General features: G+C 40.1%; 226 protein-coding genes, 1 tRNA gene, 2 pseudogenes and 4 riboswitches (1 of these 233 only partly in view). Of the genes and pseudogenes, 160 read left to right on the forward strand and 69 right to left on the reverse strand.

All coding sequences use genetic code 11. The annotated features are described in order from the left end of the window. Positions 1-453, forward strand: partial view of an SDR family oxidoreductase gene (locus tag LC090_RS04160; RefSeq protein WP_226655560.1) — the 3' portion only. Its footprint begins 186 nt before the window's first position; only the last 453 of its 639 coding nucleotides appear in the window; its start codon lies beyond the left edge, outside the window; its stop codon occupies positions 451-453. Between the two features lie 205 nt (positions 454-658). Then, positions 659-2,068 carry an alanine/glycine:cation symporter family protein gene (locus LC090_RS04165; RefSeq protein ID WP_226655561.1) on the forward strand — a complete coding sequence of 470 codons (1,410 nt, stop codon included), beginning with the start codon at positions 659-661 and terminating at the stop codon, positions 2,066-2,068. Positions 2,069-2,124: 56 nt separating this feature from the next. On the opposite strand, the gene LC090_RS04170 is transcribed toward LC090_RS04165, so the two are convergent. After that, a complete protein-coding gene (locus tag LC090_RS04170; protein ID WP_226655562.1) occupies positions 2,125-3,105 on the reverse strand; it encodes a class F sortase in 981 nt (326 codons plus the stop codon). A gap of 188 nt (positions 3,106-3,293) precedes the next feature. Between LC090_RS04170 and LC090_RS04175 the strand changes: the two genes are divergently transcribed. From LC090_RS04175 to LC090_RS04195, 5 genes are read left to right on the forward strand one after another with little or no spacing between them, the layout of a single operon-like run. Beyond that, entirely contained in the window at positions 3,294-4,064 is a 771-nt protein-coding gene (locus LC090_RS04175; protein ID WP_226655563.1) for a hypothetical protein, read from the forward strand. Positions 4,065-4,067: 3 nt separating this feature from the next. Next, the gene (locus LC090_RS04180) at positions 4,068-4,448 is read left to right on the forward strand and encodes a GntR family transcriptional regulator (RefSeq protein WP_226655566.1); all 381 of its coding nucleotides are present in this window, start codon (positions 4,068-4,070) and stop codon (positions 4,446-4,448) included. Further along, entirely contained in the window at positions 4,445-5,143 is a 699-nt protein-coding gene (locus tag LC090_RS04185) for an ATP-binding cassette domain-containing protein (protein WP_226655569.1), read from the forward strand. The genes LC090_RS04180 and LC090_RS04185 overlap by 4 nt, the downstream gene beginning before the upstream one ends. A gap of 1 nt (position 5,144) precedes the next feature. Further along, positions 5,145-6,071, forward strand: a complete 927-nt coding sequence (locus LC090_RS04190; RefSeq protein WP_226655571.1) for an ABC transporter ATP-binding protein — start codon at positions 5,145-5,147, stop codon at positions 6,069-6,071. Further along, positions 6,055-7,014, forward strand: a complete 960-nt coding sequence (locus LC090_RS04195; protein WP_369522715.1) for an ABC transporter permease — start codon at positions 6,055-6,057, stop codon at positions 7,012-7,014. The genes LC090_RS04190 and LC090_RS04195 overlap by 17 nt, the downstream gene beginning before the upstream one ends. An 11-nt stretch (positions 7,015-7,025) precedes the next feature. Here LC090_RS04195 and LC090_RS04200 read toward each other — a convergent pair whose 3' ends face one another. Next, complete coding sequence (locus LC090_RS04200; RefSeq protein ID WP_226655577.1) at positions 7,026-7,910, reverse strand: DUF4349 domain-containing protein; 885 nt, start codon at positions 7,908-7,910, stop codon at positions 7,026-7,028. A gap of 111 nt (positions 7,911-8,021) precedes the next feature. Here LC090_RS04200 and LC090_RS04205 point away from each other — a divergent pair, with 111 nt between their 5' ends. The 4 genes from LC090_RS04205 to LC090_RS04220 all read left to right on the forward strand — a co-directional run bounded on the left by LC090_RS04205 (position 8,022) and on the right by LC090_RS04220 (position 11,861). Next, positions 8,022-9,107, forward strand: coding sequence for a mechanosensitive ion channel family protein (locus LC090_RS04205; protein WP_226655579.1), 1,086 nt, complete (start codon positions 8,022-8,024; stop codon positions 9,105-9,107). Positions 9,108-9,210: 103 nt separating this feature from the next. Then, entirely contained in the window at positions 9,211-9,738 is a 528-nt protein-coding gene (locus LC090_RS04210) for a hypothetical protein (RefSeq protein ID WP_226655582.1), read from the forward strand. Between the two features lie 130 nt (positions 9,739-9,868). Further along, positions 9,869-10,549: a response regulator transcription factor gene (locus tag LC090_RS04215; protein ID WP_226655584.1), complete on the forward strand. Its 681-nt coding sequence runs from the start codon at positions 9,869-9,871 to the stop codon at positions 10,547-10,549. Beyond that, positions 10,536-11,861, forward strand: coding sequence for a sensor histidine kinase (locus LC090_RS04220; protein WP_226655586.1), 1,326 nt, complete (start codon positions 10,536-10,538; stop codon positions 11,859-11,861). The genes LC090_RS04215 and LC090_RS04220 overlap by 14 nt, the downstream gene beginning before the upstream one ends. Position 11,862: 1 nt before the next feature. On the opposite strand, the gene LC090_RS21865 is transcribed toward LC090_RS04220, so the two are convergent. Beyond that, the gene (locus LC090_RS21865; RefSeq protein ID WP_255647966.1) at positions 11,863-11,988 is read right to left on the reverse strand and encodes a hypothetical protein; all 126 of its coding nucleotides are present in this window, start codon (positions 11,986-11,988) and stop codon (positions 11,863-11,865) included. A 221-nt stretch (positions 11,989-12,209) separates the two neighbouring features. Further along, positions 12,210-12,385: riboswitch (cobalamin riboswitch) on the forward strand. A gap of 135 nt (positions 12,386-12,520) precedes the next feature. Between LC090_RS21865 and LC090_RS04225 the strand changes: the two genes are divergently transcribed. The 9 genes from LC090_RS04225 to LC090_RS04265 all read left to right on the forward strand — a co-directional run bounded on the left by LC090_RS04225 (position 12,521) and on the right by LC090_RS04265 (position 24,397). Then, positions 12,521-14,752 carry a ribonucleoside-diphosphate reductase subunit alpha gene (locus LC090_RS04225; protein ID WP_425590622.1) on the forward strand — a complete coding sequence of 744 codons (2,232 nt, stop codon included), beginning with the start codon at positions 12,521-12,523 and terminating at the stop codon, positions 14,750-14,752. 14 nt (positions 14,753-14,766) lie between these two features. Then, positions 14,767-15,804, forward strand: coding sequence for a ribonucleotide-diphosphate reductase subunit beta (locus tag LC090_RS04230; protein ID WP_226655588.1), 1,038 nt, complete (start codon positions 14,767-14,769; stop codon positions 15,802-15,804). A 103-nt stretch (positions 15,805-15,907) separates the two neighbouring features. Beyond that, positions 15,908-16,252 (forward strand): hypothetical protein, encoded by a 345-nt coding sequence (locus LC090_RS04235; protein WP_226655589.1) that lies wholly within the window; start codon positions 15,908-15,910, stop codon positions 16,250-16,252. Further along, a complete protein-coding gene (locus LC090_RS04240; protein ID WP_226655591.1) occupies positions 16,221-16,394 on the forward strand; it encodes a hypothetical protein in 174 nt (57 codons plus the stop codon). Before LC090_RS04235 ends, LC090_RS04240 begins: the two co-directional genes overlap by 32 nt. A 199-nt stretch (positions 16,395-16,593) precedes the next feature. Then, positions 16,594-17,688: a glutamate 5-kinase gene (gene proB, locus LC090_RS04245; protein WP_226655592.1), complete on the forward strand. Its 1,095-nt coding sequence runs from the start codon at positions 16,594-16,596 to the stop codon at positions 17,686-17,688. A 152-nt stretch (positions 17,689-17,840) separates the two neighbouring features. Then, positions 17,841-18,572 (forward strand): MurR/RpiR family transcriptional regulator, encoded by a 732-nt coding sequence (locus LC090_RS04250; RefSeq protein ID WP_226655594.1) that lies wholly within the window; start codon positions 17,841-17,843, stop codon positions 18,570-18,572. Positions 18,573-18,691: 119 nt separating this feature from the next. Then, positions 18,692-20,635 (forward strand): PTS 2-O-a-mannosyl-D-glycerate transporter subunit IIABC, encoded by a 1,944-nt coding sequence (mngA, locus tag LC090_RS04255; protein ID WP_226655596.1) that lies wholly within the window; start codon positions 18,692-18,694, stop codon positions 20,633-20,635. Positions 20,636-20,657: 22 nt separating this feature from the next. Next, entirely contained in the window at positions 20,658-23,273 is a 2,616-nt protein-coding gene (mngB, locus tag LC090_RS04260; RefSeq protein ID WP_226655598.1) for a mannosylglycerate hydrolase, read from the forward strand. A gap of 17 nt (positions 23,274-23,290) precedes the next feature. Beyond that, the gene (locus tag LC090_RS04265) at positions 23,291-24,397 is read left to right on the forward strand and encodes a glycerate kinase family protein (protein ID WP_226655600.1); all 1,107 of its coding nucleotides are present in this window, start codon (positions 23,291-23,293) and stop codon (positions 24,395-24,397) included. Between the two features lie 42 nt (positions 24,398-24,439). Here the strand turns inward: LC090_RS04265 and LC090_RS04270 are convergent, their stop codons facing one another. Then, positions 24,440-24,808, reverse strand: coding sequence for a MerR family transcriptional regulator (locus LC090_RS04270; protein ID WP_226655602.1), 369 nt, complete (start codon positions 24,806-24,808; stop codon positions 24,440-24,442). A gap of 96 nt (positions 24,809-24,904) precedes the next feature. Between LC090_RS04270 and LC090_RS04275 the strand changes: the two genes are divergently transcribed. Then, the gene (locus tag LC090_RS04275) at positions 24,905-25,666 is read left to right on the forward strand and encodes an SDR family NAD(P)-dependent oxidoreductase (RefSeq protein WP_226655604.1); all 762 of its coding nucleotides are present in this window, start codon (positions 24,905-24,907) and stop codon (positions 25,664-25,666) included. 37 nt (positions 25,667-25,703) lie between these two features. On the opposite strand, the gene LC090_RS04280 is transcribed toward LC090_RS04275, so the two are convergent. Continuing rightward, positions 25,704-26,720 (reverse strand): P1 family peptidase, encoded by a 1,017-nt coding sequence (locus LC090_RS04280; protein ID WP_226656569.1) that lies wholly within the window; start codon positions 26,718-26,720, stop codon positions 25,704-25,706. Positions 26,721-26,911: 191 nt separating this feature from the next. On the opposite strand from LC090_RS04280, the gene LC090_RS04285 reads away from it, so the two are divergent. Continuing rightward, on the forward strand, positions 26,912-27,634 hold the full coding sequence (locus tag LC090_RS04285) for a YebC/PmpR family DNA-binding transcriptional regulator (protein ID WP_226655606.1): 723 nt from the start codon (positions 26,912-26,914) through the stop codon (positions 27,632-27,634). 65 nt (positions 27,635-27,699) lie between these two features. Here LC090_RS04285 and LC090_RS04290 read toward each other — a convergent pair whose 3' ends face one another. Beyond that, positions 27,700-27,996: a hypothetical protein gene (locus LC090_RS04290; protein ID WP_165997797.1), complete on the reverse strand. Its 297-nt coding sequence runs from the start codon at positions 27,994-27,996 to the stop codon at positions 27,700-27,702. A 277-nt stretch (positions 27,997-28,273) separates the two neighbouring features. On the opposite strand from LC090_RS04290, the pseudogene LC090_RS04295 reads away from it, so the two are divergent. Further along, positions 28,274-28,408 (forward strand): annotated as a pseudogene (locus tag LC090_RS04295) (YitT family protein); the annotation flags it as partial. Positions 28,409-28,467: 59 nt separating this feature from the next. Here LC090_RS04295 and LC090_RS04300 read toward each other — a convergent pair. After that, a complete protein-coding gene (locus LC090_RS04300; protein ID WP_226655608.1) occupies positions 28,468-29,328 on the reverse strand; it encodes an SDR family oxidoreductase in 861 nt (286 codons plus the stop codon). 91 nt (positions 29,329-29,419) lie between these two features. Further along, the gene (locus tag LC090_RS04305) at positions 29,420-30,439 is read right to left on the reverse strand and encodes a zinc-binding alcohol dehydrogenase family protein (RefSeq protein ID WP_226656571.1); all 1,020 of its coding nucleotides are present in this window, start codon (positions 30,437-30,439) and stop codon (positions 29,420-29,422) included. A gap of 273 nt (positions 30,440-30,712) precedes the next feature. Between LC090_RS04305 and LC090_RS04310 the strand changes: the two genes are divergently transcribed. From LC090_RS04310 to LC090_RS04330, 5 genes and pseudogenes are all read left to right on the forward strand, one after another. Continuing rightward, on the forward strand, positions 30,713-31,090 hold the full coding sequence (locus tag LC090_RS04310) for a winged helix-turn-helix transcriptional regulator (RefSeq protein WP_226655610.1): 378 nt from the start codon (positions 30,713-30,715) through the stop codon (positions 31,088-31,090). Positions 31,091-31,297: 207 nt separating this feature from the next. Beyond that, on the forward strand, positions 31,298-32,245 hold the full coding sequence (manA, locus tag LC090_RS04315; RefSeq protein ID WP_226655612.1) for a mannose-6-phosphate isomerase, class I: 948 nt from the start codon (positions 31,298-31,300) through the stop codon (positions 32,243-32,245). Positions 32,246-32,269: 24 nt separating this feature from the next. Next, a complete protein-coding gene (locus LC090_RS04320; RefSeq protein ID WP_226655614.1) occupies positions 32,270-32,542 on the forward strand; it encodes a phosphocarrier protein HPr in 273 nt (90 codons plus the stop codon). A 400-nt stretch (positions 32,543-32,942) separates the two neighbouring features. After that, positions 32,943-33,050: pseudogene (locus tag LC090_RS04325) on the forward strand (GNAT family N-acetyltransferase); the annotation flags it as partial. Positions 33,051-33,083: 33 nt separating this feature from the next. Then, positions 33,084-33,689 (forward strand): FMN-binding negative transcriptional regulator, encoded by a 606-nt coding sequence (locus tag LC090_RS04330; protein WP_226656573.1) that lies wholly within the window; start codon positions 33,084-33,086, stop codon positions 33,687-33,689. A 165-nt stretch (positions 33,690-33,854) separates the two neighbouring features. Here the strand turns inward: LC090_RS04330 and LC090_RS04335 are convergent, their stop codons facing one another. From LC090_RS04335 to LC090_RS04345, 3 genes are read right to left on the reverse strand one after another with little or no spacing between them, the layout of a single operon-like run. After that, a complete protein-coding gene (locus LC090_RS04335; RefSeq protein WP_226655616.1) occupies positions 33,855-34,310 on the reverse strand; it encodes a heme-binding protein in 456 nt (151 codons plus the stop codon). Positions 34,311-34,326: 16 nt separating this feature from the next. Then, the gene (locus LC090_RS04340) at positions 34,327-35,514 is read right to left on the reverse strand and encodes an MFS transporter (RefSeq protein WP_226655617.1); all 1,188 of its coding nucleotides are present in this window, start codon (positions 35,512-35,514) and stop codon (positions 34,327-34,329) included. Between the two features lie 12 nt (positions 35,515-35,526). Continuing rightward, positions 35,527-36,267, reverse strand: a complete 741-nt coding sequence (locus LC090_RS04345) for an IclR family transcriptional regulator (RefSeq protein ID WP_226655618.1) — start codon at positions 36,265-36,267, stop codon at positions 35,527-35,529. Positions 36,268-36,430: 163 nt separating this feature from the next. On the opposite strand from LC090_RS04345, the gene LC090_RS04350 reads away from it, so the two are divergent. Continuing rightward, positions 36,431-36,598 carry a hypothetical protein gene (locus tag LC090_RS04350; RefSeq protein WP_226655619.1) on the forward strand — a complete coding sequence of 56 codons (168 nt, stop codon included), beginning with the start codon at positions 36,431-36,433 and terminating at the stop codon, positions 36,596-36,598. A 37-nt stretch (positions 36,599-36,635) separates the two neighbouring features. Here the strand turns inward: LC090_RS04350 and LC090_RS04355 are convergent, their stop codons facing one another. From LC090_RS04355 to LC090_RS04385, 7 genes are all read right to left on the reverse strand, one after another. Beyond that, on the reverse strand, positions 36,636-36,797 hold the full coding sequence (locus LC090_RS04355) for a DUF4021 domain-containing protein (RefSeq protein ID WP_226655620.1): 162 nt from the start codon (positions 36,795-36,797) through the stop codon (positions 36,636-36,638). 174 nt (positions 36,798-36,971) lie between these two features. Next, positions 36,972-38,096 carry a hypothetical protein gene (locus tag LC090_RS04360; protein WP_226656575.1) on the reverse strand — a complete coding sequence of 375 codons (1,125 nt, stop codon included), beginning with the start codon at positions 38,094-38,096 and terminating at the stop codon, positions 36,972-36,974. Positions 38,097-38,267: 171 nt separating this feature from the next. Continuing rightward, the gene (locus LC090_RS04365; protein WP_226656578.1) at positions 38,268-40,208 is read right to left on the reverse strand and encodes a beta-propeller fold lactonase family protein; all 1,941 of its coding nucleotides are present in this window, start codon (positions 40,206-40,208) and stop codon (positions 38,268-38,270) included. An 18-nt stretch (positions 40,209-40,226) separates the two neighbouring features. Next, positions 40,227-42,335, reverse strand: a complete 2,109-nt coding sequence (locus tag LC090_RS04370) for a hypothetical protein (RefSeq protein WP_425590623.1) — start codon at positions 42,333-42,335, stop codon at positions 40,227-40,229. Positions 42,336-42,466: 131 nt separating this feature from the next. After that, positions 42,467-42,928 carry an NUDIX hydrolase gene (locus tag LC090_RS04375; RefSeq protein WP_226655624.1) on the reverse strand — a complete coding sequence of 154 codons (462 nt, stop codon included), beginning with the start codon at positions 42,926-42,928 and terminating at the stop codon, positions 42,467-42,469. Positions 42,929-42,955: 27 nt separating this feature from the next. Next, positions 42,956-43,762 carry an ABC transporter permease subunit gene (locus LC090_RS04380; protein ID WP_226655626.1) on the reverse strand — a complete coding sequence of 269 codons (807 nt, stop codon included), beginning with the start codon at positions 43,760-43,762 and terminating at the stop codon, positions 42,956-42,958. Further along, on the reverse strand, positions 43,759-44,646 hold the full coding sequence (locus tag LC090_RS04385; RefSeq protein WP_226655627.1) for an ABC transporter ATP-binding protein: 888 nt from the start codon (positions 44,644-44,646) through the stop codon (positions 43,759-43,761). The genes LC090_RS04380 and LC090_RS04385 overlap by 4 nt, the downstream gene beginning before the upstream one ends. A gap of 147 nt (positions 44,647-44,793) precedes the next feature. Between LC090_RS04385 and LC090_RS04390 the strand changes: the two genes are divergently transcribed. The 3 genes from LC090_RS04390 (at position 44,794) to LC090_RS22110 (ending at position 46,386) form a co-directional block, all read left to right on the forward strand. Further along, on the forward strand, positions 44,794-45,408 hold the full coding sequence (locus LC090_RS04390; protein ID WP_226655628.1) for a TetR/AcrR family transcriptional regulator: 615 nt from the start codon (positions 44,794-44,796) through the stop codon (positions 45,406-45,408). Between the two features lie 113 nt (positions 45,409-45,521). Then, positions 45,522-45,641 carry an FbpB family small basic protein gene (locus tag LC090_RS04395; RefSeq protein ID WP_370314259.1) on the forward strand — a complete coding sequence of 40 codons (120 nt, stop codon included), beginning with the start codon at positions 45,522-45,524 and terminating at the stop codon, positions 45,639-45,641. Positions 45,642-45,741: 100 nt separating this feature from the next. Then, on the forward strand, positions 45,742-46,386 hold the full coding sequence (locus tag LC090_RS22110) for an MOSC domain-containing protein (protein WP_226655629.1): 645 nt from the start codon (positions 45,742-45,744) through the stop codon (positions 46,384-46,386). 150 nt (positions 46,387-46,536) lie between these two features. Here the strand turns inward: LC090_RS22110 and LC090_RS04405 are convergent, their stop codons facing one another. Both LC090_RS04405 and LC090_RS04410 read right to left on the reverse strand, forming a co-directional pair. Then, positions 46,537-46,809 (reverse strand): HU family DNA-binding protein, encoded by a 273-nt coding sequence (locus tag LC090_RS04405; RefSeq protein WP_226655630.1) that lies wholly within the window; start codon positions 46,807-46,809, stop codon positions 46,537-46,539. A 131-nt stretch (positions 46,810-46,940) separates the two neighbouring features. Then, complete coding sequence (locus tag LC090_RS04410; RefSeq protein WP_098444902.1) at positions 46,941-47,099, reverse strand: Fur-regulated basic protein FbpA; 159 nt, start codon at positions 47,097-47,099, stop codon at positions 46,941-46,943. A 150-nt stretch (positions 47,100-47,249) separates the two neighbouring features. Between LC090_RS04410 and LC090_RS04415 the strand changes: the two genes are divergently transcribed. The 4 genes from LC090_RS04415 (at position 47,250) to LC090_RS04430 (ending at position 51,709) form a co-directional block, all read left to right on the forward strand. Next, on the forward strand, positions 47,250-48,020 hold the full coding sequence (locus LC090_RS04415; protein ID WP_226655632.1) for a GNAT family N-acetyltransferase: 771 nt from the start codon (positions 47,250-47,252) through the stop codon (positions 48,018-48,020). Between the two features lie 138 nt (positions 48,021-48,158). Further along, positions 48,159-49,520: a PhoH family protein gene (locus LC090_RS04420; RefSeq protein ID WP_226656580.1), complete on the forward strand. Its 1,362-nt coding sequence runs from the start codon at positions 48,159-48,161 to the stop codon at positions 49,518-49,520. 113 nt (positions 49,521-49,633) lie between these two features. Next, positions 49,634-50,638 carry a S8 family peptidase gene (locus LC090_RS04425; protein ID WP_226655634.1) on the forward strand — a complete coding sequence of 335 codons (1,005 nt, stop codon included), beginning with the start codon at positions 49,634-49,636 and terminating at the stop codon, positions 50,636-50,638. Positions 50,639-50,995: 357 nt separating this feature from the next. Next, positions 50,996-51,709 carry a cupin domain-containing protein gene (locus tag LC090_RS04430; protein ID WP_226655636.1) on the forward strand — a complete coding sequence of 238 codons (714 nt, stop codon included), beginning with the start codon at positions 50,996-50,998 and terminating at the stop codon, positions 51,707-51,709. 77 nt (positions 51,710-51,786) lie between these two features. On the opposite strand, the gene LC090_RS04435 is transcribed toward LC090_RS04430, so the two are convergent. From LC090_RS04435 to LC090_RS04475, 9 genes are all read right to left on the reverse strand, one after another. Then, on the reverse strand, positions 51,787-52,542 hold the full coding sequence (locus tag LC090_RS04435; protein WP_226655638.1) for a potassium channel family protein: 756 nt from the start codon (positions 52,540-52,542) through the stop codon (positions 51,787-51,789). Between the two features lie 129 nt (positions 52,543-52,671). Then, positions 52,672-53,538, reverse strand: coding sequence for an ATP-binding cassette domain-containing protein (locus tag LC090_RS04440; protein ID WP_226655640.1), 867 nt, complete (start codon positions 53,536-53,538; stop codon positions 52,672-52,674). 10 nt (positions 53,539-53,548) lie between these two features. Next, a complete protein-coding gene (locus tag LC090_RS04445; RefSeq protein WP_226655642.1) occupies positions 53,549-54,349 on the reverse strand; it encodes a hypothetical protein in 801 nt (266 codons plus the stop codon). Continuing rightward, entirely contained in the window at positions 54,330-54,896 is a 567-nt protein-coding gene (locus tag LC090_RS04450; RefSeq protein ID WP_226655644.1) for an RNA polymerase sigma factor, read from the reverse strand. Before LC090_RS04450 ends, LC090_RS04445 begins: the two co-directional genes overlap by 20 nt. Continuing rightward, the gene (locus LC090_RS04455) at positions 54,893-57,148 is read right to left on the reverse strand and encodes an ABC transporter permease/M1 family aminopeptidase (protein ID WP_226655646.1); all 2,256 of its coding nucleotides are present in this window, start codon (positions 57,146-57,148) and stop codon (positions 54,893-54,895) included. Before LC090_RS04455 ends, LC090_RS04450 begins: the two co-directional genes overlap by 4 nt. Next, positions 57,145-58,008: an ATP-binding cassette domain-containing protein gene (locus tag LC090_RS04460; RefSeq protein ID WP_226655648.1), complete on the reverse strand. Its 864-nt coding sequence runs from the start codon at positions 58,006-58,008 to the stop codon at positions 57,145-57,147. Before LC090_RS04460 ends, LC090_RS04455 begins: the two co-directional genes overlap by 4 nt. Positions 58,009-58,112: 104 nt before the next feature. Beyond that, complete coding sequence (trhA, locus tag LC090_RS04465; RefSeq protein WP_226656582.1) at positions 58,113-58,760, reverse strand: PAQR family membrane homeostasis protein TrhA; 648 nt, start codon at positions 58,758-58,760, stop codon at positions 58,113-58,115. A 66-nt stretch (positions 58,761-58,826) separates the two neighbouring features. Further along, positions 58,827-59,003, reverse strand: a complete 177-nt coding sequence (locus LC090_RS04470; RefSeq protein WP_226655650.1) for a hypothetical protein — start codon at positions 59,001-59,003, stop codon at positions 58,827-58,829. Positions 59,004-59,065: 62 nt separating this feature from the next. Next, positions 59,066-60,553 (reverse strand): FAD-dependent oxidoreductase, encoded by a 1,488-nt coding sequence (locus LC090_RS04475; RefSeq protein ID WP_226655652.1) that lies wholly within the window; start codon positions 60,551-60,553, stop codon positions 59,066-59,068. Between the two features lie 341 nt (positions 60,554-60,894). Between LC090_RS04475 and LC090_RS04480 the strand changes: the two genes are divergently transcribed. From LC090_RS04480 to LC090_RS04520, 9 genes are all read left to right on the forward strand, one after another. After that, on the forward strand, positions 60,895-61,227 hold the full coding sequence (locus LC090_RS04480; protein ID WP_224592336.1) for a hypothetical protein: 333 nt from the start codon (positions 60,895-60,897) through the stop codon (positions 61,225-61,227). A 45-nt stretch (positions 61,228-61,272) separates the two neighbouring features. Then, positions 61,273-61,542 carry a YusU family protein gene (locus tag LC090_RS04485; RefSeq protein ID WP_226655654.1) on the forward strand — a complete coding sequence of 90 codons (270 nt, stop codon included), beginning with the start codon at positions 61,273-61,275 and terminating at the stop codon, positions 61,540-61,542. A gap of 337 nt (positions 61,543-61,879) precedes the next feature. Beyond that, positions 61,880-62,794: a proline dehydrogenase family protein gene (locus tag LC090_RS04490; protein WP_226656583.1), complete on the forward strand. Its 915-nt coding sequence runs from the start codon at positions 61,880-61,882 to the stop codon at positions 62,792-62,794. A 186-nt stretch (positions 62,795-62,980) separates the two neighbouring features. Then, positions 62,981-65,377: a 3-hydroxyacyl-CoA dehydrogenase/enoyl-CoA hydratase family protein gene (locus LC090_RS04495; RefSeq protein WP_226655657.1), complete on the forward strand. Its 2,397-nt coding sequence runs from the start codon at positions 62,981-62,983 to the stop codon at positions 65,375-65,377. Positions 65,378-65,396: 19 nt separating this feature from the next. Next, entirely contained in the window at positions 65,397-66,572 is a 1,176-nt protein-coding gene (locus LC090_RS04500) for an acetyl-CoA C-acetyltransferase (protein WP_226655658.1), read from the forward strand. A gap of 26 nt (positions 66,573-66,598) precedes the next feature. Beyond that, positions 66,599-68,383: an acyl-CoA dehydrogenase family protein gene (locus LC090_RS04505; RefSeq protein ID WP_226655660.1), complete on the forward strand. Its 1,785-nt coding sequence runs from the start codon at positions 66,599-66,601 to the stop codon at positions 68,381-68,383. Positions 68,384-68,616: 233 nt separating this feature from the next. Continuing rightward, positions 68,617-68,976 (forward strand): arsenate reductase family protein, encoded by a 360-nt coding sequence (locus tag LC090_RS04510; RefSeq protein ID WP_226655662.1) that lies wholly within the window; start codon positions 68,617-68,619, stop codon positions 68,974-68,976. Positions 68,977-69,077: 101 nt separating this feature from the next. Then, positions 69,078-69,467 carry a glycine cleavage system protein GcvH gene (gcvH, locus tag LC090_RS04515; protein ID WP_098444881.1) on the forward strand — a complete coding sequence of 130 codons (390 nt, stop codon included), beginning with the start codon at positions 69,078-69,080 and terminating at the stop codon, positions 69,465-69,467. A 141-nt stretch (positions 69,468-69,608) separates the two neighbouring features. Then, positions 69,609-69,857, forward strand: a complete 249-nt coding sequence (locus LC090_RS04520) for a YusG family protein (RefSeq protein ID WP_226655664.1) — start codon at positions 69,609-69,611, stop codon at positions 69,855-69,857. Between the two features lie 190 nt (positions 69,858-70,047). Here LC090_RS04520 and LC090_RS04525 read toward each other — a convergent pair whose 3' ends face one another. Beyond that, on the reverse strand, positions 70,048-70,551 hold the full coding sequence (locus LC090_RS04525) for a peroxiredoxin family protein (protein ID WP_226655666.1): 504 nt from the start codon (positions 70,549-70,551) through the stop codon (positions 70,048-70,050). Positions 70,552-70,690: 139 nt separating this feature from the next. Between LC090_RS04525 and LC090_RS04530 the strand changes: the two genes are divergently transcribed. The 5 genes from LC090_RS04530 (at position 70,691) to LC090_RS04550 (ending at position 74,480) form a co-directional block, all read left to right on the forward strand. Then, positions 70,691-71,218 carry a TraR/DksA C4-type zinc finger protein gene (locus LC090_RS04530; protein ID WP_226655668.1) on the forward strand — a complete coding sequence of 176 codons (528 nt, stop codon included), beginning with the start codon at positions 70,691-70,693 and terminating at the stop codon, positions 71,216-71,218. A gap of 137 nt (positions 71,219-71,355) precedes the next feature. Further along, positions 71,356-71,685: a toprim domain-containing protein gene (locus LC090_RS04535; RefSeq protein WP_224592355.1), complete on the forward strand. Its 330-nt coding sequence runs from the start codon at positions 71,356-71,358 to the stop codon at positions 71,683-71,685. 72 nt (positions 71,686-71,757) lie between these two features. After that, complete coding sequence (locus LC090_RS04540) at positions 71,758-72,075, forward strand: thioredoxin family protein (RefSeq protein WP_226655670.1); 318 nt, start codon at positions 71,758-71,760, stop codon at positions 72,073-72,075. A 337-nt stretch (positions 72,076-72,412) separates the two neighbouring features. After that, complete coding sequence (sigI, locus tag LC090_RS04545) at positions 72,413-73,177, forward strand: RNA polymerase sigma-I factor (protein ID WP_226655672.1); 765 nt, start codon at positions 72,413-72,415, stop codon at positions 73,175-73,177. Between the two features lie 22 nt (positions 73,178-73,199). Then, positions 73,200-74,480 carry an anti-sigma factor domain-containing protein gene (locus tag LC090_RS04550; protein WP_226655674.1) on the forward strand — a complete coding sequence of 427 codons (1,281 nt, stop codon included), beginning with the start codon at positions 73,200-73,202 and terminating at the stop codon, positions 74,478-74,480. A 74-nt stretch (positions 74,481-74,554) separates the two neighbouring features. Here the strand turns inward: LC090_RS04550 and LC090_RS04555 are convergent, their stop codons facing one another. Then, positions 74,555-74,974 (reverse strand): TlpA disulfide reductase family protein, encoded by a 420-nt coding sequence (locus LC090_RS04555; protein ID WP_226655676.1) that lies wholly within the window; start codon positions 74,972-74,974, stop codon positions 74,555-74,557. A 229-nt stretch (positions 74,975-75,203) separates the two neighbouring features. Beyond that, a riboswitch (SAM riboswitch) is annotated at positions 75,204-75,314 on the forward strand. A 103-nt stretch (positions 75,315-75,417) separates the two neighbouring features. Here LC090_RS04555 and metX point away from each other — a divergent pair. From metX to LC090_RS04625, 14 genes are all read left to right on the forward strand, one after another. Further along, positions 75,418-76,506 carry a homoserine O-acetyltransferase MetX gene (gene metX, locus LC090_RS04560; RefSeq protein ID WP_226655678.1) on the forward strand — a complete coding sequence of 363 codons (1,089 nt, stop codon included), beginning with the start codon at positions 75,418-75,420 and terminating at the stop codon, positions 76,504-76,506. 4 nt (positions 76,507-76,510) lie between these two features. Then, entirely contained in the window at positions 76,511-77,809 is a 1,299-nt protein-coding gene (locus LC090_RS04565; RefSeq protein ID WP_226655680.1) for an O-acetylhomoserine aminocarboxypropyltransferase/cysteine synthase family protein, read from the forward strand. A 770-nt stretch (positions 77,810-78,579) separates the two neighbouring features. Further along, positions 78,580-79,485: a branched-chain-amino-acid transaminase gene (gene ilvE, locus LC090_RS04570; RefSeq protein WP_226655682.1), complete on the forward strand. Its 906-nt coding sequence runs from the start codon at positions 78,580-78,582 to the stop codon at positions 79,483-79,485. A gap of 365 nt (positions 79,486-79,850) precedes the next feature. Then, complete coding sequence (ilvB, locus tag LC090_RS04575) at positions 79,851-81,566, forward strand: acetolactate synthase large subunit (protein WP_226655685.1); 1,716 nt, start codon at positions 79,851-79,853, stop codon at positions 81,564-81,566. Next, complete coding sequence (gene ilvN / locus LC090_RS04580; RefSeq protein ID WP_159784617.1) at positions 81,563-82,084, forward strand: acetolactate synthase small subunit; 522 nt, start codon at positions 81,563-81,565, stop codon at positions 82,082-82,084. The genes ilvB and ilvN overlap by 4 nt, the downstream gene beginning before the upstream one ends. A gap of 34 nt (positions 82,085-82,118) precedes the next feature. Next, entirely contained in the window at positions 82,119-83,144 is a 1,026-nt protein-coding gene (gene ilvC / locus LC090_RS04585) for a ketol-acid reductoisomerase (protein WP_226655687.1), read from the forward strand. Further along, positions 83,131-84,672, forward strand: coding sequence for a 2-isopropylmalate synthase (locus tag LC090_RS04590; protein WP_226655690.1), 1,542 nt, complete (start codon positions 83,131-83,133; stop codon positions 84,670-84,672). The genes ilvC and LC090_RS04590 overlap by 14 nt, the downstream gene beginning before the upstream one ends. Positions 84,673-84,688: 16 nt before the next feature. Next, positions 84,689-85,795, forward strand: coding sequence for a 3-isopropylmalate dehydrogenase (gene leuB / locus LC090_RS04595; protein ID WP_226655692.1), 1,107 nt, complete (start codon positions 84,689-84,691; stop codon positions 85,793-85,795). Between the two features lie 27 nt (positions 85,796-85,822). Next, positions 85,823-87,229, forward strand: a complete 1,407-nt coding sequence (gene leuC / locus LC090_RS04600) for a 3-isopropylmalate dehydratase large subunit (RefSeq protein ID WP_226655695.1) — start codon at positions 85,823-85,825, stop codon at positions 87,227-87,229. A gap of 15 nt (positions 87,230-87,244) precedes the next feature. After that, a complete protein-coding gene (gene leuD / locus LC090_RS04605; RefSeq protein ID WP_226656584.1) occupies positions 87,245-87,835 on the forward strand; it encodes a 3-isopropylmalate dehydratase small subunit in 591 nt (196 codons plus the stop codon). Beyond that, positions 87,832-88,842, forward strand: coding sequence for a threonine ammonia-lyase (gene ilvA, locus LC090_RS04610; protein WP_226655697.1), 1,011 nt, complete (start codon positions 87,832-87,834; stop codon positions 88,840-88,842). Before leuD ends, ilvA begins: the two co-directional genes overlap by 4 nt. 135 nt (positions 88,843-88,977) lie before the next feature. Continuing rightward, positions 88,978-89,087, forward strand: a riboswitch (SAM riboswitch). 158 nt (positions 89,088-89,245) lie between these two features. Next, the gene (locus LC090_RS04615) at positions 89,246-90,268 is read left to right on the forward strand and encodes a methionine ABC transporter ATP-binding protein (RefSeq protein ID WP_226655700.1); all 1,023 of its coding nucleotides are present in this window, start codon (positions 89,246-89,248) and stop codon (positions 90,266-90,268) included. After that, a complete protein-coding gene (locus tag LC090_RS04620) occupies positions 90,261-90,929 on the forward strand; it encodes a methionine ABC transporter permease (protein ID WP_226655702.1) in 669 nt (222 codons plus the stop codon). Before LC090_RS04615 ends, LC090_RS04620 begins: the two co-directional genes overlap by 8 nt. Positions 90,930-90,961: 32 nt before the next feature. After that, the gene (locus LC090_RS04625) at positions 90,962-91,801 is read left to right on the forward strand and encodes a MetQ/NlpA family ABC transporter substrate-binding protein (RefSeq protein WP_226655704.1); all 840 of its coding nucleotides are present in this window, start codon (positions 90,962-90,964) and stop codon (positions 91,799-91,801) included. A 38-nt stretch (positions 91,802-91,839) separates the two neighbouring features. Here LC090_RS04625 and LC090_RS04630 read toward each other — a convergent pair whose 3' ends face one another. Beyond that, on the reverse strand, positions 91,840-92,790 hold the full coding sequence (locus tag LC090_RS04630) for an L-lactate dehydrogenase (protein WP_226655707.1): 951 nt from the start codon (positions 92,788-92,790) through the stop codon (positions 91,840-91,842). A gap of 247 nt (positions 92,791-93,037) precedes the next feature. Here LC090_RS04630 and LC090_RS04635 point away from each other — a divergent pair, with 247 nt between their 5' ends. The 14 genes from LC090_RS04635 (at position 93,038) to LC090_RS04700 (ending at position 107,769) form a co-directional block, all read left to right on the forward strand. Next, positions 93,038-93,340: a carboxymuconolactone decarboxylase family protein gene (locus LC090_RS04635; protein ID WP_224592635.1), complete on the forward strand. Its 303-nt coding sequence runs from the start codon at positions 93,038-93,040 to the stop codon at positions 93,338-93,340. A 754-nt stretch (positions 93,341-94,094) separates the two neighbouring features. Then, positions 94,095-94,880 (forward strand): Fe-S cluster assembly ATPase SufC, encoded by a 786-nt coding sequence (gene sufC / locus LC090_RS04640; RefSeq protein ID WP_224592401.1) that lies wholly within the window; start codon positions 94,095-94,097, stop codon positions 94,878-94,880. Positions 94,881-94,898: 18 nt separating this feature from the next. After that, a complete protein-coding gene (gene sufD / locus LC090_RS04645) occupies positions 94,899-96,206 on the forward strand; it encodes a Fe-S cluster assembly protein SufD (protein WP_226655709.1) in 1,308 nt (435 codons plus the stop codon). 3 nt (positions 96,207-96,209) lie between these two features. After that, positions 96,210-97,430, forward strand: a complete 1,221-nt coding sequence (locus LC090_RS04650; RefSeq protein ID WP_226656586.1) for a cysteine desulfurase — start codon at positions 96,210-96,212, stop codon at positions 97,428-97,430. After that, positions 97,420-97,863 (forward strand): Fe-S cluster assembly sulfur transfer protein SufU, encoded by a 444-nt coding sequence (gene sufU / locus LC090_RS04655; protein ID WP_159784590.1) that lies wholly within the window; start codon positions 97,420-97,422, stop codon positions 97,861-97,863. The genes LC090_RS04650 and sufU overlap by 11 nt, the downstream gene beginning before the upstream one ends. A 101-nt stretch (positions 97,864-97,964) precedes the next feature. After that, entirely contained in the window at positions 97,965-99,362 is a 1,398-nt protein-coding gene (gene sufB / locus LC090_RS04660; protein WP_224592407.1) for a Fe-S cluster assembly protein SufB, read from the forward strand. A gap of 172 nt (positions 99,363-99,534) precedes the next feature. Beyond that, positions 99,535-100,389 carry a DUF72 domain-containing protein gene (locus LC090_RS04665; protein ID WP_226655711.1) on the forward strand — a complete coding sequence of 285 codons (855 nt, stop codon included), beginning with the start codon at positions 99,535-99,537 and terminating at the stop codon, positions 100,387-100,389. A gap of 11 nt (positions 100,390-100,400) precedes the next feature. Beyond that, on the forward strand, positions 100,401-101,222 hold the full coding sequence (locus LC090_RS04670) for a sulfite exporter TauE/SafE family protein (protein ID WP_226655714.1): 822 nt from the start codon (positions 100,401-100,403) through the stop codon (positions 101,220-101,222). Positions 101,223-101,237: 15 nt separating this feature from the next. Next, positions 101,238-102,626: a bifunctional metallophosphatase/5'-nucleotidase gene (locus LC090_RS04675; protein ID WP_226655717.1), complete on the forward strand. Its 1,389-nt coding sequence runs from the start codon at positions 101,238-101,240 to the stop codon at positions 102,624-102,626. Positions 102,627-102,719: 93 nt separating this feature from the next. Further along, entirely contained in the window at positions 102,720-103,013 is a 294-nt protein-coding gene (locus tag LC090_RS04680) for a YunC family protein (RefSeq protein ID WP_255648025.1), read from the forward strand. A gap of 132 nt (positions 103,014-103,145) precedes the next feature. After that, complete coding sequence (gene yunB / locus LC090_RS04685) at positions 103,146-103,925, forward strand: sporulation protein YunB (protein WP_159784581.1); 780 nt, start codon at positions 103,146-103,148, stop codon at positions 103,923-103,925. Between the two features lie 71 nt (positions 103,926-103,996). Beyond that, positions 103,997-104,177, forward strand: a riboswitch (Lysine riboswitch). Positions 104,178-104,326: 149 nt separating this feature from the next. Then, positions 104,327-105,901: a Na+/H+ antiporter NhaC family protein gene (locus LC090_RS04690; protein ID WP_226655722.1), complete on the forward strand. Its 1,575-nt coding sequence runs from the start codon at positions 104,327-104,329 to the stop codon at positions 105,899-105,901. A 235-nt stretch (positions 105,902-106,136) separates the two neighbouring features. After that, positions 106,137-107,663, forward strand: coding sequence for a sodium-dependent transporter (locus LC090_RS04695; RefSeq protein ID WP_226655725.1), 1,527 nt, complete (start codon positions 106,137-106,139; stop codon positions 107,661-107,663). 1 nt (position 107,664) lies between these two features. Then, positions 107,665-107,769: a methionine/alanine import family NSS transporter small subunit gene (locus LC090_RS04700; protein ID WP_098444849.1), complete on the forward strand. Its 105-nt coding sequence runs from the start codon at positions 107,665-107,667 to the stop codon at positions 107,767-107,769. A gap of 37 nt (positions 107,770-107,806) precedes the next feature. Here LC090_RS04700 and LC090_RS04705 read toward each other — a convergent pair whose 3' ends face one another. Further along, positions 107,807-108,790: a M23 family metallopeptidase gene (locus LC090_RS04705; RefSeq protein WP_255647979.1), complete on the reverse strand. Its 984-nt coding sequence runs from the start codon at positions 108,788-108,790 to the stop codon at positions 107,807-107,809. Between the two features lie 183 nt (positions 108,791-108,973). Here LC090_RS04705 and lipA point away from each other — a divergent pair, with 183 nt between their 5' ends. After that, a complete protein-coding gene (lipA, locus tag LC090_RS04710; protein WP_098444848.1) occupies positions 108,974-109,861 on the forward strand; it encodes a lipoyl synthase in 888 nt (295 codons plus the stop codon). 49 nt (positions 109,862-109,910) lie between these two features. On the opposite strand, the gene LC090_RS04715 is transcribed toward lipA, so the two are convergent. Then, positions 109,911-110,570, reverse strand: coding sequence for a YhcN/YlaJ family sporulation lipoprotein (locus tag LC090_RS04715; protein ID WP_226655728.1), 660 nt, complete (start codon positions 110,568-110,570; stop codon positions 109,911-109,913). 125 nt (positions 110,571-110,695) lie between these two features. Between LC090_RS04715 and LC090_RS04720 the strand changes: the two genes are divergently transcribed. Further along, positions 110,696-111,001: a YutD family protein gene (locus LC090_RS04720; protein ID WP_224592426.1), complete on the forward strand. Its 306-nt coding sequence runs from the start codon at positions 110,696-110,698 to the stop codon at positions 110,999-111,001. A gap of 13 nt (positions 111,002-111,014) precedes the next feature. On the opposite strand, the gene LC090_RS04725 is transcribed toward LC090_RS04720, so the two are convergent. Beyond that, positions 111,015-111,284, reverse strand: coding sequence for a hypothetical protein (locus tag LC090_RS04725; protein ID WP_226655730.1), 270 nt, complete (start codon positions 111,282-111,284; stop codon positions 111,015-111,017). A gap of 49 nt (positions 111,285-111,333) precedes the next feature. Beyond that, complete coding sequence (locus tag LC090_RS04730) at positions 111,334-111,606, reverse strand: DUF3055 domain-containing protein (RefSeq protein WP_098444844.1); 273 nt, start codon at positions 111,604-111,606, stop codon at positions 111,334-111,336. Positions 111,607-111,760: 154 nt separating this feature from the next. Between LC090_RS04730 and LC090_RS04735 the strand changes: the two genes are divergently transcribed. Continuing rightward, positions 111,761-112,207, forward strand: a complete 447-nt coding sequence (locus LC090_RS04735; protein ID WP_226655732.1) for a DUF86 domain-containing protein — start codon at positions 111,761-111,763, stop codon at positions 112,205-112,207. A 190-nt stretch (positions 112,208-112,397) separates the two neighbouring features. Continuing rightward, the gene (locus LC090_RS04740) at positions 112,398-113,162 is read left to right on the forward strand and encodes a TIGR01457 family HAD-type hydrolase (protein ID WP_226655734.1); all 765 of its coding nucleotides are present in this window, start codon (positions 112,398-112,400) and stop codon (positions 113,160-113,162) included. Between the two features lie 32 nt (positions 113,163-113,194). Here LC090_RS04740 and LC090_RS04745 read toward each other — a convergent pair whose 3' ends face one another. Then, positions 113,195-113,692, reverse strand: coding sequence for a phosphatidylglycerophosphatase A family protein (locus LC090_RS04745; RefSeq protein ID WP_226655736.1), 498 nt, complete (start codon positions 113,690-113,692; stop codon positions 113,195-113,197). Between the two features lie 169 nt (positions 113,693-113,861). On the opposite strand from LC090_RS04745, the gene LC090_RS04750 reads away from it, so the two are divergent. Next, on the forward strand, positions 113,862-114,866 hold the full coding sequence (locus LC090_RS04750; protein ID WP_226655738.1) for a hypothetical protein: 1,005 nt from the start codon (positions 113,862-113,864) through the stop codon (positions 114,864-114,866). Between the two features lie 44 nt (positions 114,867-114,910). Here the strand turns inward: LC090_RS04750 and LC090_RS04755 are convergent, their stop codons facing one another. After that, complete coding sequence (locus tag LC090_RS04755) at positions 114,911-115,135, reverse strand: NifU family protein (RefSeq protein ID WP_194218998.1); 225 nt, start codon at positions 115,133-115,135, stop codon at positions 114,911-114,913. Positions 115,136-115,368: 233 nt separating this feature from the next. On the opposite strand from LC090_RS04755, the gene LC090_RS04760 reads away from it, so the two are divergent. Continuing rightward, the gene (locus LC090_RS04760; protein ID WP_226655740.1) at positions 115,369-115,677 is read left to right on the forward strand and encodes a DUF1462 family protein; all 309 of its coding nucleotides are present in this window, start codon (positions 115,369-115,371) and stop codon (positions 115,675-115,677) included. 35 nt (positions 115,678-115,712) lie between these two features. Here LC090_RS04760 and LC090_RS04765 read toward each other — a convergent pair whose 3' ends face one another. After that, positions 115,713-116,777 (reverse strand): NAD(P)/FAD-dependent oxidoreductase, encoded by a 1,065-nt coding sequence (locus LC090_RS04765; RefSeq protein WP_226655742.1) that lies wholly within the window; start codon positions 116,775-116,777, stop codon positions 115,713-115,715. A gap of 217 nt (positions 116,778-116,994) precedes the next feature. Between LC090_RS04765 and LC090_RS04770 the strand changes: the two genes are divergently transcribed. The 16 genes from LC090_RS04770 to LC090_RS04845 all read left to right on the forward strand — a co-directional run bounded on the left by LC090_RS04770 (position 116,995) and on the right by LC090_RS04845 (position 131,231). Then, the gene (locus LC090_RS04770; protein ID WP_226655744.1) at positions 116,995-117,219 is read left to right on the forward strand and encodes a DUF1450 domain-containing protein; all 225 of its coding nucleotides are present in this window, start codon (positions 116,995-116,997) and stop codon (positions 117,217-117,219) included. A gap of 238 nt (positions 117,220-117,457) precedes the next feature. Further along, complete coding sequence (locus LC090_RS04775; RefSeq protein WP_226655747.1) at positions 117,458-118,681, forward strand: NupC/NupG family nucleoside CNT transporter; 1,224 nt, start codon at positions 117,458-117,460, stop codon at positions 118,679-118,681. Positions 118,682-118,822: 141 nt separating this feature from the next. Continuing rightward, positions 118,823-119,062: a hypothetical protein gene (locus tag LC090_RS04780; protein WP_226655749.1), complete on the forward strand. Its 240-nt coding sequence runs from the start codon at positions 118,823-118,825 to the stop codon at positions 119,060-119,062. A 21-nt stretch (positions 119,063-119,083) separates the two neighbouring features. Next, positions 119,084-119,941, forward strand: a complete 858-nt coding sequence (dapF, locus tag LC090_RS04785) for a diaminopimelate epimerase (protein WP_226656591.1) — start codon at positions 119,084-119,086, stop codon at positions 119,939-119,941. 69 nt (positions 119,942-120,010) lie between these two features. Then, positions 120,011-120,187, forward strand: a complete 177-nt coding sequence (locus tag LC090_RS04790; protein WP_226655751.1) for an aspartyl-phosphate phosphatase Spo0E family protein — start codon at positions 120,011-120,013, stop codon at positions 120,185-120,187. Between the two features lie 72 nt (positions 120,188-120,259). Then, positions 120,260-120,616, forward strand: coding sequence for a HesB/IscA family protein (locus tag LC090_RS04795; protein WP_226655753.1), 357 nt, complete (start codon positions 120,260-120,262; stop codon positions 120,614-120,616). 138 nt (positions 120,617-120,754) lie between these two features. Next, on the forward strand, positions 120,755-121,615 hold the full coding sequence (locus tag LC090_RS04800) for a hypothetical protein (protein WP_226655755.1): 861 nt from the start codon (positions 120,755-120,757) through the stop codon (positions 121,613-121,615). A 160-nt stretch (positions 121,616-121,775) separates the two neighbouring features. Beyond that, positions 121,776-122,528, forward strand: coding sequence for a sugar phosphate isomerase/epimerase family protein (locus LC090_RS04805; protein WP_226655757.1), 753 nt, complete (start codon positions 121,776-121,778; stop codon positions 122,526-122,528). Between the two features lie 129 nt (positions 122,529-122,657). Beyond that, positions 122,658-123,647 carry a LacI family DNA-binding transcriptional regulator gene (locus LC090_RS04810; protein ID WP_226655759.1) on the forward strand — a complete coding sequence of 330 codons (990 nt, stop codon included), beginning with the start codon at positions 122,658-122,660 and terminating at the stop codon, positions 123,645-123,647. An 87-nt stretch (positions 123,648-123,734) separates the two neighbouring features. After that, the gene (locus tag LC090_RS04815) at positions 123,735-125,051 is read left to right on the forward strand and encodes an ABC transporter substrate-binding protein (protein WP_226655761.1); all 1,317 of its coding nucleotides are present in this window, start codon (positions 123,735-123,737) and stop codon (positions 125,049-125,051) included. Between the two features lie 138 nt (positions 125,052-125,189). Beyond that, positions 125,190-126,539, forward strand: coding sequence for a carbohydrate ABC transporter permease (locus LC090_RS04820; RefSeq protein WP_226655764.1), 1,350 nt, complete (start codon positions 125,190-125,192; stop codon positions 126,537-126,539). A gap of 36 nt (positions 126,540-126,575) precedes the next feature. After that, the gene (locus LC090_RS04825; protein ID WP_226655766.1) at positions 126,576-127,403 is read left to right on the forward strand and encodes a carbohydrate ABC transporter permease; all 828 of its coding nucleotides are present in this window, start codon (positions 126,576-126,578) and stop codon (positions 127,401-127,403) included. Between the two features lie 21 nt (positions 127,404-127,424). Continuing rightward, complete coding sequence (locus LC090_RS04830; RefSeq protein ID WP_226655768.1) at positions 127,425-128,144, forward strand: ThuA domain-containing protein; 720 nt, start codon at positions 127,425-127,427, stop codon at positions 128,142-128,144. Between the two features lie 24 nt (positions 128,145-128,168). Then, on the forward strand, positions 128,169-129,197 hold the full coding sequence (locus LC090_RS04835; protein ID WP_226655770.1) for a Gfo/Idh/MocA family protein: 1,029 nt from the start codon (positions 128,169-128,171) through the stop codon (positions 129,195-129,197). A 4-nt stretch (positions 129,198-129,201) separates the two neighbouring features. Continuing rightward, positions 129,202-130,242 (forward strand): Gfo/Idh/MocA family protein, encoded by a 1,041-nt coding sequence (locus LC090_RS04840; protein WP_226655772.1) that lies wholly within the window; start codon positions 129,202-129,204, stop codon positions 130,240-130,242. A 20-nt stretch (positions 130,243-130,262) separates the two neighbouring features. Continuing rightward, a complete protein-coding gene (locus LC090_RS04845) occupies positions 130,263-131,231 on the forward strand; it encodes a sugar phosphate isomerase/epimerase family protein (protein ID WP_226655773.1) in 969 nt (322 codons plus the stop codon). Between the two features lie 54 nt (positions 131,232-131,285). Here LC090_RS04845 and LC090_RS04850 read toward each other — a convergent pair whose 3' ends face one another. Then, positions 131,286-132,107 carry an SDR family oxidoreductase gene (locus LC090_RS04850; RefSeq protein ID WP_226655774.1) on the reverse strand — a complete coding sequence of 274 codons (822 nt, stop codon included), beginning with the start codon at positions 132,105-132,107 and terminating at the stop codon, positions 131,286-131,288. A gap of 189 nt (positions 132,108-132,296) precedes the next feature. On the opposite strand from LC090_RS04850, the gene LC090_RS04855 reads away from it, so the two are divergent. Continuing rightward, positions 132,297-132,491, forward strand: a complete 195-nt coding sequence (locus LC090_RS04855; protein WP_226655775.1) for a hypothetical protein — start codon at positions 132,297-132,299, stop codon at positions 132,489-132,491. 51 nt (positions 132,492-132,542) lie between these two features. On the opposite strand, the gene LC090_RS21880 is transcribed toward LC090_RS04855, so the two are convergent. Together LC090_RS21880 and LC090_RS04860 are read right to left on the reverse strand one after the other, a co-directional pair. Beyond that, positions 132,543-132,671, reverse strand: coding sequence for a hypothetical protein (locus LC090_RS21880; RefSeq protein WP_255647981.1), 129 nt, complete (start codon positions 132,669-132,671; stop codon positions 132,543-132,545). A gap of 24 nt (positions 132,672-132,695) precedes the next feature. Further along, complete coding sequence (locus LC090_RS04860; RefSeq protein ID WP_226655776.1) at positions 132,696-133,703, reverse strand: NAD(P)/FAD-dependent oxidoreductase; 1,008 nt, start codon at positions 133,701-133,703, stop codon at positions 132,696-132,698. Positions 133,704-134,073: 370 nt separating this feature from the next. Between LC090_RS04860 and LC090_RS04865 the strand changes: the two genes are divergently transcribed. From LC090_RS04865 to LC090_RS04885, 5 genes are all read left to right on the forward strand, one after another. After that, a complete protein-coding gene (locus LC090_RS04865; RefSeq protein ID WP_226655777.1) occupies positions 134,074-135,276 on the forward strand; it encodes an NAD(P)/FAD-dependent oxidoreductase in 1,203 nt (400 codons plus the stop codon). 226 nt (positions 135,277-135,502) lie between these two features. Further along, positions 135,503-135,979 (forward strand): NUDIX domain-containing protein, encoded by a 477-nt coding sequence (locus LC090_RS04870; RefSeq protein ID WP_226655780.1) that lies wholly within the window; start codon positions 135,503-135,505, stop codon positions 135,977-135,979. 223 nt (positions 135,980-136,202) lie between these two features. Next, positions 136,203-136,343 carry a YuiA family protein gene (locus LC090_RS04875; protein ID WP_194219020.1) on the forward strand — a complete coding sequence of 47 codons (141 nt, stop codon included), beginning with the start codon at positions 136,203-136,205 and terminating at the stop codon, positions 136,341-136,343. 154 nt (positions 136,344-136,497) lie between these two features. Continuing rightward, a complete protein-coding gene (locus LC090_RS04880) occupies positions 136,498-136,815 on the forward strand; it encodes a YuiB family protein (RefSeq protein WP_226655782.1) in 318 nt (105 codons plus the stop codon). Between the two features lie 113 nt (positions 136,816-136,928). Next, on the forward strand, positions 136,929-137,528 hold the full coding sequence (locus tag LC090_RS04885) for a 3D domain-containing protein (protein ID WP_425590624.1): 600 nt from the start codon (positions 136,929-136,931) through the stop codon (positions 137,526-137,528). 41 nt (positions 137,529-137,569) lie between these two features. Here LC090_RS04885 and LC090_RS04890 read toward each other — a convergent pair whose 3' ends face one another. Both LC090_RS04890 and LC090_RS04895 read right to left on the reverse strand, forming a co-directional pair. Then, positions 137,570-138,373, reverse strand: coding sequence for a cobalamin-binding protein (locus LC090_RS04890; protein ID WP_226655785.1), 804 nt, complete (start codon positions 138,371-138,373; stop codon positions 137,570-137,572). Between the two features lie 15 nt (positions 138,374-138,388). Then, positions 138,389-138,871, reverse strand: coding sequence for a divergent PAP2 family protein (locus tag LC090_RS04895; protein ID WP_226655787.1), 483 nt, complete (start codon positions 138,869-138,871; stop codon positions 138,389-138,391). A 340-nt stretch (positions 138,872-139,211) separates the two neighbouring features. Between LC090_RS04895 and LC090_RS04900 the strand changes: the two genes are divergently transcribed. From LC090_RS04900 to LC090_RS04910, 3 genes are all read left to right on the forward strand, one after another. Continuing rightward, the gene (locus LC090_RS04900; RefSeq protein WP_226655789.1) at positions 139,212-140,534 is read left to right on the forward strand and encodes a Na+/H+ antiporter family protein; all 1,323 of its coding nucleotides are present in this window, start codon (positions 139,212-139,214) and stop codon (positions 140,532-140,534) included. A 113-nt stretch (positions 140,535-140,647) separates the two neighbouring features. After that, the gene (locus LC090_RS04905; protein ID WP_226655791.1) at positions 140,648-141,244 is read left to right on the forward strand and encodes a sulfite oxidase-like oxidoreductase; all 597 of its coding nucleotides are present in this window, start codon (positions 140,648-140,650) and stop codon (positions 141,242-141,244) included. A gap of 239 nt (positions 141,245-141,483) precedes the next feature. Then, positions 141,484-142,218 (forward strand): STAS domain-containing protein, encoded by a 735-nt coding sequence (locus tag LC090_RS04910; RefSeq protein WP_226655793.1) that lies wholly within the window; start codon positions 141,484-141,486, stop codon positions 142,216-142,218. A gap of 39 nt (positions 142,219-142,257) precedes the next feature. On the opposite strand, the gene LC090_RS04915 is transcribed toward LC090_RS04910, so the two are convergent. After that, complete coding sequence (locus LC090_RS04915) at positions 142,258-143,643, reverse strand: N-acetylmuramoyl-L-alanine amidase (protein WP_226655795.1); 1,386 nt, start codon at positions 143,641-143,643, stop codon at positions 142,258-142,260. 103 nt (positions 143,644-143,746) lie between these two features. After that, a complete protein-coding gene (locus LC090_RS04920; RefSeq protein ID WP_226655797.1) occupies positions 143,747-144,334 on the reverse strand; it encodes a YiiX/YebB-like N1pC/P60 family cysteine hydrolase in 588 nt (195 codons plus the stop codon). Between the two features lie 165 nt (positions 144,335-144,499). Here LC090_RS04920 and LC090_RS04925 point away from each other — a divergent pair, with 165 nt between their 5' ends. Next, positions 144,500-145,201: a hypothetical protein gene (locus LC090_RS04925; protein ID WP_226655798.1), complete on the forward strand. Its 702-nt coding sequence runs from the start codon at positions 144,500-144,502 to the stop codon at positions 145,199-145,201. Positions 145,202-145,264: 63 nt separating this feature from the next. On the opposite strand, the gene modB is transcribed toward LC090_RS04925, so the two are convergent. From modB to LC090_RS04955, 6 genes are all read right to left on the reverse strand, one after another. Beyond that, complete coding sequence (gene modB / locus LC090_RS04930) at positions 145,265-145,927, reverse strand: molybdate ABC transporter permease subunit (protein WP_226655799.1); 663 nt, start codon at positions 145,925-145,927, stop codon at positions 145,265-145,267. Continuing rightward, a complete protein-coding gene (modA, locus tag LC090_RS04935) occupies positions 145,917-146,681 on the reverse strand; it encodes a molybdate ABC transporter substrate-binding protein (protein WP_226655800.1) in 765 nt (254 codons plus the stop codon). The genes modB and modA overlap by 11 nt, the downstream gene beginning before the upstream one ends. 139 nt (positions 146,682-146,820) lie before the next feature. Beyond that, the gene (locus LC090_RS04940) at positions 146,821-147,702 is read right to left on the reverse strand and encodes a phosphatase PAP2 family protein (RefSeq protein ID WP_226655802.1); all 882 of its coding nucleotides are present in this window, start codon (positions 147,700-147,702) and stop codon (positions 146,821-146,823) included. Between the two features lie 78 nt (positions 147,703-147,780). Next, a complete protein-coding gene (locus tag LC090_RS04945) occupies positions 147,781-148,422 on the reverse strand; it encodes a response regulator (protein ID WP_226655805.1) in 642 nt (213 codons plus the stop codon). A gap of 2 nt (positions 148,423-148,424) precedes the next feature. Further along, positions 148,425-149,453, reverse strand: coding sequence for a histidine kinase (locus LC090_RS04950; protein ID WP_226655807.1), 1,029 nt, complete (start codon positions 149,451-149,453; stop codon positions 148,425-148,427). 17 nt (positions 149,454-149,470) lie between these two features. Beyond that, a complete protein-coding gene (locus tag LC090_RS04955) occupies positions 149,471-150,190 on the reverse strand; it encodes a cell wall-active antibiotics response protein (RefSeq protein WP_226655808.1) in 720 nt (239 codons plus the stop codon). Between the two features lie 142 nt (positions 150,191-150,332). Here LC090_RS04955 and LC090_RS04960 point away from each other — a divergent pair, with 142 nt between their 5' ends. Both LC090_RS04960 and LC090_RS04965 read left to right on the forward strand, forming a co-directional pair. Beyond that, the gene (locus LC090_RS04960) at positions 150,333-150,509 is read left to right on the forward strand and encodes a hypothetical protein (RefSeq protein ID WP_226655809.1); all 177 of its coding nucleotides are present in this window, start codon (positions 150,333-150,335) and stop codon (positions 150,507-150,509) included. Between the two features lie 78 nt (positions 150,510-150,587). Next, positions 150,588-150,917: a hypothetical protein gene (locus LC090_RS04965; RefSeq protein WP_226655810.1), complete on the forward strand. Its 330-nt coding sequence runs from the start codon at positions 150,588-150,590 to the stop codon at positions 150,915-150,917. A 17-nt stretch (positions 150,918-150,934) separates the two neighbouring features. Here the strand turns inward: LC090_RS04965 and LC090_RS04970 are convergent, their stop codons facing one another. Both LC090_RS04970 and LC090_RS04975 read right to left on the reverse strand, forming a co-directional pair. Next, positions 150,935-151,765, reverse strand: coding sequence for an alpha/beta fold hydrolase (locus tag LC090_RS04970; protein WP_226655811.1), 831 nt, complete (start codon positions 151,763-151,765; stop codon positions 150,935-150,937). 204 nt (positions 151,766-151,969) lie between these two features. Next, positions 151,970-153,310, reverse strand: a complete 1,341-nt coding sequence (locus LC090_RS04975) for a sodium-dependent transporter (protein ID WP_226655813.1) — start codon at positions 153,308-153,310, stop codon at positions 151,970-151,972. Between the two features lie 312 nt (positions 153,311-153,622). On the opposite strand from LC090_RS04975, the gene yugI reads away from it, so the two are divergent. Next, complete coding sequence (yugI, locus tag LC090_RS04980; RefSeq protein WP_098444801.1) at positions 153,623-154,039, forward strand: S1 domain-containing post-transcriptional regulator GSP13; 417 nt, start codon at positions 153,623-153,625, stop codon at positions 154,037-154,039. 82 nt (positions 154,040-154,121) lie between these two features. Here the strand turns inward: yugI and LC090_RS04985 are convergent, their stop codons facing one another. Beyond that, positions 154,122-154,352 (reverse strand): DUF378 domain-containing protein, encoded by a 231-nt coding sequence (locus LC090_RS04985; protein WP_226655815.1) that lies wholly within the window; start codon positions 154,350-154,352, stop codon positions 154,122-154,124. Positions 154,353-154,519: 167 nt separating this feature from the next. On the opposite strand from LC090_RS04985, the gene LC090_RS04990 reads away from it, so the two are divergent. The 3 genes from LC090_RS04990 to LC090_RS05000 all read left to right on the forward strand — a co-directional run bounded on the left by LC090_RS04990 (position 154,520) and on the right by LC090_RS05000 (position 157,990). Beyond that, complete coding sequence (locus LC090_RS04990) at positions 154,520-155,683, forward strand: iron-containing alcohol dehydrogenase (RefSeq protein ID WP_226655817.1); 1,164 nt, start codon at positions 154,520-154,522, stop codon at positions 155,681-155,683. Between the two features lie 382 nt (positions 155,684-156,065). Beyond that, a complete protein-coding gene (locus tag LC090_RS04995; RefSeq protein ID WP_226655819.1) occupies positions 156,066-157,427 on the forward strand; it encodes a glucose-6-phosphate isomerase in 1,362 nt (453 codons plus the stop codon). A gap of 152 nt (positions 157,428-157,579) precedes the next feature. Then, positions 157,580-157,990, forward strand: a complete 411-nt coding sequence (locus LC090_RS05000) for a YugN-like family protein (RefSeq protein ID WP_226655821.1) — start codon at positions 157,580-157,582, stop codon at positions 157,988-157,990. On the opposite strand, the gene LC090_RS05005 is transcribed toward LC090_RS05000, so the two are convergent. Further along, positions 157,981-158,973 carry a potassium channel family protein gene (locus tag LC090_RS05005; protein ID WP_226655823.1) on the reverse strand — a complete coding sequence of 331 codons (993 nt, stop codon included), beginning with the start codon at positions 158,971-158,973 and terminating at the stop codon, positions 157,981-157,983. The genes LC090_RS05000 and LC090_RS05005 overlap by 10 nt on opposite strands. A gap of 123 nt (positions 158,974-159,096) precedes the next feature. Here LC090_RS05005 and LC090_RS05010 point away from each other — a divergent pair, with 123 nt between their 5' ends. Next, the gene (locus tag LC090_RS05010; protein WP_224592567.1) at positions 159,097-159,405 is read left to right on the forward strand and encodes a YggT family protein; all 309 of its coding nucleotides are present in this window, start codon (positions 159,097-159,099) and stop codon (positions 159,403-159,405) included. Positions 159,406-159,511: 106 nt separating this feature from the next. Here the strand turns inward: LC090_RS05010 and LC090_RS05015 are convergent, their stop codons facing one another. Then, positions 159,512-160,300: a carbonic anhydrase gene (locus LC090_RS05015; RefSeq protein WP_226655826.1), complete on the reverse strand. Its 789-nt coding sequence runs from the start codon at positions 160,298-160,300 to the stop codon at positions 159,512-159,514. Positions 160,301-160,661: 361 nt separating this feature from the next. Between LC090_RS05015 and LC090_RS05020 the strand changes: the two genes are divergently transcribed. Beyond that, complete coding sequence (locus LC090_RS05020) at positions 160,662-161,375, forward strand: DUF4386 domain-containing protein (RefSeq protein ID WP_226655828.1); 714 nt, start codon at positions 160,662-160,664, stop codon at positions 161,373-161,375. On the opposite strand, the gene LC090_RS05025 is transcribed toward LC090_RS05020, so the two are convergent. Next, the gene (locus tag LC090_RS05025; protein ID WP_226655830.1) at positions 161,372-161,965 is read right to left on the reverse strand and encodes a Crp/Fnr family transcriptional regulator; all 594 of its coding nucleotides are present in this window, start codon (positions 161,963-161,965) and stop codon (positions 161,372-161,374) included. The genes LC090_RS05020 and LC090_RS05025 overlap by 4 nt on opposite strands. Positions 161,966-162,124: 159 nt before the next feature. Between LC090_RS05025 and LC090_RS05030 the strand changes: the two genes are divergently transcribed. Next, a complete protein-coding gene (locus LC090_RS05030) occupies positions 162,125-162,301 on the forward strand; it encodes a hypothetical protein (RefSeq protein ID WP_226655832.1) in 177 nt (58 codons plus the stop codon). Between the two features lie 191 nt (positions 162,302-162,492). Continuing rightward, positions 162,493-162,565: transfer RNA gene (locus LC090_RS05035), tRNA-Ala, on the forward strand. A 148-nt stretch (positions 162,566-162,713) separates the two neighbouring features. Here LC090_RS05035 and LC090_RS05040 read toward each other — a convergent pair. Beyond that, positions 162,714-163,892, reverse strand: a complete 1,179-nt coding sequence (locus tag LC090_RS05040) for a tyrosine-type recombinase/integrase (RefSeq protein WP_226655834.1) — start codon at positions 163,890-163,892, stop codon at positions 162,714-162,716. Between the two features lie 346 nt (positions 163,893-164,238). On the opposite strand from LC090_RS05040, the gene LC090_RS05045 reads away from it, so the two are divergent. The 12 genes from LC090_RS05045 to LC090_RS05100 all read left to right on the forward strand — a co-directional run bounded on the left by LC090_RS05045 (position 164,239) and on the right by LC090_RS05100 (position 179,334). Next, the gene (locus LC090_RS05045; RefSeq protein ID WP_226655836.1) at positions 164,239-164,424 is read left to right on the forward strand and encodes a helix-turn-helix domain-containing protein; all 186 of its coding nucleotides are present in this window, start codon (positions 164,239-164,241) and stop codon (positions 164,422-164,424) included. 340 nt (positions 164,425-164,764) lie between these two features. Continuing rightward, on the forward strand, positions 164,765-165,607 hold the full coding sequence (locus tag LC090_RS05050; RefSeq protein WP_226655838.1) for a bifunctional DNA primase/polymerase: 843 nt from the start codon (positions 164,765-164,767) through the stop codon (positions 165,605-165,607). Then, on the forward strand, positions 165,604-167,382 hold the full coding sequence (locus tag LC090_RS05055; protein ID WP_226655840.1) for a YfjI family protein: 1,779 nt from the start codon (positions 165,604-165,606) through the stop codon (positions 167,380-167,382). Before LC090_RS05050 ends, LC090_RS05055 begins: the two co-directional genes overlap by 4 nt. Beyond that, on the forward strand, positions 167,379-167,792 hold the full coding sequence (locus LC090_RS05060; RefSeq protein ID WP_226655843.1) for a hypothetical protein: 414 nt from the start codon (positions 167,379-167,381) through the stop codon (positions 167,790-167,792). The genes LC090_RS05055 and LC090_RS05060 overlap by 4 nt, the downstream gene beginning before the upstream one ends. A gap of 45 nt (positions 167,793-167,837) precedes the next feature. Further along, on the forward strand, positions 167,838-168,200 hold the full coding sequence (locus LC090_RS05065) for a hypothetical protein (RefSeq protein ID WP_226655845.1): 363 nt from the start codon (positions 167,838-167,840) through the stop codon (positions 168,198-168,200). A 276-nt stretch (positions 168,201-168,476) separates the two neighbouring features. Then, entirely contained in the window at positions 168,477-168,680 is a 204-nt protein-coding gene (locus tag LC090_RS05070) for a helix-turn-helix domain-containing protein (RefSeq protein ID WP_226655847.1), read from the forward strand. A 35-nt stretch (positions 168,681-168,715) separates the two neighbouring features. After that, a complete protein-coding gene (hsdR, locus tag LC090_RS05075; RefSeq protein ID WP_226655850.1) occupies positions 168,716-171,097 on the forward strand; it encodes an EcoAI/FtnUII family type I restriction enzme subunit R in 2,382 nt (793 codons plus the stop codon). A 37-nt stretch (positions 171,098-171,134) separates the two neighbouring features. Further along, positions 171,135-172,604 (forward strand): HsdM family class I SAM-dependent methyltransferase, encoded by a 1,470-nt coding sequence (locus LC090_RS05080; protein ID WP_226655852.1) that lies wholly within the window; start codon positions 171,135-171,137, stop codon positions 172,602-172,604. After that, positions 172,605-174,050 carry a restriction endonuclease subunit S gene (locus LC090_RS05085; RefSeq protein ID WP_226655854.1) on the forward strand — a complete coding sequence of 482 codons (1,446 nt, stop codon included), beginning with the start codon at positions 172,605-172,607 and terminating at the stop codon, positions 174,048-174,050. A gap of 1,866 nt (positions 174,051-175,916) precedes the next feature. After that, positions 175,917-177,629 carry a DNA methyltransferase gene (locus LC090_RS05090; protein ID WP_226655856.1) on the forward strand — a complete coding sequence of 571 codons (1,713 nt, stop codon included), beginning with the start codon at positions 175,917-175,919 and terminating at the stop codon, positions 177,627-177,629. Continuing rightward, positions 177,629-178,150, forward strand: a complete 522-nt coding sequence (locus LC090_RS05095) for a hypothetical protein (RefSeq protein WP_226655858.1) — start codon at positions 177,629-177,631, stop codon at positions 178,148-178,150. Before LC090_RS05090 ends, LC090_RS05095 begins: the two co-directional genes overlap by 1 nt. After that, positions 178,147-179,334, forward strand: a complete 1,188-nt coding sequence (locus LC090_RS05100; protein ID WP_226655860.1) for a DNA methyltransferase — start codon at positions 178,147-178,149, stop codon at positions 179,332-179,334. Before LC090_RS05095 ends, LC090_RS05100 begins: the two co-directional genes overlap by 4 nt. A gap of 87 nt (positions 179,335-179,421) precedes the next feature. On the opposite strand, the gene LC090_RS05105 is transcribed toward LC090_RS05100, so the two are convergent. Beyond that, entirely contained in the window at positions 179,422-180,384 is a 963-nt protein-coding gene (locus LC090_RS05105) for a hypothetical protein (protein ID WP_226655862.1), read from the reverse strand. A gap of 967 nt (positions 180,385-181,351) precedes the next feature. Between LC090_RS05105 and LC090_RS05110 the strand changes: the two genes are divergently transcribed. Beyond that, positions 181,352-181,873 carry a hypothetical protein gene (locus tag LC090_RS05110; protein WP_226655864.1) on the forward strand — a complete coding sequence of 174 codons (522 nt, stop codon included), beginning with the start codon at positions 181,352-181,354 and terminating at the stop codon, positions 181,871-181,873. Between the two features lie 119 nt (positions 181,874-181,992). On the opposite strand, the gene LC090_RS05115 is transcribed toward LC090_RS05110, so the two are convergent. Then, a complete protein-coding gene (locus LC090_RS05115; protein WP_226656595.1) occupies positions 181,993-182,385 on the reverse strand; it encodes a tyrosine-type recombinase/integrase in 393 nt (130 codons plus the stop codon). A 109-nt stretch (positions 182,386-182,494) separates the two neighbouring features. Between LC090_RS05115 and LC090_RS05120 the strand changes: the two genes are divergently transcribed. The 5 genes from LC090_RS05120 to LC090_RS05140 all read left to right on the forward strand — a co-directional run bounded on the left by LC090_RS05120 (position 182,495) and on the right by LC090_RS05140 (position 187,742). Then, positions 182,495-183,628: an SIR2 family protein gene (locus LC090_RS05120; protein WP_226655866.1), complete on the forward strand. Its 1,134-nt coding sequence runs from the start codon at positions 182,495-182,497 to the stop codon at positions 183,626-183,628. Continuing rightward, positions 183,625-185,496, forward strand: coding sequence for an ATP-binding protein (locus LC090_RS05125; RefSeq protein ID WP_226655868.1), 1,872 nt, complete (start codon positions 183,625-183,627; stop codon positions 185,494-185,496). Before LC090_RS05120 ends, LC090_RS05125 begins: the two co-directional genes overlap by 4 nt. 60 nt (positions 185,497-185,556) lie before the next feature. Further along, positions 185,557-186,225, forward strand: a complete 669-nt coding sequence (locus LC090_RS05130) for a DUF1643 domain-containing protein (RefSeq protein ID WP_226655870.1) — start codon at positions 185,557-185,559, stop codon at positions 186,223-186,225. A gap of 254 nt (positions 186,226-186,479) precedes the next feature. After that, positions 186,480-187,007 carry a hypothetical protein gene (locus tag LC090_RS05135; RefSeq protein ID WP_226655872.1) on the forward strand — a complete coding sequence of 176 codons (528 nt, stop codon included), beginning with the start codon at positions 186,480-186,482 and terminating at the stop codon, positions 187,005-187,007. A 63-nt stretch (positions 187,008-187,070) separates the two neighbouring features. Further along, entirely contained in the window at positions 187,071-187,742 is a 672-nt protein-coding gene (locus tag LC090_RS05140; protein WP_226655874.1) for a hypothetical protein, read from the forward strand. 339 nt (positions 187,743-188,081) lie between these two features. Here the strand turns inward: LC090_RS05140 and LC090_RS05145 are convergent, their stop codons facing one another. Further along, complete coding sequence (locus tag LC090_RS05145) at positions 188,082-188,255, reverse strand: hypothetical protein (protein ID WP_226655877.1); 174 nt, start codon at positions 188,253-188,255, stop codon at positions 188,082-188,084. Positions 188,256-188,364: 109 nt separating this feature from the next. Here LC090_RS05145 and LC090_RS05150 point away from each other — a divergent pair, with 109 nt between their 5' ends. The 6 genes from LC090_RS05150 (at position 188,365) to LC090_RS05175 (ending at position 194,545) form a co-directional block, all read left to right on the forward strand. Then, complete coding sequence (locus LC090_RS05150) at positions 188,365-188,517, forward strand: hypothetical protein (RefSeq protein WP_226655879.1); 153 nt, start codon at positions 188,365-188,367, stop codon at positions 188,515-188,517. Between the two features lie 753 nt (positions 188,518-189,270). Next, a complete protein-coding gene (locus LC090_RS05155; RefSeq protein WP_226655881.1) occupies positions 189,271-189,465 on the forward strand; it encodes a hypothetical protein in 195 nt (64 codons plus the stop codon). Between the two features lie 44 nt (positions 189,466-189,509). Then, on the forward strand, positions 189,510-189,743 hold the full coding sequence (locus LC090_RS05160) for a hypothetical protein (RefSeq protein WP_226655883.1): 234 nt from the start codon (positions 189,510-189,512) through the stop codon (positions 189,741-189,743). Positions 189,744-190,596: 853 nt separating this feature from the next. Next, on the forward strand, positions 190,597-190,836 hold the full coding sequence (locus LC090_RS05165; protein ID WP_226655885.1) for a DUF1643 domain-containing protein: 240 nt from the start codon (positions 190,597-190,599) through the stop codon (positions 190,834-190,836). A gap of 299 nt (positions 190,837-191,135) precedes the next feature. After that, a complete protein-coding gene (locus tag LC090_RS05170; RefSeq protein WP_226655887.1) occupies positions 191,136-192,932 on the forward strand; it encodes a GmrSD restriction endonuclease domain-containing protein in 1,797 nt (598 codons plus the stop codon). A gap of 677 nt (positions 192,933-193,609) precedes the next feature. Beyond that, positions 193,610-194,545 (forward strand): aldo/keto reductase, encoded by a 936-nt coding sequence (locus LC090_RS05175; RefSeq protein WP_226655889.1) that lies wholly within the window; start codon positions 193,610-193,612, stop codon positions 194,543-194,545. A gap of 205 nt (positions 194,546-194,750) precedes the next feature. Here the strand turns inward: LC090_RS05175 and LC090_RS05180 are convergent, their stop codons facing one another. Next, positions 194,751-195,725, reverse strand: coding sequence for a hypothetical protein (locus LC090_RS05180; RefSeq protein ID WP_226655891.1), 975 nt, complete (start codon positions 195,723-195,725; stop codon positions 194,751-194,753). A gap of 281 nt (positions 195,726-196,006) precedes the next feature. Between LC090_RS05180 and LC090_RS05185 the strand changes: the two genes are divergently transcribed. The 6 genes from LC090_RS05185 (at position 196,007) to ltaE (ending at position 204,031) form a co-directional block, all read left to right on the forward strand. Beyond that, complete coding sequence (locus LC090_RS05185; RefSeq protein WP_226655894.1) at positions 196,007-196,693, forward strand: DUF421 domain-containing protein; 687 nt, start codon at positions 196,007-196,009, stop codon at positions 196,691-196,693. A 458-nt stretch (positions 196,694-197,151) separates the two neighbouring features. Next, positions 197,152-198,003 carry a DegV family protein gene (locus LC090_RS05190; RefSeq protein WP_226655896.1) on the forward strand — a complete coding sequence of 284 codons (852 nt, stop codon included), beginning with the start codon at positions 197,152-197,154 and terminating at the stop codon, positions 198,001-198,003. A gap of 169 nt (positions 198,004-198,172) precedes the next feature. Continuing rightward, on the forward strand, positions 198,173-199,651 hold the full coding sequence (argH, locus tag LC090_RS05195; RefSeq protein WP_226655898.1) for an argininosuccinate lyase: 1,479 nt from the start codon (positions 198,173-198,175) through the stop codon (positions 199,649-199,651). A 229-nt stretch (positions 199,652-199,880) separates the two neighbouring features. Continuing rightward, positions 199,881-200,387: a pyridoxamine 5'-phosphate oxidase family protein gene (locus LC090_RS05200; RefSeq protein WP_226655900.1), complete on the forward strand. Its 507-nt coding sequence runs from the start codon at positions 199,881-199,883 to the stop codon at positions 200,385-200,387. A 292-nt stretch (positions 200,388-200,679) separates the two neighbouring features. Further along, positions 200,680-202,842 (forward strand): GDYXXLXY domain-containing protein, encoded by a 2,163-nt coding sequence (locus LC090_RS05205; protein ID WP_226655902.1) that lies wholly within the window; start codon positions 200,680-200,682, stop codon positions 202,840-202,842. A gap of 160 nt (positions 202,843-203,002) precedes the next feature. Next, positions 203,003-204,031: a low-specificity L-threonine aldolase gene (gene ltaE, locus LC090_RS05210; RefSeq protein ID WP_226655904.1), complete on the forward strand. Its 1,029-nt coding sequence runs from the start codon at positions 203,003-203,005 to the stop codon at positions 204,029-204,031. Positions 204,032-204,114: 83 nt separating this feature from the next. On the opposite strand, the gene LC090_RS05215 is transcribed toward ltaE, so the two are convergent. The 3 genes from LC090_RS05215 to cudC form a co-directional block, all read right to left on the reverse strand. After that, the gene (locus LC090_RS05215) at positions 204,115-204,936 is read right to left on the reverse strand and encodes a general stress protein (RefSeq protein WP_226655906.1); all 822 of its coding nucleotides are present in this window, start codon (positions 204,934-204,936) and stop codon (positions 204,115-204,117) included. Between the two features lie 258 nt (positions 204,937-205,194). Next, entirely contained in the window at positions 205,195-206,076 is an 882-nt protein-coding gene (locus tag LC090_RS05220) for a glycine betaine ABC transporter substrate-binding protein (RefSeq protein ID WP_226655909.1), read from the reverse strand. Positions 206,077-206,253: 177 nt separating this feature from the next. Then, on the reverse strand, positions 206,254-206,805 hold the full coding sequence (gene cudC, locus LC090_RS05225) for a choline uptake/conversion transcriptional regulator CudC (RefSeq protein WP_159784190.1): 552 nt from the start codon (positions 206,803-206,805) through the stop codon (positions 206,254-206,256). 285 nt (positions 206,806-207,090) lie between these two features. Here cudC and betB point away from each other — a divergent pair, with 285 nt between their 5' ends. Both betB and betA read left to right on the forward strand, forming a co-directional pair. Continuing rightward, positions 207,091-208,563 carry a betaine-aldehyde dehydrogenase gene (gene betB / locus LC090_RS05230; protein WP_226655911.1) on the forward strand — a complete coding sequence of 491 codons (1,473 nt, stop codon included), beginning with the start codon at positions 207,091-207,093 and terminating at the stop codon, positions 208,561-208,563. Between the two features lie 169 nt (positions 208,564-208,732). Beyond that, positions 208,733-210,412, forward strand: a complete 1,680-nt coding sequence (gene betA / locus LC090_RS05235) for a choline dehydrogenase (RefSeq protein WP_226655914.1) — start codon at positions 208,733-208,735, stop codon at positions 210,410-210,412. A 654-nt stretch (positions 210,413-211,066) separates the two neighbouring features. On the opposite strand, the gene LC090_RS05240 is transcribed toward betA, so the two are convergent. Next, a complete protein-coding gene (locus tag LC090_RS05240; protein ID WP_226656597.1) occupies positions 211,067-212,635 on the reverse strand; it encodes a sodium:solute symporter family protein in 1,569 nt (522 codons plus the stop codon). 678 nt (positions 212,636-213,313) lie between these two features. Here LC090_RS05240 and LC090_RS05245 point away from each other — a divergent pair. Next, positions 213,314-213,907, forward strand: a complete 594-nt coding sequence (locus LC090_RS05245; RefSeq protein WP_226655916.1) for a TetR/AcrR family transcriptional regulator — start codon at positions 213,314-213,316, stop codon at positions 213,905-213,907. Positions 213,908-214,052: 145 nt separating this feature from the next. On the opposite strand, the gene LC090_RS05250 is transcribed toward LC090_RS05245, so the two are convergent. After that, positions 214,053-215,438, reverse strand: coding sequence for a trypsin-like peptidase domain-containing protein (locus LC090_RS05250; protein WP_226655918.1), 1,386 nt, complete (start codon positions 215,436-215,438; stop codon positions 214,053-214,055). 272 nt (positions 215,439-215,710) lie between these two features. Between LC090_RS05250 and LC090_RS05255 the strand changes: the two genes are divergently transcribed. Continuing rightward, positions 215,711-216,583 (forward strand): alpha/beta fold hydrolase, encoded by an 873-nt coding sequence (locus LC090_RS05255; protein ID WP_226655920.1) that lies wholly within the window; start codon positions 215,711-215,713, stop codon positions 216,581-216,583. A gap of 151 nt (positions 216,584-216,734) precedes the next feature. Here the strand turns inward: LC090_RS05255 and LC090_RS05260 are convergent, their stop codons facing one another. Continuing rightward, positions 216,735-217,775: an AbrB family transcriptional regulator gene (locus LC090_RS05260; protein WP_226655922.1), complete on the reverse strand. Its 1,041-nt coding sequence runs from the start codon at positions 217,773-217,775 to the stop codon at positions 216,735-216,737. Positions 217,776-218,006: 231 nt separating this feature from the next. Here LC090_RS05260 and LC090_RS21885 point away from each other — a divergent pair, with 231 nt between their 5' ends. The 6 genes from LC090_RS21885 to LC090_RS05285 all read left to right on the forward strand — a co-directional run bounded on the left by LC090_RS21885 (position 218,007) and on the right by LC090_RS05285 (position 230,487). Then, positions 218,007-218,129: a hypothetical protein gene (locus LC090_RS21885; RefSeq protein ID WP_255647985.1), complete on the forward strand. Its 123-nt coding sequence runs from the start codon at positions 218,007-218,009 to the stop codon at positions 218,127-218,129. A gap of 412 nt (positions 218,130-218,541) precedes the next feature. Beyond that, the gene (locus LC090_RS05265) at positions 218,542-219,498 is read left to right on the forward strand and encodes an ABC transporter permease (protein WP_226655924.1); all 957 of its coding nucleotides are present in this window, start codon (positions 218,542-218,544) and stop codon (positions 219,496-219,498) included. Positions 219,499-219,511: 13 nt separating this feature from the next. Further along, positions 219,512-220,429: a carbohydrate ABC transporter permease gene (locus tag LC090_RS05270; protein ID WP_226655926.1), complete on the forward strand. Its 918-nt coding sequence runs from the start codon at positions 219,512-219,514 to the stop codon at positions 220,427-220,429. A gap of 104 nt (positions 220,430-220,533) precedes the next feature. Beyond that, positions 220,534-222,132 carry an ABC transporter substrate-binding protein gene (locus tag LC090_RS05275; RefSeq protein ID WP_226655928.1) on the forward strand — a complete coding sequence of 533 codons (1,599 nt, stop codon included), beginning with the start codon at positions 220,534-220,536 and terminating at the stop codon, positions 222,130-222,132. Positions 222,133-222,202: 70 nt separating this feature from the next. Beyond that, complete coding sequence (locus LC090_RS05280) at positions 222,203-224,422, forward strand: LamG-like jellyroll fold domain-containing protein (protein WP_226655930.1); 2,220 nt, start codon at positions 222,203-222,205, stop codon at positions 224,420-224,422. 83 nt (positions 224,423-224,505) lie between these two features. After that, on the forward strand, positions 224,506-230,487 hold the full coding sequence (locus LC090_RS05285) for a GH32 C-terminal domain-containing protein (RefSeq protein ID WP_226655931.1): 5,982 nt from the start codon (positions 224,506-224,508) through the stop codon (positions 230,485-230,487). The last annotated feature ends 199 nt before the right edge of the window (positions 230,488-230,686 follow it).

A 230,686-nucleotide genomic window follows, 5' to 3' on the forward strand; every position in this document is an offset into this window, starting at 1 on the left:
TGTGAAGCGGTCATTTTCGCTGCAGGTTCTGGCCCACACACTGGTGCCGATAAAACGATCATGATTGACCAGGAAGGTGCAATTAAAGCTGTTAATGAAGCGAAACAACAGGGCATTAAGCGCTTTGTGATGCTAAGTACAGTTGGGTCCGATTACCCAGAAAAAGGACCAGATGAAATGAAGCCTTACTTATACGCGAAGAAACGTGCCGATGAGCACTTAAAAGCAACGAACTTAACATACACCATTCTTCGTCCAGGTCGCCTTTCTAATGACCCTGGTACAGGAAAAATTCGAGCTTCTGAAACGTTAGAAGATAAATCCGGTCAAATTCCACGCGAAGATGTAGCGGCTGTTCTGGCTGAAGTTCTAGAGAATGAGCATACGTTTAATCGTTCATTTGAGGTTCTAGACGGTGATCTCAACATAAGTGATGCAATTGGTCAGCTATAGAGTTGATTTTTGTGGGAGACTTAACGGACGTTAAGTCTCTTTTTTCTGTTGGATAATGTTACTCCTTGTATTTCTTACGTCGTTATAGAAAAATAATTAGTGACTTTTTCATCATTTTTCGACGGAAAAATTGCGATGAAAGCGAACTAGTGATAATGTGGTATAGGTCAGTGCATGAAAGCGTTAACATAAAGGAGTAGAGAGAATGAACATCTTAGAATGGCTAGAGAAAATTAACGGCGTTCTGTGGGGAGCACCAAGTCTAATTTTGTTATTTGGAACAGGTGTCTTTCTCACATTGGTTTTAAAAGGACTGCAGTTTCGGAAACTCGGGTATGCATTTAAATTAGCATTCTCAAAAGAAAAAGAAGAGGACAGCAGTGCTGAAGGTGATGTTAGTAATTATAAAGCGTTGATGACAGCCCTTGCAGCAACGATCGGAAACGGGAATATTGCAGGTGTTGCGACGGCCATTACGATCGGAGGACCAGGAGCCATCTTCTGGATGTGGGTAGTTGGCCTTGTCGGTATGGCAACCAAATATGGTGAAGCCTTGCTTGCCATGAAATACCGTGTAAAAAATGATAACGGTGAATATGCAGGTGGGCCAATGTATTATGTTGAAAAGGGACTCGGTCCAAAATGGAAGTGGCTCGCGATCTCGTTCGCGTTATTTGGCGCCATCGCTTCACTTGGCATCGGGAATAGTGTTCAATCGAATACGATTGCAAGCGTCGTTGATGAAAGTTTTCACATTGATGGTTGGGTAACAGGGGTTATTCTTGCCGCGCTTACGGCTCTTATTATTTTCGGTGGTGTGAAACGGATTAGTTCTGTAGCAGGTTTCTTTGTTCCAATTATGGCAGTACTCTACATAGTAGGAGCGGTTATCATCATCATCCTAAACTTCGATGCGGTTATTCCAGCAATGAAGTTAATCTTTACGTATGCTTTCTCTCCTCTATCTGCTGTGGGAGGATTTTCTGGTGTGATCGTTATGGAAGCTGTGAAGTCGGGCGTTTCCAAGGGGATTTTCTCTAATGAAGCAGGCCTGGGTACAGCAGCGCTGATCGCAGGAAATGCGAAAGCGGACCATCCTGTCAAGCAAGCGCTCGTTGCCATGACAGGTACGTTTATCGTGACGATTATTGTTTGTACGATGACTGCGCTCGTTCTCCTCATTACTGGATTTTGGGATCCAACCGGTGGTGATCTATCAGGAGTGGTACATGATCCAAACCTTGAGGCCGGCGCTTTAACGACCGCTGCTTTTGGATCGAGTCTTGGGATAATTGGTGAATATATTGTCACGTTCTCTGTTATTTTCTTTGGCTTCTCAACCATTATTGGCTGGTACGTGTACGGATATAAATGCTTTGAATATCTTGTTGGTACAAAAGTAACAATTTATTATGGTGCAGTATATATCTTCGCATGCTTTGTTGGAACGGTTGCGAATTTAACAACCGTGTGGGCATTTGCAGACATGGCCAATGCTCTGATGATGATTCCAAACTTAATTGCGCTATTGTTGCTTTATAAAGTGATTAAAAGTGAAACAGACGATTACTTTAATCGTTATCTCGTTGAATTTGAAATGAAAAAAGCGAGTTAATCATCTTTTCTAGATCATTATGAAAAAGCCCAGCTGAAATTCAGCTGGGCTTTTCCTTATTCATCTGGCGTTATTTTCTTAGATGGCGCCGATTCATTTCCAAAGATGTTAACCGCTGTAACATAGTAGGAAGAGGTTGATGCATCTGGATCGGCAAAGCTCTTACGTTCAAGGTTTGATACACTCTCTATTTGCTTGTATATCCCGTACGCATCGGCTTTATAAATCCGATAACCTACCACGTTTTCATCACGAACAGCGTGCCAGGATAAAAAGTTGCCGCTAACACTGAGGTTACTCGGGGCATCGGGTACTTCATCAGGGTTTACTTCTTCCTTTTTATCAAGATTGTCTTCTTTTAACTCAGTAGAGACAACGAGCCTTTCTTCATGCGTCCCTTTTGACCGATTAAAGGTTCCGACACACGTAATGAGATTCAATGTGCGTGAATCGGTTGGTCCAAAAATTTTCTCGATGGGGGAGTCATTATATGGGTATCTTTCTTTACTTGTTACAACGAAAGTCATTGTTTCACCGTCTTCACCCGTTAAACTGATTTCATCACCTTTGGAAAGTTTTTCAAGATAAAAGAAAATGGCGGGTCCCGTTTTACTATCCACGTGCCCGGCAAGAACGGCATTTCCTATAGTACCTGGCTTAAAGCCTGGCTCAAACCAGCCCACTTTGTTGATGTCCTCTGGTACACCCATTTGTCCGTTTTCTAGGACGCCTACATTCTCGATCTCAGCTTTCACATCAATGGCCGGAATTTCTAATTGAACCGGTTCAATCCCTTCTTGAACGTCTTGAGACTCTTTTGCTTCTTTAATTTTTTTCTTTTGATCATCCAAAAGTAAGAATTCATCTGATAAAACATCCGGTTTCTCAATTTCTTCTATATCTATATTCGACTGTTTTTCTTCTGCGGTGTTCGTCGCCATTTCTTGCGCCGTTTCAGGTTCAACATAATTATTGTTATACCCAGCAAGAACAAGCCAGATAATGGCACCAACGACAAGCAACAAAATCTTCCTCATCTTCTTCACCTCTTTTATTCAATTTATCTTAATCAACCTTTACTGACAACGCTCTTACACAGCTAACGAAGTGAACTGAAAAATGGATCACTCATTAGCACGAAAAATGATAAGAAAAAAGATTGACCTATATTGAGTATCGGTGTACTATGTAACTAATACACCAATACAATAAGGGGAGTTGCAAAATGATGAATTGGAGTGGGCTGTTACGAAAAGAATTTCGTGTAACAAGAACCTTACTGCTGGGCGTTGTCACATTTGATTTACTTGTGATGATCGGTTTCTTTCTGGGATCAGCAAGATGGGAAGTTCCATATTTGACGGCTATTATTGGAGGCTTACTAACAGCGTTGCACGTTTTCTTTCTACCTCTCTACTTATTAATTAGTCTGAACACGGAAGGAAGAAACTTGAATCTATGGCTCCATAATCCGCAATCAGGAGCACGTTTACTTGGAGCAAAAATAATGAATGGGTTACTAGCCCTTCTCATTTCGATTGGACTTGTAAGTGGTTTAGCCTTACTAGCATACAACCTGGAGACGAGTGTTCTTGAGCTTCCAATCGAAAATGTATGGCTGTTTGGATTCTATTTTTTAACCGTTATTGTAACTGGATCCTTTTACATGGGAACATGGCTGACTTTCTATTGGACGCTTTATCAAGTATTGAAAACGTATATCGGAAGATGGGCAGTTCTTCTTGTCCTCATCCTCATCGGTTTTATAAGTTGGTTAGGTTCATGGTTTGATGGAACAAGAATTTCCGAAGTGTTAATTGACTGGGGATATGTCCAATTGCCCTCACCGTTGAATGCGGAAGTTAGTCAGCAGGAATTTGATTTAACCGTTTCAACCTTTCCGTTTCCGATTGGAAACGTGGTGTTCGACTTAATCACAATAGTCCTCATTTTCTTACTAACATGCTGGTTACTTGATCGAAAAGTGGAGGTGTAACGGATGGGAGAAGAATTTAATCCCTCTAAGCCGATTTACCTGCAGCTAGTGGATCGCATTAGCTGGGAAATTATTAAAGGGGAACGGAAAACAGGTGAAAAACTCCCTTCAGTAAGGGAAATGGCCATTCAATCAGGCGTCAATCCAAATACAGTATCGCGAACGTACAATGAACTGGAGAGGATGGAAATCGTGGAGACAAAGCGAGGGCAAGGAACGTTTGTAACCGAACAAAAAGAAAAACTGGTCGAACTTCGAGAACAGCTCAAGATTAACCACATCCAGAATTTCATTGAAGAAATGAAGCAGATGGGGTTTTCATCAGAAGATATGATTGAAGGTATTCGAACTTACGTTACGAACGAAAAGGGGAATCAATCATGATTACATTTGAGAACGTATCGAAACGGTATCTTACAAAACAAGCACTCAGTGACGTGAACGTATCCATTCCAGAAGGAAAAATCATTGGTCTTGTAGGATCAAATGGGAGCGGAAAATCCACGTTCATGAAAATGATCGCTGGCCTTGTTTCACCATCAGAAGGAAAAGTGATGATTGATCAGGAGTCGGTTTCTAGGCGAACAGCCAACAAAGTGGCTTTTCTTTCTGAGTTAGATGCTTATTATTCTTTCTTCTCAGTGAAAGAGACAATCCATTTCTTTGCGACGCAGTTTCAGGATTTCGATATCGAAAAAGCGCACGACATAATTGATTTTATGGATATAGACGTTAATCAAAAGGTAAAGCATTTATCAAAAGGAAATCGAGGAAGGTTGAAGATCGCCCTAACATTGGCAAGAGAGGTACCAATTATTTTGATGGATGAACCATTATCAGGTCTTGATCCGATGGTACGAGATTCGATTGTGAAAGGACTGCTTTCCTATATTGATCTAGAAAAGCAAACGGTAATCATTACGACACATGAAGTAACGGAAATCGAACCGCTACTCGAAACCGTTATTGCGATTCGGAATGGAAAGGTTCTCGCGCTTGAAGATGTTGAAACAATTCGTGAGCGAGATCGTATGAGAATAGTGGAGTGGTTAAAGAAGTTGTATCAAGAGGAGGCGTAACATGGCTGTAAAACCAATTGTTCAGATTCGAGACTTAACAAAAGTAATTGGAAAGAAAACCATCATTGATCAGCTTTCGTTCGATGTTTATCCGGGTGAAGTATTTGGGTTTCTAGGACCGAACGGAGCTGGGAAAACGACAACGATTCGGATGATGGTCGGGCTCATGAGAATGACGGAAGGCGAAGTTCTCATTGATGGAAGTAGTATTAAAACAGATTATGAAAATGCGATTGTAAAAGTAGGAGCCATTGTTGAAAATCCTGAAATGTACAAATTTCTAACTGGCTACCAAAACCTCGTGCATTATGCTCGTATGGTGAATGGCGTTTCTAAAGAACGAATTCAAGAAGTGATTCAACTCGTAGGGCTAAAAGGACGCATTCATGAAAAAGTGAAAGGATATTCTCTGGGAATGAGACAACGTCTTGGACTTGCGCAGGCACTGTTACACCGACCTAAGCTACTCATTCTAGACGAACCGACAAATGGCCTTGATCCCGCTGGCATTCGAGAAATTAGACAATATTTACGAACGCTTGCAAGAGAAGAAAACGTTGCGATTGTTGTTTCCAGTCATTTATTATCTGAAATTGAACTCATGTGTGATCGAATTGGCATTATTCAGTCTGGTAAAATGGTCGATGTTCAGCGGGTGAATGAATTTGTTAAGAATGATCAGGCCGTGATGGTTTCATTTGAAGTCGATCCATTGGAACACGCGGTTCACGCTGTTAAAGCAAATTTCCCTGATTGTGACATCGAACAGTCGGACCGTAAAGTAACGCTCAAAATCGAGCATGAGCTTATTCCAGAGGTAACCGCTGTTCTTGTAGAAAAAGGTATCCGCGTTTACGGTATTCAGTCCTCTGTGAAAACATTAGAAGATGTGTTTCTTGAAGTAACTGGAGGTGAGCAAGTTGTCTAGCATATTCCATTTAGTTCAAAATGAAAACATGAAAATTTATAGACGCATTGGAACGTGGGTGATGATGGGGCTGGTGGTGGCCGCCGTTCTTGTAGCAGCGATCTTCACCAATATGAATGCAAGTGATGAGACCACAAACTGGCGCACGGATGCTGAAAGTGCAATTCAACAGTCAGAAGAAACGCTAAAAAATTCAGAGGGAATGCCCAAAACCTTCAAAGATAGTCAGGAACGTTCGATTGCAGTTAACGAATATCGTTTGGATAATGATATTCCTCCTTTAGAAAGTGATTCGATTTGGAGCTTTATGGATAGTTCAACTGGCGTTGTGAGCTTAATTTCCATCTTTACGATCATTATCGGGGCTGGCGTGATTGCGAGTGAATATTCGTGGGGAACCATTAAGCTCCTGTTAATACGACCGGCTTCACGGACGAAAATTTTAGCCTCTAAATTTATTGCAACCCTATTATTTGCACTATTCTCTCTTGTCATCTTATACATTTCCTCTTTTATCATCGGTGGGTTATTCCTTGGTTTTAATGCCGTGGCTCAACCGTATCTCACCTATTCCGGTGGTGAAGTGTCCGAAACGAGTATGGCCGTTCATTATATCGTTGAATATGCGCTTGCCAGTGTGAATTTACTTATGATGGTGACGTTTGCGTTTATGCTATCTAGTATTTTCAGAAGTTCATCCCTCGCGATTGGACTGGCGATTTTCTTAATGTTTACAGGAAGTCAGCTTACGTTTATTTTAAGTCAATACGATTGGGTGAAATACATCCTATTTGCCAATACGGATTTGAGTGTATATTTTGATGGATCGCCGCTTATCGAAAGTATGACGCTCGGCTTCTCTTTAATCACCTTGCTCGTCTACTTTATTGTTTTCTTATTCTTATCATGGCTCCTGTTCACAAAACGAGATGTCGCTGCATAGAAAAAAGCCGGTCATTGGCCGGCTTTTTGTTTGGCTTTTTTTCGAAACCGATTCAGAATGAATAAACTCATGACAAGTAAGGGGGCAAGAATGGGTGATAGACCAATTAGGACAACAATGGTTCTGGAGAAGAAAGCTAGTAATCCATTTAGTGTCCTCATAAAGAGCTTTTTAGATTCGAGTACTAGATGAAAATCCTCATCACCAATGCCAGAAACTAGCTTTTGCTGCTCCATTGAAATCGTCACAGTAGAAAAATCACTTTGATTGTCGAGATAATTAATTTGTCCTTTCAACTGCTCAATTTCTTCCTGGACTCGGGAAAGCTCATTGGATATGGCTAACAGGTCATCTGTGTTCGTAGCTTCGATTAAGAACGCTTCAAGTCTTTGCTGAACCGCTTCCTTTGCTTGTAGTCTAGATGTAAGGTCAACGTAGTTTTCCGTCATGTCTGTTCCGATGATCGATTTTTGGGGCGTACCTTCTCCAAGTGTTTCAATTTCATGGAGATATCCGTTGAATTGAGGTTGCGGTATCCGAACCGCTATCGATCCAAAAAGAGCATTGTTTTCTGAAGTTAACCTTTCTTCAACGACGTATCCGCCGTACGTGCTAGTTAATTCTTTTATTTTTTCCGTTTTTTTCGCAACACTTTCTACCGTTAAGAAGAGATCTGCGTTAAAAATGACTTTACGTTCCTGTTGCAATGCAGGCACTTCAGGTTGCACCTCAGCAGATGAACTGTTTCCTCCTGATGAATCACTATCTTTATTCTGCTCGGTATGAACAGTAGACGTATTGCGATCACTACTTTCTAAGGAGTTTCTTCCTTCATTTGAATTGCATCCAACTAGTATAAGGATAGAAGTAAAGATCAGAAGAAGCCATCTTTTCATAGCTTAGCCCCCACTATAGTTATTTACACGATAGACGAGATGAGGACTGCTTAGGTTACAGTTTCCGTGATATGATAAAAGATAACTGACTCAAAAAAGGAGTTGCCTTTTGTGCTTTCAATCTTTGAAAATGCGAATGTTGTCGATTTAGTCATAACCACCTCAGTCATACTTGGTCTTTTTCTTATTCGATTTTTAATCAAATTATGGCTTACAAAAAGAGAAAACGAAGAGAACTACCCAAATGGAATCCGTCCGGCTTTTCTTTCATTTATCAATTGGACAACAGGTTACGCCATTCTGCTGTTTGTCTTACTTTACTTCTCTGATAACAGCTGGATGTTTAGCCCTTTATTTGCCATTGGAAAGGTAGAAATTTCTCTCTTTCTGATTTTAATTGCTCTATTCATTATTACGCTTGCGAATCGAATTTCAAAGATCGCAACGTCCTTTCTCATGCCTCCCGTTTATGATCGGTACAGTTTGGATACTGGATTACAATTCACGTTTAACCGAATTTTTCACTATACGTTAATGGTAGTAGCGGTCGTTATTAGTCTAACGACAGTAGGGATTGATCTTAGTGCGTTAACCGTTTTTGCAGGTGTTCTAGGTGTAGGAATTGGTTTTGGGATGCAGAACATCGCAAATAACTTTATTTCTGGGTTAATCATTTTATTTGAAAGGCCGATTAAAGTAGGTGATCGTGTCATTATTAACGACATTATTGGTGACATTGAAAAAATCAATATGCGAGCAACCATCATCCGCACGTTAGATAACGAACGAATTATTATGCCGAATTCCTACTTTATTGAAGAGCAGGTCGTCAATCATTCCTATGGCGATTCACGATTGCGATTGGTCTTACCGATTGGCGTGGCCTACGGATCGGATGTCGAGCTTGTTCGATCACTTCTTTTACAAGTAGCTGATGAAGAAAAGGAAAACTCGATGTATGTTCTTGAAACACCGCCGCCTTTTGTGAATTTCCTGGGATTTGGTGATTCATCATTAGATTTTCAACTGTTTATTTGGATTTCATCTCCCAAGGCAGCTGTAGAAACAAAAAGCAATTTAAACTTCCGCATCAATCGGATCCTTGCAGAAAACAATGTTGAAATTCCATTTCCACAGCGGGATTTACATGTACGAAGCTTAGATGAAAAAGTCATTCAGCAATTAACAAAGCGATAGCGGAAACTCACATCGTTTTCACATCATTCTTACAAATTTCTTCGTAGGTTGTTGTCCATAATAGGACTTGTAAGAACATACCTATGAAGGGAGAATGATGAAAATGAACAAATGGATGATTGGAGTCGCATCGGTTATGCTTGCGGGAGGAATTGCTGGGGCAAATGTCTATGCATCGGATGGCGAAACTGAAATAGACGAATCAGTAGTCGGGCAAAATCAGGAACTGGCAGGTTCAGGAGGTCATCATGGAAAAAGAGGGCACTTCGAAGACCATTCTGAAGATCGTGAGCTTCGTATGGCAACTGCTGAAAAGAAAGATCAACTCATTGATCTCTTGCTTGATCAGGATGCTTCAAGTGTAGATGGTGTGGATGAGCTTCAAAAAGAGCTTGCTGATCTAAATTCTCAATTGGATGCTCTAAAAGAAAAGGCCGAAGCTGCGCATGAAGAAAAAGAAGCGAAAATGCAAGAATGGAAAGATAGTGAGGAGCGCCCTGAGTTAACGGAAGAAGAAAAAGCCGCCAATGAAGAGGCTCATAAGGAAATGGAAGCGAACAGAGATCAGGCTAACGAACTAGTTAACCAAAAAAATGAAGTACTCGATCAGCTAATTGAAAAGCTTAGCTAGTTATCAAGAGAGATAGGGAACTTCCCTATCTCTTTTATTTGCGTCGCCACTACATAGACGGATTTACTGTGTGAGATGCGTAGGATAGAATATGAAGAAAGTATGGGTGGGCTAAGAATGGGGGGAAGAAATGCCACACGTTTTTGTGATCGATGATGAACAAAACATTCGTGATATTTTAGAAAAGTATCTAAAGAAAGAAGGATTTATGGTTTCAACCTTTCAGGATGGTGCTGAAGTGTTGTGTGCTCTTGAAACGACTGAACCGGACTTATTGGTCTTGGATATTATGATGCCCAATGTCGATGGTCTTGAACTGCTTCGAAGATTAAGAAAGCATTCTTTTATACCGGTCATCGTCGTCTCGGCAAGGGATGAAGAGCTAGATCGGATTCTGGGACTTGAACTTGGTGCGGATGATTATTTAACAAAACCATTTAGCCCACGTGAACTTGTTGTGCGGATTAAGAACCTATTTAAACGAATGAATCGATTAGAACATGGAGCGACTTCTTATGAAATCAATGTAAATAATATGCAGTTGAATAAGAAAAAGCGCCAAGTATTTATAGAAGATCAGGAACTTGTATTAACACCGAAAGAATACGACGTCCTTTCATTTCTTATTCAAAACCCTGGACAGCCATTTACAAGAGAAAAGTTAATCGAAACAATCTGGGGTTATCACTATGCAGGAGATGGAAGGCTGATTGATGATCTTGTGAAACGTTTACGTAAAAAGATGACTGGTGCAGATATGAAAATCGTTACGGTCTGGGGGTATGGATATAAAATCGATGAGGAAGGTTAAAATCGGGACAAAATTATTTCTTAGCTACGTTGCTTTAATTGCTGTCATTCTTCTCATTACGACGATTTCTTTTCGCTATTTGTTTCAAGAATATCTTATTCGTGAAACAAGAGATCAGCTCCAAAAAGAAGGGCTTCAAATTAGTCATATGCTTGAAGATCGAAATTGGAAAGGCAATCAGCCTCCGAATGGTTTACTGGATCACAGAAGAATTGAAATGGCGGGTAATCTCATTTCATCTCAGTTCATTATCTACAACGAGAATGACACGGCTATTTATTCAAATGTCGATGAAGAGGTTCAGCTCGATTATGAAGAAAATAAAGGAAAGCTATTTGTCACAGAGCAAGTGCCAATCAATGCCTCACGTAAGCAAATTGGCCGACTTGTCCTTTTTACAAAGGTAGAGAGTTTGGAAGGTTTTAATCGAATTATCGAGCAGGCACAGGCTGTCAGTCTCTTCGTTTCTGCGGCAGTTGCAGTACTCTTAGCTGCCTGGATGCAAAGAGGCATAACGGGACCGATTCGACTATTGGCAGATCACATGAAACGATTTAGTATGCGAAAGCCACACTCCCCACTGAAACTTAAATCAAAAGATGAAATTAATGATCTAGCACAAACATTCGAAGAACTAACGGATCAGCTACGAAAAAATGATTTCGATCAAAAAGAATTTCTTCAAAATGCCTCTCATGAACTCAAAACCCCATTGATGGCGATTCAAGGGAATGCGGAAGGAATTCTAGACGAAGTGATTGTCGGAGACGAAGTGGAGCATAGTCTCCAAGTCATTGTGAATGAAACGCAACGACTCAAGAAGATTGTGCAAGATATTTCTTATTTAACGAGGTTAGAAACGGTAGAAGAGTCTTTTACCTATGAAATAGTTGATATAAACCGCATCCTTCAAGAAGCGCTGACAGTTATAAAACCACTAGCCTATCAAAATCAATTAACGCTCGAGTATGAAGACGATTTTGAAATTCAAGTGAAGGTGGATGCAGATAAGATAAAACAAGCCTTCTTGAATATTCTCGGCAATGCCCTTCGATTTGCCTCATCCCTTATCGAAATTCGAATACAGAGTGCGGAAAACCAAATGACGATTGAGATTCAAGATGATGGGAATGGGTTTGGAGAGAATCCCGATCGTGTCTTTGATCGGTTTTATACTGGAGATCAATCTGGCTCCGGGATCGGTTTAGCCATCACAAAAACAATTGTAGAAAAGCATCATGGCAACATTTATGCCATTAATCATAAAAAGGGAGGAAGGGTAGTCATCACACTTCCTTTACCAACAAGATAAGTTAGTAGGGTTTATGTTCACTTAATTTCTGCAGAATTTCTTTGCTTTCTTTTTCGCTTAGAAGACCAAATTTTTGACAAAGCTGTGTGTAGGCAGCTAGCTTCTTAAGGCATATCGTTTTCTTCATCACACTCACCTTTCTTTCCTTAAGGAAACTTTTTTAGGTGTTAACAATATATGCTTAAACGAAGTGATTGTGATAGGTGTTTGTCTTAAAAGTTGAAATAAATTCTCGTCAATGTAACAATAGAGCTTGTGCAAAAACGATCGGTCATGTAAGATAGTGTTATCAATATTTAGTGGTTTGAAAATGTTTAGTACACTATATATGGAGTAAATCCTAAATAATTAAATAGTTGAGTATGCGGTGTCGTAAAACGACTTAAAAGGGAATCCGGTCTGAATCCGGAGCTGTCCCCGCAACTGTCGTGTGGACGAGGCAAAAATCCACTGGAGTCATTTCCGGGAAGGTTTGCCAAGGACGAAGCACAAGCCAGTAGACCTGCCGTGTACTCAAAAACGTTTCTATTCTTCGGGGATTGAGGGTGAGAGATGGCATTCGAAATGTGTACGTATGTGCACGTCTAACTTGTCGTTTTCTCCAGGCTCACTCTGCTAAGAGTGAGCCTTTTATAATGGAATAAAAAGGAGAGAGGTTAATGAGCACAGTTGTCGATACAACGTTAACTACAATGATAGAGGAAGTAAACGTTATTCTGAATGACTATTCTTTGCAGACAAGTGAAAGCTTCCTTACGAAAACAATAGAGGGCCTCGTAGAAAATACTTCCCAAGATGAGATCGAGAATCTCCTTATCTTAAATGCTTTAGAACGAATCACTGCAGAAGAGCCTGACTGGACATATGTTGCAGCGGCTTTTCATCTTCGTACGCTTTATCGGACTTCTCTTCAAAACAGAAATGAGAAAGAAGTATATGGAAAAGGAAGCTTTTACCGTCTTCTTCAACTACTGACGCAGGAAGGCATTTATAACAAAGCCCTTCTTCAATCTTATTCGAAAAAGGAAGTCGAACAGGTCGCAAAATTAATTGATCCAACATGTGATCGTCTCTTTACATACATTGGCCTCCGCACACTTGCGGATCGTTATCTTGCTACCGATCATGAGAAGAATGTGTATGAATTGCCACAAGAACGCTTTCTTGTCATCGCGATGACGCTGATGATGAATGAATCAAAAGGTAAGCGAATGGAACTGATTGAAGAAGCCTACTGGGCGCTATCCAATCTCTATATGACCGTAGCGACGCCAACCCTTTCAAATGCCGGTAAAAGTTATGGACAGCTTAGCTCGTGCTTTATTGATACAGTAGATGACAGTCTCCGCGGTATTTATGACAGCAATACGGACGTCGCAACCGTATCGAAAAATGGTGGTGGAATTGGCGCATACCTTGGGAAAATCCGTTCGCGTGGTAGCGACATCAAAGGGTTTAAAGGGAATTCATCAGGTGTTTTACCATGGATGAAGCAACTAAACAATACGGCGGTTAGCGTGGATCAATTAGGTCAGCGCCAGGGTGCTGTCGCAGTTTACCTCGATGTCTGGCACAAAGACGTTTTTGAATTTCTTGATGCCAAGCTTAATAACGGTGACGAACGCATGAGGACGCATGATCTTTTTACTGGTTTGTGCATTCCAGACGTTTTTATGGAAGCGGTAGAAGATCGAGCAGACTGGCATTTATTTGATCCTCATGAAGTACGCCAGGTGATGGGATTCTCTCTTGAAGATGCTTATGACAAGGAAAAAGGAGCAGGAGAATTTCGCATGAAATATGCGTTGTGCGTAAATCATCCTGAACTATCAAGAAAAACCGTCCCAGCGATTGAGATTATGAAGCGTGTCATGAAATCCCAATTGGAAACAGGCACGCCGTACATGTTCTATCGTGACACGGTTAATCGCGCAAATCCAAATAAGCATGCTGGCATGATCTATGCTTCAAACCTTTGTACCGAGATTATGCAAAATATGAGTGCGACGACCGTTGAAGAGGAAATTACGAAAGACGGTAAAATTATCATTACGAAAACGCCTGGCGATTACGTCGTTTGTAATCTATCAAGCATCAATCTTGGACGTGCGGTTACAGCCAATGCCCTAGAGCGATTAATCCCGATTCAAGTAAGAATGCTTGATAACGTCATTGATATTAATACGATTGAAGTCCCTCAAGCGCAGTTAACAAATGAGAAATACCGAAGTATCGGTCTTGGAACGTTTGGTTGGCATCACTTACTGGCTAAAAAGGGAATCGTTTGGGAAAGTCATGAAGCAGCAAACTATGCAGATGAACTCTATGAAACAATTAACTACCTAACCATACAGGCGAGCCATGAACTTGCTGTTGAAAAAGGGAGTTATTCTCTTTTTGAAGGCTCTGATTGGCAAAATGGGGAGTACTTTACACAGCGCGGTTATATGAATGAAAAATGGAGCGCGCTGAAAGAAAAGGTACATTCATATGGTATCAGAAATGCTTATTTACTAGCTGTTGCGCCAAACAGTTCAACGAGCTTAATAGCTGGATCAACCGCTTCAATTGATCCGATTTTCCAAAAAGAATACTCAGAGGAAAAGAAGAATTATAAAATTCCCGTAACGGCACCTGACCTTTCCCCTGAAACAACCTGGTATTACAAATCGGCCTATCACATTGATCAGCTGTGGAGTATTGAACAGAATGCGGCCAGACAGCGCCACGTCGATCAGTCAATTTCATTTAATATATATGTGCAGAGCACGGTGAAAGCGAAGGACTTACTCAACATTCATCTAACTGCGTGGAAAAAAGGATTGAAGACAACGTATTACACAAGAAGTACTTCAGTCGAGATCGATGACTGTGAAAGCTGCGCAAGCTAAAGGAGGATCTCGAAATGGCGACAATACAGAAAAGAAAACTCTATGACGTTTCGGCACCGAATAGCTCGACGGGCATTATTAACGGTGAAAGCTCAAACGTACTAAACTGGGATGATGTCCGCTTTAGCTGGGCCTATCCGATGTATAAAAATATGCTAGGTAACTTTTGGACACCGTTTGAAATCAATATGTCAAATGACGTAAAGCAATGGGAATCATTAAACAAAGATGAGCAGGATACGTTTAAGAAAATCATTGGACTTCTCGCATTTCTAGATTCGATTCAAACCGACTATTCGAGTAAAGTGGCGGATTATTTAACGGATTCAAGTCTATCTGCGCTCATGCAGGTGCTTTCCTTTCAGGAAGTTGTACACAATCAGTCTTATAGTTATGTGCTTTCGTCCATTGTGAATAAACAAGAACAGGATCGGATTTTTGAATACTGGAAGCATGATGAGGTGCTTTTAGAACGAAATCACTTTATTGCATCAGGGTACGAGGCATTTGTTCAGAATCCCTCACCTCAAACGTTTTTTGAATCAATCGTGTATGACATTATTCTTGAAGGACTCTTCTTCTATGCTGGCTTTGCTTTCTTTTATAACCTTGCTCGCAATCAAAAGATGGTGTCAACTTCAACGATGATTAATTATATTAATCGTGATGAACAGCTTCACGTCACGTTATTCGTGAACATTGTGAAGGAGTTGTTTAAGGAGCATCCGGAGCTTAATACGAAAGAGAACCATGATTTCATAACGAACACATTTTGTGAAGCGGCTGAGCTTGAGATTAAATGGGGGGAATATATCATTGGTGATCGTTTTCCTGGTATTACGATGAGTGAGCTAAGTGACTATATTAAATTCATGGCCAATACGCGCGTAAATCAACTTGGCGTCGAACGTCCTTTTGAAGGGCATCGGGAGAATCCAATGAGATGGATTAAAGCGTATGCCGATGTGAACGCTGGTAAAAGTGATTTCTTTGAACAGAAGTCACGTCAATATACGAAAGTGTCTGATGATAATGGGTTTGATGATTTATAAATAGAGCGCAAAAGGAAGGAATCGAGGGATTCCTTCCTTTTTATTTTAATCCAAGCACGGTTAAGCTGTCCCCTTACTAATTTAATAGAGAAGCGAGTGATTCATGAAGAAAGGGAGATTGATGTTGCCAAACGATCATCAACGAATTATTTATGGCGGTGGCTCTATGATTCCAGGTGGATGGAATTTTCCACAACAATGGGTAGGTCCAGGCGGACTTCCTCCAGGCTACAATGGAGGAGGATGGGTACAGCCGTACCCCCAGCCTTATCCTCAACAACAGCCTTGGCTTGGACCTGGTGGACTGCCGCCAACCCAACACAACCTTTATCAACAGTGTTTGAATAACTGCTATCAAAATTATGGTCAAAATGATCAGATGTACCAGGCGTGTGTCTATCAATGTATGAGACAATATGGCTATCGAGATGGGGGCTGCTGTCCCTGATAAGTTAGAGGAATGGATTGCCTATGAAGATCAAAAGCGTCTGGGAGAAAAGGCATCTGTTGAGCAGTATTTTGCACCTGAGTATCGTACACACACCTGGACACTTATAGGCACACCTACGATTGAACCCTCTCACTGTTGAGCATTTTCTATAAAGGGCGCGTTGTTCAGATTTCTGCGATGCGCCTTTTTTTATTTGGCAGTTTTGTTTCCTTGTTAACAGTAGATAGCGATACATATTATGGTTTTAGTAGCATAAAGCAATACAACTTTCGCTTTTTGTGTTAAAATTTTAGAAATTTCATCAATGTTGAGATCGTGTTTAGATAAGGAGATGTAACATGGGAAAGAAGCGAATTGTTGTTAAGATTGGAAGTAGCTCATTAACAAACGGTAAGGGAGAAATTGATCTCGATAAGCTCGTTGATCATGTCAATGCGCTTGCATTACTTCGACAGGAAGGTCATGAAGTGCTACTTGTTTCGTCAGGTGCAGTGGCTGCGGGGTTTAAAGAACTAGGTTATCCTGCAAGACCGGTTACGTTAAAAGGAAAGCAGGCTGCAGCCGCTCTTGGACAAAGTTTACTCATTAAATCTTATATCGAGGAATTCAATCAGCGGAACATTTCAGTTGCTCAAATTTTATTAACACGCCCTGATTTCTCGAATCAAGTACGATACAAAAATGCGTTTGATACGCTGTCTGAATTGCTGGCAAGAGGCGTGATGCCGATTATTAATGAAAATGATACGGTCTCAACGGAAGAGTTAAAGTTTGGTGACAACGATATGCTCTCAGCCCTTGTAAGCGGGCTGGTTCATGCAGATGAGCTCATCATTTTAACCGATGTGAACGGCATCTACGATTCGAATCCGGCAACGAATCCTGCTGCAGTCAAATATCACTCTCTGACAGAGATTGATGATTCAATGATTGCTCAAGCCGGCGGCGCTGGATCAAGCGCTGGAACAGGGGGCATGAAGTCTAAGCTAATCGCAGCGAAGACTGCTTTAAACCTGAGCGTTCGCGTTTTTATTGGTCATGAAACAGGGAGCGAAAAGTTACTTCGAATTCTCTCTGGTGTAGGAGACGGAACCTATATCAGTCGAGAGAAAGCAACCTCTTTTCCAATTAAAAAACAATGGATTGCAATGCACTCTCACGTATCAGGTCACCTTTATATTGATGAAGGAGCTGAAAATGCGATTGTTCTAAAAGGGAAGAGCTTGCTTTATGGCGGAATCAAGCAAGTGGTTGGTTCTTTTGATGTTGGGGATGTTGTAGAGGTACACGGAGAAAATGGAAAACTTGGAAAAGGACAGGTTCGGTATTCGTCTACTTTGTTGGAGAACGTGATTCGAGGTCATGAGAATGAGAGCCCCACAGTTGAAGTGATTCATAGAGATCAATGGGTAGCAGGAATGATCAAATCATAAGACATCAAGAATAGAGATGCCCCGAACATGGTAGCGGGGGCATCTCTTTTTTCATTTGCAGAATCGCCAATATGAAAAAAATATGGATTTAGAACAGAAAACAAAACGATGGTAGAATATAGCTATGAATCTAATCGAAGGACTGGTATAGCATGCTATCTTTAGAAGATCGATATCGTAAATTTGAGTTTCAGTTAACGGATCTCGAAGATCAAATCATTCAATACATTCTTCAAAATAAAGCGGATGTTGTCAACATGTCAGTACAACACCTGGCACAGCAAACTCATACAGTACCAAATTCCATTATGAGGCTAATGAAGAAGTTGGACTACGAAGGGTTTACGCAATTGAAACTTAGATTGAAAGATGAAATGGTAACGAAAGAAACAAAAAGCTCATCTTTTCAATATGAAATGGAACAAACGATGGAATTAACGGATCAAAGGTTGATTCAATTAGCAGGTGAGTGGATTCATCAATCTCAACGTCTACTAGTGTTTGGTGCGGGAGCACATTCGTATATAAGTGAATTAATTGTGATGAACATTAAGCCTTTTCATAAAGATGTTACTTTCTCTGAACATCGTCATGAAAATATGGCAGCTTTGCAGCATTTCACTAAGAAAGATGTTGTCATTCTGCTCAGTCAATCTGGGGAAACACGGCAAACCCTTGATCTTGGAAAGTATGCAAAAAATCAAGGAGCTAAAATCATCGGAATGAGCCATATTGGAAAAAGTCACTTAAGTGAGCTAGCAGATATGATGTTATATTGTTATGCACCAAAAGAAGAAACAAAAGGTTACAACACAACAAACTTTGTGCCAATGGCCATGGTTGCACGGTTATTAGTTGAATCCTATCGTAAGCTCTGTGTATAAATACACAGGGCTTATCTATTTTTTATTATTTTTGTGAATGCGCTAACAAAATGGCGATCCGATCCTATGAAACATTTATGATGAATCTGTAAGCGATTACTTGATGGGGAGGTAAAAAAATGAATCTACAAAATGTCACTTCTCTCGATTTAATTAAAATTAATCAACATTACGCTACAAAACGTGAAGCGATTGAATCATTAACAGAAGCGCTAGAAGTAGCAGGTAAACTATCAGATAAAGATCAATACTTCAACGCAGTGTTAGATCGAGAAAAGCTTTCACCTACAGGTTTTGAAGGTGGACTTGCAATTCCGCACGGTAAATCAAATGGTGTGAAAGAGGCAGCCTTCGCTGTAGCAACGGTAAAAAAGCCAATAGAAGATTGGGAAAGTGTGGATCCGACAAATCAGGTTGATTTGGTTTTCCTACTGGCTATCCCTGAAGCGGAAGCAGGATCAACGCATGTCTCTCTTTTAGCAGAATTAGTCACACGCCTATCTGATTCAACTTATAAAGACCAATTAGTCAAAATGAAAACAGCAAATGATTTATATGAGGCTCTTGGAGACGCTGAAGATAAACAGGCAGAGGAAGAAGACCAAAGTGCGGAGACTCGACCGCTTGTGTTAGGTGTTACAGCCTGTCCAGCAGGAATTGCCCATACTTATATGGCAGCAGAGGCTTTAATGAAGGCTGCAAAAGAAATGAATGTAAGAATGAAAGTAGAGAAACAAGGTGCCAATGGTATTGAAGGTCGTCATTCAAAGAAAGACTTAAGTGAAGCAGTTGGCGTTATTTTCGCGAATGACGTAGCCGTGAAGGATCAAGAGCGCTTCAAACATTTGCCAATGGTAAAAACAAATGTTGCATCACCGATGAAAGATGGTAAAGGTTTAATTGAAAAAGTACTGCAAAAGAAACAATCTACCACTTCAAACACGGACCACCTAGACGATATGAGTGAAGATGAAGACCGCAAGCCTTTTAAAACAGAAATAAAAGATTCGATCCTTACAGGAATCTCGTACATTATTCCAATCATTGTTGCAGGTGGAATGATCTCGGCTTTTGCTACGCTTATTGCGCAAGGATTTGGATTAGAGGATTTACTAGCAACCGAGGGATCATGGTTATTCCAAGTTAAAACGTTAGGCGGATTGTTATTAAGCACACTAATGGTTCCAATTCTTGCTGCATACATGGCATACTCCATTGCGGATAAACCTGGTCTCGGACCTGGATTTGCAGCTGGTGTTGCAGCCAATATGATTGGTAGTGGATTTCTTGGTGGGATGCTTGGTGGTTTCCTTGCTGGTTATCTACTGAAATACATGAAGCAAAAAATTAAGCCTAGTGGTACTTTTGCAGGTTTTGTAAGTTTTTGGGTGTATCCGGTGCTCGGTTCTCTTATCACCATTTTAATTATGTTATTTGTCGTAGGAGAGCCTGTTACTTGGCTAAATGAAACGCTACTTAACTGGCTTGATGGCATGACAGGAACGAATGCGATTATTCTAGGAGCATTAATTGGAGGCTTTGTATCCTTTGATTTAGGCGGTCCAGTCAATAAAGCAGCATACACATTCTGTATTGGAGCCATGGCGAGCGGTAACTTTATTCCTTATGCCACTTTCGCTTCAGTAAAAATGGTATCCGCTTTCTCCGTTACAGCAGCTACCATCATTGCAAATAAATCGTTTAGTCAAAGTGAAAAAGCTGTTGGGAAACAGACGTGGATTCTTGGTTTAGCTGGAATTACGGAAGGAGCCATTCCGTTTATGATTAATGACCCATTACGCGTTATTCCTTCACTTGTAGCGGGATCAGCAGTTACCGGAGCGATTATTTCAGTAGCCAATATAGGATTAAACGTACCTGGCGCAGGTATCTTCTCACTTGCTCTCCTTCAAGGAGGAACGGGAGGGGTTATGAATGCAGTCATTTGGTTTGGTGCCGCAGTAATTGGTGCAGCCATTTCAACGATCCTTCTTATCTTAACGAGAAAACAAAAGATCAAAAAATATGGATATGAAAAAGCATTAAAGCAACAAGCAGCATAATTTTTGAATGAGGTGAGCAGCTATGACAAAAAACGTCCACATCGTCCCTCACATGCATTGGGATCGAGAATGGTATTTTTCAACAGAAGAATCACGCATTTTACTCGTAAATAATATGGAAGAGATTCTAACAAGATTAGAAAACGACCCTTATTATCCTTACTATGTATTAGATGGACAAACAGCGATTTTAGAGGATTTCTTTGACATTCGTCCGGAGCAAAGAGAACGCGTGAAGAAACTTGTTCAAGCGGGTAAGTTGATCATCGGACCGTGGTACACGCAAACAGATGAGATGGTCGTTGGTGGAGAATCAATTGTACGAAATCTTTATTACGGTATGAAAGACAGTGCAGAATTTGGTGAGCCAATGAAAATTGGCTATCTTCCTGATTCCTTTGGACAGTCTGCGCAAATGCCACAAATTCTGAACGGATTTGACATTAAATATTCGATTTTCTGGAGAGGAACTTCTGAACATCACGGAACTGATAAAACTGAATTCTACTGGTCGGCTCCTGGCGACTCAAAAGTTCTTGTTCAACTCATGCCGCTCGGGTACGCCATTGGAAAGTACCTACCAGAAGAAGAGGAAGCACTGCAGAAGAGAATGGACAAATACTTTACGGTGCTCGATCGAGGTGCTACTGGCGATGACGTTCTGCTTCCAAATGGACATGACCAGATGCCTATCCAGCAAAATATATATGAGGTCATTTCCGTATTAGAAAAGCTTTATCCTGAAAGAGAGTTTTTCTTAAGCCGTTATGAAGACTTGCTCGAGAGAATCGAGAAGAATGAAGGGCTTGATGAAATTTACGGTGAGTTTCTTCATGGTAAGTACCAGCGTGTCCATCGCAGTATTTACTCAACTAGGGCAGATATTAAAGCAGCCAATACACGAATTGAGAATAAACTTACCAATCATCTAGAGCCACTGGCTTCACTTGCTTACAAATTAGGGTTTGAATATCATCACGGTTTAATTGAGCCGATATGGAAAGAAATAATGAAAAACCATGCACATGATAGTATCGGATGTTGCTGTTCTGATAAAGTTCATGCGGAGATTATGGCGCGTTTCCAGAATGCTGAAGAACGGACAGATCGTTTAATCGATTTCTATAAACGTAAAATCACAGATCATATTAATACGGAGCGAAAAGAGGATCGTCTTGTTTTCTTTAATCTTCTTCCTCAGGTGCGAGAAGAAGTAACAACAACAACGGTCACTACAAAGTTTAGTTCATTTAAACTAATAGACGACTACGGAAATGAACTCGAATACGAAATTCTTTCTACAAAAATGATTGATCCCGGTTTAATTGACCGACAAATCGTGCATTACGGAAACTATGATCCATTTGTGGAATTTACAATTGAAGTGAAAACAAAACTTTCTGGCATCGGCTATCAAACTTATTATGTGGTCGAATCGAATGAAAATCAGCTCGTTCTTCCAAGTGACAACCATCATACTGTTGAAACAGCTGCATACTCTATTCAATTTGAACAAAACGGTACATTATCACTAACGGATAAAGAGACAGGTCAAACCCATGTAGGCGTTCTTGGACTTGAGAATGTTGGAGATGATGGAGATGAATATGATTTCTCACCTTTAGAAGGTGAAAAACCTCGCTTTAGTGTCGATGAAATAAAAGATGCTCAAATAAGTTTACAGTCAACCCAACAGACTCATCGTGCAACTATCACTTATCAATGGACTTTACCAGCAGAACTTGAAGCGAGGAAGCAGAATGGTAAACGTTCTGCAACGGTTGATTTTCACATTGAGCTTACAATTCCAAACAAAGGTAACGTGATAGAGGTTTCCTGTAATGTGATGAATAATGTGAAGGATCACCGAATTCGCGTCTTACTTCCAACACAGATTGCTAGCTCATTTTCCTTTGCAGATCAACAGTTTGGAACGATTGAACGAAAAGTCATTGATGATGGGATGAAAGTTTGGGGAAAGGAAGATTGGGATGAACGGCCGGATGCGATTTATCCTTTCCTTAGTTATGTTGGCCTAGAGGATGAAGAAAAGTCAGCGGTTGTGATGACAAAGAGTGTAAGAGAATATGAAATTATTGGAGAGCGCTTTGATACAATTGCGCTCACACTCTTTAGAAGCGTCGGTGTTCTTGGTAAGGAAGAGCTTGTCAGACGTCCAGGACGTCCGTCTGGAATTAAATTACCGACGCCGGATTCCCAAATGCTCGGCGAGTACCAATTTGATTTTGGCTTCGCTTATGTAAAAGGCAATCGAGATGAGGGCAAAGTAGCTCAGCTTGCGAAAAGATATGTTAGTCCTTTTATTTCATATAACAAGATTCCTCATAATGCGATGAAATTAAATCAAGAAGATATCCTTGTTCCATCTGTCTTTAGTCTATTCTCATTTAAAGAAACGAATTTGGTCATGAGTACATTGAAGAAAGCAGAGATGGATGAAGGGCTATTGATTCGCTATTATAACCCAACAGCTCGTGAGGAAATGGTACAGTTAGAGCATGAAGCTATTCAGAAAGTGAATGAAGTGAATTTAAATGAAGTAAAAACGAATGTTTCTCCAATTGAAGCATCTGTTGAACTGTCACCAAGCCAGGTGAGAAGCTTCTTAATTCAATAGCAAAAGGAGGTGGAGAAATGAATGTCTTGATTGCGATGGACTCGTTCAAAGGTTCTTTATCCTCAAAGGATGCTGGTGAGGCGGTTAAGTCAGGTGTTAAGCGAGTGTTCCCTGATAGTGTCGTTGATGTTATTCCGGTAGCAGACGGAGGAGAAGGGTCATTGGAAGCGATCCAAACATTGCCGGGACACTTTGTAACAGCGTCGATCCATCAGCTAGACGGAAAAAAACGAAGCGCGCGTTATTATCGAACAAAGCAAGCTGCTTATATTGAATCGGCTGAAGCGGTGGGGCTGCATTTGATTTCATCAGACAACTTAGAACCTTCACGTTTAACAAGCTATGGTGTTGGTGAGCTAATCCAGGATGCTGAAGAAAAAGGCGCCAAAGACATATACGTCTTCCTAGGAGGAACGGGGACCACTGATGGAGGGCTCGGGATGCTACAGGCCCTCGGATATACATGTTTCAATCATTCATGTGAAGAACTTCCTCTCCACCAGAATCCTTTGCTTCACACTGCTTCTATCCATGAAAGTAGTACTAAGCTTAAGGCTAATCTTTATATCGTGACGGATGTGGACAACCCTTATGCAGGTCAAAGAGGGGCTGCTGCTGTTTTTGGACCGCAAAAAGGTATGAAGAAAGAAGAGATTCCGAGTTATGATGATGCTCTCCACAGAGTAGCAGATCTTCTTTCTCTACCTCCTTCTCAAAAAGGAGCAGGAGCGGCAGGAGGAATCGGAGGAGCACTCTATTTTCTTGGGGCGACTTATGTACCTGGTATTGAGTGGATGCTTGAATTGTTAAAAGTCGAAGAAAAGCTATCTGTTGCTGACATTGCTTTTACTGGGGAAGGGCAAATCGATCATCAAACCGCTTATGGGAAAGTTCCGTCAGGAGTTGGAAAACTTGCGAAAAAACACCACGTCTCATGCTTTGCATTAGCAGGGCAGGTTGTTGAACCGGTGGATAACTTGTATGAAACATTATCGGGCGTACTTTCGATTCAGCAAGGGTGTCATTCATTAGAACATGCGCTTAACCCAGACGTTACAAAGTCTCAACTGGCCTTTTCAGCGGAGCAAGTGATGCGAATCTGGAGTAGTGGCAGAGGTAGCTAAAGCAACGAAAAGTCCCATTCCTTTAAGGAATGGGACTTTTCATTATTTCATCAAAGATTTCTCCATCAGTTCTTTATATGTTGAAATTTTCCTCGTTAGCATTTCATCTGTTGCGAGCAGTGTCTCAATCTGATCACGAATAAACTGCTGATGATCCTCGAGAAGTCTAAGACGTGCATTCGCAGTGTGCTCTCCTTCAAGGAATAGCCGCGTATATTCTTTGATTTGAGAGACCGGCATTTGGGTTTCTCTTAATTTCTTTACGAACTGCAACCACTTCAAATGCTGTTCGTCGAATTGTCTAATGCCTTGATCGTTACGAATCGGATCAATAATCCCTTCTTTCTCGTAATAGCGAAGAGTATGGGCACTTATATCTACCTTTTCGGCTATTTCACTGATTGAATACATCCGATCACCTCATACTTTTTGGTTATTGTTTGACTTAGAGTGCACTCAAACGTCTACAATAAGATTGTATCATAATGAATAAGTGGAGGGATTAACATGAAGTACACTGTTATTACAGGAGCAAGTTCAGGTATTGGATATGAAGCAGCGCTCGCGTTTGCGGCTCGCGGAAAAAACCTTGTGATTGCGGCGCGTCGAACTCAGAAATTGGAAGAGCTGAAAAGCGAAGTACAGAAGATTAATTCTGAACTTGATGTAATCATTCGTGAAGCGGATTTATCACTAAACGAAAATGTCTATGCTTTCTATGAAAGTCTTGAAAATATTGAAATTGAAACATTTATCAATAATGCTGGCTTCGGTAATTTTGATCCAGTCGGCGAACAAAAGCTCCCGAAAATTGAAACGATGCTTCGATTGAATAATGAAGCATTAACGATTCTTTCTTCGTTGTTTGTTCGTGATTATGCCAATGTGGAAGGAACACAGTTGATTAACGTTTCCTCTGGCGGAGGGTACACGATCGTTGCTGATGCTGTGACGTATTGTGCGACGAAATTCTTTGTCAGTGCCTTTACAGAAGGACTTGCTCAGGAGCTACAAGAACAGGGAGCAAAAATGCAGGCGAAAGTATTGGCACCTGCAGCAACAGAAACAGAATTTGCGAACCGGGCACGGGATGAAGATAACTTCGAATATGAAGGGACGGTGCCGCAGTTCCATACAGCTAAGGAAATGGCAGACTTTATGCTTGATCTTTACGATAGCAATAAAGTCGTTGGCATCGTTGATGGCAACACATACGAGTTTCAATTGAAAAATCCAATTTATCCGTATGTAACGCGTAATCCTAAATAAAATGAAAATCCTCCTGTCATAATGACAGGAGGGTTTTTTATGTAAGCTTCATACTGAATTTCTGAAGTAAATGCATTAACGTCGGTCTTTCATTTCCATCACGGCCAATCACGTGAGTAGCCGTTACTAAAGAATTAAGTATAGCTTCTTCTGTCGCTTCACCAACTGCACGAAAAGCAGTATCGATTTCTTCCTCATGAATCGTTTCTAGTGTTTGAGTTTCCGGTGCATACTGATGGGCGACTTTTTTAGCGGTGGAAAAACCAACGATAATCTCACCGCTACCTGTTGTGATGATGGAGCCCGTTCTAGAGAGCCCTGTAGACGTGCGTTTAATAATGCGATGAAGCTGTCGTTCTGAAACGGGAAGATCAGTAGCAAGAATCACCATAACGGATCCCTTGTCTTTTTCTTCCCAGGAATGAAGCAATGCTTCTTTCAACGTTTTGCCTATTTTTTTTCCGTTTACTTGAAGATCACGAAGGATACCAAAGTTTGTTACAACAAGCACGCCGAGGGTATAGCTACCGTGTTGAAGCTCTATTTTTCTAGAAGACGTTCCAATTCCGCCTTTTAACGAGTAGCACAGCATACCCCTTCCAGCCCCAACGGAACCTTCTTCAAAAGTAGTCGAAGCATTTGCGATCGCTTCATGAACATGATGCTTTTGAACGTATCGTCCTCGGATATCGTTTAAAAACATGTCGTTGCATTCGCCAATAACCGGATTAACCGTTCCAGTTGTATCGCCAATTTCATGGTTTTGATCTAGCATATAATCAAGCACGGCATCTGCAGCCGTTCCAATACTTAACGTATTCGTTAGAATAATGGGTGTTTCAAGCGTACCAAGTTCATTAAGCTGGATGGTGCCCATTGTTTTACCAAACCCGTTGAGAACATAGCTCGAAGCAATTAATTTTTGCTGAAAAAGGTTTCCTTGATGTGGAAGGATGGCTGTAACGCCAGTCTGAACCTGTCCATCACTTAAAGTAGTATGGCCGACCGTTACGCCCTCGACATCGGTAATGGCGTTTTTTTCGCCAGGCTCCATTTCCCCAATTGTTACTCCGTAATCTCGCAATCTTTTCTGACTCAAATGATCACTCCCTTTTTCTATTAGTTTACTATTATTTCTAGCTGATCCAAGTCCCTAAAGCAAATGTTAACTGTAAAATATGGTATAATTGAAGAGACGTAGAGAGAAAGTGTGAACAGATAACTAGTAGAAAAGAGTGAGATAGAATGGGTCGTAAATGGAATAACATTAAGGAAAAGAAAGCATCCAAGGATGCGAATACAAGTCGAATTTATGCAAAGTTCGGGCGTGAAATTTATGTAGCGGCAAAGCAAGGTGAACCGGATCCAGTAGCAAACCAGGCACTGCGCTTAGTTCTAGAACGTGCGAAAACGTACAATGTACCAAAAGCCATTATTGACCGTGCGATCGAAAAAGCCAAAGGCGGAGCAGATGAAAATTACGACACGCTTCGTTACGAAGGGTTTGGTCCAAGCGGTTCCATGGTGATCGTTGATACGTTAACAAACAACGTGAATCGTACTGCATCAGATGTTCGATCTACTTTTGGGAAAAATGGCGGGAACATGGGTGTAAACGGTTCTGTTGCTTACATGTTTGATTCCACAGCTGTATTCGGGATTGAAGGCAAATCAGCAGACGAAGTACTTGAACTGTTAATGGAAGCGGATCTTGATGTTCGCGACATTATGGAAGAAGATGAGGTTGTTATCGTCTATGCTGAGCCTGATCAGTTTCATGCGGTTCAGGAAGCATTTAAGAATACAGGAATTACTGAGTTTACCGTAGCTGAACTTACGATGCTTGCACAAAATGATGTAGAGCTTTCTGGAGAAGATCAGGAGCAGTTCTTGAAAATGATCGATGTGCTAGAAGAGTTGGAAGATGTACAGCAGGTCTATCATAATGTAGATCTTGGTGAAGAATAAAAAAGTCAAAAAAGGGGGCTTCCGGATATCGGAAGCCCCCTTTTTTAGAATGGCACGAAATTCGCTTATGAAAAATGTTCCTTTTTTCTTCTTTTCTTCTTTAATGCAAGAAGCGTTGTTTTTAACGATGCATAGTTTCCAATCGCCGCATATCCATAAAAGTACCCCATAAACAAACCGGCAACAAGGTGATGACGATGGCTATAAAAGACTGATATGAGAAGTCCTAAAATAATTGCAAGCGTAGGGACGAAGGTACGAGGAATAGGCGTGAAAATTTTGATTAGCTGTGTGAGTATCATGACTAAAGGGATCGCAAGAACAGCGTCCCAGAAGTTTGTATGGATAACAGGAAATGTCATAATTAAATTCCTTTCCAATCGGTAAATTCATTCCTAGTATTTGCTATCCTGGATTTCTTTAACCAATTTTTATTGTTGGTTAATGAGTTTAGTGATTTGGAGAAATTTTATTTGGATTCGAACTAGTTAGTGATACTGAATGTTCTTTCTTGAAACATCTCATTAACCACGTTATTATAAGCGGATATTGAAAAAATCTTAGAAAGGGGTGGATAAGATGAAGCGCATAGCTCATTGAGTTTTATTAAATAGAAGGTACCGAGGGAAGCGTATCTCAATCAGAACCATGTATTACATGACAGGCATTTTAATTCTGACACTGGGTATTGCTTTAACAATTCAGTCAAAGTTAGGTATTTCTCCTTTTGACGCACTTCTTGTTATATTGGAGGGTTCGATATTCCTGATGGTTATTGAATTTTGATTTCATTGGCTTCCTTTTTATGAAATTTGGCTAAGACATTTCTTGAATCACCTATTTTTTAAAGTTGCGTTTAATAATGTTGCAAGGTCCTCAGGTGCTTCCCCTGTAATTGTTTCGATATCTTTGGTCGTCTCACCCATTAAATGAAGACTAGCCGCAGTATATAAAGAGGTAAGAACGGGACCAAATCCTTTGGGCTCATCATACGTGTTAGCAAATTCCTGGACACTCATTGGTTGATATTGAATCGTTTCCCCACTGATTTCACTTAAAAGGGAAGCTAGCTCTTCCATGGAATAAGCTTTGTCACCTGTTAACGTGTATTTTCCCCCATATAAACTTTGACGAACTGCAATTTGGGCAACCGCTCTAGCAATATCATATCTTGATACAAAGTTGATGCTGCCATTCTCCACTGGATAAGGTAATCTCTTGCGTTCGATTAATTCTGGTAAAAAAGGTGGTAAAGGATCCGCATACATCGCATTTCGGATGAGTGTATAATCTAAATTGCTTGAAGCCAATCTACGAGGTACATAGCAGAAGAATGGACTCATCTTAAACGGACTATTTTCATGATCAGCCATGAAACCCACAAATATAAATTGCTTAACCTTTGCTTTCTCAGCAGCATTGATGGCTTTTTCAAATTCAGTAATTCTAATATCACTCGGAAAAGTAAAACTGGGAATATAAATTAAGACATCTGTTCCAGTAAAAGCCTCAACCATTTCTTCCTCTATCGTATAATCGGCTTTGTGAATTTGCACATCATCACCAAAGAGTTGCTTCGCTTTCTCAGGATTACGTACAGTTATGATAGCTTCATTCTTAGAAACTAGTTTCATTAGCTCTTTCGTAATATGCGCTCCTAGCATACCTGTAGCTGCTGTTACATTGTATTTCATAATCGTTCCCTCCAATTAGTCGTGTTCCTAAGTATCAAATTTAATAATAAGCCCTCTCCAAATTTTTGAAGGAGAGGACTTAAACTAGAAATTAATCTTCAAAATTTTCAACGACGATTTTTCCGATAGAAGAGCCTGATTCAAGTAAGTGATGTGCCTGTTTCAAGTTTTCGGCATTAATTGGTGAAAGGCGTTTGTTTAAAGTGGTTTGAAGTTCACCTTGATCGATGAGCTTACCAATTTCGTTCAAGAGGTTATGCTGCTCAATCATATCTTCTGTTTGATACATAGAGCGAGTAAACATAAGCTCCCATACAAAAGTTGCGCTTTTACTTTGCAGGCGAGTGAGGTCAATTGGCTCATTTGTTTCCACAATGGAACAAATTTTTCCTTGAGGAGCAACAGATTCAGCCATGTTATTCCAATGTTTCTCTGTGGCGTTCAGACAGAAAATATATTCTACAGAATCAATACCTAACTTTTTCAGTTGAGGTGTGAACGCTTCATAGTGGGTAATCGTATAATCCGCTCCTAAGTTCATGACCCATTCTTGGGTTTCAGGGCGTGAAGCTGTTCCGACGACCGTTAGTCCGCTTCGTTTAGCTAACTGTGTAGCAATGGAACCTACTCCGCCAGCGGCACCGATAATTAAAATGACTTCGTCTTTATTATGATTTGGGTCGGAACTAATATTCAAGCGATCAAATAATGCTTCATAAGCAGTAATGGATGTAAGTGGGAGAGCTGCAGCCTGGGCGAATGATAACGATTTTGGCTTACTTCCTACAATGCGTTCATCAATCAAATGAAACTCACTGTTTCCACCTTGTCTTGTGATATCCCCAGCATAATATACTTCATCACCCGGTTTAAACAACGTTGTTTCGGGTCCTACTTCTTCAACAACACCTGCAACATCCCATCCGAGTATTTTGGGCTCTTGTTCTGGCTCACCATTACCACGTACTTTGTAATCAACTGGGTTCACTCCAACAGCCTCGACACGCACCAATAGATCTCGACCAGATGGTGTTGGCTTTTCAACTTCTAGGTCCAATAAACTTTCTTGCTGGTTAACTGGTAAATGTTCATAAAGACCAATTGCTTTCATTTTGCTCACAATGTATCACACCTTTATCTTTTTATTGAAGCTCCAGGTAAGAGTTTTTCGTTTATGAATAAATCCATCGTAATATATTTTCTCGATAGAAAGAAGTACGCACATTTTTGTGGGGGAGTATCAATTTTGATACTTAAGAGACAAGCATGAGTTATTTCTTCTGTAATCTACATAAATTCCTCTAGAATATTCATGTGGTATCATATATAGTATAACCATCGATAAGGTAACAAAGGATATTTTTTATACTAAGGGGTGTGGAAAATGAGTTCGGAAAGTAAAGGCACAGTGGTTGATAAACTCTTTTTAAATCGTTATTCCTGTCCTGTAGAAGGAACGGTCGATGTGATAGGTGGAAAATGGAAAAGTGTCATTATTTATCATCTACTTGATGGTAAAAAGAGGTTTAATGAATTAAAAAAGTTAAACACTGGGATTACGCAGAGAATGTTAACGCTGCAGCTTAGAGAGCTAGAATCCGATGGGATTGTTAACAGAGAGGTTTATCCTGTCGTCCCTCCAAAAGTGGAATATTCTCTTACGGAGTTTGGTGAAACTCTTGAGCCGATTGTCGTTTTGATGCGTGATTGGGGAATGGAGAATTTAGAAAAAGTATTAAAATACCGACAAGATGATGAATAATCATCATGGAAATAACAATGCCATATTAAGTTGCATTAGCGATATCTACTCATTTTCTCGAAAGTAATAATCTGTGTATTTATACACGGATTATTTTTTTTCTTGTTTATTATTGTGAATACGCTAACTAAATGGCGTTATTTTACCCTTTACGATTTATGCTGTTATTGGAAGCGATTACTTTAATCATTGTGAGGTGAAGAAACGTTGAAACAACCTATTTTCTTTAATCCAATTTTTAAAGAAAGGGTATGGGGCGGAGAACAGTTAAGAGCTGAATTTGACTATGAAATTCCTTCTACGAATACAGGAGAGTGCTGGGCAATTTCTGCTCATGAAAATGGCTCATCTACCGTAAGTGAAGGCGAGTACAAAGGAAAAACATTAACACAGTTATGGGAAAGTGAAAAAGAACTATTTGGAAACGTAGAAGGAGAAAAATTTCCTTTACTCATAAAAATTTTAGATGCTAATGCTGATTTATCTGTGCAAGTTCATCCAGACGATGAGTATGGTGTAAAATATGAAAACGGTGAACTTGGAAAAACAGAGTGCTGGTATATTATTGACTGTGATGAAGATGCTGAGATGATTTACGGACATAATGCGTCTTCAAAAGAGGAACTTAACGCGATGATCCAAAATAATCAATGGGACGACCTACTCCGCAGAGTGAAAATTAAGCCAGGTGATTTTTACTATGTTGAGAGCGGTACGATTCATGCCCTTTGTAAAGGAACATTAGTATTAGAAACACAACAAAATTCTGATACAACATACCGTTTATACGATTATGATCGAAAAGATTCACAAGGAAATTTACGCGAACTTCATTTAAAGAAAGCTATTGATGTAACGAAAGTACCACATACAGACCATAATTGCTCAAGTAAGATAGAGCGCGTAGAAGGTGCTGAAGTCATCACATTCGTAGAGAACAACTTTTTCACTGTTCAAAAATGGTCAGTTGATGGCAAACTGAAACGAGAACAAACCAAGCCTTTTCAATTAGTAAGCGTAATTAGTGGTGAAGGAACACTGCAAGTCGATCATGAACTATATAAAATTAAAAAAGGAAATCATTTTCTCCTTCCATCGAAACTAGGGAGTTTTGAAGTGAAGGGAAATCTAGAGATGATTGCGTCATATTGCTAAATATTTAAGATGAGGAGTATGTATATGTTAGAAAAATCGTTCGAAATCATAGAAACTTCTGGAATTCATGCACGCCCAGCTACACAGTTGGTGAATAAGGCAGGACAATTTAACTCAGAAATCAAAATTCAAATCAATGAAAAAGCTGCAAATTTAAAATCCATTATGGGCGTGATGTCGCTCGGTATTTTTCATGGAGCGGAAATTACAATTTCTGCTGAAGGTGATGATGAAGAAGAGGCGTTGATCGCTATGGAGGAAGTTATGAAAAGTGAGGGGCTAGGAAAAATAAGATAAACACTGAGAGACTGACTATTTAAAAAAGGTCAGTCTCTAAATACAAAATCTAGAAATATGGTCAACCAGATGAAATGGTTGATCGTATTTCTAGATGGGAGTTTCTCAAGGTGAGAATCTTTTTCGGACAACATGTTAAGTCTAGTTCAAGTAATGCCCCCTTGCTCAGTTAATATTTGTAAAGCATCTTTCAGTTGGTTCGATTTGAGGATAAAATAGTCCGTATTATTGGTGAAAAGTGCAAATATAAATAGATTGATTTTGGCTTCAGCAATGTTCAGTAATTGAAGATAAGATTCCTGTTAACGAAAAGTCAAAAGACCTTCTACTTTAATTCTACTCCAGGGAATAGGGCAGTTATCTGGCAGACTCAGTTTCGAGATAACTTAGTAAAAGGCATGCTTTGGAAAGTAATAAATCATGGATCTGGCTAGGTGTATGGAAAAAGAATGAAAACAACTCACTCTTTTTAGGGGATGAAGAACAAACGGATTTAATAATGACCTAAAGTCTCAGATCACTTTTTGAAAGGTGGATGATGATGTATATACCTGAACATTTTAATATAGATGATGATGAAGTAATTTATGATTTTATTGAAAAAAATGGATTTGCAACCTTATTTTCTTATCATAATGGAGAACCTTGCGCTACTCATCTTCCACTAATTTTAAATAAATCTGAAAAGGCATTATATGGTCATTTTGCACGTGCGAACGGACAGTGGAAGGATATTGAAAAGCAACAAGTCCTTGCGGTTTTTCAAGGTCCTCACTGTTATATTTCACCAACTTGGTATGAAACAACTAAAGCAGTACCTACTTGGAATTATGTAGCTATCCATTTATATGGAAAGGTAAAAGTTGTTCAAGAACGAAAGGTCATACTCGAAACGTTGAATGACCTGGTAACTAAATATGAAACTCCTGATAGTCCATACAATTTAAATGATATCGAACCTAGTTTCATCGAAGGAATGAGTAAAGGAATTGTAGCGTTCAAAATCAAAATTAGTAAAGTTGAAGCAAAAGCTAAATTAAGTCAAAATCATTCTAAGGAACGGCAAACATTAATTATTAAGCATCTAGAAAAAACTTCTCAAAAGGATAATGTACAAATAGCATCGCTTATGAAGAAAAATCTTTAATAATGCAAATAAAGATATTCATTAGATGAGTGAGGGATAGGTTATATTTATATCTTTGACAATCTCGGAGCGAATAAATGCTGATGAAGCAAAAAACTTTTGAAACCCCTAACTAAATTCCCCCTTTCATTGTAAAAGGGGGAGGTAGTTGTGCAAAATAATTTCTTATTTACTTAAAAAGCGTTTAACTCCTGCTACCGCATAATCATGGTCCATTTGAGGTGTTAGTCCAGCTACCGTCACAGTTCCAATAACGCCAACATTATTTATACGGATTGGAAGGGAGCCACCTACCGCTTGATATTCCTCCACTGATAGAAGCGAGTGGTCATGATGAGTAAGGCCACTTTCTTCAAAGCGGGCAGCAATAAATTGCGTACTGCGGTTATAATGGTCGACCACATTTTTCTTGCGGTACAGCCATTTCACGTTTTCTTCTGACGTCCCCTCCATTAAGTGAGTGAAGAGGGGAACGCGGTTGCGTTCAATATGGACAGCAACTGACTTCCCATTCTCTTTTGCGTAGTTTACTAGCTCAATTCCAAGCTGTAATGCATCTTCATTTGTAAATTGAGTGAAGACCAATTCTTCTTCAAGTTTGAGTAGTTGTTCTGTATTCATGTTATCGATACTCCTTTTAAAATAAATTTTGTTTTTTGTCGAGTTTATAATTGAGTACGGCAAGTAAGAAGGCAATCAGGACCATAACGGCTCCGATCCATGCTGTATCAAGGTAAGTCATATAATCAACGGCAAGTGCTCCGAGAGCTGACCCGCCTGCAATTCCTACATTAAATGCAGAAATATTTAGCGCTGAGGCAATGTCTTTCGCTGAAGGAACTAATTTTTCAGCGAGGGTCACGATGTATGCCTGAACCCCAGGTGATGACATGAAGGCAAATAATCCGAGAATGACCACGGATAAATAGCTCAGTGCCTTGTTTGGTAATAAAACCATCTGAAGGAGTAGAACAATCATTTGAAAGAAAAAAACAAAGCGAAGGGCTTTTACAGGATGATTGTTTGATAGTTTTCCTCCAATGATGTTTCCAACTGCAACGGCTATGCCGTAGATCAGAAGCATCCAAACGATCATATCTGAGGAAATTCCGCTCACATTTTCTAAGATAGGAGAAAGATAAGTAAAGAGAGCGAACGTTCCTCCAAAACCGAGTGATGTCATAAGCAGCGCAAGTAAAATTCTATAATTTATGATAAGTTGACCCACATCTTTCAAGGTAGGTGCACTCCGTTCACGCTTGATTCGTTCAATGGCGAATAAATTAACGAGTAGGCCAATGAGTCCTAACACGGCAACGGCTAAGAAAGTGGCTCTCCAGCCAAATACTTGACCAACAAATGTTCCAAAAGGTACGCCAACAATCGTAGCGACTGTAAGACCGGTAAACATAATGGATATCGCTGAACCTTTTTTGTTTTCAGGTACAATTTCCGTAGCGACCGTTGCTGCAATGGCAAAGAACACACCGTGCGCCACCGCCGTTATGATACGTGAGAAAAGTAATAGTTCGTATGAATGAGAAAGACTCGATAAACCGTTGCCTAAAATGAAAATCATCATTAAGATCATCAGAAGACCTTTTTTTGGTAGTTTACTAGTGAGCGTCGTAACGATTGGCGTTCCAATCGCAATAGCCGCTGCATATCCGGAGACAAGCGTGCCCGCTTTTGTAACGGATATGCTGAGATCATCGGCTACTGTTTGAAGTAATCCGACGATCACGAATTCTGTTGTTCCGATGGCAAAAGCACTAACGCCCAATGATAGTAGACCAATCATGGCTTTAGTTGACATCGACTTCATGATAGATCCTCCTTATGCTTCTAAAAGTTGAGATATTTTCTTGCTGCATGTTACTACTTTCTTACTGAATGTCTTGTCCTGCTGTTTTGGCATCCGACTTGTTGGAGCAGATAGCCCAACTGAAGCAACCACCTCTCCATTACGATAAATCGGCGCTGCAATACACCGTAAGCCAATTTCTGTTTCTTCATCATCAACGGCAAAGCCTTGATCTTGAATCGCTTTTAGATGATAAAGAAAGAGCTGTTCATCATCGAAGGTATTCTCTGTGCTTTTTTTTAACTGAAGCTGACGAAGAAACCTTTGTTTCCTATTTCCATCAAGAAAAGCTAAAATCGCTTTTCCAAGTGCGCTTCCATGAGCAAGATCACGATCACCTACATGAGTGTGAATCCGCATTGTATGCGTCCCATTCACGATTTGAGTTGTGACGACATCGGTACCGTCAAGAATCCCGATATAGACGGTTTCTCCAAGTTCCTGGCTAAGGGCATGAAGCGGTGGAACGGAAAGCCAATCGACATGTGGATCATGTTCCTGTTTAGCACCGTCTATCTTCTCAGCAATGTGGTAGTGACTTCCTCTTTTAACGATATAGTTCATATTCTCCAGTGTATAAAGCAAACGAAACGTCGTTGTTTTGTTCCAGTTGAAGTGATGCATCACTTCAGCAAATGTTAATCCATGATTTTCTATAAGCAGATCAAGAATCTGTAAACCTTTTTTCAACGTTGAAACTTCATATTGACTCATGAGTCCGTGCCTCCTTTGCACATGATTCATCTTAGTGCGATATGAAAAGAAGATCAAATAATGAAAGGATGTTTCGTTATTTGAAACTTAAAAGAACGGTAGGATTCATCTATTGATTAGGTTTAAGTCATGAAAGGGGGAAGATGATGCAGATCAAAACAATGTGGAGAAAATCGCGTTATTTGTATTCGAGACGAATATAAATGCCATTAACCCTTATCACGATCATGAATTTGTAGTAGAAGTGATCTTGAAAAAAGATAAACGCTTGTCTAATGATCAATACGACTGTAATGGGACGAGTACAAAGCGAGTAGCGTCTTTTCCATAAACGAAGGCCACCTTATCAATGGACAAGGTGGCACTTACTATTTCTTCTCTTTTTTGTTTGCTCGATCTTCTTCCTCAGTTTCTAGCATGCCGTAATCGCCATTCATTGCTTGTTCATCTAGATCTGCTCCAAATTCATTTGTGAATTTGTTCTTATTGTTTTGATTTATTTCATCTTTCTTTTGTGACTTTTTGTCCATGGTATTCACCTCCAATGAATAGGTTGGCTAATTGTGGTAAAAGTATGCATGAATAAACAAACAAGTCGTTTTTAAATAGCGAAGGTGATCTTATGCTTAGAGGCTTTTAAATGTACAAAAAGCGCCTTACCCTTAAATAAAGGGGAAAGCGCTTTTTAAAAAGACGGAGACGGGTTATTGGTAATTTATGATCGCCGGATTAGGATCAAGCTGAAGTACTTCAGCAGGTGTCAGAACCGGTTTATCTTTATTATAGAAAACTTTAAAACCACCGTACTGAACTGGCTCATTTCGAACAAATTTACGGTAAAGCGACATTTTCGTTCCGTAATCACCATAGCCATCAAAGTTTAGGGCAACCTCTACATTTTCAGTTGGTTTGATGACTTGCTTATTTGTTACGGCTTTATCCGTAAACTGGTGAACGAGCACGATTTTATCGGGTAAGTCATTTTCTTCTACAAAACTTGAAACATAGTCAACAACTTCTTGTACTTCGCTGCCATCCACACTTCCAAGATCAATGCCAGGCGTTTGGCCTTCTTTGACGTGGAACTCAGTGTCAATTGCGACATGCACGTAAGGGAGCTTTAACCATTTTTCCAAAAGCTTCACTTGATGAAGAGCTGTATCGCGACCTAGCTGAACATCTAGCATGAGAATGGCATTATGTTTTTTGGCAAGTGCTGCGTATTCATCAATATCCTCTTCAGAGGTCATGTGATAGTACTTTCCATTTGGACCCGGATCACGCTGAGCAATTGTTGTGATTAACTCAATCGTTGGAATCGCTGGACGGTCTGGATCCGCATCAGAATAAGCTTGCGTTTGTTCTTTTAATTTCGTCATCAGGGCTTCAGGTTCCATCTCACCGAGTATTCCCATTTGAGTGGAGTTCGGTTGTCCATAATAAGCAACGAGTCGGTAATCTTTTAGAATCCCATCCGTTTCATCGGTAGTACCATCCATTAACGTTTCGCCAACAGGTGTCTTTCTTGTGCGATCTTCCCCGTGCGCTTCAACGACAGGCATTTTCGCTAATTCTTCTTCGGTCATGGTTTCTTTAAGCGGTTTCGCATCTTCAGATGGAGCGAGCGGTTCAAATGGTTGAGCCACTTCTTTTTCTTCATCCTTTTGTTCAGGCTTTTTTTCGGTTTCTTTACTTTCATCTTCATTCGTTGCTTGCTGATCTGTTTTTTCGTCAGATTGCTCGTTTGTGGATGCCGAATTCGAACATGCGGTAACCAAAGCGACTAAAGCAACGAGAAGAAAAAGGAATAGTTTCCTCAAGATCTTCACATCCTTATGTAAGTTATTGAGATTCATAGTTTTGTCAAAACGACCTTCTCATTCTAACATAGGAATAGGAATACAGTATGAAATGAGACAATGAAAAGGAAAAATGAGGTAATCAGTACTAGTTTAATTGTAAAAAAGCTACTGCCCTATGAGGGACAACAGCTTTTATTGCTAGTCAATGGAGCGTACATATTCAGCGATTGCGGCAACTTCGCCCTCTGCCAATTGAGGCTTTGCTTCATATTCATGGCGTTCGATGGCTTCATCGATCGTTTTCGCACTTCCATCATGTAAATATGGCGCTGTTGCCCAGACGCCAAGTAATGTTGGAACATCAAACTGAGCAGGCGTTCTAGGATTTTGGAAATGGGCTCTTGCATCTCCGTCAGATGATTGGTCCGTTTCATTCGCTGTTCCAATATCATAAAGGAAATCGGTGTTGTCAGTTGATAGCTTTCCGTCTGCGTTAAGAGCACTCGCACTATTTGTAAATTGCGATCCGCTATGACAGGAGAGACAGTTGCCGGCCCCTTCAAAAAGTTCTTTTCCAAGCTGAGCTTGATCGGTTAAGTTCCCATTATCTGAACGATAAGGACTTTTGGGAACAGGGAATGAATCTGGCTGATCCAGGTAAGCGAAGAGCGCATCATACATGTGCTGCACATCATTAGGAAGTTCTTCTCCAGCATCGTAATCAAGCATACCGCCCATTTCTCCCTGTATTGTTAAAATATAATCTGTAAAATCATCTCGACTCCCATCCCAAAGGAACAGGCCAGTTTCGGTCGCTTTCACATTACTTGGCACATTTCGGAGACCTTTCGGAGTCGTTAAAGTTAAGCCGTTAATCTCACCGTCAGCATGACACGAAGCGCAGCTCATCCAATTGTTTCCAGTAATATCTGTTGCATAATCATCACTGTTTCCGCTATAGAAAATCTGCTTTCCTTCTCTTACAAGAGGGGAGAGGGAATCTTCTTTAATTAATGGGAGATTTTCATCGACTAGTTTTGCACGAGCATAAGCACTATCCCCACCTGTTTCAATCGTGGTAAGGTCATGGCTCATCGCATTGTGCACATATAGGTTACTTCCATCTGGCGCAATAGCAATTCCACGTGGGTTATCACCGGGAATTCGTCGCAATACCTGAGTCGCATTGCCGCCACGAGTAAGATCGAAAACAACAAGATCTTCACTACCAGCCATAATGGCGTATGCTTTCTTTCCTTCTGGATCAAAAGCAACATCGTAAGGATTCGACACAATGAGCGTTTCATTATCTACATCTACCACATTGATTTCTTCAAAAAGCTCTTTCCGTTGATCGACTAGCTCTTTATCTGTTTCAAGATCAATAACAGAGATGGCAGGGAAGACGGTTTCTTCAAAGTTAATTGGCGTATCTACATTAGTTACAAGATGAGGTACCCAGGCGGTTTTCCCATCAGGGGATATGATGAAATTCTCCAACTTATTTGGGATTCCCTGACTAACTTTAGGATCGTTCTGATCTGGTGAATTCGCAAGTTCAATAACAGAGGAGACCGTATTTTTCTGTATGTCAATGACGCTTATTTTTCCTGACAAATAGTGAGGCACATACATCTTTTTCCCATCTTTAGTCATCGTAAGCGTGCGTGGACGTTCATCGACCTGAATCGTTTTTGTCGTTTTCTTTTCTTGTAAATTAATAACAGATACAGAAGAGGATCGGTAATTGGCTACATAGAGCGTAGCACCATCAGCGCTTGTCACTAAGCCGAACGGTTCGTTCTCTGTAGGGATCGAATCGGTTACTTTCTTTTTCTGAAGATCGATGACGTCAATTTGATTGCTGTACATTGTGCTAACATAAAGTGTTTTTTCATCAGGACTTAGAGCGAGCTGCCTTGGCTCTTTGCCTACTGGTATTTCATCTTTCACTTCTTTTGTCTTAGGATCGACTATGGAAACGGTATTAACATCAATATTGGCAATATAAAGAACGTCGCCATTTTTAGCAAGAAGCGTATTTGTACTTGCACTTGATTGTTCCCTTATCACTTTAGGATCCTCACTGCACGCAGTGAGGATCAGAAGGAAAAGAAGGGAGAAGAGGAGCTTTTTCATCATCATAAACACCCTAATTTAGTTTGATTTGCTAATTTCCACCGGTACGAGGACTGGGGAAATCCCATTTTCTCCGTGGCCTGCTTGAATTTGGGGAACCATGTCGCCGTCCGTATTACCTGAATCATCATCCTTCTTATAGAAGTCACCCGTATCCCAGAACTCGCTTGCCTGCATTCCTTGATCAAGGGCTGGACCGTCAATGACTTGATTGTAGAAGTCAGTATAGCGTTGGGTGATCATTTCACGCTCGAGATTCTCAGGAGTCTCCTGATCTGAGCCAGTGTTCGTAAGTGTTAGTAAGGCGTTTCTCAAAACGGCTGAAACGGCACCAGCTGTTTTGGGGCTGTATGACATCGTATCATCAGATGTATAGTAGGCGTTTGCTTCATCATTCCATAGTTCATTATCCATCGTGACGTATAGCTGTCTCGCTGCGTCACGGTATTTCGCATCATCTGTTGCAAGGTAAGCTGCTGTTAAGCCGCGAATCGCACCAAGGTTAGCCTCAAGGGTCGTGTTGTTACTTGCTTTCTTTTCATTGAGGTCATAACTTTCTGCTGCAAGTCCTGAATCTAGAATAAGCTCATTCATAATGAACTCGGCTTGCTTTTTCATCATCTCAATCGCTCGTTTACCTTCATCCGTTCCTAACCCTTCCGCATCTTCTCCGCTCGCATATCCAACTGGAAGGCCATCAATGGCGCGTTGGAAAATACGAAGGGATTCAACTGTATAGCCTGCATCAAACGTGTGCACCGTCTGCCCTTGTTCTTGACCGTTGTTTTCACTTACAAAGGTGCCGGCTTCTTGATTAAAATGCATGGCGTCGATATTATGAAAGACTGCGAGCATAATATCACGATTCACGGTATAAGCATCATTTGAATCGACATCATTACTAGGATCGGCATCAAGGTTTTCCTTAGGTGCCGAAGTAAACGGTTCTCCGTCAAACAGTGCCTGGAATGAAGGGGCAACCTGTTTGTTTTCTGAACGCTGATCCGTCATACCAAAAAATTCAGACGTTGGCCAAAGCATCGCCCATTGATCTTCCAATAGAGAGCGTGAATCGGTTACTTCGAGACTGCCTGCATCAGGAGCTACACCATCACTGCTTTCTGTAACGCTTACCTGGTGTGGTAAGTAGATGAAACCGTTCGATGGATCATAGTTCCTAACGTTAGCAGCTTGTTTTTCTTTGCTAGAGTCATAGAATAATTGGTCATTGATAAAATTGATCTTATTCCAGATTTCATCCGTTAAGATCATCCCCTGCATGCCATCAGCGGAACTGACACCAAGAGCAATAGTGTTATCATCGTCATCTTTCGCCGTTTCACCTGCAAGTTCTTCATCTCCATCAATCGTATGGAACCCGCCAAGAAAATCTCCAGCCCATAGCGCTTGCTTTAAGAATGTTGCGCCGTAAGCCGAAGGCGTCAAGATTTTATCCATTCCTTCGCGGTCCCAGCGAAGAGAGTCAAAGTTCACCTGATAATTCGGCACGTATGTATTATCATCACCAGATGCGTATTCTTCTGTATCGACTTGTTCAGCATAATGGGGATCGCCACTTGAATATTCAATCGTTGTCGGATACATATTTCGGAAAATCTCTTCCTGTGGATAACCGACTGAGTCAGCTAGTGAAAGAAACCGTTCTGAAAGCCATTCTTCTGGTTTTTGATTCGTTTCTTTTGCAGAGGCTTTTATAACTGGTCCATTTATAAGATGTATGCCGAGTCCTGATTTTTCTACAACTTCATACATCGCTTCCTCGGAATACTCATACGATTCAATGCCGGCTGTATAATCGAATGGCGTAGGACTATCGACATTCTTTGAATCAAGAACATCAAGATCAAGGCCAAGGCTTTCAGCAAGCGGTTCGCCTGATAGTTCAAACTCCGCATAAGCAAACATGTTGCCGAATGTATCAAAATTGTAGTCAGCTACTTCAACATGATAAGCTGGTTTGGTTTCTTCTTTTGTAGTCCCACTTGATTCTTCGCTTGTATTGGACGAACACCCAGCAATCAATAGTGTAGAAGCGAGAAGAGCAGAGATCGTCTGTTTTTTATGTATCACGCTGTGCAACCCCTTTTGAGTAGTAATGATAATCATTATCACTAGTTTAGTATAAAGAAAGAGATGTTATATGTAAACCCTTTAATAAGAGGAGAATTGGAGAAGAAAATCATGTTTTCGATCGGTGCAAGGAAATGAAAAAGAAGCAATGGGGGCGTCCCATCGCTTCAAGATAACTCGTGCTTGGTATTGAAGTAATCCATGATCATTCTTCTATGGCTGCCAACCATCTGATCAGGCAGATTTGTAGAAGAGAAAGTATCAAATGCTAGACTTTCCTTTGATAAAGTGAGTTCTCCATCGTATTCATTCGTAACATAAGCGGTGGTGACGGAATAGAATTCATCTCCGTTATCCGCTTTCGTGAAAAATTCCTTGCCAGAATAAAGCTTGAAAAGTATGAGGTTCCGAATGGCTAACCCCGTTTCTTCAAGGGACTCTCTTATCGCGGTTTCCTCGGTTGATTCACCTGGCTCCATCAATCCTCCAGGCAATCCCCATCGTTTCCTTCGTTCGTTCCGCTGTTGAAGAAGGATTTCATCTTTTTCGTTCAGAATAAGTGCGACAGCCCCAACCAAAATAAGTGGCCGTTGCCCAACGAGCTCGCGCAGTTCTTTCACATAATTCATGTCGATCACTCCTTATCTTCTTTCCTATTATAATGGAAGATCTCTTTTTGAGAAGACAAGAATGGCCACTCCGTAGAGGACCGTACCTAGCAAGAAAAGGAACGTGATCATAGGCCAGACGTCGACAGTACCTCTCGCAATTTCAACGGGGCGAAAGGTTGAAAAGAGAGAAAGGTGAACCATCCAATCGAACTTATCACTCATTTTTCCGATTAAGTCCATCCCGTAGAAAACGATCGTCAGTAACCCGGAAAGTCCAAGTGCCTGTCTCTCATCATTTAACAAGGATGAGAAGAGGAAGGAGTAGCCTGATATGACGTAGAATAATAGAATTCCGACAAGGTTCACATTCAAAAACGTCATGGCTTCAAATGGTTTATCCTCAATTAATACTTCTGTGCCAATCACTCCTGCAAGTGCAGTTGTTATTCCGATAATCAGAAGCCCTGTGATTAAGACAATGGCTTGAGTGATGGCGATTTTCTTTCGAGAGTTCGGCGTAGCGAGAATATAAGCCATCGAACCACGATCAATGTGACGGGCCATTAGTTGGGAGGCAGTCATTAAACAAAAAATCGACAAAATCACAACGTATAGTAACCCATAATATTCACCTGCAATAAAGTCACTTACATGCTGAAATCCACCTTCCATCCCAAAGGCAGCCAGGAAGCTTTCTGGCATAGATTCCATTAAATCATTTAGTCCAGGCGCATCTGCGATTGATGGATAAATACCGATGATCAAAAGAAGATATAGAGCAGAACCAATCGCATAGCTCGAAATCGATTTCGCATGAACCTTTAACATTTTTGCATATAAGGTCATGTTCATGATGGGTCCGCCTCCTTGTTATAGTAATTCAGAAAGACTTCTTCAAGGTTCTGTTCATGAATATCAATGTTTCGAACCTGGTAATCTCCTAACGCACGAATAAATTGATTGTAGTCTCCTTGAACAGCAATTTCTGCGCGGTTATCAGTGGTTGACACAACGTCGAGAGGACTTTGCTTTATGCGCTTAGCTTCTTCCTCACTCGCAAATGTCACATCAAAAAGACGACGCTGTTTTTGTTGAAGATCATGGATATTTTCAACAACAACAATTTTGCCATCTTTAATAATGGCGGCTCGATCACACGTGCGTTCAATTTCTGAAAAGCTATGAGAGGACATTAAAAATGTAGTGCCTTTTTCTTTTTGTTCCATCACGATTTCAATGAATATCCGTTGCATGAGTGGATCCAGACCGGAGGTGGGTTCATCGAGTATGATCACTTCTGGTTCATGCATAAAAGCAGCCACGATACCGACTTTCTGCTTCATTCCCTTTGACATTTTCCGGATCGGGGTTTTTACATCGAACTGTAGTCGATGGATAAGCTCGTCGCGATAGGAAGTTTGCTTCATTCCTCTCATTCCCCCTACAAGATTAAGAAAAGCCATCCCGTTCATGCCATCCAGAAAAGAGATCTCACCAGGTAAGTAACCAATCTTTTCTTGGATCTTAGCCGCATCTTTCCATGTATCCATCCCGTCGATCGTTGCTTTTCCTTTTGACGGTTTTATGAATCCCATTAAGTGACGGATCGTTGTTGATTTACCGGCCCCGTTTGGCCCGAGAAATCCGAATACTTCTCCTTTTGGAATGGAGAATGTAACATCAAAAATCCCTTTTCCATTTGAAAATTTTTTAGTTAAGCCGTTTAATTCAATCATTGAGGTTCCCCCTCAGTCAAATTTTGAACTATTACTTAATATATATTTCATTTTCATCATAAATGACTGCAACAAATTAATCAATATTTACTGAACTCAAATTTAATTAATAGTTCAATAAATGCTATACTAAGAGTGGTGATGAAAATGAATGGATTTGAATTGCGAAAACAACAAAAGCGTAAAAATATTATGGACGCTGCTTTTGGGCTATTTAATAAAGAAGGCGTTAAAAAGGTGAAAATTAGTGATATTGCGAAGCATGCAGATGTTTCTCAAGTGACGATTTACAATCATTTTACTAGTAAGGAAGAACTCGTTCGAGCGGTGCTGAAGGATTACATGCATCAACAGTTTGGGGCATTTAAAGAATTAATGCAGAAAGAGCATTCGTTCGCTGAACTGATTGAGTTTATTGTTTTTGAGAAACATAAAGCTGTTCAAAGTCTGGATCCATCGCTACTTCAAGAAATGCTTACGGCGGATGAAGAATTGAAAGAGTATGTCGACCATTTCTACCGTACGCAAACTCTTCCCCTGTTCGTTCAGCTCCTTGAAAAGGCACGTGAGCGAGGAGAAATTAATGCGTCACTTTCAATGGAAGCGATTATGTTTTACCTTAATGCATTAAAAACAGAGGTACAGCGAGTTCCAGCTAAAACCTGGTCAGAGCGAAAAGATTTTCTAGATGATGTTCTGCAACTCTTTTTTTATGGTTTAAGCGGTGGTTCTGTATCCAGTAGGAATAAATCTGAATCATGATTCATAAACTGAAATGTGTGTAAATTTTCACAAAATTTTAATAGTTTGTTAACTTATCTAACGTACTCCTGTTGTATAATGAACTCATACAGAGGGAAAGTTGGTGAATTTTGTTGAAAAAGCTGAAAAAATTAACTTTTAAACAGCTCGTTGATCAAAATAAAGCAGAACTTCTTAAAAATGAAAAAGAACTTGCTGAAATAGAAAAACGAATTGATAATCGACACGTATAAATGAAAGAAAACAGCCGGCAAGCGGCTGTTTTTTTGTGTTTTAATGAACCTCTATTGAAAGTCATTTCTTATGCTAAACTAAGGAAAGGAGGGGATTTCTGTGGCGAAATTAATCAGCGTAAATGTTGGTAAACCCGTTGAAACGACTTACAAAGGAAAGCCGATTTCAACAGCTATCTACAAACAGCCTGTTCGTGAATCGGTTTACGTCTCACATGTTCAAGTTGAAGGTGATGGTCAAGCGGATCTTGTTCATCACGGTGGATCTGAAAAAGCAATTTGTGTTTACCCCATCGAACATTATGAGTACTGGGAAAAGAACCTTGGACGTGAATTGGAGGTAGGCGCATTCGGTGAGAACTTTACAGTATCCGGTCTAGATGAGAAAGAAGCTCGGATTGGGGATATTTATCAAATCGGCGGCATAAAAGTTCAGGTTAGTTTACCGAGACAGCCTTGTTTTAAGCTTGCTAAGAAGTTTGAAGTTGAGAATATGCATTTATTTGTAATGGAAAATGGTTATAGCGGGTATTATTTGCGAGTATTAGAAGAGGGGCACGTGACCGTTCAAGATGACATTATCCTTGAACATCGACCTGATCATGATGTAACAGTTGCCTTGATTAACCGAGTGACGTATAAGGATCGAACCGATCGTGAAGGACTTGAGAAAGCGCTACTTGCGAAAGAGCTTAATGAGAGCTGGTATGATAAATTAAGCAAGCAGCTAAGCGCGCTCAATTAGCGCGCTTTTATTTCTTAGCCATACGGTAGTAAAAAATAATCAGCATAATGATCGTAAGAAATGTAACGGTATATTTGACTATTTGCATAACCTCCATCGATTTCTCCTCATTTAAAAAGCTGGAACCAAATGGATCCAGCTCTGATAATGTTAAACAACCTTTTCTTTTAATGCTTTCCCGGGTTTAAAAGCAGGCGTCTTGGAAGCTTGAATATGAATCTCTTCACCAGTCTGAGGGTTGCGCCCTTTACGAGCCGAGCGTTCTCTCACTTCAAAGTTACCAAATCCAACAAGCTGAACCTTTTCTCCTTTAGCAAGTGCTTCAGCGATCGTATCCATTAATGTGTCTACCACTCTTGCAGTATCTTTCTTTGACATCTCGGCCCGTTCTGCAACAGTAGTGAGAAGTTCCGCTTTATTCATCGTGTATCATCCTTTCTAATTTTGCTAGTTTTTCATGCTATGTCACCATTTTTACCAGTCTACATCTGTTTTATACGTATTAAAGAAAATAAAAAAGAGATTCTAATCGAATCTCAGGTTGATCTAAGATATTAATAGTTGGATAGTTGTTTGTACTCTTTTTCAAGATCCGTAAGTGTACAGTGATACAGATGGTGGTCAGCGGTGGAATAGGCTCCTGCCTCAATAAGCTTTGAAATGTAATAATTTCTCCGCTGCTCTAATGCTTTTCTGAGCTGATTGGTCTCCATCAGCACACCCTCCTTAAAAATTGTTATTCCCAGTATGTCCTGGTGCTATGCGTTTTAATCACCATCAGATGTGACAAATTGGCCATATAAGGTGGCGTTGTGTTTCCAGCATCAATCAAAATCATTGGGAGAGAAATGAGATGATACATATTGAATAAAGAGCAAATCATTCGTGCGATTGAAGCGATACAATGGGATTATGAAGAAGCCTTTGTACCTGAATCTATTCACTATATTCAAAATGATGACCTCGTGATGATCAAAAATGAAAATTCAACAAGTGTCTATGCAAATAAGGTTGTTCGATTTTATCGAAGCGTGGCAGATGTAAAAGAGGTCATTGCGTACTTTAAAGGAAGTCCATTTTCATGGTGGGTGCGATCAAGCTCGAATTCTAGTGAACTAGAATCCGAGCTTAAGACATTAGGCTTTCAGCATGAAGATACATACGTTGGTTTAGCGAAAATACTGACAGAAGAAGAAATCCCTTCGATCGATTTCTCATTTCGAGAAGTAACGACGGAAGAAGATGTTGAAGCGCATGTGCAAGTCGCTGCGGAGATCTGGGGATATGACAGCGAGACGAAGCAGGCAGCCGTATATGAACGAGCTTCTTATCTAAAATGCCTTGATCGAAGAGGCGGATACACGCTTGTTCTCGATAATAATAAGCCAGTAGGATATTCGAATTATCGCTATAGTAAGGACGGGAAAGCAATTTACTTAAGTGGAGCAGCTGTTCTACCAGAATATAGAGGGAAAGGCATCTATCGTAGTTTGTTAGCAGACCGTCTAATTGAAGCGAGAAAAAGAGGATGTGAGCTAGCAGTGACACAGGCAAGAGTTGGAATGTCTGAACCCATTCTCCGAAAGTCTGGTTTTCATGAATATGCAACCTTTAAACAGTACGTGAGAATATAGCAAACAATTGATTATGAAGAAATTGTAAATTCGATGGTTTTTATGTAAAAAGGTAGGATCAAAGAGAAGAAATCGGGAATAGCTCAAAGTGAAGGGGCCTTCCTTCGCCTTCTTAAACTTTCGTTAAAAGGAGCTGTTCTGTTGTTGAAAACCTTTGTTCTAGACACCAATATTCTTTTGCATGATGCCCATTCACTCTTTCAGTTTGGAGACAATCATGTTGTCGTCCCTGCGATCGTGATTGAAGAAATCGATTCTAAGAAGCGATTAATGAATGAGGTAGGTCGAAATGCGCGAGAATTTAGCAGAATGTATAAGAAACTGCGAGACACAAACAAAGGAAAGCTCGATCAACCGATTCCGCTTGAATCAGGAGGAACATTTCGAATTGAGTTAAATCATCGCTCTTTTGATAAATTACGAAATGAGTTTAGTGAAGAATCAAATGATAATCGTATTATTGCAGTAGCCATTAATTTAAGTGCGGATTCAATAGGTGACGTGGTCCTTGTTTCAAATGATACGTTAATGATTGCAAAAGCAGATGCGCTAAAGAAGTCACTTGATTTGCCTGCATTTTTTCCAGAGCTATATGAGAATGATCGCCTCATTGAACACGTTGAGCGACTTCATCGAGGCTATCATGAAATCCTTGTGCCCCCTGAAGTCATTGATGCTCTTTATCAGAGCGGTGAACTTTCAATGGAGAGTGTGCGAGAGTATACGACCGTGGAAGTTTATGTTCAAGATTTTATCCTTCTAAAAGATGTCTTTGGAAGCAGTCATTCGGGAATTGGGAGGGTCTTAATTCGCAATCAAAAATTGGTGGTTCAGGGATTAAATCGAGAGAGTGAACATATCTGGGGAATACTTCCAAAAAACGTCCAGCAGCGCATGCTAATGGAGCTTCTTATGGACAAAACAGTTTCCCTCGTCTGTGCGACTGGAAAAGCGGGAACGGGCAAAACCTTGCTTGCACTTGCTGCTGGACTTAGCCAGACAGAAGATGAGCAGCATTATCAAAAGCTCCTTGTCTCAAAACCTGTCGTACCCGTAGGAAATGATATCGGCTTTTTACCAGGTGAAAAAGAAGAAAAACTAAGACCATGGATTCAGCCCATTTATGACAATTTGGAATTTTTGTTTGATGCTACTAACGAAGAGGAATTGAACAACATTTTATCGGGCTTAAGAACATTAAAAGTTGAAGCATTAACATACATAAGAGGGAGAAGCATCCCAAATCAATTTGTGATTATTGATGAAGTTCAAAATTTATCCCCACATGAAGTGAAAACAATTCTAACACGGGTTGGAGAAGGAACAAAAATCGTTCTGATTGGCGACCCTGAGCAAATTGATCATCCTTACCTTGATGCTGTGAACAATGGTCTAACCTATGCGGTCGAACGTTTAAAGCAAGAAGGTGAAGTTGGGATTGTTCACTTAACAAGTACAGAACGAAGTAAGCTCGCTGAAATAGCCGCTCGTCTTCTCTAAGTAGTAAAATAGAACGACGTTCAGAGAAAAAAATATGGGAAATTAGACCATATGGAACTAGACAACCCTCGTCACTTTATCAGATAATTCAGTTAAAAGAGGGGGCGTTAAACATGAGTGAAATTCGATTAATACCATTCAAAGTAAATGCAGTCGTCCAAGAAGCGGGCATTCTACCGGACGGAGTAGAAATGATTCAAGCTCCAGCCATTTGGGATGAAGCTGAAAAAGGAAAGGGACGGATCATTGCCGTTGTAGACACCGGGTGTCAGATGGATCACCCAGATCTTCAATCTCGCATTATTGGTGGTAAAAATTTCACGCAAGATTTTGAAGGAGACGCGGACCGTTACGATGATAATAATGGACACGGCACGCATGTAGCCGGAACAATTGCCGCAACGAACGGAGAAAAAGGTGTTCAGGGTGTGGCGCCAGAATCAAAATTGCTAATTGTAAAAGTACTGAATGAGGCAGGCAGCGGATCTTATCAATCTATTATTAATGGCATTCGTTATGCCATTGATTGGAAGGGACCGGATGGAGAGCGCGTCAATGTGATTTCAATGTCTCTCGGAGGACCATCAAATGTTCCTGAACTATACGATGCAATCAAAGACGCGGTGAATCAAAATATTTCGGTTGTGTGCGCCGCTGGAAATGAAGGGGATGGCAGGGAGGATACGTCTGAATACGCTTATCCAGGAGCTTATAATGAGGTTATTGAAGTAGGGGCAGCCTCTTTTCAGCGTATGCTTGCGCCATTTTCGAATACGAATAATGAGATAGATTTAATTGCACCAGGTGTCGATATTCTTTCGACTTATCCTGGAGGAAAATATGCCGTTCTTTCTGGCACGTCCATGGCTGCCCCACACGTATCTGGAGCTCTTGCCCTTCTAAAGAATGTGGCAGAAAAAGAATTTAAGCGAACGCTCAGTGAAGCCGAAATTTATTCACAGCTCATTAAGAGAACGGTGCCCATTGGATGTTCAAAGCAAGCAGAAGGGAATGGGCTACTCGCTCTTGATCTAGTCAATCAACTTGAATCGCTCTTCAATGTTTATACGACAACATGGAGTCAAACTGAAGTGAAAGCTGAAAAAGTGATTAAATAAGATCGCAATGATGATAATAAAACGCACTGAATCACATCAGTGCGTTTTTTTCTGTTCTCTTTAATGTAGTCTATGTTAGCTTATATTGTTGATTTCTCGATTTTTGGCTCATTCGAGTGAAACCTTCGTTTCACTCGCCTTTCAGCTTTGCTGAAAGGTTGTCCTGTGATGCCCAATCGCCTGAGTAAATGAATTTGCTCGAAGCGATTGGGCATCACAGGACGTAAATGAGCCTAAAATCATCATCATTCTTTAACATAGCCTTAATGTAAAAGATGGGTCACGATTTTAAATTTAACGTACACACCCGGTACAAATGCATAGGATATTTTATGATTTGGGAAGGGATTGAAAAAAATGTACACGAATGTTAATTCTTTTGGATCACAAAGTAGTCACGGGAGTAGAGAATTTAAAGATTATGGTCCGAAACCTTTCGTTGCCAATATTAATGAAGCTACATTGCAAAACGATACGTTTCGAACGGCTTTGTGGACGGGTGACCATTTACAATTGACATTAATGAGCATCGACGTTGGAGAAGATATTGGACTGGAAAGACATGCTAATTTAGATCAGTTTCTACGTATTGAACAAGGTCAGGGAAGGGTTCAAATGGGGAAACGGAAAAATGCTTTGAATTATGAGAAAGAAGTATACGATGACTATGCTGTTTTTATTCCGGCAGGAACATGGCATAACCTAACCAATACGGGTGATGTTCCAATAAAGCTTTACTCCATTTACGCGCCACCTAATCATCCGTTTGGAACGGTTCATAAAACGAAAGAAGATGCGATAGCAGCAGAAGAAGCTGTGAATAATCGAGCTGAAAAGGTGTTTGGTAAAACACCTGACGAGTGGGTTGAATATACGGAATACCTCGTAAATGAAGGGTTAGAAGATGTAAAAAGAGGCATAAATGCGACGCACATTTTGCAGGAATTCATTTTAATGGGAGTACTGGTTGGAAAGGGGTATTCGCCTGAAAAGGCATACAAAGTAGTGGAAGAATGGGAACGTACTGGAGAATCGAAACTTCTTCAAAAAAGCAAGAAATTATCTACGTAACAGTGTAGGCTACTAGGGTCATCCCCCAAAAAAGATTCATCTCTCTTTTGGGGGATTTTGCATCTCTTTTGACTGAATTATGAAGTCTGATGTTTGGAAGTTTTTTGTTCATCATCACTCTTTTTCGAGTTTTTCTTCTTCATTTCTTCAAGCTTTTCAATCATATGTTTGTAGTCAAGCTGGCTAATGTTTGGGTAGCTGTTAATCTTTCTTCGGATTTCTTCCAATTCAGAAGGAAGGTTTTTGCGGTTATGATTAGAAAACACGGCAGCAACGGTCCCTGTAATCACCCCAATGGTCCCAATTCCGACCATCATTAAAACCGCTGCAACGATTTTTCCGGCTGCTGTTTCAGGATATAAGTCACCATAGCCGACTGTTGTTGTTGTGACAACGGCCCACCAGAGGGCATCTCCGTATGTTTCAAACTCTGGCTCAATCCATTTCATGGAAAGGGCAGAAATGAAAAGGAGGGAGATGACATAAATAAAGGCGCGGTCAACTTTATATTTTGTGAGAAATAATTCAAAAACAGAGGTACGGTGATTAATGAGGGCGACTAAACGAATGACGCGTACCAGTCGGACAAGCCTTGCCGTTCGAAACAGTTGATCAAGCGGAATAATAGCAATTAAGTCAAGTGGGTGTTGTTTAATGAATTGCCATTTATTATGACTTAAGAAGAGGCGGGTGATGTAATCAATTAAGAATAGAATCCAAATAAAGAAATCGAGTGCGGCCCCTTCAGGATCTGGTAAATCAACGACGAGTGAAAAGATTAAGAGAAGGGCGAGAGTGAATTCGTAAATCATGCCAAGAAGTTGCTTTTGCAAAGAAATCACCTTCTTTACCTGATTAGTCATTAGGTTAATCATTAGTTCGCTATTGAAAAGCTAATCCCCTGCCAAAGCAAAGACAGCTCTCTATTCATTGAGAGCTGCCTTTATGAGAACCCGATGCTTCTAGTGAGTTATGATCCCCTGGTCTCTTGATTTTTTACGTATAAAGTAAGCATCTTCAATTGTGACTTCTGCTTCTTTAAAATGAGTGAATGGTTTTGAAAAATCCATATATTTAATGTAGTAATAGTCCGGTCCTCGTTTCATATGAATCACTCGTTCGGAATCTAAAGCCGTGATTTGAGAAAGGAGAATTTGACCTTGCCATACACGTAAAGGAAGCCTTGATTTCCAAAGCGGAGTAGAGCCACTAAAGATAACTTTTCCTTCTTGAAGCCAGATCACATCATCCGCAATATCTTCCCATTCGTTTAACTCATGTGTAGCGATTAGTACAAGTCTCGTTTTGGCATATCGCGATAAAAGTGACACCACATTTTTACGTTCTCGACTATCCAGATAGTTTAAGGGCTCATCCAGGAGCAAAATAGGAGGACAATCGAGAATCGCCTGTGCAAGTCCGACTCTTTGCTTCATACCTTGTGAAAGAGTCTTAATTTTAACGCGTTTCACGTCCTGAAGGTGAAGCGCGACAATCGTTTGTTCAACAGCCTCTTCATGAACGCCACCTTTTAATTCACTCATGTAGCGTAGAAAACGACTTACTTTCATTTCTTCATAAAGCTCAATGCCGGTGGGAAGAAATCCGATATTTTTCCGTATAAAGGGAAGGGCATCGTCTATTGTTTTCCCGCCGTACTTAATCATACCTCGTTGTGGCTTTAACGCAGTAGCAATTAATTGAAGTAACGTTGATTTACCAGAGCCATTTTTGCCAACTAAAATGGTGATGCCTTTACCTAAATCTAATTCTGGAATGGAAAGAGCAAATTGTTTACGAGTATGCTTCATTTTTTCGATTTGTATCATTGGCTATCCCTCACAAATAAGATAGACGTAAGCTTTTCCGGTAAGATAAGAAAAGCATCCCGACGCCTAGGCAAAGAATAATGAGATAAGAGACGATAAACAAGATGTTCTGTTGAAACGCTTCACCAGAAATAGCATAAACCGTATAAGGTAAAACGAGGAACGTCAATACCCATCCAATCAGCGCTGCAACAAATCCTGCAATAACCCCTTTATGAAAGAGCACAAAGGCGAGTAAACCTGTTAGGAAGAGAAGAGGGGCGAACCAATGTAACAGGAAAGTAGCCGGATTAATCATCGAATTATCTTTTACAATGTAAAGGGTCGATAATAGCGCAAGTCCGATGTTCATTATTAGAACAACAAGTAGTTTACTTAAAAGCAACAGGGCTGGTGGGAAGGGTGTAATCGATTCGACCATGCGCATTTCTTTATTCCACGTTTTATAACTATAAAGGACACCAAAAAGTAAATAAATTGGAACAACGATAGGAAATAAACTATCAGATTCCATACTGCCAGAAGAAATGACCGATAGCATCGCGAAAATCAATAAGCTGATCAACCAGTATGCCCAGTGATATGAACTGAATTGATTCAAACATTGTTTTGTAAGTGAAGGCTTAGTTGGTTCAGTTTCTTCATCAAAATCAAATTCAATTTCAGAAGGTTTCAATTGATCAAAAGAATCCTGTAAAGAGATAAGGAGTTTTTGTGTATCCTCTGAACGGGGCGACGTAGCCAAATAGGACTTGAGCGGTTGCTCTAAATCTTCTTCTAACTTTTCTAACTCAAGATCGATGTTTTGCATGGCTAACTTCCTCCTTTCGAGCTAGAGATGCTTTTAGTTTCTTTAAGGCATGAAATAAGTTCGATTTGACCGTACCAAGCGGCAGTTCTAATGTTTCGGCAATTTCATGATACTTTAATTCCTGATAAAAACGTAAATAGACAATTTCTCTTTGGGTTTCTGATAAGGTATCTAACTTTTTAAGAAATTCTACTCGTGATTCCTGTCGCTCAAATAGTTCAACAACAGAAGGCACTTGATCAGGCTGATCAGGTATAAAATCGAGAATTTGTTTTTCCGATTTAAATCCTGCACTCTTCCAATAGTCTCTGCACTGGTTTGTGGCTACTTGATAGAGCCAGGGCTTTATTTTTTCAGGGATTTTCTTTGAATTCAGCTGTTTGATTAACTTTAGAAAGGTTTCCTGAACGACATCCTCTGCCTTTTTTCGATCGCGTAACATTCGCTCAAGATAGCCAAGAAGCGGTGCGTGGTAGCGATGAACAAAAGCTTCAAAAGCAGCTTGATTTCCTCGAGCCATTGCCGATACTAATTCTTCATCTGTCATGAAACCTTCTCCTTTCCTTTCTGACTTTCTTGCATTATTTCATCCCATATTTGCTGCCACTCTTCATAGGAGATAAGTGTAGATGGTTCACGAAATAAAGAGAAATCGGAAGGAAATCCCGGATCAATCCATTCTTCGCTATAAATGCGATTAAGAACCTCTTTTACTTGTTTTTCTTTTCCAGATTCAATCGCAGTTTTGATCATAGTGAAAACGCGATTTGCTTTAATCTCTTCTTCGCTATAGTTCTCCATTGGAATGTCTTCTTTAAGTGTAATCACCATGCCCTTGATGGCGGAGGCTCTTTCTTCGTTGCCATGTTCTACTTCATAAAGGTAAGTGTAAGCACTAAGAATCGCGCTTGTTACCAATTCACCATCTTCGTACCCATAAATTTCTGTACTGTCATGTAAAAGGTTAATTTGAAGAAGCAGTTTCAATAAGTATGGTTCATCGAGTTGATAGAAAGATGACTCGCTTAAAAGATAATTTTGGTCAATAAACCCTTGTTGCCTCATATAATTTGCCCAGCGAATGTTTTCAACAGGTAAGATAAAGAGATGACTCATGGGTTCGATTTCTTTCGTAAGATAGTAATCGGTATATAGAAGCCGTTTGTCCAATTCGGCCATGAATGTTTGAGCACGTTTTCGATTATAACTGGTTGTGACAATCGAAAACGGAAAATGATCTGATGTGATTGCTACGAGATCGCCTGAATAAAGGTCGAGTTTGGCGGTTTTTCCATGTAGTTTGTAAGTTCCATTTGGAGATTGATGCTCTTCGATTGTTCCAAAGGTAGGTGAAGGTGTAGTCACGGTAACGTTAAAGTCCGCCCGATTGTTCAATCCTACATTCGTTTGCGATTGACCATTTATATCATAAAGATACTGATGCCCAGGCAAAGGATACCATGCTGATTGAGATGGCATGATGATCTGGTCGTGCCCCACATACCCTGGATAGAATTCTTGACCGTAGTTAGAGGCCCAAAGCTTATATGTTCCCTCGTAATCCAATTGAATGACGGGTGTGTTTGTTTGATCAGGTAATGAAATCGTTATAAAATCATTTTCTCTTGTAAACGGAACAGGCTGATGATCGATCATCACATTTTTAACCTTAAAGGTTTGATTCAATGTGAATTTGATGACATCATTCGTTGAAAATTCAGCTTCCGGTAGGGTAAGATATGCTTCAACATAAAGAGAGTCACCTTTTTGCTGATTGATTGAAAGATCATATTGCTTAATGTCAAAGCGGTCTGGTTGATAGAGAGCTCCTTCCTTTTCCAAAAGTCCATCTGGATGAGGAAGAGGCGGGAATGTCATGTAGCTATGTTCACCGTCTTGCCCACTTGTGATAAACGGTGACTCTTCTTTTATCTCGCTAAATTCTCTCATTCTTTCATTCCAGAAAGATGCGTAGGGAAGGTAAGAAAGAATAACGAGCCCAGCACTTAGAATCAGTAACCCTCTCCATAGCCTGTCGTATTGATGAGGCCTCCGAATATTAAGGATAAAGATGATCAGTACAAGAAGAAAGGCTGCAACCGTCGTAACAAAGAGACGCTGCAATTGTATTTCCTCTTTCATCAATTGAATTCCCCACGTCCCGTTAATAAGGACAGAATCAACAAATAAGTACGTAAGGTGGAAGGCTTTTAAATAAAAAAGTTCTCCCTGGTTAATAATGAAAATCTCCATAAATAGCGTTCCAAACATCCAGGCACAGAACGCGATTAAATAGACAAACCGATTTTTAATTAGAACTGATAAAAGCATGCCAAGAGATAAGCTAATCAAAAAGGTCACTTCATATTGAATAAAGAAGAATTGTATAGTCATAGCCGTTTCTTCTATGGCGATGTTCTCGCTCGTCGCAAATAGAAAGTAAGTGGCTGACATGAGAACCGTAAAAATCGTCATATAGAGAAGGGCAGATACAAATTTAGCAGATATGAAAATAAAATTAGATACAGGAAAGGATTGATGCCATTCAAAAGACTCATTTCCCACATCACGACGAATGAGGTAGACTCCGATCAAAATACATAAGCCGGTTACAAGAATGAAAATAAGCGAGTGAGTGGTTTCATATGTCGTTCGATAGAGATTCCCATGAATGCCTTCCTGATTCGTATTCATGCTCAAAAGTAACCAGATGAAGTAAAGGGATGGAAGAGGGGTGAAAATCCAACTTTTAAACAAGAACGATAATTCAAGTTTAAATTGAACCATCCATTTTCTCATGTGCCATCACGCCCAATCAGTGCCATATATCCTTCTTCAAGAGTGGGATTGACGGCTTCCGCAAACTCAAACGGTGCCACAGGTGAAATGGCTCGACAGCGCAACCCTTCAGCTTTTCGTTTTGTTAACGTCATTTGTAGTCCTGCAAGTCGATCCCAATCCTCCTCCTCAAGATCGAATTCCCAAACAACACCGTTACCTTTACACTGTAGCTCAGAAGGTGACCCGTTAAAGATAATCTGTCCTTTATTTAAAACGATTAAGGTGTCACAACTTGATTCAATATCATCTACGATGTGCGTTGATAAAATGACGGTTCTTCTACTCGACACATCTGCCATAATATTGCGAAAACGTAACCGTTCTTCAGGGTCGAGACCTGCTGATGGTTCATCAAAGATCATGAGGGTGGGTTCACTATACAGTGCCTGGGCAATACCCAGCCGCTGTTTCATTCCATTCGAGAACGTCCTGATTTTTTGATTTTGTTGACTCCTTAAGTTAAGAGCATCGAGTAAGCGGTTCTTTTCTCGTTCATGGTCATAAAACCCATCCCGCTTTAGCTGTCCCACGTAATCAAGAAACTCGGATGCAGTAAGTTGTGGATACAGCTGAAAATGTTGAGGAAGATAGCCAATATCTTTGCGAACACTTGACGCTTCTTTTTGAATCGAATAACCATTGACAATAATATCTCCAAAAGAAGGTTTTGATACAGCGGCTAGCATTCTCATAAACGTTGTTTTTCCAGCACCATTAGGCCCAATTAGCCCAATCATTCCTCCTTCAATCGTTAAATTGAGATCGTGGAGGACTTTCTTTTTCTTAAACTGCTTGGTTAGATGAGATACTTCAATCACAGGTGTTCATCCTTTAAACATTATTCTACTGCTAAGACGATTGTTAGCGTGAAAAGGTTTTGTCAAACAAAAAACCTCTGCACAATTCGTGCAGAGGAATAGCTTTACAACGGTAAAACGTAAAACAGAACACAGAAGAAGTGAGCGAGTGTCCCGCCTACAACAAATAAATGCCAGACAGCATGATGGTATTTAAACGCTCTCCATACATAGAACACGGCACCGATCGTATACAGGATGCCTCCAATGATGAGAAGCATCATTCCGTTCGGATGTAAGTTCTGCGTAAGTGGATTCCAGGCAAGAACGATAAGCCAACCCATAAGAACGTAAAGAATCGTAGAGATGAAAAGAAATCTTTTAACAAAATAAGCTTTGAAAACTGTTCCAATAATGGCAAGACCCCACACAATTCCGAATAATGTCCAGCCAAGCCAGCCTTCAATGACGATAAATAAGAAAGGAGTATACGTACCTGCGATAAAAAAATAAATGGAAGAGTGATCAAGTATTTCAAAAAAGTCTTTTGCTTTTCCAGGAGGAAAACTATGCACGAGAGTAGATGCCGTGTATAGCAGCAACATCGTTGTGCCAAAAAGGGTAAAGCTAACAATATGCCAGGCCGTTCCGTAAAGTGATGCAAAGACAATTAGTATGACGAGAGCAGCCAGACTAATGATCGCTCCAATTCCATGAGTGATATAATTTGCGCGTTCTTCACCAACCGTAAACGTATGAGTTGTCATAAGCATCATTCCTTAAGATCAATTACTAGAAGTATACTACAGGATTCCCCGCACGTCATTGTTGTGAAAGTCTCATTTTTGATCTCTAAGTTTTTCAGCTTCTTTTAAGAGGTGATAGGTATAAAAATCTTTTTCCTTTATTTGCTCGGTGACAGCTTCCATTACAAGGAATTCTTCCGCAATTTCTTCTCGCATAGCCGTAAGAAGTTTTTCACTATCAGAAGTAACTAATTTATTCTTTTCGTTCATAACCATTCGCTCCTTTAACATGAAATGATAGTATCATTCTGCCAAAGAATACCGAATTTATTCTAATTAAGCTTTGTTTTCTTGTTATCTTTCAAAATGGATCGATAGACATGATAACCGCTCGTCGATACGCCAATCGTACCAGCACCAGGAAATACGCTGTCGCCACAAAGCCATAGGCCATCTAGTCCAGTGCGATGAGAAAGACTGTTAAACAGACTATATTCGTTTGTTTGGGGAAAGCCACCTACCATACCTTTTGGTCTTTTCGTAAAACGCTCCCATGCTCGAGGAGCTCCTGTCATCTGTAACTCAATCCCGCTTCTTATATGTGGAATGACGCGTTCAATCCCAGTTAGCATCTTTTCGGTAAGTTCTTGTTTATACTGATCATATTTCTCTTTTGTATCCCAGTGATGGAGTTCGGTATGTGTACTGACGGTTAACGTTCGAAAGCCAGCCGGTGCACGGTTAAGGTCGTTCGACTTTGATAGTGATAAAAATAGATGATTTCCCTCTGTCATGTCTCCCTCAGAGGAAAGCACCTGGCTAAACAGCGCAGTATAATTAGGAATGACTTTCTCATCCAAAGCAAGGTACATTGTAAAAGCGCCCCACTGAGATAGTTGGCTTCTCTTTAATAACTTTGAAGGAAGCTGTTTTTGAAGTGGCTCTGGGAGAAGGGGAACAAAACTCTGTACCGGTAAGTTGTTCACAAGATGATCCGCTTTCCACCGTTCTCCCTTTTGATCAATGGCCACCCAACGGTTATGTTCGCGGCGAATGGTTTGAACTTGTTTCCTGCGATACGTTTTCCCGCCGTTATTCTCAATATATTGCTGAAGGATTTCAGCAACCCGGTATAATCCCCCTTCCGTGTAATAAGCGCCTTCATGGTAAATGTCGAGAGCAAGAGCCCCCATCAGGGCCGAACAATTTTCACTTGTTGCTTGCATACTATCAATTAACTGTCCATCTATAAAATGCTTGAAACCCGTTGCCTTCATAAGGTTATGTTTCAAAAGAAGATCGCCCATTGTTTTTCTTAAGTATGGGAGAAGAAGCGGAGTGCCGGGTTTTAGAGACAGAAGCAGACCTCTCCATTCCGCGAATGTAACCGGTGGAACAACCGGAAGGGGATCAATTAGTTTTCGAATTTCTGCACCCATTTTCCATATCTCCTGGTAGAAGGAAACAATTTTTTCAGCGTAATCTGGGAATTGAATCGCACATTCTGATAAGTGACGATTTCGATCAGAATAGTAAGGCATGACCCGACTCCCCTGGTAAATTCTCATAATTTCATCCATTGCTATGGCGGGAAACGATAGTCCTAATTCTTTGAAAATCCGATGATGTAAGCCGCCTTCTTCAAAGCCCATTCCCATCGTTGCGCCAACTGGAAAAAGAAACTTTCCTCTGCTGAACTTTCCAGCAGATCCCCCCCATTCATTTGAGGCTTCAAGTATTGTCACTTGGTAACCTTCTTTTGTCAGTAAGGCTCCAGTCGTTAGTCCACCGATCCCCCCACCAATCACAATGATCTCCATTTTAATCCCTCCATCGTGCTCCACATTCCATTTCCTTCTATTATAATGGTGATCAGGATACATATCATGTTTCAGTATGTCTTACAGATAGAGAGATTTAATGAAAATTCCATGTTTGTACCGTGGTACTTGTCCAGCCAATTAGAGCGAATCGACATAAGATAATGTAAAGAGTGAGGTCAGGTCCCCCCCTTTTGTAAATACTCACTCTTTGTGACCCATAAGTTTGAGTCAGAATTTATTCTGACTCTTTTTTTGTTTCAGTAAACGTGATGTTTCTTTCGTCGGCCCTCTATCAGAGCAGTTTGTTTTCGAACCTTGTAAAGAAGGGGGAATCAGCCTTGCTTGAAATTATCGAAATTGGAACAAATGAGCATGGACGAGAGCTAACGATTCGAGAGCTTATTAAGGTTCTTGAAGAACATCCTCTTGATCCTGCCTTTGAAGAAAGCGGAAACTTTATTTTTCCATATCAGCCCGTCCGTGATGCAAAACGCTATGAAGGTTGCCGAGCTTTTTTTGGTGACTTTGCGATGATCTCCTGTCGTTTCTTTATTGTGACAGATGAGAAGGTACTGATAGACGAGTTAATTAAGGCGATCAAAGAAAATCAAGAACGTATTGATTATGGAAGATTAAGAGATGTCCAGGTGAATGGTCGAGTATCCTCTTAAATATGCTATACTTAGGATATTCTGCGTGTGATTGGAGTGAAAGAAATGAGTCTTGAAACACTTCAGGAACAAGTTGATGGCTTGATGGACAAATACACCGAACTTCTTCTTGGAGATACAAGTCCTGAGCTTAAGGAAAAAGTAAAGCTTTGGGCCATGTACACGCATCTCTCCAAAACGATGCCTCCATTAGCGAAGCACTGGAACCAAACGTATCCTGATGCAAAAGATGCCATGAAAGAGTTGGTGGCTGAAATTAAAACCATGAACGAGGAGCACCGAAAAGCTCAAGCGTCAAATAAAGAAGCTGATTAATGAAACCAGGATTTTCTCCTGGTTTCATTTTTTCGTGTAGACCCAATTTTATATGGGCAGCCATAAATGAAGAAAAGCAAAGGATCCGAAAGCCACGATCGGAAATATACTAGTGTATCGTTTATACTTTCTAATTAGTGGGGTATAGAGTAAAAAGATAGTTAAAATTTAACAGGATTAATTCGAGAGAAAATCTATCAAAACTAGCCGAATCTTTAGCATATCATGGTAGAATAGGAGAAGAGGCGAAATATGGCGGTATTTGATACTATATGCCGATTTTCTCCAAAATATATTTTTTATAACGCTTTGTATGCGTTTTCATGGAGGGGTTATGATGGAACAAGTAATGCGTAATTTCTTTTTATACATGGGGAAGAATAGAGTAGCAACAAAAGTAGCGAAGCGGTATGGTATGCGTTTTGGAGCAAGCCGATTTGTAGCCGGTGCGTCTCTTGATAGTTCCGTAAACGCGATAAAAAGGTTAAATCAAAAAGGATTATCTGTTACGATCGATCATTTAGGTGAATTTGTTGATAATGCCGCCGAGGCTGATGAAATGACAAATCATTGTATTGAAGCGATTGAGCGAATTGCAGCAGAGAAGCTGGATTCACAGCTTTCTCTTAAACTCACATCAATGGGACTCGATATTGATGATGAGATCACGATGAAAAATATGCGTCGCATTCTCGAAGCCGCCGATCGACACGACGTTTTTGTGACAATCGATATGGAAGATTTCGAGAGATGTGGGAAAACCATTGAAATTTTCACTAAGCTTAAGAAAGAATTTGCGAATATTGGAACAGTTCTGCAAGCGTATTTGTACCGGGTAGCTAACGATGTTGAGAAGCTGAATGAGCTCTCACCTAACCTGAGACTTGTGAAAGGTGCCTATAAAGAATCCCATAAAGTAGCTTTTCCAGACAAAAAAGATGTGGATGAAAATTTTAAAAAGATTATTAAAATGCATTTGTTAAATGGGAATTATACAGCCATTGCTACTCACGATAACCAGATTATTGAATACACAAAGCAACTCGTTAAAGAATACAATATTCCGCACACACAATTTGAGTTTCAAATGCTCTATGGGATCTGTGTAGAAAAACAAGAAGAACTTCTTAAAGAAGGGTACAAAATGCGCGTCTACGTCCCTTATGGAAAAGACTGGTACGGCTATTTTATGAGAAGACTGGCCGAGCGACCTGCAAACGTAGCCTTTGTGTTAAAAGGTATGATGAAATAAGAAAAGGCGGGCGATTGTCCGCTTTTACAACAAGTCCAGAAGAAGTCGTAAAATTTTGTTAAAAAAATAAGTGTGGTATATTGCTAAATTTCAGAATATATTTTATAGTAGAGACAGAGGAAATGATCTCGCTCTTTTTTTTGAGACAAAAATGAATGAGCATTCATTCAACAGGGGAGGTTCGCTATGACACGTAGCATTCATAAAGTAGCTGTATTAGGAGCAGGAGTAATGGGATCAGGCATTGCCGCCCACCTGGCGAATGTAGGAATTCCAAGTTTGTTATTGGATATTGCACCAAAAGAACCAAACGAGAAGGAAAAAGCCAAAGGCCTTACGCTAGCTGATCGCTCGGTCAGAAACAGACTTGCATCAGAAGCGATTGAGAAGTTAAAGAAACAAAAGCCTGCACCACTTTCGAAAAAAGATCACATTCAATTAATTGAAGCAGGAAATATGGAAGATGATATGGAGCGCTTGCAGGAAGTTGACTGGATCATTGAAGTGGTCGTTGAAAACCTGGAAATTAAGAAAAAAGTATATGAAAAAGTAGATCAATTTAGAAGACCCGGCACGATTGTTAGCTCGAATACGTCGGGTATTTCCGTAGAAGCAATGGCTGAAGGAAGATCAGAAGATTTCAGAAAACACTTTCTTGGTACCCATTTCTTTAACCCACCTAGATATCTAAAGCTTCTTGAAGTGATCCCTACGAAAGACACAGATCCAGAAGTTCTTTCTTATATGAAAACTTTTGGTGAGGATACTCTCGGTAAAGGTGTTGTTGAGACGAAAGATACACCAAACTTTATTGCGAATCGTATCGGGACTTATGGTCTTCTTGTAACAGTGAGAGAAATGCTAAACCGCGGGTTTTCAGTTGGTGAGGTAGATTCTGTTACTGGTCCAGCAATTGGCCGTCCAAAAAGTGCCACGTTCAGAACACTTGATGTTGTTGGGCTTGATACGTTTATCCACGTAGCAAACAACGTTTTTGAGCAGGTTGAGGGCGATGAGAAAGAAGTTTTCCGCATTCCTGAATTTATGCAGCAGATGAAAGAAAAAGGCTGGATTGGAGCAAAAGCGGGTCAGGGCTTTTTTGTAAAACAAAAAGGCGCAAAAGGTAGCGAAATTTTAGAGTTGAATCCAAGGTCGCTTGAATATGAACCAAGACAGAAATTAAAAACGGCTTCTGTTGAGGCGAGTAAACAAGCGAAGTCAAAAGCGGATAAACTGAAAGCGCTTGCTTATGCGAATGATCGCGCTGGTGAATTAATCTGGAACATTATGAAGCCTGTACTCCTCTATTCTGCTGAGAAAGCTTATGAAATTGCAGATGATATCGATGCCGTCGATCGTGCAATGAAATGGGGCTTTGGCTGGGAAATGGGTCCGTTCGAAACGTGGGACGCACTCGGAGTAGAGAAGTCGGTGGCTCGAATGAAAGAAGAAGGGGAAACGGTTCCTGAATGGGTTGATCAGATGCTGGCTTCAGGTCAAACCTCTTTCTATAAACAGGAAGGCGCCACTCAATCTTTCTATCATAAAGGTGATCAGAAAGTAGTCGAAGAGAGTAAGAAGATTATTCATCTTAAAGGACTAAAAGCTCAGAATCGTGTAATTAAGAAAAATACAGGCGCAACGCTACTTGACCTTGGCGATGGCGTGGCAGGCCTTGAGTTTCATTCTCCAAATAATGCGATTGGGATGGATATTCTCCAGATGATCAATGAAGCTGTTGATGAAACGGAGAAGAACTTTGAAGGGCTTGTGATTGGGAACCAGGGTAAGAATTTCTGCGTTGGTGCCAATGTTGCTTACATGTTAATGGAAGCTCAGGATGATAATTTCTTTGAAATTGAAATGGTTGCAAGGAAGTTCCAACAGTCAATGGGCCGTATCCGTTATTCGAAGAAACCAGTTGTTGCAGCACCATTCCAAATGACGCTAGGCGGCGGAGCGGAAGTATGTATGCCAGCTGCCTCCATTCAAGCATCATTTGAAACCTACATGGGTCTTGTAGAAGTAGGGGTTGGTTTAATCCCGGGTGGAGGCGGAAACAAAGAGCTTTATCTTCGCCAGTTAGAACAAACACCACCTGGAGTGAATGTCAATCTTACCGACATTGCAGCCAATGTGTTTGAAACCATCGCAATGGCGAAAGTGTCAACCTCGGCACATGAAGCAATGGAGAGAGGATTTATTCGGCCTCAGGATGGGATTAGTGCTAACGCGGACCACGTCCTTCATGATGCAAAGGAAAAGGTGTTATTCCTTGCTGAACAGGGCTATCAGCCGCCTGTATCTAAAAAGATCCCAGTTGCAGGCGAAGCAGGTTATGCTGCAATGCTAATGGGAGCAAAAACGATGAAGTGGAGCGGCTACTTGTCCGATCATGATTTGACGATTGCAACGAAGCTTGCTCATGTCATTGCAGGCGGAAAAGTAAAAGAAGGAACACTTGTCGATGAACAGTATCTACTTGATCTTGAGCGTGAAGCGTTCCTCAGCCTGCTAGGAGAGCCAAAAACGCAAGCAAGAATGCAGCACATGTTAGTAAAAGGAAAGCCGCTGCGTAACTAGTATGGAGGAGGGAAGTTTGATGAGAGAAGCAGTTATTGTATCTGGAGCAAGAACACCTGTAGGAAAAGCTAATCGTGGAACGCTTGCAAATATGCGTCCTGACGACCTTGGGGCCATTGCCGTTGCGGAAACGCTTAAGCGTGCAGGCGGTTATGATGGTGAAATAGATGACGTGATTATCGGATGTGCTATCCCTGAAGCGGAACAGGGGTTAAATGTCGCAAGAATGGTAGGGGCCAGAGCGGGCCTTTCGGAAACCGTACCAGCGATTACAATCAATCGCTATTGCTCTTCTGGATTGCAAAGCATTGCCTATTCCGCTGAGCGAATTATGCTTGGGCAGTCAGAAACAATTCTAGCTGGTGGCGTAGAGTCTATGAGTCTTGTACCTATGGGCGGGCATGTGATCAAGCCAAATCCTGCTCTTGTAGAAGAAAAACCTGAATACATTATGGGGATGGGGCATACGGCGGAAGAAGTGGCGCGTCGCTTTGAAATTAGCCGAGAAGATCAGGATGCTTTTGCGCTAAGAAGTCATCAGCGTGCAGCACAGGCAATTAAAGATGGTAAATTCCAGGATGAAATTGTTCCAGTAGAAGTGACAAAAAAGTGGATTGATGAGAAAAACAAGCTTCAAGAAAAGAAATTTCTTTTTTCACAAGATGAAGGAGTACGTGCGGATACATCTCTAGATGTTCTTGGAAAACTGCGTCCGGTCTTTAATGTGAGGGGTTCTGTTACAGCAGGGAACTCTTCTCAAACAAGTGATGGAGCAGCGAGCGTCCTCGTCATGGATCGTGAAAAAGCAGAGAGCGAAGGATTAGCGCCAATGGCAAAATTCCGATCGTTTGCAGTAGCAGGAGTAGCGCCAGAAATCATGGGAGTTGGCCCAATTGAAGCCATCCCTAAAGCACTTCGTCTTGCAGGCCTTGAACTATCAGATATTGGATTGTTTGAACTAAACGAAGCTTTTGCTTCTCAATCACTTCGCGTTATTCGAAAGCTCGGTCTTGATGAAGAGAAAGTGAATGTAAACGGAGGCGCCATTGCTCTTGGGCATCCACTTGGATGTACTGGAACGAAGCTAACGCTTAGTTTAATTCATGAAATGAAGCGTCGCGGAGAACAGTTTGGTGTTGTCACAATGTGTATTGGAGGCGGCATGGGTGCTGCTGGTGTGTTTGAAATTCTATAAACAATGAAAACGGAGGAATGATCAGCATGTCTAATACAATGAACAAAACAATCAAGGGTGCGAGCTTTCTAGTAGAGGACGTAACGTTTGAAGATATTTTCACACCGGAGGACTTCTCTGATGAGCATGTCATGATGGGAAAAACAACGGAAGACTTTGTATTAAAAGAAGTCGTTCCTCAACTTGAGAAGCTTGAAAACCATGAGTTCGATATCTCTCGTAAATTGCTTGAAAAAGCAGGTGACCTTGGTCTTCTTGGAGCCGATGTCCCTGAAGAATATGGTGGTCTAGGACTCGACAAAATAAGTTCTTCCGTTATAACAGAAAAATTCTCTCGTGCTCGAGGCTTTTCAGTTAGCTATGGTGCACACGTGGGGATTGGTTCCCTGCCAATCGTATTTTTCGGCGATGAAGATCAAAAGAAAAAGTACCTTCCAGGTCTAGCTACAGGCGAGAAGATTGCTGCCTATGCACTAACGGAGCCTGGATCAGGGTCGGATGCTCTTGGAGCGAAAACGACTGCGAAACTAAACGAAGAAGGAACGCATTACATTTTAAATGGTGAGAAGCAATGGATTACAAACTCTGCTTTTGCAGATGTATTCATTGTATATGCGAAAATTGATGGTGAAAAGTTCACTGCTTTTATTGTAGAGCGTGATTCTAAAGGACTTTCCACAGGTCCAGAAGAAAAGAAAATGGGAATTAAAGCTTCTTCTACAAGAACATTGATTCTTGATGATGTTATGGTTCCTAAAGAAAATCTTCTTGGTGAAGCAGGAAAAGGTCATGTGATTGCCTTTAACATTCTTAACGTGGGTAGATATAAGCTTGCTGTAGGTACAATTGGTGCCATGAAGAGAGGGATCGAACTTGCAGCTAAGTATGCTAACGAGCGTAAGCAATTCAACACGCCAATTGCAAAGTTCTCTCTTATTCAAGAAAAATTAGCAAACATGGCTGTTGCGACTTACGCTACGGAAAGTTCGACATACCGTACAGGTGGACTTTTCGAGCAAAAGCTAGGAAAACTTTCCGATGAGGAACAGAAAAATGGTGCTAAAGTAGCTGAAGCAATCGCAGAATACGCGATTGAATGCTCACTAAATAAAGTGTTTGCTTCTGAAGCACTTGATTATGTAGCAGATGAAGCTCTACAAATTCACGGTGGTTATGGTTTCATGTCTGAATATGAAGTTGAGAAAATGTATCGTGATTCTCGCATTAACCGTATTTTTGAAGGTACAAATGAGATTAACCGCCTTCTTGTTCCGGGTACGCTGGTTCGTAAGACAATGAAAGGTGAACTACCATTATTTGAAAAAGCAACGGCTCTTCAAGAAGAACTCATGATGCTTACTCCACAAGAAATTGGGGATGCGCCACTTGAGCAAGAAAAGCATCTTGTTGCGATGGCGAAGAAAATCATGCTAATGGCTGCTGGAACAGCAGTGCAAAAGTATGGCAAAGCGCTTGATAAAGAGCAAGAAGTTTTATCAAACATTGCGGACATCGTAAGTGAAATCTACTCAATGGAATCAGCTGTCCTACGCACAGAAAAAGCGATCAATAAAACGAGTGCAGAAAAGCAAAACCAAAAGCTTCTTCTCACACAAGTGTTCTGTCAGGAAGCGTTCAATCGCATAGAGGCACATGCGAAAGAAACATTGGTTGCTGTTGAAACTGGGGATTCTCTACGCATGATGATTTCGGCTCTTCGTAAACTTTCACGTTACACACCGATTAATGTGATTGCAAAGAAACGTGAAATTGCCGCTACCGTTCTAGAGCAACAGCGCTTTACTGTTTAATGTGATTTAAGATTAAGGGTAATTTTAATCACTTCCAAACCAAATTCTCTTTCATCCCTCCAACAATGGGGGGATTTTTTTCTCATGATTAGGAAAGATAAAGAGTGGTTAAATAAAGGAGTTTTCTTTTTCATGCCGAAAGCTAACTTTGTAGAAGCTTCTGTATTTGTCCTTACACTGTCATGTGGTAAACTATCCATAGAATCACATGAAGTTCTTAAGGAGGAACAATTTTGCCCATTACATTTTATGCCTATCCTAAATGCGGGACATGCCGTAAAGCCAAAAAATGGTTTGAGCAAAACGATGTGGAAGTAAATGAAATTCACATCGTAGAAAATCCACCATCAAAAAATGAATTAGCCACTATGGTTGATCAAAGTGGATTACCAATCAAGAAATTTTTTAACACAAGCGGTCAGAAATATCGAGAGCTTGGTTTAAAAGATAAAGTTGCCTCATCTTCTCAAGATGAATTGCTCGACATTCTTTCATCTGATGGTATGTTAATCAAGCGTCCGCTCGTAACAGACGGACAGAATGTGACTGTTGGGTTTAAAGAAGAGTCTTTTGAGGAAATGTGGAAACGATAAAATAGTTGCTTAATTAATAATAACTATTATACGATAGTTATTGTAATTAATATGATTGAATAACCTTAATTTAGAGGAATTATTTCAGGGAGGAATTACCAATGAACTTACCAAAAGATTTTCGCTATTCAGAAGAACACGAATGGGTGCAAGTGCAAGAAGACGGAAACATCCGCATCGGTATTACAGATTTCGCACAATCAGAGCTTGGAGACATCGTTTTTGTTGAACTTCCAGAAGAAGGCGACACCATCGAATCTGACGAGCCGTTTGGTAGTGTTGAGTCTGTAAAGACAGTATCTGAGTTGTATGCACCGATCTCAGGCAAAGTCCTCTCTGTCAATGAAGATCTAGAAGACAGCCCTGAATTCGTTAATGATTCACCATACGAAAAAGCATGGATGGTTGTTGTTGAACCTTCTGAGCCTTCTCAAATTGAAGAGCTTATGACTGCAGAAGCTTACGAAAAAATGGTAAGTGAAGACGAATAATAAACTTGCGGCATTATCTTTTGAAGAAATGAATGATGAGTGGGTAGGTTTCATCATAAACTCTAATCAATGGTTCTCTTTTGTTTAGTTCTCTATTATAGAGGCTGTAAAGAAAGATACTATATAGAGGAGATGATCCCAATGATTGATACTTCTCGTCCTATGGTAAGAATTGATATCACGAATAAAGTTTATGGTAAATTTGATCAAAAAGCGATGAACCTCTTTCTGAACAAAGAAAAAATCGGCCGTATTTTATTCTCTGATCAGGGCAATCGCTACGAGTTATCAGAAGGATACGAATTTGTTCAAGATAAAATTTACCATTACGAACAAGCCCTAGAGCAAAATGCAAAGTACGTAGAAGACTGCGACCTCGGCTGGTGTTAATAGGAAAAGCGAAAGCGCTCGTTAAGGCCCGATAAGCACTGGAAGCTTTCAGATGGAACACGGTCTTTGTTTTCCGGTTGAAAGGTGAAGTGATCGAGCGCCTGGTAATCCCCGACAAGCTTAATGTCTTCATTCAAACGACAGCATCGTGCTTCCTACCATAAAAAAACCGGCCCATTGGCCGGTTTTTTTATGCTTTGTTTTTACGAATATATTTTATGGTTTTAATAAGTCCATCTGCTGATGGGCGTCCGAATGGGCTGGACTGGAGAAACTGTGCCATTAGTTTACCGTTCTCGTCAATTAAGAAAATGGCTGGTTCGCCGTGTTCGCCATGGTCTTCATATGGAGAGTCTTCTCGATGCATCATAACCCCATATGAGTCGATTGCAGCATTTTCGTTGTCGCTCAATACTGGGAACTCAAGGGCATGCTTTTCTTTCATTTTTCGAAGAGATTCCAATTCGTCTTTCGCGATCGCAATTGGATGTACGTCTAATTTCTGAAAAGCGCCAAGATGTTCCTGAAGTTCTTCTAGCTGTTCATTACAAACGGGACACCATTCACCTCTAAAAAATACAAGCATATGCCAGCGGTTATCTTCTTGCTGGTGCTGCTCAAATTGAAAGAGCTCGCCTTCTGTGTTGATAAGTGAAAAAGATGGTGCCTGGTCTCCAAGGTTTAGTTTTGCCATTTTTATCACTCCATTCTTTAATCATATTGATTTATTTCCACCAGTTGAGCATGATAAAACATAATTGCGTGGTTTAACTGGACAGGTGTTAAGGGAAAATAGGAACTGGAAAAGAAAATGACCTATGGAGGTAATGATAATGGCTTTGTCGAAGGAAGAATTACAGCAATTTAAAAAACAGCTACTTGATTTAAAGAAAGAGCTTCTAGATAGTGGTGCAAGTCATCATGATGAAAATGCATCATTATCGGATGAAACAGGAGAATTAACATGGTACGATAATCATTTTGCGGATATGGCTTCTGAGTTGGACCAAAGAGAGAAAGATATTACGCTAGAAGATGCAGCAAGAGAGCGATTGAGTTTAATTAATACGGCACTTGACCGCATACGTGAAGGAAACTATGGCATTTGTGTGGATACTGGAGAAGAGATTGATAAGGAACGTCTTGAAGCCATTCCTTATGCGATTCGAACAAAAGAGGCTCAGGATAAGTTAGAAGAGAACAAAGAAGATAGCCGGCCAGATGATGAATCTACTTTTGAGACTTCAGGTAATCGAGAAGATGATCGTCTACGTACAGTTGATGATCTTCAAAGAGAACATGGTAATTCGACTTCTGAAACGTATTTAGAAGAAGATGATCCAGATAAAGAATCAGAATAAACGGTTATCTGGCTCAATAGCTGTTCTGTTATCACTTCGCGTTGGCGATTCTAATGATAAAATGAAACGATTTGCTTCCAACCACCATATGCTATAGCAATGCATTGATACGACAGCTTGAAATGGAGCGTTGTGCCATGAATGATAAAGTTATTATTGTTGAAGGAAAAACAGATAAACAGCAGTTGATGAGAGTATTAGATGAACCCGTTCATATTATTTGCACATATGGAACAATTAGCTTTGAGCGACTTGAGGAACTAAGTGAAGAGCTTGAAGAAAAAGATGTATTTGTTTTGGTGGATGCAGATGATGCAGGTGAGAAATTGAGGCGTCAGTTAACACGAGAAATCCCCCATGCAGAACATCTCTATATCACGATGCTTCATCGTGAGGTTGCAGAAACCCCGCTGAATTATTTAACAAGAATTTTAAGAGCAGCAAAGTTTAAAGTAGTAACAGTTTAATGTAAGAAAAGATCATAGAAGGGAAGCTTTAATAGCTTCCTTTTTGGCCTGATAAGGATTGGAGCATGCGGAATGCAAGAAATTACCGATGAAGCCTTACTAAAAAAGCACTTAAAAACAAAAGGAAGTATCCTATTCTTCTACACACCCTTTTGTCAGACGTGTAAAATAGCTGAGCGAATGTTACATATTGTTACAGAAGCAAAAGAAATGGAAGCTACGGTATTTACATGTAATTTAAATTATTTTCCATGGGTTTCAGAAGCTCTCGGAATACAAAGTGTTCCTGCATTAACAGTTATTGGTGGAAATGATGACGATCGAACGCTTTTTGCGTTTGAGTCAGTGATAAAAGTCGATGATTTTCTTAATTCAAGTAAATTCTTTTGATGTAATTTGACCATTTACTTGATATTTAAACGTTCTAAAAACCCTATATATATAGGGTTTTGCGGATGAGTAATTTGCTGAAAATTAAGCAAGATTAATAATGATAAAATAATATAACAGGAAGTAAAGAAACAGTAACATTGTCATAAAATTGTATTTTCGTTGATGCTGATTGAGTGGTATAACTGAATAGAGTCACCATTCCACTGTTTTATACGAATGGTGGCACATTTCATTTTCTAAACTATTATAGAATTTCCAAAATTAAAAAGACATCCAAGAAACCAACCCGAAAAGCAGTTAGATGAAATCAACTGCAAGATGAGAGGTGTATAACATGACAACCATTTCAATCAGCGCAATGGGAAATTTCGCTACTAAAAATGAAAATAAAAAAGAGAGTATTACTTTAGAAGATAAAGTTGACAGTATACAAAAAGGAAATCAGGCATTACGAAACCAACTTTTAGAAGACTATCAACCTTTTATTAAGAAGATTACGTCAAAAGTCTGCAATCGTTATATAAATCATTCGATGGATGAGTTTAGTATTGGACTATCCGCTTTTAATGAAGCGATGGATCAGTTTCGTAAAGGCCAGGGAAGCAGATTTTTAACATTTGCCGATATGGTTATCAGAAGAAGAGTGATTGATTATATACGAAAAGAAGCGCGACAAAACAAATACATTTACCTTGAACCTGAGGAACTTGATGAAGAAGGGCGCCTAGAAGATAGTTTTGCAGAACAGAAAGCTGCCCTTGATGTCTATGAAATTGATAAACAGCGTGAAGTGAGAATGTTTGAAATCGAGGAATACGAGCAGTTACTTAAGAAATTTAGTATTACGTTCAAGGTTCTCAGCAAAAACTGCCCAAAACATATTGATGCAAGAGAAAACGCCAAGATGATCGCAAAATTGATCGCGGATGATCACGTTCTTTCAGGATATCTATTAGAGAAAAAGCAGCTCCCGATAAAAGATTTGCTGTCACTCGTTACATGCAGTCGCAAAACGATTGAACGTAATCGAAAGTATATAATAGCAGTGGCTTTAATTCATTTAGGTGGATTTAACGCGCTGAAATCTTATATACAGTAGTTGGAAAAAAGGGGGCCAGGGGATGAAAAAAGGGGTCATTATGGACATTCGCGGAAGAAAGGCAGTTGTATTAACTCCTGAGGGAGAATTTACAACAATCAATCTCAAGCGAAATCATACGTTAACAATCGGCTCTGAAATTAAACTTACACCAAAACCACTTAATAAGAAAATAGGTTACTTTACCCCCTCTATGCCCACCCTGGCCGGTATGGCAGCAATTCTATTGTTAGTTGTCATCGTAACAGGCGTTATTCCTGTTAGACAAAATGATGCAGTTGCAGCCTATGTAAGCTTTGATATCAACCCAAGTATTGAGGTTGGAATTAATTCTGATCTTGAAGTTGTTCAATATCAAGCATGGAATTCAGACGGTGAAGGGTTGAACTTAGAACGGGAAACAATGAATATGCCACTTAGCGAATTCGGAGGCTTACTTGTTTCCAAACTCGATGAAAAAGGCTATTTAGAAGAAAATCGCAAATTACTTATTGTCGCTTCAAACGCTGAGAATAAGGGGATCAGCGAAGACCTTGAAACGATCATAAGAGGATTTGAGCAGAATGATGCACTTGTTAATCAAGCGATTGCGATAACAACCATTCTTGATGCCGATTACAGTGCTCATGAAAAAGCGAATGAACTTGGACTATCACAAGGAAAATACATGACTTACCTCGCTGCCATAGATCGAGGCGCATCTTTATCTATCGATGAAGTGCGTAATCTTTCTGTGAGTAAAATGGATGAAATGCAGTCAGAAACCATGACCGCTGTGGAGACGAATCAATCTGACAAGTCTAGTGAGTCTAAAGTGAAAGAGACGCCAAGCCCGATTGAGGATTCAGTCGTCCAATTAAACGAAAAGACAGTAGATGATCATAAGAACGAAAATGGAGAACTGATTCTCGAGAGTGAAGAAGCAGATAATAAATTACAAGATAAACAGTCTGATAAAGACGTAGAAAGTAGTACCAACCAAGAACAAAACAATTCTTCTACGGTACCTAAAGCTCAAAAAGATCATGAAAAAGAAGAAGAGAAACAAGAAAAAGCAGAAAAAAAAACGAGTACTAAACTAGCGAAAGAACAAGAAAAAGAAAAGAAGCAAGCTGAAAAGAGTCAAGAAAAAGCTGAAAAAGAAAATAAAAAAGAACAAGAAAAAGTAGAAAAGAAAATTGAAAAGGAACAAGAACAAGAGGAAAAGAAGAACGAAAAAGAGCTCAAAAAGAATGATGAATATGAAAAAGAGAAATTAGAAGATAACAAAGGCAAGTCTGAAGAAAAGAAAAAAGATAAGTAAAGCATCATGCTATCATTTATTTTATATCCAATAGTTAAGCCAGAGGGATTCCTCTGGCTTTTTTCTATGCCCCTTTAAGTCATGATCGAAGGGAGAGCTTTTGCAATATCGAGAAATGAAGACTGATCATCAAAAACGTTAACGATTTGATGGTTTTTATTGAGTAGAACCGTTGTAGGTACTCCAGTACATCCATAGTGATCATATGTTTCTCGTCCATTGTCTTCTAAAACGGGAAAAGAAAGATCGTTTTTTAACGTAAATTCTTTACCTGCTTCATCAGAGCGTTCTCGTCCAGTTACATTAATGGTTAGGAAGGCTAGTTTTTCAAGATCAGCATGTTGATAAAATTGCTCTTTCATCGGCAAATCTTTCATACAGTCCGGACACCATGAAGCCCAGAAGGTGATCATCATAGGTTTTCCAGCAAAGTCAGAGAGCTGAATCACTTCGCCACTTTTAATATCCTCTAATGCAAAGAAGGGGGCTTTCATCGTTGTTCACCTCTTTTTAATGGTCTATCGATACCTTATCAAAAAGTTCATTCTAACGAAACTTTTTTGTGATGCACTGTTCCATCAGTCTATCGTATTACATACTGAATTCATCCTAAAAAAGAATTCATAACGTTAAGTGAAAAGAAGAAAAATTCCGAAAAAATGTTTGACACTAATACGCCACCTTGCTAAAATAAACACAATTAATTAAAAAACGAAATATTCATACTTATCTAGAGAGGCGGAGGGACTGGCCCTATGAAGCCCGGCAACCGTCAAACCAATGTTGGTTTGAAAAGGTGCCAAATCCTGCAGGAGAAATCCTGGAAGATAAGCGAAGCTGATGAATGAATCAAGCCTCTCTGTCTTTCAGAGAGGCTTTTTATATTACTCAAAACGAATGCAGGAAGCTTGGATTGTTTGAAAGGAGAGATAGGGGTTTGGTTAGAGAGACGAGATACGAAGATCAGACTATATCGATTGGTTCGTTAACGCTCGAATCCGGCAATGACCTTCATGATGTCGAACTTGCCTATGAACGAGTTGGTCCTCGTGATGCACCGGTTATTCTTGTCTGCCATGCATTAACAGGAAATCAGTATACAGTAGGTCATGAGGAAACAGGCTGGTGGAAAGGATTAGTCGGAAACCGCGCTTATATCGATACGTCTGTTTTTCAAGTTATTACGTTCAATGTTCTCGGAGGATGTAACGGTTCAACAGGACCACAATCAATTAATCCGGTCACGACAAAGCGCTATCAAGCTGATTTTCCGTTTGTCTCTGTAAGAGATATGGTGCATTCACAGAAAAGAGCGCTTGAGAAACTTGGCATTCATCAACTTCATGCTGTCATTGGAGGATCTCTTGGGGGAATGCAAGTGCTTGAATGGGGACTGCTCTATCCAGATTGGATGACTCACCTTATCCCACTTGCCGTTACACCAACTCTTAATGCCTATGGAATTGCGTATAACGCTATTTCTCGATATGCGATTACGAATGATCCAAACTGGGATGAGGGCTACTACAGTGGCGATCATACACCAACAACCGGGCTAGCAACCGCAAGAATGATTGGAATGATCTCTTATCGAACGGATGAAATGTTCCACAAAAAATTTGGCCGAAGTCGTAAAGGTGCTTCACATGAGAGTCATAAAGAACCAAAGTATGATGTTGAATCCTACCTTCATTATCAGGGAAATAAACTTGTCGGCCGATTTGATGCAAATAGCTATTTGTATTTGCTTAAAGCGATGGATAATCACGATATTAGCGAAGGACGAGGCGATCTGACCTTCGTCAATAAAAGAATGAAAGCAAACGTGCTTGCGATTGGTTTTAAAGGTGATTTGATCTATCCGCCAGATGAGTTAGAGAAGCTCTTTAATCATGGGTCATCCTCTCAGTTTTATCTTGTTGATACAAAATTTGGTCATGATGGATTCCTTGTTGAGTTTGATAAATGGGGACCTCATATAAAGGAACAAATCTCAATGACAAACAAAATCAAAGGAGTGAAGTGAAAAAATGGCAGAGAAAAAATATAATCTAGAGACAATCGGGATTCATGGAGGGCTACAAGCTGATCCAGCTACAGGAGCTAGAGCATTACCAATTTATCAATCCAACGCTTATCGATTTAACAATACAGATCATGCAGCCGATTTATTTGCTTTAAAAGAAGAAGGATTCATCTATTCACGAATTGGAAACCCAACAGTCGGTACACTTGAAGAGCGAGTTGCTCAGCTTGAAGGTGGTGTTGGAGCGTTAGCCCTGGCAAGTGGAATGGCAGCGATCACCACGGCAATTTTAAACGTTGCCAATAGCGGAGACGAAATTGTTTCAGCTTCTACTTTATATGGTGGAACGTATAATCTCTTTTCGGCAACTCTTCCTAAATACGGAATCAAAACGAACTTTGTCGATCCTGAAAATATAGAATCATTCAAAGCAGCTATTACGCCTAACACAAAAGCCATCTTTGCTGAGACAATTGGAAATCCTGGACTTCATGTGCTGGATATTGAGAAAGTTGCTGAAATTGCCCATGAAGCTGGCATCCCTTTAATCATTGATAATACATTTGCAACCCCTTATCTATGCCGACCTCTTGAACATGGAGCAGATATCGTTGTTCATTCTGCTACGAAATGGCTCGGTGGTAACGGCTCAACGATGGGAGGAATTATCGTTGATGGTGGGAAATTCGATTGGAACTCACCTAAATTCCCTGGTTTCACTGAACCAGACCATACGTATAACGGTATTGTGTTTGCTGAAGCTCTTCCAGAAGCAGCGTACATTGTGAAAGCGCGAGTGCAACTGCTAAGAGATACTGGTGCAGCGCTAAGTCCATTTAATGCATTTCAGATTGCTCTTGGTGTTGAAACGCTCCACGTCCGCATGAAAGAGCATATCGCCAACACACGAAAGATTGTCTCATATCTAAAAGACAATCCGGCTGTTGAGTGGGTGAGCTATCCAGAGGAGGACAATCATCCATCCAATCAACTTGTTCATAAATATCTTCCGAAAGGTGCAGGAGCAGTAGTTGTGTTCGGCATTAAGGGAGGGCGTGAAACAGGTGCCGGAATCATTAATGCTGTTAATCTCTGGTCACATGTCGCGAATGTTGGAGATGCAAAAAGCTTGATTATTCATCCGGCAAGCACAACCCATCAACAGTTAAGTGCTGACGAGCTGGTGGCCTCAGGTGTACGAGACGATTTGATTCGACTCTCTGTCGGAATTGAACATATTGATGATTTAATTGATGATTTAGATCAAGCAATCGCAAAAGCAAAAGTGGAAGCTAGCGTATAAAGAATATGAATGAAAAGCCCTTTTCTCATTTAGAAAAGGGCTTTTGCATGTTGCCTATCTTTTGTTTAAGTGAATTTTGCAACTACACGACATCTGTAAATACTCATATTAAATCTTAATAGTAACGCTTGTTAATGAGTATGTAACTTTAATAATGAAGTTTGATAAATATGCTCTATTATAAATGAACAAAATTTGCGGGTTTTTTTTATAGAAAGTAAAGGTAAGATTGTTAATAGTGTTGGGATAAAGCACATACCTTCAATTGGCAAATGATAAAATCTATCTATTTATACAAAGACGCCAACATGATTCCGTGAATTGATTTAAGTCGAAATTTTAGGGATATTAAATAATTATGCAAGGGGAACTCGGCAATCAGAAAAGAGGTGGCAATTGGCAGTTGTAAAGAAGTGTTTACACTTAATGAGAAAGGTATTGAAACAATCAACACAACGTCTATTTAACTAACTAACTCTATGTAAGCGCTTTTATTAAATTTACAATAAAAAATTTCGTGTGACCAAATCTCACGCATGAAAGGGTTGTAAGCGTTTACAAATAAACTGATATATCATAATTATCAAAAAACTTAGCTTTTAGGTGTTGACCTTACGTCCAAACCGGCGTAATATAATCCTCAATTAAACAAACAAATTATTCAAATAACTCAAACAAAAACGACAACAGGGCCTCGAAATTTCACAGGCCTATCATTAGACACTAACGCTTTACTGCGTCTAATTAACAAACAGAAAGGAGTGAACAAGGTGAGTGAACAGTGGATCTACCTTAACGGAGAATTTGTGAAAAAAGAAGATGCCAAAGTATCGGTATACGATCATGGTTTCCTCTATGGTGATGGGGTGTTCGAAGGAATTCGCATGTACGATGGGAATGTCTTCAGATTAGAGCATCATCTCCAGCGCCTCTATGATTCAGCTCATTCAATTATGCTAAAAATAACGCACACGATGGAGGAAATGACCGACATTATTGTGCAAACGTTGAAGAAAAATAACCTTCAGGATGCCTACATTCGCATCGTTGTATCTCGCGGTGTTGGGAATCTTGGACTCGATCCATTTACATGTAAGGAACCACAAGTGATCGTTATTGCAGAATCACTGGCCTTGTTCCCTAAGCGATTATATGAAACAGGAATTGATATTGTCACGGTAGCGAGCAGACGCAATCGATCGGATGTATTGAGTCCGAAAGTGAAATCGTTAAACTACTTAAATAACATTCTTGTCAAAATTGAAGCCAATTTAGCCGGCGTTAGCGAAGCATTGATGTTAAATGATCAGGGTTATGTCGCTGAAGGTTCGGCTGATAATATATTTATCGTGAAAGGTAATGTGATTAAAACACCGCCTGGGTACGTTGGGGCTTTAGAGGGTATTACGCGAAATGCCATCATGGAACTTGCAAGAAAAAAAGGGTATGACATGCGTGAAGAAACGTTTACACGTCATGATGTGTATGTAGCAGATGAAGTCTTTTTAACAGGAACAGCTGCAGAAGTGATTGCCGTTGTTAAAGTAGACGGTCGTGAAATTGGAAAAGGTAAGCCAGGTAAAACAACAAATGATCTTCTTGGAGCGTTTAGAGACATTGTCACTGTTGATGGGGTCTCTGTCTATCCTTCCAAACGTGATGTGCAAGCGGGGTAAAAAAATAAATATCCATAATCGATGACGAGGCAAAAGAAACAGGAATTGGTAATAACCAGAGAGCCGGTAGTGGTGGAAGCCGGTATTACCCCCTGTATCGACATCCCCTCCGAGTGTTGATCTGAACTTAGCAACATAGGATCAGCCAAGTGTCTTAAAAAACACTTGTTATCAAAACGAGCAATTTGCTCATGAGGCGGCAGAGATTTGTCGCAAAAGTAGGGTGGTACCGTGAAGTCTTTTCGCCCCTATAGACCGTAGAATGCGGCGTAGGGATGAGAAGGCTTTTTTTTATTAAAACCTTAGTAACGCTTCAGTAGTAAGACGGGAGCGCGCAACACAATAAAGCATTGGAGGGTATGAATATGCGGGCGAAGGCAAAACCAGAAGCCGAAGCGGTAACAGCGGAAATGACCGGGGCAGATGTATTAATCCATTCTTTAAAAAAAGAAAATGTGGAAGTGCTCTTCGGATATCCAGGAGGAGCAGTACTTCCAATCTATGACGCTCTATATCGATCACCGATTAAACATATTCTTTCAAAGCATGAACAAGGCTCGATTCATGCGGCTGAAGGATATGCAAGAGTAAGTGGAAAGCCAGGAGTTGTGATCGCAACATCAGGACCTGGGGCGACAAATCTCGTTACTGGAATTACAGATGCGATGATGGATTCCCTCCCACTTGTTATTTTCACTGGCCAGGTTGCCAGCACGGTGATTGGTACGGATGCATTTCAGGAAGCAGACATTATGGGGATTACAGCACCAATCACCAAGCATAATTACCAGGTGCGTGATGTCCAGGATCTTCCAAGAATTATTAAAGAAGCGTTCCATATTGCGACAACAGGACGTCCCGGTCCAGTTCTGGTTGATATCCCTAAGGATGTGGCGAACAAAACCATTTCACCCGACTATGATTCTACGATTCATTTACCAGGTTATCAGCCAACATTTTCACCTAACATTTTGCAAATTAAGAAACTAGCAGATGCGGTTGGATCAGCGAAGAAACCAGTGATCTTAGCTGGAGCTGGTGTCCTTCATGCGAATGCAGGAAAAGAACTCGTTGCTTTTTCTGAAAAACATCGCATCCCAGTCATTAATACACTGCTTGGTCTTGGAAGTTACCCTGGCAATCATCCATTATTCCTGGGAATGGGAGGCATGCACGGAACATACACAGCGAATATGGCCCTTTATGAATGTGACTTATTAATTAGCATTGGAGCTCGATTCGATGATCGATTAACTGGTAATCTTGATCACTTTGCGATCCATGCGACGGTGGCTCATATCGACGTAGACCCTGCTGAAATTGGGAAAAACGTTCCAACGCAAATTCCGATTGTATCTGATGCTAGAGAGGCCTTGAAGAAGCTTCTAGAGATTGAATCACCCCTTCCAGATACAGAAGATTGGCGTAAGAAGTTAACCCAAAATAGCGAAGATTTTCCACTTTGGAAGAAATCATCAGCTACTGAGTTTCTCCCTCAACGCGTCGTCGAACTCGTACATGAATATACGAAGGGAGATGCGATTATTACGACAGATGTTGGTCAACATCAAATGTGGGCAGCCCAATATTATGCATTTGCGGATGCGAATCGATGGGTCACATCTGGAGGACTCGGCACAATGGGATTTGGTTTCCCTTCAGCGATAGGAGCTCAGCTTGCTTTTCCGGAACAAACGGTTGTTTCTCTAACTGGTGACGGTGGATTCCAAATGACGTTACAGGAGCTTTCGACTCTTCAAGAGCTAAATCTTCCGGTAAAAGTCGTCATTATGAATAACCAGACGCTTGGGATGGTGAGGCAGTGGCAAGAAGCATTCTATGAAGAACGCTATTCTCAGTCGCTCATCCCGGTACAGCCTGACTTTGTGAAACTAGGTGAAGCGTATGGGATCCAATCTTTTAAAGTGACAAATGAAGAAGAAGCGAAAGCCGTTTTTGAAGAAGCATTTTCACACCGTGATCCGGTATTAATTGATTGTCGCGTTAGTGGAAAAGAAAATGTGTATCCAATGATTGCCCCTGGCAAAGGGTTGCATCAGATGATTGGGGTGAAACCATGAAACGAATTGTAACCGCAACGGTTATTAACCAGAGTGGTGTATTAAATCGGATTACAGGGTTAATGACAAAACGTCAATTTAATATTGAAAGTATTACGGTTGGTCATACCGAGAAAGAAGGCGTTTCGAAAATGACCTTCGTTGTTAATGTTGATGACAATGCCAAAATTGAGCAGCTCATCAAGCAGCTTAATAAGCAAATCGATGTATTGAAAGTAACGGATATTACGGATCAGGCCATCGTGGTTCGGGAGTTAGCCTTGATTAAGGTCATTAGTAATGCTCAAATCAGAAGCGAAATATCAGGGATTATTGAGCCATTTCGCGCCTCCATTATTGATGTGAGTCGAGAGAGTATTACGGTTCAGGTAACAGGAAATTCCGATAAGATTGAAGCGATTTTAGATCTTCTCAGGCCATATGGCATTAAGGAAATGGTGCGAACGGGAATCACGGCATTCCCTAGAGGAAGTCAAAAATCTGTAACAGATTTGAAGCAATATTCCATCTTAAATTAAAAAAATAAACCTAATTATGAAGGGATGAATGAAAATGGCAAAAGTATATTATAACGGTGATATCAACGAAGGAATGCTAAAAGGAAAGAAGATCGCAGTAGTTGGTTACGGATCTCAAGGTCATGCTCATGCACTAAATCTTCGCGAGAGTGGATTTGATGTAACAGTTGGCTTACGTAAAGGACGTTCCTGGAATCAAGCAGAGGAAGATGGATTCGATGTAAAAACAGTGAAAGAAGCAAGCGAGGAAGCAGATGTCATCATGATTCTTCTTCCAGATGAGTACCAGCCGGAAGTGTACAAAGAAGAAATCGAACCAGGTCTTCGCGCTGGAAATGCACTCGTTTTTGCTCATGGATTCAACGTTCATTTCAATCAAGTCGTTCCTCCATCAGATGTCGATGTATTCCTCGTTGCACCTAAAGGACCAGGTCATCTTGTTAGAAGAACATTTGAAGATGGCGCAGGCGTTCCGGCACTATTCGGAGTTTATCAGGACGTTTCAGGTAACGCAAAAGAACTAGCACTAGCTTATGCAAAAGGGATTGGCGGTGCACGTGCTGGAGTTCTTGAAACATCCTTTAAAGAAGAAACGGAAACAGATCTCTTCGGTGAACAGGCAGTACTTTGTGGCGGGTTATCATCACTTGTAAAAGCTGGATTCGAAACGCTTACGGAAGCGGGCTATCAACCCGAAGTGGCATACTTTGAATGTTTACACGAACTAAAACTCATTGTTGATTTGATGTATGAAGACGGCATTGCGGGTATGCGTTACTCCATCTCTGACACAGCACAGTGGGGTGACTTTGTATCAGGTCCACGTGTTGTCGATGCAGATACAAAAGCACGTATGAAAGATATCCTTGAAGATATCCAAACGGGTAAATTCGCGAAGGGCTGGATCCTTGAAAATAAACTAAATCGTCCAGAATTCCATGCAATCAACGAGAAAGAAAAGAATCATCCAATTGAACAAGTTGGGAAAGAGCTTCGTGCGATGATGCCATTTGTGAAACCAAAATCAAAGAAGGAAGTGGTTACCAGTGCAAAAGATTAATGTATTCGATACAACGCTTCGTGACGGAGAACAGTCAGCCGGAGTCAATCTGAATGCATTAGAAAAGCTGGAAATCGCAAAACAACTCGAGCGTCTTGGAGTAGATATCATGGAAGCAGGCTTTCCTGCTGCTTCCAAAGGTGACTTTCAGGGTGTGAAAAACATTGCTGAAACGGTTAGAAATGTTTCCGTAACAGGTCTTGCGCGAGCAAATATGAAAGACATTGATGCAGCCTGGGAAGCCCTCAAAGGTGGTGCAGATCCAAGACTTCATGTTTTTCTAGCCACTTCTCCCATTCATATGACACATAAGCTTAAGAAGACACCAGATGAGGTTGTTGAAACGGCTGTTGAAGCAGTGAAATATGCCAAGAAATTTTTCCCGAAAGTGCAGTGGTCGGCTGAAGATGCCTGTCGATCTGATCGTACATTCTTAGCTAAGATTATTAAAGAAGTCATTGACGCAGGAGCATCTGTCATTAACATTCCGGATACGGTTGGATACAGAAGCCCACAGGAATACGGCGAGCTTTTCACGTATTTGCGGAACAATGTTCCGAACATTGATGGCGTTGATCTATCGGCACATTGTCATAACGACCTCGGCATGGCGGTAGCGAATTCCCTAGCTGCCATTGAATGTGGTGCCACTCAAATCGAAGGAACGATTAATGGTATTGGAGAGCGAGCTGGAAATGCAGCGATTGAGGAAGTAGCCGTCGCGCTTCGGATCCGAAATGATTTTTATCAGGCAGAAACAGGCTTGAAATTAGACGAAATTAAGCGCACAAGCAACCTGGTTAGCAAGCTTACTGGCATGCCTGTACCAGGGAATAAAGCGGTGGTTGGCGCAAATGCCTTTGCTCATGAGTCTGGTATCCATCAAGACGGTGTTCTAAAAGAAAAAACCACCTATGAAATTATTAGTCCTCAGCTAATCGGAGTACAGTCGAACAGTCTTGTTCTAGGTAAACACTCTGGACGACATGCCTTTAGAGATAAAGTGAAGGAGCTAGGTTTCGAACTAGATGAAGCAAGAATCAATGAAGCCTTCGCTGATTTTAAAGATCTTGCTGATAAGAAAAAGCAAGTGACAGAAGATGATCTGTTTGCGCTATTAACGGATATTCAAACAGATGAATTTGTTGATAAATATGAGATTCATAGCATTCAAGTTCAGTATGGGACAGCGAATATCCCGACAGCCACGATTTCAATTGAGAAGCCTGATGGAACAATGATTCAGCAAGCTGGAACGGGATCGGGTAGTGTAGAAGCGATTTACAACACGCTTGAGGAAATGATTCCAGGCACGCTTCAACTGCAAGACTATCGTATTAATTCAGTTGGCGGAGGGAGAGATGCCTTAGCTGAAGTCCATGTACGCGTGATGTACAACGGTGTTGAATCGAATGGTCGAGGGACAGCGCAGGATGTTCTTGAATCATCAGCGATTGCTTACTTAAATGCAGTGAATCGCGTTCTTGCTAGAGAAAGCTATCAAGTAAAAAAACAAGCACACGTCTAACAGGGAGGTTAGAAGGATGAAGAGAAAAGTTGCGGTATTACCCGGCGATGGGATTGGCAAAGAAGTAATGGAAGGATCAATGAAAGTTCTAAATGCCGTGGCAGATCGATTTGGCCATACGTTTGAATTTCACCAGGGAAGAATTGGAGGGGCTGCTATCGATGAAGATGGCACGCCACTACCAGATGAAACGCTGCGCATCTGTAAAGAAAGTGATGCTGTTCTACTAGGTGCTGTCGGTGGTCCTAAGTGGGAAAGTCTACCTGGCCATCTTCGTCCTGAACGAGGTCTTCTTGGTATTCGTAAGGAGCTAGGCTTGTTTGCGAATCTTCGCCCTGTAACGGCTTTTGATAGTTTAATTGATGCATCTCCTCTTAAATCGGATCGGATCAAAGGGGTAGACATGTTAATCGTTCGCGAATTAACAGGTGGACTGTACTTCGGTACTCCGAGTGAGCGTCGTCAGAATGGGAAAGAAGTTGTCGATACGCTTCATTACACAAAAGATGAAATCGAACGTATTGTCGATCAGGGGTTTGAAGCCGCGAGTAAACGAAACAAGAAATTAACGAGCGTTGATAAAGCGAACGTTCTAGAATCAAGCCGAATGTGGAGAGAGATCGTGGAAGAGAAAGCGAAGAATTATCCCGAAGTTGAAGTGGAGCATATGCTTGTCGATGCTGCTGCAATGAAACTGGTTCAAAACCCGGCGCACTTTGATGTTATTGTAACGGAGAATCTATTTGGAGATATTTTGAGCGATGAAGCTTCGATGATCACAGGATCACTTGGAATGTTGCCTTCTGCCAGTCTTCGTAGCGACGGTTTTGGGATGTATGAACCGGTACACGGTTCAGCACCAGACATCGCAGGGAAGAATCTTGCGAATCCACTGGCGATGATCTTATCAAGTGCCATGATGCTGAAGTATTCATTCGATATGAATGAAGAGGCGGAGTCAATCGAAAAGGCAGTAAAAGAAGTCCTTGATGCCGGATATTATACGAATGATCTTGCAAATGGATCGCCGAAAGCTCTTGGTACAGATGCCATGATCAAGAAAGTGATTTATCAATTGGAAGAAGCGGATGCAACGGCAGGGATTATGGAAGCATACGCTTAATGACAAACAGGTAAGAGGAGGATGGGTGTGGAGCCGAAAACAATTATTGAAAAGATTTGGGATAAACACGTTGTACATGAAGAAGAAGGTAGCCCGGATCTCCTATATATAGACTTGCATCTTGTTCATGAAGTGACTTCTCCGCAGGCATTTGAGGGTCTGCGGATGAACAACCGAAGTGTCAGAAGACCTGATTTAACCTTTGCGACAATGGATCATAATGTACCAACGATTGCACGTCATATTATTAATGATCCTGTATCTAAGGTTCAAATGGAGAAGCTTGAAGAGAACTGTCATGAATTTGGAGTGGAAATTGCTGATATTAACCATCCAGATCAGGGAATTGTTCACGTTATTGGTCCTGAGCTTGGTCTAACACAGCCGGGTAAAACAATCGTTTGTGGTGACAGCCATACCTCCACACATGGTGCGTTTGGTGCCCTTGCCTTTGGGATTGGAACGAGTGAAGTAGAGCATGTTCTTTCTACGCAAACGCTATGGCAATCAAGACCTAAAACAATTGAAATCCGCGTAAACGGTCGACTTGGTGCTGGTGTAACAGCGAAAGACTTAATTCTTGCTGTTATCGCTAAATTTGGTGTTAATGCAGGTACTGGTGCGATTGTGGAGTACACAGGAGAAGCAATTCGAAACATGACGATGGAAGAACGAATGACCGTTTGTAATATGTCAATCGAAGCTGGGGCAAAAGCAGGTTTGATTAGTCCAGATGAGACCACCTTCTCCTATTTAAAAGGGAAAAGACATATTCCTGAAGATTTTGAGCGTGCCGTTGCTGAATGGAAAGAACTTGCAAGCGATCCGGGTGCAACGTATGATGAAGTGCTCGAAATTGGGGCGGACGAAATCGAGCCACAAGTAACATGGGGGACGAATCCTTCAATGGGATCTTCTGTCTATGCTCGCGTTCCTTCTCCTGAGGATTATGCAGATCCAGGTGACCAAAAAGCAATTAAGCAAGCTCTTGCCTATATGGATCTTAAACCAGGAACGCCGATTCAAAATATCAATATTCAATATGTCTTCATTGGATCGTGTACGAATTCACGATTAAGCGATTTACGCTCTGCGGCTGAAATTGTACGTGGGCGAAAAGTTCATGAAGGTGTGACAGCTCTTGTAGTACCTGGTTCTAAATCAGTGAAGGATGCTGCTGAAGCAGAAGGGCTAGATGCGATTTTTAAAGAAGCTGGGTTTGAGTGGCGTGAAGCAGGATGTAGCATGTGTCTTGCAATGAATGATGATATCGTTCCACCAGGCGAGCGCTGTGCGTCTACCTCTAATCGTAATTTTGAAGGTCGCCAGGGAAATGGGTCTAGAACACATCTTGTCAGCCCAGCAATGGCTGCAGCTGCTGCCATTGAAGGCCGATTTACAGACGCTAGAAAAATTAAACCTCTTGTAGTGTAAAAGGAGTGAAACGTCCTGGAACCGATAAATGAATACAAAGGGATCGTTTATCCCCTTGAGCAAGTTAATGTAGATACAGATCAAATCATTCCGAAGCAATTTCTTAAAAGAATTGAACGGAAAGGCTTCGGACAGTTTCTTTTTTACAACTGGCGGTTTGATGATGATGGAAAACCTCGTGAAGATTTTAATTTAAATGAAGACCAATACCAGCATGCTTCTATTCTAGTTTCGGGGAAAAATTTTGGGTGTGGGTCCTCAAGAGAACATGCGCCGTGGGCCCTTCTTGATTATGGATTTCGAATTATTATTGCGACTAGCTTTGCTGATATTTTTTATAACAACTGTGTAAAGAATGGAATATTACCTATTTCTCTTGATCAAGAAATCATATCGGAACTTTTTCAGAAAGCGAAAGATGGATATGAACTTAGCGTAGATCTTAAGAAACAGGAAGTAAGTGATGGAGAAGGACTACATGCGTCGTTTGAGATCGATCCTTATTGGAAAGAAATGCTGTTAAATGGATGGGATGAAGTATCTCGTACTTTGTCCCTAGAGGATAAAATAAAGTTATATGAAGAAAAACAACTTGTAGGAGAGTGAATGACGTTGGGAATTACCAGGAGAAATATAACGTTCATGTCGTAAAAGCAATGGAGAATTTGCTGGAGGCAGTCCACAGGACCCCACTTCAGCAATCAACAACGCTTAATGATTATACGAATAAAGATGTCTTCTTGAAGATGGAAAACCTTCAGCGAACGGGTTCCTTTAAACTTCGAGGTGCATATAACAAAGTCGCATCGTTAACAGATATTGAGGCAGCTCGAGGGATTGTAGCAGCTTCAGCTGGTAATCATGCTCAGGGAGTGGCGCTTTCCGCAAGAGAGCGTGGGATAAAAGCAAAAATCTATATGCCCATTCACACGCCAACAAGTAAAATTGAGGCGACCCGAGCTTATGGAGCAGAAGTCGTTCTTGAAGGAGAATCGTATAACGAAGCGTTTAATGGAGCAGATCGGGAGCGTGTTGAAAAAGGAGCTACATTCGTTCACGCCTTCGATGATCCTGAGGTAATGGCTGGGCAGGGAACAGTTGCGCTCGAAATGATGCAGCAATGTCCTGACTTAGATACGATTCTCGTTCCTGTTGGAGGGGGAGGATTATTAGCTGGAATGGCAATGGCGATTAAGTCATATTTTCCTCATGTGAAAATGATCGGCGTCCAGGCTTCAGAAGCATCTGCGACATGGAATCGGTTTAAAGGTACTGGTCCTCTCGTTCTTCAATCAGTGAAATCAATTGCAGATGGCATTTCTGTAAAGGAAGCAGGAACAGTAACGTATCCGATTATCGAAGAGCTTGTTGACGATATGATGACGGTTTCTGAAGAAGAAATTGCCGCTGCAATTGTCTTTATGCTCGAGAGACATAAAACACTAGTAGAAGGTGCTGGAGCAGCATCTGTCGCTGCTGTTTTATGCAAATCAAACCGTTTAGAAGGTAGTAAAATTGGTGCTGTTGTCAGTGGAGGAAACGCTGATCTTGAAAAATTATCTCTCTACAAACAGCTCTCTCAACGAGCAAAAACCATCAGGCGGATCAGCTGATGGTTTTCTCTTGTCTACACCAAACTTTAATATTTGATTATTGTGACTTTTTGCTCAGTAATTGACACTCACAAAGTACCATGCTAGAATTCAATTTAGCACTTAACCACAGTAAAGTAATCTAAATTTTATAATCTCTTATTCAGAGAGGTGGAGGGACTGGCCCTATGAAGCCCGGCAACCGTCAAACGACTCGTTTGAAAAGGTGCCAATTCCTGCAAAGCGATTGCTTTGAGAAATGAGAGGAAGACATTGATTAATGACATGCCTTTCTACTCAAAGTAGAAGGGCATTTTTTATATTGCTTTTTTAAGTGCTTAAAGGTGAAGAATAAAAGCATGGGGCTGAAGTCCTTTTTCAGGAAGCTGGTACAACATGCAAATGCATAAAGGATGTGAGACATGTGATTGAGCTAAAAGGCATTAATAAAACCTTCTTTTCAAAGTCAGGGAAGGTACAGGCCGTGAAGGACGTTAACCTTTCAATTAAAAAAGGCGAAATATTCGGTGTGATTGGATACAGTGGTGCCGGAAAGAGTACGCTAATCCGGATGCTCAACCTGCTTGAGAGGCCGACGGATGGTACGGTCACGGTGGCAGGGAATAATTTATCTTCTCTAAAAGGAAAAGATCTTCGTGCAGCGAGACAGGAAATCGGCATGATCTTTCAGCACTTTAACATCCTTTGGTCACGAACGGTTCGCGACAACATTGCGTTCCCACTTGAGATATCCGGAGTTTCTAAAGAGAAACGAATGAAGCGTGTCGATGAATTAATCAAGCTTGTAGGGCTAGAAGGGAGAGAAGCCGCTTATCCGTCACAGTTAAGTGGAGGACAAAAGCAGCGGGTTGGTATTGCACGAGCGCTCGCTAATAATCCTAAAGTTCTCCTTTGTGATGAAGCCACTTCTGCTCTAGATCCTAAAACGACAGATAGTATTCTTGAGCTTCTAACAGAAATTAATCAGAAGTTAGGTCTCACGATCGTGTTAATCACTCATGAAATGCACGTTATTCGTAAAATCTGTCATCGGGTGGCAGTGATGGAGAACGGTAGGGTTGTTGAGAAAGGTTCAGTACTTGAAGTCTTTCATCACCCACAAGAAGAGATTACGAAAGATTTCGTAAATCAGTTGAGTGAGCCTGAAGAAATGAAGGAATCGATTGCACATCTAGCTGTAAGTCAGGATGGTGAACTCGTCCAGTTCACGTTCCTCAAGGGTAAAACCGGATCACCGCTTGTGACAGAGTTAATTCGTCAATTTGATATTGAAGTGAACATTATTCAAGGGAAAATCTCTCATACGCAAGATGGTCCATATGGAAAGCTATCTGTCTTTCTTAAAGGAGAACCAGCTGTCATTGAAAGTGCGCTGAAATATGTTCGTGAGCAAGGAGTAGAAGCGGAGGTGATTACGAATGATTGAATCACTTTTTCCGAATGTGAATTGGGAATCGATGTGGGAAGCTACCGTTCAAACAGCTTACATGACGGCAATCTCCGTTCTAGCAACGTTTATTCTTGGTATTCTGCTTGGATTATTATTGTTTCTAACTGGAAGAGGTAATATATGGGAGAATAAGTTTGTGAATAGCATTATTGCTGGAATTGTAAACTTATTCCGCTCCATACCGTTTATCATATTAATCATTTTACTCATTCCGCTTTCTGTTTATATTATAGGAACGATGCTTGGAGCGAATGCAGCTCTACCAGCACTAATTGCAGGTGCAGCACCATTTTATGCACGAATGGTTGAAATTGCCCTCCGGGAAGTGGACAAAGGAGTGATTGAAGCTTCTCAGTCAATGGGCGCATCAAACGGGGAAATAATTTTCAAAGTTCTTCTTCCTGAAGCAATGCCAGCCCTAATCTCGGGTATTACTGTTACAGCGATTGCGCTTGTGAGCTACACCGCAATGGCTGGTGTGGTTGGTGCAGGTGGACTTGGGAACCTCGCTTACCTTGAAGGGTTTCAAAGAAATAATCCTGACGTAACGCTCGTTGCGACAGTTTTAATATTGGTTATTGTTGCGATCCTTCAGATTGCTGGAGATGTAGCAACGAGAGTTATAGATAAAAGATAAAAGATAAAAGATATAAAAAAGGAGAGAAAAACATGAAGAAATTTTTATCCTTAATTGCCGTACTTACTCTTGCTGTACTTGCAGCGTGTGGTAACAATGGTGGAAACAGTGAAGGTTCTGGAGACGGCGAAGATTCAAAGAAAATCGTAGTAGGTGCTTCAAACATTCCACACGCTGAAATTCTTGAAGAAGCAAAACCGATGCTTGAAGAAAAAGGTGTGGAGCTAGAAATTAAAACGTTCCAGGATTACATTTTACCGAATAAGACACTTGCGAATGGTGAATTAGATGCAAACTACTTCCAAACGATCCCTTATATGGAGTTGCAAATGGAAGAAAACGATAATTATGATTTTGTGAACGCTGGAGGCATTCACATTGAGCCAATCGGTGTTTATTCACAAGATTATAAGAGCTTAGATGAGCTTCCGGATGGTGCTCAGATTATTATGAGTAACTCTGTTTCTGACCATGGACGCATGCTTTCTTTACTTGAAGCACAAGGACTTATCACACTAAAAGAAGGCGTGAAAGCTTCGGATGCAACAGTAGAAGATATTGCAGAAAACCCTAAAAACATTGAATTTAAGACAGACGTCGAAGCTTCCCTTCTTCCGCAGATTTACCAGCAAGGTGAAGGCGACGCTGTTATGATCAATACAAACTATGCGATTGACGCAGGTCTAAACCCGCAAGAAGATGCGATTGCTCTTGAAGATTCAGACTCACCTTACGTAAACGTGATTACTGTGAACAAAGGTGATGAAGATAATGAAGCCATTCAAGAATTAGTTGATGTGCTGCATTCTGATGAAATTCAGAGCTTTATTGAAGAAGAATATGATGGTGCTGTCGTACCAGTAGACGAATAAGAAAAAAAGGTTCTCCGTCATTTGACGGAGAACCTTTTTTAATGCTGGAATACTGGCTTCATTGCTTCTTTTAGCGTTTTGGCAGAGTGGTGCAATTGATCTAGCTCAGTTTGATCAAGATCAAGTTCAATAATTTCACGTATACCGTTGTTGTTCACAATCGCAGGTACGCCGATATACAAATCATCTAAACCATACTCACCTTCAAGGAGCGTAGATACAGTAAGGATTGAGTTTTCATTTCGAATAATCGCTCGCGTTAACCTTACAAGCCCCATGGCAATGCCGTAGTATGTCGCTCCCTTACGATTAATAATATGATAAGCGGCATCGCGCACATTAACAAAGAGTTTCTCAAGGTCTTCTTTTGCCTCTGGTTTATCTTTAATGAGTGACATGACTGGTCGACTACCAATAGAGGCATGACTCCAGACTGGAAGTTCGGTGTCGCCGTGCTCACCGAGAATATAACCATGTACATTTCTAGAATCGACATTAAAATAATCACTTAGTAAATAACGGAATCGAGCGGTATCAAGAATCGTACCTGAGCCGATTACGCGTTCTTTCGGTAACCCGGAGAACTTCCATGTTGCATAAGTAAGTACGTCTACTGGATTCGTTGCGACGATAAAAATCCCATCAAATCCACTTTCCATTACGCTTGATACGATCGTTTTAAAAATGGCTGTATTTTTATCGATAAGGTCTAAGCGTGTTTCGCCGGGAGCCTGATTCGCACCTGCAGCAATCACAACGATGTCAGCGGTTTTACAGTCCTGATAGTCACCAGCCCAAATTTTCATAGGAGCGCCAAAAGGTAGACCGTGATTTAAATCACGTGCTTCTCCTTCTGCTTTTTCTTTGTTTACATCAATTAATACAAGTTCATTTACTAGTTCTTGATTCAATAACGAGAAGGCATAGCTTGTCCCGACAAATCCTGTTCCAATTAATGCAACGCGTGTTGTTTTTCCTTCGTACATCATCTTCACCTCTGCTAGTAGATATTGTCTTCATAAGCATCATAACGTATCCCTATAGGAATAAGTGTGACTTACATCACATGTAAGCGATACAAAAACATTTTTGAAGAAAAGAATGGATAGCATGGTTAGCCACTTCTCATACTAGGATGGATGATAATGATAAAAGGAGGCCTGTGTTTTGAAACAGGAACAAGAATTTAACAATTTCGCAGAAGCAGCGTTACATGATTATAAAGAAGGATTAGGAATGTTTACTGAAAAAATGCCTCAGCTCGCTAAAAAGTATTCAGCGTTTACAGAAGCCTGTTTTAAAGAGGGAGAAGTGAGTCAAAAAGAGAAGCAGATGATTGCTCTTGGAATTTCGATTTTTTCACAGGATGAGTATTGTATTATTTATCATACGAAGGGCTGTTTGGATCAAGGTTGCTCCGAGCAAGAGATCCTTGAAACGGTAGGTGTTACTGCAGCTTTCGGCGGTGGTGCTGCCATGAGTCAGGCTGTTACTCTTGTGCAAGAATGTATGAAAGATCTAAACCAGCCGAAGCACTAAGCAAATCAAGTTTCTTCCTTTATAATATGTTTGTCTTTAAAAGAAATTGTATGAGGGTGGATTTGGAAGAAAAGGTAAGAATCGATGTTTTTTAACTATTCAGAACAAGTTTCATCCTTCTTTACCTGCTCTCATCCCTTTATATGCTGTTTGTAGACTGTTGATGTAACGTGGTAAAGTATCTCTTGTAAGTAAAACGATAATTGAAAGGATTGATTCATTATTAGCCCCATGCGGTTAAACCACACACCTGAAATGGAAAAGGCGATGTACCAGTCTCACGGAGTAGGTTATGCAGAATACAGCCGTAATTTCAACAAGCGTATGCAAGTCGAACGAGAACGTGAGATGGATCACCGTCAGAGTCTCAAAATGGTTAGTGAATTCGACCGTAAACTATCTAGATGAATCAGCATCCAAAATAACGATGATATACGAAAAACCAGTCTTTCTAGACTGGTTTTTTTGTATGAAGCTTTCTTGCTCATTCCGTTGTAGGTGTCTGGATTAAATGGTAGGCTAAGGAGGGTATGAAACGAAAAAATAATCGATTCATTCTCATTTTGAATAGCAAACCAATTCGTAGCGAACGCTAGAAAGTATGATCCCTGCGTTCCTTGATAATAGTTTGGATTTGTTATAAAATAAGAATGAAAATAGATTGAGAATGACTCAGCACACATTCCTTGACATACACCTTATAGGTACTACAATAAGGAAGGAATAGTATAAACGTTATTGGAGGTATTCACAAATGGCAGCATCAACTCTAAAGATTGAGAATCTTCATGTTTCCATTGAGGGAAAAGAGATTATCAAAGGATTAAACCTTGAAATAAATGGTGGAGAAATCCACGCAGTAATGGGGCCGAACGGTACAGGTAAATCTACCTTAGCTTCAGCAATTATGGGCCATCCGAAATACGAAATCACTGAAGGCAGTGTCTTCCTTGATAATGAAGATGTACTTGAAATGGAAGTTGATGAGCGTGCAAAAGCTGGACTCTTCCTTGCAATGCAGTACCCTAGTGAAGTAAGTGGCGTAACAAACGCTGATTTCCTTCGTTCTGCAATCAATGCTCGTCGCGAAGAAGGCGATGAAATTTCTCTAATGAAATTCATCAAAAAGCTAGACGGTAAAATGGCAGAACTTGATATGGGTGAAGAATTCGCACAGCGTTACCTTAACGAAGGTTTCTCTGGTGGTGAGAAGAAGCGTAACGAAATTCTTCAGCTTATGATGCTTGAACCAAAGATTGCTGTTCTTGACGAAATTGACTCCGGTCTTGATATCGACGCACTTAAAGTTGTTTCTAAAGGTGTAAACGCAATGCGCAATGAAAGCTTCGGTTGCTTAATTATCACTCACTATCAGCGTCTGTTGAATTACATTACACCGGACAAAGTACACGTAATGATGCAGGGTCGTATTGTAAAATCTGGTGGTGCAGAACTAGCACAGCGCCTTGAAGCAGAAGGCTATGATTGGATTAAAGAAGAACTTGGCATTAAAGACGAAACAGTTGGTCAAGAAGCGTAAGCAGTAAGGAGGATGACAATGTCAGTGGATACGAAAATTGCATTCGATCAAGAATACATTAAAGCTTATTCAGAAAAACGTCAGGAGCCGAAATGGATGGCTGCCCTACGTTTGAAGGCGTTAGAGAAGTCAGAGAATCTTCCTATGCCGAAACCTGATAAAACAAAGATTGATAAATGGAACTTTACTTCATTTAAACATGATGTAGCTGGAGAAGCGATTTCATCACTAGAAGATCTTCCTGAAGATGTACGCGATCTTGTTGCGAAAGATCAAGAGTCAGGAAATCTTCTTGTGCACCGTAATTCAACACCTGTTTTTAGTCAGCTTTCAAATGAGCTAAAAGAACAAGGTGTGATTTTCACAGATATACAAACAGCTCTTCAAAATCATGGTGATCTTGTTGAGAAGTACTTCATGAAAGATGTTATGAAGGTGGATGAGAATCGCTTAACTGCCGTTCACGCTGCTCTTCTTAATAGCGGTACTTTCTTGTATGTACCTCGCAACGTTGAGATTGAGGTGCCAATTCAAGCCCTTTATTGGCAAGAAGATCCTGAGGCTGGTTTGTTCAATCATGTCATCATCGTAGCAGAAGACAATAGCTCGGTGACATATGTTGAGAACTTCTTGTCTTATGGTCACGATGTCGAGTCAGTTGCCAACATCATTGCTGAAGTCCACGTTGGACAAAACGCTCGCGTAACATTTGGTTCGGTTGATAACCTGGCAAAAGGGGTGACAACTTACGTGAACCGCCGTGCGAACGTAGCTCGTGACGGTAAAGTTGATTGGGCTCTCGCACAAATGAACGATGGCAATACAGTTTCTACAAACACAACTCACCTTATTGGTGATGGTTCTTACGCGGATTCTAAGACGGTTACAATTGGTCGCGGAAGCCAGAGTCAGAACTTCACAAATCAGATTTTCCATCACGGTCAAAACTCTGAAGGTGTTCTTCTTGTACACGGTGTACAAAAAGATAGTGCTAGTGCAATCTTTAACGGTGTAACAAAGATTGAACATGGTGCTAAAAAGTCAAACGGTGAGCAAACACAGCGTGTTCTTATGATGAATGAGAAAGCGCGTGGGGATGCAAACCCAATCCTTCTTATTGATGAAGATGATGTTATGGCGGGCCACGCTGCATCCGTTGGTAAAGTTGATCCAGTTCAGCTTTATTACTTGCAAAGCCGCGGAATTTCTCGTCAAGAGGCTGAACGTTTGATTATCCACGGTTTCCTTGCACCCGTCATTAACGAACTTCCGATTGAAGGCGTTCGTAAACGTGCGGTAGAGGTTACTGAAGGGAAAGTTAATTAAATGATGAATGTCCAAGACATTCGCAAGCAGTTTCCCATTTTACATCAAGAGGTAAATGGGAAACCTCTTGTTTACCTTGATAGTGCAGCAACGTCTCAGAAACCAACTCAAGTCATTGACGCAGTGGAGCGTTACTACAAGGAAATTAACTCAAACGTTCACCGTGGTGTTCATACGCTTGGAACCCATGCAACAGATGCTTATGAAGGCGCACGTGAAAAGGTTCGTGAATTTATTCATGCTTCTTCAACGGAAGAAGTGATTTTTACTCGCGGAACGACTACAGCGCTTAATATGGTTGCATCAAGCTATGGACGTGCAAATCTTCAAGAAGGTGATGAAGTTGTCATCACACCAATGGAACATCACAGCAACATTATTCCGTGGCAACAGGTTGTGAAAGCAACTGGCGCCACTCTTAAATACATTCCACTTCAACCAGACGGAACAATTGCGCTTGAAGACGTCGAGAATACTGTAACAGCAAACACGAAAATCGTTTCTGTTATGCAGGTTTCAAACGTACTTGGAACGATTAATCCGATTAAAGAAATTGCTGCGATTGCCCACCAACATGGTGCTGTTATGGTTGTCGATGGAGCACAAAGCACCCCTCATATGAACATTGATGTTCAGGATCTCGACTGCGATTTCTTTGCTTTTTCTGGTCATAAAATGTGCGGGCCCACTGGGATAGGCGTCCTTTACGGGAAGAAAAAGTTGCTCGAAAACATGGAGCCGTTTGAATTCGGTGGAGAAATGATCGATTTTGTTGGTCTGTATGATTCGACATGGAAAGAGCTCCCTTGGAAATTTGAAGGTGGTACTCCAATCATTGCAGGTGCGGTTGGTCTTGGAGCTGCGATTGATTTCTTAAATGAAATCGGTCTGGATAACATCCAACAGCATGAAACTCATCTTGCAAAATATGCCATGGAGCAGTTATCAACAATCGAAGGCGTATCCATTTACGGTCCAGAAAAACGTGCTGGGGTTGTCACGTTTAATAGTGATGACGTACACCCACATGATGTTGCAACCGTACTTGACACAGAAGGCATCGCTGTCCGCGCTGGACACCATTGTGCTCAGCCGCTAATGAAGTGGCTTGAGGTGACGGCTACTGCACGTGCAAGCTTCTATTTATACAACACAGAAGAAGACGTGGATACGTTTGTAGCCGGATTACGAAAAGCAAAGGAGTTTTTCGGTCATGTCTTTTAATAATCTAGATCAGTTGTACCGACAGGTGATTATGGATCATTATAAAAACCCAAGAAACAAAGGGGAGCTTGAAGAAGGCGACCTTAAAATAAATATGAATAACCCTACATGCGGTGACGCTATTCAGCTGCAGCTGAAAGTAGATGATGGGAAGATTTCGGATGCGAAGTTTATTGGAGAAGGTTGCTCTATAAGCCTGGCATCAGCGTCGATGATGACACAGTCAGTCAAAGGACTTGAAGTTGATCAGGCCTTAAAATTATCGGGAATCTTCTCAGATATGATGCAGGGAAAAGAATATGACGAAGAGGATTTCGATCTTGGTGATATTGAAGCACTTCAAGGTGTTTCGAAGTTCCCGGCTCGTATCAAATGTGCAACACTCTCCTGGAAGGCAATGGAGAAGGGTTTCAAGGAACAGGATGAGGCTTAACCCGCTTCCAGGTGTTGTCATCAATTCTTTTTCATACTAGAATGGTGAAAAGAGAACAACAGCCAAACACTGACATGTGAAATGTCAAGGAGGGAAATAGAATGGCTAAAAAAATGCCTGAAGTTGGCGAATACCAGTATGGTTTTAGTGATAAAGACGTTTCAATATTCCGCTCAGAGCGCGGGTTAACTCCTGAAATTGTTAAAGAAATTTCTCGCATGAAGGATGAACCTCAGTGGATGCTTGATTTCCGCTTGAAATCGCTTGAGCATTTTTACAGCATGCCGATGCCTCAATGGGGCGGAAATCTTGCTGACCTTGATTTTGATGAAATTACGTACTATGTAAAGCCTTCTGAGAAGTCTGAACGTTCATGGGATGAGGTACCTGAGGAAATCAAAGCTACGTTTGATAAATTAGGTATCCCTGAAGCAGAGCAAAAATACCTTGCGGGTGTTTCTGCACAGTATGAATCAGAAGTTGTGTATCACAACATGCAAGAAGACCTTGAGAAGATGGGCATTGTCTTTAAAGATACCGATACGGCTCTTAAAGAAAATGAAGACATCTTCAGAGAGTATTTTGCAAAAACAATTCCTCCAACGGATAATAAATTCTCTGCACTTAACTCGGCTGTATGGTCAGGTGGATCGTTCATCTACGTACCAAAAGGTGTAAAAGTGGATACACCACTACAAGCATACTTCCGTATTAACTCTGAAAATATGGGTCAGTTCGAGCGTACGCTCATTATCGCAGACGAAGGCTCATCTGTGCATTATGTTGAAGGGTGTACAGCACCTGTTTACACAACAAACTCTCTACACAGTGCGGTTGTTGAAATCATCGTGAAGAAAGATGCCTACTGCCGTTACACAACGATTCAAAACTGGGCTAACAACGTGTTTAATCTAGTGACGAAGCGTGCGGTTGCGGAAGAAAATGCAACAATGGAATGGATCGATGGTAACATCGGATCTAAGCTTACAATGAAGTATCCAGCTGTTATCTTGAAGGGTGAAGGTGCTCGCGGAATGACACTTTCTATCGCTCTTGCAGGTAAAGGACAGCATCAGGATGCAGGCGCTAAGATGATTCATTTAGCACCAAACACGTCTTCTACAATCGTATCGAAGTCGATTTCAAAGCAGGGCGGTAAAGTTACGTACCGTGGTATCGTACACTTTGGTCGTAAAGCAGAGGGCGCTCGTTCAAACGTTGAGTGCGATACGCTCATCATGGATAACGAGTCGACTTCTGATACCATTCCTTACAATGAAATCCTAAACGATAACATTTCACTTGAACACGAAGCGAAAGTATCGAAGGTTTCTGAAGAGCAGCTCTTCTATCTTATGAGTCGTGGTGTATCTGAAGAAGAAGCAACTGAAATGATCGTAATGGGCTTCATCGAGCCATTTACGAAAGAATTACCTATGGAATACGCTGTTGAAATGAACCGTCTCATTAAATTTGAGATGGAAGGTTCAATCGGTTAAGCTTCCATTCCAAACGAACCGGATTTTCCGGTTCGTTTTTTCTATTAGAACGGCGAATTTAATAGTGGTATGTAGACTTTCTCTAAAAAAAGGAGAGGGGATTTTTCCTTGCTATTTTCGGGTAATGATATGAGAATAAAGAAAGAGAATCAATGATGAGAGGAAGAATTGCATGATTTACATAGGCGTAACGGGCTGGGGCGATCATGATGATCTCTATCCACCAGGTGTAAAAAGCAATGAAAAACTTTCGATCTATGGTTCGCACTTTCCTACGGTTGAAGTCGATTCGTCTTTTTATGCGGTACAACCAGCTAGAAACTTTCAAAAATGGGCTGACGAAACCCCAGAGAACTTTCGTTTTGTGGTAAAAGCTTATCAAGGTATGACGGGTCATCAAAGAGGAGATATTCCTTTTGAGTCGCGTGATGAAATGTTTCAAGCGTATACGGAATCGCTTCGACCCCTTCAACACGCAGGGAAGCTTGCGATGGTGCTTTTTCAATTTCCACCGTGGTTTGATGTGAACAAAGATAATGTAAATATCTTGAGAGACTGCAAAGAACGAATGGGAGACATCCGATGTGCGATCGAATTTAGGAACCAGTCGTGGTATCATGATGCTTTTCGGCAGAAGACGCTTCGATTCCTTGAAGAACAAGGGTTTATTCATACGATTTGCGATGAGCCACAGGCGGGAGAAGGATCCGTTCCATTAGTGATGGAAACCCTACATGAAGACCAGGTTCTTGTACGTCTTCATGGCCGAAATACGAATGGTTGGACAAATCCTGGGAATCGTCACAACTGGCGAGAAGTGCGTTACCTGTATGATTATAATGAAGAAGAGTTGCTTGAATGGAAAGAGCGTATCCTAGAATTAGAGGGGAAATGCAAGGATGTGTTTGTTTTATTTAACAATAACTCAGGTGGTCATGCTGCAAATAATGCAAAGTGGATGATTCAAATGCTTGGAATTGAGTATACGAATTTAAATCCTAAGCAACTTGATCTCTTTGATCTGTAAGGAGCTACACTATGCTAATGTGGATATTGTTATTTTTCATTGGTCTCGCCGCTGGTACGATTGGAAGCCTGGTTGGTCTTGGCGGGGGCATTATTATCGTTCCTGTCCTTCTTATCGTTGATCAGTACACAGATTGGCTTCCTGTCTTATCACCACAAATGATTGTTGGAAGTTCAATTGTCGTACTTGTCGCTATCGGTCTTTCTTCAACGCTCGCATATATGAAAAAGAAAAGCGTGGATTATAAAAGTGGTGCACTATTTTTTCTAGGAAGTGGTCCAGGTGCCATTCTTGGTGCCTGGCTAAATAAATTTATTCAGGTTGACTATTTTTCTATTTATTTCGGGGTATTTATGGTGCTTGTCTCCATATTATTAATGGTAAGGAACCGTTTACGCCCAATGAAAGTAAATGGGCAATTTGCGCGGTCGTATACGGATTCTGATGGAGTGCAAGTAAACTATACCTTTTCTGCTCTTGCAGCTGTCCTTGTTTCATTCATTGTTGGCGTGATTTCAGGTCTCTTTGGAATAGGCGGCGGCTCCCTCATGGTGCCGGCAATGATCCTCTTATTTGGTTTTCCAACAACCGTAGCAGTTGCGACCTCGATGTTTATGATTTTTCTTTCAAGTATAACAGGGACCCTGACGCATCTAGCGCTAGGTAACATTCAGTGGTTTTTATTACTCGGGTTAATCCCTGGTGCCTGGATTGGAGCGAAGTGCGGTTCGTTTATTAACCAGAAGCTTTCGGACAATACAATTGTTATCATTTTACGATGGATGTTAATTATTGTCGGCGTCCGGCTGATCTGGCAGGGAACGATGGGGTAAGAAAGGAAGAGTGTCTTGACTTCTAGAACTTTACAATTTTATTATACGAACGATCTTCACAGTCATTTTGAAAACTGGTCCAGAGTGTCATCTTATCTAAAAGAGAAGAAGCGGATGCATGAGCTTCAAGGGACACCTTATCTTCTTCTTGATTTAGGCGATCACTCGGACAAGGTTCATCCAATGACGGAAGGAACGGTAGGAAAAGGAAACGTACAATTATTGAATGACCTTCAATACGATTACGCAACAATTGGAAACAATGAAGGCATCACGTTTTCTAAAAAAGAGCTTGAAGCGCTTTATACGGGGGCAAGCTTCGAGGTGATTGTGGCGAATCTTTATCACCAGGATGGCTCGAGGCCGTCATGGGCGGTACCTTACAAAATTCATGAGTTAAATGGAGTAAGAGTCGGGTTTATTGGTATTACAATTCCGTATGAGCAGTTTTATTCGCTCTTAGGTTGGAAAATTGATTCACCCTATGATTTTCTACAGTCTATGATCGATGAAGTTCGCCAACAATCAGATGTTGTGGTGTTGATGTCTCATATGGGATTGGGCAATGATGAGCAGATGGCGCGAGAAATGAATGGAATTGATCTGATCATTGGCGCTCATACCCATCATGTGTTGAAACATGGGATGCTTATAGAGGACACGCTCATTACACAGGCAGGGAAAAATGGGAACTATGTTGGAGAAGTGACCATTTGTTTTGATATGGAAACGAAACAGGTAAGTGAAAAAGAAGCTTATGCCATTTCCGTTAGAAATCGCAAACAAGACGAGGATACAAGAGAAATGATTGATCAATTGAGCATGAATGCCCATTCGATGCTAGAAGAAGTGGTATGTCGTCTTGAGCAGCCGCTTGAATCAGAGTGGTTTCAACGGTCGGTTTTGGCGGATGAATTAGCCGCTGCACTTCGAGAATGGTGTTCTGCAGATATTGGTATGATTAATGCCGGCATGCTGCTTGATGGATTACCTGAAGGACATGTCTCACGAGAAGATCTTCACCGCATTTGTCCTCATCCAGTCAACCCATGTAAAGTGATCTTGAGAGGGAGCGAATTACGTGAAATCATTTCCCACGCGATGTCCGATGAAATCGTCAATCTAAGTTTTAAAGGGCTAGGATTTAGAGGCGAAGTGATGGGGATTATGGCATTTGATGGTCTTGAAGTAACGACTGTCGAAATGGAAGACGGGCTTCGTCATGTAACGGACGTACTCCATAATGGCCACCCGCTCATATCTGATGAAGAATATGCTGTAGCAACAGCTGATATGTTCACGTTTGGTAAGTTTTATCCACAAATGAAGCATGCAAAAAAGAAGTATTATCTTCCTGAAATGCTTCGTGATCTTCTTGCCTGGCGCCTTGAGAATAGGCAATAAAACTTTGTACGTTTGATTGTCAAACATGCTGTTGGTCTCATATAGATATAGTGATATTCATTCAGGTCAGGAGGCGGGAATGACGTGATCACGATGAATCCAATCATGATTGATGGTCATCCATTTACAGCAGTTAGTATACAGCTTCCAAAAACAAATTTTCTAGCGGTTATGAATGACAATGGCTATATTATGTGCGGCGCACTGGATGTTGCCCTACTTAATGAGAAGTTAAGTGACCGTAAGATTATTGCAGGAAGAGCTGTAGGTGTTAGATCGATTGATCAGCTCCTTGATGCACCACTTGAATCTGTTACGCTTGAAGCAGAAGCACGAGGCATTAAGGTAGGCACAAAGGGCAGAGATGCCATGCTGAAGATGATGTGAGAAGCCATAGCAAACTTGCTTAGGCTTTTTTTCTTTAAAAATCGCTTTACTAGGGAAATGGGATTCTGGAGAAATTGTCCATACTTCTCTCTTTCATGGCATATACATGAGGAAGAGAAGGGAGGGTTCAGCTTGTTTCGAACTCGTAGAAAATTCTTTAGAAAGGGGCCACTTCCCTTTCGTTATGTGTTTGTCATCTCCTTCCTACTATTCATTTTTATGACGGTCCAGGGGCTATGGATCGTTGAAAAAGGAATAAAGCCTACTCTGATTGAAATTGCCCGTACAGAGACGAATCGGATTGCAACGATCGCTATTAATGAAGCCATCAATCAGAAGATGGCAGAAGAAGTGGATAACTATCAAGACTCATTAATAAAAGAAGTAACGGATAACGAAGGAAAGTTGGTCCGAGTTCAAATTAATCAAAGGGCCGTTACTCAGGTGCTCGCCCAATCAACTGAAAAAGTACAGCGCTTTTTAAAAAGTGTGGAAGATGGAACGTTAGATTACTGGGCTGAACAAAATGGAGTTGAACTTGAAGTGGATGATCAAACATCACTGGATAATGGCATCATTCATTATATTCCAATTGGTCAGGCATTCGATAATACGTTACTTGCGAATATGGGACCAAAAGTTCCTGTGCGTTTCACTGCGATTGGTGAAGTGAAATCTGATTATAAAAGCACGATTGAACCGGTTGGTATTAACAATATTTCTGTAGATATTCGAGTTCATATTGAAGTGAAAGTAAAAATTGTTATTCCATTTGCGACAGATTCTGATGTTGTGACGACGGATATTCCAGTATTGTTAACGATTATTCCAGGGGAAGTGCCAAATTTCTATAACAATGGTTCAGAAGGTGGCTTGCCTACTCCATCGATTCAAATTGACGACATGGAATAATCTATAATTGCAGAATGAGCCAAAGTAAGGTATACTTTAAAACTGAACTTAATATTGTTCCTTATCTTATACGATGAGGTAGAGGAGCAGATCCTCATGAGTACGTGTTGGGAGAATGACACCAATGATCAGCATCGAAAGGGAGATCTGCCGAAGCATAAATAAAGGTCATATTATTTATGTTGGGGCGGCATTGAATAAGTGTCGAACTGTCATTATAAGTCTATCTTATAATGGAGAACTACTGATCGGGGTGGACACTTAACATTGACTCGGTGAAGCGAGCAATGATAGGACCAATCCTATCATTGCTCGCTTTTTTGCGTTCAAAGACGACGAGAAAGCTGAGGGTAGGCGTCCATTCCGGTTATGATGACCAATCATTTATTAGGAGGATATTCATGGAGAATTCAATTCTATCCATTATTCCACCACTCATCGCGTTGCTGATGGTCGTGGTGACAAGGAAAGTGCTTCCTTCTCTCGGAGTAGGCATTATACTTGGTGCACTTATGATCAACAATTGGAGTGTGCCTGGATCACTGAAAGAGATTTATACAATTGTAAAAGGAATCTTTATTGATTCTGAAAGCGGCGGTTTGAATACGTGGAATATGTACATTATTTTCTTTTTACTATTATTAGGGATGATGACAGCTTTTATTTCAATCTCTGGTGGCAGTCGTGCATTCGGAGAATGGGCGATGAAACGCGTTAAAACACGGGTAGGCGCGCAAGTGATAACAGCGATATTTGGTATTATTATTTTTATTGATGATTACTTTAATTCACTCGCTGTTGGTAATGTAAGTCGACCGATTACGGACAGGCATAAGGTTTCACGTGCAAAGCTAGCCTACATTATTGATTCAACTGCAGCTCCAATGTGTATTATCTCCCCAATTTCAAGCTGGGGTGCTTATATTATCGCACTTATTGGTGGGGTCTTAGCCACTCATAGCATTACAGGCGTTGGGGCATTAGAAGCGTTTATCAGAATGATTCCAATGAATTTATACGCTCTCTTTGCGCTCGCTATGGTTTTCTTTGTTAGTTACTTTGATATTAACCTGAAAGCAATGAAAGTTCATGAAGACCGTGCGCAGAAGACTGGAGAAGTTCTTGATCCAAATCAAGGGGCTGTTCCTGGTCAAACAACGGGTCTTCCTGAAAGTGAAAAAGGAAAAGTAGCGGATCTTGCATGGCCAATTATTATGCTGATTGCAGGAACTGTGACGTTTATGATCATTACAGGCATTCAGGCGGTAAGCGGGTCAGATACAGCGGTAACCGCCTTGTCGATTTTTGAAAACACAGATGTCGCCGCCTCTCTTCTATATGGTGGATTAATTGGGCTCGCTACATCTCTTATCTTTTTCTTTAGGAAACGAATGGGTGGAGCGGTTCTTGGTAAAGGGATATGGGAAGGCATTAAATCAATGCTTCCAGCTGTATACATTCTATTCTTTGCATGGACGCTCATTGAGATTATTGGAAGTCTAGGAACAGGGAAGTACCTTGCGGGTCTCGTAAATGACCACATTATGATTGGCTTCTTGCCTGCTATCTTATTCCTACTTGCAGGCGTCATGGCTTTTGCAACAGGTACGTCATGGGGAACGTTTGGTATTATGCTCCCAATCGCGGGAGAGATAGCTGCTGCAACGGATCCAACGTATATGCTACCAGTTCTTGCAGCGGTCCTTGCTGGCGCAGTATTTGGCGATCATTGCTCTCCTATCTCAGATACGACCATTCTTTCCTCTACAGGAGCGGGAAGCCATCATATCGATCATGTGATGACACAGTTGCCATATGCGTTGCTTGTGGCGGGAATTTCATTACTTGGCTACCTTGTTTTAGGATTTACCGGTAGTGCGATTATTGGAGTTGTTGTAACAGCTATTTTCTTCGGAATTCTTATTTTTATGCTGAAAGCAAAATATGCCAACAGACCGGTTGAAGTGGCAGAATAATCATGAAACAGGAGGTGATTCCTCCTGTTTTTTTATGTTTTTCCACAAAAATAGGGAGATTTAATTGAGAAATTGAACGATTCGTACCAAAAAAGAAAAAAGTTTGTTTTGACAAGGTCATACGTACTAGATATACTATAAACAAAATAATCTGAATTTACTTAAAAGTCTTAACCTTTTTCTGGAAGGAGGCTTATGGTGAAAAGGGTTTAATTTGTTCAAGGGGGTAATTCATTTGGAAAATCGTGCGCAATGGGGAACAAGGGCTGGGTTTATTTTAGCCGCAGTTGGATCAGCAATAGGTTTAGGAAACATTTGGAGATTTCCGGCCGTTGCTTATGACAATGGCGGTGGGGCATTTTTTATACCTTATTTATTTGCATTACTAACAGCTGGAATTCCAATCTTAATTCTTGAATTTACGATGGGGCATAAGTTCCGTGGATCAGCGCCGCTTTCATTCTTTAGAATGAATAAAAAAATGGAATGGCTAGGCTGGTGGGGCGTTATTGTTGCCTTTGTAATTTCGACATACTACGCAGTCATTATTGCGTGGGCGATCTCGTATAGCTACTTTGCTTTTAATCAGAGTTGGGGAACAGACACAGAAACATTTCTCTTTAACGATTACTTAAAGTTAACGGTTGATCCGGGACAAACAGGTAGTATCGTACCTGGCGTTTTCATTCCGTTAATAGCCGTGTGGATCATCACATTAGGTGTTCTTCTTGCAGGTGTTAAAAAAGGAATTGAGCGTGCAAACAAAATTTTTATTCCTACATTAATTGTTCTTTTCTTAATTATCGTGATTCGCGCAGTAACGCTTCCTGGTGCTGCTGAAGGGCTAAATGCTTTCTTCACACCAAATTTCGATAGTATTACGTCTGGTAGCGTTTGGGTTGCAGCATATGGTCAAATATTCTTCAGTTTATCCATTGCTTTTGCTATTATGATTACTTATTCGAGTTACTTACCTAAGAAATCAGATATTACGAATAACGCATTCATTACAGGATTTGGTAACTCTGCATTTGAACTTCTTGCAGGTATTGGGGTTTTCTCTGCACTAGGCTTTATGGCTCAACAACAGGGTCTTAGCGTTGGTGAAGTTGTGAGCGGTGGGGTAGGACTAGCTTTCGTCGTCTTCCCACAAATTATTAATGAATTCCCAGCGCTGAACGGTTTGTTTGGTTTCCTTTTCTTTGCATCTCTCGTACTAGCTGGATTGTCTTCACTCATTTCCATTTCAGAAACTTACGTTGCTGGGGTTTCTGAGAAGTTCGGAATTTCTCGTACAAAAGCTGTTTTGATTGGTGGAGGAGTTTCTTCTATTATCTCGATTTTATTTGCGACACAGGGCGGATTGTTCTTCCTTGATGCAGCGGATTACTTCATTAACCAATTCGGAATTGCGTTTGTAGGACTTGTTGAAGTCGTCGTTGTGGCATGGGTGCTTCGTGAGCTTAATACGCTTGAATCACATGCGAACGGGATCTCCGACATTTCACTAAAATACTGGTGGAAAGCTTGTCTAGGTGTTATAACACCACTCGTTCTTGGATACATGATGTTTGATCTGTTTAAAACAAATCTACTTCGTCAATTCGATACAGCATCTGGTAACTATGGTGATTACTCAAATGGCTTTATCCTATATAGCGGCTGGGCTGTTGCAGGGTTCGCTCTTCTGGTTGGAATTCTATTCAGCCTAAAGAAATGGGATGCGAAAGCAGAACAGCAAAAGTACAAGGAGGTAAGCTAATATGGGTGGTAGCGCGATCTTTATGATGATTGTTGGAATGGTCATTATCTGGGGAGGACTTGCAGCAAGTATTCTAAATGCTGTTCGAGTTTCCAAAAAACAATAAAACCAAAAGAAGAACTAGCGCGCTAGTTCTTCTTTTTTTATGATTTTTTACGAGCTCTTTCCTGTCGTTCCCAAAGCCGTAAGGAAGGATAAGGATCATACGACCATTCGGTCCTGCCATTGTCTTTATAAATGCCATAATGGAGATGAGGAGGGAACTTACCAGCGGTTCCTTTAGGACCGTATCCTGAGCTACCTACATAACCAATAATCTCACCTGGCTGTACAACGCTCCCTTTTTCAATTCCTTTTTCAAAACCGTTTAAGTGCGCATAATAGTGATAATTACCATCAATGTCTCGTATACCTATACGCCAGCCTCCATACTCATTCCAGCCTTTTGTTTCAACGGTTCCGTAGCTTGTGGCTTTCACGCTAACACCGTAAGAAGCAAAAATATCGGTCCCTTCATGAATGCGTAGTCCACCCCAGCCGCGGCGGTCACCCCATGTACTTCGGTAACTGTAGTTTGCGTGCAGGGGAACTGGAAACGCATGCTTATCGAGCTTTAACGTTTCAAAGCGTTTATAGACAGCACTGTTGCTTGATATGGTTCGTACCGCCTGATCGCGATGATAAAAGTCCCATAATCCAATTTGTAGGTCTTCGAACGACGTGCCGTATTTTTGCAAGAAGTCACCAATTGTATATAGAAGATCTTCATCATTCGTGCGTTCTGCTTTTCCGTCTCCGTTCCCATCGAGTCCAATGCCGCCAAAAAATGAAATCGACTCTGTGCTCGTATCCTCTTTATTCGGATTAGCTGCGCCAGCCCATTTTTCTGGAGGGATGTAAATGGCAATCGCTCCTTTTTCGCGAGGGATATCTTTTTGGGAGCGCCTAATGCTTCTTTCATATTGATCAATAGCGGCGTAAAGATACCATGGTACCTGGGTGACAGTTTCCATCTTATGAAACAACATCATCCGTTCGTTTCTTACTTTATCTTCATCTATTTCAGCAGATACGTTAGCTGGTATGAGAAAGAAAAGAACAAGGATAAGAAAACTATATTTTCTCAATCGTTTCTTCTCCTTTCGTTATTTGTCATTACACTTAGTTTGCATTTCAAATCGCAAAACATTAGATCTAAATAATGGAAGGTCTAAAGTCTTAATCGTCAAGAGATTCACACTTTTTATGGAAATGGAAGGGTTATCTATGGTATTCTTTAATACAGAAAAGCGATAGGTGAGGTGATTGTATTGAGTAAGAAAGAAGAGTATCTAAGAAAACCGGAATGGTTGAAAATAAAATTAAATACGAACGAAAACTATAAAGGTCTTAAAAAGATGATGCGTGAGAAGAAACTACATACAGTCTGTGAGGAAGCGCGTTGTCCTAATATTCATGAGTGCTGGGCAGTTCGTAAAACAGCGACCTTCATGATTCTTGGTGATGTTTGTACACGAGCATGCCGCTTTTGCGCCGTTAAAACGGGTCTTCCTACAGAGCTTGATTGGGCAGAGCCAGAGCGCGTAGCGGATTCTGTGGAACAAATGGGCTTGAAGCACGTTGTTATTACAGCTGTAGCCCGAGACGATTTAAAAGATGGCGGCGCAGCTGTATTTGCTGAAACGGTTCGTGCTATTCGTAGAAAAAATCCTTTCTGCTCGATTGAAGTTCTTCCATCAGATATGGGTGGACAATACGAAGCGCTTGAAACGCTTATGGATGCGAAACCGGATATTATGAACCATAATATTGAGACGGTTGAGCGTTTAACGCCAAGAGTCCGTGCACGTGCAAAATACCGTCGTACCCTTGAGTTTCTTCAGCGAGCAAAGGAAATGAACCCTGAGATTCCGACTAAGTCCAGTATTATGCTGGGTCTAGGAGAAACAAAAGAGGAAATCATTCAAACCCTTGATGATCTTCGTGCACACGATGTTGATATCGTCACGCTTGGACAATATTTACAACCTTCTAAAAAACATTTAAAGGTCGAAAAATATTGGACACCTCAAGAATTTCTTGAGCTAAAGGATATCGCGTTGGAAAAAGGCTTTAAGCACTGTGAATCTGGTCCAATGGTTCGTTCTTCTTACCATGCGGATGAGCAAGTTAATGCCGCGAAACAAGCAACAAATTAAGTCACTTTTAAATAAACTTGAAAAATCGGCCTGTAAAGGGCCGATTTTTTTACTCAGACATCATTTCTTTTCCTTTTGTATCGTTTAACTCGTCATTCATTTCGCCTTTCATTTCACCATTCTCGTTCTCTCCATCACTTACTTTCTTCCCTTGTGGCGCTTTTTTCATCTTCGCAATGGTTTCTTCAATGCTTTTATCTAATTCACCGTTTGCAGTAGATGCATTCTGATATCGCTCGACCTCTGCAATCATTCCTTCTTCGTCGGAAACATAGACATGATAATATCTTGGAATAACCGAGAGAGCCGTTTTCTTTACTTGATCAGCTGTTGCATCACGATCTTTCGTAGTCGATTTATAAGCAATCAGCACTTCTTCATCCGTTACGAGTGTCGCCACATCATTTACGTATGGAAGAACGATGGCCATCGATCCGATCATATCAGATAGGCGATCACGATCAAGGTAAGCAATATTCTCAGGCTGCTTTTGAGAATTCATGTTGTTCGTATTTCTAGTGTGGCGGACGTAGCCAAATCCGCCTTTTTTGGACTTTTCCTGTGAGTCTGCGGTATTCATTCCGTACTCTTCAGGATCCGTTTTAACAGGGGTTAAATCAGCATGATCAAAGGAATCAGTCGCATTTTCTCCCTGGCAGGCAGTGATTCCTATTGCAAGCGGTAGAATAAGCAGTATGTGTTTTTTCAATTCTCTTCACCTCCATACTGTTATCATGACCGAACAGAGTTTCTTTTTTCCTGGTATTACTTGGACAATTCCAATAAAAAAGGTATCATTAGACTAATGAGCCCATTTGAAATGAGGGAAGTAGCATGATAAAAGTGAATCAACATACGTTTGAGTTGATGAAGGATGAAAGAGAAGGCTGGAATGAAGAAGCTTTTCTTGCTCGATATAGTGAAATTCTAGATAAATACGACTACATTGTCGGTGATTGGGGATACGGTCAACTTCGATTAAAAGGATTTTTTGATGATCGCAATCAGAAAGCAACCTTTGATACAAAATTCAGTACGGTGCTGGATTATTTGTATGAATACTGTAATTTTGGCTGTCCTTATTTTGTTTTAAAGAAACAGAAGAAGGAAAAACCAAAAAAGCAACAACAAGAAGCATAAGCCCTTAGTAGGCTTATGCTTTGTATGGTTTTTCCGAGTCCTTTTCTGGATCATCATGTGGTGGATGTGAGCCAGGGTCCTGACGAGGTAAGTGTTGGTGTAGGTTTTTGTTTTCGTAGTTAAACGCACTATAGGAGCGCTGTCCTTCTCGCCATGGAGTCGTTTTACCAAGCTTTTTATTTACAGGGGAACCATAAGGTCCTTCTGGTGTATCTTCAGGCAGGACATAATTTCGCCCTTTCTCTACATTGGCAAAGTCTTGATACTCTTCATCATCAAACATGAATAAACACCACCTTTAGAAGGTAGTGTATTCATTGCCTTATAAAATATTAGTGACTTAACACTTCTCTGAGGAAGTTACGGAGTTCTTCAGCATCTTCCTCATTAAGAGAGTAAGCATGCTCAAGGTTTCCTGGCTCATTTAGATCATCGTGGCCAATAATTGCAAATTTGCCTCCTTGAATATCGAGGACTAACGATTTTCCATAAAAGCGATCTGATTTCACAATACAAAGGTCAAACCGATGATTGCTTCCCATAAAGCACACGAACCTGGCTTCAGTGGCCTCCTGTTCGTCGTAGATGAGTCGTTCATCTTCCATCATAGCTCCCTCCTTTTCTAGTTAAGGCTATCATACCATCTTATGAAGCGTTCTCAAATAAGCTTTCGTTTAAAATGTAAGCTTTTGCATTTGTGGTTATGATACACTATAGAATAGGATTTCGATTGATTGGATTAAAGGCAGGTGTATTCAGATGTATTTTGTAGATCGTAAAAAAATTGAAGAACAGCTTGTTTATTTTGATAAAATGATTGGGATATTGAAAGAAAGTTCTTTTCAAACAGAACTTCACTTACTTAGCTTAGAAAGACTTCATCATGTGTTTATTGAAAGCATGATTGACGTAGGGAATAGTATGATTGATGGATTTATCATGCGCGACCCGGGTAGTTACGAGGATATTATTGAAATCTTGTCTGATGAAAAAGTAATCTCCTCCGAAAATGCAAGGATGCTAAAGAATGTTGTTAGCATGAGAAAACCGCTGATGCAGCAATATGTTCATCTTGACCACATAGCATTGGAACAAAACCTAAGGAACAATCTCAGTGCGCTTGAGCAGTTTCCTGATGATATAAGAAAGTACTTAACTCAAGAATTAGGTGCAGTTTCTGCTTTTCTTCCTGATCAAAATAGTTGAGTTTTGGGCCAGGCAATAACTAAACTAATTCTACATTTCAAAGAAAGAAAGGTGTTTTGTGATGAAAATGATTAAGAAGCAAGCTAGAACTTTTTTCATTTCAAAACATGATAATAGGAACCGCTTTCATTTATGGAAGCGGTTTTCTTATGGATTGGATAATGAATAGACTAAGGAGGATACTAAGAAAATGAAAAATTATAAAGGATATTTAATTGATCTTGATGGCACCATGTACCGTGGCACTGAAAAGATTCACGAAGCGGTAGAATTTGTGAAACGTTTAAAGGAAGCCAATCTTCCTTACTTATTTGTGACGAACAATTCATCTAAACGGAAAGAACAAGTATCTGAGAAGCTTAAGGATTTTGGTGTCCCCTGTACCCCAGATCACGTGTTTACGACAAGCATGGCAACGGCGAGCTACATTTCAAATGAGAAGAATGATGCAACGGTTTATGTGATTGGGGAAGAAGGAATTCGAGATGCTTTAACAGATGCGGGCTTAACCATTCAAGACGACAATCCAGATTACGTTGTCGTTGGGATCGACCGCTCCATCACGTATGAAAAGTTTGCGAAGGCGTGTATTGCCGTTCGAAATGGCGCTACATTTATTTCAACAAATGGCGATATTGCGATCCCAACAGAACGCGGCTTGCTACCTGGGAACGGTTCATTAACTTCAGTAGTTTCTGTATCCACAGAAGTGGATCCGATTTTTATTGGAAAACCTGAACCTATTATTATGGAACAAGCTTTGGCACAACTTGGCACATCTAAAGAAGAGACGCTGATGGTTGGCGATAATTATCTGACAGATATTCTTGCAGGCATTAACGCAGGGTTAGATACCCTGCTTGTACACACGGGTGTCACGACCAAAGAACACTTGGGGTCAGTAGAAAAGCTCCCAACGTATACCGTTCAAACTTTAGATGAATGGAACATATAAAAAACGCCCTCTGAGGGCGTTTTTATATTGGCTTATTCCGTTTTTTGTGCTCGATGCGCAAGACGACTTGAAGCAGCTGCCGCAATTGCACCAACAATATCATCAAGATAAGTATGACATTCCCCTGTCGTCTTATCATTTAATCGTTCAAGAATGCCTGGTTTTTGTTTATCAATAAATCCATAGTTTGTAAATCCTATGGATCCATATACATTAACGATGGATAAAGCAATAATTTCATCCACTCCGTATAATCCTTCATCTTTCATTAAGATATCTTGAAGCGGTTGATCCAGAAGTTTTCTCTCGGTTAATTCATCAAGCTGTATACCCGTTAATACGGCATTTTGAACTTCTCTTTTTGAAAGCACCCGCTCGACATTTTGAATACACGTTTCGATTTGAAGGTTAGGGTGATATTTTTCTTGAAGGTAATAGACGAGGTCTGCGATATCTTTAATTTCCACGCCACGTTCTTTTAATTTACTTCTTGCTGCTTTTTCGACAAGGTCCATAGATTCTTGGCCCATTCTAGTCCCACCTAACTTTATAGTAAATTGGTATTGGATAGAGTTGATTATATTAGTATATGGTGAAAGGCTGAGAAATATGACAGTAAAGTTCAAGAGAACCAATTACACCGATTGGGCGCTTTAGGCATATAGTACAAATACAAAGACGAAATGTCGGAGGGTTAGCATGTTAGAGCGCGAGATTTTTCATCAATATGGCATTGTGATTGATCTACAGAATGAGGAAAACGGTGGTTATTTACTTCGGAGTTCAGACCACTCTGAGTTTATTTTAAAACGAGCGCAAATGGAGCAGGAAAGTGAGTTTCCGTGGTATGTCATGGTGGCGAATTATTTTAATCAACAAAACGAACCGACGATGTTGCCGCTTGCTTCAAGAAGAGGGAAGTATGTGGAGACGATCCAAAATGAAGCTTATGTACTTTATCAAAAACCATATCAACGAATGAATCACACCCATTATAGTGATGGGAGTCGCCTTGCGTTACTTCATCGAAAGGGAGGAAACCTTCTAGCCGCTTATACTGAATTACCGGAAATTCAACCATGGCAGTTGAGGTGGCAGCATCGAATGGATCAACTGGAATCTTTTCGAGAAGAATTAAAAAATCAGGAACAGTCTCATCGAGAATTTGATGAATGGTTTATTGAAACCTTTCCTTATTATTCTGGATTAGCTGAAAATGCGATTCAGTATATTGTCGATTGTGGTATAGATACAGGAATGAATCCTTTTCAAGTTAGGACGCTTGCGTTTAACCGCTATACTGCAAAATATCGCAAGAATTCAGATGGACTTTTTCCGAACGATTTTATATTAGATCATCCGGCTAGAGATCTTGCCGAATGGATCCGATATGAATTAGTAGAAGGGGACGGGAATTTCGAAGCGATCAGGCAGTTTTTGTGGGACTATCATGAACGACGTACGCTGAATCAGATGGACTGGAATCTTTTATATGCCCGTTTGCTTTTCCCGCTCCCTTACGTTGAAACTATCGAGCATTATTATAGTGACGGCAATTTGAAAGAGAAAGAACGGAGCTTCTTGAATTTGAAGAAATTTGTGAGAAGAGAAGGAGAGAGAGAGGAAGTTTATCGGTTGTTACTTCAAGAGTTAATGGGGGATTACGGGAGTCAAATGAGACGAGTGGATTGGTTGAACAAATAACATAAAAAATCCCCTCCATAGCGGAGGGGATGAATGAGTTTTGTTTAAAATACTTGCTCGAGTTCAGTTACACCAGGAACTTCTTCAAGTAGTGCGCGCTCGATCCCTGCTTTAAGTGTAATTGTGGAACTAGGGCAGCTGCCGCACGCTCCCATTAGACGTACTTTCACTACGCCTTCTTCGATGTCTACAAGCTCTACGTCTCCGCCATCACGCAGGAGGAATGGACGCAGTTTATTCAATACATCTTGTACTTGCTCTTGCATCATTCATCGACTCCCTTCATACTTCCATTATACTAATGATGATGTGAAAAATCTATGTGTTATTGTGGAATGATTATTATTCTCATCTTACTTTATCATGGTATGAATTGAGATTCAAGATGGAACATACAGGGAAGCGATCGTATCGATGAAAAAAGGCGAATGGTTCTTTTCTGTCTCATTGGGATAGGTTACAATAAAGGTAAATGGATTGAATAGAAAGGACGTTTTTCATCATGGAGGAAGTACTCGTCTATGGAGCTGGCGAACGCTGTGCAAGTTGTGTGAACCTACCTTCTTCAGAAGAAACCGCTGAATGGCTAAAAGCTGCCCTTAATCGGAAATATCCAGATCGTCAAATTGCTGTTCGATATATTGATATTCATAGTCAGCTTTCGGGAACAGAAGCGATTTTTGCTGCTAAAGTGATCGACGAAGATCTGTTTTATCCAGTCATTGTCGTTCAAAACGAAATTGTCTCAGAAGGAAATCCACGATTAAAAGATCTGTATGCCGTATTAGAAGATCAATCAGCTACGGCATAAAGAAGGAACCTCGTATACGAGGTTCCTTTTTTTGATTAACCATTATGGTTCTTATACATCCATAAGATTCCTGACTTAAGTAAACGCGGCACACGACCAGTAAGTGGACGATTTGCCATAACACCAAAGCCATGCTTACTACCAAGTGAGCCTAACGTTCCTTTGATCTTAATCGGTGGAAGGGCCGGTGGTGTTTCATTCTTCCATTGTTTTTGTAAAACAAGGGCAATTTGTTCTGCCTGTTCTTCAGCAAGCTGCGCGCTTGGGGCATGTGGCAAACTGGCGCAGTCTCCTACGACAAAGGCATTTCCGTGAGTGGGTATCGAGTGATCATCATTTAGAATGACCCGCTGCTGTGGATCTTTCTCAACATCAAGATCACGCACAAGTTTATTTGGCTGAATGCCGGCTGTCCAAACGATCGAATCGCAGTGAACGGGTTCGCCGTGATTAAACAGCGTATTTGGTTCTACTTTTGTAATGTTTGATTCACTCACAACTTCTACACGTCGTTCTTCAAACCAGGATTGAACGTATTTACCAAGTCTTTCAGGAAAAGCGGAGAGAATTGTATGACCACGATCAAAGAGCTTGATTTGAAGGTCGGGTCTGCTTTCGTGCAGTTCACTCGCAAGCTCAACCCCACTCAAGCCAGCTCCAACGATTCCAACAATTGAATTTGCGCCAAGGTTGTTCAACGTTTCGTATGTTCTTCTAGAAGAATCAATGGTTTGAATGCTGAGTGTATGAATATCCGCGCCAGGTACATTATGATATTTATCTTCACAACCAAGACCAATCACAAGGGTGTCGTATGTCAGGGGTTCATCATCTTTCAGGTGAATCTCATTTGCGTCCAGGTCAATTCTCTCAATTTCACCGTATTTGATTTCAAGCTTTTGGTGAACTGGAAATTGAACGCGTATGTGATGATCACTTGCTGTTCCTGCAGCAAGTGCATAATATTCCGTTTTCATACTGTGATAAGGATTCCGGTCAACAAGCGTAATCGTGAGGTCTTCTGGTAAATCAGATGAAAATAATTTCTGTAGAATGCGCATACCACCGTATCCGCCGCCTAATAGCACTAGCCTTTTCATGATAAGAGGTCCCCTTTGATAAAATTCAATAACGCTGTCTTCCTATATAGAGTAGAAAAGCTTAAGAAGAATTGGAGATTTAGGAAGAAAAAAGGAAGCGACACGCGCTATACTATACTTATACATTTGTATTATTTATGACAGTTAAAAGTATAGCGAAACTAAGACCTATGTACAATAACAATTCTGAATTGCTTTACTGGGGAGTGGGATTAAAGTGAAAACAGTTGAATTTTGTTCTGGTAATTTAAGGGATAATCAATTGGTTTGGGAAGCCTTAGAGAAGATACCTGGAGTTGAACTAATTGATTATGGTTGTCTTGGTTATTGTGGGAACTGCTATAGTGAATCGTTTGCGATTGTAGAGGGACGGTTAATCAATGCTGAGACGTCGGAAGCTTTAATTAAAAAAATTACTCAAAAATTAAATGAGGGCAATTAAGGGCTTTCATTGTTCATATTCTGTGTTATAATGACAAAGGTTCATTGAAGTCTGGTAGAGAGAGAGCAGACTTTTTATTTTCCGCCTAACCGCGAAAAATGTCGAATTTTCAGACGATAAAAAATACTGTTTGTAAGCGCTGTATTTAGCTAGTCGCTATAATCTTTCAATTTTAAATCTGGTAATGGGGTAGCCTATGCTTATAAACGGATACAATATTTAACGAGGGGTGTAAAATATGCAAATACTATGGGGATTTGGTGGTATGGCTGTACTTTTTGCCATTGCGCTAATCTTTTCAACAAACCGCAAAGCGATTAACCTTCGTACTGTGCTAGGAGCGCTTGCGATTCAGGTCGCATTTGCATTTGTTGTACTTAAATGGGAAGCGGGTAAGGCTGCTTTAAAGCAATTATCCTTATTCGTTCAAGATATTATTGGCTATGCTAATGAAGGAATTGGTTTCCTATTCGGTGGATTAATTGGTAATGAAGATATTGGAATGATCTTTGCATTTCAAGTTCTAACCATTATTATCTTCTTCTCTTCTCTTATTTCAGTTCTTTATTATCTTGGTATTATGCAATGGGTGATTCGTATTCTTGGTGGAGCGATCTCATGGGCACTTGGAACAAGTAAAGCGGAATCACTTTCAGCAACAGCCAATATTTTCGTTGGCCAAACAGAAGCGCCGTTAGTTATTAAACCTTACCTTGATAAAATGACGAAATCAGAACTATTTGCCGTTATGACTGGTGGACTTGCCTCAGTTGCTGGTTCTGTCTTAATTGGTTACTCTCTACTTGGTGTTCCGCTTGAGTATCTACTTGCGGCAAGTTTCATGGCAGCGCCAGGTGGTCTATTAATGGCCAAGCTAATCATGCCTGAAACAGAAACACCAGAAACAGCAAAAGAGATTAAAATGGAAAGAAATGAAGATCACGTTAACGTGATTGACGCTGCGGCACACGGTGCATCAGACGGTCTAAAGCTTGCTTTAAACGTAGGAGCTATGCTTCTTGCATTTATCGCCTTGATTGCGCTTCTAAATGGTTTACTTGGTGCAGTAGGCGGATGGTTTGGCGCTGAAAGCTTAACGATTCAGCAAATTCTTGGATATATCTTCTCACCACTAGCCTTTGTGATTGGTGTTCCATGGCAGGATGCTGTTCAAGCTGGTAACTACATCGGTCAGAAGTTAATTCTTAACGAATTTGTAGCCTTTTCTTCTTTCGGTCCAGAAATTAGTGCTGGTAACCTATCTGAGAAATCCATTGCCATTATCAGCTTTGCTCTATGTGGATTTGCGAACTTCTCATCTCTTGCAATCCTTCTTGGTGGACTTGGCGGTCTTGCACCAAAACGTCGTCCGGAAATTGCAAAGTTCGGAATGCGCGCGATCCTAGCTGGTACGCTAGCAAACCTTTTAAACGCAGCAATTGCAGGTATGCTTATATTTTAAAGTTTGAAAGCCTCTTTAAAAGGGGCTTTTTTTTTTATAAACGTTTTGTTCTTATGTGAATCAATATCCAGGCAAAGCATTGTTGTTTTTTAGCTGTGTTACGATATACTTGTTTCAATAATAAAACAGGAGGGGTCACTGGTGAGTAGCTTTGAACATACATTGCCATATGATCGTATGATGGGTGATGTCTACGTTCCTAAATGCCCATTTTGTCATAGTGAAAATGTGTTAACACCTATGACAGATCGAGATTATCGGCAGGGCTGTGAAGAAATAAAAACAAGACTCGTGATGCCTTGCTGTAATGGCAAGCTCATGATTGAAAAAATTGATAGCGACTATTTTTGGACGACAGAAGCCGTTCGAAAAAACCAATAATAGAGAGAAAGAGTGACAGCATTGCAGGAAATTACTTATACGAAAATGCATGGTCTTGGGAATAACTACATTTATATCAACGTATTTGAGCAGCATTTAAATGAAGAAATGCTTCCTCAATATGCAAGAGAAGTTTCTGATGTGCATACAGGAATCGGATCCGATGGAATGATCTTAATTTGTCCGTCTGATCAAGCTGAAGTGAAGATGAGAATCTTTAATAAAGATGGTTCTGAAGGTAAAAATTGCGGAAACGGTTTACGTTGTGTAGCCAAATACGCTTATGAAAATAAGCTTGTTTCTGGAACGGAATTTGCAATTGAAACGCTAGCCGGTCTCGTTCAAGCAGAAGTTCATCTCATGAATGATGTGGTTGAAACTGTAACGATTGATATGGGCACACCTCACTGGACGAGAGGAAGTCTTCCCATGCATGGGGAAGAAGGGGAAGAAGTCATTAATGAACCGATTGTGTTTGAAAATGAAGTTCTTAGAATGACAGGTGTATCAATGGGAAATCCTCACATGGTCATGTTTGTGGATGATATCCATTCTGCCCCTCTTATGACGGCTGGACCTTATTTTACCGATCATGAGCAATTTCCTGAAAGCATTAACGTTGAATTTGTTGAGGTTGTTTCGAGTAGTGAATATCACTTCCGCGTATGGGAACGCGGTTCTGGGATCACGCAAGCATGTGGAACTGGAGCATGTGCGGCAGTAGTAGCAGGAGTACTAAATGACAAAACTCCTAAGGGAACAAAGGTAACGGTGCACCTTGCTGGTGGTGACTTAGACATTACCTGGGATATGGATGACCATGTGTGGATGACGGGACCAGCTGTCACCATTTCAACAGGCGTATACTTTGTTAAATAGTGTGTTTGTCAAAAAAAGGATGGTCATGTAGAATAATAGGAGGTTTAGAGGAGAGAGAGGATTCGGAACTTGTACGATGAAAAGATGCAGCGCTATAATGAAGAAATTGAGATTTTACGAGCAAAAATGACCCAAACAGCTATCGTGCTTGGATTAAATCATCCGGATGTACTCGCGTATAGTCAAAAACTTGATGAGAAACATAATATGATCTTACAGTTGAAATATAGAGAAGCGAGCGTCTGAGGTTCAAATGTTGAGCTCAGTTCGATGGCGCGGTATACTAGAAGTAGCATTACGGTGATTGGAGGGATTTGAATGATCCATTTATCTGAAGCTGCAGCAGCACAGGTAAAAGAAATGATGAAGCAAGAAGAAGGTGACAACCTTTACTTGCGTGTCGGTGTAAAAGGCGGCGGGTGTACTGGTTTGAGTTACGGTATGGGGTTTGATACTGAAATGAAAGCCGATGATCAAGCATTAGATCCTCAGCATGGCGTTACGATTATTATGGACAACGAAAGCGCACCGGTCTTAGAAGGTGTGAAAATTGATTATAAACAAAACATGATGGGCGGCGGATTCACAATCGACAATCCGAACGCGATCGCATCATGCGGCTGTGGTTCTTCGTTTAAAACAGCGACAAACGCTGGTTCGCCGGAGAATTGTTAAGCATTGAAAATAACTTAAGCTCCTTCATTGTTCTGTTTCTGCAGAGCAGTGGAGGAGTTTTTTGTTACAGCCAAAAAAGCATTTCCAGGTTGGGTTGTTTCTCATTATGGGAAAAGAAGGAGGGATAGGAGTGATACAATGAAGCGATCTTCGTTATCAGCAAGTCAACTCTCTATGGCAAAGTCTCTCTTGAAACAAGCGATTCACTACCAACAAGAAGTTGCAAAATCGCTTGAGCTTATTGAAAGAGCAGCTCCCGTTCTATGGCGTGGCCAAATTAAACCTGGCAATATTGTGACCATCGGAACAAATCCTTCTGCTCGCGAATTTTTAACGAAAGATCAGACGCTACTTGAAAAGGAAAGAGCCAGTCTTTATATTCGTGATACAACCGTTGCAAACGATCAAAAGGACGAAGACCACTTAGAGAACACAATTGAGTCCTACTGCACCTACTTCCAGCGAGATACAGCATATCGGCGCTGGTTCGGTAAAGAAAACGGTGGGAAGCTGGAAGCGTTTATGAATGGTCTCGGTGGTTCGTTTTATGCCTCCGATCATTATACTCCGGTCGTTCATATGGATGTCTTTCCTTATGCTACATATAAGAAAATGGGGCAAATCCCCTCTAAAGAAAAATGGCTTCAATCAGATTTTCTACATGAATTGTTAAGAGATACATTGAGATTATTAAAGCCTTCTTTATTGGTCATTCTGGGAAAAGAACATTGTCGAAGGTTATCTGAAAAAGATCACTTATTCTCCTTAAGAGAAGTAACGTTTTCAACCGAATACCCTGATGCCAGATATCAGCTTGGTTATTATTCGGATCAGCGTATTCCCCTTATTGGGCTTCACTATAAACCATCTGAACAATTTGTAGGGCTTGGAAATAAACAAGATATAAATGGCGTGAGTCACGGTACATATGGATCACGAGCTGTTCTGTATGAACTCGGTCAAGAATTGAATGAGCACCTGAAATCTCAAGAAAGATAATAAATTGTTTTTTGTCATAAAAAAGGGATTTCAGTCGTTTTATCGAAAACTAGTGGGTGGTGAGGAAGTTTTATCTCAGCAAGGTTTTAGAGAGTTTAGCCGAACAACGAGCAATGGAGTCAAACTTCGAAATGATTTTGATATAAAAGGAGTGTCACAAATGAATGAAATTGGTGTAGGTCTACAACTGTACACGTTGCGAAACGAATGTGAAAAAGATTTCTTTGAAACACTTATTAGGATTGAAGCGATTGGTTATGAAGGGGTTGAGCTTGCAGGACTTCATGGTCATGAGCCCCAAGACGTGAAAAGCAAGTTGGATGAACTAGGTTTAACAGTCATTGGACACCATGTGCCAATCGAACGAATTGAAAATGAGTTAGAAGCGGTTATCGAAGAACAAAAAGTATTGGGGAATCGTCGGATTGTTTGTCCATGGCTACCTCCTGAAAGAAGACGTGAGGAAGACTATAAGAATATAGCAGAGATTATGAAATATGCGGCGATCGTTTGTACGAAACAAGACATGGAAATCGTCTATCATCATCACGACTTTGAGCTCGGGCGCAGTATTGAAGGCAGTGACTTATATCGCATTTTGAACGCTCATCACGCCATTCAGGCTGAATTTGATATTTATTGGCTCAATCAAGTTGGGCATGATCCTGTGGAATGGATGCAAAAATTTGCGGGAAGAACGCCAGTGATCCATTTGAAAGATCGATCAGACGATGAAAGAGAAGCAACGGCCATTCTTGGAACTGGAAACATTGCCATTGAAGAAGTGATTGAGCAGGGTGAGAATAGTGGGGTCAAGTGGTGGGTTGTCGAACAGGATAACTGTGACTTCGATCCGATCGAAAGTGTGACACAGAGTTACAAGTACCTACGAGAAATTCAGCTGAAAAAATAAAGCCGTTATAATATTTTGAAAATAACGTTGAACATTCTGTGAACTTGCGTTATGATGTTTGTAATCGATTTCATGAAATCGATTACAAACGAAGGGAGGGTCTTTTGTACTTTCTGAGGAGGATGGAACATGGCTACAATTGCTGACGTCGCAAGCTACACAGGATTATCACGAGCGACGGTCTCACGTGTGATCAATGATTATCCACATGTATCGAAAGACAAGCGTGAATTAGTTCATGAGGCGATGAAGGAACTCGGTTATTTTCCGAACACCTCTGCTCGAAATTTGCGTAATCGGAGAACGAATCTTGTCGCGGTATTGATTCCAAGACTAACCAATCCATTTTTCACCCTGATCTTAGATGGCATAGAGAAAGTGGCTGAAGAAAATGGTTTTCAGCTCATTATTTGTCAGACAAAATCAAGTAAAAAAAAGGAACTTGAATTTCTCAATCTCTTGCAAACGAAGCAGGTTGATGGTGTCATCTTCACTTCAATTGAAAATAACTGGGAAGAAATTCAGCCGTATACCGCACACGGACCAATTATTTTGTGCAATGAATATCATCATGATGCAACAGTACCGATGGTTCGATTAAACCAAGTTCAGGGGAGTTATTTAGGAACAAAACATCTGATTGAACGAGGGCATCAGCGACTTGCTTACTGTATGGGATCAACAAGCGGACTATCCAATGATCGCCGTAAAGGATTCTTTCAAGCAGTTCATGAAGCTGGTCTAGAAGTAAAATCAGAGTGGATCTTCCATGATACATATACGATGGAAGATGGTGTCAAAACATTTAACAAAATTCTATCATTAACAGAACGACCTACTGCCATTTTTACTGGCGGAGATGAAGTAGCCGCGGCAATGGTGAAGGAAGCGAAGCGAAATGGGTTAGACGTTCCGGGAGAAATGGCCATACTCGGATTTGATGATCAGCCTATTGCAAGTATGATTGAACCAGAACTAACCACCATTTATCAACCTGGTGACGAAATTGGCGGTCGCGCCATGAGTATTTTTATGGATTGTTTAAAAGGAAAGCGCGATCATGTCAGTAAGAGCGTGATGGAGTTACCGTTATCACTCGTTATTCGTAAGTCGACTTAACTCACGAATAATGTAAGCGCTATCTTTATTGAAATCGATTTCAAAAATGGTATCGATTTCAACAAAACTTAAGGGGGATTTTGTATTATGCGAATATTGAAGAATAGTAAACTACTTTTTATCGTTTTGGCTCTTATTCTTGTCCTATCTGCATGTAGTTCTTCAAATAATTCTTCAAGCAATTCAAGCAACAACTCCGGTGATGAAAAGGCGAGTTCAGGTGATGGAGAAAAAGTGAAACTTGTTTATGCGCGTGGTAAAGATGCAACTGGTGCAACCGATGTCATGGTTGAGGAATTTATGAAGCAAAACCCGAATATTGAAATTGAGTTCCGTGAAATGCCAACAGACACTGGTGCTCAGCACGATGCCTATGTCACAATGCTAAACGCAGAATCATCTGAAATCGATGTATTTGATATCGATGTAATCTGGCCAGCAGAATTTGCTCAAGCCGGATATGTTCTTCCTCTTGATCGTTTTATTGAAAAAGACGGAGTAAACATGGATGACTATAACCAGGGTCCAGTGACGGCTGCAACATTTAACGGTAAGCAGTGGGCCATGCCGAAATTCATTGATACTGGGATGCTTTTCTATCGCTCTGACTTAGTATCTGAAGCTCCAAAAACGTGGGATGACTTGATGACACAGGCTTCTGAGCTAAAAGGTCAGGAAGGCACGAAATTTGGTTACTTAATGCAAGCGAAGCAATATGAAGGTCTTGTGTGTAATGCAGTTGAATTTGTCGCTTCATATGGTGGAGCTTTTATTGATGAGAATGGTGAAGTTGTGATTAACAGCCCTGAAGCCATTAAAGGGATTAGCAAGCTTGTTGAGGTTGCCAATTCTGATTTTGTTCCAGGTAACATCAATACATTTACTGAAGTAGAATCTCACACGGCATTTATTGAAGGACAAGCTCCATTTATTCGTAACTGGCCATATCAGTATGCTCTTGCCAATGATGAAGAGCAGTCTAAAATCGTAGGTAACGTTGAAGTGGCTCCTCTTCCAGAAGGTGATGCAGGTTCAGCAGCGGCACTTGGTGGCTGGATGGCTGCAATCAATAAGTTCTCTGAACATCCACAGGAATCATGGGAGTTCTTGAAATTTATGACTGGTCAAGAAGGACAAAAGATTGACGCGATTGAAGGATCTCATGCGCCAACACTTCCAGCTCTTTTCGAAGATGAAGAAATTATCGAAGCGAACCCATTCTTTGGTGAAGAAGGATTCCAAACAGCACTTGAAGCTGCTGTGTCTCGTCCTGTAGCACCAAACTATCCTGAAATCTCTGAAATCATTCAAATCCACGTATCTAAAGCGATCGCAGGAGAAGAAACTCCTGAAGAAGCTGTAGCAGCGATGGAAAAAGAAATGAATGAAAAGCTAGAAAAATAAATGAAAAGGTCATTAGCCTTCTAATTTGAAGGCTAATGTCTTTCCTATCCTTCATTGTAGAGCTGTTGGAGGATCAGAAAATGGTGTCTATCCATTAAAGCGGTTAGACACGTTTTTCTATAAGAGAGGAGCGTTGGTATGCAAACAGATATCGATCCTAAAGGGCCAGTTGAAGTAGAGAAACAGCCGAAAAAAAAGAAAAAGAAAAATGATACGCTTGTTGGATATTTACTTGTTGCCCCTGCACTTATTCTCATTTTAGCCATCTCTATTTGGCCAGTTTTTCAGTCATTTTATTTTAGCCTCTTTGACCTTCGTCTTAACGAACCAACAAAATCAGAAGTTCATCTCGATTATCAAATCGATCTTGATCGGTACTTGCAAAACTACCCTTTCCTGGTCGGAGCGATTAACTCTGAAATTGATAAAGGAAACTCAAGTGAAGAACTTACAGAAATGAAGGTAACGCTTGAAGAGCTTGACGCAAGTATAAGAAAGAATCCAAAAGCAGAAGAAAATTATGATGTGATTAATGCGAAACTTGATAGCTTTGAAAACGTTCCTGACGACATGAAGTACGTAGAAATTGATGAGAATGTCGCAAAAGATTTCACGTCTTCGGTTAAAGCAATTAACAACGACTTAATGACAATCAACGAAAATGGAGAGTTGGAAAAGGGAGATAAAATTGTTGGTTTATCCTCTGCACTAACCGAAATTGTCGTAGAACCAAACTTTATTGGATTTGCACATTACAAAGATAACTTAACTGATCAGCGTATGTGGAAATCACTTTGGAACACAACGGTGTTTACGTTTATATCCGTCCTAGCTGAGCTCATTCTAGGCTTAGCAATTGCACTACTAATTAACAAAGCTTTCTTAGGCCGAGGGTTAATTCGAGCAAGCATTCTGATTCCGTGGGCGATTCCAACAGCTGTTGCAGCTCTCATGTGGAAGTTCTTATATGATGGTCAAAACGGTATTGTAGCGAAGCTCTTTGAAGATGTCGGCTTAATTGATCGCATGGCCATGCTTCTTACGACAGACACAGGTGCGATGTTCTCAGTCATCTTCGCCGATGTGTGGAAAACAACACCATACATGGCGCTACTTTTACTAGCTGGTCTGCAAACGATTCCATCTTCTCTTTACGAAGCAGCATCGATTGATGGAGCGAATAAGTGGAAGCAGTTTGTAACGATAACATTACCACTGTTGAAAACTAGTCTTCTAGTCGCGCTTTTATTCCGTACCCTGGATGCTTTCCGCGTCTTTGATTTAATTTATGTATTAACTGGTGGAGGGCCTGCAAACTCAACTGAAACGATATCCATGCTTGCTTATACACTGATGTTCACGCAAACAAACTTTGGTGAAGGATCAGCCATCGCAGTAGTTGTATTTATCTGTGTAGCGATTATCTCGGGTATCTTTATTAAGTTACTCGGTGCTGAATTAATAAACGATGGTTCTGGAAAGAAATGAGAATGTATTTTATTATGAAGAAGGAGGGTCAGCCAGATGAATAAGAAAGCGGGACCGATGTTTTATGTTTTTCTAGTCGTGTTTGTCTTTGTCGTCATGTTTCCGTTTCTATGGATGCTTGCAAGCTCGATTAAACCGCTGTCCGAGCTCTTTGGAGACAAAGCGTTCAACCCTTTTACGAATAATCCTACCCTACAAAACTATGTATCCGTTTTCGTAGATTATCCTTTCTTGCGGTATCTCTGGAATAGTGCTGTGGTCGCAACAATCACAACCGTCTACACCGTTCTCGTTGCTTCATTCGCTGCCTATTCCATCGCTCGTCTGAACTTTAAAGGAAAATCGATTATTCTAGGTATCGTGTTATCTGTTTCGATGTTTCCACAGGTTGCGACGATTTCACCGATCTATATTTTTCTGAAAAATCTCGGACTAACAAATAGTTACCTGGGGTTAATTATCCCGTATACAACGATTACGCTACCATTATCAATCTGGATTCTCGTGACGTTCTTCCGTAAAATTCCGTTCGATTTGGAAGAAGCAGCAAAAATCGATGGCGCATCATTATGGCAAACGTATTGGAAAGTGATTATGCCGCTTGCGGTGCCAGGTATTTTCACGACTGCGATTCTCGTCTTTATTGCCGCATGGAATGAGTTCTTGTTTGCTCTTACGATTAACACGGCAGATAAGTTTAAAACCGTGCCAGTCGGAATTGCGCTTTTCCAGGGTCAATATACGATTCCATGGGGAGAGATATCTGCAGCGACTGTCGTTGTAACGGTTCCGCTCGTGATAATGGTACTGATTTTCCAACGAAGAATTGTGTCAGGTTTAACATCAGGTTCAGTAAAAGAATAGATAAAATAGGAGTGGATTTAAATGCTTAACGTAACCGTCTGGAATGAAAATCGACATGAACAGAGCAGTGAAGAAGTAAGAAGCGTGTATCCTAACGGAATTCACGGAGCGATTGCTGAATTTCTAAAAGAGGATTATGAAGTGAGAACAGCTACACTTGATGAGCCTGAACATGGCTTATCTGAAGAGGTACTAAACAACACAGACGTTCTTCTATGGTGGGGACATATCGCTCATGAAGAAGTATCCGATGAAATTGTTAACCGCGTTCATCAGCGTGTTCTAGATGGGATGGGCCTTATCGTACTACATTCCGGTCACTTTTCGAAAATATTCAAGAAGCTAATGGGGACAGGCTGCGATTTGAAATGGCGTGAAGCGGATGAGAAAGAGAGAATGTGGATTGTCGATCCAACGCATCCGATTGCAGAAGGTCTTGGGGAGAAAATCGAGCTTGAGCGAGAAGAAATGTATGGCGAGCATTTCGATATCCCGGCACCTGACGAGCTTGTGTTTGTAAGCTGGTTTGAAGGCGGAGAGGTCTTCAGAAGCGGCTGTACATATAAGCGTGGCCAAGGGAAGGTCTTTTATTTCAGACCAGGGCACGAAACGTACCCAACCTATTACCATAAAGATATTCAACGCGTCATGAAAAATGCGGTTGCCTGGGCGAAGCCTACGACGATACCAAAGCCAGTCTATGGAAATGCAAAACCGCTTGAAACCATCGCGTCTAAATAAGAGAGTGATTAAGGAGGAGAAACCATGAATGAATTAAAAATTGGTGTTATCGGATGTGGGAGTATTGCGAAACACCGTCATTTACCAGAATACGCGGCAAACAGACAAATAAAAATTGTTGCGGTATGCGATATTGTGAAAACAAGAGCAGATGAAACGGCCGTGCTTTATGGGGCGAAATCCTACGAAAGTTATGAAGAATTGCTTCAAAATAGTGAGGTTGAGGCTGTAAGCGTTTGTACGCCGAACTACCTTCATGCCCCGATTTCTATTGCTGCATTAAAAGCAGGAAAGCATGTACTTTGTGAAAAACCAATGGCAACGTCTCGTGCAGATGCCGAAGAGATGATCGAAACGGCTAGCACGAGTGGTAAGAAGTTAATGATTGCGCACAATCAACGATTCGTTCCGTCTCATGTCAAAGCAAGGGAGATTTTAGCCAGCGGTGAAATCGGCAAAGTGTATAGCTTCCGAACCGCTTTTGGCCATCCTGGACCTGAAGGATGGAGTGTGGATGGCAAAGATAGCTGGTTCTTTGAGAAGGATAAAGCGTTTATTGGAGCAATGGGAGATCTTGGCGTTCATAAGACAGATCTCATCCGCTATTTATTAAATGAAGAAATCGTCGAAGTTGGTTCATTTGTTGAAACAAGTGCGAAGGAGTTTGCAACTGTTGATGATAATGCTGTTTGTATCTTAAAGTCTGAGAGCGGTATTATCGGAACGCTAGCTGCAAGCTGGGCCTATACAGCGAAAGAAGACAATTCAACAATTATCTATGCAGAGAAAGCCATCCTAAGACTGGAAGAGGATCCAGTGAATTCACTCGTTGTGCAGTATCAGACTGGTGAAGTGGTGAAATATGAACTCGGTGGGATTCAAACAAATGAAAGTGGCGGTCAATCGAGTTCACAGGTGGTTGATCACTTTATAGACAGCATTTTACGAGACAAAGATGTTCCTGTCAGTGGGACAGAAGGAATGAACTCGCTACAAGTTGTTTTAGCGGCATTAGAGTCGAACGAAACAAAGAAAATCATTAACCTGAGGTGATCAAGTGAATAAATTACGAATGGGGATTATCGGGTCTGGCGGCATCGCTCAGTCCCGCCACATCCCAGCGTACCAACAACTCTCTGAACAAGTAGAGTTGTTTGGCGTTTATGATGTGGATATCGAGAGAGCAAAGCAGGCATCGCTTATATTTAACATTCCAAATGTGTACCAGGATGTTCAAGAACTACTAAAAGATGTTGATGCTGTGACGATTTGCACTCCGAATAAATTTCATGCAGATCTTGCTGAACAGGCTTTGCTCGCTGGTGTTCACGTTCTTTGTGAGAAACCGATGGCGATGACAGTAGAAGAATGTGATCGCATGATCGCCGCTGAGAAAACCTCAGGAAAAATTTTATCGATTGCGTATCACTATCGCTTTATGAAGGAACCGCGTGCTGCACGTCAACTTATTCAAGAAAATGAAATCGGCGATCCAATGGTCGCAAGAGTACAAGCTCTTCGTCGCAGAAAAGTTCCTGGATGGGGTGTGTTTACGAATAAACAGCTTCAAGGCGGAGGAAGTTTAATAGACTACGGATGTCACTTCCTGGATTTAAGCATGTGGTTAATGGGAAACGCAAAACCAGTTGAAGTGAGCGGAACAACGTATAATCGTCTCAGTAAAACGCCGGCGCAGGTAAATCAGTGGGGAACATTTGATCATGAAACATTTAACGTTGATGATCATGTAACTGCCTACATTCGATTTGATAACAATATTTCCATGCTTTTTGAGACGTCTTGGTCAGCGAACATTGCGGAGGATAAGGAATCTGTGAGTATTTCTGGCAGCGGCGGCGGACTTGATGTTTTTCCATTTCAGTTAAACAAAGCACAACACGGCATGCTTCTAAACACAAGCAGTCAATGGACACCGGGAGAGGAAGATCCGGGATTACCTCAAGCAGCAAACTTTGTTAATAGCTGTCTTGGACTTGAACAACCAGTTGTAAAATCAGAAGAGGCAAGACGCGTTTCTCAGGTAATTGAAGCCATCTATGAAAGTTGTTCTACTGGTCGAAGCATTCGACTTGATTAAAACTTAAGAGGAGTGATCCTATGAAACTAGGTGTATTTACTGTTCTATTCTCAGATAAATCATTTGAAGAAATGCTCGATCATGCGAAAGCGTCTGGACTAAAAGCGGTTGAAATTGGCACGGGCGGCTATCCAGGTGATGCGCATTGCAACCTAGATGAACTGTTAGAAAGCGAAGAAAAGCGCTCAGAATATCTTGATAAAGTTCATTCAAGAGGGCTGGAAATTAGTGCGTTTAGCTGTCACGGAAATCCTCTTTCACCTGATAAGAAATTTGCAGAGGAATGCCATGATACATTTGTTAAGACAGTTAAATTGGCATCAGCGATGAACGTTCCTGTCGTGAATACCTTTTCAGGCACACCAGGAGATAGTGAAGATGCCAAAAATCCAAACTGGCCTGTAACGCCATGGCCAGCTGAATACTCAGATGTTCTAAAGTGGCAATGGGAAGAAAAACTTGTTCCTTACTGGAAAGAGTGGGGCCAATTCGCAAAAGATCATAATGTGAAAATTGGTCTTGAGCTTCATGGCGGTTTTCTTGTCCACACGCCTTACACGATGCTGAAGCTTCGTGAATTAACGTGTGATGCTGTAGGAGCGAACCTTGATCCAAGTCACATGTGGTGGCAGGGAATTGATCCTGTCGCAGCCATTAAAATTCTTGGAAAAGAGAATGCAATTCACCATTTCCATGCGAAAGATACGTATATCGATCAAGATAATGTGAACATGCATGGCCTAACGGATATGCAGCCGTATGGCGAAGTGAAAACGCGCGCCTGGACGTTCCGTTCTGTCGGCTGCGGACACAGCAATCAAGAGTGGTCTCATATGATGAGTGCACTTCGTACATATGGCTATGACCACGTTGTTAGCATTGAACATGAAGATCCACTTATGTCGATAAACGAAGGCTTCCAAACAGCGGTGAAAAACCTTCAGTCAGTCTTAATTGTCGAACAGCCAACTGAGATGTGGTGGGCTTAAGGTCTATACACAAAGAACCCCCGATGCTTGTCCATCGGGGTTTCTTTCATTCTATTATTCCGTTTCCTTTTTCCACTGCTCATCGATAAGCATTTTACCTGGCCACGTATACGCCATAATGCCGCCATCAGCTGTAATATCTTCACCTGTTACATAGGAGCTATCATCAGATGCTAAGAAAAGAGCAACCTTCGCCATTTCATCAGGTCGTCCAAGTCTGCCAAGCGGAGTAACCCACTTGTTCGCATCTCTAAATTTCTGGCCCATTTCTTCTTCTTTTGTGCCGGCAAGTTCATCGATTAAAGGTGTTTCTATCGTACCAGGGGAGAGTGAGTTAACGCGAATTCCCTGTCTTGCATAGTCAATCGCCATGGCTTTCGTAAAGTTAGTAATTCCACCTTTAGCCGCATTGTAGCCAGAGCGATCAAGATCAGCTGCTCGGCCTGACATCGAAGACGTATTAATAATTGAACCGCCGTTATCCATCATTAATGGAAGTAAATATTTGCTTGTTAAGAATGTACCGCGCAGATCAACAGAAATAATGCGGTCAAACAATTCAACTGGATATTCGTGTACTTTACCGCCTTCCTGATCAACTCCTGCGTTATTAAAGAGTACATCGATCGTGCCATATTCTTCTTTCACTTTGTTAGCGAAGCTAGTCACGCTATCCTCACTTGAAACATCGACATGGAATGTCTTAACGTTCGCACCGTCGCTTTTCAGCTTATCAGCTGTTTTGTTCATCTCTTCCGTATTCACATCCGCACATAGTACGGTTGCCCCTTCTTTTGCGAAAAGCTCAACTGTTGCTTGTCCAATACCAGTTGCAGCCCCTGTGATAACAGCTGTTTTATTTTTTAGTCTATTCATAAGTCATTCCTCCTGAACGTGTATTTTGAAGTCTACTTCGGGTTTACCCACATTAAGAAGAAAATAATCATTGGGAATGTGCCGGTTAGAAAAAAAATTTCATGGAAAAACATGGTCCTGGTGTAAACTATTTGTCATATCTCATGATTTCTGACGGTGATAAAATGACTGTATAAGGAGGGGATTCTATTGTTTACAGTAAAGATACATGAAGAGGCATCTGGAGATCTGGAGGCCGAAACGTTTGATGTTCGCTATCAGGCAAATGTAGCTTTTAAAGAAAAAACGCTCGCTTACTCGAATCAAACAGGCCGGTATGAAATTTCATTGAAAGAAGATTCAGGTGAAGAGATTTTATCAACAAAAGTAGGACTTGGTTGGTAGAAAAACATACATAGTAAAACCCCCGTACATTTGTACGGGGGTTTTAACTTCCTAATGAGAAGAATGGAAGAGGTTTTTCTTCACCGTTTTCCAGTTCGGTTTTGGTGTTTCTTTTAAACTGTTATAAAGAGAATAACCAAGACCTGCGACCATAACAATGATAAAAAGAATTTGATCCATGTGTATCCAATCCTTTCGTAGAAATTACTTTTTCTTATCGAAGAGGCTTGTGCTGTGAAGCGGCTGAACCTTTGCATCAGGATCCATATAGGATTTGGCATTGTTTACAGCTGTCGGCGCTTCACCGAATCCAGAGGCAATGAGCTTCACTTTTCCATCGTATGTAGCAACATCACCTGCAGCGTAAATACCAGGAATATTTGTTTCCATCTTGGAATTAACCACGATCGAATTCTTTTCAATCTCAAGACCCCATTCTTTAATTGGCCCAAGAGAAGAAATGAAACCATAATTCACAATCACTGCGTCTACGTCTTTTGTGATCGTTTCTTCTCCTTTAACCTGCTCGAGAACGACTTGATTAATACGTTCTCCGTCTCCGATAAACTCGGTAATGTTATATGGCGTTTGAACATTAACAGAAGAGTTCATAAGCTGTTCTACACTATGTTCATGCGCTCTGAATTTATCGCGGCGGTGAATTAACGTTACCTCTTCAGCAATTGGCTCAAGCATGTTTGCCCAATCAACTGCGGAATCTCCCCCACCAGCAATCAGAACCTTTTGACCAGCAAACGCTGTCAGGTCATTAACAAAATAGTGAAGGTTTTTTCCTTCATAAAGGTCAGCACCTTCAACTTTAAGACGACGTGGTTGAAATGCGCCAACACCTGCAGTAATAATAACCGCACGCGTATAGTGCTCATCACCTGTATTTGAACGAAGATAAAGTGTGCCATCTTCTTGTGTTGAAACTTCTTCAACAGACTGTTCCAAAACAACATCTGGATTAAACTGATTGGCCTGTTCAACTAGATTGTCCACAAGATCTTGTGCGAGTACTTTTGGAAAACCAGCCACATCATAAATATATTTTTCAGGATAGAGTGCAGAGAGCTGTCCTCCAAGCTGAGGCATACTTTCAATTATTTTGACCTTAAGCTGGCGCATACCGCCGTAGAATGCGGTAAATAAGCCAACAGGACCTCCACCAATAATCGTTATATCATAAAGTTCTTGTTTGTCTGTCATAGTCAGTCCCCCTATAATTTATTCACTGTGCTTTCATTATTATAATCATTATGAAAACGGAACTAAACCCCTAAGGTGAAAACACCTCTAGAACTTTTATTATAAAGGTTGAAAAAGGAAATAAAAAAGAATATGATTAGAATGGAGCGTCAGATTTGAAAATTTTATGACAAAGTGCGTGCTGGACCCACATTTTTTTCGGTCTAGAACGTGAAATACTTAACAATCTTTCTTGATCATTTGAAGGATTGTTTCTATTGAACCAAGAAATCCCTATAATCAGCGTTTATTGACGTTTCACGATAGGACGAAGCAGGGAAATCACTAATATGTCCTAAAAAAATACCGATAAAAGGTGGATGTGATTCAAGTGAGTAGGCCAAAAATTGCAATTTTAGGTGCAGGGTACGGTGGAATTATGACAGCAGCTCGTCTCCAAAAAGAGATGGGAACAAATGAAGTGGAAGTAACGCTTGTGAATAAGCATGACTATCACTATCAAACAACATGGCTACATGAGCCAGCTGCAGGCACAATGCATCATGACAAAACCCGTATTATGATTAAAGACGTTATTGATCTAAACAAGATTAAATTTATTAAAGACACGGTGGTAGAAGTTAAGCCGGATGAAAAACGCGTGATTCTTTCAAATGGTGAACTTGAGTACGATTACCTTGTGTTAGCACTTGGTTTCGAGCCAGCTACGTTTGGGATTAAAGGTCTAAAAGAGAATGCCTTCAGTATTCGTAGCGTAAACTCCGTTCGCAAAATTCGCGAGCATATTGAATATCAATTTGCGAGCTACAACAATGAATCAGACCGTCGTGATGATCTACTAACCATTATCGTTGGTGGTGCTGGATTTACTGGAATTGAATTTGTAGGTGAACTAGCTGAGCGTGTACCTGAACTTTGTAAAGAGTTCGATATTCCACGTGATCGCGTTAAAATCATTAATGTGGAAGCGTCTCCAACAGTTCTTCCAGGCTTCGATGAAGAGCTTGTAGAATATGGCATGAACCTTCTTGAGCGCAAAGGCGTAGAGTTCCGTACGAGCACGATGATTAAAGAAGTGACAGAAGACGGTGTGATCCTCGGTGAGAATGAAGAAGTGAAAGCTGCTACAGTTGTTTGGACTGGTGGCGTTCAAGGAAATTCAATTGTTGCCAATTCCGGTTTCGAAACAAACCGTGGTCGCGTACCTGTTCGTAAAGATCAACGGACACCGGATTACGACAATGTTTTCGTTGTAGGAGACTGTGCGCTTCTGATTAACGAAGAAATTGATCGTCCGTTTCCTCCAACGGCTCAAGTTGCCATTCAAGCTGCTGGAGCTGTTTCTAAGAACTTATTAAACCTTGTACGTGGTAAAGAGCTTGAAAGCTTTACACCGGACATCAAAGGGACAGTGGCTTCTCTTGGAAAAGGTGAAGCAATTGGGAAAGTTGGAAACAAGAAACTTTATGGTAGTACAGCATCTGCTATGAAAAAAGTGATTGATAATCGCTACCTGTTTATGCTTGGTGGGCCAGGGCTTGTCTGGAAAAAAGGAAAGCTTAAGTTATTTTAAGATCATCAGATAAAGAGGGCAAAGACATGATGTCTTTGCCTTTTTTGTACTTATAGTGAACTCTTCTTTGAATAAAGAGGTTAGTTCCTTTGATAGGAGAAAAACGGAGGCTGTCGTCCTAAAGGAATTGACGATCAGCCGCGCTTTTCTCATCTATTCAATCGAATAGGGGCTATGGTAAAGCTTATGAGCGTACAACTTTATTTATACCTGGGAGGATTTTGCGTTGAGTAATCGAGGAAAAGTGTGGCTTGCTGCTGCAGGCATTGTCGAGTATGAAAGAAAATATCTTGTTGTGATGAAAAAATATGGCGGCTTAAAAGGAAAGTGGTCTTTTCCGGCTGGGTTTGTTGATCCAGGCGAAACTGTCGATGAGGCAGCTGTAAGAGAAGTTTATGAAGAAACGGGTATTGAAGCCGAAGCGATTGGAATTGCTGGAATTCGTTCTGGAGTCATTAATAACGATATTAGTGATAATTTAGTTGTTTTTCATATGAAAAGAACAGGGGGCACCGAAATAACTGAAACGAAAGAAATAGCAACATGTGAGTTTTTAACGAAAGAGGAGCTTCTTTCAGATCCACGCACTTCTACGATGATTCCCTCTTTCTTAAATGGGATGGATCAGTTTATGACAGAAATGAATCCTGGTGATCAGTTTCAGTACACGTCTTACAAATTGATGTATCACACGCCTAAATAGTAAAAAATTCATTTCTTACGAGTATTGAAAGGGAAGAGAAGGAGAAAACTGCCTTCAAGCAATTTTTCTTTCATAACGGCAGAAATGATTTGATAAATGACGGAATAATCTGATAATAGTTAATGTATCCGCTTACACAGGCTGTCAGGCTAAAATATGGTGTTTTTCTTTTTCAACGTTTCTTGGTATATTATCAGAAAATTACAACAAAGGAGTGGTTGATATGAGAAGACAACAAAATAAGGCCAAAGCAACTGACTGTCCTTATTGCCAGGGAAAGGGGTATTTTCAACTACTTCTTGGTGGATCGGAAACATGTGATAATTGTGGAGGCAGTGGAGCCAAACAAAATCCAACAAACTAAGCGCCTTGCGCTTAGTTTTTCTTTTTATTTCAGGGTACCTTCCAGCGCTTGTCGGACCTACTCGGGCGCTTACGCTTTTCATTGTTCACTCTCCGTTCATTGACTAAAAAGGGACAATCCAGTAAACTAACAATGATTACTCGGGGGTGAAACGATGGCCATTCCACAGCTGATTATTTCGATGCTGCTGTTTATTGTTCTTTTCTTTGGGATTGGATTTCTGCTTAACATGCTCCTTCGTTCAACTTGGATCATGGCAGTTGCGTATCCTGTAATCGTTATCATGATTATTGATAACGTCTCCTTTTTTCAATATTTCTCGTCACCCGGTTCTTCCTTTAAAGCACTAGGAGAAGATTTTCTCTCTCTTGGGAGCGCCGATGCGATTATCTTATCTGCTGGTCTGGTAGGAGCAGTATTCGCGGGTGTTGCAATTCGAATGCTTCGCGTTAGAGGATACCAAATGTTTTAAAAGCTTCGCCAGCTGATGGCAGAAGCTTTTTTTATGTGTTTAAATCATCTCCTCCTAAATGAATAGCTTTTCCCTTCTCTGGAAATGAATAGACCATGAGAGGAGTGGAAGATGTGCGAGTGATTCTGCTGATCGCAAAAGGGATCGTGTTTACGGGACTTTTTGCAGCAGCTTTGCTATCAACCTATTTATTACTATCTGGTTTATCGGTCAATGATGTCACAAAGTGGCTTTTTCCTGAACAGACCGTACTGAGTGAAGAGGATCGATTGACGCTGGCGACGTCTCAGGATTGGTCTCAGTATCCTGTTCACACCGTAACAGCCACTGGTTATACCGCGGGAGAAGAGTCAACGGGAAAAACACCTGACCACCCTGCCTATGGCATTACCTATTCGGGTGTAAAGGTAAAGCGCGATCTCTATTCCACGATTGCAGCTGATACGTCTGTTTTCCCGATTGGAAGTGTTCTTTTCATTCCTGAATACGGGTTTGGCGTGGTCGCGGATACAGGAAGTGCTATTATTGGAGATCGCATTGACCTTTATTACGATACCGTTCAAGATGTTTATACAGAGTGGGGAAAGAAAACACTGGATGTTTACCTGATACAAAAAGGGGACGGCACGTTATCAGAAGAAACGCTTCAAACTTTGAATGAGGAAGAATCAATGCAGGTATTTAGGCAGGAGTTCATAAGCGAAAAAGAATAAGCAATAACAAAAGGTCGGAGAACTGTTTCTCCGACCTTTTGTTAGCTCTGTAGAAATGCGTCTTCTCCTTCGAAGGAAGGATACCGGTCAGGATGAAGGATGGCAGCAAGCTTCACAAGTCCGGTTAGCAAGCGAGGAGATGGTCGACAATACAACCATTCCTCAAGGACATGAATCGGACGATCCTCTAGCTGCTCCCAGCCTGGACGTTTTTTTACGATGCTTGGGTTTACTTTGTTATGTCGCACGCCAACCCAGGCAAGACAAATATGATCTGGTTTCCGACTCACGACATCCGGCCAGTCTGTTTGCACGGAGGCAAGCTCCACATCTCGAAACGCATTCTTCGCACCAGCTAGTTCGCTGATTTCTGTTAACCAATTTGTTTTTCCCGGAGTGAAAATCGGTTTTGGCCACCATTCCCAATAAATGACTGGTTTGTCTGGAATTTGATCGCTGATTTCCCTGTACTGCTGCATTAAATCTTTAAATCGATCGGAAAGAGAAGCGGCTTCATCCGCCTTGTTTGTAAGCTTACCAAGAGTAACGATATCGATACATATGTCATCGAGCGAATTGGGATTTAAGATGGTATATGATAGCCCAAGTTCATCGAGACCTTCAATGTTTTTCTCCATTCCAGGTACACTTAGAGAAGCGAGGATCAGATCAGGCTCAAGTTCTTTTACACGATTCAAATCAATTGAAAGATCTGGACCAAGTTTTGGAAGGCTTTTCACTTGCTCAGGCCAGTCCGAAAAGTCATCTACCCCGACGAGCTGATCGGTTAAGCCAAGATAAGCACACAATTCTGTATTGCTAGGACATAATGAAACAATGCGCATGGAGGTCCTCCTTTTCTAAGCTACTTGAAAGGCATAATAAAGAATTAAAGTTGAAATAATGCCAAGCAAACCACCTACAAGAACTTCAATGGGTTTGTGACCAAGCAGTTCTTTTAATTCCTCAATCTTTTCTCGCTCTTGTTTTTGCTGCCAGTTTTTTGCTTCAGATACAAATCGATTAAAGTTCATGACAAGTTGATTCAGAACAATCGCTTGTTCCCCCGTTTGCCTACGAACACCTGTTGAATCAAACATTACGATAATGCTGAACATTGCAGCAACTGCAAAAATGGGTGAATCAAGTCCTGTTTCCAGTGCAACACCAGTTGCTAAAGAGGTTGTGGCCGCGGAGTGAGAGCTAGGCATTCCGCCTGTAGCGTTGAACAGGGACCAGTTGATTTGTTTCGTTGCAATAAAATAAATCGGTACTTTTAAGAACTGCGCAAACACAACGCCGAATAACGCAGCCCAGAGTGGGAAGTTTAACAAAATATCCATGAGTGACAACATCTTCCTTTCTACATCGTTCCTATGAATGGTGTACCCGAAGAAATGGATGTTAAATCGAATGAACAGTTGAAATTGATGCGTGGATTCACTACTTAAATGCAACACAATTTGGAGTGTATTTATTGAGATTAGACAACGTGTTCCCAAGTAAGTTGAAATGAAAAACGATGTAAATGATCAGTCAATTATACCATATTCGGCGATATTTGGTCTTTATCTCTCTCGCCTGTATTAAAACGCCAACCTCTTCCATTGACACAATAACTCTTTCGTGTTAACTTATTAGTGATTTACCAAACTAAAGGATTTACTGAAAGGTTGTTACACAATGAATGCCGTTATTCTTGCAGTTTTAATCATGTTAGGGCTTAGCCTATTTCGTATACATGTTGTTGTTGCTCTTGTCGTCGGTGCGATTGCGGGTGGTTTACTTGGAGGATTGTCACTTGATGATACGATCAATGCGTTTAGTTCAGGACTTGGAGGCGGAGCTACCGTCGCATTAAGCTATGCCTTACTTGGAAGCTTTGCGGTTGGTCTCACTCGCACCGGTCTGCCTGAATTAATCGTGGAACGTGCGTTGAAGCTCGTTAACCGTCAGGGGGGCGATCGAAAGAAAGGGCTCGCTAAAGTACTTATTCTGTTCATTATTCTACTGATTTCTTGTTTCTCACAAAACCTTGTGCCTGTACACATTGCGTTCATCCCAATCTTGATTCCACCAATTCTTCAAGTGTTAAATGAGCTTGGACTTGATCGCAGAGCCGTTGCAGCAGTACTAACTTTTGGTTTAACTGCACCATATATTCTCTTGCCAGCAGGCTTCGGTAAAATATTTCACGAAATTCTTCAGTCAAACATGGCTGATAGTGGACTGGAAATTGAACTTTCTTCCATTCCAACCGCGATGCTTCTACCAACAGCTGGACTTGTAGTAGGTCTTTTGATTGCTGTGTTCATTTCGTACCGCAAGCCAAGGACTTATAAACAGCTGTCCATTGCGCAAGAGGATACGCCTGAAACTCATAGCTATTCGAAACGATCAATCATTTTTGCCGGAATCGCTGTTCTCGTTACATTAGCAGTTCAAATTCCAACAGAGTCTATGATTCTCGGTGCACTTTCGGGTATTATTGTTCTTTATGTAACCAGAAGTATTCGCTTGTCTGAGTCAGAGGCCGTTTTAACAGACGGTATGAAAATGATGGCGTTCATTGGATTTGTCATGCTTGCTGCCAATGGTTTTGCAGAGGTGCTAAGACAAACTGGTGAAGTCGAAGCTCTCGTAACACAGGCATCCGGATTAATTGGGGATAATAAAGCATTAGCTGCTCTTCTTATGTTAATCGTCGGACTTTTTATCACGATGGGAATCGGATCATCGTTTTCCACGATTCCGATCATAGCAGCCATTTACGTGCCGCTCGCAATGGAGCTCGGATTTAGCCCAATGGCAACCATTGCACTTGTTGGAACAGCTGCCGCACTCGGCGACGCTGGTTCACCTGCATCTGATAGTACGCTAGGACCAACGTCAGGACTAAATGCTGACGGTCAGCATAATCACATATGGGACACGGTCGTACCAACATTTTTACACTATAACATCCCACTCATCTTATTCGGTTGGATCGCCGCAATGATTTTTTAAGGAAGAAAACACGGAGAGCAATCTTCGTGTTTTTTTTCGATTACGGCACATTCTATGAAAGATAAAAAGAATCAGTCTGTTACACTATAGAAAAAGTTGAAAGGAGGTGCAGCATGTACTTTGGAAAAGAAAAAGAACAAAACAGTGATCGCACGCCTCCTAATCAGCGCGTTACAACAGGGTGGCCTGTGCTTCACGTTGGGAACGTTCCTTATTATGAGAAGGACTTATCTAATTGGGATTTAAGAATTGGTGGATTAGTGGAACGTCCTACCCTATTATCGTTTGATGAGCTTCTTGGCTTACCTGAAACATCAAAAAAAAATGATATTCACTGTGTAACAGGATGGTCCAAATTCGATAACGATTGGGAAGGGATTTCTACGCGAACCATTGTAGAACATGTAGGTCTTCGGAAGGAAGCGAAATTCGTTATGATCGAAGCGGAAGAGGGGTGGACCACGAACCTTCCGCTCGAAGACTTTCTCAGAGAAACCAGTCTTCTTGCTCATAAACATAACGGAGAAGAGTTAACACCAGAGCATGGGTATCCAGTAAGGTTAGTCATCCCACATTTGTATTTTTGGAAAAGTGCTAAATGGATACGAGCCATTAAGTTTCGGTCTGAAAACCAGCAGGGATTTTGGGAACGAAACGGCTATCACATGTATGGGGACCCTTGGAAAGAACAGCGCTTTGCATGGGACTAAAAAAACTGCCGTAACGGCAGTTTTTTTAGTTCTGAAGAAAAGGCAACCTTTTTTATTAAAAAGAAAAAATGTTTCATACGAACGAACAGGGATATGGCATCAAATGTAGAAAATATAGTTTAGAATAAAATTTGTTAGAATAGGCTCAATGCTGAACAATGGGCATTCAGTGTGATGCAACTCTAGTGTAGCTGTCCTCTCCTTATCGAAACTAAGACGAAACTAATAGGAGTGATGAATTGAGTAAATTGCAGGATCATATTATGAATCATTTAACATGTGGCGTTCTCGCGATTGATCTGGATCATCGAGTCATTCAGATTAATGAAATAGGGGAGCATATTTTGAAGGTGACTCGAAACGAGATTCTCGGTGAGAGTGTATATGATATTTTTCCTTTAGCCCCAGAAGAAGTGCGTCATGTGGAGCGAACGGTTCAAACAGGAGAAGAATTTTTTATTGAAGCAATGCCATACAAGTGGGGCAACTTTAATATGTATTTAACCGTTCAAACCAAAGTGTTAATCGATTCGAACAGGATGTATGGGGCAATGGTCGAATTTCGAGATATGACACATGTTTACCAAAAGCAAGAAGAGTTGATTAATCGTATGGAAGATATGGCGGTGAACGTTATTCCACTGATGGATCAACTGGGTCTATTACCGATTCAACCAGTTGTAGAGGAAGTAGGATTTCATTATCTTATTGATATAGGACTTCAGAAAGTAGCGGATATGAAGGTCAACACGCTCATAATGGACTTATCTTCCATTACGTATTTAAATGACGATTTTACCGAAATGATTGCAAAGCTTTGCGGCGCGCTAAACCTGCTTGGTGTGAATATCATGATTACTGGCGTTAGACCTGAAAATGCACTAAGATGGGTTTCATCAGGTACCGATTACATAAAAACAACCTATCATCCTCATGTTCAGGCGGCTCTTTCAACATATAAAAAGGGTAGGTAAAAAAGCGTTCCGATGAGGGAACGCTCTTTCTTTTGACCATTAAATTTCCAAGTTTTTGATTGCAGTCTTTACCTTGATCCGTTCTTTCTCTATTTCTTTTAAAGCTGCTTCTAGCATGTTTTTGTACAGTCCGAGAATGAGTTGACCGTATGTGGTTCCAGGAACTGCCCATTTTCCATTCAATGCCTGCCAGGTTGTTGCTGAGCCACGGTTTACAAGGTCGAACCGGGGATCCACTTTTTGGTCAAAGGCAGGAATAGGTGATTTGGAGGCATAAGCATAAAGGTGTTGAATATGAGCAAGAACACCAGTCGATTCATTAGGGAAAGATGCCCCACGAGCTCCTCCGCCTGTAGCGCCAATTCCAGCAAAGTTATTTTGCTCAGGTTTAACGTCACCAGTAAAACGAAAGAAATTTGTTTCATGAAGTGCCTGCGCATAAGCAATGTCGCCACGGATGTTGTATTTTTTGCTTTGCGACAAGTACAGTTCAGCTAAATCTGGCGCACCTGGGTTAATCGATCTTGCATAAACATCCATTTGTTTGGCTGATAGAACAGCCTCTCCCTGGATTTTATTGCCTTTGTCTGCCTTAAGAGGCACAGCAGAAAGCATTGAAGGCATTCCCTCTTCAGTCAGAATAAAGGATTCAAATCCTGCGTTCATTAGCTTCGCAACAAAAGCTTCTGCATTTTCTCTGTCAGCGAATGCACCTGCCTGAATCCGGTAAAAGTTTTTGTTGTCAATGACCGTCGTTGATATAAATGCACCAAACCCTTTTTGGATCAATTTATTAAGATGGTTTTCCGCATTTTCTCGATCACTAAAAGATCCGGCAATGACTTTATACAACGTACCCTCAATAGGTTTGTACTTCAACGGAAGCTTCAAAGCTTCAGCCGTAGCGTCAGCAATGACAATTGAAACATCCATGATAAATGAAGGATTCATTAGAAGTTTAAGATCTTTTTCATTATCAACAAAAAGAACTTCAATAAGCAATGCGTTCATTTTCGTTTCACGTAAAACATGGAAATTGGCTCGCTTCTTTCCACGGTCTAATATGCCATATTTATTTAAAATATCTTTTGCAATCTTATTGTGAATGCTCGTTTGAAGTTCGATTGTTTCGTTTGGAACAGTTCCATTAAAAATAAACGTTTCAAACCCACTACCACCAGAAGCATTATGGTGAATACTTAGGAAAAAATCCGCTTTTTGTGCATTCGCAAAGTCTGTTCTTTGTTTCAATTCAATCGTCTGATCATCATCTCGAGTTAAGGCCACATCAACTTCGTACTTTGATACAAGATTATTTCGAACCATACGGGAGGTCGCCAGATTTAAATTTTTTTCCTGGACGTTTTTATAAGTAGCACCCGGATCTGTCCCGCCATGCCCTGGATCAATGACAATTAAAGTCATGTTTCTCCCTCCATTAATGTTGGATAATATATAGTATATTTGTTCCAGTTTATTTTGTCTGGACAAACTATAGAAATGGGAGGGATTCAATGAAAAATGGGTTTTAAGGGACAAGTTCATAGAGTGGTTGAACAGCAGGGTCACTTGCAATATGCTCTGGATAGATAAAACCGCGACCATCGTCTGGGAATGAGATACCTGCTTTTTGATAGCATTCTTGAATGAATTCCGAACAGATGTATTTATCGTTTGGAATCGATTCTAAATCGTCAATGACGACGCTAGCAAGAATTTTAAGAATTTCCTCAATGTCATAGAATTTCCCCGTTAAATCAGCGCCTCTTCGTAACATGGCATTTCGTTTGATTTCATCTAAATCCTTCATCTGAGAATGGCGAACGAGATATAGTTTTCCTTTATAGGGCTTGCCCGAATTACGGTAATCGCTGAAATAGTGAGAAAGCGGAACAATGCGTACCCCATAGCTTTCAACGCTTTCAAGCAACATAATGCGGTCCATCCAATGAAATAAGAGAGCTACGTGGCTAAATTTTGAGTTTGATACATTTTGTATAATTTTACTAACTGGATAGGAGCCGCTACAAAGGAGAAGGTCACCGGTTTGAATTGCGCTGCGGACAGAATGATAGTTTTTACGGGTTAAGTTAATGTAGCGATCGACTGACATCATAATCCTCCTTTTTGGGTAAGGCTACTCTTGTAGTTAGATAGTGAAAACGGAATTCCTTCTTTTAACCAATCATTCCACTAGGTGAAAAAGTTTTCATAGATCATAGAAGAAACACTTGTACTTGAGATTCAGTTGGCCCTATAGTTAATAAAGAGGTGAAGAAATATGGATTTTTTGAAAGTAGTCGTAATCCTCGCTTTTCTCCTGATGGCTGCTAATAGTGTTAAACCCTTCGTAACATCTTCGAGAAAGAGAGCCGCCATTTTTGCTGGATTCTGGTTTCTTTTATACATCGTTGTTTGGGGTATCCCGGCTTTCGTTAACTCTTCGTCAGATGAAGCGAGTGGGGGAGACGATCAAACGACAGAGCAGGTGGAGATCCATGAGGATGAGGCACCTGAAGAGGTAAAAGAAGAGGAAGCACAAATTGAAGCAGAGATTGATTTTGATCCGGCTTCCATTGAGTTAATTGTTGATGCTGAAGCTCTCCTTGGGTTGTCGCAGGAAGAATTTCTTGCTCAATTTCCGAAAAGTATTGAAGAAGATCAAAAGGACCCGATGAAAATGACGTTTGAAAACGGTGAAGTCGTATTTAAAGATCATATTGCGACCGAAATGACGTATTTTCCAGAAGGATTACAGTACCTTGAAGACAATCGGCTATTGCTTGCTAGTTTGGGGTTTGAAGTAGAAGAGCTTCGTAAAGGCTCGAATCCATTTGAAACGCCAGTCACGCTTTATCTGATTGATGGCTTCTCAGACGTTACAATCTATGGCACGGAAAATGGGGGAAAGGACACGCTTATTGAAAAGATTTATTTGAAGAAGGAATTTTATTCCACAAAAGAAGCAGAGGCGGAAGAGTAAGCCGCTAAAAGGTGATGGACACCAGTATATTGGTAAAAACTCGCTCAATTTGGAGCGAGTTTTTTACATCTTCACTGTCACACGATAAGAAAGGAATAGCATAACGGTTGAAAGAAGAATGGTCACGATCACCCACGCCCAGGCAAGATGCATTTGGCCAGAGTCAATGGCCACATAAATTGCCGTTGGCATCGTTTGGGTTTTACCAGGAAGGTTACCCGCGAACATTAACGTGGCACCAAATTCTCCTAAAGCGCGCGCAAAGCTTAAGATGATGCCAGAGATCAGGGCATTTGAGGCGAGAGGAATCGAAATCATCCGCAAAACGGTCCACCCGTCTGCGCCGTCTACGCGTGCAGCGTCTTCAATATCATGATCAACCGCTTCAAACCCCACTTTGGCAGATTGATACATGAGTGGAAAAGCAACGACACTAGCAGCGATTACACCGGCTTGCCATGTGAAAACCAGTGGATGCCGAAAGATCGATTCAATCCACTGACCAATTGGGCTAGATGCGCCAAAAAGAACGAGTAGCATAAAGCCAACGACTGATGGGGGAAGAACGAGTGGTAGCATGATGATCGTATCGATGATGCTTTTCCCACGAAACTTCCTTCCTGCCATTAGCCGACTTATCGTGATTCCTAATACCGTCACAAGGAGGCTTGCGACAAGCGAGATTTTTAGTGAGATGAGAATGGGGTCTAAGAAATTAGTCATCATCACTCACATCACTTTGGAAACCGTACGATTCAAAAATCGCTTTCGCTTCTTTGCTTTGTAGGAAGGTATAATAGGCCACTGCCTCTTCACTCGCACCTCGGATTACGCCGGCAGGATAAATAATCGGGGAATACGCTTCTTCAGGAATTTTCTCGACAAGCTCTACTTTGTTAGAAGTGCGATAATCCGTTTCGTATACGATTCCTGCATCTGCATTGCCTGTTTCAACGTACGTTAATACTTGACGGACATCTTTCCCGAAAATAAGGTTCTCTTCTAGTCTGTTCCATAGATTCACGAATTGGAGGGCTTCTTTCGCATAAGCTCCAGCCGGAACAGTCTCAGGTGTGCCGATTGCTATTCGATTCACTTCTTGTGAGCCTAGCTTTTCTAAATTCGTGATCGTCGATGAACGGCTTTTAATCAGGACCAGTTGATTTTTTAATAAAGGTATCTGATGATCGGGCTCTAGTAGATCTTGCTGTTTCACAGATTGGAAATGTGATTCAGATGCAGAAAGAAAAACATCGATTGGAGCACCCTGTTTGATTTGATTGGCTAGAACTCCGGAAGATGCAAGGTTTAAAGTAATGTCAGTACCAGGATGTTCTTTTTCATATACGCTGTTCAGTTCTTTCATTGCATCGCTTAAACTTGCAGCTGCTGCAACGGTAATACTAGCGGGCTCTGATTTATTCGATTGACATCCCGAAATGATCAAAGCGATCAAAGTGAAGAGTAATAAGCGTTTCATATGTAAAGGTCCTTTCATCTGCTAATCTTCCATCTATTATAACGAATCCTCTCTGATTTGTACGGAAAAAAGTCATAGAAAAATCGAGTGAAGCTGCTATAATAAGCTTCTTCACTCGATTTGAATATGGAAAAGGAAATTAGAAAAAGAGTTTAGGTTTTGGTTGTTTTGAATGGTGCCTTACGAATGGGTTCTTTGTTGCTGAGTCGCAAGCTCCGTCAAAGTCGTAATCAATGACCTGCTTGTATGGAGGAGGAGCCAGTTTTGCATGGAGGCTTTCCCGATATGGCACATCAATCGAATGACCTCGGCTGTTGTCTTCTTTTTCTAACTCTGATGCAACGATCGACCCAATTTGTTTCCCGAGACGAAGTCCTTGCTCATTATCGACTGGAAAATGAACACCGGCGTAGAGTCTTGAATCAGCGCATTCTTTTGCAAGTTCTCTCAATCGACGTTGTTCGGCTGGGAAAAAGTAAGATAGAATCTCAGCGGTTGCCCCTCCAATCGTCGCATGTCCGGATGGATACGTTGGGTGTCTCGGTGTACAAAGAAGGGTTTCGAACTCATGATCCAGTTGGTTAGGTCGCGCTACGTTCCAGCGGTATTTCAAATACCAGGCGGTTGTAAAAGCATCATTCATACCTGCTGAAACGGCAGCAAGAATTCTTGCGGCCCGAGGGGCTGTTACACCATACGTGTCAATTAATTTATCAATGATCGGGGTCCATTGTTTACTCGCTACTCCAGTTCCCCAGTATTCTGCTAGCGTCGCCTGTTTTGGTGTCAGGTGCTTATTGGCATGCTTCACTTTCTTAAGTTCCTGCTCCCAATCAATGGTGGAAGGTTGCTGGATATCGAGTCGAATTGGTCTTCCGCTCAGGGTAGTAAAGCGTCCCGGTGGTTTATTACGAAGGTAATAATCCGGCCATGATCCTGCATAGGGTTCCTCAGGGTTATGAGGGGGCTTTTGCTCACCTGCATATGGAAGCTCTGACCACTTTTGATATTCGTCTGCCATAGCTTGTTTCCTCCTTAAATCACTACTCGTTATAGTAAATGCGTAGTGAATCAAAGAGGTGTCAACACGAGAAGGGATTCAGCGCACCATTCCATTTCTTATCGCATATACAGCGGCCTGGGTACGATCGTGAACGTCAAGTTTTCCAAGAATGTTGCTTACATGCGTTTTGACCGTTTTTAACCCGATAAACAATTCTTCGGCAATTTGACTATTCGTTTTTCCTTCTCCAATCAAAAGAAGCACTTCTTTTTCTCTTTTTGTTAATTCTTCATGTAGGGGTTTTTTTTGTTTTGACCGCAGTTGGTTCATCATTTTTTGAGCGACTTTTTGTTCAATGACGCTCTCATCTTGAATGGCTTTTCGTATCGTTTCGATAATTTCATCGGCTGAGGCTGTTTTGAGTAAGTAGCTAAATGCGCCTGCTTCAATAGCTGGAAAAATCTGTTCGTCATCGTAGAAGCTCGTTATGATAATAATCTTTGTTTTTGGAAGAGTGGTCATGATTTCTTTTGTCGCTTCAATCCCTGTCATTTCCGGCATAATGAGATCCATTAAAATCACATCAGGATGAAGCTGGTTCGCTAAGGACACGGCTTCCTTTCCATTCGCGCTTTCACCAATAATTTGAAAGTCGGGTTCCGTTAATAGGTAAGCTTTTAACCCTTTTCGCACCATATCATGGTCGTCTACAATCATCATTTTAATTTCATTTGCCATCGTTACCCCTCCACTGGCACGCGGACTTCGACTAATGTTCCCTCATCTGGTCGCGATGAGACACGAAACTGACCGCCGATTTCATCGCTACGCTCCTGCATCGAATCGAGACCGTATGCGCCTTTTTTATTTGGGTTCATCTCAAATCCTTTTCCATTATCTTTTATATGTAATAAAAACTGCTTTTTCTTAAGCTTCACTGTAATTCGAATTTCAGAAGCTTCGGCATGACGTAACGCATTCCCAAGACTTTCTTGTACAATGCGAAATAAGTTTTCTTCAATTCCTCCAGGAAGTTCCGGTAATTCATCAAGTGCTAAGTAGAAAGTTACGCCTGATTTCTTTTCAAGTTCTTCCACGAGCTTTTTAATACCCTCACAGAGAGAATCTTCTGATAAATGAATCGGGCGGAGGTGAAGAAGGAGCGCTCGCATTTCCACTTGAGCTTTACTGGCAAGGTCTGCTACATCAAGCATCTGGGATTTGGCCGTGTCACTATCACGATCTAACATTTTTATAGATGCGGAAGCCATCATATTTAACGCAAAAAGCTGTTGACTGACAGCATCATGCAGATCTCTGGCTAATCGCTGGCGCTCCTCAATAATAGCCGCACTTCTCGCTTTTTCGGCTAAATCAGCTTTCTGATTCGCCAAATTTTGAAGAGACGTGACCTGCTTCTGAAGTTTGTCAGCTAGTTCATTTAACTCGAAGCTGATTCGTCCAATTTCATCCTCTTCGGTGAACGTCATTTTTTCAGTAAATCTTCCTCTCGATAGTGTGATGATCTGCGTGGAAATGTCTTCAAGACGGGTTCGGATGGAGAGCGTATCTTTGTAGCTAAAGTAACTTCCCAATACAATCACGAGCAACATGACGAAGAGGGGAGAAAGTAAGCTAAACCAGAGCGATACAAACCCGGGTTGAAGAAATAAACTTATTTGTATAAAGAGGAAATAAAGAATTCCTGTAAAAAGAGCTGTAAAAAGAATCGACTTCAGTAATTTCCATCGCAAAGTGGATTTGTTCACATTGATTGCACCTTCCTCTAAATCCGATCGACTCGTAAATCAAGCACGGAAAAGTCTAGATAAAATACGATGCGCTGAAGAGCATCGTTAAAATCGTCTGTTTCATATGTGATGGCGTGTCCCTTCCCAACGTTATCTTGATTGTGTTTATCGATTGTTGCAGATAGTACGTGGGCGCTGCCGTCGATTCGAAAGGGAAGATCTTCTGGAAGAATGACATTAATGTCACCGACAAAGCCGGATAGATTAATGACGACTTCTTCTTCTGGAATGAGCGTCGTTGAAAAATCAAAGTCGTAATCGCATACGAAGCTCCAATCATTCATCGAGCGAACTTCCCAATTCGGTTTATTGTATGAATGGTCCCTGACAAGACTAAACCCCTGACTCTTACGAAACTGTCCCAGTATTTTAAAGCCAATCAACACAAATATGAGTGGCCACAGTTTCCAGATGCTCCATAAACTAAACTCAATGACCTTGAAACGATCCAGCACGAGAAGAAGACCAATAATGAATAACAGGGTACCCGTTGTCCATTTTTTTCGTTTCATAGAAGGCATCAATGCTTCCAAAAGATATTTTCCTCCGAGCAGAAGCAACAAAAAAGGATAAAAAAAGACAATGGCTTCCGTCATTTCCATGGAAATAATGCCGAGATTTATAAGAAGAAGAAAAATTCCCAGACCAACAAAGAAAGTTGCTGCGAGGAATCGTCCTGTTTGAATTCGTTTCATGTGATCTCCCCAATTCCTTCTGTCTCCTATGAATGAACATATTTGACAGTAGTAAGTTTATTTCCTGCTATATTCCTGAATAAGTCTCTTTCTATGACCATTTAATAGAAAATTTATCCTTATCAGGTAAGGATAAGATAGAATGGTCTCTTTTGATACTAGTTTCAATCATGAAACACTGTTACGATATTGGCAACCTGCACCGCTTAATAATAGTGTAAAGCAAGATAAAGGGTTCTGGGAGTTGCTTACGATTGAAGTTTACTCCGACTTAAGACTGAAATTTCATGTTAAAATGGAAGCGATTAGTGGAAAGTAAAGAATAAGAGAAGGATGAAGCGCTTTTAACACGAATAGATTTAAGAAGAGTAAGGTTTATTATGAGAGAGGGAATAAAATGAAACAAAAACGCATGTTTAAACTGGCCGTTGCAGGATGTGTGCTTGGCATTATCGCAGCAGTGCTCTCAAGGTTTAATGTGATACCTCTAATTCAAGTCAAAGATATTTCGTTTTTAACTGCTTTTATTTTTCCCGCATTTGCCGTACTAGGCTGTTATTTTGTGAAAACAAGACCGATTATTGGAGGATTCAGTTTGCTTGTTTCTGCAGCAGGCGGAATCATATTTTTGTCGATTTTTTATATTATACCAGCTGCTTTTCTCGTAACCTCCGGATTCTTAAGTATCTTATTAAAAGAAGAACCGCAATTAGTTGCACATAAATAACGGTCCCCGGGGGACCGTTATTTATGTTGAAGGAAGTCTCGAATAGCATTCGACGTTTCGAGCGGTCTCTCTTCTGGTATTAAATGACCGGTATGAGAGAAAACAAGCAGATCTGCATCAGGCAGGTCTTTTTTCATACGCTCTCCCACCCGGAGGGGAACAAGGCGATCATCGCTTCCCCAAATTAGTAAAGTGGGGAAATTAATTTTATTTAGCGTCTTAGTAGCCAAATCTTCCTCACGATCTCGAATGAGGCGGCAAAGCGCTAGGAAAAAGCCTTTTTCATTAAAGCTGGCAGTATACCCATCAATCACTTGTTGCGTCAGAAGTTTTCGGTCATAAACAAGATGTTCGAAATTTTTTCGTAAATTAATCGCGCTCATTGATAAGTTAAGGCAGTAGGGAAAAAAAGGGAGATACGAACAAACTCTCAATCCTAATGAAGAGGATTTAATATAACTCGAGCTACATAAAAGAATCAGTTTCTCAATTCGTTCTGGATGTTGAATGCACGTACGTAGGGCGATTTGCCCACCCATTGAATGACCAATCAGGACGGCTTTCGCAATCTGCATTTTTTCAAGCAGGCGATTTGTAAGGGCGGCATACTCGTGTAGTGAATAATGAATATCACAGCTCTTTTCACTCTCGCCAAACCCGGGTAAATCAAAACTTAACAGGCTGTATTGATCATGAAGAAGAGGGAAAAGCTTTCGGAAGCTATAAGAAGATGAAAGAAAACCGTGTATAAAGACGAGCGTCTTCACGTGTGGGTTTGGATGTTTGTAATACTCATAAGACAATGTAACCTTGTCGATTTCCACTTTTTCTTTCTTCGTTTCAAACAAACTTTTCAGCTCCTCTCCTGCAATCGCTATTTAAAGTTTGGCTTACTTATACGAAGTTTATCCTGCTTGATGTAGGAGAGAAGAACGTTCTGAAGACAAAAAAAGAGACGAGGCATTGGCCTCGTCTATCAAAAGGGGGAATATAGATAGCTTACTACTTCTGTTATTCCCAGGTGAGATGAAAAATATACGTCTTTTTTTAAATTAATAAGAAAGTAGGGATGTAATGAGCACGATTGTAATGGCTGCTGGGACAAAATAACGAATGAGACCATACCAGATTGGGAAGATCACACGTCCTATTTTTGAAGACATCATCACTTCATCCGCTAAGATCGCTCGCTTCATTTTACGCGAAACAAAGACAGAAATGAGGAGGGCGCCAATCGGCATTAATAAGTTACTTGCCAGAAAGTCCATCGTATCAAAAATCGTTCTCCCAAAAACGGAAATGTCTCCAAGTACCCCAAATGACAGGGCGGAGGGAATCCCGAGCAAGAACACGCATAAGCCTGCAATCCATGAAACTTTTTTACGCTTTCCTTCCCCTTGCGTCACTGTCGAAACGATGATTTCCATTAAAGAAAAAGCAGAGGTTAATGTTGCAAATAGCAAAAGCGCTAGGAAAACAGTGAAAAACAATCCACCAAACGCCATTTGGTTAAACACCGCAGGAAGAACGGTGAAAATCAATCCTGGACCTTCTGTCGGCTCAAAGCCAAATGCAAAGACAGCAGGGAAGATCGCAAGACCAGCTAGAAACGAAATAAGCACGTTTAAGCTAACGACGGAAACAACTGATCCGGTGAGGTCCGCTTTTTTATCTAGATAAGAGCTGTACGTCACCATCAATGAAATACCGACACTGAGCGCAAAGAAAGATTGCCCAAGGGCATCTAACACACCTTCAGCAGACAGCATCGAAAAGTCAGGTTGTAGGAAGAAGGCAACACCTTCCATCGCGCCATCAAGCGAGAGCGAGCGAACAACAAGCACAAGAAAAAGAATAAAAAGTGCTGGCATCATATAGCGACTTGCTGTTTCGATTCCTTTTTGAATTCCGAACTGCACAATAGCTACAGTGATCGCTAAGAAAAGTGCTTGTGTCAGAAGGGCTGTCGAAGGACTACCGATTATTTCGCCAAATAGCTTTTCATAACGGCTATTTGGTAGGCCAGTAAGCGATCCAGATAAGCTTCTCCCTAAGTACGTAATGACCCATCCTCCAATAACACTATAGAAGGAAAGAATGATAAAGGATGCGATTACGCCAAGGTAGCCGAGCCATTTCCACTGATCTTTTCCCGAAATGGTTTTATAGGAAGCAACTGCATTTTGTTGAGAATGTCGACCGACAACAAATTCAGCTAGCAGCATCGGCGCACCAACTAAAACGGTGAAAAGAAGAAAAACGAGGAAAAACGCTGCCCCACCGTTTGTACCTGCCATATATGGAAATTTCCACAGTGCACCAAGCCCGATCGCTGACCCAGCTGAAGCCAGAATAAACCCGAATCTTGACGACCATTGATCATTTGATTTCATCTTGTCACCTCATACAATATAGTAAGTCCAATTGAATGGCATTTTATCACTATAGCGAGCGGAAAGAATTCAGTCAATATCAAATATTCATGTATTTATTTACCACATGCTAGAAGCGTTGGTACTACTGATGTGTCGGTCATTAACTCTCTTCGTTTTATTTTGAAAATAAATGCTTTATAATGGTTTCATGTCTTGCTATTCCTTCAATAGAAGGGTAGAATTCTTAGAAAAGGCCAGTATGATGTTTTGTCTAGATTCGACATCTATGTTATACTAGTTAAGTTGAAAAAATTTGTTAGGAGTGTTTTCATGGCAGAGCAATATAACGTCGGTGATATCGTAGAAGGGAAGGTAACTGGAATTAAGCCTTTTGGTGCTTTCGTTGCAATTGACGACCAAAAGCAAGGTCTAGTTCACATCTCTGAAATTTCTCACGGGTACGTAAAAAATATCGAAGATCAACTTACTGTAGGAGACGAAGTTAAGGTCAAAATCCTTAACATTGAAGAAGGTTCCGGTAAAATCTCTCTTTCAATCCGTGCTACTCAACCTAAACCTGAGCGTCCGGAAAGAAAGCCTCGCCCAGCAGCACCAAGCGGCGGAAACAAGAAACCACAACAAACTTCTTCTCCACAAGGCTTCAACACGCTTGAAGATAAGCTTAAAGACTGGTTGAAAGAGTCTAACGACCGTCAAGCTCAATTGAACAAGCGCCTTAAGAAGTAAGTGATGACGAAAGAAGGCAGCCAGAGGGCTGCCTTCTTTTTTTCGCTTAGAAAGGAAAATGTGAAATTCAATGAATTTAGCTCTATGTCGTTGCGCGATCTGGATCATGTGAAAGCTCTTCGGTCGGCTTGAAAAGTAATGTTAGGCAATATAGTCCACTTAACCCGACAAGGCCATAAACGATTCGAGCAAGTGCCGCATTTTGCCCTCCGAAAATAGCCGCTACTAGGTCAAATTGGAAAAATCCAATGAGTCCCCAATTGATCGCTCCGATGATAACGAATGCAAGTGCGACGCGTTGTAGTGTGCTCAAAAGACACCCTCCTTTTATTAGAAAACATAATGATTCATTTATAAGATGAGATAAATTCTGTCACATTATACATTGAATCACCACATCCTTCCTTTAAGCAGATTGCTTTATTTTTAATATGGGATGAGGCATAATAAACCTGATTTGAAATAAAGGAGGACATACCATTGAATAATTTTACTTTCCAAAATCCAACAAAATTGATCTTCGGTAAAGGGCAGCTTGAAGCGCTCAAAACAGAAGTTCCACAATACGGAAAAAGAGTCCTCGTTGTTTATGGCGGAGGAAGCATCAAGAAAAATGGTGTTTACGATAGCGTAATGAACACATTAAACGAAATCGGTGCTGAAGTATTTGAACTTAGCGGCGTTGAACCAAACCCGCGCCTCACAACTGTTCATAAAGGTGTTAACATTTGTAAAGAAAACGATATTGATTTCATTCTAGCAGTAGGTGGCGGTAGTGTGATTGACTGCACAAAAGCGATTTCTGCTGGAGCTAAATATGATGGAGATGCTTGGGACTTCGTGACGAAGAAAGCATTCCCTGAAGCAGCTCTTCCATTCGGTACAGTTCTAACGCTAGCAGCAACTGGTTCAGAAATGAACCCTGGTTCTGTTATCACAAACTGGGAAACACAAGAGAAGTACGGTTGGGGACATCCTCTAGTTCACCCGAAATTCTCTATTCTAGATCCTGAGAACACGTACACAGTGCCAAAAAACCATACTGTTTACGGCATGGTGGATATGATGTCTCACGTACTTGAGCAATACCTTCACCCTGAAACAAATACAGAACTACAAGAAAACATGCAGTTCTCTGTACTTGAAACAGTGATGAATACTGCTCCAAAACTAATTGAAGATATGCAGAACTACGACCACCGTGCAACCATCATGTTGAGTGGTACAGTAGCGCTTAACCAATCACTACAGATGGGTGTTCGCGGTGACTGGGCTTCTCATAACATCGAGCACGCGGTATCAGCTGTATATGATATTCCACACGCTGGTGGTTTGGCGATTCTCTTCCCGAACTTGATGAAACACAACCTTGACGTGGACGTTGATAAGTTCAAGCGTCTTGCTGTCAAAGTTCTTGGCGTAAGCGAAGAAGGTAAATCTGATCGCGATATCGCTCTTGAAGGAATCGACAAGCTCAGCGCGTTCTGGAGCAGCCTTGGTGCACCAAACCGTCTTGCTGATTACGATATTGACGATAGCCAGCTTGATTTGATTGCTGACCGTGCGATGGCAAATGGGCCGTTCGGTAATTTCAAGTCTCTTGAGCGCGACGACGTGATGGCGATTTTGAAAGCTTCTCTATAAGATGAAAGATAGGACCGTTCCGTATTGGAGCGGTTCTTTTTGTTTGGTTTTTAATGGGGATGATTTTTAACTCATTTTCGCAATGTGTGAGAGGGGGGTTAGAACAAATGAATTTGTTCACCGCCCTCTCACACATTGCGACCTTTCAGCTTCGCTGAAAGGCGATTGAAACTCTGGTTTCAATCGAATGAGCTAAAAATCGAGCGTTTCACTTTGTTGCCCCAAGAGAAATATAAGTTCAAGTTCTAAAGAGCATATGTAACTTTAAAAAGAAATCTTCTCAGGTAATCGCTTACATGGATCGGCGTTCTTGATTTCGACTAGGTCTTGGGCTAAAGTAAAATGTGGGTACTGAACAAAAAATGATAATTGGAGGCTAACTATGACTTCGAAAGTAAGTTTTGATTATTCAAAAGCATTGTCGTTTGTTGGCGAACATGAAGTAACATACATGGCGGATGCAGTGAAGGCTGCACACGAAGCGCTACATAATGGAACAGGAGCTGGTAACGATTTTCTTGGCTGGCTAACGCTTCCGCATGATTATGATAAAGAAGAATTCTCACGCATTCAGAAATCAGCTGAGAAAATTAAATCAGATTCTGACGTACTTCTTGTTGTTGGGATCGGTGGTTCTTATTTAGGCGCTCGTGCAGCGATCGAAATGCTAAACCATTCTTTCTATAACGTACTAACAAAAGAAGAGCGCAAAACACCACAAGTTTTCTTCGTAGGAAACAACATTAGCTCAACTTACGTGAAGGATCTCTTCAGCGTACTTGAAGGAAAAGACGTTTCCGTTAACGTGATTTCTAAGTCAGGTACAACAACAGAGCCTGCCATCGCATTCCGTATTTTCCGTAAGTTTCTTGAAGAGAAATACGGCGTAGAAGAAGCACGTCGTCGCATCTATGCAACAACTGACAAGTCAAAAGGTGCGCTTAAGACACTTGCTGACGAAGAAGGTTACGAAAGCTTCGTAATTCCTGATGATGTTGGTGGACGTTATTCTGTTCTTACGGCTGTTGGACTTCTTCCAATCGCAGCAAGCGGAATCTCGATCGAAGAAATGATGAAAGGTGCTCAGGACGCGCAAGATGACCTGAATACATCTGACATCGCTTCAAACGAAGCTTATCAGTATGCAGCGGTTCGTAATGCTCTTTACAACAAAGGCAAGAACATCGAACTTCTTGTGAACTATGAGCCATCTCTACACTATTTCTCTGAATGGTGGAAGCAACTCTTTGGCGAAAGTGAAGGAAAAGACAACAAAGGTCTTTACCCTGCATCAGTCGACTTCTCAACTGACCTTCACTCAATGGGACAATACGTTCAAGAAGGCCGTCGTAGCATGTTTGAAACGGTATTGAATGTTGAGAAAGCGCGTCACGAGATCACAATCGAAGAAGACGACAAAAACCTCGACAAGCTAAACTACCTTGCTGGTGAAACAATGGACTTTGTTAACCAGAAAGCATTCGAAGGGACAATGCTTGCTCATACAGATGGTGACGTTCCGAACTTAATCGTGAACATCCCAGAAATGACGCCTTACCACTTCGGTTACCTTGCTTACTTCTTTGAAAAAGCATGTGCGGTTTCGGGTTACCTACTTGGCGTGAATCCATTCGATCAGCCAGGAGTAGAAGCTTACAAGACAAACATGTTTGCGCTTCTTGGTAAACCAGGATTCGAAAAAGAAAAAGCAGAGCTTGAAGATCGCCTTAAGACAAACGAATAGATGAAACAGAGAGAGCGCCGAGGCGCTCTCTTTTTTTTAGTCTCAGCCTTTACCCGCTAGTCACAAGCTTTAGCAGCTTACGCTTTTTTATCATGAAATTCCTCTGTTTGGACACGATAAGCGTAGACTACGTAAACAGGGAGGAAGCACCTATGATTCCAATGGATTCCGTGCTCAAAGGAAAAACGATTGAACTTAGTATTATGGAAGACAAGCTCCGTCAACTAGGCTATAGCTATGGTGGCGGATGGGAATATGATCACGGCTATTTTGATTACAAAATCGATGACGAAGACGGCTATCTTTTCCTACGAGTACCGATTAAAGCCGTGAAAAAAGAGCTTGATGCGGATGGCGCAATCGTAGAAATCGGCCAGCCGTTCATGCTCTCACATATGTACCAGGCAGGAGTGGATCCTGAAGGCAATATTGGGAATATCTCTGCATCGTTTAACCAGTTTCAAGAGCCATCTGATAAAGATGCTGATATTGACGAAAAGTGGATGAAATACGGAGAGCGTTACGTGAAAGAGCTTGACGCAGCACTCTCGCCTTACGTGTGAATCACAAGTAAAAGATCATCTGACTCAATAAGAAACGAAGGGGAGGGATTCATGACAAGATCACTTCCTCTTTTTACGCCAATCATCAGAATATCCTTTTCATTTAATTGCTGAGCCACATCACAAAAAGAATTCTCACTGAATGCTTCTGCACGCATAAAACCAAGCTGGTTTGGCTTTAAATGCGTCAACATTTCAAGCAATGTGGTTGAGATTCCGTGTGAAAAGACGCTATTCGTCATGACGGTGCTTAGAAGGTGAGCACTTTCAATAATTTCATCCGCACCCGCACGCTCTGCATTCACAATTTGCTCAGGTGATAGAATCTCAACGATTGTATATACGGAAGGATTGATTCCTTTTACAGTGAGTAGCGTAAGGATCGTCTGCATATCTACTTCCATTTCACTTTTATACTGATCCGCCGTTATCAAAACGGTATGAGCATCACTAACCTTTGCCTTTCGCAATGTGCTGTCTTCACCAGGATTACCTCGAATAAAATGAATGCCTTCTTTTTGTAGAGGGTTTTCCGTCAGCGAATGATCAATGAGGACAATGGATCGCTCCGGCTGATTGGATAAAAGCGCCTTGATCGTATGCCTACTCCGCGAATTCCACCCAACAACAACGACGTGATTGGCTCGTTCGTAGCTGCGCTCTCCGCGCCCAAGCGCTCCCTGTGTCATCACAAAAGAAGAGGCAAGCTTCGCCATATAAAATGTCATAAATCCAGCGCCAAACATAATAAATACCATCGCAACGGATTTTCCTCTTATCGTCTCAGGTGACGTGTCTCCATACCCAATGGTTGAAGCCGTTACAATCGCAAACCAAACGCCATCAAATACGCTTGGAAACATTTTCGGTTCGACCAGATGCATGACAAAGCCCATCGCAATAAGGATTAACACAATCAGAGCACCGAGTTGTAATACAGGGGGGTAGCGCGATATATAATAAACTAAGTCACGTATTCTCAAAACAAAACGCTCCTTTCTCTCCATCCATTATGCCCATCAATCACTGGAAAAAAACGACACGTGTGTGATCAATCGCAACAGGGTAAAGAAAGGATATGTCAGTTTAAAAAAGGGTGAAGAAACATGAGAGCATTATCCTCATTCCTCGTCTCGCTCGTACGCCTGATCTTCGGCATCATCGAAGCGATTCTCGGAATTCGCATATTGCTGAAACTATTCAGCGCAAATCCAGGTGCACCATTTGTGCAGTGGATCTATGACTTTTCAGCGCCATTATTATATCCATTTCGAAATATCTTTCCAACGACGGAATTCGCCGGTGGCTATGTTGTAGAATTTTCTGCAGTGTTTGCCCTTGTCGTGTATAGTATTGTGGCATCATTGATCGTACGCTTTGTGGCGATGGGATTAACGAGCCGAGAGAGAAGGTAAGAGAGGAGAAACGCTGGGGGACAGCGTTTCTTTTGTTGTTTGGACGTTGTTTATAGGACACGAAGAAACCCTCTTTTATCCAACAAGAGGGCTATTTTTAGGCTATCTATTTTACATACACTTCTCTTTCATTTAATGGTTGGGGCTCTCTTGCATTTCCATGAGGAAAATGTTCAGAGAAGGCCTCAATCTGCTGCTCCGATAGCTGGATTGGCTCTTCGAGAACGACCCAACGAACACCTTCTGAACAAGGTGGGGTTGTTAAGGAACCGCTGTAACGAAAAGTTGACATATCTTCTGGCAATAACAAGTCCAGCTTTATATTGCTGGAAAGCTCTTCTTTATTGTTTCCTGATGGAATGCTAGAAAAGGCTTCAGCTAAGACTGAATTATTTTTACCTTCTTCAATTAGAAAAGCGAGAACAGCCAGTTCACCCGCTTCATTTTGATGAACAAGGTGACCTTCCATTTCAAAATGGTTACCGTTCAATGAATTTTCACTTGGGGTATGGAAATGAAGTTGTTGTAAAGTGTATTCTTCTCCTTGTACTTCAAGACTGTTTTCCCCAGTTGGATCTGTGAGTTGAATAGTGTGTCCGTTGTTTTCTAATGAAAATGGAGTGGATTGGTACGTGAGATCAAGTGCTTCTAAATCATCGTTCAGTTCAACAGTAGAAACGTCAATGTTGATTGGAGACTGTTTTTCTCCTTCACCGCATGCCGCATACTCAGAGTGCAGCGTATGCCAATTGGATGGTCCTGTTTCACCTGCATATGACCATGTTACGTCTTCCGTTTGATCTTCATCAATTTTTTTCTCCGTTTCAGCGGAGCACCCCATTAGCATGGCGATTGATAAAACTCCGGCAGGATTAATCTTTTTCAACATTTGCATCCATCACCAACCTTACTTTAGTTCTTTACGAGCCTGTTGTCTCCTTAAAAACCATAGCACAACAAGCCCGCTCTCCAATTATTTCAAAGCACCTAGAATGGTTCAAAAGGATTTCGACCTAAACAGATCTTCACAAATTCCTTTGCTAACCCTTTTAATAGCACCATTGGCTTGGGAGGATAGAGCTATGTTATAAAAGTTGAGTCGCGACCTTAAGTGTAGTGATTTATGCAAGCTCACACTCGAATAGCATAATTCATGCTTAAATTTCTAAAAGGGCAATTTCCTTGATTTAAGTCAATGAAAGTCTTCCTCAGACAAAATACAATAGATCTAACATCAAAGTCGAGGAGGTTCTTATATGGGGTTAGGGAGAACAACGAATCAAAACATGCAGCAGAAAGCAGCTGTCGTTTCTGGTGTTGCCTTACTTGTCATGACAATTGCTGCATTTTTTTCTCAGGGTTATGTCCACAGTTCATTAGTCGTTGAGGGGGATGCGGCAACGACATTAAAAAACATCCAGGCCTCTCAAGCATTGTTTCGTCTTGAGGTACTTGGATGGTTTATTATTGTTATCATGGATTTAGTTGTGTCATGGGGGTTTTATTTATTCTTAAAGCCATTTCATGCTGGTTACGCATTATTAGCCAGCTGGCTTCGATTCCTTTATACGGTTATGCTAGCCACTGCGGTGTCCCATCTGATAGTAACTAACACGATTGTTCAACATTCAGTGGAAGCTACATCAGTGGATCGTGTTGCACAGCAAGTAATGGATGCCATCACAGCTTTTGAAGCAACTTGGTCATTTGGATTAATCATTTTTGGACTTCATTTGATCGCAGTCGGCGTGGTAGCATGGAATACAACCAGAATACCAAAAGTGATCAGCTTTCTTGTCGTTCTAGCCGGTTTCAGCTACTCGCTTATCCATTTCATGTACCAATTTATTCCCCAACTTGAAAACATTACTGGGCTATTAGAATTAATCCTTATGGTTCCAATGGTCATCGGTGAATTAGGGTTTGGGATCTGGTTATTGGTAAAAGGAAGAAAAGTAACGATGGACTAATCAACAACCCTGAGGTTAGCTATGGACCGTTTCTTAATCCGGCTTAGAGATTCTGGTTTGATTCCCAGGTAGCTTGCTAGTTGATACTGGGGGACTCGATCAATTAAATCTGGTCTTTTTTTCATTAAGTTCTGATAGCGTTCTTCTGGCGTCGAAGAAATGAAGGAGGAGAATTCATCCCTCATCGCACCCAGATCTTCTTCCATCATTTTGCGAGTCAGTTCTTCTAACACCGGGTGCATGTCGTAAGCTTCCTGCTCAGTCGATAAATCACCAACAATAAGCGTGCAGTCTTCCAAGCAGCTAAGAGAGTAGGGAGAAATTTTGTCAGGAGTATGCTGATTAAAAATCGTTACACTCTGTTCTTCTGTAAAGAAATTAAACGTATTCTCATTTCCATGTTCATCGACGCCATAAAGGCGTACGCACCCTTTTAACACAAAATAGCATTTGCTGGGGACTTCACCTTGATGCAAAAGGACCGTTCCTTTTTTAAACGTAGCAACAGGAATATCGATTGTTAGTTTTCTTAATTCGGAGTCACTTAGATCCGAGAAGCATTTCATATACTGGATAAGGACATCTTTCATCGTATTCATCTCCCTTCCCAATTCTCATTATTCTTTAGTATAGCATGATAAAAACAGAGACAGGTGGCGTAATAAAACTGGTTATTCGATAGTAAAATGAATATGTTGTGACTACGCACTCGTATACTTTAAAACAGTAACACCTAGGAGGAGATCAGATTGGACTTATTTTTATTTATATCCGTAATCGTTGGGATGACGTTTATTTTTTTATATTTCGTAATGAATTTTGACTTGAAAAAGAAGAAGTTAGAGGTAGAGGAGAAGAAACTGGAGTTGGAAAAGAAGAAGTTGGAACTAGAAGAGGCAGAGGAAGTAGGGGAAGGAAAGCTTTAAAAGAATTTAATAGTTAAAGACCCTCGATATACCTTTTGTACATTGGTGTTATATTGAGGGGTTTTTGATAGAAGGGAGGCGATTCCAAAATGAGATCAGTGCACTTTCGCATATTTCAAAAAATAAGTTGCCCTTATAATAAAAGCTATGGTAAAATAAATCTTGTCGACAGGAAATCGCTGTCATTATACGGGGCATTAGCTCAGCTGGGAGAGCGCTACACTGGCAGTGTAGAGGTCAGCGGTTCGAGCCCGCTATGCTCCACTTATACAAATTACTAGAAACCTTGTTATAGCAAGGTTTTTTGTATGACAGAGAAGTGATTATATACGTAGTACACTCTAGTTGGGGACAAAATGGGGACAAACTTAAAAAATGATAACAAATGATAACATCTTGAAAAGTATTTACCTTACTTTGTATCTGTTTTTTGCTTGCCTTCGAACAACGAGTCATAGTGATTAGCCGCTACCTGATCTGCTTCCTGTAAAGCATGTCCATAGATGTTCATGGTGGTTCTGATGTCAGCATGGCCTAAACGACTGCTAATTGTCTTGGCATGAACTCCTTTATTAATTAGGAGGGTAGCAGATGTATGCCTCAAAGCATGAAACTTAATGTGTGATAACTTGTTACGCTTCGTAAAGCTTCTCCACCAGGTGGTGACACTAGAAGGATACAAGGGCTTCCCATTCCATGATGAGAATAAAAAGTAATGCTCCCCACCTTCCCAAAGCTCGCCAGCTTGAATTCGCTCTCTATTGGTGTTTTTCTTGTAAGATTTCAACTCTTCTATTAAGGCTCCAGGTATAGAGATCGTTCTTCTTGAGTTGGCTGTTTTGGGTTCTCTAACTACATATTCGCCATTGGCGTGAGAAACAGTTTGTTTTATTTGTATTGTACTCTTTTCAAAATCAATGTGCTTCCATTCTAATCCAAGCAATTCACCTCTGCGAAGTCCTCCTGTAACGGCTAGCGAAATAAGCATCCTCCACATAGCTCTCTCACCTTGTAAACACTTGAATAACCTTATAACATCCGCTTCATTATATACTTGAACTTCTTTTTGAGTCACTTTAGGCTTCTTTACAGAAGCAACAGGGCTACTTTTAATCAATTGCCAATCTACTGCCCTTTGGAATATGTTCCTTAGAACACGATGATTATATTCTATTGTAGAAGAGGAGAGTGGTTTACCTGTTCCATCTTTCCGACCAGCTTTCTCCAAAGAAGCTAAGTAGTTGATAATGTGTATGGTTTTGATTTGATCTAGTCTCATGTGAGAAAAATAAGGTAAGATACGATTTTGTAGATGAGTATTAAAAGCTGCAATCGTCGTTGGCGCTAAATCTTTAAGGGCATACTTATTCATCCATTCTTCTACAAACCTACCAAAAACCATTTTTTCAGGAGCGATGTATTCTCCCGCTTCAATTTCCGTAATAAATTTAGCCAGCTCTATTCTAGCTTTACTCTTATTTTTGCATTTCACAGTTTTTGTGCGTTTTTTTCTCTTACCATTCTGGTCGTATCCGCTACTGCATACCAATCGCCACGAATTCTTTCCTCGTTTTTCAATACTTCCGCCCACATGAATACCTCCTTTCGTTTTTTACTGAAACCCCAGTAGACAAACTCTTCATGTCTATATAATTTAGGAGCGGGTTCAGTAAGTCATACGGGTCTACAACAATATTCTATTAAATAAACCCTCTCAATCTACAATAAAAAATCTACCATATAAAAAAATCTATACTAACGCAATTTTTTAATGCGTTTGTAATAGATTATAACAACAGCTCCTTCACACAATGAAAGTGGAAAATTCTACAACCCTTGATTGGCTACTTACCTTAAGTATGAGGTTGGGTGATGGTGCAGAATGAATCTAGTAGGCACTAAACTGTTGAAAAAAAGAAAAGGAGGCGAAGTGGTAGTTGAACAGAAAAACTCTAACCGTACAAGAAGCAGCTGCTTACATTGGTGTATCTAAAGACTTGATATATCAGCTGGTAAGGGAAGGAAGCATACCCTACTTCAAAGTTGGGACTAGAATATTATTAAAACAGGATTCAATAGATATGTGGATTAATGAAAAAGAGATGTCTTCTACAAGTGGTTAAGTATTACTAGGGTTTGTTTAGTTGGTTGACTTCAAGAATAGAAAGTGTGGCTTGTGAAGGAGCATACTATCTATTTTTAGGAATTGCTCTTATGTAAGTACTATTGAGACTAAAAAAACATTGAAGCAGTGGCTGATAATTATACATTGGCGACTGCTTCACAATAGGTGTTGGAGCACCTAATACGCTTACAAAATAATTTATATAACTATATTTGTAGATTTTAAGATTATGCCAATTAAATAGAGCAAGGAGATGAGCAGTTTACATTCCTGTTGATTGATATGAAAAAGACAATGAAGGTTAATATAATCTATTCCTTATTAAAGGAGGAAATGGCGTGGTTAAACCTAACATGTCGCTTAATGGAGAAGCTGCTATAGCTTATGCACGAAAATTGAATTGGGCAGTGTTCCCTCTTCATACACCAAACGGATATTTTTGCTCTTGTCATAACTCAAACTGTCAAAGTTCTGGTAAACACCCTCGTATAAAAAACGGTTTAAGAGCAGCATCAACTAATTGCGGCGAAATTAATAAGTGGTGGCAAAAATGGCCGGATGCAAATATAGCGATTGCAACAGGAAAAAAAAGCGGATTTATTGTTTTAGACGTTGATCCTCGACATGGCGGAGATGACTCGTTAAACCAACTAATTAATAAACATGCACCATTTCCGAATACCATTGAAGCTATAACGGGTGGGGGAGGTCGACATATATTATTTAAAGATCCAGGTCACGTTAAAAACCGAACTAACATTTTACCTGGATTAGACATTAGAGGAGAAGGAGGGTATATAGCCGTTGCTCCCTCTTTACACGTAAGTGGAAAAAAGTACGAATGGGAGTTATCCAGTAGGCCACTTGATGTCCCATTATCTGATATGCCGGAGTGGTTGTTAAAGATGATTGTTGAGCCCCTACATGGGAAGCCTAAGAAGCCAGACGATTATTGGATACAGCTTATTCAAGGAGTTAGTGAAGGAGAGCGAAACATGTCCGCTGCTTCTCTTGCTGGATACTTACTAAGGCATGGCATACCTTCTCAAATAGTATACGAGTTAATGCTCTTATGGAATGAGAGAAATAACCCACCAGAATCGATAAAGGTTATAGAGTCAACATTCCATAGTATCTTAAAAAGAGAATTGGAGCGGTTGAGAGGTAGGGGAAGAGCATGAGTTTTAACAATGGATTAATCGCAGAATACGAGCGGGAGAGAGCCGAGCGTAAGAAAGAACAACAGGTGGAGTGGCATACACCGATCCCGTTTGATGATTACGTGCTCCCTCCTTTCCCTATAGAAGTATTCCCAAGATGGTTAATCAATTATGTGGAAGGAGTAGCGGAATCGACTCAGACACCAATTGATGCACCAACTATGGCAGCAATATCTATGTTATCCACCTCGTTAGCTAAACGTTTTTATGTTCGCTTAACAGGAGAATGGAGCGAGCCGTTGAACACCTATACGATTCTAGCACTTTCCTCAGGTAATCGTAAAAGTTCTGTCTTCAAAGCGATCCTAGAGCCAATAATTAATTATGAAAAAGAGGAACGAGAAAGATTATCCAAGGAAGTATCTGAGCAAAAAGTGAAACTGAAGGCTAAACAAAAACGGTTAGAACAGCTCGAAAAGGAATATGCCAAGGATGGAAACGAAATCACGTTAAACGAAATGTGTGCTCTAGCAAATCAAATCGATGAGACAAAAGTGTTATCGCTACCTCGTCTTATAACCGAAGATGTCACACCAGAAAAACTTTCTGATTTGATGGCGGATAATAATGAGAAAATGGCCTTATTGTCTGCTGAAGGTGGAGGGATATTTAGTATTATGGCCGGACGGTATGCTTCCGATGGAAAAGCAAATATTGAAATATTCTTGAAAGGCTATAGTGGAGATTATTGTGCTGTTGATCGGATAGGTAGAGAAGCCAAGATATTAGATGAACCGGCCTTAACTCTCGGTCTTTTTATACAGCCCAAAGTGGTGCAAGACGTTCCTGTTATTTTTCAAGAACGAGGTTTAATGCAAAGGTTCTTATACTCCTTTCCCCGCTCATTGGTTGGTCATCGCAAAGTTACACCACAGGAAATAGAAGCAAACGTGAAAAGTCAGTATGTATTGAATGTCAAAAAGTTATTATGTAAGGAAGTTACAGAAGCAGTTCAGCTTACCCTTCTAGGAAATGCTAAACAAGCGGAAGAGGACTTAAGGGGCGAGATAGAAAAGATGTTTTTGGAGGGGGGCAAACTTGCGGAAATGAAAGAATGGGGCAGTAAGTTAGCAGGACAAATTATCAGGATAACTGGATTGCTCCAAGTAGCAGATCATGTACAAATAGTCCCGCTGGATGAACCAAACGCTGACACGATACCAAAACAAATAAATGAGGAAACAGTTATCAAAGCTCAGAAGTTAACTAACTATTTTATTGAACATGCTAAGGCTGCATATGGTTGCATGGGGGCAGATGAAGGTACACAAGATGCAAAGTATCTTCTGAAAGTGATTGAACGAATGGACAGACCTATTATCGAGTATAGGGAGGTTCAGAACCTTACAAGGAATAGATTTAAAAAGGCAATACAATTAAAAAATACATTATCGGTATTAGAGGAACGAGGGTTTATTCTTCAAAAAATGAATGGCCGGAAAAGATTATTAGAAGTGAATCCATACCTTTTAGAAAAGCAGAAAAGTACCCACAGTACCCACAATAATCTCCAAACCCTCTCAAGGAAGGACAAGAAATGTATAGGACCTGAACACACGTCTGAGCACAATACACACAATTTAAATAGGGATAAATCAAATGTGGGTAATGTGTATCCACGAGTACTCGGAGTGCCCACGCACCAAGACCATGAGTCACAACATAAGGAGCCAAAAGTGGGTAATGTGGGTCAAAATCGAAAGGCTAAAACAAATGGTGAGGATTTAATCATTTGATAGATTTTACAAGCATTATCCATTCAGTTGAGCAGTGGGGAGCAGAATTGCTTTTAGAAGGTAACAATATTCTAATTAAGAATGGTAAATCTCTACCTGAGCCCATTATTGCTAATATAAGAGAATATAAACAAGAAATACTTTCTATCATTATAAGGGATAATCTAGCTAAAAGAGAAGGGCTTATAGTAGGGGTTCCAGGAGAACTCTACACTATTACTTTAAGCCATAACACCAGCATTTATATTGAACACTTAGATAACGGATGGGAGGCATGGAGAGAAACTTATTACCCTTTACACCATAACGCGGTTAGTAGCAAGATAATAGCTATAGGTAGTACGTTCGACTTTGTTATTCTAAAAGTAAAGCAATACATTGATTTTTATATGAAGAAGAGAGGAGGATGAAGATGCTTGCTTGTATGTTGTGTAGAAGCGCGGAGGCGATAAAAAGTGGAGAAGATGGAGTTCAGTGGACGAAAAATTACAGCTATAAAAAAGGCAGCGTTTTTGAAAAGTTACTCGGAGAACGGCAACATAACAAGAAGCGCGGCACTAACCCAGATTGAACGCCAAAGTCATTACAGGTGGTTAAAAGAAGATCAGGTTTATCAAGATGCTTTTTATATTTCCCAGTTACAATACGCAGATAACCTAGAAGCAGAGGCAAGGCGGAGAGCTCACGAAGGCTATGAAGAGGCTGTGTACTATAAAGGGGATATCGTTGGACAGCAACGCAAATTCTCTGACACATTGCTAATATTTCTGCTAAAAGCGGCGAAGCCTTATCGCTATAAAGACAGATTCAAACAGTAAGAAAATGTACAAAGGCGGACTAGGTTTAGGACTGTTCTACAGAGGATTTGATGGTACGAGGGACTGGTAGCTGAAGCACTAAGAGGTAACTACAGCTTCTAAAAAAGTAGTGACTAGCGGGGTCACTACTTTTTTTGTTTTACAACTGCTTCAAGTATTAATAATCATCATATAGCTTTGCTTCTCACCTTGCATTATTGTGAGGTTTTCTCTATTTATCGTTCGTTAATGTGCTATAATCTAAGTGTCTTTTTACATAGCTAAGGAGGACTTGGTATGGGTATAAGCTATGATAAGTTATGGAAACTCTTGATTGATAAGAAAATGAATAAAACGGAGTTGAAGGAGCAGGCTGGAATTACATACAACATATTAGCTCGCCTAGGAAAATGCCAACCTGTAAATCTAGAAAGCTTATATAAAATTTGCAAGTGCCTCGACTGTAACATTGGAGACATTATGGAATTTGAAATAGAATAAGCGATTTTGAAAAATAGGGTGAAGGGGCTGAGCTAATGGGAAAGAGAAATTTATCTGAAGAAGATATCAAAGCTAGATATATCACACCGGCAATCACTAATGCGGGTTGGGACATAAATAAGCAAGTTCGACTTGAATACGCCTTTACGGCTGGTAGAATCATACTTCGTGGAAATATAACTGCCAGAGGAAAAAAGAAAAGAGCTGACTACGTACTTTTTTACAAAAATAACTTTCCTTTAGCAGTCATAGAAGCCAAAGATAATAATCATTCTGTGGGATCTGGTTTGCAGCAAGCGATTGATTATGCAAAAGCGCTGGACATATCCTATGTCTACGCTTCTAATGGAGATGCCTTTGTGGAGCAGAACTTGATTACCGGTGAAGTGAAAGAACTAAGACTTGAAGAATTTCCATCACCAGAAGAATTATATCAAAGATATTTAGTTGATAAGAATATCAATGAGGCTGAAGAAAAGGTTCTCTTAGAGCCTTATTATTATGTTCCTAATTATAAAACACCTAGATATTATCAAAGGGTCGCAATTAATCGAACAGTAGATGCGGTTGCTAAAGGACAAGAACGTGTACTTTTAGTTAGTGCCACTGGTACCGGTAAAACGTTTATGACCTTCCAAATGATCTACAGGTTGTGGAAATCTGGTTTAAAGAAAAGAATCCTTTTCTTAGCAGACCGCAATGTACTAGTTGATCAGACTATTTCGGGAGACTTCAAGCCTTTTAGCGGGAAGATGACAAAGGTGAAGAATAAAGATCTTGATAGTTCCTACGAGATTTATTTAGCTCTTTATCAGCAGCTTACTGGTGACGATGGAGAAGAGACATTCCGTCAGTTCCAACCGAACTTTTTTGATTTAATTGTGATAGATGAGTGCCACAGAGGGAGTGCAAAAGAAGAATCAGCATGGAGAAAGGTACTAGATTATTTTTCATCGGCTACTCATATCGGTTGTACAGCAACACCAATAGAAACAAAAGAAGCCTCAAGCCAGACTTACTTTGGTGAGCCCATTTATGAGTACTCTCTAAAAGAAGGAATTAATGATGGCTTTTTGGCACCTTATAAAGTCATCCGAATTGGATTGGATCGAGATCTTGAAGGCTATCGACCGGAAGCAGGAAAGGTTGATAAACATGGTTATGAAATTGAGGATCGGGAGTACAATCTAAAAGATTACGAACGATCTCTTGTGATTGATGATCGCACACGAGTCATAGCATCTAAAATCACAGAATTCTTAAAGAAAACCGGTCGCTTTAGTAAAACCATAGTATTCTGTGTGGACGTTGAACACGCCGAGCGTATGAGGCAAGCACTTATTAATGAAAATAAAGACTTGTATGCGGAAAATGATAAATACATCATGCGTATTACGGGGGATAATGATGAAGGAAAAGCACAGCTGGAATACTTTATTGATGAAGAAAGTGATTACCCGGTTATTGCCGTAACCAGTAAGCTAATGACTACCGGTGTGGATGCAAAAATGTGTAAGTTGATTGTTTTGGAAAATAACATCAATAGCATGACTGAATTTAAGCAGATTATTGGACGTGGTACAAGGCTTCTTGAAGAATACGGCAAGACCTACTTTACCATTATGGATTTTCGTAATTCCAGCCGACTCTTTGCTGATCCTGCATTCGATGGTAGACCGGAAGTGGTTATTGACCTTGATGGAAATGACCCAGTAGATGAACCAACTCCTCCGACAGACGGAGGTGAAGAAGGCGCTGGAGAAGAAGATGCCGGGAATGGTGGTGTTAAAGAAGGTAATGGCGAGTATGAAACTGGGGGCACGCCACCTTTTAATGAGGAGGGTGAAGATAAACCTAGAAAATATTATATAGGCGATGTAACTGTTAGGGTTCTTTCAGAGAGAGTCCAATATGTCGATAAGGATGGAAAACTCATCACTGAAAGTCTGACTGATTACACAAAGAAAAATATCATAGAGCAATATGCAAGGCTGGATGATTTCTTAAAAACTTGGACAGAAGCGGAGAAAAAACAAGCCATTATTGATGAATTACAAGACAGTGGTGTACTGCTAGATGCGGTCAGAGAAGAATTGGGCAAAACAGAGCTAGATGATTTTGATCTCATTTGTCACTTGGCTTACGATAAACCACCGCTGACCAAAAAAGAGCGAGCGGAGAATGTAAAGAAACGTAATTATCTTTACAAATATTCTGATGTTGCACAGCAAGTTATTGAAGCTCTTCTTGATAAGTACGCTAATGATGGAATTAAAGAGATAGAAGATACCAAAATACTTCAACTAAAGGAATTTGCCAAAATTGGTAGTCCAATGAAAATAGTCAAAGCCTTTGGTGGAAAAGCAGCATATCTGAAGGCAGTAAAAGAACTAGAAAATGAAATTTATTCCGCATAAGTAAAACAAACAATAGTAGATAAGGCAGGTATAAGTTATGGCGATTAGTAATCTGGTCAAGAGAATTCAAGATGTTATGCGAAATGACTCTGGTGTTAATGGAGATGCCCAAAGGATTGAGCAAATTGTGTGGATTCTTTTCTTAAAGATATATGATGCAAAGGAAGAAGCATGGGAGCTTTATGATGACAATTATAAGTCCATTATTCCAGAAGGGTTAAAATGGAGAGATTGGGCAGTTGATTTAAAAGACGGAGAAGCTCTTACAGGAGATTTTTTACTGGATTTTGTTAACAATAAACTGTTTCCTACGCTTAAGAATTTAGAGATTGATGAAGAAACACCGATGAGCCAAATCATCGTGAAGTCCGCTTTTGAAGATGCGAACAACTATCAAAAAGATGGGGTACTTCTTCGTCAAGTTGTTAATATCATTGATGAGATCGACTTCACGGAATATAAAGAGCGCCATGAATTCGGTGCAATATATGAATCGTTCCTCAAGGACTTACAGAGTGCAGGGAATGCTGGTGAGTTCTACACACCAAGAGCTGTTACAGATTTTATGGTTGAAGTAGTTAAACCGGTATTAGGAGAAAAAATTGGGGACTTCGCCTGTGGTACTGGGGGGTTCTTGACATCTGCCCTTAATGAACTGGATAAACAAGTTGGGAACTCTCTTGAAAATAGAAAAATTTATAACAAGTCAGTGCACGGAATTGAAAAAAAAGCGTTGCCGCATATGCTGAGTGTAACCAATATGCTGATTCATGATATTGATGATCCAGCCATCCTTCATGGTAACGCATTAGATATAGACTATAAAGAACTTCGAAAAATGGAACCTTTTGATGTGATTTTAATGAATCCGCCTTATGGAGGAAGTGAGAAAGAGAGCGTTAAAGTCAACTTCCCAATGGATTTGAGAAGTTCTGAAACTGCTGATTTATTCATGAATGTGATCATGTATCGATTGAAAAAAAATGGTCGAGCAGCGGTAATCATACCTGACGGATTCTTATTTGGTACAGATAATGCTAAATTTAATATCAAGAAAAAACTGTTCAGCGAGTTTAATGTTCATACAGTTATCAGGATGCCAAATAGTGTGTTTGCACCATACACATCAATCAGAACGAATATATTGTTCTTTGATAATACCCATCCTACCGATGAAATTTGGTTTTATCGTGTGGATATGCCGGAAGGGTATAAGAACTTCTCTAAAACTAGACCAATGAAGTTAGAACACTTTAGTGAAGCTATAGCTTGGTGGGAGAATAGAGAAGAAATCGAAGTGGATGGTTTCTCTAAAGCTAAGAAGTATTCCATCAGTGAGATTGAAGAAAGAAGCTATAATATCGACCTATGTGGCTTCCCTCATGAAGAGGCGGTTATCTTGGAACCTATGGACTTGATCCAACAGTATCAAGAAAAGCGAGCATCTCTTAATGCTGAAATTGATAATGTGTTAGACCAGATTACTTCTATGCTTGGAGGTAATTAAATGAATGCAAAGGACTTAAAAAACAGCATACTTCAACTGGCAATTCAAGGGAAATTGTTACAACAGCGAGAAGAAGAGGGTACTGCTGAAGAACTGTATCAACAGATTCAAGAAGAAAAAGTAAAGCTGATTAAGGATGGTAAGATAAAAAAGCCTAAGAAACTTCCAAAAATCCCAGAGGATGAGATTCCTTTTGATATTCCAGAAAGTTGGAAATGGGTGAGGTTAGGGGATTTATGTGAAAAAATTGGGTCAGGAAGTACACCTAGAGGTGGTAAATCTGTATATAAGGAAAATGGTATTAAATTTTTAAGATCACAAAATATTTATAATGACGGATTACGTGTGGATGGAGTTGCTTATATTTCTGAAGAACATAATAAACAAGGAAGTATTGTTAGACCAAGAGATATTCTGTTAAATATTACTGGTGGATCAATTGGACGTTGTGCTTTAGTTCCGGATGATTTCGATATTGCGAATATTAATCAACACGTAATGATTATCAGAAATCTAATTTCAGAAAATAGGTTTATGTTGCATTATACTTTAATTTCACCTTATATTCAGTCGATGATCATGAGTGTACAAGTGGGAGTATCTAGAGAAGGGTTAAGTGCGGAAAAACTAAAAAAATTCTTAATTCCTCTTCCCCCACTTGAAGAACAAAAACGCATTGTAGCAAAAATCGAAGAGATAATGCCTTATGTGGAAAAATATGATGAAGCTTTTTCTGAGGTTGAGGAGCTGAATAAGAAGTTCCCGGAGGATATGCAAAGTTCTATTTTGAAATATGCTATCCAAGGGAAGCTGGTAGAACAGCTAGAAGAAGAGGGTACCGCGGAAGAACTGTATCGGCAGATTCAAGAAGAAAAGAAAAAGCTGATTAAAGAAGGCAAGATTAAAAAGACAAAGGTACTTCCGAAGATTACAGAAGAAGAGCTTCCATGTGATATTCCTGAAAATTGGAAGTGGGTTAGATTAGGAGATATTATACATTTAACTTCTGGTCAAGATATGACATCAAGTAAATACAATGATATTTCAAATGGCATACCGTATTTAACAGGTGCCAGTAACATTCAAGGTGGAGAAATAATAATTAATAGGTGGACGCCGGAGCCTAAAGCAATAGCTCTCAAAGGAGACATTTTATTAACTTGTAAAGGTACAGTAGGTAAGACTGTAATCCTTGGTAAAGAAGAGGTGCACATAGCGAGGCAAATTATGTCCATAAGAACAATAGAAACAGATGCAGAATTTATACAATATTTTATTAAAAGCTATGTGAATATTTTAAAAGCAAAAGCAAAAAGTATGATTCCTGGGATAGAACGAAAAGATGTTCTAGAAGCACTAATTCCACTCCCCCCACTTGAAGAACAAAAACGAATTGTGGAGAAGATTAAAGAACTACTACTCTACACCAAACAACTAGTGAAGTAGACTTTTCATTGTACCCTAGTGGTGAAAGTTAAATTTCTACACCCTTCCACATGTTGACGGGCATACGCCCAACACGGGAAAAGTCAAATGATTAGATAAGTGATTCCCTTAAAATGCTAACATTAAGTCGCATAGCCTTGTAAACCATGGTATAGAAGGGTTTGCGGGGGATGTGGCTGTTTTATCCCCTCCTATCAAGCAATTGCTAAAAAGAGTCATTCAAGGAGATACTAATTATAAAGTTGTGGTTAAACAAGAAATGTGAGTAATAAGTTGTCTTAATGTTACTTTTGTTAGATGGGTAAAGGGATTATATTCGCCTTGTAGAAGTCGATTTGTATAATTTATTGGGGACAAGTTGGTGACGAAATTAAACAACCTGTCCCCGACTATCACATTTAAAAACACACCACAGCAAAAAGGAATGCTGCTATATCAATAGATACACACAAAAGCAGTTTTATTCCTAACCAATATCTTTCTCTGGCAGTGTAGAGGTCAGCGGTTCGAGCCCGCTATGCTCCATCTTACATAAACATTGATATATCAAGGATTTTAAAGAGTAGTCGTTCTGAAATATAGAGCGGCTATTTTTGTGTTGTGTGCGAATAGTGTGCCAAATCTTTTTTTTGGGTGAAAACACAATGCTAAGATTAATAATATTTGATTACTGCATTGGCATAAAATTTTTACTTTTATATAGAGAACAAAGGACTAGTAGGACTATGATAAATTAAGGATAAATATTGGATAGAAAGTACCTGTCCCTGCGTCCCTTTTTACGAATTCTATATGCTTGTTGCTTACACGCATCCGAACAGTACCCTTTACGTCCGGATTTAACAAAAGGTAAACCGCAGCTATCATTTCCGCAAATATATACATTCATATCATCGTTAATCTTTTGCCATAAATCATAATAAATAGCGGCTATCAAATAGTTTGTATACCTTTGATCTGAAGCCTTAAACCCTCTGGTTGAGGGGTTGCGAATTAGTTTACCAGTAAAAAATTAATTCCCTCTGATATCCTTGATGCCAAAAGATAAAGCCTCTTGTCCAATTTCCAACATCGACTGATCTTCCAAATCCTCCGATAACATAAATATTGGTTCTCCTTTGGTCCAGTAGACGAAATAACGATCAGTCAATAACAGTTCTATCTTCAGCCAGAGACCCAAGTCTTCCCTCAAGCATTTTAATCTCAATTAATTGGTTTATCCGGTCCTCAGAACTGTCTTTTATTACAACATCGTATAGTTTTAATATTTTTTGAACCTCCTTAGCTAAGAAATGTGGGCTTATGATTGGTATTTCAGGTAGATTGTACACGGTAACAATAAGTAAGGTGAGTAATGTATATGCGATGGTAAGTGGAAAGTATGGAGGGAAACACATTAACGATGCAGGTAAATTCACACCCCCACTACCTTCACACCTTTTTTATTCACTTATATGGTTTTATATTAGCATTTGAAGAGTTTTGTACAGAAATTTTAGGGATAAATTCAGAGGTCATGATTCAACCTTGGTATGGTTATGATGATAGGTATATTCATACCTTAAATAAAATTAAAGATTACATGAAGATAAACCAGGTGGAACCAGATGAAAAAGCAAAAAACAGTGGTTAGAAAGAGTATTTTAAAGCACTTGGGAGAATCGAATAAAACAGTAGATCATTTAAATTGAAGGAGATAAAGAGAATTAACTCGTTTAGGTCCTATTTCATTAAACTGAGACCAATTAATTGTGGGTTTACATTATTTCTAATTGTTGGAATTTCTAATTGTATGTAAGTGTAGGCAGTGTTATAATATCATATATAACTATAGCATTGCCTTTTGCTAATTAAGGAGAAAAGTAGATGGAACAACAAATCAAAAACTTTAGAGAAAAAAGAGGATGGACTCAAGAAGAATTAGCTAAAAAAGTAGGTGTGTCTAAAGGAACAATTAATCGTTGGGAGAAGGGTGCTAGTACTCCCTCTAAGTTAGCAAATGAAAGATTAACACAGCTTGGGGTTACTGAAAATGATATGAATCAGTACCAGAAAAAAGTTGATGGAAAACCATTTCATTATAACGGAGAAAGGTATGTGGTTAAACCCCAACCTTATGTTCTGAATGCCCCTACTGATCAAAATAACTTTCATGATTTATTAATAAATTTGCAGGAACATCTTAGCTGTGATATTCCTTGGGATACCTATAAAGAAAGGTTATCCTTAATAGAGTGTGTGGATACATTGACAAATCGTACATCCCAATCTTTACTTGAGAAAAGAAAAGAAAACTCCAAAAGTTGGAATTCAAATTATGGAACTCATGGTTGGCATAGATATATTGGGAGATTCCCTCCTCATTTGGTTAGAGCACTTTTAAATTATTTTAAAGCCGACTCAAATGACTTGATTCTTGATCCGTTTGCAGGAAGTGGAACCACTCTGGTGGAATGTAGATTGGTTGGTATACCCTCGATAGGAATTGAAATTTGCCCTTTATCAGCTTTAATAACAAATACAAAAAGCAAGTTCCCTAAATTAGATGAAAATGAAGTTTTTAATGTTATTTCTGAGTTGGAAATCTTCTATCTTACTGAATGGACAAACTTTCTAAATAATAGAAATTTTGATGATATTACTTATGAAGATGTTATAGGGCGAGAAGGAAATGCTATAAAAACATTTGCAAATTATGAAAGATGGTTTTCCAAAGAAGCGCTATTAGGAACTTCTATTTTAGTCCAATTTGCCAGAGAAAAAGAAGGTTATATTAGAGATGCCATATTAGTTGCATTATCTTCCAAAATGCGAAGTATTGGAAATGTCGATGTTGATGTTGTAAGAGCAGAGTACAGTAAAAAACCACGAGAAAATGTAAATGTATTAAATTTAGTAACTTCACAACTCTCAAAAATGGCAAAAAACATTAAAGAATCATATCAAACACATAAATCATTAATTACAGAAGAGAAAGTAAGATTAATAGAAGGGGATGTATTAAAAACAGATTTACCTGAGGGGTCTATATCCCACGTAATAACATCCCCTCCATATGGAATAGAATCTATTAGTTATCTTAGAACTCACTTATTATCTTATAGATCATTAGAAGAATTTTTAGGGGCGGACCCTTACAAATTTGGTGATGAAGTAATCGGTTCAGAATATTTACCGTCTGAAGAACCAACATTAAGTAAATTTGATGTTTCGGATATGAGTCAAACATATAAGGACTTTTTTAAACAATTCTTGGAACAGGATTTAACAAAAAAAATCAAAGTTAGAGTTTTAATGATGATGAAGTTCTTTGATGATATGAATAACTTAGCTATCAAATTACAAAAATGGGTTAAGGATGGCGGGAAAGTTGCTTTTGTTATTGGAAATAAAAAAATAGGTACAACAATAATTCCTACTGACCAAATTATTAGAGAAATCTTTGAATCAAATGGTTTTATTTTCGAAAATTCTATCGGTCATAAGCTGAAAACTAATAACAGTAATTCTCAGGTGCCATGGCAAGATAAAATTATTAAAGATGAATTTGTTATGCTCTTCCAAAAGGAGACCGATTAATGAAGCACACAGAGTCGTTTATTCATGTAGGAATGAGGTATTTCTTAAAAAAAGAAGGATGGCAGTTAATTTCAGGTCAATTCCCAGGGGGCTCGGATGATGAACTATATGAACTAAGTATAGTTGATCCGACAGTGGCAAAAGATAACAGCCCTGATCCAAGAAGGCATAGTAAGGATGAAATAGTTCCTGATTTAATTGCTTATAAAAACAATATGATTTTAATTGTTGAGGCAAAACCTTATTATTCTATAGAAGACAGGGATAAATTAATCTATCTTTTAAATGAAAGAAATAAGGATTTACATCAAGCTCTTAGTAAATTCATTAGAGAAAGGAAGATAACTGGTCTTCCTTCATTAAAAGAAGTTACGTTTGCCCCTGTTCTAGCTTTTTCAGCTAAAGCTAAAAAAGCTAAAAAATTTAATTTTGATAATGGTTTTTTTCATATTCGGGTTAAAAATTTAACAGAAGCTAAAATGGAAGGACCTTTTATAAAAGAAGGAGAACTAGATCTATGAGCAACCTAATAAGCGATAGTGTAATCAGCAATAAAGAACTAAAAGAAAAAGTGCTGCAATATGATTGGGAATTCGCCGAAAAAGATACACAATACTTTACCCATAATGTTCATCGTTATTCTGGAAAGTATATCCCCCAGATTCCACGTAAGGTGATTGAGCTAATAACTAATCCCTACGAGCTAATTTTAGATCCATATAATGGTTCGGGTACCACTTCCCTAGAGGCTTCCTTAGCTAATAGAAGAAGTATTGGAGTGGATTTAAATCCCTTAGCCATACTTATTTCTAAAGTGAAAACTACGCCCATTAGTAATGAAAAGTTAGATGAGTTAATAGAAACAACTGAGGATCTAATAAATAAATTAATGGAGTATGCTAAGCCGACCATATTTGGGTTTTCGGAGCAGGCAAAGGAGTTGTTTGAAAGAGCTAAAGAAGACCCGCGTTTTAACGACACTTGGTTTACAAAGTGGTTTCAACCACATGTGCTTTTAGAACTAATAGTAATTAAGAATTATATTGATTCTATTGAGGAAAATAGTTGCCGCGATTTGGTGTTAGTGGCATTTAGCAATATTTTACGAAAATCAAGTAATGCCCATAGCGGATATCCAAATGTAATGTTTGATAAAAAAGCGAAGGAAAAGCCACTCCCATCATCCAATTTTCTAAAATCATTTTATGAATGTGTAAACATGGTAAGAAGTTTATCTACCTCTGGTATGGAAATATTGCCAGAAATCAAGCATGCTGACTCTACAAATCTACCGCTATCTAAAGAATCGGTGGATGCTATTGTTACTCATCCACCTTATATAGGGTCTGTTCCTTATGCAGAATATGGAACTTTAAGTTTAGGATGGTTAGGATATGATTCAAAAGAACTGGATAAACAGTTAACTGGAGGTAGGAGGCAAACAAAAGATGTAGTGGAGCGCTTTAGGGATGGATATAGAAAAACAATTGAAGAGGCATACAGGGTATTGAAGGCTAACAGAAAAATGTTTCTAATGGTAGGTAACCCTGTTGTTAAAGGGGAAGAAATTGACTTAGGTGTAATGAGTAAAGAACTTGCATCTGAAGCAGGCTTCATTTTGGTCGTAGAAACAACTAGAAAAGGTGTAAACCGTCGTGCAAACAAAATGGGAGAAGAATACCTAATGTTTTTCGAAAAAAAATAAATTACTAATGATAGAATACATAAAAGTGATGTGCAATCCTTGGGTTACACATCACTTTTTAATAATATCAGTCATTTAATTTGATAGTTAAATTTTGACTCCTTTAAAACTTAAATAGCCATCTGCAAAAAGAATTCCATCGGCTACAGCTTTGAAGTTTCTAACATCTTTTCGGGTATCCGCTAGAGAGTTCCAATCACTTACTTTTATTAGAGGGAAATGTAAGATTAACCCTCTGCTTTTCTTTGGTTCACCGTTGATATACAAATATCTATAGAGTATAGCACTTCCTGTATAAGGATCAGACCTAAGATTCTCTATCCCTGCTTTGTAAACAACAATTTCGTCAAACTCTGATAATTCGTTTGTAGGAATAGGTAATTGTATATTTTTAGTAGGCAGTATTTCTACCGATTTTGGGGGAGCATCATAAACGGCACCTCTTTTGATTTCCCTTTCTGCAAACTTATCTCTTTCTCTTATTTCGTTTTCATGGAAATAAGAATCCTTGATAGCTTGGCATATATTGGGGGTCTGTTGATTATAATATTCTAAAAACAAGGTAATATATTCTTTTACACGCTTGTCTTTAATTGGGTCTTGACGGATTACTTCCCAATCCTTGTCAACAGGCCAATTTATAGTTGTTATAGAACCATCCAACTGATTTTCGATGATTTCTATAGTGCGGAATAAACGTAAATTGACAAATCGAGGGCCTGAAGTTTCTCCACCATGCTTCATTGCTACATAAGGAAAGAAATATACACAAGGAATTCCCTCCTCCGCTGCGCCAGCAAGTCTTCCGAATCGTTGACCTACATTATGCCCACTTGGAACCTCTACTGTTCTTTCAATTACAAGTATAGGAGTTTCATCATCCACTAATATAATATCTGGCCTATCATATTTAAGGGTTTTTTCAATTTCAGGGTAGATTTTTCGCCCCTCAGTTATACTCATTAATTCTGCATCCTCAAAATCTGGATGTAAATCTTTAAACCAAATACCTTCCTGCAGGTCATCGAAAATAATTTTGTGATTTGGCATTTTTTCCTCCTGTTTTAGTGATTTTGTACCACAATGGTAAATTAGATAAAAAATGCCAAATTCCTCCCTTTATTACACATTTTCCATTTAATGTGAACATCTTATAAAAAAACATTCTTTGTATTTCGCTAACAGACCCTTTTTAAGACGTAATACTCTTCCGCTTGCTACGCTGTTTTTTCTTTCGCCGTAAAGTGATTTATAGTAAGGGATGTTCTAAATGTTTGAAATTTTTTGTGGATGGGTCAACATATTGGAAGTAAGAGAGGATACATTTATAGGTGTTTTTTCAAAAAACGCTTTACGGAAAATCATCCAGTCAGTGCGATGTATCCCTTCTCTTGTACTGTCAGAATACCCCCTGTCCTTTAAATCATTTAAGCATTCTTGATAGCGTTTAGAGGTAATATCCTGCAACTTTAACTTTCCGATTTAATGAAGGCGTACTCGAATGGTGCCGGGTTTTACGTCTTTTGATTCGCTGTAAATGGGGCCACTCGTTTGCGAAATTACAAAAGGTCTGACAGGATTCCTCGATGTAAATCCCCTGTTCAAGTTCATGAATCAGAGCGGCAGCGGCTACCTCGGCCTCCTTATATCTACGACAAAAGACCATTTGGAGCCATAAGAGCAATTTTTCTTCTTGCACGTACAGCCCTGTCTGTAGATATGTCCTTTCATTTCATTGAATAACCTCGCTTTCATAAATATTTAAAAACAAATATATATTATCTCCAATTAGAAAGAGAGAAATTCAATATATTATGGTAAAATTAGTAAGATAAATGATTTCTTTTGTGCCAACTGAGAACGTCTATATAATAAAAAGCAACTTAGTTTTTAGAAGTATGTTGTTTTAACTCAACTCGACCTTATGTACACAAGTTTAAATAGTAGTAAGGAGTTAATCTTCCCATTAAATTCATGGGAAGATTATATAAAAAAAATAGTGTTGGAGGGACTTATAGTGAAAGAAGATTTTAAGGAGTTATTAAAACAACAGGGGATAAGCAATTTAGATAAACCAACCGAAGCTGATATAAAAAAAATATCAGAACTGTTACAGTTATTAGAACTCAAAATAAATAATAATGAGCTAGATGAAACTATTATTGCAGAATACTATAAATATGCTGCAGAGGTACTTCCTAGTACGTTAAAGACATTGAATGATTTAGCGGCACAAAATTTAGGCAAAGATGTTATAAACTCATTTAATAAAAGAATAGATGCTCTAAATAAGAGGTTTGAAACAGAACAAGATACGGAAGTGTTAAAATTAATCCAAACGGAAATTTCTGATTTATATGAAAGAATTCAAAACGAGTCTGATAAACAAAGAACTTGGTTAAAGCAAATAGCATTTGGGGCGCTGGGGGGAGCTGTGATACTGGGAGGAATTGCAATTGGTGTTAAGAATAAGGAAGCTGGTAAAAAAATTGTTGAAGAAGGATTAAAAGTAGTCAAAGGACAAGAGAGTAGTACGTGAAAATGCATTCAGATAAGTATGTACCTTGAAAGCAACAATGTGTTTTCAAGTTTTTTTATTTCGATAGTTGCGAATTAAATCGCTATATTTGTTAAAAGCATTTCTTCTTCGATGTTTTGTTACATGAAGATAAATCCTTCTGGTTGTTGATCGTCTTGATGTCCAAGCCGATCCATAATCTCATCGAACTCCACTTCAGCTTGTGCAAGAAGCGAAGTGTGAGTATGACGTAAGCTGTGAGGAGTAAATTGAGAATTTAAATCACTAAATTTCAATAGCCTTGCCATTCTATTCCGCACAAATTTCATTAATACAGGATAAACGGGATGACGATTAAAGTTTGAAAAAATAAATCCATTATTGTAGTAACTATCGCCTAGATGTGAGATTATCTCTTCTTGTTCTTCCTTATATTTCTCAAGCATTTTTATGATTTCGGAGTCAACAGTAATGACACGCTTTGATTTTTTTGTCTTTGGACGAAGTAATAAATATTCTCTTGAATTACTGATGTCTCGTCATTGGATATACTTGTTAAATAATGTAGAATTAAGTTGAGAATATAATTGAGCTGAGAGTCAATCATATTTAATAATAGGCAAAGGGCATATGGTGATTGAAATGGAACTAGAAGGAATTATTAATGAATTACAAACACAGATAACAGAAAAGAATGTAAACTTTCTTATTGGATCAGGCGCATCGGTGCCGTACTTTCCTTCTCTCGGTAATATAGAAAAAGTTTTGACTGAAAGAGAGTATAACCCTTCGGTTCGACAACTTATCTATTTACATTACTTTAATCAAGTAATTGATAAGAACCTTGATTTGATAGATGATTCCGTACAATGTGAGTATCAAGTAACAACAAAATACCGTTTGTTCATTAGAGGGCTAGTAAATACTTTGAACTACCGAAATACTAGAATCTCTCCAAAAAGAGCAAATGTGTTTACGACCAATTATGATATGTTTTTTGAAAGAGCTATCGATTATGAACAAAGAGGTAATCCATCATTAATTTTAAATGATGGTGGAAACGGGTATTTTTTAAGAACCTTGAGTTCAGAAAATTTCCATAAAACTGTATCGCGTAATGGTGCATTTGACAATTATCACAAGGAATTACCAACAATAAATTTAATTAAATGTCATGGATCTGTAAATTGGATTAGTTCATTGTTGGAGAGTCAGCAAACAATAGAAATAAGAAATGATTTAAAATTAATAAAGCAAATCAGAAATGAGGCTCAAAAGGTCAATATAGGTGATGATGAAAAGAAATTGATTGAAGATTATCTTTGGGCAGAGGAATATGATGAAGGTCTAGATATAGGAATACATGAGATTGCCGAAATGAATTTAATTTCATTAGACCGGTTTTTTCATAAATATGAACAGCTTATGATTATTAACCCAGAGAAAAGTAAATTCAAAAATACTGTTTTAGATGAACACTATTATAGTATGTTGCGATTATTAAGTTATGAATTAGAAAAGGATCAAACTATATTGATAGTGTTTGGATTCTCATTTGCTGACGAACATATAAGAAATTTAATTAAAAGGTCTTTTCATAATCCAGAGTTGCGTATTTACATATTTGTTTATAGAAATGGAATACGCAAAGAAATTATGCAATTACTAAATTGTCAATTTCAAAGAAATGTAGTAATTATTGAACCGACAGAAGAAATGCCTCCTATAGATTTATTTCATTTCAGTAAGTTACTTTTTGAGGGGGCTAAAGAATGACATTACCACTTGAGGTAGGAAATGTTATTGAAGTAAGAGGAACAAGGGTAAAGGTCCAAATTTATAAAGAGATGAATCATTCATCATTTATTTATCAAGGGGAGGTGATAAATAATATTTCAGTAAATGGTTTTATAATTATTAAAAAAGGTTTTTTAAAGTTAGTTGGAAAAATTGATGCGGAGTATATTGAAGACTTATTGAATACAAAAATAGTTCAAGAAAAAGATTTTCGTTATAACAAGGGGACGATTTCTAAAGTATTAGAAGTTCAAATTCTAGGATACATCGAAAATAAAACCTTTAAAAATGGGGTTAAACACCTGCCTATGATAGGAAATCTTGTCTATATACCGAAGAAACAAGAAATTATAGATATCTATGCTGGTAATAGAACAAGTAAGGAAGATAACAATGAATTTACTTTTTCTATCGGTAATTCTATTCACGAAGATATCTCTGTCGAATTTCCGGTCAATTCCTTTTTTGCTTCCCATATAGGCATTTTTGGAAATACCGGGAGTGGAAAGTCAAACACATTAACAAAATTATACTTTGAATTATTTAGAACCATTGGAGTTTCCTCGATAAAAAAGGCTAGTTCATTTCATCTTATTGATTTTAATGGAGAATATGCTCACAGTGGTGTGTTTGGTTTAGAGCAAAATGAAGTACGTATAGTTAAACTAAGTAACAATGAAGGAAGTCATGAAGGTAGGTTAAAAATTAATCCTAAATATTTTTACACCCCAGAGGTATTAGCTGTCTTGTTTAGTGCAAAAGAACAAACTCAAAAGCCTTTTATTAAAAGACTTCTAAAGCGTATGGAATATTCAGAGGAAAATGGTTGGGGATACAAAAACTATTTACCTAATTTGTTTGCAAAATCTCTAGTACATTCAACAAGAGACATATTTGAATTTGTTAAAGAGATAATTGGATTTTTATCAGTAGACATTAATGATCAGTCACATGAAGAATTTTTAGAATTAATTAATGCAATCGAATGGCATACACAGAATAATTACTTTTTTATAAGTGGTGTTGGTTACTTTAATACTGTGGATGACATAAAAAATACATATAGTCTTCAGACTGGCTATGATTACTTGCTTGAATGGTGTACTAGAATAGATGATGCTGGTATTGGTTGGTGTGATGAATTTATATTAAATGCCAAGTTACAATTAGTAAATGATATGTTAAATCGATATGCACAGTTTGATCATATAAACCCTTTAATTCATAGAATTGAATCTAAGGTAAAGGATCTTGAACGAATAATAGAACTTTCGGAGGAATCTACAGAACAAACGCCTGTTCTGACAATCTACTCTTTTAGAGATTGTAGTACAGATATAAAGAAGGTTATACCTTCTTTAATTGCCAAAATGCTCTTTGATAATCATAAAAAAGAAACTAAACAAGAAAATATAGAAAAGACAGTACACTTAATAATTGATGAAGCCCATAATATCTTATCAAATCAATTAATGAATGAAGGAAAAGGTTGGCATAGTTATCGCATGGAATTATTTGAAGAAGTTATAAAAGAGGGAAGGAAATTTGGATTTTTCCTAACTATTTGTAGTCAACGCCCCTTTGATATCTCACCGACAATAATTTCTCAAGTTCACAACTATTTTATACATCGGCTAGTTAATAATAAAGATTTAGAAATGATTGATAATACGATACCAACTCTAGATAGAGTTTCAAAAGCCGCAATTCCAACCTTATCAAGTGGAGCTTGTATAGTATCCGGTACTGCCTTATCAATGCCAGTATTTACTCAGGTAGAACAAATTAAGGATAAGGAACAAAGGCCAAGTAGCGACAATATTGATCTTTGTAAATTATGGATGTAGTTTACAATTAAAATAATTTATAAGGATAGTGATGAATATAATTGGAAGAAGGGATGAAAAATGCCTCCTAGAGATTATCCTAGTTCAAAAGTGACTTTACCGGCTGAAGTACATCCAGTTAATAATACAACATATAGGGTTAGAGAATCTTTAAAGGTAACTTTAAATAATAATTATTCTTCTCGTATTACCTTCATTATGATGAATCCCGCTTTTGCAAACGAAAATCACTCTGATGATACGGTTAATGGATTAATTAATTTTATATATAATAATACAATTCAAATAGTCAATACAGATGAAAATATTAATGGTGTGGGAATTTTAAATGTCGTAAATTTGTTTCCTTTATATAATCCAGATTCTAGGGAGTTGTGGGATGATATATTGAATATACGTTCTACTGATCAATTAGGTGAAGAAGCATTCGAAAATTTGTTAGACAACAATATAAAGACTATTAATGATGTAATTAATAATGATACTGATTATATTGTATTGACTTGGGGATTGCCTAATGATATTTATATTAGTTTAGCACTTTATTATAGACAAATATTTAAAATACAAAAAATTGCTAAACACTCAGGACTACCTATTTTTGTTCCACAAACTAATAATAGACCATACTTATCGAAACAGGAAACTCCTTTTCATCCAAATAAAAAACGTTTAACAGGATTAGTGAGGATCAATATAAATAACTTAAACGAAATTGTACCCAATTAATCCCTATTTCAAATTTGGTAATAAAATATACGTCTTTTCAGGCACCAAAAACTATTGAACAATAGATAATACTGACGAATAGACGATATTATAATGATTATAAGGCTATTAAAGTTGGATGACCCCTCATACAGATATGATAGCTTTTCAGCAGACTTGGGTGATATTTATTCTTTTGAAGAAATGGAAAAAGCTATCAAAAGAATTTTTAGGATAGAGGAAAATTCTGTTTCAGAATTAACTTTTTTTGAGCAATGGATTATCAGTTCTTTCAAGACCATAATAAAGATAATAAATATATAATAGAATCGGTTAAGCATTACAAAAACAATATTGATAAATTTATTAAAATATATTCTATAAAAGAAGCACTCCAAGAAAAATTAATAGACTCTAAAGTAGACTCTGTTAATAAATTTAATGAGAAGTTATCTATTAATTCAATTAAAGAGTTAATTCTTGATATAGAGGAATTTTATGAATTTATATGTATTAACAAAAATACATTAACATCCCAATATCTAAGGTATTTTAGTTCCTTACTCATACACTTGGAAAGATATACAATAAATTATGAATTTGACAGTGAGATTATAAACAAAATTGAGGAATTGTATAATTTTTTACCGGCTGATGAGTATGACGAGAACTCAGAGGAAAAAAGAACTTGGCTATGGTGTACAGTAAAGTTAGGGGAAATAAAAGAGAACCTGAAAAAACTTCAACTGCAAGAAGTTGAAGAGGCAGTTGAAGAAGATGAATCCATAGTGGATGATGACTAATCCAGAAATCTTTGAATATTCTTATTGTAATTTGCTTGTTATTTTTTACTAGGAAGTGATTATGTGAATAAATTTTGGGTGGTTAACTTAGTTATATTGTTTATTACAGCTACTTTAATTTCCCTTTCATTGCTTTTTTTGGATAACCTCAATTTTAAAGATTTTCTTATTGCCTTTTCATTAACTACAGGCATACAATTTTTAATTTCCTTAATTTACCTTACATTGAGGGGAATTAAAAGTCTTTCTTTTAATTTTAGTATGTTATTCGGTATTGTACTTATCCTTTCTGCAATTGTTATTGTGATATTTGGATGGGATAGCCCAGAATACTTATTACATAATACTATGGTTTCAATATCTCTTATTGCATATGGACTCAGTTTAAAAGATCTTGTAGACTTTGTTGATGAAGACAAAGAAGAAAATGAAAAGTATTTTAAAGGTTGGATTACAATGATTATTGTTGGTTTTATAGCTTTTATGATTGCAGCTCTACAACCAATGGCTAATTTCGTTAATGATACAAATACAGATTTATTTACATTAATCAGTTTGGGGTTAGTGTTAGTTACAATTAGTGTCAAGCAACACATTTATAATTCGAACAACAGACCAATTTTGCCACCAATTAAATTGCAAATGAAAAAGTCTATTGAGAAGTTAACCAAAGAAGAAAAAGGCGAACTTGAAGAACATATCATGAAGTTTTTAAAACAAAAGAACAAACTTTAAAGAGAGCAATATTTAAAGATGTACTTTCAACAAAATACTAACATTTTGCTAACGCCTTCCCATAAAAACGGTAAATCCCCGTTAAAGATGTTACAGTAAGAAACATCCAAAACGTTGAATTAACGCACTTTTTGCATTCAACGTTAACAATATTACACTCTAGCAACCTACGGGCGGCATGATGTAATATTATTCAAAACAATATATTTTTAGAGAACTTTGTCTTCCAGTAAGTCAACAATAAATCGCCCCCTACAGTTCAGGATTGAGGGGCGATTTTTCAGTAATAAAGCCCATTATTGTTCTTTTGTTCTATTAATGTTTGAGCTCAGAATTTTCCTATAAAAGTTCTTTCTCCAACACACTAAAAAACTGACGAAAGAGGGCAAGTCTTCCTTTTGCCTCTTTCATTCTCTGTTCTTGCTTTCCAGCATATATACAGATTTCTTCTACCACGTTAATAACTTCCTCACTAGGATTATGTTTCTTTATTTCGAATACCCATTTCTCCATTTTCTTCATCGTTTGTTCCAGTAATAATCCCCCTTGTGTATTTAAACTATGGTTATATTCTCTTAATTATAAGAATAAATGTTCGTTAAATTTTATAGGAGGGGATAGCATGAATGGAATAATGGAACATTCAGCTGGGAATAAGGAGGAACTTGAAATGATCTATGTATCTTCAAACAGTGAAATGTCCCAAAGAGTCATTCAAATTATAAAAATCGAGATCAGACTATTCTGTATTATTGTCACTCTCGTAGAAAAGTAAGAACCTGTAAGTGTGAAAACATCCATTCGTTATTTCCTTATGAACAGAAAAAACGAATGGAGGGTGTTTTTAGTCGTTTATGGGAAAAGGATAATGCTTCTGACGATTATATGGGCCAATATGAAGCCAAGATTTATTATGATCAAATTGGGGAAACTCCAAAAACATTAATTGTGCCATTCAAAGAATTTGACCAAAGATTTCAAGCTGTTTTTACACTAAAACAAAATATTTAGACGATACGCTTTGAAATCCTGGTGATCTACTATTTTCTCTTGTCACCGAATTGTTGCCCAAATTTGTTAAAAAAGCTACAGATCAATCCTATTCAAACCTAATTCAATTGGAAAAAACTATTAAAATAGGGTTTTTCTACGATCATCACGACCATTCCTATTCAATTGCCCACTCTGACAGAGTGACTTTCTAAAAAAGAACCAATTGTTCGTTGACGAATTGTTGACCGAATTCGTCAAAAGCATTCATTTTAACTCCTATTTTATCCTATATACAATTCAGAGAAAGCTATATATCAACTTTTGTGGGTGTCTATCGGTAAGATCAAACGTGGAATATTTTGAGTCAAGTTAAACGTTTTCTGACTAGAGAGAAAGTTTTTGACGTAAGAACTCTTCCATATTCTACACAGTTAATACCATTGGCTGCTACTTTTCTGTATTAAAAAATGATTGGGAAGTAGAACTGATTCGTCGAAAAATCTCACAATGGTATTGATCGGGTGTATTTGGTGAATTGTATGGTGGTGCTAATGAAAGCCGTTTTACATTTGACATGCCTGAGGTTCTTAAGTGGGTGGAAAATGATAGTGAACTGCCCAGGACACTAAGTGAAGCAAACTTTAGTCCAATTCGTCTTCTTAGTATGCAATCAAGGTTAAGTGCAGCTTACAAGGGATATCCTGGCATGAGCGTAGGGGCCCTGCCGTAAGAGTCAATAACTTCAGACCTTATTTTCCATTAGAGTTTACTCATTTGGGAAACCGACCAATTAAGTCTTCAGAACATGATGATGCAGCTCCATTTGTTTCGTTGGCAAAGCTCAATACAGAAAATGAGGATGAAATCCTTCAATTTGCGAATAAATGGGGATTGCTCGGGCTTTGGAAAGAAAAAGAATATAAAAACGCAGATAATCTTCCTCAAGTTCCTGGACTAGATTTTTCATTGTGGTTTAAAAACCAAAATACTACAGCATCTGTTCTATAAATATTTGGATTAAGAACGTCTGATATTTTGAGGTAGTATACACGGTTAATGTTTTTCTCCTTGGTAGTTTTTGTTGGCATTGCTTCTCTACTAAATAACGAAAGGTATAAATGAGGATACTGCACTTATCTTTAGATCTTCGATCCTCTTCCTCTATGCCCCTTAAGAGTATTTTTTGGAATTTAAGTTTTAAGTTAAAACGGCATTGTAGAACATCTTTTCTAAGACCTCAACTCTCAATACTTATTAATAATAAACTTATCAGAAAGAAAAATGTTTCTACTTCTCTCAACCTAAAGTATTAAAAGCTTATCAAGCCTATTCTTTATATCAATTAGTTCATTAAGTTCTAATTTGGAAATTAAATGGTTGTGAGCAATTTTATTCCTAGTTGTATTAAGTTTATAGAGACGAAGATAGAGAGTTGAAGGTATCGAAGAAGTCAAGGGTGGAACTTTCTTGTAAAAGCTTACTAGTTGGTGAAAATAGAGTTGTTCAAAAGGTGTTGTAATATACTTGAGTTCTTTAGTTATTTTTACCTGCCAGTTTAGACCATACTCTAGCTCCATTTTCAATTTAGCAAATTTCCTCATTCGGTTCTCTATTTCATATAGAGTTCCATAACCTTCTTTCATTAGTTCCAATTTACATTCTATTATCATTCTGCGTATTTCGCCTCCTGTCCTAGATATTCTCTGCAATTTTCCAATATCCTTTTTAGTTAATAGGAATCAGTGGAGACGGTACTCTGACTTCTATATTAGAATGTGAAATTATGATATGGGGTCTTGAGCAATAACTGAGTTAAACGGTGCGTGAATGAATATACAATAATTTATGAGAGCCTCTCCAGTTGAAAGATAATAATGAGTTTATAGTAAAGTCTGTTGAGCAATCCGAACTCCTTGTTTTTGCTTGGGGAGAAAAGCATTGTACGTTGCAAAATAGAGATACAGAAACAATTGAGTTACTGAGGGATTTTAATCCTAAGTGTATTAAGAAAACCGTAAGTGGAAACCATCCGAGACATCCTTTATACCAAAAAAAAGATTATTGCCCATCCCGTACCTATAATAGTGGTGGTTTTATTTAACTAAGAAAAAAGGACAGAAGGAAGGGGGGTTCCTAGCCCCTCCCCATGTGTAAAATTGATGACGTTTATAAGTGTTGACACTCCAGAGTTTTACTACCACATATTTCAGCCACTTTAATTCTGTTTATAAAAGGAATTACTCCGTGCACTATGGGTTAATAAATCATTGTTGGGGCGGTCGACCTTTCCCTATCGGGATTTACCGTAATGGTGTAAGTGCTGTTATAATATGGATAAGGATGAAGAAAAATCAATATGAATACGAGTACATTAAATGGGAACAAGGAGGAAAAAACAAAATGTCAAGTACATTCAAATTAGATGAACCCTCATTACCCCAAGTTTTGGAAGACATCCATAAGGGGAAGGTTCAACTACCAGATTTTCAGCGTGGATGGGTTTGGGATGATGAACATATTCGATCTTTAATCGCTAGTGTCTCTGTTTCTTACCCGATTGGTGCTGTTATGATATTACAAACAGGAGGGGGAGAGGTACAATTTCAACCCCGTCCTATTCAAAGTGTTAATATACCTTCAGAAGTAAAGCCTGAACACTTAATTTTAGATGGACAACAAAGGATGACCTCATTATATCTTTCGTTATTTAGTAGAGAAGCAGTGCCAACAAAAACTACCAAGGGGAAAAACATTAACCGTGTATACTACCTCAAAATATCAGACGTCATTAATCCAAATATTGACAGAGGAGATGCTGTAGTATCAATACCTAGTGAAAGAAAGATAACTAGTAATTTTGGTCGTGACATTGAATTAGATCTTAGTACAAATGAGTTAGAATATAAACAAGGATATTTTCCATTAGAAATAATATTTGACAATAAGAGATATAATCATTGGCGTAGAGAGTATCAAAGATTATTTAGATCTAATGATGATAAGTTAGACGAGTTTGATAAGTTTGAAGCAGAAGTAATCGAGCGTTTTAAAAGCTATCGTGTCCCAGTTATTGAATTATTAAAAGAAACACCAAAAGAAGCTGTCTGTCATGTTTTTGAGAAGGTTAATACAGGAGGGGTAACGTTAACCGTTTTTGAATTAGTGACAGCCATTTTTGCTGTTGATAATTTTAATTTAAGGAAAGATTGGGAAGAGCGTCAAAGTCGTTTAAAGGAACATGCAGTACTCAAGGATGTTGACTCTACTACATTTTTAACAGCAGTGACATTATTGAAGAGCTATTATCAAAATAAAAAATCTAATAAGGCTATATCTTGTAAACGAAAAGACGTATTGGATTTAACTCTTGAAGAATATGAAAAACATGCTCAAGAAATTGAAGTTAGTTTGATTCAAGTTAAACGTTTTCTGGCTAGAGAGAAAGTTTTTGACGTAAGAACTCTTCCATATTCTACACAGTTAATACCATTGGCTGCTACTTTTGCTGTATTAAAAAATGATTGGGAAGTAGAACCGGTTCGTCGAAAAATCTCACAATGGTATTGGTCTGGTGTATTTGGTGAATTGTATGGTGGTGCTAATGAAAGCCGTTTTGCATTTGACATGCCTGAGGTTCTTAAGTGGGTGGAAAATGATAATGAACTGCCCAGGACAATAAGTGAAGCAAATTTTAGTCCAATTCGTCTTCTTAGTATGCAATCAAGGTTAAGTGCAGCTTACAAGGGTTTGATGGCTTTATTAATGAAGTCAGGGAGTAAGGATTTTATGAATGATGATCCTATAGAAATAACAAACTATTTCGATTTAGCTATCGATATTCATCATATATTTCCTAGATCATACTCCCAAAAGCAAAATTTTAAGCGAAATCTATGGAATAGCTCAGTTAACAAGGCACCTTTGTCTGCTAGAACTAATCGATCAATTGGTGGCAGAGCTCCAAGTTCGTATCTCGAAAGTATTGAAAAAAATAGTGGTATTTCCCCTGATCGGTTGGACAAAACTTTAATAACACATTGTATAGATCCTGAATTATTGAGGAAGGACCAGTTTCATGAATTTATTAGAGAACGTGCAGGTCATCTTCTTGATCTTATTGAAGCTGCAATGGGTAAAAAAATTTCAGGTCGGGATTCGGATGAAGTTATTGACTCTTACGGCGGGCCACTACGCTGATGACAAGATATTTCAAATGGTTAAACACTTTTCTTACTGTATAACATTTAAGTTAATTAATGAATGGATTTTGACTGGGTAATGTTCATAAAATCTGAGGTAGTATTTAATAATAGGGAATGCCTCTTAAGTAAAAAATTGATTATCTAGGGATTTTCAACTTCTATTTGTATTTGTTATTACTGGACAAGGTATGGGCGGCATTCCACCCAACCTTATCAAGGTGATAATGGCAGAAAAATATTTAATTAGAGTTGTTGACGGATTGTTGACCGAATACGTCAACAACTACTTTTTATAATCATAATTAATCATACACCTATTTAATAAAATTCAGTTATACCGGGTTTCTTTATGCTTTATCAGTATCAATACTATTAAGAAATCGTGACTGGCAGTGTAGGGGTCAGCGGTTCGAGCCCGCTATGCTCCATCGATAAAACTTAGCATAATAGAAAGAGCCTTTCATCGTTCAAATTGAACATATGAAAGGCTTTTTCTTATTTGATCAATAACAGTCCTTATTAGCCTAACTTAGGGAATTATTGTTAAAATAAAAATTAGAATGTTATGAAAAAATTCTCGGGAACGATACATTTCTGTTAGACCGACTAAAAACGATAGTAAACATTCAGCTTTCAACAAAAGTATGAATGAGGAAAAGGAGGAAATAGTTCATGAAGCAACGGAACTTAGGAAATACAGGAATAAAAGTCTCGGAGGTTGGATTTGGGGCATGGCAACTAGGTAATGAAAAAGAATGGGGAAAGATGACAGAGGATGAAGCGATTCATTTAGTGAGGAATGCGATGGATTCCGGTTGTAATTTCTTTGATACTGCTCCTAACTATGGAGCTGGGAACAGTGAAGAACTGCTTGGGAAAGCGTTTAATGGAAAAAGAGACCAGGTGGTCATTAGCAGTAAATGTGGCCATCATTCGAATGGTGAACAAAACTTCGAACCTGAAAAATTGGTGAGATCAGTAGAAGATAGCTTACGAAGGTTACATACCGATTATCTTGATAGTCTACTTCTTCATAACCCTCCTTTCTCAACCCTTAATGGAAGCAGTCCGCAGTTTGAAGTACTGGAAAAACTTAAGAAGCAAGGGAAGATCAGAGCATATGGAGCTTCGGTAGATACTGGAGTAGAGATGGATGAACTATTAAATAAAACGGACAGTCAGATTATTGAGATTATGTTTAATCTCTTTCATCAAGAACCAGCGGCTGCGATACAATCAGCTGAAAATCAAGGGGTTGGCGTGATTACCAAGGTTCCTCTTGATTCAGGTTGGCTGACAGGAAAGTATGATGCAAATAGTCGATTTAGCGGAATCAGAAGCAGATGGAGTGCTGAAGAAATTGAACGAAGAGGAAGGTTAGTCGAACAAGTTCGTCGTATTCTTGGAAATGATCGTTCAATGGCACAAGCAGCACTGCAATTTATTCTTGCCTATCAAGAGGTGTCTACCATTATCCCTGGAGCTAAAGATAGTCAACAATTCAACCAGAATGTAGCTGCATCCGAAGGTAGTTTATCAATAGAAATGATCAATGAGTTAAAGGGTATTTGGGCAGAAGAAATAAAGGATTCGAAGCTACCCTGGTAAATGTGATCAGGCATGAATTTGGTACCTGAACATCGAAAAGATAGATTAGTAACCTATCGAGGTTCAGGCACCTTTTGCAATTAGCACTGCTGAATTCAGGGAAAAATCACTATAATAGAAAGAGCCTTTCATCGTTCAATATGAACATATGAAAGGCTCTTTTTTATATTGTCTATGGTCAATAAGTCTCCTGAATAAGCATTTATTAGATAGCAAAAAATCCAATTGTCACCTGACCATCTCCAGTACCAATACCGGGGATATTGACTTGATTGGTTCCATTGTTTTGAGAACCGCCTCCGCCACCCCCACCAATGGAATCTTCTGTACCACCTGCACCTCCGCCACTAAAGCCTCCAGCACCACCGCCTTCAGCAAAACCGCCGCCCCCGCCTCCGCCGAAGCCACCGTCAGAGCCATTGAAGCCTGTGCCGCCTGCACCTCCATTAAAGATCGATTGCCCGCCAGAACCTAAACTACTTGCGCCGTCTCCTAGTGGACTTGGTAGAATTCCTGCACCTCCGCCACCGGAGAACGCATTCGTTTCGCCACCTCTTCCATTTACTCCACCTGTGCCTCCGGGGTTGCCATCCGTTCCACTACTTGTAAGGGATGCGTTCACACCTGGTAGTCCTTCAACTGTGCTAGCACCCCCGCCACCTCCTGCTGCAATCAAAAGGTCTGAAGGAGTGACAGGTCCTGCTCCTCGCCAAACAAAACTGCCGCCCCCGCCACCTCCGTTAAATAATCCAGGGGAACTTAAAGCGGTTTTTCCTTGTTGGCCAACCAATATACTTAGTGTTTCACCAGGTGTAACGGGAAAGTCTCCTTCGATTGAAGCGCCTAGTCCTGGGGCTGAAGTTCCACCACCACCTGAAGCACCAATGGCTTGTATTTTTGCAGTAGTTGCATCTTCTGGCACAGTCATTGTAATCACTGATCCTGTAAACTCAAATGTCCGTTGCACAGTAGGGATTTTTATAAAACTCGTCACATGATTACAATCAATAACAATAGGTAAGTTATCCAAAGTTTTACCTATAATACAATCATCTTTTACAGTATCAAATCTAATGATTACCTTTCCATTTTTAAAGAAGAGCATGAGCAGCGTGTTCGTTTTTAGCTTTTTTAATTCTTCACAAATACAAGATGAGCAATGTTTTCTTAGTTTGTCCATGTATTTTTCCTCCTTCTTCTAGCAATTTCACTCATCCTATCCTATTCAAATCTTATGAGTATGTATGGTTAACTGACTAAGACGAGAGGGGGAGGGGAAGTTATGATGGAGTGACGACTGGAAATGAGGTAATGAACATATTGGATGAATATTATGGTAACAATATGAGAGATATGTACGATGTTTGGAAACGAATGAATCATTTATCTGTAGGATTGATTCATAACAAGCCTATTTTTTAGTTGTTTTTTCATAACTGGTTTATACAAAGAGGTGTCGATATGCTCTCGTTTATTGGAACAGTACTCATATTGTTTTTAGTTACCATTGTGGTCATACGATTTATGGGGAAATCCGCCTTAGCTCAATTTACTCCACATGATTTAACAGCTCTATTTTTTATTGTCACACTGGCGATTAAAGCAATTAAAGTCGAGGGAGTTTCTCAAGCATTCATTGGGATTGCGATCGTCATTCTCATACATATCTCACTATCAAAATTAAGTTTATACAAACATCTCAATCGATTTGTAATTGGAGAGCCAACGATTTTGATCAAACACGGCAAGTTAATCAAAAGGAATCTGAAGAAAAGTCGCTTTTCTTTGTCAGAATTATTATCAAGTATAAGAAGCAAAGGCTATGCTGACGTGACCAATATTCAATACGCTATTCTTGAACCAAATGGAGAAATAAGTGTACTTCCAAAAGAAGAGTCCATGCCTGTGACACCCAAGATTTTAAAGTGTCATGTCGATTATAGTGGGCTTCCTATTGCGGTGGTTATTGAGGGGAAAATACAATATAAAAATTTAGAACTCATTCATAAAGACAAAGAGTGGTTATTAAACGAAATCAAAGCAGCAGGTGTTTCAAATATAAAGCATATTTTTTATGCTTCAGTAAGAGATGATGATTACTCCTTAACCGTAGACAATGGTAGAGGAAACCTCGGAACATTAAAATAGAATAGAAAGGGATTAAACAAATTGACCATCAGCTATTAGATTATAGGGGAAATTATTGACCAGAATCAGTAAGGAAGGTTTTTTGATTCTATATAAAGAAGGAAATTAAGTGAGGGACCTGGAATACCCTATTGAAATGAAGAGTAAATCATCAAAACATGAAAGGGCTTAAACTCGTGCGAACATTCCCCACGTTTCTTGATAGTTGAATAACAGAAGGGTCTGATTCCATTTTGGGGATTAGATCCTTTTTATTTAATAGTGGTTTTGAGGTGTAGGCAAGAAAAGCGGTTTTTCACAGATCCTCACACATGCAGTAGGAATCAAATCCCCGGAATTCACCCTAAAAATACGGCAAAAAAATTAATAACAATGCTAATGTGGTTTTCTCATGTATAGTTAAAGCAATATGTAGTAAGAGTGAAGCTGAAACTAAATACATCCAAGGGGGAAATCGAATGCGAAGGATAATTTTGTCGACTGAAAGCGGTGCGGACTTACCGAGTGATTTAGCTGAAAAGTACGATATTCAAGTTGTCCCCATGCACATTATTATAGATGGTAAGGATTATTTAGACGGTTCATTGCCGGTCCAGGATATTTATGACTATTACGAACGCACGAAGAAAATCCCTTCTACTACCTCTACAAATGCTCATGAGTATCAAGCGTTTTTTTCGTCTATAAGAGAGAATTCCCCAGACTGCATCATTGTACATATTGGGTATACATCAAAAGCGTCTTCTTCTTTTCAAAATGCTGTCATTGCTGCGAAAGAATTTGAAGACTTATTTCTCATTGATGCTCTGAACGTTACTGGAGGATTAGCTTCAATTGTATTGTATGCCGCTAAAGTTTTAGAAAAAGAACCTGGCATTGAACCGGCGCGATTAGTTGAAAAAATAGAGGCAATCGTTCCTAAATCAAGACTAGCTTTTATCCCAGGTAGCCTTGATTTTCTGAAAGCGGGAGGACGGGTAAGCAATATGGCTTCACTGATTGGAGCGCTGTTGAAAATAAAGCCATGCATCGAGTTGAAGGATGGAAAGCTGATGTCTACCAAGAAGTACCGCGGGAAAATGAGTGGAGCGAGTGAAAAACTTTTGAGAGATTACTTAAATGAATTCAACATCGATCGAGAGCAGCTTTATTTTATCTACTCCATCGGACTAGATGAACGGATCAAGCAGCGGATGGATGAGGTTGCCAAAGAAAACGGCTTTCAAAACATAAGATGGATCCAAGCGGGTGGTATGATTTCGACTCATTCTGGAGCCGGGGGCTTCGGGATAGCGGGATTAGAGCAATAGTGTGACACCGACCTTGTTCAAGCTGCTATTCAGCCGCAACAACATATAATTAGTAACGAGTATAACCAAACTAGGTTATGCTCTTATTAATATCTTGCCTTTAATCATTAATGATACCATTCTTTGGAGTGAAATCAGAAAATACGCTCTAGTACAATGAGGTGAAACGATGAATAAGAGAAAGGAAGATTTTGAGTTAGAAGATGGTGCTTTTTTTCCCGGGAAAACCTACGTAGACGAGCTACTTAAACCGGTTTTTAAAGACCAGCGTGATTACTTATTTGATGCGATGTTTATGATTCATCGCGCCCATACAACGATGCTGAAAGAACAAAATATTATTACTGGTGAGGAAGCAAAAAAGATATTGGACGGTGTTAATGAAGTAGCGAAGATGGAGAAGAAACTATTAAACTATGTCCCAGAATACGAAGATTTCTTTTTCCTTGTTGAAGCCGAAGTTGCGAAGTTAATTGGTGATGATTTAGCAGGCAAGATGCATATCGCAAAGAGCCGAAATGACATGGGTGAAGCGATGTATCGGATCGTGATTCGAGATCATCTGCTTGATCTGTTGGAGAACGTAAAAAAGCTAGGGCAAGCGCTAGTTAGTCAAGCGGAAGATCATATTCATACGATTATGCCGGCCCACACGCACACGCAGCCTGCTCAGCCCACAACATTTGGTCACTATCTTCTCGCTATATCTGATAATCTATCTAGAGACGTGGACCGCTTGTGGCAGGCGTATCATACAGTCAACCGTTCCCCAATGGGAGCAGCGGCTATTACCACCACTGGTTTTCCAATTAGTCGAGAACGAATGGTCGAGCTACTAGGGTTTGATGACGTGATGGAAAATTCCTATGATGCCATTGGGACAGCAGACTATTTACTTGAAACGGCTCTTACACTCGTTAGTATGATGACGAACATGGGCCGGTGGATTCAAGAGCTTCTCCGCATGGCCTCCAATGAAGTCGGTTTACTAAAAGTTTCTGATGCTTATGTCCAGGTAAGTAGCATTATGCCACAGAAAAGAAATCCTGTTTCCCTAGAACATTCAAGAGCTCTTGCTAGCAGTTCTGTAGGGGAAGGATTAAGCGTTATTCAGATGATCCATAATACTCCATATGGCGATATCGTGGATACAGAAGATGATTTACAACCGCATATTTATAACGGATTTCATAAAGCGAATCGTGTTACAAAGCTCTTAACCGCTGTCATGACGACGATGAAATTCAACAAGGAACGAGCTCTTGAGCAAGCCAAAACAAATATGATTACGATCACTGAGTTAGCTGACGTTCTCGCTAGAGATTATGATGTGCCATTTCGAAGAGCTCACCAAATATCTAGTTCCGTAAGTAAAAAAGCAAACGATGCAAAGAAAGAGTTGTATGAAGTAAGTCTTTCTGAAGTCAATGAGTGGATTGGTGCTGTCCAGCTTTCAGAAGAAGACTGGCAACACATCTGTGACCCATCTAAGTTTATTGAGAGGAGAAACGTCACGGGTGGACCGAATCCAAAAGTTGTTGAGCGGATGGTGCGGGACCGTGAAGTGCGATGGGAAGAGTTAGGTAAGAAGATAGAGAAGTATGTGACACAGATCAATACGATTAAAGATGAATTAATAAAATTGTAAGTGGTTTAGCGGGGAATGGAACAGTCTATGTGAACAATTAGGAGATTGCTAATTGTAACGAAGTCCTTGGAAACAAGGGCTTTTTTTGTGTGCCTTGTTCAAAGTGCTAAAAGAGAAAAGTGTAACTTCGAAGCTAAGCGGGAAAAGAGAATATATAAGATTGGCAGGTTGCTTTATTCTTTTGTGAAGGCGATCAATAACTGCTGACTATTCAAAGGAGGAATCACAAATGACAAACCAACATTCAGAAAATCAGAAAACCCTTAAAAATATTAAAGATTTGATCAAAGATGAGAAAGTAGCAATGTTAACTACTATTTCTCCAGATGGCAAGCTGATGTCCCGTCCAATGCAAACACAGGAAGTCGAACTGGATCGGGAAGAGATCTGGTTTATTACCAAAAAAGATACGGATAAATATGAGGATATCAAGCTTACTCCTGCCGTAAACTTAGCATATGCAGGGTCATCTTATGTTTCGATTAGCGGTACTGCTGAATTGGTACAGGATAGCGAGAAGAAGAAAGAGTACATGAATAAGGTTGTTGAAAAACTGCTAAATACTTCTGCCGATGATCCGGATGTTGTATTGGTTAAAGTGACTCCGGAAATCGCTGAGTATTGGGAGTCAGGAGTGAATGTTAAGACGGTTAAAGAGTTTGTGAAAAAGGTGACAAGCAGTAAATCATTAGAAGAAGGCAACGATTTAAAAGATACGGTACACTTTACTAATTGATAGATCACGGATCAGTGAACAAGCAAATGAAAGTGACGGAAACCCTCTTGCGGGTAGCAAGAGGGTTTTAAATATGGATGATTTCAGAAAACCATTAAACCAAGGGGAAGGCTTGAGTAATACTTCCACAACAATCCGCTGGGCTTCAGTGAATCACCAGAACCGTCCCGCTGATTCTCCCGTTAACTACCCGGAAATTTTTAGTATACTTGAGTTAGTAACAAAATAGATAACATATACTCTAACGAACATGATCTTAATGTCGCACCGGAAGATAAAGGGGGGAGAAGCTATGAATTTAAAGCGTATTCATACAGGCTATTTACTTGGTTTATCACTGCTGATCAGTAGCGTACTCTATTTCTTCGCATCGAATTGGCAAGGAATCGAGCGGATTGAAAAGATCAGTCTAGCGATTGGACTGATGTTGCTGTTCTTTGTCGGAGCAACACTCCTTAGCCGTTTCCAACATTCACACCGATTTCTAGAAAGATGGCTCTGGCTGATTGGAACGATTGCGTTTGGGGTTAGCGTGGCACTTATTGGTCAAACGTATAATTCACACGCGGATTCGTATTTCCTTTATCTCATCTGGCTGGTTCCAGCTATCATTTTTGGTGCTCTTACGGGATATAAAGCGTTTTATGTATTAGGTTTTTTATTAAGTCAGCTCGCCTTTTATTTCTATGTGTTTCCGTCATCTTACTTTCCAGATTGGAAGGCTGGTACCGCACTGATCCTAATATTCATCTATTTACTTTTTACCCATGCGTGGTTTTTTCTTTCACGCTCCTCATGGCTCCGTTCAAATTGGATTATGTTTGGCAGCTTTTGTTTGATTCATCTGGTCTTTATCGCTTCAAGTTTTGGTTACTGGGAATACAGTACGTTAATAGGGTGGCTTTATGTCGGATACGGATTGATCAGCGTATTCCTTTGGAAACATCGGGAAGAAAAGGAACTGTTTATCTTAGCAGGAATTGCACTAGGGTTTTTCCTATTCGGGAAAATGGTAGCCGTGTTGGGCGATGCATTTGGTGATCTTATGCCGTTTTTCTTATTAATTGTTGTAGGAGTCATTGTATTTCTAACGATTAAGTATCTTCCTAGATTAGAACGAAGTGAAAAGGGTTCAGAAGCTTGGAAGCGCGTGTTTAAATCATCCTTACTTTTTGTGGTAACGGTAGTCAGTACAGTAATGTTAATCTCAGCCTTTTCAGGAATCATGTTTCTCATCTTCAGCTGGGATCATGCCCTTCCCTTTGTGTTTTCATCTCTTTTTCTATTGTTACTACCAGGTCTCGCACTAAAAGAGAAAATCCCTTTTTTATCAACGATACTCCTGCTGTCTGGATTATCAATCCTATCATCAGCTAACCTGATAGACGCATTTTCCAATGGTTTGCAGCCTAAAACGGTCGTTGTGATGCTCATCTCTTTCTGTATGATCGGAGTCGTACTAAAACTCACTACGAACGCATGGGTTGGTTCGTATGCCTATCTACTTGCAAACGGAGTACTTCTCTTATTTTTATTTGAAGTTGAAGAATCACTACTTGCGATAGATTCTCATGAACCGCTGTTGTTGCTCGTTCTTGTTTTCGGTAATGGGTTGATTCATATTCTTGGACGTGACGACTGGTTCAATCGCAACGCACTTGTCTATAGTATCGTGCCACTGTTTATCTTAACGTTCTTCTTTGAAGGCGAGTGGTTATATTGGCTCTTAAATAGTGTGTTTCTTCTTCTATCCACGCTTCTCGTCTTTTACAAACCATGGCAGTCTAATCCATTTCGATACTGGGTAGGACTCATTTTATGGTATGCGTTTCTGTTCTACAAATACTATGACATCGCATGGTCACTCGTTCACAAATCGATTACGCTGTTGGTTGCGGGTCTTCTTGTATTAGGAATTACAAGAATGGTATCACGAAAGTACAAAGAAACAGCTGTTGAAGAACCTACTTTCGTTGCAGGTAGATGGAAATTAATCTGGTTGGTTGTCATTCTAATGGTTTCGTTCATCGCCTATAATGGCGTGAAAAATGAGGTAGCGCTTCAATCTGGGAAAGAGGTTCGACTTGCTCTTGCGCCTGTTGATCCTCGCTCGATGTTACAAGGGGATTATGTGACGCTTCGCTATGATATCTCAACGTTGCCTGGGACCGTACTTCCATCTAATAAGAAGATAAAAGTTGTCCTCACGCCTACTTCGGAGGGATTGTATGAGTATGGAGGGTATTACAAAATCGAAGGTAAATGGAATAAATCATACGAACCTTCTGATGATGATATCGTGATGAATGGCACCACCTATTCTGATCATGATGTCCAATATGGCATAGAGAGTTTCTTTATTCCTGAAGGGGCAGGTGATTCATTCGAGGGGATAACAACTGCTATTATTAAAGTAAGTGAATCTGGAAATGCGCTACTCATAGAGTTAGAATAAAAAGAGAAAAGTCACCTTGTCTTAAGGTGGCTTCCTTACATATTTGCATATGAAACCAAGCTGTGTTGATGGAAGTTTTCGTAACTTGATTCAATTACCCAGTAATTTTTTTTTGATTGTACTTATTTGATTTTTTTAACCGATAAAGGGAGGACGAATTGTGATAGATTTACGGAGTGATACGGTAACAAAACCAAGTGAAAAGATGAGGAAAGCGATGTACGAGGCTGAAGTAGGGGATGATGTTTATGGAGAAGATCCCACTGTAAATAAGCTTGAAGAACTCGCTGCCCATATTCTTGGAAAAGAAGATGCCTTATTTGTAACGAGTGGTACCCAGGGAAATCAAATTGCTGGATTAGTACACTGTAAGCCTGGCCAAGAAGTGATCATGGAAGCCGAAGCTCATATCTTTCTTTACGAAGCTGCAGCATTGTCCGCTTTTGCAGGTGTTCAAATAAAAACCTTAGATGGTGTGAATGGTGCTATGAAACCGAGTGATGTAGAAGCTGCCATCCGAGGCGATGATATCCATCAGCCAGAAACAGGACTAATCTGTATAGAAAACACTCACAATAAAGCAGGCGGAGCTGTTGTTCCCCTTGAAAATATGGAGTTAATCTATCACATATCGAAAAAACACGGTATCCCTGTTCATTTAGATGGTGCACGATTATTTAATGCTGCTGTAGCCTCTCAAACGTCAGTGAAAGAATTTGCGAAGTATACAGACTCCGTTCAATTTTGCTTATCGAAAGGGTTAGGCGCACCGGTGGGATCAATGATTGCAGGTTCTTCTGATTTTATTTCTCAAGCGCGAAAGTGGCGTAAACGGTTAGGCGGTGGACTTAGGCAGGTGGGGGTACTTGCTGCACCTGGGATCATTGCACTTGAAGAAAACGTCAAACGACTTGAGAAAGATCATGAAAACGCAAAGCACCTAGCTGAAGGGTTTCAAAATATTGATGGATTAGACGTTAGAAATAAAGTAGAAACAAATATTATTTTAGTAGATATTACGAAATCTAACAAAACCACGGAGCACTTCATAGATCAGTTAAAAGAAAATTCTATTTTAGCAGGCCCATTCGGTCCAAATATTATTAGATTTGTAACGAACAATGGCATTACTAAAGAAGATATTGACCGAGTATTGATAACCGTTCAAAAGATGCTAAATGATAACTAAAAAAGTGAAATATATTGAACCAAACAAGGAACTTCTCTGTATAGAGAAGTTCCTTTGCACTTGCAAGTATTAACTTAAGAGCGTTAGTCACGGGTGCGAGAAGAGTGATGTCTCTCAGAGGTTCTTGTGCGCGTTCCATTTGTTCTATTGGTAAAGTTAGCATTTGAATCTTCATAGTGCGTATTATCTTTTAGTGGAGTTGTTTTTTCATCATGATTGTTTGTAGTAGTGCTGTAGTGTGAAGTGTGATTATTCTCGTGATCATGATTTTGATAATGATCATTCTCGTGATTATGGTTTTGATAATGATCATTCTCATGATTATGATTTTGGTAATGATCATTCTCATGATCATGATGTTGATAATGATCAGGATACATGGATTTGTTTTCGGTTTTATTCGATAGGAAGGTGCGATAAACCTTATCTTGTAATTTGTCTGAAGCTTCTACGATTACGATTATTTTTCCATCCTTCAAATGGTTTTCATACTGTGCTGCGTCTCTTTCAGGTATTCCAGCACCTACAAGCGCTCCGACGATTCCACCACCACCAGCACCTACTCCTGCACCAGTAAGGGCAGCGGCGATTGGACCTGCTGCTGCAAGTGGTCCGATGCCGGGGATCGCGAGAAGACCTAAACCTGCAATTAAACCGCCAATTCCACCTAAGGCTCCTCCAGATAAAGCTCCTAATCCAGCTCCTTTTCCAGCGTTTTTTCCACGCCCACCTTTATTGGATGTGACGGATGTTTCCATTTCTTCTTCTAAGACATGTACTTTACTTTTATCTTTAGCAAAAACGGATATGTCGTTGGAACCATAGCCATGATGCTGCAATTCTGTTATGGCTTGTTCGGCACTTCCTACATTAGAAAAAACGCCACCTATAATTTTGTTATTCATACCTTCAGCCTCCTTTGATTGTCTTTCAATAGTACTCACTACCCGAAGAATTAGTTAGGTAATCTTTTATCTTTGAAAGATCTTACAATCTATAGAGAGGTTGAATAAATTAAAAAATGAATAGGGAGGAATGGTGATAACCGTATCGATGATTCTCACGCTTCTCATTCATAAAAGTAAATCTCCTAAGACGATCTCTGAAAACAAAAGAAGCTGGTACCCAATAAAATGAGATACCAGCTTCTTCGATTTAAGTCTTTATTTCACCCATTCATCAATCAAATCTTGATTCTCTTCAACCCATTTTGCTGCTCCATCAGCAGGCTCCTCGCTACTTTCTACGTAGTCAATCAGCTCACCGATTTGTTGATCATTCATCTTCCAGTTTTTAAACCACTCGCTTACCTCTGGATAGTCTTCGTCAAATCCTTGTCTTGTCGCGTGGTGGATTTTTTCCACGCCACCGAATGTGTTTTTCGGGTCTTCAAGGAACTTTAAATCATATTTTGAGAATACCCAGTGTGGGCTCCAAAGCGGTGCCACGATTGGTTCTTTATTTTTAACTGCTTTTTTAATTTCAGCTAACATAGCAGATTCCGAGCTTGGGACCAGTTCAAAATCGAGATCATAGTCCTCAATTAGTTGTTCCGTCACTTCCATCGTACCTGCGCCAGGATCAAATCCAACAATTTCACTATGAAACAGTTCTTTATTTTTATTTAAGTCTTTCACGCTATTAATGTCTTCTAAATAGGTTGGAACCACAAGGCCGACTTTTGCATCGTCAAACCAGGTAGCTTCTGAAAAGTTGACCGTATCCTGATATTTTTCCAAATAATTCGCATCCTGAACGGGTAACCATACTTCTAAACTAGCATCTAAATCGCCGCTATCTAACGCCGTCATGGTAGAACCCATGTTCAAGTAGTTAAATTCTACGTCATATCCGTTATCTTCTAAAATCACTTTCCACATATTTGTGACGGCGATATTCTCAGCCCAGTTAATTTGACCTATTGATATGGTTTTATCTTTTTCCTCTGATTCTGAACCCGATTCGGCACTATTTCCGCAAGCGGTCAGTACCGCGATCATTAGGATGGCTACTATTACACTAAGTCCTTTTTTACCCTGTATCATCTCGTTGCATTCCTCCTGTATGTAAATGATTCATTTCCCCAACTTGAAAGTTTAATGTATTAAGAATTTTTTTAACTAAAGCGCAACACAAAGCCTACTTTTTATGTAAGTGTGTCTCCAAAATAACACAGGTAGTTGATCGTAGCTTAGCGATCAACTACCTGTTCACTTTTGTACTTAATCCTCTTGATCTTTCGGCAAGAATTCGAAGATCTTACCACTTCTTATGCTTTCAACTAAGTCATCCAACCAGTGATAATATTTTTTTGATTCTTCTAATTGATCATAGTGCTTCTTTGCGGTTGCTACAATTTCTGGAGTACTGGTGGAATCTTTAATCACGTCTATAAAATCTTCTTGTGCTTCCTCAATGGCTTCCAAATTCATTTTCACTTCACGTTCCCACATTTGGCAATAAAACGCCATAAAGGAGCGAAAGAAATTTTTCTCAGCTACGTAAGTATGTTTCCTAGAGCCTCGTGTAAATGTCTTTTTCACCATCTCGATTTCTTGAAGCTTACGGACGCTCGTACTCATGCTTGGTTTACTCATCCCGAGTTCCGTGCGCATTTCATCAAGAGTCATTTGGTCTTTAAAGTACATCGTCGCGTATAAATTAGCGGCAGCAGGTGTTACGCCGTATAAATCCATTGTCTCCGCGATGGCACCAATCACTTTATCTTTGGCTTCTTCAATCTTCATTCTGGGTCTTTCATTAGATTCACTCATTAGGTCGCTCCTTCGATATAAAGTAAATCGTGTTAAGTATTTATCAAATTTTCTTTACGAACTTAATGTTAACTTGTTCAGATGAAATGTCAAATATAAGATTCCTATTTTAAGCTTCCTAAATCATCACTACATTAATAGGTATAACCATTTAGGAAGATCTTAATCCTTTCTAAAATTTCCTTGTGAATTTGTTTTGACAGTCTGAAACGGACGTGTTAACGTTAAATGTGTTAAATAAATTCTTAATAAACTTAATTCAATTCGGCATTGGAGTTGATCAATTTGGATCTTAAACTACAACAATACATTAACGGTAAATGGGTTGGCGCGAACTCGGGACGTATGCGTACGATTATTAACCCATATAATCAGGAAATCATTGCGACTGTCCCAGAGGGTGACGAATCAGATGCGAAAGCAGCAATCGCGGCTGCAAGAGAAGCATTTGATCATGGCGAGTGGGCATTTACACCAGCAACTGAGCGAGGAGCAATCGTAAGAAAGATTGCTGAATTAATTGAGCGAGATAAAGAAGAACTTGCTCATCTTGAATCATTGGATACTGGTAAAACAGTCGAAGAAAGTCGTGGAGACATGGATGATATCGCAGGCGTGTTCCGTTATTTTGCAGAACTCGCAGATAAAGATGGTGGAGAGCTAATCGATGCTCCAGTAGCAAATTCAATCAGTAAAGTCGTTCATGAACCAGTCGGTGTTTGTGGGCAGATTACGCCATGGAACTATCCTTTACTTCAAGCATCCTGGAAGCTTGCTCCAGCACTTGCAACAGGAAATACGTTGATTATTAAGCCAAGTGAAATTACGCCGCTTACTCATATCAAAGTATTTGAATTAATGGAAGAGGCGGGAGTACCTGCTGGCGTAGCTAATCTTGTTCTTGGTGCTGGAGACACAGTTGGCGCAGAGCTATCAAATAACACGGATGTTGATCTTATTTCATTCACAGGCGGCATTGCGACAGGGAAGAAAATCATGCAAGCAGCAAGCGTGAATGTGAAAAACCTTGCACTAGAGCTTGGTGGTAAAAACCCGAATGTCATTTTTGAGGATGCTGATTTTGATATCGCCGTTGATCAAGCGTTAAACGGAGTATTCTTCCATGCAGGACAAATTTGTTCCGCTGGGACACGCCTGATTGTAGAAGAAAGCATTCACGATAAATTCGTTGAGGCACTTGTCGAGCGCGTGAAGAAATTCAAACTTGGAAGCGGATTTGATGAAGAGACTCAAATGGGTCCACTTATTTCTGCTGAGCATCTTGCGAAAGTAGAAAAGTATGTTGAAGCAGGAATAAAGGAAGGCGCTACTGTAGCTGTTGGTGGGAAACGTCCAGAAGATCCAGAACTACAGCAAGGGTTCTTCTACTTGCCAACGATTTTCACAGACTGCACTACAGATATGAGCATTGTTCAAGATGAAGCATTCGGTCCAATTATTACCGTTGAGAAATTCCAGTCTGAAGGAGAAGCGATTAAGCTTGCAAATGACTCAATCTACGGACTTGCTGGCGGTGTGTGGACAAAAGATATTGCGAAAGCAGAACGCTGTGCAGCGAAAATGCGCATGGGTACGGTTTGGATTAATGATTTCAACCTTTATTTCCCGCATGCCCCTTGGGGTGGATTTAAGCAGTCTGGGATCGGCCGTGAGCTTGGTAAATCAGGTTTAGAAGAATACACCGAAACGAAGCATATCTTCCAAAACCTTAAACCTGAACCGATTAATTGGTTCTAATCGAATCGTTCATCCGTACTTACTGAATCACAATAATGGGGGATTTAATTCTCCCTTAAGAGTTCAAACTCGAGCTATATATAGGAAGAAAAAATGATCTTTTAGAAAAATGGGGGATGAGACTTACAGGTAAATTCCCTATTTCAACTTCAAGGAGGAATACAACAATATGGAAAAGTACGATATTGTCATAGTTGGCGGCGGTAGTGCAGGTTCTGTACTCGGCGACCGTCTAAGCGCAGATGGCACAAAAAGTGTCTTAGTATTAGAAGCAGGACGAAAAGATTATTCATGGGATCTTTTGATTCAAATGCCGGCAGCTCTGCCGTTTCCAGCAGGAAAGAGCCTTTACGATTGGAAATATGAATCTGATCCTGAGCCATACATGAATGAGCGTCGTATTAAGCATGCGCGAGGAAAGCTACTCGGTGGTTCAAGTTCAATTAACGGTATGATTTATCAACGAGGAAACCCGTTGGACTACGAACGCTGGGGAGCAGATGATGGGATGGAAACGTGGAATTTCGCTCATTGCCTTCCGTACTTCAAGCGTTTAGAGAATGCATTAGGATCACCAGATGATGATCTTCGCGGCCACGATGGTCCGATCAAATTGGAGCGTGGACCAGCGAAAAATCCTTTATTCCAGGCATTCTTTAATGCTGGTGTAGAGGCTGGTTATTCACGTACTCCTGACGTGAACGGTTTCCGCCAGGAAGGGTTTGGTCCGTTTGATAAGCATGTATACAAAGGACAGCGTTTGTCTGCATCTCGTGCTTATTTACACCCGGCTATGAAACGCGAGAACTTAACGGTAAAGACACGTGCTTTCGTTGCTAGTATCGATTTTGATGGGACTCGCGCTAAGGGGTTGACCTATTCACAAAATGGACAAATGCATCAAGTTCAAGCTGGGGAAGTGATCCTTTCAGGTGGGGCAATCAATACGCCGCAGCTTCTTCAACTGTCAGGTGTAGGAGATGCGAAACATCTTCGCTCTCTAGGGATTAAACCAGTTGTTGACCTTCCAGGTGTAGGAGAAAACCTTCAGGACCACCTTGAAGTCTATATCCAACACGCTTGTCCGCAGCCTGTTTCTGAACAGCCTAACTTGAATAAAGCGCGTATGCCATGGATTGGTTTGCAGTGGATGCTTGGAAGAACGGGTCCGGCAGCGACGAATCATTTCGAAGGCGGAGGTTTCGTTCGTTCCAATGAGGATGTTAAATATCCGAACTTGATGTTCCACTTCCTTCCGGTTGCAGTTCGTTACGATGGCCAAAAGGCAGATACAGCTCACGGATTCCAGGTTCACGTTGGACCAATGTACTCTGACGCTCGCGGATCATTAAAAATCCGTTCGACAGATCCGAAAGAGCACCCAAGCATGGTATACAACTATCTTTCTACTGAACAGGACAAGCGCGAGTGGGTTGAAGCAGTAAGAGTTTCTCGTGAAATCATGAAGCAACCAGCGATGAAACCTTATAACTCAGGAGAAATCTCTCCAGGTCCTTCTGTTCAAACAGACGAAGAGATTTTGGAATGGGTAAGAAACGATGCTGAAACTGCCCTTCACCCGTCTTGTACGGCGAAAATGGGACCAGCATCTGATCCAATGGCGGTTGTAGATCCGAAAACGATGAAGGTTCATGGTCTAGATAATGTACGTGTGGTAGATGCTTCTGCTATGCCTTACGTAACGAACGGCAATATTCATGCCCCTGTCTTGATGTTAGCGGAAAAGGCAGCCGATCTAATCCTTGGTCGTAAACCACTGGATCCAATTGATGCTGACTTCTATCGTCATGGCGTTCATCCAGCAGATGCTGGTACAGTAACAAAATAAAGCTTTTATGAGAAGGCGTCCTTTCAACATGAGGTATGAGTGAAAGGGCGCCTTCTCTTTTTTACTTTCTATCAAGGACTACAGTGCTCCTTGATAGGTTACGTGGTTTTAAAAGTGGATGGTAAGCATTCGTTGTCGTCAGACATCGAATGTTTTTTTGATGTCTTAAATGACAGATCATCGACCTTAGAATTCGATCCATTGGTTTTTAAAAGTCCCTTAATTCCCCTTGGATAGGCTAATTAGTTTGGTTTTATTGGATTAAATGATAGTAAGTTCGATTTAATGAGGAAGTTAGATATGAGGGTGATTCAATTTAGATTGCAAGAAGCACAGGGTTGTATAAAACCGGCTATATTTTTATGTTAGGTGAAGCATTTAACGAGATTGAGAAGAGAAGAAAGTCCCTGTAGTAACTCAACTGCCTTCAGTACCGATTCTGAGGGATTAAACGAGGTGAGAAGGGGTCTTTTCCTTGAATAGAATTAAAGAAGTCTCATGCCCCCATAAGAGGCTTTGAGTAGGGTGTAAGAACATTGTTTTTTAGATTCACCTTTCTTGTACATTAGAATACAATAAGAATACTAACAAATAACAAACGGCCTCCTTCATCGATATCGATGAAGGAGGCCGTTTTCATTCGTATTGATTTATCTACGAGGCAATCTTTTCATTACCATTTTCTCTTTCAGCTGGCATCAATAGTGGTTTAGGTGGACACATCTTCTTGGTCGCTTTCGACACTACGATAATGGTTACCAAACCTGCTACCATTGCGAGTGTTCGGAACGGGAACAGGACAATGCCATCTTCAATCATAGGATAAGGGAGGAAAACTGGAAGCCCAATGATGGGTTCTCCTCCACCTATTCGAAGGATGAAAGAAACGATTAATCCTGCAATTGAACCATATTTATTCGCATCTTTAAAGAATAGAGCGGTTGTTAATTGTGGAAATAGAATGACATAAACCAGATCCGCTGCTAGATACCATAATGCATAGACGCTTTGAACATTCAATGCAATAATCGTGGCAGCAATACCAACCAGAATGATCGAGCGCTTAATCATTTTCTTAAGTTGATCACTTGATGCATCTGGCTTGAACAGTGGTCGATACACATTCCATGCTGCCATGGAAGATGCTGATAGAATGGAAGAATCCATTGATGACATGACGGCAGCTGCGAGAGCGCCAAGTCCAATCGCTCCAATCACTCCAGGCGTTAAATATTGCAAGACATATGGGAGAATCATAGATGGGTTATCAGGAGCATTTACACCTAGACTTGCCCAATCTGTATCTAATCCGATCGCTCCAATAATAACGGCTGGGATGGCTGCAATAATACAGATAAATCCAGCGATAATTGAAAGCCACATAGCTGTGTTTTCCGATTTCGCGGAAAGAACACGTTGGAAATAAACCTGCCACGGAATTCCACCGAAAATGAGTAGTAAGGCAAAATCCCACCAGTTCCAATAATAGTTTCCCCATTCAGGATCTTTCCACCCATCTAATGGAGGGAACAGACTTGCATAGCTTCCCATATCGGATTGATAGTGATTCCAAACCGAACTTAAACCGCCTACTTCTGATAGAGCATAAGGAAGCACTAAGAACAGTCCGATCATAACTGCGAGCATTTGAAAGACATCAGTAAATGCAACGGACCACATGCCTCCTACGACAGTGTACGCCACTGCAATAATGGCTGATAGAATAATAGAAGTTTGAAAATCCAATCCTAGAATTGTTCCGAAAGTTGTTCCTAAAGCTGTTAAGATGGCACCACTCCAAAAGACTTCTCCTAATAGAGCGGGAATGTATAAGACACCAGCAACTTTCTTTCCGAATCGTTGTTCAAGTGGGTCAATCATGGTCATAAATTCATAGCGACGCATTTTTCTCGCATAGAAGATACCACCAACGATTAAACTTAGCGCATACCCCCATGGAGCCTGTGCCCACACTAGTCCAAGTGAATAGGTTGATTCTGCGGTACCAGATATGTAACCGCCACCAACCCATGTGGCAGCCATTGTAAACATCGAGATCCACAATGGTAAAGAGCGTTTCGCTACCATCATATCTGATGCAGATTCAGATTTACCACTTGCCATAAACGCTCCAATATAATAGATAATTGCGTAGAATACTAACATTGCAATAAAGGAGCCCCAGTTCACATTCGAATTGGTCGTTCCTAAATAAATAAACATGACTAAAATAGCTGCTACAAATGTACCTATTTTTAATAATTTACCTTTTCCTTCACTCAAATACCTTCACCTCTAGAAAATTTTTAAGTTCAAACTTTTTTTAAACGTATCCTAGTTGGGGTACGTCCAATGTTTTGATTTTTTACATAAAGAATCAGCTTCTCAACGTGTTTTTTTACGTGGTTGCCAATTGTTCCGCTCTTCGCTTACTCGTTACGATCAGCGTTCATTTTTTGTAGGTTAACTTAAGGGAGTTGCTCCTGGATATAATCATTAGCTACATTCAAATTCTTGTACCCCTTTCACGAAAATTAATTGTGTTAAATATTTTCTTAACGTATTTAATAATAAATATTACATGATTAGATTTCCTTGTCAAATACGCTTGGAATAATTGGAGGGGGATCATTCTTTTATTCTTTTAATAGAAACATGAATATGCAGAAGAGGTACACTCATATATTCCGTGACCTTTTAAGCTGTTTTTTTAATGATTAGTTGGATATTACTCTTTCTTTATATGTAAAATATAGAAGGGGTTGGGGAGCTTTTTGACAGATCAATGCGTAAATGATAGCATTTAAGTTTGTTGGAAACGTTAAGAAAATATTTAACAAAATAAATAATGAGCTAAAGTATAAGAACGGATAAGCCTAAGATATGTTAGGAGTGACAAGGGTGTCATCTACTAAGTTGCCTATGAGTGAACGAATCGAACGAGCAGCTCTTCCATTATTTGCGAGAAAAGGTTTTGAAGGGACATCATTAAGCAAAATTGCGAAATGTGTTGGTATTAAAAAACCCTCATTATATGCTCATTTCGCCAGTAAAGAAGATCTTTTCTTCGCGATTCTTCAAAAAGTAAATCGAGATTATCGCGATTTTCTAGAAATGCAAGTTCGACAGTATCATGATATGTCAACGGAAATGCAGTTATATAGCTTATTGAAAGACCATACAATTTATCTTGAAAATGAAGATCTGGGCCTTCTGTTTAAGAGGTTCATGCTTTTTCCGCCATTAGTTCTGAAAGACACATTTAATGAACAGTTTATTCAATCAGAGGAAGCGTTAACGAACGTATTAATGGAAATGGTGAAAGAGGGGAAAAGCAGAGGAGATATTCAAGCCGATCCTGATGAGGTAATCGATGCTTATATATGTTTACTTGATGGCACGTTTGAACAGCTCTTTTATTATTCTGAAGTAGAGCATGAGCAGCGACTCCAAAATGCCTGGCGTATTTTCTGGAGAGGGATTCAAAAGTGTTAGAAATGCGGGATAAGGTGCGTGTGAATAATAAAACCGATCAAACGAACTTTTATTGAGTTCGTTTGATCGGTTTCTGCGCATTAATAACTAAAACGGTTACTACAATAGAAAAAGTTGGTTCACCGAGAGAACATCTTTTCTATAGTTACTGATAAATTTCTATATGTTTAATCTTATAATCTCCATATTCATCTGTCACGACATAATAGTCTTTGATCCGCTCGTACACGCTCCACTCCCCAGCCGCGTTCATAAAATCAAAAACCTCGTAGGTGCTAACGATAGCTTGCTCATCCTGCATGTCAATATTGGTTACATCATTTAGTGTGAATTGAAAGACCATTCCCTGACCGCTGATCTCGTCTAGGTAGTTAGCCATTTCATAATAGGCCTGACTGTCATACAATAGCTGGTCTTCAATATAACCAAAGTCTTCATTTCGCAATGCCGTTTCATAATTCCCTCTAAAATTGATAATAAAGTTAGCAAGGCTTGCTTCATCATATGGAACATCGTACGTGTCTTCTTCCTCTTCTGCATATTCATCATACGCTGAGGCTTCATTATAGAAGTTAAAGGTGCTGGCAACTTCATTTTCATCCATTGGAGACTGCGACCAGTTCGTTAATAATTTCGTCATGGTGTACATTGGGATAGAGAAGGCGATGGATTCATCGCTCGTTAACAGGGCAGAGTTAATGCCGATCACTTTTCCTGTCTTTCCATCTAACAATGGCCCTCCGCTGCTTCCGGGTGAAACTTGGGCATCGATTTGATAGACGTTTTCGTATTGAAACTCGGATTCAAATGAACGGTCAAGACCGGTGAGATATCCGATTGATGCTGTGTTTTCTAATCCTTGAGGGCTACCAAGTGCGATTACTTCTGTTCCAACTTCTGATTCTTTCATTTCTATCTCTAAAGGAGAAGTCCCTTTTAGATTCTGTACCTTAATTAGAGCGACATCATACTGATTTGAGATGCCGATCACCTTGCCATTCATTTCTCGTCCGTCCTGGTCGCGCAAGATGACATCAATATAGCCTGCCACTACATGAGCATTGGTCACAACTGTGCCGTTATCCTGAAACAGGAAACCAGATCCAAGACTATCCTCCGTTAAAATGGTATATACTTTTGTTTGCGCTTCACGTATGATTTCTTTCTTATCTTTTTCTGTAGATGTTTGAGGTGAAGGAGCTTTCTGTTCTGGCGTGCTATTTTCCTTGGCAACGTTTGGTGATGTGCTTGCATTCGCTTCTTTCTTATCTTTTGCTTCTTCCTCTAGCTTCGTAGAATCAGAGATTTTTTCGACTGGCGTTTGAATTGTCTCTTCTACTGTCGTTTCGCTATTTCGTTCTTTATCAAGAACGAAAGCGTAAATAAAGACACCGCTCATTAATAAAAAGGTAAGGATGATACCGGTCAACCACCATTTATTTCTCTGCTGATACCTCGTGTAAGAGTGACCACACTGGCTGCAAAACCGAGCATTTTCTATGTTTTTCGTCCCGCACTTTGGACAAAACATAACCATCTCCTCCTTCAGATCTTTGTTGATTATTATACCTCAACTTAAAGCTTGAGAGGGGTCTAAAATAGAATATATAGGAAGTAATGTAGAAACAGAGAAAGAGAACGGAAGCTCCTTCTATAAAGTAGTAATTTTATCACATTTTCTTCACACACTATTAGGTTATATTTCCTGTTTTTCCAGAAAGCATGATCTCCTAATTGCGGATGAAATGGAAGAGGAGTAAAGTGTCTCGATGTTAGAAGTCTTTATAAGAAAGGGTGGATGAAATGATGAAAGATGGCTTTGTGAAAGTGAATAGTGTCAACCTTCACTACGTGACAGAAGGGGAAGGCGAGCTGATGCTGTTTCTCCATGGGTTCCCTTATTACTGGTACAACTGGCATCATCAGATGGAAGAGTTTTCGAAGGATTATCGTGTTGTTGCTGTTGATATGAGAGGGTACAACGTATCTGACAAACCTGAAGGTGTTTCTTCCTACGATATGTCCATTCTAGTTGAGGATGTCAAACAGTTGATTGAAGCGTTTGGGGAGAAGGATTGCGTATTAGTCGCCCACGACTGGGGCGGAGCGGTCGCATGGACGTTAGCTTACACTGCACCTGAATTTGTGAAGCAGTTGATCATGTTCGATGCACCTCACCCGTATACATTCAGACGAGAGCTAGGAGAGAACCCAGGGCAGCGAGAAGCGAGTAGTTATATGGGATACTTTCAGCGGCCCGATTCTCATGAAGCTCTACTTGAAAATAACGCGGAGCGATTAAGAAAGATGATGACAATTCCGGGGAAGAAAAAGGGGTATTTGACCGAAGAAGATGAAGAAAAGTACATAGAGGCGTGGACACAGCCGGAGGCGATGAAGTCCATGCTTCACTATTACCGGGCTATTTCTTTCTATCCGTTCGAAGAGCATGTGCAAAAACCGCTGGAACTTCCGTATCACATGTTTGAATCACCCACGCTAATCATCTGGGGGGATGCGGATCCAGCTTTTGAAAACAGTAATCTAGACGGATTAGAAGACTACGTTCATGACCTTACGATTCACCGAATGGAAGGGGTCAGTCATGCTCCTCATCATGAGAAACCACAAGTAGTTAACCAGTATATGCGTAACTTTTTAGAAGAAAAGAAATAATGGAATAACCTAGAGGCACTGGGGTTGTTTATCTTCATAGCTTATTCGCTGGGAATATACAAATGATTTTAAAAAGGTTCCATTCATCAATCTTGATGAACGGAACCTTTTTATTTTGGGGAGGATGAATCGTGAGAACCGTCCCCCCGATTCACCCCCGATTCACAAGAAAAGGAACAAGCATCGGGATGGTTAAAACGAGAACAAGTAAGCGAATGACCTGCATGGCAGCGACAATACTTGCATCCAGCTGAAGAGATGACGCAACTGAAGACATCTGCGGTGCGCCTGCTGGAACAATGGCTAACAGGCTAGTGATGAAATCAAGTGGAGTCATAAGGTAAAACACAAATGTTACTACAAAAGTTAAGAAGAAGAACGCTAGTAAAATCCCTGCGCTTGTCCATCCAATGTTTTTGATTTCAGAAAGTGAATTTCTGTCAAAACGTGTACCGATAATGACACCTAACATGGCCATTCCTATTCCGACCCCAAGATTTGGGACTGCAGGGAGTGGCTGAAGGAATGTGTGGAAAAGAAATCCAACAATGATCGCATAGAGAAATGGAGCAATTGGAATTCTCCATTTCTTGGCTAACATCAATGTGATTCCGATCAGAAGAAGGTAAAAGACTACAGCGAGCCAGCCTGGCATGTCTACTAATGAGGCGGTTTTGACTGCTTTCCCCTGAACTTCATCTGTTGGGATAAAAGAAGTCATGAATCCAGCAACAATCGGTATTGTTGAGACAAGCATCATAATACGCACCGTTTGAAAGGCCGCAACCATGCCAAGATTGGCCTTATACTCACGACTTAGCGCCATCATTACAGAAGCTCCGGCAGGTAAACAGCAAAATAGAGCGGTTTTAGCATCAAGATTTGAGTACTTGGCTAAGATTTTCCCCAGCAGCCAACTGACAAATAATAGGGTAATGATTGAGACAAAGAGCGGTAGTATGTAACTAGCAACCTCTTTAAACATTTCTACTCTAATCGTAAGGCTAATACTTATACCGATAATCGCTAATGCGAGATCGAAAAGAAGATTGGGATAGGATATGTCATCAATGAATAATCGATAAAATGCACCAATGAGCATGGCTCCTAATAGCCATCCTGCTGGTATATTCAAAAGATCGAATAAATAACCAACAGTAAACGCCACAATAAGTAGTATTGTCTTTTTCATTAAGTAACTCCTTTAGTATTGAGATGTGTGTTCCAGGACGGACAAAGTAAGTTTAATCATTCTAGCATAGATGTAGGAGACGATTCATTGAATAGGGCTTGTGTGATTAAACGGTTAGCAACCTCTATTGGTAATAGGGGGAATGAAGTTTCATTAGTTCTTCACGTTTAGGGTGATTGATGTGTGGTGAAAATCAGAAAGTCAAAAGCCTTTTCTTAAAGGAAAATAGAGGTGACAACAAAAGCCAGGATAACAAAAGGGCAATCATTTGGTAGCAATCGCAATCTATGGTCAGTAATCCTGTTTGGAATTGGACTTGCTGCATTTTTAGATGTACCATACCGAGACTTTTAATCTCATACAGTATGATGACATGGGAGAAACATTATAGGAACATCTTGTGAATCTTGAATTTTAGGATCTTCTACTTTTTTTCAACTCTTTTTGTTTTACAACTTCAGTAGGTTCAGCTCATACATAGATAATATTTAGAGTAGAATTGGTGAACTGTGACTTATGTGATTACTACTGTTGTTCTTTCTGTCCTGAATTGCGAAATATCTGTTTCAATTTTCTAAAAACAAGTTGACACGAAATAAGAAACCGCTTACAATAAAGTCAATCAAAACATCTACGTAAACGATTAAATGAATTTTTCTTTTCATGATACGTGACTGATTAAACGAATCGCCCACAGGGAATTCATTTTTTTTACTACAAAAAGTAATCGATTACGTAAACGATTAATTATAGGTGAGGAGAGATTATGGAGACGAAACTTAGAGCGTTACCTAGAAGAAATGTCCGTAGTGTCCCAAAGGTCAACAGCTCCTGGAAAAAGGTTTTACATAACTATGAATTGTACTTATTTCTACTTCCTACGTTAATTTACTTCATTGTCTTTCACTACGTACCGATGTATGGCGTTCTCATTGCATTTCAAGATTACATGCCCACTTTGGGGGTTTCAGGAAGTCCGTGGGTCGGTTTTGAACACTTCGAACGCTTCTTCAATTCCTTTCAGTTCTGGACATTGTTAGAGAACACCCTTGAACTTAGTGTGCTACAGTTATTATTTGGCTTCCCGCTACCCGTCATCATTGCGCTTCTCTTAAATCAGTTACGAAATCAACGTTACAAAAAGTTTGTACAAACAGTGATTTATGCGCCTCACTTTATCTCGGTTGTTGTTCTCGTAGGTATGGTTTACGTGTTTTTCTCACCGAATGGACTCATTAACAATTTTCTCATGATCTTTGGTGCCGAACCAGTTCACTTTATGTCGCAGGCAGGTTGGTTTAAGCCACTCTACATTTCTTCAGGATTGTGGCAAGAAACAGGTTGGGCAGCGATCATTTATCTTGCCGCATTAGCTGGCGTTAGTCCGGAAGTTCATGAAGCAGCGATTATGGATGGCGCTAATAAGTGGCAGCGAATTCTTCATGTTGATATTCCAGCGATCTTACCTACGGCGATGATTTTATTAGTTCTCTCAGTAGGAAATCTCATGAACATTGGATTCGAGAAAGCGTATTTAATGCAAACGCCGTTAAACGTTTCAGCAGGAGAAATTATTCCAACTTATGTGTATAAAGTTGGTTTACAGGGTGCTCAGTACAGTTTTGCTGCAGCGGTTGGATTGTTTAATGCCGTCATAAACTTTATCTTGTTATGGGCAGTAAATCGAGCTGCCAAGAAGTTATCTGGTTCTGGCCTATGGTAAGGGGGAGTAAGCAATGACTCAATTTGTGATGAATCGATCGAAATTATGGTCTAGGAAATCGAAAGAGGATAAGATATTTGATCTGATTAATCTCCTCTTTCTTACAACGCTCTCACTCGTTGTTATATATCCGCTGTATTTTATCATCATCGCTTCGATTAGTAACCCGGATAGCGTCTACAATGGCGATGTATGGTTTTGGCCAAAGGGGGTTACGTTTGAAGGATATGAACGAATTTTCCAGGATAACCGGATCTGGACAGGTTATAAAAATACGGTGTTGTACACCGTCGTTGGAACATTAGTGAATGTCACGTTAACACTCATGGCAGCTTATGCGCTCTCGAGAAAAGATTTAGTCGGTAGAAATTTCTTCATGATCCTCTTTGTCTTCACCATGTTTTTCTCAGGGGGATTAATCCCAACGTATTTAGTTGTTAAAAACCTGGGCATGGTGGATACAATGTGGGCCCTCATTATTCCAAAGGCAGTTGCGGTTTGGAACCTGATTGTGGCAAGAACATTCTTTCAATCAACAATTCCAGATGAGTTGTTAGAATCAGCCAAAATGGATGGGTGCTCAAATACAAAATTTTTCTTAAAGATCGTGTTGCCGCTATCGAAACCAATAATTGCTGTAATGGTATTGTTTTATGCCGTTACTCACTGGAATTCATTCTTTGATGCTTTGATTTATTTAAATAATGAAGATAAATATCCGTTACAACTAATTCTAAGATCAATCCTGATTCAAAACGAAGCTTCTGCCAGCATGGTTGGTGATGTTGAATCGTTTGCTGCTCAGCAAAGAATTGCTGATTTAATTAAATACGGTGTCATTATTGTTGCGGCGATCCCGCTACTCATTCTTTATCCTTTCATCCAAAAGTATTTTGTGAAGGGAGCTTTAATTGGAAGTATTAAAGGGTGACCATTTGTTTTACTTCATTATTAGGAGGTGGATCGCTAATCTTATGGCTTTACTAAGTAACTTGTGCTTGAGGTGAATTAAAACCATTCGGGGGGAATTTAGTGATGGGTAAACGAAAAAGTTGGTCTTTTCCGTTCATATGTTTATTGCTCTGTTTCATTCTTGTATTAAGTGCTTGTTCTTCGAAAAATAGTAGTTCTGATGGGAAGTCTGAATCCGCTGAATTTAATAAAGAAGGACTTCCAATTGTTGACGATCAAGTCACCCTGGAATTTGTGTCACCCAAAGCACCACTTGCTCCTAAATACGACGAGATGGAGATTTTCAATACGTTAGAAGATGAGACGAATGTGAAAATTGAATGGAGTAACATTCCAGACGACGGTTATGAAGAGAAGAAAAACTTGATGCTTGCAAGCGGTGACTTACCCGATGCGTTTTATTCGGCTAAATTTACAGATCTTGACATTGTGAAGTATGGACAAAACGGTACGCTGATCCCTCTTGAAGATTTAATTGAAGAGCATGCGCCTAACATTCAAAAATTGTTTGAAAAACGACCTGATCTAAAAAGCATGGTAACTGCTCCAGATGGACACATATACACGCTACCTCGTGCAGAAGAAGCTGGACTTGGAGCTGTACCAAACTTTATGTCCATTAATAAAACTTGGTTAGATGAGCTAGGGTTGGAGATGCCAACGACGCTTGAGGAGTATCATGATGTGCTTGTTGCCTTCAAAGAAAAAGATCCTAATGGAAATGGGAAGCAAGATGAAGTTCCGTTAAGTTTTATGTTCAACTTCTGGACTGGAAACTTTGGTGATATGTTTGCGGCATTTAATATGCCAGATAACGTGGATCATCGCATTGTTAGAGATGGAGAAGTAATCTATACAGCTGTTCAACCGGAGTATAAAGAAGCCATCGACTATTATCATCAATGGATGAAAGAAGGCTTAATTGATAAAGAATCATTTACGCAAGATGTCTCTCAATACTTCGCTAAAGGGAAAAACGAAAAATATGGATCTTATATTTGGTGGGAATCTGAAGAAGTAGTTGGCCCAGAATTGAAAGATGATTATGTCCTCTTACCACCGCTTGAAGGTCCGAATGGAGATCAGGTTGTCGGTCGATCGAATTATTCTGATTACTCTCGTGGTGAGTTTGCGATCACTTCGGCAAATGCAAATCCGGAAATTACGATGCGTTGGGTTGATCAGTTATACGAAACAAAGATGTCAGCTCAAATTAACTGGGGACCAATTGGGACTATTTTTGAAGAAAAAGATGGAAAACTCGTCTTAAAAGAACAGCCTGACGATGTTGTAATGGGTGAATTAAGACAAAAGGTTGCACCAAATGGACCAGTAGCGATTTTGAAAGAAGACTTTGAAGAAACGGTTGAAATGGAACCCCGTGCAAAACAGCGTTTGGAAGATTTGAATTCGATCTATGCGCCATATCTTGAAGATGAGAATTACCCGCAAATCTTCTTTAGTCCTGATGAACTAGATGAAATTAACCGTTTAGAAGTAGATATTAAAGAATTTACAAATCAGAAGAAAGCTCAGTGGCTAATGGAAGGCGGAGTAAATGAAGAGTGGGATAGCTATAAGAAGCAGCTTGAAGACATGGGTCTAAGTCGCATAATGGAAATCTACCAGGAAGGTTTGGATCGCTTTAAAAAGAATCAATAGAAAATAGGCACAGTAAAGAAAGTTAGAACACTCGTGTTCTAACTTTCTTTACAAATTGGGAGTGTGATTGATGGCTAATATTAAGTTGAAAAAATCATTGGTAGCGCATTGGGCATTCACAGAGGGCAGTGGAAGTATTGTCCATGACGGACCTAATCAAGATGTCATTCACTGTGTATTTAATGAGCGGCGGTCCACTTTACCTGCCGATGAACCGCAGTGGCGTAGCGGAATAACTGGACACGCCCTCATGTTTGACGGCTATTCAACTTGGATTGAACGAAAAGAAGGCATTCATTCAATCGATCAAGCATTTACCATTGAAGCTTGGCTAGCACCACGTTCGTTTGGGGGAATTGAGGATGAGCGACTGGCGGGTATTGTAAATCAACATAATCGAGGATTGAATGAAGGGTTTATTTTAGGTGTTCATAAGCATGGAGAATGGGGACTGCAGATTGGTGTAGAAGATGACTGGATCGAAGTGCGGGCTGTGAATTCTCCGATACCGAAGTTAAAGTGGTCACATCTTGCGGCAAGTTTTAACGGTCATGAAGGAAAAATCACATTGTATTTAAATGGTGAAAAAGTGGCCGAGAAAACAATAGATAAGAACGTATCCATGTCTGTTAGTCATGAAGCGCTTTTGATTGGTAAAAGTAACGATGCGAAGATGATTGAAAATGTGTTTTCGTTAAATATGTTCAGTGGTTTACTTGATGATATTAAAATCTATAACCGAGCATTAAATGAAGAGGAAATATCAAAGAGTTTTACCGATTACCTGTTACCTTATAAAGGTGAAATCCCGCCACTACCTTATCGGAATATTGCGATCGACAGAAGCGTTTATGATCGTGACCCGCACCGCCCGAAGTTTCATTTAACGCCGCCTGGTCATTGGATGAATGAACCCCATGCGCCTCTTTATTTCAAAGGGCAGTACCATTTGTTTTATCAGCATAATCCACAGGGTCCTTATTGGGGCAACATCCAGTGGGGACACTGGGTTAGTGATGATCTGGTGCATTGGCGCGACTTACCTCTTGCCATTGAAACAGAAGCAGATGATTTAGCTCCAGACGGCATTTGGTCAGGAAATGCCGCTTACGATGAAGATGGATTACCCGTTTTGTTTTTTACAGCAGGCCATTCATCAAAGGTGCCCAATCAGATGACAGGATTAGCGAGAAGTACGTATAGGGAAAATCAAGATATCGATTTAAAGAAATGGAAAAAACATCCTGTACCCGTAATGATTCAGCCTAATCATATGGGTCTGCATCATGATGGATTTCGAGATCCCTTTGTATGGAAAGAAGGAGAGATCTGGTACCAAATTGTCGGTACTGGAATAGAAGACGTAAGTGGAGCTGCGATTCTTTTCACTTCTGATAATTTAGTTGATTGGGAATGCAAAGGATTTCTCTACGATGATAAAGAGCAGGAGTATCCTTTCTTAGGTGAAGTGTGGGAACTGCCGATTTTACTTCCGATTGGGAAAGGAAAGCATCTTTTTATCATTAGTCCTGTTGGAAGAAATGCCGATGTTGAAGTGTTTTATTGGATTGGAACATGGGATAAACAGCGTTATCGGTTTAGACCAGATCAGAAAGAACCGCAGCTCATTGATATTGGGGATTTCCATTTTACAGGACCAAGTGCCATGATTGATCCTAAAACGGGGCGCTTGCTTTTGTTTACGATCGCTCAAGGGAGGCGTTCGCTTAAAGATGAATATGAAGCAGGATGGGCACATAATGGGGGACTTCCAGTACAACTTTGGTTACGAGACGATGGAAGATTAGGTGTTAAGCCGATTGAAGAACTAACAAAGCTGCGTCAGAAAAAACTCGTTTCGTTAAAAGATCAATCCGTTGAAGAGACTAATGATATCTTAGCTCATGTGAAAGGAAATATGCTTGAGATCTGTGTTGAATTTCAAGGTGACGTTGCGCTTGAATATGGTGTAAAGGTTTTAAAGTCTGATTGTGGGAATGTCGAAACCTTCGTTTATTATAACAGTCAAGAAGAGACGTTGAACGTTAGAAAGAAAACAGAGGACTCAAACGATGACCACACTCAAAGTGGAAAGCTTCTACTAAATGGAGAGCAGTTAAAGCTCCATATTTACGTCGACTGTTCAATCGTCGAGTGCTATGCCAATGAATTAAAAAGTATAACAACGAGAGTATACCCTGATATCGAAGCATTAGGATTAGAAATATCGGCGAATGATTCGGTAACAGTGAAGTCGATGGAAGTGTGGGAAATGGAAGGTGGGTTTTAATGTTCTGTGCCCATGCTAAAAGCTTATAACGCAAATTGCCCGAATGGATAAGTCACTTATTTTGAAGGGAGCTTTATAAACTTATGCTCAATCACTGTAAGTTGAATATGGTTTCTCTGACTGTCTTATTCGTCATAAGTAGCCTGGTGCCAATCAGTATTTCGAATCCTGCTCATGCACAAACGACTATTGCAAATCCAAGTTTTGAAACTGGAGATTTAACCGGGTGGACAATTGTCAGCGGTGACGCATTCAATGAGAAAGATGTGACAGATGAAACTAGCTATTGGGATAAGCAAACATTTGATCAAAAAAACTTCTGGCATATATGGGGCGGGCGAGGAGACGACACTAAAGTTGGGGTCATGCAGTCTGAAACCTTTACTCTTGGAGGAGATGGTCAGATTGATTTTCTAACTGGAGGAGATTCCGATCCGGATCACTTGTCAATCTCTCTCGTTAGAGAATCAGATGGAGTAGAGTTAATGAAGAAAACAGGGACTGGAACAGATACATACTCCAAAAAGAGTTGGGATGCCTCCGCTCATGTAGGTTCAGTCGTCAGAATAAAAGTTGTTGATCGTACAACAACAGGACATATCAATATTGATGATGTGAATGTTCCGGCAACCCCTTCCTTACATGACCATGTGGAACCTTCCATTTATAATCATGATTTTGAATATACGGCGCTAACTCCTTATGAAATAAGGGGGTGGGAAATCGTGAGCGGAGATGCGTTTGGCCCAGAGAGCCTTGTTCATGAAGAAGAGTGGAGTGAAGGCGATGAATTTTCACATGAGGGGCGCTACCATTTATGGAGTTTTAACGATGGTGGAGATGATCAAGTAGGCGAACTGCACTCAGAGTCATTTACGATCGATCAAAATGGCGGAATCGATTTTCTTATTGGAGGAGGGAATGACGAGGAGAATCTATATGTTGCTCTCGTAAGAACGTCTGATGGAAAAGAGTTACGAAAAGAAACCGGGCGAGATACGGAAAAGTACCAGCGCGTTTATTGGGATGTTTCAGAATACATTGGTGAAGAAGTGGTTATTAAAATCGTCGATAATGCTAAAGGGGCGTTTGGACATATCAATGTTGATGACTTTCGAACAACTAGTTCTCCTTTTACTGATGGGTTAATGGCCCATTGGAGTTTAGATGAAGGTGCAGGTAAGGATACACTTGAGCAAGTCACAGGTGAAACCAATTTAATTGATTACCATCTTAGTAAGGGAGTTTTTCAGGAAGCACAGGATCCACTGTGGAAGGACGGCATTTCAAACGGTGCCTTATTATTTGATGGGTACTCTACCTGGATTAAACAGAGCCCTACGAAACTACCTGCGCCTAAAGAAGCTATAACAGTTGAAGCGTGGGTCGCGCCAAGAAATTTTGAACATGGAGACGAAGGCCGCTTATCTGCAATCGTGAATCAGCATAACCGGGAAAAGAAAGAAGGATTCATACTCGGGAATTTTCGCCACGGTACGTGGGGGTTACAGTTTGGTACTGGGGAGGATTGGCAGGAAGTGATGTCTGATACGCTTCTTCCTCTAAATGAGTGGTCATACGTCGTCGCAACGTACGATAGCACAACTGGTGAAGCAGTTCTCTACCAGAATGGTGAAAAGGTAACATCACGAAAATTTGATGCTGGATCTGCGATTAAACCGAGTGTAAGAGATATGTTAATTGGAAAGAACAATGATGGTATGTGGTTGTATGGCTTTGATTTAAATATGTTTAGCGGGCTTATGGATGAAGTGAAAATTTACAATCAGGCCTTGAGTGCTGGGAATGTGAAAGATTCCTATGAGTCTTATGTAAGTGCTTTAAATGGAAATCTGCCAACTCCTGACGTGAAAACAGATCGAAGTCTTTTAACGGATGATCAACATCGGCCCCAGTTTCATATGTCTCCTCCGAACCATTGGGGAAATGAACCAGGTGGTCCTATTTACTTTAATGGTCAATATCATGTGTTCTATCAGAGTAATCCTAGAGGACCATACTGGAATCATATTCGCTGGGGGCACCTTGTAAGTGATGATATGGTTCATTGGAGAGATGTTGACGATGCCGTTATCCCTGGGCGATATGATGTTGATCCCGAGGGGGCGTGGGCGGGTGGTGCTGTTGTCGATGATAACGGTGTGCCTGTCATCTTTTACACAGCGGGTGATGATCGTGATCAGCCTAATCAGCGCATTAATTTGGCAAGAAGTACTTTTTTGCAGGATGGGGATAACGATCTTAACCGTTGGGAAAAGAATTCAGAAGTGATTCTAGATCAAGAAAAAGGACAGGGGATCATGGGTGAATTTCGAGATCCTTACGTTTTTAAGGATGGTGATACTTGGTACATGCTAGTGACTTCTGGTAAAGAAGGATCTGATGGAAAACCCGTTGGAGGTACCGCACTAGTGTATTCTACAAAGGATGCGAGTTTTGAAGACTGGACCTTTGAAGGTGACTTATTCCTTGGAGATTATGGAGCCTATCCTGAAACAGGACGCGTTTGGGAGCTGCCGATTTTGCTGCCATTAGGAGATAGCGGGAAGCATATTTTCTTAATCAACCCTGCCAAAATGAAAAGAGAAGAGTATCAGTCGAGGTATACGTACTATTGGATTGGAACCTGGAATCCTGAGACGGCTAAATTTACGCCAGATAATGAAGCGCCTCAACTACTTGATGTTGGAGACCATTTTACTGGACCAGCTGGAATGGTAACGCCTGATGGAAGAACCGTTATTCATAGTATTACGCAGGGCAGGCGTCCAGCAAACGACGATTATGATGCGGGATATGCTCATAATTATGGTTTGCCGACAGAGGTTTTTTATCGAGATGACGGAAAGTTAGGGATGAAGCCGATCCAAGAGTTGAACGAATTACGAGGCGAAGAGCTTATTAATCTGACATCGGACACGTCCATGGAAGAAGCGAATCAACTTCTATCTAACATAGAAGGAGACATGCTTGAGATCCAGTTAGAACTAGACAATGGATCTGCTAATGAAGCGGGAATTAGCTTAAGACGTTCACCGAATGGCGAAGAAGAAACCATTGTGTATTACAAAGAAAGTAGCAAGGAATTTTGGGTGAACCGAACCAAATCAAGTCTCGATCCAGATGTGGAAAAATGGTACCAGGGCGGAGAGGTAGATACTGATTCAGAGACGATCAATCTCCATGTGTACGTGGACCGTTCTGAAATCAATGCCTATTTAAATGAACAAAAAGGGTTAACCACAAGAGCTTATCCGACGAGAGATGATGCGAAAGGTGTGCAGCTCTGGGCGAATGAGCAAAGTGAATCCGTCACCGTTAAATCATTACAAATTTGGGAGATGAACTCGGCGTACGAAAAGGTGAACGCTACTGGGGTGTCACTCAATCCAGATTCGCTAGAATTAATTGCTGGAGATACAGAACGACTAACACCTGAAGTGAAGCCAGCTCAAGCAACAAATAAAGAGGTGATCTGGACTTCAAGCAATCCAAGCGTTGCGACTGTGGTGAATGGAAAAGTAACGACTCATTCTCCTGGTACTGCTACGATTAAAGCTGAAACAAGGGACGGAGGTCATACGGCAACGAGTGCGATCACTGTCGTTGAAGAGCCCCCTCATGATGAGTTATTGAATCATGATTTTGAAGCTGGTAATTTAACGGGTTGGACTGTCATGGAAGGCGATGCCTTTAGCGATCTTGATGTCACGTCTGCTGATGATTGGGGGTGGGGAGGTCCATTTAATCAAAACGGAGCTTTTCATCTATACAGTGTTCATAACGGTGATGATGCCGAAACTGGAACGATACGTTCACAGAAATTCACGCTTGGAGGAAATGGACAAATCGATTTCCTCGTTTCTGGAGGAAACGATATTTATAACCTCTATGTTGCGCTAGTAAGAAGTTCAGATGGGAAAGAGTTAATGAAAGTAAGTGGTGGAAACCAGGAAGGTTATACACGAGTTAAGTGGGATGCTTCTGACTACATTGGAGAGCAAGTTTATCTCAAAGTTGTTGATCGTTCCAACGGTTCATGGGGACACATTAGTATTGACGATGTGAATGCGCCTGTTAAGCCTCCGAATAACGTAACGATAGCGAACCCCAATTTTGAGACGGGAGACTTGAGCGGATGGAAGGTTACCGGGGAGGCCTTTAGTGACCAGGATGTCACACAGGATGAAGAATGGGAGTGGGACTGTTGTTTCAATCATCAAGACGCCTATCACCTGTGGAACTTCAAAGATGGCGGTGACGCCGAAATAGGTGAAATGCAATCAGAGCCCTTTACACTCTATGGAAGTGGGTGGATTGACTTCTTGATTGGCGGAGGGAAAAGTAGTGAATATTTATATGTTTCTATCGTAAATGCAACTGATGGGAAGGAGCTATTTAAATCGACCGGTACAGAGAGTGAACAATATAAGAGGGTTTACTGGGATGCTTCTTCTTATATAGGTGAAGAGGTATACCTTAAGGTGGTGGACAAGGCTACCGGCGGATGGGGGCATATCAATGTTGATGATTTTCATGTGTTCAATACAGAAGAGGATCTTTTAACAAGTGAGCGATACGAAAAGTATCGTTCACAGTTTCATTATACTCCTGAAAAAAATTGGATGAATGATCCCAATGGACTTGTTTATCATAACGGAGAATACCATGTGTTTTATCAATATAATCCAACTGGCGTCACATGGGGACCAATGAATTGGGGGCATGCGGTTAGTACGGATTTAGTAAACTGGAAACGTCTGCCGACTGCGCTAGAAGAAGATGAGAACGGATTTATATGGTCAGGTAGCGTTGTCGTGGATGAAGACAATACGGCCGGGTTTGGGAAGGGTGCCATGGTGGCGATGTTTACGCATGAAAAAGGAGGGAATCAAAGTCAAAGTCTCGCTTACAGCAATGATAACGGTCGGTCGTGGCAGAAGTATGCTGGAAATCCCGTCCTCACAAACATCGACCAATTCTCAGTTTTTAGAGATCCGAAAGTATTTTGGCATGAAGAATCCAATCAATGGGTGATGCTGCTTGCATTGGAAGATCAATTTCAAAAGCAATTTGTTCGCATCTACCATTCGGAAGATATGAAAGATTGGACATTTGCGAGCGACTTTGGTGAAAATCAAGGATCACATGAAGGGGTTTGGGAAGTGCCAGATCTATTTCCATTACCTGTCGATGGTGATCCACAAAACACCAAATGGGTGATGCAGGTAAGTCTTAGTAAAGGTGCCCCTGCTGGCGGTTCAGGTGTACAATATTTTATTGGTGATTTTGATGGAACGACTTTTCGTAATGACAATCTAGCAAGTACCGTACTATATGCCGATCATGGGGCTGACTATTATGCTCCACTAACCTTTAATCATACGTCTAATGGACGCCGAATTGCGATGGGGTGGATGAATAATTGGGAGTATGGTCAGGCAATCCCAACTTCTATATGGCGAAGTAAACTAACGGTTCCAAAGGAATTAAGTTTAAAAAGCATCTCGAATTTAGGTGTGCGTCTCGTTCAAACTCCTGTCAGTGAGCTTCAGAGTTTGAGAGGGGAAAAATATCATTATACGAATGAAGTTGTAGCACCGGGGCAGAATCTATTATCGGATATAAAAGGTGATACGATAGAAATTGTTGCTGAAATTCAAACGGATAAATCAACGGCGAAAGAATTTGGTTTTAAAGTTCGGGTTGGGCATGGTGAATACACAGAAGTCAGTTACGACATGACAAATGCGACGTTATCGTTAGATCGTTCTAGGTCTGGGGATACGAGTTTTAACCAGTCTTTTGCTGCGAAGCATGAAGCAGTCATGATACCTTCTGATGGGTTAGTTACCCTCCATTTACTTGTTGATCGATCTTCTATTGAAGTTTTTGGGAATAATGGTCAGGTCGTATTCTCAGATCAAATCTTTCCACATCTAACAAGTGATCAGATAGAGCTGTACGCAATTGATGGAGAAATAAGCATGAAATCTTTAGCGATCTATCAGTTAGATAAAGCAACTATTAGTAACGGGAATTAAGATTAATTATATCGAAATAGACTCTTTTTAGATAAAGCAGAAAGTTAATTGACAGCGCTTACTTTAATAACTATAATTAATGTTATATTATACGTAATCGTTTACTTAAGCTCTATTAGGAGCTTATTTTATAAAAAGTAACGTAATCGATTACGCGACATGTGATTCGCAGCTTTAAAGGAGCAAGTAATTTGATAAG

Source organism: Guptibacillus hwajinpoensis (assembly GCF_020524165.1).
Lineage (GTDB): Bacteria > Bacillota > Bacilli > Bacillales > Guptibacillaceae > Guptibacillus > Guptibacillus hwajinpoensis_D.

Coding starts and splice junctions, on each gene's coding strand:
- LC090_RS04740 (WP_226655734.1), top strand. CDS start 112,398: ATGAAAAATTATAAAGGATATTTAATTGATCTTGATGGCACCATGTAC.
- LC090_RS04725 (WP_226655730.1), bottom strand. CDS start 111,284: ATGTTTGATGATGAAGAGTATCAAGACTTTGCCAATGTAGAGAAAGGG.
- LC090_RS04880 (WP_226655782.1), top strand. CDS start 136,498: ATGGCCATTCCACAGCTGATTATTTCGATGCTGCTGTTTATTGTTCTT.
- LC090_RS04470 (WP_226655650.1), bottom strand. CDS start 59,003: ATGAACGAAAAGAATAAATTAGTTACTTCTGATAGTGAAAAACTTCTT.
- LC090_RS04845 (WP_226655773.1), top strand. CDS start 130,263: ATGAAACTAGGTGTATTTACTGTTCTATTCTCAGATAAATCATTTGAA.
- LC090_RS04490 (WP_226656583.1), top strand. CDS start 61,880: ATGGAACAAGTAATGCGTAATTTCTTTTTATACATGGGGAAGAATAGA.
- LC090_RS04210 (WP_226655582.1), top strand. CDS start 9,211: ATGAACAAATGGATGATTGGAGTCGCATCGGTTATGCTTGCGGGAGGA.
- LC090_RS04275 (WP_226655604.1), top strand. CDS start 24,905: ATGAAGTACACTGTTATTACAGGAGCAAGTTCAGGTATTGGATATGAA.
- LC090_RS05125 (WP_226655868.1), top strand. CDS start 183,625: ATGACATTACCACTTGAGGTAGGAAATGTTATTGAAGTAAGAGGAACA.
- LC090_RS04650 (WP_226656586.1), top strand. CDS start 96,210: ATGAATGTCCAAGACATTCGCAAGCAGTTTCCCATTTTACATCAAGAG.
- LC090_RS04505 (WP_226655660.1), top strand. CDS start 66,599: ATGTCTAATACAATGAACAAAACAATCAAGGGTGCGAGCTTTCTAGTA.
- LC090_RS04355 (WP_226655620.1), bottom strand. CDS start 36,797: ATGGACAAAAAGTCACAAAAGAAAGATGAAATAAATCAAAACAATAAG.
- LC090_RS04345 (WP_226655618.1), bottom strand. CDS start 36,267: ATGAGTCAATATGAAGTTTCAACGTTGAAAAAAGGTTTACAGATTCTT.
- hsdR (WP_226655850.1), top strand. CDS start 168,716: ATGGGAAAGAGAAATTTATCTGAAGAAGATATCAAAGCTAGATATATC.
- LC090_RS21880 (WP_255647981.1), bottom strand. CDS start 132,671: ATGGATCAAATTCTTTTTATCATTGTTATGGTCGCAGGTCTTGGTTAT.
- LC090_RS04290 (WP_165997797.1), bottom strand. CDS start 27,996: ATGACATTTCCTGTTATCCATACAAACTTCTGGGACGCTGTTCTTGCG.
- LC090_RS04850 (WP_226655774.1), bottom strand. CDS start 132,107: ATGAATAGACTAAAAAATAAAACAGCTGTTATCACAGGGGCTGCAACT.
- sufD (WP_226655709.1), top strand. CDS start 94,899: ATGTCAGTGGATACGAAAATTGCATTCGATCAAGAATACATTAAAGCT.
- LC090_RS04390 (WP_226655628.1), top strand. CDS start 44,794: ATGAATGGATTTGAATTGCGAAAACAACAAAAGCGTAAAAATATTATG.
- LC090_RS04635 (WP_224592635.1), top strand. CDS start 93,038: ATGTTTACTGAAAAAATGCCTCAGCTCGCTAAAAAGTATTCAGCGTTT.
- LC090_RS04815 (WP_226655761.1), top strand. CDS start 123,735: ATGCGAATATTGAAGAATAGTAAACTACTTTTTATCGTTTTGGCTCTT.
- LC090_RS04485 (WP_226655654.1), top strand. CDS start 61,273: ATGAGTCTTGAAACACTTCAGGAACAAGTTGATGGCTTGATGGACAAA.
- LC090_RS04305 (WP_226656571.1), bottom strand. CDS start 30,439: ATGAAAGCAATTGGTCTTTATGAACATTTACCAGTTAACCAGCAAGAA.
- LC090_RS05270 (WP_226655926.1), top strand. CDS start 219,512: ATGACTCAATTTGTGATGAATCGATCGAAATTATGGTCTAGGAAATCG.
- mngA (WP_226655596.1), top strand. CDS start 18,692: ATGAATCTACAAAATGTCACTTCTCTCGATTTAATTAAAATTAATCAA.
- LC090_RS04530 (WP_226655668.1), top strand. CDS start 70,691: ATGGCTTTGTCGAAGGAAGAATTACAGCAATTTAAAAAACAGCTACTT.
- LC090_RS04410 (WP_098444902.1), bottom strand. CDS start 47,099: ATGGAGACCAATCAGCTCAGAAAAGCATTAGAGCAGCGGAGAAATTAT.
- LC090_RS04625 (WP_226655704.1), top strand. CDS start 90,962: ATGAAGAAATTTTTATCCTTAATTGCCGTACTTACTCTTGCTGTACTT.
- sigI (WP_226655672.1), top strand. CDS start 72,413: ATGACAACCATTTCAATCAGCGCAATGGGAAATTTCGCTACTAAAAAT.
- LC090_RS04185 (WP_226655569.1), top strand. CDS start 4,445: ATGATTACATTTGAGAACGTATCGAAACGGTATCTTACAAAACAAGCA.
- LC090_RS04170 (WP_226655562.1), bottom strand. CDS start 3,105: ATGAGGAAGATTTTGTTGCTTGTCGTTGGTGCCATTATCTGGCTTGTT.
- LC090_RS05180 (WP_226655891.1), bottom strand. CDS start 195,725: ATGGACAAACTAAGAAAACATTGCTCATCTTGTATTTGTGAAGAATTA.
- LC090_RS05250 (WP_226655918.1), bottom strand. CDS start 215,438: ATGTTTTGTCCAAAGTGCGGGACGAAAAACATAGAAAATGCTCGGTTT.
- LC090_RS05150 (WP_226655879.1), top strand. CDS start 188,365: ATGAATGGAATAATGGAACATTCAGCTGGGAATAAGGAGGAACTTGAA.
- LC090_RS04920 (WP_226655797.1), bottom strand. CDS start 144,334: ATGATGTCAGTCGATCGCTACATTAACTTAACCCGTAAAAACTATCAT.
- LC090_RS04165 (WP_226655561.1), top strand. CDS start 659: ATGAACATCTTAGAATGGCTAGAGAAAATTAACGGCGTTCTGTGGGGA.
- LC090_RS04455 (WP_226655646.1), bottom strand. CDS start 57,148: ATGAGAAAATGGATGGTTCAATTTAAACTTGAATTATCGTTCTTGTTT.
- ilvB (WP_226655685.1), top strand. CDS start 79,851: ATGCGGGCGAAGGCAAAACCAGAAGCCGAAGCGGTAACAGCGGAAATG.
- LC090_RS04370 (WP_425590623.1), bottom strand. CDS start 42,335: ATGATTATCATTACTACTCAAAAGGGGTTGCACAGCGTGATACATAAA.
- LC090_RS04340 (WP_226655617.1), bottom strand. CDS start 35,514: ATGAAGTCGATGTCAACTAAAGCCATGATTGGTCTACTATCATTGGGC.
- LC090_RS05020 (WP_226655828.1), top strand. CDS start 160,662: ATGGGGTTAGGGAGAACAACGAATCAAAACATGCAGCAGAAAGCAGCT.
- LC090_RS04520 (WP_226655664.1), top strand. CDS start 69,609: ATGATTGATACTTCTCGTCCTATGGTAAGAATTGATATCACGAATAAA.
- LC090_RS04690 (WP_226655722.1), top strand. CDS start 104,327: ATGGAGAATTCAATTCTATCCATTATTCCACCACTCATCGCGTTGCTG.
- LC090_RS05265 (WP_226655924.1), top strand. CDS start 218,542: ATGGAGACGAAACTTAGAGCGTTACCTAGAAGAAATGTCCGTAGTGTC.
- LC090_RS04270 (WP_226655602.1), bottom strand. CDS start 24,808: ATGTATTCAATCAGTGAAATAGCCGAAAAGGTAGATATAAGTGCCCAT.
- LC090_RS04445 (WP_226655642.1), bottom strand. CDS start 54,349: ATGCAAAACATCGATCTTGAGTTAGAAAAGTTAGAAGAAGATTTAGAG.
- LC090_RS05130 (WP_226655870.1), top strand. CDS start 185,557: ATGCCTCCTAGAGATTATCCTAGTTCAAAAGTGACTTTACCGGCTGAA.
- LC090_RS04285 (WP_226655606.1), top strand. CDS start 26,912: ATGGGTCGTAAATGGAATAACATTAAGGAAAAGAAAGCATCCAAGGAT.
- LC090_RS05010 (WP_224592567.1), top strand. CDS start 159,097: ATGAGAGCATTATCCTCATTCCTCGTCTCGCTCGTACGCCTGATCTTC.
- LC090_RS04945 (WP_226655805.1), bottom strand. CDS start 148,422: ATGGCAAATGAAATTAAAATGATGATTGTAGACGACCATGATATGGTG.
- LC090_RS05095 (WP_226655858.1), top strand. CDS start 177,629: ATGAAGCACACAGAGTCGTTTATTCATGTAGGAATGAGGTATTTCTTA.
- LC090_RS04215 (WP_226655584.1), top strand. CDS start 9,869: ATGCCACACGTTTTTGTGATCGATGATGAACAAAACATTCGTGATATT.
- LC090_RS04925 (WP_226655798.1), top strand. CDS start 144,500: ATGGATTTTTTGAAAGTAGTCGTAATCCTCGCTTTTCTCCTGATGGCT.
- LC090_RS05080 (WP_226655852.1), top strand. CDS start 171,135: ATGGCGATTAGTAATCTGGTCAAGAGAATTCAAGATGTTATGCGAAAT.
- LC090_RS04540 (WP_226655670.1), top strand. CDS start 71,758: ATGCAAGAAATTACCGATGAAGCCTTACTAAAAAAGCACTTAAAAACA.
- LC090_RS04960 (WP_226655809.1), top strand. CDS start 150,333: ATGGTCTCTTTTGATACTAGTTTCAATCATGAAACACTGTTACGATAT.
- LC090_RS04250 (WP_226655594.1), top strand. CDS start 17,841: ATGCTATCTTTAGAAGATCGATATCGTAAATTTGAGTTTCAGTTAACG.
- LC090_RS04555 (WP_226655676.1), bottom strand. CDS start 74,974: ATGAAAGCCCCCTTCTTTGCATTAGAGGATATTAAAAGTGGCGAAGTG.
- LC090_RS05185 (WP_226655894.1), top strand. CDS start 196,007: ATGCTCTCGTTTATTGGAACAGTACTCATATTGTTTTTAGTTACCATT.
- LC090_RS05200 (WP_226655900.1), top strand. CDS start 199,881: ATGACAAACCAACATTCAGAAAATCAGAAAACCCTTAAAAATATTAAA.
- LC090_RS04380 (WP_226655626.1), bottom strand. CDS start 43,762: ATGAACATGACCTTATATGCAAAAATGTTAAAGGTTCATGCGAAATCG.
- LC090_RS04775 (WP_226655747.1), top strand. CDS start 117,458: ATGCAAATACTATGGGGATTTGGTGGTATGGCTGTACTTTTTGCCATT.
- LC090_RS05120 (WP_226655866.1), top strand. CDS start 182,495: ATGGAACTAGAAGGAATTATTAATGAATTACAAACACAGATAACAGAA.
- LC090_RS04225 (WP_425590622.1), top strand. CDS start 12,521: ATGAGCACAGTTGTCGATACAACGTTAACTACAATGATAGAGGAAGTA.
- LC090_RS05175 (WP_226655889.1), top strand. CDS start 193,610: ATGAAGCAACGGAACTTAGGAAATACAGGAATAAAAGTCTCGGAGGTT.
- LC090_RS04750 (WP_226655738.1), top strand. CDS start 113,862: ATGTTAGAGCGCGAGATTTTTCATCAATATGGCATTGTGATTGATCTA.
- LC090_RS04735 (WP_226655732.1), top strand. CDS start 111,761: ATGTATTTTGTAGATCGTAAAAAAATTGAAGAACAGCTTGTTTATTTT.
- LC090_RS05025 (WP_226655830.1), bottom strand. CDS start 161,965: ATGAAAGATGTCCTTATCCAGTATATGAAATGCTTCTCGGATCTAAGT.
- betA (WP_226655914.1), top strand. CDS start 208,733: ATGGAAAAGTACGATATTGTCATAGTTGGCGGCGGTAGTGCAGGTTCT.
- LC090_RS04860 (WP_226655776.1), bottom strand. CDS start 133,703: ATGACAGACAAACAAGAACTTTATGATATAACGATTATTGGTGGAGGT.
- cudC (WP_159784190.1), bottom strand. CDS start 206,805: ATGAGTGAATCTAATGAAAGACCCAGAATGAAGATTGAAGAAGCCAAA.
- LC090_RS04405 (WP_226655630.1), bottom strand. CDS start 46,809: ATGAATAAAGCGGAACTTCTCACTACTGTTGCAGAACGGGCCGAGATG.
- trhA (WP_226656582.1), bottom strand. CDS start 58,760: ATGCTTATGACAACTCATACGTTTACGGTTGGTGAAGAACGCGCAAAT.
- LC090_RS04805 (WP_226655757.1), top strand. CDS start 121,776: ATGAATGAAATTGGTGTAGGTCTACAACTGTACACGTTGCGAAACGAA.
- LC090_RS04280 (WP_226656569.1), bottom strand. CDS start 26,720: ATGGAGCCTGGCGAAAAAAACGCCATTACCGATGTCGAGGGCGTAACG.
- LC090_RS04235 (WP_226655589.1), top strand. CDS start 15,908: ATGAAGAAAGGGAGATTGATGTTGCCAAACGATCATCAACGAATTATT.
- LC090_RS04310 (WP_226655610.1), top strand. CDS start 30,713: ATGAGTTCGGAAAGTAAAGGCACAGTGGTTGATAAACTCTTTTTAAAT.
- LC090_RS05190 (WP_226655896.1), top strand. CDS start 197,152: ATGCGAAGGATAATTTTGTCGACTGAAAGCGGTGCGGACTTACCGAGT.
- LC090_RS04760 (WP_226655740.1), top strand. CDS start 115,369: ATGGAGGAAGTACTCGTCTATGGAGCTGGCGAACGCTGTGCAAGTTGT.
- LC090_RS04300 (WP_226655608.1), bottom strand. CDS start 29,328: ATGAAATACAATGTAACAGCAGCTACAGGTATGCTAGGAGCGCATATT.
- LC090_RS04830 (WP_226655768.1), top strand. CDS start 127,425: ATGCTTAACGTAACCGTCTGGAATGAAAATCGACATGAACAGAGCAGT.
- LC090_RS04240 (WP_226655591.1), top strand. CDS start 16,221: ATGGCTATCGAGATGGGGGCTGCTGTCCCTGATAAGTTAGAGGAATGG.
- LC090_RS05055 (WP_226655840.1), top strand. CDS start 165,604: ATGAGTTTTAACAATGGATTAATCGCAGAATACGAGCGGGAGAGAGCC.
- LC090_RS04630 (WP_226655707.1), bottom strand. CDS start 92,790: ATGATGTACGAAGGAAAAACAACACGCGTTGCATTAATTGGAACAGGA.
- LC090_RS05275 (WP_226655928.1), top strand. CDS start 220,534: ATGGGTAAACGAAAAAGTTGGTCTTTTCCGTTCATATGTTTATTGCTC.
- LC090_RS04500 (WP_226655658.1), top strand. CDS start 65,397: ATGAGAGAAGCAGTTATTGTATCTGGAGCAAGAACACCTGTAGGAAAA.
- modB (WP_226655799.1), bottom strand. CDS start 145,927: ATGATGACTAATTTCTTAGACCCCATTCTCATCTCACTAAAAATCTCG.
- LC090_RS04720 (WP_224592426.1), top strand. CDS start 110,696: ATGATAAAAGTGAATCAACATACGTTTGAGTTGATGAAGGATGAAAGA.
- LC090_RS05145 (WP_226655877.1), bottom strand. CDS start 188,255: ATGGAGAAATGGGTATTCGAAATAAAGAAACATAATCCTAGTGAGGAA.
- LC090_RS04875 (WP_194219020.1), top strand. CDS start 136,203: ATGAGAAGACAACAAAATAAGGCCAAAGCAACTGACTGTCCTTATTGC.
- LC090_RS04525 (WP_226655666.1), bottom strand. CDS start 70,551: ATGGCAAAACTAAACCTTGGAGACCAGGCACCATCTTTTTCACTTATC.
- LC090_RS04765 (WP_226655742.1), bottom strand. CDS start 116,777: ATGAAAAGGCTAGTGCTATTAGGCGGCGGATACGGTGGTATGCGCATT.
- LC090_RS04895 (WP_226655787.1), bottom strand. CDS start 138,871: ATGGATATTTTGTTAAACTTCCCACTCTGGGCTGCGTTATTCGGCGTT.
- LC090_RS05205 (WP_226655902.1), top strand. CDS start 200,680: ATGAATTTAAAGCGTATTCATACAGGCTATTTACTTGGTTTATCACTG.
- LC090_RS05085 (WP_226655854.1), top strand. CDS start 172,605: ATGAATGCAAAGGACTTAAAAAACAGCATACTTCAACTGGCAATTCAA.
- LC090_RS04975 (WP_226655813.1), bottom strand. CDS start 153,310: ATGAAATCAAATGATCAATGGTCGTCAAGATTCGGGTTTATTCTGGCT.
- LC090_RS04900 (WP_226655789.1), top strand. CDS start 139,212: ATGAATGCCGTTATTCTTGCAGTTTTAATCATGTTAGGGCTTAGCCTA.
- gcvH (WP_098444881.1), top strand. CDS start 69,078: ATGAACTTACCAAAAGATTTTCGCTATTCAGAAGAACACGAATGGGTG.
- leuB (WP_226655692.1), top strand. CDS start 84,689: ATGAAGAGAAAAGTTGCGGTATTACCCGGCGATGGGATTGGCAAAGAA.
- LC090_RS04670 (WP_226655714.1), top strand. CDS start 100,401: ATGCTAATGTGGATATTGTTATTTTTCATTGGTCTCGCCGCTGGTACG.
- LC090_RS05100 (WP_226655860.1), top strand. CDS start 178,147: ATGAGCAACCTAATAAGCGATAGTGTAATCAGCAATAAAGAACTAAAA.
- LC090_RS05255 (WP_226655920.1), top strand. CDS start 215,711: ATGATGAAAGATGGCTTTGTGAAAGTGAATAGTGTCAACCTTCACTAC.
- LC090_RS04890 (WP_226655785.1), bottom strand. CDS start 138,373: ATGCGCATTGTTTCATTATGTCCTAGCAATACAGAATTGTGTGCTTAT.
- LC090_RS05090 (WP_226655856.1), top strand. CDS start 175,917: ATGGAACAACAAATCAAAAACTTTAGAGAAAAAAGAGGATGGACTCAA.
- LC090_RS04430 (WP_226655636.1), top strand. CDS start 50,996: ATGTACACGAATGTTAATTCTTTTGGATCACAAAGTAGTCACGGGAGT.
- LC090_RS04190 (WP_226655571.1), top strand. CDS start 5,145: ATGGCTGTAAAACCAATTGTTCAGATTCGAGACTTAACAAAAGTAATT.
- LC090_RS04475 (WP_226655652.1), bottom strand. CDS start 60,553: ATGGAGATCATTGTGATTGGTGGGGGGATCGGTGGACTAACGACTGGA.
- LC090_RS04220 (WP_226655586.1), top strand. CDS start 10,536: ATGAGGAAGGTTAAAATCGGGACAAAATTATTTCTTAGCTACGTTGCT.
- LC090_RS05015 (WP_226655826.1), bottom strand. CDS start 160,300: ATGCAAATGTTGAAAAAGATTAATCCTGCCGGAGTTTTATCAATCGCC.
- LC090_RS04680 (WP_255648025.1), top strand. CDS start 102,720: ATGAATCCAATCATGATTGATGGTCATCCATTTACAGCAGTTAGTATA.
- LC090_RS04320 (WP_226655614.1), top strand. CDS start 32,270: ATGTTAGAAAAATCGTTCGAAATCATAGAAACTTCTGGAATTCATGCA.
- LC090_RS05000 (WP_226655821.1), top strand. CDS start 157,580: ATGATTCCAATGGATTCCGTGCTCAAAGGAAAAACGATTGAACTTAGT.
- LC090_RS04425 (WP_226655634.1), top strand. CDS start 49,634: ATGAGTGAAATTCGATTAATACCATTCAAAGTAAATGCAGTCGTCCAA.
- argH (WP_226655898.1), top strand. CDS start 198,173: ATGAATAAGAGAAAGGAAGATTTTGAGTTAGAAGATGGTGCTTTTTTT.
- LC090_RS04565 (WP_226655680.1), top strand. CDS start 76,511: ATGGCAGAGAAAAAATATAATCTAGAGACAATCGGGATTCATGGAGGG.
- sufU (WP_159784590.1), top strand. CDS start 97,420: ATGTCTTTTAATAATCTAGATCAGTTGTACCGACAGGTGATTATGGAT.
- LC090_RS05135 (WP_226655872.1), top strand. CDS start 186,480: ATGGATTATCAGTTCTTTCAAGACCATAATAAAGATAATAAATATATA.
- LC090_RS04825 (WP_226655766.1), top strand. CDS start 126,576: ATGAATAAGAAAGCGGGACCGATGTTTTATGTTTTTCTAGTCGTGTTT.
- sufB (WP_224592407.1), top strand. CDS start 97,965: ATGGCTAAAAAAATGCCTGAAGTTGGCGAATACCAGTATGGTTTTAGT.
- LC090_RS04905 (WP_226655791.1), top strand. CDS start 140,648: ATGTACTTTGGAAAAGAAAAAGAACAAAACAGTGATCGCACGCCTCCT.
- ilvC (WP_226655687.1), top strand. CDS start 82,119: ATGGCAAAAGTATATTATAACGGTGATATCAACGAAGGAATGCTAAAA.
- LC090_RS05280 (WP_226655930.1), top strand. CDS start 222,203: ATGGCTAATATTAAGTTGAAAAAATCATTGGTAGCGCATTGGGCATTC.
- LC090_RS04795 (WP_226655753.1), top strand. CDS start 120,260: ATGATCCATTTATCTGAAGCTGCAGCAGCACAGGTAAAAGAAATGATG.
- LC090_RS04965 (WP_226655810.1), top strand. CDS start 150,588: ATGAAACAAAAACGCATGTTTAAACTGGCCGTTGCAGGATGTGTGCTT.
- LC090_RS21865 (WP_255647966.1), bottom strand. CDS start 11,988: ATGAAGAAAACGATATGCCTTAAGAAGCTAGCTGCCTACACACAGCTT.
- sufC (WP_224592401.1), top strand. CDS start 94,095: ATGGCAGCATCAACTCTAAAGATTGAGAATCTTCATGTTTCCATTGAG.
- LC090_RS04230 (WP_226655588.1), top strand. CDS start 14,767: ATGGCGACAATACAGAAAAGAAAACTCTATGACGTTTCGGCACCGAAT.
- LC090_RS05285 (WP_226655931.1), top strand. CDS start 224,506: ATGCTCAATCACTGTAAGTTGAATATGGTTTCTCTGACTGTCTTATTC.
- LC090_RS04175 (WP_226655563.1), top strand. CDS start 3,294: ATGATGAATTGGAGTGGGCTGTTACGAAAAGAATTTCGTGTAACAAGA.
- LC090_RS04450 (WP_226655644.1), bottom strand. CDS start 54,896: ATGACAGATGAAGAATTAGTATCGGCAATGGCTCGAGGAAATCAAGCT.
- LC090_RS05070 (WP_226655847.1), top strand. CDS start 168,477: ATGGGTATAAGCTATGATAAGTTATGGAAACTCTTGATTGATAAGAAA.
- LC090_RS04620 (WP_226655702.1), top strand. CDS start 90,261: ATGATTGAATCACTTTTTCCGAATGTGAATTGGGAATCGATGTGGGAA.
- LC090_RS04550 (WP_226655674.1), top strand. CDS start 73,200: ATGAAAAAAGGGGTCATTATGGACATTCGCGGAAGAAAGGCAGTTGTA.
- LC090_RS04820 (WP_226655764.1), top strand. CDS start 125,190: ATGCAAACAGATATCGATCCTAAAGGGCCAGTTGAAGTAGAGAAACAG.
- mngB (WP_226655598.1), top strand. CDS start 20,658: ATGACAAAAAACGTCCACATCGTCCCTCACATGCATTGGGATCGAGAA.
- LC090_RS04385 (WP_226655627.1), bottom strand. CDS start 44,646: ATGATTGAATTAAACGGCTTAACTAAAAAATTTTCAAATGGAAAAGGG.
- LC090_RS04730 (WP_098444844.1), bottom strand. CDS start 111,606: ATGGAAGATGAACGACTCATCTACGACGAACAGGAGGCCACTGAAGCC.
- LC090_RS04995 (WP_226655819.1), top strand. CDS start 156,066: ATGACTTCGAAAGTAAGTTTTGATTATTCAAAAGCATTGTCGTTTGTT.
- LC090_RS04495 (WP_226655657.1), top strand. CDS start 62,981: ATGACACGTAGCATTCATAAAGTAGCTGTATTAGGAGCAGGAGTAATG.
- LC090_RS04810 (WP_226655759.1), top strand. CDS start 122,658: ATGGCTACAATTGCTGACGTCGCAAGCTACACAGGATTATCACGAGCG.
- LC090_RS05170 (WP_226655887.1), top strand. CDS start 191,136: ATGTCAAGTACATTCAAATTAGATGAACCCTCATTACCCCAAGTTTTG.
- LC090_RS04835 (WP_226655770.1), top strand. CDS start 128,169: ATGAATGAATTAAAAATTGGTGTTATCGGATGTGGGAGTATTGCGAAA.
- LC090_RS05260 (WP_226655922.1), bottom strand. CDS start 217,775: ATGAAAAAGACAATACTACTTATTGTGGCGTTTACTGTTGGTTATTTA.
- LC090_RS05105 (WP_226655862.1), bottom strand. CDS start 180,384: ATGCCAAATCACAAAATTATTTTCGATGACCTGCAGGAAGGTATTTGG.
- LC090_RS04330 (WP_226656573.1), top strand. CDS start 33,084: ATGTATATACCTGAACATTTTAATATAGATGATGATGAAGTAATTTAT.
- LC090_RS04265 (WP_226655600.1), top strand. CDS start 23,291: ATGAATGTCTTGATTGCGATGGACTCGTTCAAAGGTTCTTTATCCTCA.
- LC090_RS04700 (WP_098444849.1), top strand. CDS start 107,665: ATGGGTGGTAGCGCGATCTTTATGATGATTGTTGGAATGGTCATTATC.
- LC090_RS04375 (WP_226655624.1), bottom strand. CDS start 42,928: ATGAATTATGTGAAAGAACTGCGCGAGCTCGTTGGGCAACGGCCACTT.
- LC090_RS04915 (WP_226655795.1), bottom strand. CDS start 143,643: ATGACTTTAATTGTCATTGATCCAGGGCATGGCGGGACAGATCCGGGT.
- LC090_RS04335 (WP_226655616.1), bottom strand. CDS start 34,310: ATGAATACAGAACAACTACTCAAACTTGAAGAAGAATTGGTCTTCACT.
- LC090_RS04800 (WP_226655755.1), top strand. CDS start 120,755: ATGAAGCGATCTTCGTTATCAGCAAGTCAACTCTCTATGGCAAAGTCT.
- LC090_RS04745 (WP_226655736.1), bottom strand. CDS start 113,692: ATGGGCCAAGAATCTATGGACCTTGTCGAAAAAGCAGCAAGAAGTAAA.
- LC090_RS05240 (WP_226656597.1), bottom strand. CDS start 212,635: ATGTTTATTTATTTAGGAACGACCAATTCGAATGTGAACTGGGGCTCC.
- LC090_RS04955 (WP_226655808.1), bottom strand. CDS start 150,190: ATGAAACGAATTCAAACAGGACGATTCCTCGCAGCAACTTTCTTTGTT.
- modA (WP_226655800.1), bottom strand. CDS start 146,681: ATGAAACGCTTATTACTCTTCACTTTGATCGCTTTGATCATTTCGGGA.
- LC090_RS04365 (WP_226656578.1), bottom strand. CDS start 40,208: ATGAAAAAGCTCCTCTTCTCCCTTCTTTTCCTTCTGATCCTCACTGCG.
- LC090_RS05215 (WP_226655906.1), bottom strand. CDS start 204,936: ATGAATAACAAAATTATAGGTGGCGTTTTTTCTAATGTAGGAAGTGCC.
- LC090_RS04940 (WP_226655802.1), bottom strand. CDS start 147,702: ATGGCAGACGAATATCAAAAGTGGTCAGAGCTTCCATATGCAGGTGAG.
- LC090_RS04440 (WP_226655640.1), bottom strand. CDS start 53,538: ATGATACAAATCGAAAAAATGAAGCATACTCGTAAACAATTTGCTCTT.
- LC090_RS04665 (WP_226655711.1), top strand. CDS start 99,535: ATGATTTACATAGGCGTAACGGGCTGGGGCGATCATGATGATCTCTAT.
- LC090_RS04535 (WP_224592355.1), top strand. CDS start 71,356: ATGAATGATAAAGTTATTATTGTTGAAGGAAAAACAGATAAACAGCAG.
- proB (WP_226655592.1), top strand. CDS start 16,594: ATGGGAAAGAAGCGAATTGTTGTTAAGATTGGAAGTAGCTCATTAACA.
- LC090_RS04180 (WP_226655566.1), top strand. CDS start 4,068: ATGGGAGAAGAATTTAATCCCTCTAAGCCGATTTACCTGCAGCTAGTG.
- ilvN (WP_159784617.1), top strand. CDS start 81,563: ATGAAACGAATTGTAACCGCAACGGTTATTAACCAGAGTGGTGTATTA.
- yugI (WP_098444801.1), top strand. CDS start 153,623: ATGGCAGAGCAATATAACGTCGGTGATATCGTAGAAGGGAAGGTAACT.
- LC090_RS04200 (WP_226655577.1), bottom strand. CDS start 7,910: ATGAAAAGATGGCTTCTTCTGATCTTTACTTCTATCCTTATACTAGTT.
- LC090_RS05220 (WP_226655909.1), bottom strand. CDS start 206,076: ATGATACAGGGTAAAAAAGGACTTAGTGTAATAGTAGCCATCCTAATG.
- LC090_RS04755 (WP_194218998.1), bottom strand. CDS start 115,135: ATGATGCAAGAGCAAGTACAAGATGTATTGAATAAACTGCGTCCATTC.